Raw genomic sequence first — 168,628 nt, 5'->3', positions numbered from 1 at the left:
CATTTGAGCCGGTCACGGACCGCGACACCGGCGGGGCCGGGCACCACGAACGGCGCCGACATCTCCCGCAGCCCGCCCACCCCGATCACCCTCCCCTCCCGGCCCGAAGAAACCCGCCACCACACCCAACGACCACCACCCGAAAAGGTCACCCATTCGACAGACAAACTCCAGTTCCCCACTGCGCGAGATGCACACCCCGGCCCGTGCACTCGCTCATGCACACCAGAACACCCTTGTGTGCCGTCACGCATCAACAGCTCACAACCTCCGCCGCCGTACGAGAGCAAGGAAGGTCTGGCCCCATGCCGGCGGGCCACATAAGGTCAGCCCCCATAAGGTCAACCGCCCTTGTGGGGCGCGCACACATGCCCTCTCTCCCGTCCTCCGCCTAACCTGTGCGCCGCGAGGGTCAGCCTGCTGAAAGCGTGAACTGTCGAAGGCATCAAAAGCGTTGACAAGCGTGGACAAGGGGGCCGGAACATGCCGTACGGAAGAGGTCGTAGAGGCGGGTGGCGGTTACTGCTCGCGCTCCTCGTAGCGATGGTGGTCGGCATACCGGCCGCCGGGGGTACGGCGTCCGCCGCCGCGCCGCCCGCCTACCTCACCTTGGAGGCGAGCTACGGCGCCGGCACCGTCACCAACGGCTGGGAGCGCGTGGAGCGTTACCTCGACACCACGACCGGCTTCCGTACCGAGGGCTACCCGCCGGACGGCCGCGGCGACCAGGACGGCAAGCGCGTGACGTACTTCGGCGGCGTGGCCCGCCCGTACTCGGGCCGCTTCCTGCTCTACTCGGCCCCCGGCTGGAACACCGGCGCCCAGACCACGCCGGTCCTCCTCGTGCACGGCGCGAACGACACCGCCGACCGCGCCTGGGCCAACCCGGGTGAGGCGGGCGGCTACGGCTGTGGGGCCGCGTCCTGCCCGTCCACCGGGCTGATGCAGTACCTCTCCGCACGCGGCCACCGCGTCTTCGCCGTCGGCTTCGCCCACAAGCAGGGCGACAACCTCATGCAGGCCCAGATCGTCGGCGACGCCATCGCCGTCATCAAGGCGAAGCTGGGCGTCGCCAAGGTCGACCTCGTCGGCTGGAGCAAGGGCGAGATGTCGACACGCGCGTACGTGTCGTCCCTGAAGCCGAGTTGGGGACGGGTGTACGCCGGTGACGTGCGCAGGCTGATCACGGTCGGCGGTCCGAACGGCGGCTACGACTACCCGTACGCGCACGGCTGGGCGCACGACTTCTCCATCTGGCCCGAGTGCGGCGGAACCGTCAACGCCCCCTCTCCGCACTCGTACATGACCTGCTACGGCCAGTACACCCCGCACCCCGAGTTCTCGATGACACCCTCCGGCGGGTACGACGACTACCCCGGCCAGCGCCAGATGCTGGCCCGCTGGGACGGGATGTACGGGGTCGACCAATCCGCCCAGGACTGGTACACGACGTACTACGGCGGTCAGGGCTTCTACACCGCGGGCAGTGGCATCCAGGCCGCCATCGACGCCGGTTCGCTGATCGCGCCGTTGCACAGCGCCGGGGTCCCCGCCTCCGTCACCACGTACCTCCTGGCCGGCGGCTCGCCCGACGTCGTCGGCATCTTCAACGAGAACCGCGGTCCCAGCGACGGCGTGGTCTTCATCGCCAGCGCGCTCGACACCACCGGCATCCCCACGGTCGGCGGCACCGCCACCATCGCGGGCGCCAACCACCTGGAACTGGGCTGGAACGGTTCGGCCGAGGCACAGATCGACACCTGGCTCTCGTAGAACTCCCGGTTTTCGTAGCCCTCTTGGCTCTACCCGGCCCTCCTGGCCTTCGTAGCTCTCCTGGCTCTCCTGGCTCTCGTAAAGGACCGCGAACATGACCAGCAGCGAACTCCGCAGCCGCAGCGTGCCCACCGAACGGCTCACCGTCCGGGTCACGGAGATACGGGACCAGGGCGAACCGGTCGTCTTCGTCCACGGCAACGTCTCCTCCGCCGCCTTCTGGCGCACCACCCTGCCCCTCCTCCCCGACCGCTACCGCCCCATCGCGCTGGACCTGCGCGGCTTCGGCGACAGCGACCCGCTGCCGGTCGACGCGACGCGCGGCCTGCGCGACTACGCCGAAGACCTGGACGCGCTGATGAGGGCCCTGGGGGTCGACCGCGCACACCTGGTCGGCTGGTCCATGGGCGGCGGCGTGGTCATGCAGTACCTGTGCGACCGTCCGGCCGCGGTGCGCTCCGTGACCCTGGTCAACCCCGTCTCCCCGTACGGCTTCGGCGGCACGCAGGGCGTCGGCGGCACCCTCAACTCCGCGGACGGGGCGGGCTCGGGCGGGGCCACCGCCAACCCGGAGTTCGTGGCGCGGCTCGGCAAGAAGGACCGCGGCGAGGACTCTCCCGTCTCCCCCCGGTCCGTCCTGGCGAGTTGCTACGTCAAGCCGCCCTGGCGCCCGGAGCTCGCGGACGAGGACGCCTACGTCGAGTCCATGCTCACCACCCGCACCGGTGACGACCACTACCCGGGCGACAGCACGCAGTCCCCGGCCTGGCCGGGCGTCGCGCCCGGGACCCGCGGCGTCCTCAACTGCCTTTCCCCGCTGTACTTCCGCATCGACGACCTGCATCTCGTCGACCCCAAGCCACCCGTGCTGTGGATCCGCGGCGAGGACGACGTGATCGTCTCGGACACCTCGATGTTCGACCTGGCGCACCTCGGCTCGATCGGCGTGGTGCCGGGCTGGGACGGGACCCCGGCACAGCCGATGGTCGCCCAGACCCGTCACGCCCTGGACCGCTACGCGGCGGAGGGCGGCACGGTACGGGAGGTCGCCGTGCCCGACGCGGGCCACGCGGTGCACCTGGAACGTCCCGAGGAGTTCATCGCGGCCCTGCTGGAACTGCTGGAGGGCCGGTCGGCATGACGGTGTGCATGACCGAACAGGGCGGCGTCCAGGGCTGGTTGGGCGCGGACGGTGTCGCGTCCTTCCTCGGCGTCCCGTACGCCGCCCCGCCCTTCGGCCCCCGCCGCTTCCACGCCCCGTCCCCGCCCGAGCCCTGGACGGGCGTGCGCGACGCCACCGCCCACGGCCCGACCGCACCCCACGCGCCGTACGCGCCGCCCTTCGACGCCCTGATCCCGGAGGACGGCATCCCGGGCGGGGAGTGCCTGAACCTCAACATCTGGACCCCCGTGCCGGAGCCGGGGGCCGGTCTGCCGGTGATGGTGTGGCTGCACGGCGGGGCGTTCTCCAACGGCTCGGGCTCCGCGTCGGGTTACGACGGCCACGCCTTCGCCCGCGACGGAGTGGTGTACGTCAGCCTCAACTACCGCCTGGGCGCGGACGGTTTCCTCCAGCTGCCCGGCATGCCCGACAACCGCGGCCTCCTCGACCAGATGGCCGCCCTGCGCTGGATCCGCGCCAACATCGCCTCCTTCGGTGGTGATCCCGACCAGGTGACGGTCTTCGGCGAGTCGGCGGGCGCGATGAGCATCGGGGTGCTGCTGGCCACGGGCGCGGCGCGGGGCCTGTTCCGGCGGGCGATCCTGCAGAGCGGTGCGTGCCACCACTTCCTGCGCCCCTCCTCGGCGGCCCTGATCGCGGCCCGCCTGGCGGGGAAGCTGGGCATCGAGCCGACTCCGGAGGCGCTCGCCGCCGTCCCCTTCGACGACCTGCTTCCGGCCCAGGCCGATCTCCGTGCCGAGGTGAACGCCCGCCCCGATCCGGCCCTTTGGGGCGAGGCGGCGCTCAACATGATGCCCTTCGAACCGGTGGCGACCGGCCTGTCCCTGCCCGGCCCCGACTGCGGCATCGACCTCCTGGTCGGCAGCAACCGCGAGGAGTACCGCCTCTTCCTGGTCCCCACCGAGCGCCTGGACGCGTTCCCCGAGGCACGGCTCCGCACGATGACGGCCGCCTACGGCGTGGACCCGGACAAGGCCCTGCCCGTCTATCGCGCCGCCCGCCCGGACGCCTCCCCGGGCGAGCTCCTGGACGCGGTGGCGACGGACTGGTTCTACCGGGTCCCGGCCATCCGTCTCGCCGAGTCCGTCCCGGGCTCGCACCTGTATGAATTCGCCTGGCGCTCGCCGCAGTTCGGCGGTCGCCTCGGCGCCTGCCACGCCCTGGACCTGCCCTTCGTCTTCGATCGCCTCGACGACCCGTCGTACGCCCCGCTGCTCGGCACCGACCCGCCGCAGGCGCTCGCGGACGCGATGCACGCGGCATGGGTCTCCTTCGCGAAGACCGGCGAGCCCGGCTGGCCGGCGTACGACACGCACACCCGCACGACCATGGTCTTCGGCGAGGACGCGGCCCCGGAGGGCGACCCTCGCAGGGAGGAGCGGCTGCTCTGGGAGGGCGTGCGGTAGACGGGGTGGCCCGGTCCGGCCGGATGCGGCCTTCGGCGCGGCGCCGCCGGCTGCTAGCGTCGGGCAGAGCCGGGAGACGGGGGCGGACGATGGCGGAAACCGAAGTCGTAGACCTGGTGGCGATGGGCGAGGACTTCGTCCGTGATCCGTATCCGGTCTACGCGGCGCTGCGCGAGCGCGGCCCCGTGCACAAGGTGCGGATTCCGGAGGGCGCGGAGGCGTGGCTCGTCGTCGGGTACGAGGCGGGACGGGCCGCGCTCGCCGATCCGCGATTGTCCAAGCAGTGGAAGAACGCCTCGCCCTCCCTTCCGATCGGCAATCCGGGTACGGGACCGCACATGCTCAACTCCGACCCCCCGGACCACGAGCGGCTGCGCAAGCTGGTCGTCCGCGAGTTTACTCCACGCCGGATCGATCAACTCGCGCCGCGTGTACGGCAGATCACCGACGAGTTGCTCGACGCCATGGTGGCGCTTCCCGAGGGGCGAGCCGACCTGGTCGAGGCCCTCTCCTTCCCGTTGCCCATCTCGGTGATCTGCGAGTTGCTCGGCGTACCGATGCTGGACCGGGACGCGTTCCGCACCTGGACGGCCACGATCCTTTCGGACCCCGACCCGGCGGTGCGGGTGGCGGCGACGGGTGAAGTGTCCTCGTATCTCACCGACTTGCTGAGGCGCAAGCGGCTCGCCCCGGGCCAGGATCTGATGAGCGCCCTGATCCGCACCACCGACGAGGACGGCGACCGGCTGTCCGCCGACGAACTGCTCGGCACCGCCTGGCTGCTGCTGGTCGCGGGGCACGAGACCACGGTCAACCTGATCTCCAACGGTGTGCTGGCCCTGCTGACGCATCCCGACCAACTCGCCGCATTGCGCGCGGACATGACGCTCATCGACAACGCGGTGGAGGAGATGCTGCGTTACGAAGGGCCGTTGGAGACGCCGACGTTCAGGTTCACCACCGAGCCGGTAGAGATCGGCAACACGGTCATTCCCGGTGATGGCGAGCTGGTCCTCGTGGCCCTGGCCGACGCCAACCACGACTCGGCACGCTTCCCCGACCCCGGCCGCTTCGACATACGGCGACAGGCAGGCGGTCACGTCGCCTTCGGCCACGGCATCCACTACTGCCTCGGGGCTCCCCTCGCCCGCATGGAGACCCGGATCGCGATCCGCGCCCTGCTGGAACGCTGCCCCGACCTCACCCTCGACGCCCACCCGGCCGCCCTCACCTGGCGCCACGGCATGCTTCTTCGCGGACCGCACCGGCTGCCGGTCCGGTGGATGTCCTGACCGCACTCTTGATGGAGGCCGAGGTTTCTCGGATGCTGCCCTAGTCAAGTGCGGGGGTACCTTGGGGGGTTGCCGTGGTCTGTCCGTTGTGTGGTGGGGGAAACATCCAGGATCTGCCGCTGTTCTGGAAGCAGCAGCGGGAGGGTTCGGACCCGTGGAGGATGTACAAGCCGCCGACTGTGCAGGACTCGCGTGTCTGGGCGGTGCTCGCCGTGGTCGTCGTGGGGATTGTGCTCATGACGACCGGTGCGGCATTGCTCGGGCTGCTGGTGGGGCTTGCCGGGCTGGCGTGGGGTGTCTTCGACCGGCAAGCGGTGGAGGCATCTCGCAGGGACCTGACCAAGTGGAACCGATCCAAGATCTGCCTCGCCTGCCCGCATGTGTTCCCCTGACGGCACACAGCGGCAGAGCTGATGTGGACAACGGTGCGCCCTACGTGAGCAGTCGTATCGCGCTTCTCGCTGCATCACGTCGCCTCGCCCGAGCGGGTCGCCGACGAGCTCGTACGGGTGTGCCGGCCCGTTAGGCGGGTTGTGGTCGCCGACATGGTCGCGCGCCTCAATCTGTCCGGCGACGCCGACCGCCTTGAGCGGCTGCGCGAGCCGTCGCACGGCACCCTGCTCACCGCGGACCGCATCACCAGCCTGCTGACGTCCGCCGGCGCGGCTCCCGAGCGTGCCGGCGTCTTCGGCCTGGAACGGCCCCTGCGCCCCTGGCTGGCGCAGGCCCTCCCCGCCGACGACCCCGCGCGCGCCATCGGGCGGGAGACCGCCGAGCTCGACGGCGGCCCCGCGACCGGCCTGCGCCCGCCGCTCAGGCACGGCGAGCTGTGGTTCCCCAGACCTGGGCCCACCTCTCCGTGGCCGTCGCCGCCTGAGGCTCCCGCACACCTCCCTCCCCGGCTTTCGAGCCGGGGACACGAGGGCATCGCGTGCGTACCGTAGGGAGACTCCGGTAGTCCACCTGGCCGCAGGTGATCGCGCAGATCACGATGCCGCGCCGCCTCTCGTGTTTCCATCGCAGGAGGAGGCATATGACATGGCTGACGGCAGACAGCAGGACGCTCACTCCCGGCTCACCCCACTCCGGCTCCGTGTGCCGGGTGTGACCGCCCGGGTGCCCGCGCTCACGGGTGTGCCGAGCGACGCCCACGCCGCTTCCGCCAGTCCGAAGGTCCCTCCGGCGCGGCAGCCTGTGTTTTCCGGACCGTCGGCGACGCCGTAAGACGCGCCGAGGGCCTACGTCGCGCCGTGGACACCCCCAGCGTCGTACCCCCTGCCCAGAGGAGCAGACTCATGCCCCGTGACCACGAGGCGATCACTTGCCCATTCGACTTCAGTGAAGGCTTGGAGTTCGATCCCGAGCTCACGAGCCTGATGCAACGCGACCGTCCCGCCCGGATCCGGCTTCCCTACGGTGACGCCGACGCGTGGCTGGTCACCGGCTTCGACGGCGTCAAGTCCGTGACCACGGACCACCGTCTGAGCAGGGCCGGCATCATCGGTCACGACTATCCCAGGCTGACGCCGGAGCCCATCGTCTCGCCCGAGTCGGTCAACGTGATGGATCCGCCGCAGAGCAACCGCGTCCGCCAGCTGGCCTCGCAGGCGTTCACCCAGCAGAAGGTGGACAGCATGCGCCACCGGATCGTCCGGCTCGCGGATCTCCTGCTGGACGAGATGGAGGAGGAGGGCCCGCCGACGGACCTGGTCCGGCACCTCTCCGACACACTCCCCCAGCACACCATCCTGGACCTTCTCGGCATCGAGCGGGAAGAGTGGCCGCGGATGCAGGAGTCGGTACGGCAGCTGCTGGTCGTCGGCGCGGACAACAAGGAGGCCGCGGCGAACGCCAAGGCCGATCTGATCGCCTACTTCGCCAAGCTCGTCGACCAGCGCCGTAACTCACCGGGCGAGGACCTCATCAGTGCGATGGCCGAGGCGCGGGACGGCAAGGACCAGCTCACCGACGACGAACTGGCGGTCATGGCACTGACCCTGGCGCTCAGCGGCCAGGACACGGCCACCTGCCAGATCAGCAACATCGCCTACCTCCTGTTCACCCGCCCCGAGCTCGCGGAACACCTCAGGCGCCGGCCCGACACCCTGACCAACGTCCTGCACGAGATGCTCCGTTACATCCCCTTCCGCAAGGGCGTCGGCATCCCCCGCGTCGCCCTGGAGGACATGGAGCTGAACGGCGTACGGATCAAGCGCGGTGACTTCGTCCACGTGTCGTACCTGTCGGCCAACCGTGACCCGGAGCGCTACCCGGACCCGCACAGCATCGACGTCGAGCGGCCGAACCGCCCGCACATGACGTTCGGTTGGGGCGGCCACCGGTGCATCGCGGTCCCGTTGGCCATGGCGGAGCTCGAAGTGGCCATCGGACGGCTCATCGAGCGCTTCCCCAAGCTGCGGCTGGCGGTGCCTGCGGAGAGCGTGCGATGGGACACGGAGACGATCCGGCGGTTTCCGCTGGAACTGCCCGTGGATTGGTAGAAACAGCGCTGCGCCGGCTGTCCCTTGTGCCGCCGGCCCGGCCAACACCCCTTCGGTGCACGGGGGTTGGCCGGGCCGGCGACAGTGTGACTGAAGCCGATCACTCCTCTTCGCCGGCGTCCTGCCTGCCCGTCCGCGGGCCCTGCAGTTCGAGCCGACCGTTGTTGCCCTGCTCGGGGCGGCCATCGGTGTTCTGGCCGTTCTGGCCGTTGAGGTTCTGCCGGACCGAGTCCAGGATCGTCAGGCCCTGGGCGACCAGGCCGGCCGCGATCTCCCCGAGGCCGTCCGCGCCGTTCAGGACGTTGACATTGGCACCGGACAGGCCGCCCGCCGCCTCCTTCACGATCTGCGGGAGCTGGTCGATCAGCATCCGGTCGAGGGCGACCCGGTCGTGCGAGGCCGCGGCCTCCGCCTGGATCTTCATGCGCTCCGCCTCGGCGATGGCAAGGATCCTGACCCGCTCCGCCTCGGCCTCGGCGGGCTTCACGACCTCAGACACCAACTGCTGCTGGCGCAACTTGGCCTGTCGCTGCGCCAGTTCGGTCTGGGCGGCGAGCACTTCCTGCTGGGCGTGTGCCTGGGCGAGCGGTCCGGCCTGAGCGGCCTGCGCCTGGGCGCGGTCCACCTCGGCCGTGTACTCGGCCTTCACCACCGCGGTCTGCCGCGCGTACTCGGCCTGCTTACGGGCCGCGTCCTGCTCCGCCTCAGCCGCGGCCTGGTTGGCCTGGGCCTGGGCGATCTGGGCCTGCCGCTGGATGGCCGCCTTGTGCGGCGCGGACATCGCGTCGATGTAGCCGGTGTCGCCGTCGTCGATCGACTGGATCTGCAGCGAGTCCACGATCAGACCGATCTTGGCCATCTCGGTCTTCGACGTGTCCAGCACCTCGGCGGCGAGTTTCTGCCGCTCGGTGACGATCTCCTCGACCGTCATCGAGCCGATGATGGCACGGAGATGACCGGCGAAGATCCTGCCCGTCAGGATCGACATCTGCTCCTGGTCGGACAGGAACCGCTGTCCGGCGTTGATGATGCTCTCCGTGTCGTTGCCGACCTTGAACGCGATCACCGCGCGGACGTGCAGCGCGATGCCCTGCTTGGTCACGCAGGTCTCGGTGACCTCGGACTCGCACATGGACAGGGTGAGGAAGCGGACCTTGCGGAAGACGGGGAGCACGAACTTTCCGTGCCCCGTCACCACCCGGAACGGCGCGCCCCCCAGTCCCCGCCGTCCTCCCGAGATCAGCATCGCCTCGTCGGGAGCGGGAACGCGATAACCGAACATCCTGTTCTCCTTAGCCGGCGTCCGCGGCATCGCCGCGCAACGTGTCCAACGGATCGCCCCATGCGATGACGTCGACTTCACGGCATCCACGGGAGTCGATCACGAGCACTGTGGCCCCTGTCGGCAGGGGCTCCTGCGACCATGCGAGGAAGGTCTCGGAGCCGCCTCGGACCCGCACCAGGATCTCGCCGGGACCGGCTGATCCACGCGTGCCGATGAGCAGTTCCCCCGTGCAGCCGATCACGGCCTCGTCCTGCGCCATCGTCGGCTACCTCCCCTCGTCCTGGTCCCTGATTCCGACCTTAGACCCACCCATGACGGGCGCCCACACCGCGGTGGCGACTACGGGGCGACAGCCCCCTCGCCCCTCCCCCGAGCACACCGGCGCCTGCCTCCGGCAAGCGGCTGAGCAGGGCAGTTCCAGCCGTCCCAGCTCGTCGACCAGCGCAAGCCGACCGGGTGGTACGGAGTCCGCCTATGCCGGCTCCGACGCCGGCCACAGCGAGGTCACCGCCGGCCGCGCGCGAGGTACCGCCGTCCGAGTCCCCGCTCTACGATCTGTCCGACGTACGGCTGTCCCCCACAGCGCCGGGGCGCTCGATATCGCCGGGGCGCTCGGCAACCATCTGCACCGCTTCAAGGGGGCCTCGGTACCTGGACCGCCGGTCGGAGGCTCGCGGGATTCGCGCCCCCGCCCACGCGGACGCGGCATGCACAAGCACCTCCCTCCGGAAAGGACCTGGCATGGACCGCAAGATCGTCCGTATCGCGATGAACGGCGTCACCGGACGGATGGGCTACCGCCAGCACCTCGTCCGCTCGATTCTCGCGATCCGCGACCAGGGCGGCCTCGATCTCGGCGGTGACGTCCTGTGGCCCGAGCCGGTCCTCGTCGGCCGCCGCGAGCACGCCCTCCGCGACATCGCCGACCGGCACGGACTGACGGAGGTCGCGACCGACCTCGACGCCGTCCTCGCGGACGACACGATCGACATCTACTTCGACGCCCAGGTGACCTCCGCCCGCGTCGAGGCGCTGACGAAGGCCATCACGGCCGGCAAACACGTCTACGCGGAGAAGCCCACCGCCACCGACCTCGCGGGAGCCCTCGGTCTGGCCCGCCTCGCCGAGAGCGCGGGCATCCGGCACGGCGTCGTACAGGACAAGATCTTCCTGCCGGGACTGCTGAAGCTGAAGCGGCTGATCGACGGCGGATTCTTCGGTGAAATCCTGTCCGTGCGCGGCGAGTTCGGGTACTGGGTGTTCGAGGGCGACTGGCAGCCCGCCCAGCGCCCCTCCTGGAACTACCGCGCCGAGGACGGCGGCGGCATAGTCGTCGACATGTTCCCGCACTGGGAGTACGTCCTGCACGAGCTGTTCGGCCGTGTCACCTCCGTCACCGCGCAGGTCGCCACGCACATCCCGCGCCGGTGGGACGAGCAGAGCAGGGCTTACGAGGCCACGGCCGCCGACGCCGCGTACGGCATCTTCCTCCTGGAGGGCGGGGCCGTCGCGCAGATCAACTCCTCCTGGGCGGTGCGCGTCCACCGCGACGAACTGGTCGAGTTCCAGGTCGACGGCACCCACGGCTCGGCGGTCGCGGGCCTGCGCAACTGCCGTGCCCAGCACCGCTCGGCCACCCCGATGCCGGTGTGGAACCCCGATCTGCCGCTCATCGAGTCCTTCCGCGACCAGTGGCAACAGGTCCCGGACAACGGTGAGTTCGCCAACGGCTTCAAGACCCAATGGGAGTTGTTCCTGCGCCATGTCGTGCTCGGCACGCCGTACCACTGGGACCTTCTGGCGGGCGCGCGTGGAGTGCAACTCGCCGAGCTGGGCCTGCGTTCGTCGGCGGAGGGCCGCCGCCTGGACGTCCCGGAGCTGACGCTGTGACGCTTCTGCTCCCGAACCCCGACGGCACGCTGCGGACGTACGAACCCCGCACCGCGCCCCGCCCCCTGAGCTTCCCCGCCGACGTCCGACTCACGTCCCGTACGGTCTTCGCCGCCGCCCATGTGGTGGCCGATCCGTACGCCGACACCACCCCCGATTCGAGCGCCGCCGTCGACTGGGACGCCACGCTGGCCTTCCGCCACCACCTGTGGTCACACGGGCTCGGCGTCGCGGAGGCGATGGACACCGCGCAGCGCGGCATGGGCCTGGACTGGGCGATCGCGGCCGAGCTGATCCGCCGCTCGGCGGCCGAGGCGAAGGCGGCCGGCGGCGCGATCGCGTGCGGCGTCGGCACGGACCAGTTGACCGGGCCGGCCTCGCTCGCCGACGTCCGCCGCGCCTACGAGGAGCAGCTCGCCCTCGTCGAATCCACCGGCGCCCAGGCGATCCTGATGGCCTCCCGCGCGCTGGCGGCCACCGCCTCGTCGCCGGACGACTACGTCGCCGTCTACACCCCCCTGCTCCGCCAGGCGTCCGAGCCGGTGATCCTGCACTGGCTGGGCCCGATGTTCGACCCGGCCCTCGAGGGCTACTGGGGGTCCTCGGACCTGGACGCGGCCACCGAGACCCTCCTCGACGTCATCGCGGCCCACCCTGACAAGGTCGACGGCATCAAGATCTCGCTGCTGGACCCCGGACGCGAGATCGCCCTGCGCCACCAACTGCCGCAGGGCGTACGCTGCTACACGGGCGACGACTTCCACTATCCCCGGCTGATCGCGGGCGACGAAGCAGGGTTCAGCCACGCGTTGCTCGGCATCTTCGACCCGCTGGGCCCACTGGCGGCGCAGGCGGTGCGCGCGCTGGACGCGGGCGATGCCGGCACGTTCCGCGAGCTGCTCGACCCGACGGTCGTACTCTCGCGCCACCTCTTCCAGCCGCCGACCCGCTTCTACAAGACGGGCGTGGTGTTCATCGCGTGGCTGGCCGGTCACCAGAGCCATTTCACGATGGTGGGCGGTCTGCAGTCGGCGCGCTCACTGCCGCACCTGGCGCGGGCGTACGAACTGGCCGACTGGCTGGGCCTGTTCGCGGATCCGGCGCTGGCCGAGTCCCGTATGAAGTCCCTGCTGACCGTGTTCGGAGTCCCGCAGTGAACGAGGGAGTGGCCAACGGAGGGAAGGACCGCCTGTCCCGTTTCAGCATCAACCAGATGACGGTGCGGCAGTTGAAACTGCCGTCGCTCGTGGAGGCCTGCGACCGCCTGGGCATTCCCGCTGTCGGCCTGTGGCGCGAACCGGTCGCCGCCCACGGCCTGGAGGCCGCGGCGAGGCTGATGCGCGACGCGGGTCTCACCGTCACGTCGCTGTGCCGCGGCGGCTTCCTGACCGCGATCGAACCCGCCGGGCGTGCCTGTGCCCTGGACGACAACCGGGCGGCGATCGACGAGGCGGCGACGCTGGGCACGGACACGCTGGTCCTGGTCGCGGGCGGCCTCCCGCCGGGCGCCCGGGACCTGGCAGCGGCCCGCGAGCGCATCGCGGAGGCGCTCTCCTCGCTGGCGCCGTACGCGGCCGAGCGGGGCGTCCGCCTGGCGATCGAGCCCCTGCACCCGATGTACGCGGCCGACCGATGCGTCGTCTCCACCCTCGACCAGGCCCTCGACCTGGCGGAGCGCTTCCCGGCCGACCAGGTGGGCGTGGTGGTGGACACGTACCACGTCTGGTGGGACGACCGGGCCCCGGCAGCGGTCGACCGAGCGGGCGCCACCGGACGCATCCACTCATTCCAGCTGGCCGACTGGACGACCCCGCTCCCGGCGGGCGTGCTCAACGGCCGCGGCCAGTTGGGGGACGGCGCGATCGACCTGCGCTCATGGCGTGAGCGAGTGGAGAGCACGGGCTGGTCGGGCTCCATCGAGGTGGAGCTGTTCAACGACGGGCTGTGGGCGCGGGACGGTGTCGAGGTACTGGTGGAGACGACACGGAGGTACCTCGCCCACGTGTTCTGAGAGTCCCCGCCGGATCTCCCGACGCCGACGCTCCCTGCGCTCCCGGCCCTTACGGGCGCTCGCGCCGACCGCAACCGGTGCGTGCCGTATGGAGGTTCCTATTACCCCGCCCGGCCGCAGTTGATGGTGCGCATCACGGGTCCGTGCCACCTCCCGTGTTCCCATCACGGCAGGAGGCATACGACATGACTTATGGCCCACCGCAGGACAATCAGAACCGACCCCTCGCGTCCCGGCGTCGTCTGCTGGGCGCGGCCGCACTGGCGCCCCTGCTCACCGGGGCGTCGACCCGCACCGCCCACGCCGCTTCCGCCGGACCGCATGACCGCGCACTCGCCAGACCGGTGATGACCAAGCTGACGGACTGGGCGAACGTGGGCGAGGTCCTCGGCCGGCCCGGCGACATGAAGCGGGTCGCCTACCACACGGGCCTGCCGCGCCAGGACCTCACGGTCTTCTCCCACGGTATTTGGATCAACCCCGCGCTCGCCCTGGGCACACACGTGTCCTTCGTCCGCTACGACGACCACAGCACGCTTCTGATGGGCGACACCGTGGTCACCGAGCGAGAACTGCAGCACTTCTGCGACGTCCTGAACGAGCACGGGATCATGCAGACCGCCATCCACAAGCACCTGCTCGCCCACGAGCCCAACGTCTGGTGGGTCCATGTGCACGCCCACGGCCTCGACCCGGTCGCCATCGCCCGCGGTCTGCGCGCCGCACTCGACGCCACCGGTACCCCGCCCCCCGGACCCACCCTTCCACCCCTGCCCGTGAACCTGGACACTGCCGCGATCGACGCCGCGATGGGCGTCAAGGGCTCCGCGGACGGCGAGATCTACAAGTCCGTCTTCGCCCGCCGCGAGACCATCACCGACGGCCCCCTGGTCCTGCCCCCGGGCCTGGGCTCCACCACCTCCGTCAACTTCCAGCCCCTCGGCGGCGGCCGTGCCGCCATCAGCGGGGACGTGGTGATGACCGCCCCTGAGGTGCAGCCCGTACTCGTGGCTCTTCGGCGCGCCGGAGCCCAGCTCGTCGAGGTGCATCACCACAATCTGACCGACGAACCGCGCCTGTTCTTCGTCCACTTCTGGGCCGTGGGCGACGCGGTGGTGCTCGCCAAGGGCCTTCGCCACGCCGTGGACGTCACCAACGTCGTACCCATGCCCACAGGGCCGGCGGCCTGAGGAGCTCCTCGAGCGGTGCGGGCGACGCACCGTCCGCACCACCCTCGTCCCTACCGGTGTTCAGGATTCGCGTAGTCACGGCGGCAGCCGGCGTCCCAGGCGGTGCGCTGGTTGCCGTGGGCGGGGATGCCGCCGGAGTCCTTCAGTACCCGGGCCACGTGCAGCAGGTTCCAGGCCATGAAGGTGGTGTTGCGGTTGGTGAAGTCGTTCTCCGGGCCGCCCGAGCCGGGGTCGAGGTACGAGGGGCCGGGGCCCGCCTCGCCGATCCAGCCGGCGTCCGCCTGGGGAGGGATGGTGTATCCCAGGTGCTGCAGGCTGTAGAGGACGTTCATGGCGCAGTGCTTGACGCCGTCCTCGTTGCCGGTGATCAGGCAGCCGCCGACACGGCCGTAATAGGTGTACTGCCCGGCCTCGTTGAGCAGGCTGGAACAGGAATAGAGGCGTTCGATCACCCGCTTCATCACCGAGCTGTTGTCGCCCAGCCAGATGGGGCCGGCCAGCACGAGGATGTCGGCCGCCAGGACCCGCTGGTAGATCTCCGGCCACGCGTCCGTCGCCCAGCCGTGCTTCGTCATGTCCGGCCACACGCCGGTGGCGATGTCGTGGTCCACGGCCCGCAGGACGTCGACGTGCACTCCCTGATCCTCCATGACGGAGGTGCAGTAGTCGATCAGTCCGCGGGTGTTGCTGGTCTCCGGCGAGCGTTTCAGGGTGCAGTTGATCACCAGAGCACGCAGGTCGTCGTACCGTGCCGGTGCGTCGGTAGCGGGCGACGAAGCGGTCACGCGGTCCTCCCAGAGCCCTGTCGCCGTACGGTCGCGGCGACTCGTCCACGCCGTCCAGCGTGCGGGCGGACCGCGGCAGGTGCCATCGCAGCGCATCCGAACGGCCCCACGCGCCGCCGGGACTCGGACGCGGTCGAGCCGGTGAGTACGCGCCGCCGGGGCCGCCCTCGGTCGGCGGCCACGAGTGGCCGGGCCAGGCGGGGCATGCCTACGTTCGTCCCATGGGCGCGGAAGACACGGCCGAGTCACCGAACGCGGCGGCAGCGGAGGACGTCGCGCACCTGTTGGTGCGCTGTCTGCAGGCGGAAGGCGTGGAGTACGTCTTCGGGATCCCCGGTGAGGAGAACATCCGCTTCGTCGACGCGCTCGGCGACTCGGACATGCGGTACGTCCTGGTGCGCCACGAGCAGGCCGCCTCGTTCATGGCGGAGATCTACGGTCGGCTGACCGGCCGCGCCGGAGTGTGCTCGGCGACGCTGGGGCCCGGCGCGATCAACCTGCTGCTCGGCACCGCGGACGCCATGACCAACAGCTCGCCGATGGTGGCGCTGGCCGCGCAGGGGTCGCTGCGCCGTATCCACAAGGAGTCGCACCAGGTCATCGATCTGGTGTCGATGTTCGCCCCGGTCACCAAGTGGTCGGCCCGCGTCGAGTGTCCGGACGCGGTGCCCGAGATGACGCGCAAGGCGTTCAAGACCGCGCAGAGCGAGCGTCCCGGCGCCGTGTTCCTGGCGGTGCCGGAGGACGTCGAAGCCGAGCGTCCTGCCGAGCCGTTGGCGCCCTTGCAGATCGACACGGTGCACGCCGATGCGCCCTCGCCCTCCCAGATCGCCCGCGCGGCCGAGGCGCTCGCCACGGCCCGGCACCCCGTCGTGCTGGCAGGCCACGGCGCCGCCAGAGCCGGGGCATCGGACGCGCTCGTGCGGTTCGCCGAGCGGCTGAACGTCCCGGTCGCGACCACGTTCCACGGCAAGGGCGTCTTCCCCGACGACCACCCGAACGCCCTCGGCGCGGTCGGCTTCATGCGTCACGACTACGGCAACTTCGGCTTCGACTCCGCCGACGTGCTGATCTGCGTGGGCTACGAGATCCAGGAGTTCGACCCGGCCAAGATCAACCCGAACGGCGACAAGCGGATCGTCCACGTGCACCGCTTCCCCGCCGAGGTGGACGCCCACTACCCGGTCGCCGTGGGCGTCCAGGGCGACCCCTCGCAGGCGCTGGACGCACTCGCGGCGGCGCTCCCCGACGGACTCGCCTTCGACTCGGGCAGCTCCGAGAAGATCCGTACGCTGCTCGACGAGGAACTCGAGTACGGGCGTGCCAACGACGCGTTCCCCCTGGCCCCGCAGCGCGTGGTGGCCGATGTCCGCACCGCGCTGGACCGTCACGACATCGTGCTCGCCGACACCGGCGCCGGAAAGATGTGGATGTCCCGCCTCTACCCGACCTACGAACCGGACACCTGCCTGGTCTCCAACGGCCTGTCCACCATGGGCTTCGCGCTGCCGGGCGCCATCGCCGCCAAGCTGGCCCGGCCGGACCGACGCGTCCTCGCGATGATGGGCGACGGCTCGTTCCTGATGAACTCCCAGGAACTGGAGACCGCCGTACGCGAACGCGTCCCGCTGGTCGCGCTCGTCCTGGTCGACGAGGAATACGGCCTGATCACCTGGAAGATGGAGCTCGAACTGGGCCGCCACAGCCACACCCGGTTCACCAACCCCGACCTGGTCGCCTACGCCGAAAGCTTCGGCGCACGCGGCTATGCGATCGAGAGCGCCGACCAACTGCTGCCGGTTCTGCGCCACGCCCTCGACGACAACGCGGTCTCCGTCATCGCCTGCCCCGTCGACTACGCCGAGAACCTGCGCCTGACGGACAGACTGGGCAGCCTCCACGGGCCGTTCTGACCTGACCGACCTGCCTCGTTCACTTCACGGTGCCGGAGTTCACTCGCCTGCGGTCCGACCGCATGTCGGCGGCACGGCGTCGGTCACCGGACCTTCGGGTCCGGTGCGGAGGCCCGCTCGGGCCCCGCGCCCTCGGCGGGCCGGCCGCCGGTTCGCAGCAGCGCCGCGCCGATGGCCAGGGCCACGAGGACGAACCCGGCGGCGATCAGGAAGGCCAGCCGGTAGCCGCCGACCAGCGCGGACGCCTCGCTCACGCCGGACGCGGTGGCGTGTCCGGCCCGCTCAACCTCCTGACGGCCGAGCTCGGAGCCGAAGCCGTGGTGGTCCCCCGCGCACGTCCGGCCCGATGGCCCGATCGGCTTCATCGCCCCGGCATACGCCGGCACCATCACGCACCGCATCTGATGCATCGCGGTGCGGGCGGAACCTCCGTCGAGGACAGAGTGGGCGCACCCTGGAAGAAGAGGAAGCGAGGGTGTGAGGCATGAGGGTCGGAAAGGAGGCGTGATGCGGACCAGCGACGAGATCTATCACCGGGTCCGCTGGGACCCGCGGTTCGATCCGGCCCGGTTCGTGCTGGGGATCAGCCGGCGCGGGGGCGGCGTCGAACGCGTCCCGCTGTCTTCCTTCGTGCCCGGGGGCGACATCCCGTGGCACCGGGTGGTGTGCATCGAGGCGGACGGCGAGGTGGTCTGGGATCGGGCCACGGGCGTGGACCGCATGGACGCCTCGGGCGCCGGCCGCGTGCGGGACCCGCAAGCGGACCCGAGTTCCGAGTCGAGCTCCGGCGGCGAGCCCGCCCGCGTCCTCGACGTGTCCCCGACGGCCCGCACGGCGGTGGCCTGGATCCCGCCCGCGGAACTGTGGCCGCCGATCCAGGACATCCGCCGGGATTACGATCCGCAGATCCACCGCTGGCCCCCGCACGTGAATGTGCTCTTCGGCTTCGTACCGGAGTCGGCCTTCGAGCGGGCTGCCCCGCTGCTCGCCGCGGCGACGGCCGAGACGCCGGTCTTCACCGCCCGGCTGGACGGGCTGCACACCTTCCGGCACAGGGCGTACTTCACCGTATGGCTCGACCCGGCGGCAGCCGGCAACGCGCCGTGGGCGGACCTGCACCACGCACTGCGGCAGCGCTTCCCGCGCTGCCGTGGACCCGCCAAGAACTTCACCCCGCACCTGTCCCTGGGCCGCACCCGGGACCCACGGCAAGTCACCGCCGACTGCGCCACTCGGCTCGACGCCATGACGGCGACGGTCTGGGAACTCGTCCTGCTCTCACGCAGGGGCGACGGGCCGATGCGGCCACGGGCCACAGTCGCCCTGCGTACGGGCGAGATCCGCCGGCTGCCCGCACCCGGCCCCGAAGCGCCGGGCCCGGAGGACACGGCATGGCTCTCCGAGATCACCGACAGATGAGGCCATGGCCGGGTGGGGCCGACCTCCGCGAGAGCAGCGGCTGCACCTGGACCTCGGCGAGCGCGTCGTCAACCAGGCTGTCGCGTATCGGGGGTCAGATCTGATCCGCCGTCGGAGGGGCGCCATCGCGCACCGCCGCGACCGGGTAAGGGTTTCGGAATCCGAGGGTGGGCGCCGCTCTGCGGAGCGTGCGTCCCGGTCGGTCGGGCACCAAGGCGTCCAGGAAGGCGTACCGTCGGCGGATCTCGGCGTCCCCGTGCTGTTTGACGTGATGCCACCAGACGGCCACCTCGAGCCAGCCCGGGGCCGAGAGTGAGCCGCCGAATTCCTGCACGGACAGTGCCGCGGTCAGATTGGCGAAGGCGAGGCGCTCGGCAAGCGGCCATCCGGCGAGGGACCCGGTGACGAAGCCGGCCATGAAGACGTCACCGGCGCCCGTCGGGTCCAGCGCTTCCACGGCGAGACCCGGTACGGACACTTCCTCGCCGGTGGCCGCGTCGACGGCCACGGCGCCCTCCGGGCCATTGGTGACGACGGCGATCGGCACGCGGTCGGCCAGGGCCCGGGCGGCCGCTTCCGGCGAGTCGGTGCGGGTGTAGCTCATCGCCTCCACGGCGTTGGGCAGGAAGGCGTGGCAGTAGCGCAGTCCGTCCAGGGTCGCCGCGTCCCACCGCCCGGTGTCGTCCCAACAGATGTCCGCGAAGACCAGGCTGCCGCTCGCGTGCGCCTGCTCGATCCACGGGTCGTAGCGCTGCGCACCGAAGGCGGTCACGCAGGCGCGGGCCGGCGGCGGTGTCCTCACCAACTGCTCCAGCAGCGGCGGAACATGTCCGTGGGAGACCATGGTGCGTTCGCTGTCGTACGCCATGGAGACGGTGACCGGCGAGTGCCATCCCGGCTCCCGGCGGGACGCGGACAGGTCGATGCCCTCGTCCCTGGAAAGGGTGTCCCAGCAGTGATCGCCGTAGGCGTCGTCGCCGAACGCGGCGGCGAGGGCGGTGCGCAGTCCGAGGCGGCTGAGCGCGGTCGCCATGTTGGCGACGCCACCGGGGCTGGAGCCCATGCCCCGCGCCCAGGTCTCGCTCCCTCGCACGGGAGCGGAGTCGAGACCGGTGAAAATGATGTCGAGAAAGACCGTGCCCGTGAGAAAGACGTCGTGGACCGGATCCCGAAACCGGCTCACCGGGGCCAGCGGATCCGGCTTTTCCGGTATTTCCCTCGCTGCGCCCAGAGTTGGGAGGTCCTGGTCTTCACGCATGGGACTCCTCGGGAGTTTCTCACAGACCGTGATCCACACTGTGCATCAGCATCATGCGACCTGCAAGAGTTGAAGCATCTTCACTCAAAGTCGGTCAACTGAAGTACAGTGCCCGCATGTTGCGGCAGATACGGCATCAGCGCCTGCTCCAACTCCTGCAGGAGAAAGGCGCATTGCCCGTGGGCGAGATCGCAGCGCTCCTGGGCGTCAGCGAGGCGACCGCACGACGCGATCTGGGCGTCCTGAGTCAGAACGGGCAACTGACCAGGATCTACGGCGGTGCCGTGGCCGTGGCCCATGCCAACGACGAGCCCCTCTTCGGCTCGGTGGCCGAGGACGACGCCGACGACAAGGACGCCGTGGCGCGCCATGCCGCCGCTCTGGTGGCCGACGGTGACGTCGTGCTGCTGGACATCGGCACCACGGTGGTTCGTCTGGCCCGTCAGTTGCACGGCCGTCGTATCACCGTGGTGACGAGCAACCTGGCGGTCTACGAGGAGTTGCGCGACGACGAGACGGTCAGCCTCGTTCTGCTCGGCGGGGAAGTACGCCGTAACTACCACTCGCTCGTCGGCTTCCTCACCGAGGCGAATCTGAGCCAACTCCACGTCGACCGGCTGTTCCTGGGGACGAGCGGGGTGGGGCCGGACGGTTCGGTGCTCGACACCACCCTGGTGGAGGTACCGGTCAAGCGGGCCATGGTGGCCGCCGCCAGACAGGTCGTCCTCCTCGCGACGGCCGCCAAGTTCCCCGGCTCCGGGATCGCCCGGGTGTCCGGACCGGACGAGGTCGATCTTCTGGTCACCAACAAGGGTGCCGACCCGGCCACCATCGCGGTCCTCAGTGAGGCCGGCGTGAAGGTGGTCCTGGCGTAGGCCGGACTTCTCGTCGCAGCATCCCTCGGTCTCAGGGAGCCCTCAACGCCGCGGCGACCTCGGGGATCCGGTCGCGGTAACCCTTCAGCAACTCCCGCGCGATGCCGACCGAGTCCACCAACGGGTGCAGCGCGAAGGCATGCAGGGCGGCGTCCGGGTCGTGTTCGACGGCGGCCTGGACGGTCAGCCGCTCGCAGGCCTTGACCTGCTGCATCAGGCCCAGTTGGGATAGATCGGGGGCGGTGACCGGCAACGGGGAGGGGCCCTTGGCGTCGACGGTGCAGGGGACCTCGATCACGGCGTCCTCGGGCAGTCCCGGGACGGTCGCGCCGTTGCGGACGTTGAGGACCATGGTGGTGGGCTCGTCACGCGCGATGGCCTTCACCAGGTCGAGGGCGACTCCGGCGTAGCCGTCGATCTCCAACTCGGGCGCCTGCGCGACTACTTCGGTGGTCTGCTGGCCGTGCTCGGCACCGGACTTCGCTTCGGCCATGTAACTCGCCCGGCGTTCGGCGACCGTCTGCCGCCAGAACGCTTCGACACCCGCCGCCCTTCCGGGGCCGCAGTGCAGGTGCCGGGCCTGACGGAAGAAGGCGTTCTGCTGATCGGCCAGGAACTCGCCGCGAGTGCGCGGTACGTCCAGGATGGCGCGGACCGCGTCCCGGTTGAAGTAGTAGTAATAGAGGTACTCGTTGGGCAGGACGCCCATACTGCGGATCCACTCCGCGCCGAAGACCTCGGTCTCCTCCAGTTGCCCCAACAGAGCGTCGTCGGAGAGTAGTTCGGGCAGCAGGTCCCGGTCGCCGACGACGACGCGGCGCAGCCAGCCGAGATGGTTGAGACCGACGTAGTCCAGTCGTGCCTCGGCCGGGTCGGCGCCCAGCGCGTGGGCCACCCTTCGGCCGAGACCGGACGGGGTGTCGCAGATGCCGACGACGCGGTCGCCGAGGATCGGCAGGAGCGCCTCGGTGATCATTCCGGCCGGGTTGGTGAAGTTGATGACGAAGGCGCCGGGGGCCAGGGCCTGCACCCGCTCGGCGAACCGGCGCATCACCGGGATGGTGCGCAGCCCGTAGGCGAGGCCGCCGGGGCCGGTGGTCTCCTGACCGAGCACGCCCAGTTCCAGGGCGACCCGCTCGTCCTGGGTGCGGCCGAGGAGGCCGCCGACCCGCACCGCCGAGAAGACGAAGTCGGCCCCCTCCAGGGCGTCGTCGAGCACCGTGGTGACGGAGACCCGCGGTGGATCGGCGTGGCCCTGGGCGAGTTCGGTGAGGATGCCCTCGACCACCGCGAGCCGGTCCGCGTCCTCGTCGTAGAGCCAGACGTCGTCGACCCGGGGGGTACCGGTGTCGCCGAGCAGGGCCCGGTAGACGTACGGAACCCGGAAGCCGCCGCCGCCGAGAATGCACAGTTTCATGTCAGGGTCACCTTTCGGCCGGTCCGTACGCGGAGTTGGATTTCTCTTCGGGGGCCGTGGACCTCTTGATCACGATGTCCAGGTACGCACGCCGGGGCCGCGCAGCACCTCGGGGATTTGATCACGGCGTACGGCGGAGGTCACGAGGCGGACCGTAGCACGCAGTTGAGCGGATCTGAACGAAGTCGCTCACCGCACCGATGCTCAACGAGCTTTTCCGGACAGGCTATTGCCACAGGTGGCCGAGTTTGCCGACACTGATGCAACTTCCTGAACTTCTCCGAGCAGGAGCCGCACACCGTGCCCGATCCTGGCGAAAATTCGTCCGAGGCCGTCGCATCGGCGACGCGCCGCGCAGCGGGGTCCGAGGTGGACCTGCTCTTCGCCGGAGAGTTCTACTACGACCTGGTCTTCGCCGGTCTGCCCGGAATGCCCTCACCCGGCAGTGAGGTCTTCGCGCAGAGCTTCGCCGCCGTCCCCGGCGGCACGGCCACCCGCTGTGTCGCCGCCGCCCGGCTGGGCGCCCGGACCGCGGCGTACGGCAGCGTGGGCGCCGACATGTTCGGCGAGCGGCTGCTGCGCGACCTGAGCGGCGAACAGCACCTCGACCTGCGGTGGTTGAGCCGTGACGCGCGCCGGCACACCCCGATCACCGTCGCCGTGACCGGCGAGAGGGACCGGGCCTTCATCAGCTACCACGACGGCTCCGCCTGCGGCAGTACCGAGGCCCGCTCCGCCGGTCACCCGCCGCCCGACGCCCGGCTGTGCCACCTCAGTGTCGCCACGCCGATGCCCGACTGGGCCGCGCCCCTGCGCGCCCGCGGCACCCGACTGGTCGGCGGGGTCGGCTGGGACGCCACCGGCCGGTGGTCGTCCGAGGTCCTCGACCGGCTGGCCGAGATCGACGTCTTCTGCCCCAACGACATCGAGGCGATGCGCTACACGCGCTCCGACAGCGCCGAGGAAGCCGCCCGCGCGCTCGCCGAGCGCGTACCGCTCGTTCTGGTGACCTGTGGCGCGCGCGGAGTGATCGCGATCGACTCCGGGAGCGGCGAACGGATCGAGGTGCCCGCCCTGGCACTGCCGGCCGTGGACCCCACCGGGGCCGGGGACGTCCTCATCGCCGCCTTCCTCTACGCCGAGCTGCAGAAGGACTGGGCGCTGACGGAACGACTGCGTTTCGCGGTGCTCTGCGCCGGCCTGTCCGTGTGCCGCCTGGGCGGCAGCTCCTCCGCACCGGACTGGCAGACGATCCGCGCCCACCTGGAGTCCTCCCGCCCGGACGGCTACGGCTTCCTGACCGCCGCCGGGCCGGACCACATCACCTTCGCCGGAAAGGACCATCTGTGCTGAGCCGCAGACCCAGCGATCCTCGCCGTACCTCCCTGTCCCGCGTGCCGCGGCTCGCCGCCGGGCTCGCGGTCGCGCTCGCCGTCCTGCCCGGACTCGCCGCCTGCAGCGCGCCCGGCGGCAGCGGCCCCGCCGCCGGAGCGTCGAAGACCGGCGGTTCCGTCGCGACCAACCCCGCGACCGCAGGCAAGGTCACACTCACCGAGTGGGACCAGAACACCGACCCGGCGACCGATTCCGCGACCCGCGCACTCAATGCGGCCTTCGAGCACAAGTACCCCAACGTCCACATCGTCCGCGTCTCGCGGTCCTTCGGCGATCTCAAGACCACGCTCAAACTGGGTCTCTCCTCCGCCAACCCGCCCGACGTCGTCCAGGTCAACCAGGGGTACCCCGATATGGGCGCCTTCGTGAAGGCCGGGCTGATCCAGCCCCTGGACCGCTACGCCGACGTCTACGGCTGGAAGACCGCCTATCCGCAGCAGTTGCTGGACCTCAACCGCTTCAGCGGCAACGGCCGCACCTGGAAGACCGGCAACCTCTACGGCATATCGCAGACCGGCGAGATCGTCGGCATCTACTACAACAAAGCCCAGCTGAAAGCTCTCGGTCTCAAGCCGCCGGCCACCCTCGACGACCTCACCACCGGCCTGGCCAAGGCCAAGGCGGCCGGGAAGCTGCCCCTGGCCTTCGGCGACTCCGACAAGATCGGCGCCATCCATCTCTTCGGCGTGGTGCAGGCGTTGACCGCCGGCAAGTCCGCCGTCCGCGACCTGGTCTTCGGCGCCAAGGGCGCCTCCTGGACCGACGCCGGGACCGTGCGTGCCGCCCGGATCATCAGCGACTGGCGCAAGCACGGCTACCTCTCCCCCGGGTGGGCAGGCCAGACCAGCGACCAGGCCGCCACGCAGTTCGGCGCCGGAAAATCGGTGTTCTACCTGGAGGGAACCTGGGAGGCCGAGCGCGTGGCCAAGGCGATGGGCGCCGGCAACGTCGGCTTCACCGCGCTCTCCCCGACGGCGGGCGGCGCGCCCGTCACCGAGGGCGGCGAGGGTCTGGCCTGGGCGATCACCGGCAAGTCCAAGCACGCGGACGTGGCCGCCGCGTACCTGAACTTCCTCAACGGCCAGAAGGGGATGGCCCAGGTGGCCTCCGCCGGCGGGCTGCCGGCGCTGCCCCCGGCCTCGTACCGCCCGGCCCCGGGAACCGTCAACGCCGACGTACTGAACACCTGGCACACCGTCAGTACCCAGGACGGGCTGCTGCCCTACCTCGACTACACCACGCCGACGTTCTTCGACACCCTCACGTCCGGGTTGCAGGAGCTGCTCGGCGGACGGCAGACGCCGCAGCAGTTCACCAAGGCCCTTCAGGGTGACGACGCCGCCTTCCAGAAGAGCCGGTAGCGTCAGGGGAACGGGAGCACCGCGATGACCCTCGCCACACCAGGCACACCGAGCACACCCGGCGGCGGATCCGCCGCTGCCGGCAAGGACGTCCGGTCCGGCACGACTGCCACGAGAAGCCTGCGCTCGCGGCGCGCCGTCCAGTGGAAGGCGTACCTCTATCTGCTGGCCCCGCTCGCCGTGGTCACGGCGCTGCTGGTGGTACCGCTGGGCCAGGCCGTGCAGATCTCGCTCTACCGGTGGGACGGCCTCTCACCGTCGACCTGGGCCGGAGTGTCCAACTACGCCGACCTGGGGCGGGATCCGGTACTGCGCTCGGGATTCCTGCACGCACTGGTGCTGATCGGGTTCTACGCGGTGCTCCCCGTGTGCGTCGCCCTGTTCCTGGCCGGAGCGATGACCCGGGCCACCCGACTGCGCGGGGCCTCGGTCTTCCGGGTGCTGCTCTTCCTGCCACAGGTGCTGGCCACCGTCGTGGTGGCCACCGCCTGGACCGCCATCTACGCCCCCGACGGCGTGCTCAACTCCCTGCTGGAGGCCATAGGACTGCACACGCTGACACGCCCCTGGCTGGGAGACTTCTCGACCGCGCTGCCCGCCGTCGGGCTCATCGGCACATGGCTGGAGCTGGGGCTGTGCCTGGTGCTCTTCCTCTCCGGCATCGGCAGCATTCCTCGTGAGCTCTACGAGGCGGCCAAGGTCGACGGAGCGGGCGCGGTACGGGAGTTCGTCACCGTCACGCTCCCGGGGCTGCGTGGCCAGATCACGGTGGCGCTGACCCTCACGGTGATCGCCGCCCTCAGGACCTTCGACCTCGTCTACGTCACCACCCGTGGGGGACCCGGCAACGCCACCGCGGTCCCGTCGTTCGAGATCTACGACCGGGCGTTCAACACCGGGCAGGTCGGCGAGGCCTGCGCGCTGGGCGTCGTGATGACGCTGCTCATCCTCGCGATCACGGTGCTGATCGACCGACTCCAGCCCAGAGAGGACGACCACGCGTGATCACACGACGCGAGAAGGCCGTCAACTACGCCGTCCTCTGCCTCTTCGCCGCCCTGTCGGTGTTCCCGCTGCTGGGCGTCGCGGTCTCGTCCCTGTCGAACGACACCAGCGGCTCGGCCTCCTTCGCCTGGCCGCGCCATCTCAACTGGGCCAATTTCACCGAGGCCTGGAGCCGCGGGCACTTCTCCCACTACCTCCTGACGTCCGCCGTCGTCGCCGTGAGCACGGTGGCGATCAGCGGGGTGCTCGGCATCCTCGCGGGATACGCCTTCGCCGCCTTCGACTTCCCCGGCCGGTCGGTGCTCTTCTACGTGATGCTCATCGGGCTGATGGTGCCCGAGGAGGCCTTCGTCATCCCGCTCTACTTCGACCTCCGCGACTACGGGCTCACCGACACCTACGCCGCCCTGATCCTGCCCCAGGTCGCCCAGTCGCTCGGCTTCGCGGTGTTCTGGCTGCGCAACGCCTTCCGCACGATCCCGCGCAGCGTGGTCGAGGCCGCACGGATCGACGGCGCTTCGGACTGGCGAGTGCTGTGGCGGATCATCGTCCCGACGAGCCGACCGGCGCTGGTCACGCTGGCGATGCTGGTCTTCATGTGGACCTGGAACGCATTTCTGCTGCCCCTGGTGATGGTGCAGTCGGAGAGTCTGCGCACCGCGCCCCTGGGTCTGGCCTTCTTCCAGGGGGCGCACACCACCCAGTTCTCGCTGCTGGCCGCCGCCGCGATCATCGTGGCGCTGCCGGTGGTGGTGCTCTATCTGTTCATGCAGCGCCACTTCATCGCCGGAATGCTCACGGGGGCCGTGAAGGAGTAGGCGCGGTAGCGACTCGGTGCCCGTGGAACTGCTCACCCCCTGACCGCAGGAACGCCGCACGCCCCGGACACGGCCCGGGTAGCTTCGGGCCATGCGATCTCTGGAGCCAGGCGCGGCACGGGCGTTACGCAGTCGGAGGCAGGGCCTGGGCGGGGGCGTCCGGTACGGCTCGGTGGTCGAGGTCGTCGAGCACGTGGTCGCGGTGCAGGCGCAGGACGCGTCGGCTGCCGCGCTGGGGATTCGGGTGCGGGGCAACGGCGTGACGGCCACCGACGTGCGGCAGGCCGCCGAGTCGGACCGCAGCATCGTGCGGGGCTGGTTCATGCGCGGGACGCTGCACATCGTCACCGCGTCGGACGTCCACTGGCTTCTGAACCTTCTGGGCCCGCACTTCCTGCGTCTGAGCGAGCGCCGCTACCGTGAGTTGGGGCTCGGCGAAGACGTCTGCGCGCGTGCGGAGGCCGAGTTCACCAAGACCCTCGGCGACGGCCCGGCGACCCGGGCGGAGTTGACCGAACGCCTCACCCTGAGCGGCCTGCCGTCGCGCGGGCAGGCTCCCTTCCACCTCATCCGGCGCGCCGCACTGCGCGGCGTCCTGTGCCACGGCCCCGACCGCGCGGGCGAGGCCGCTTTCGTCCTGTCGGCCGACTGGCTGCCGGCCGGCCAGGACGGCCCCAGGGGCGAGGACGCCGAGGTGGAACTCGCGCACCGCTATCTGCGGGCCTACGCACCCGCCGCACCGGAGGACTTCGCCTCCTGGTCAGGTCTGCCGCTGTCCGCGGCTCGGCGCGCATGGCGGGCACTGGGCGCGGCCGGACGGCTTACCGAGTGCGAGGTGCTGGGCCAGAGGTGTGCACTGCCCGCGGCCACCACCGGGGAAGACACCGCCGTAGCAGGGCCGGATGTGCGGCTGCTGCCCGCCTACGACAACTACCTTGTCGGCTACCGATCGCGCGCCCTGTCCGTACCACCCGAGCACGAGCGGCAGGTATGGCCGGGCGGCGGCCAGATCCGCCCCACCGTGACCATGGACGGGCTGGCGTACGGCACCTGGGCCTGGAGCAAGGCGAAACGCACTGCCGCGGTCTCCCTCTTCGCCGACGACCGGAGCTCCGCGCTGGCGGACGGAATCGCATCCGAGACGGTGGGCGTCAAGCGCTTCCTCGGGACCGTGCGATGACGGGCGAAGAGGTGAGCCGCTAGGAACAGCCGGGCCGGGACTCACGTCACAGTTCGTGGTGGTCGTCACCGGTGTTCTTGCGGTTACGGTTGGCCATCTCCTCCCAGAAGGCGTGCAGGTCCCTGATCGGGATGCTGACCCAAGGAGCGGTGTGCCGGACGAGGACGGGGCGGCGTAGGCGGAAGCCGCTGCGAAGGAGTTGCTGCTGCTGTCGGCAGAACAGCTCTTCCATCTCCGTCTGCGCCATGCCCGCCTTGGGAGGATAGGGGCACAGGCGGAACTGGCAGGTCGGCAGACAGGTGGAGCCGATTTCGTCCACGTCGGCCCGGCCGACGCTACGTTCCGGATGCAGCGGGCTGCGGTCGTGAGTGAGACAGGGCGGGAGAGTGGTCTTGTTGGCCCGGTTCAGGCGCTCCTCGATGTCGTCCGGGCTTCCGTTGTGTTCGGTGAGATTGACCATGACCAGCACGTCGGCGAGCAGCCGTTGTGCTCGAGGGTGCAGGACGCTCCAGCCGACTGACGGGGCGATCCACAGGTTGTGCTTGCGGTAGCGTTCCGGGTCGGCCGGCGTGGAGCCGACGTTGTCGATGGCGCCGTGCTCGTCGATCCATATGAACCGCTCCGGGTGCCCTGTCTCCAGAGCGAGGGTCACCAGATCGCCCGCTTCCGCAACGAACGGGTGGAGGAGTCTGACGGTGTGATCGATGCTCCCGTCTGTCGGCGGCCTCTGGTGTGCGGTGCCCGCCATCGTCAGCCAACGCGCCACCGCCTCGACGGGTTCGGTCGCACGGGACGACTCCGCCGTGTCCCCGTTTCCGTCGGGGCCGGCGTGCGAGTGCGTACGGCGCCGACGTTGACCGTCCGCTTCCGTCACCTGTGGGACGCGCCCGACGCAGTCGGGGAGTTCCCACAGGCACAGCGCGTGCAGCAGGGTGAGCTGTGCGTACCAGTGGCGGCTGCGCGTGAGCATCTTCTCAGCCTGTTTCATCAGAAGAGGCCGGACCTCGTCGCACGTGTCCGGGTGCCGCTTCCTGCGGTTGGCTGCGTTCTTGAAGCCCTGGGCCAGGGCGTTCTCAAGGGAGAGCGGCAGGTCGGGCCCGGCCCCTGTGGCGCGGGGCATGAGGGGGTTGGGCCCGCGCGCGGCCGGGGCGATGTGCTGCAGCCAGATGTCCAGTCTTTCCTTCGTCTCTTCGCGGTACTTGCCGGAGACCGAGCCGACGAACATGGGCAACAACCAGGCCCGCATGGCGAAGTACCGCCACGACATGGTGCGTTTCCTCTCGAAATCCTCCACGAGCTCCTGGTGTTTCCGCCGTCTGTCCTCTTCCTGTTGCGGACCGGCAGGGGGATCGGAGTCCTGTGCCGCCAACCACTCGGTGTATTGGGCGTCCAGTTTCATCTTGGCCCTGCGCGTCCGCCGCAAGTACTGGAGCACCGGGTCGCTTCCCAGCCGAAACGCCCTGCGCATAGACCGGAAGGCTTCATCGCCACCGGCGGCTATCTGGTGCGTGATCGAGATGCGGACCGGATGGGACGGCTCGTATGTGCCTATCTCAAAAAGCTGCCAATAGGCGAGGACAGGCTGGTGGTTCGTCTCTGTCGGGCTGAACCGCGCTCTCTCCTTGCGGCACCGTTCCCTTTGGCGCAACGCCGCTCCGAAGCGGCGCACCAGCCCAAGCTTGGCGTCCTCGATGGTCCGCCGATCACCCCTGATCTCCTTCTCCTTCTCCGGCCACCGCCGGGCGAGCTCCGCAGCGATCTCTTCCTGGTCCCCGACCGGGTTGATGGAGTCGATTTCCAGGGCGGCAGCATAAAGGTCGTAGAACTTGGGGTCCTGGCGGCCATCCGCCTGTATGCGGAGAAGTTCGGAGATTCTCGAGGACCGTGCTTCAACGGGGCCCTTGGGTGCTTCCTGCGGTGAACCCTCCGATTCCACACCCTGGGCCGCTTCCCTCTGACGAGAGAGCAGCACCAGCGCGATGAGCAGTTCACGAGACGGACCGGGACTGCGGAGCGCCGGTGCGACCACGTCACTGATCCGCTCACTGTCCAGTTTACTGAGCAGGCAGTTGCCCAGGTACGCCTGGATGATGCTGTGCGGGAACCGGACCTTCTTCTCGTAGCCCTTCACCAGTCCGAGCAGCTGTCCGTTGGCGGCAAAGCGCGCGAATTCGGTCTGGAACTCGTTCGGATATTTCATGGGGTCCAGCCACTTCGGCTCGCCGAACAGCCGCCGCAAAACCTGCCAGACGGCGATGTACTGCGCCCTGGAAAGGGCCAGCCCGGTCCCTCTGTCCCGGCGATTCGTGATCCTGTGTTCAGACGCGGAGGTAGCCTGCAGATCCTGCTCGGCTGCCGCGCCTGCCCCCATGCGGACCTGCTCCGTAACCCGCTCCCCCACGCTCGCGGGACCCGCGGATTCCTGCCCGCCGGCACGGTATTCCTCGCCCTCGGACTGCTCGTCGACGTACGCCTGGGAGAATTCGATGAAATCATCGAGCGTAACCTCCAGACTGTCCTTCAGCAGCCCCAGGCAGGCCAGGGCCGAAACCACCCAGATGGTTTGGCGGCGCTCCTCACGATCCATCACCACTTTGTCGAATATGCGACCGTCTTCCAGAGCCTTGCGATAGGTGTCCAGGAGCCACAGCCTGAGCGTGGAGCAGTCGTGGCTGCGTGTCTCCAGGCGTTCGGGTTCCTCGCGCAGCGTCACGTGCTCCAGCAGCCCGCGCTGCTGCAGGAGCCGAGCGATCTGGAGATAGATCGGCGACTCGCATACTTCGGCCGTTTCCACGATCCAGTCGACACGGCGCTCATCCACGTCGCCGGAGGATCTCACCAGATACTCCAGCGCCGCTTCCTCGCTCAGTGGCTCCAGGTCCGCGATCACCGCACGTGTGCCGTCCAGAGGAGCATGCGGGCGCGAGGCGATGACCAAGGGCAACTGCTGACGGTCCGCACGGTCTATCGCGCGGCGGATCATGTTGTCGCGGTCGTCCCGGTGCTGGTCGTCGAGGAGAGCCTCCTCCAGTCCGTCGGCAAGGACGACAGCTTTGTCGTCCAGACGCAGCTGCCGCCACGTCTTGTCGATGTGACCGCCGGCGAGCACCCCTTGGTCCGCCTCCTCCTCGAAGCGTCGCCGCGCCATCTTCTCGAAGTCCAGTTCGCCATCGGCCCTCATGTCACGCAGGCGGATCGGGATGGGAACCGCGGCCTGCTGTGCCAGCAGCCGCGTGAGTTCCACCAGGACGGCGGTCTTGCCGACCCCGACGCCGCCGACCAGCAGATAGGGCCTGCGAGTCCTCCTGTCACGGAGCGTCTGAGCGATGACCCGGGAGAGTTCCCGACGACCGACGATCCGGTCGACGAGCGTTCCCACGGTGGGCACCAGCTCGTGGGGGCGCGTTCTCGCCTTGTCGACGATCGGCTTCTTGGTCCTGCGGTACCAGTAGATCAGGAAGAGTGTCGTGACGAAGGCGGCCACCAGGACCGGCCCCAGAAAACGGCTGACAAGGGTGAACCAACCGGTCTTCTGCATTTGCTGGAACCAGCCATGCGGGTCCCCGGAGTAGTAGATTCCCAGTGCCAGCCAGGCAAGGAGACACAAGGCCCCGAGGTAGGCGTACACCCGAATCACCCGGGAGAAGTTGAGCCGGCAACTCCGCCAACTCAGGCTGGGAACGAGGCTTCTTCGTGCCTCGCGGCCGGTCCGAAACGAACGCCACCGCCGACGCAGAGCCCCGGCACCCGAAGACGTCCACCGTCTGAGATAAAGCGTGTACCAAGGGGCATCTGGTGGACGCCGCTTTCCTTCTGGGTGACGGACGACCTTCGTCATGGGATTCCCTCCGCGCTCACACCTGCTACTGACGCTGCGGGTGAATGCCGCGCAAGCGCGTGAAGGGGACTTGGTCGATCAGGCGCTCGTGTGCACGCCCACCACGGGGGTATTCGAAGTGCAAGCCCACAGCGCCATACTCGACACCCCCGTGCCGGCGTGTGCATGTGTCACGCTGCCTACGCATATGCCCTCAATTCCATGAAAGCACTCTCGGGGAGGACCACAACACGTGGCGGTGCCCGATGCCCCATCCATGGTCGGGAACGGCCGTCCGCCGGCTCGCGGCAGATCCAGGCTCTCGTCCCACGACTGGCCCGCGGGAACAGTGGGGGCTGCACGCTGCTCATCGCTCACCCGTCAGTCGTCAACTGTCATGTGTCTGCCCTGACTTGGTCCAGTCCGGGTCGGCCCATCGGCCCGGCTCCGTCGGATCTGGTAGATCGGGACGGTACTTGGGGTCCCGCTCCCGGCGGAGTCGGACACTCGTGTGCACTACGGCGTTCCGGGGTACGCGGCGCGAGCGTCGTCCGGCGAGGATCCAGAACGGGCCGTTCGGGTGGACGGCCGCGTCGGCGAACTCCTCGGTCACCGCGCAGGCCTCGGCGTACGCGCCGGGGCGGAAGACCAGGTCCTGGCAGACGCCGTCGGTGATCCACTTGAGGGTGATCGTCGAGAGCAGGGGCTCGCCCTCCTCATGGGCGAAGGTGCCGCCGACGTCGCAATGGACACCGGCGAACCACACCTCCTGCGCCGTGTCGCGCAGCGGCTCCGGCCGACGCGTCACCAGGAACTCCCGGAAGGGACGCCGCTTCTCGTCGAGGGAAACGGCGTGGCGGATGCGGGCGGCGTTGGGGAGCTGATGGGTGTAGGGCCACTGCAGATTGCCCAGGCGGAGGATGCCCGCCGCCTTCACGGTGTCCCAGACGCCGAGGTAGGCGACCGGCAGCGCGTGGTGGGAGACCTGCCGCGGATCGTTGCGCTTGACCGCCTCCCACAGCGGCTCGTCCTCGGTACGCCGGCAAAAAGCGTGCGAGAACCGGGCCACCTCCCGCTCGCTCCTGTCGATGTCCTGGTTGAAGGCGTACTTGGCCACCGCGTAGGGGACGAGATTCTCCGCGCCCGGCCGCATGAGTCCGGGCTTGTTGAGCATCCCTACCAGCGCGCGGGCGGTGTAGGCGCCGCGGCTGAAACCGAAGACGTACACGAGATCACCGGGCTCCCAGCACCGCATCAAGTACGTATACGCCTCCGCGAGGTTGGTCCTCAGCCCGGTACCGAAGGCGAGACCGCACACACGGGACAGCCAGCGATCGACCGGACCGCGGGCGACCGCCGACGACATGGTGCCGACGCCGGGGTCGTAGTACAGGAGCTGGCGTGTCGGGTCGTCCGCCTCCAGCATCTCGAACAGCCGGACCACGTTGGTCGGGTGACGGGCACCCACCTGATTGCTCGTCCCGTCAAGGCAGATGACGATCCTGCGGGGCATGGTCGCTCCTCGTCCGGCGGGCCTAGCGGGAGCCCCTGCCTTCACGGCGCGCCCGGCCCGTGTCCAGGGGACCGGCGGCGGTGCGTCGTCCCGGGGCGATCTGCTCGGCGAAGGCCTGGAGTGCGACGGGGCTGTTCGGCGGCAGGACCGCCATCAACCCCTGCTCCTGCGCCTCGGCCAGCGTGTCCGCCGCCCTGCTGCCCTCGGGAACGTGCAGCAGGCGGACGTGGCCGTCTCCGGATCCCCGCCGGTCCACCGGGGCGACGGCGGCATGGGTGCCGTCGGGCAAGGTAACCCACAACTGGAAGTCGTCGTACCGGACGAAGTCGGCGCCCTTGACGGGCCAGGGGTAGTGATGCTCACCGGGCACCTTGGGCAGGACTCCCTGGTGGTGGCCGTGGCTCATCGGCACGCATGCGTTGAACAGCGAGTCGGTCCATGCCTCCACGCCGTCCGCGTCCTTGATCGGGGTACGCAGCAGCTCCTCGGCCTCCTCGTACCCCAGCTCGGCGAGGGCGGGCAGCGTCTGCGGGAAGGCACCGACGAGTTCGGCGGCCTCCTGCCTGAGCCGGTCGACCTTCACCGGCTCCGCGCAGAACTGCATGCTCCACTCGATGCCCACCCGGGCGCGGTACATCCGCCAGCCGCCCTCCCCCTTGACCCAGAGACTGCCTCCGTGGTGCATCTCCCAGTGCTCGGAGCCGTCGGGCCGGGCCCCGTACGGCAGCTCCGCGTCGCTCATCTCGTCGAGAATCTTCCGCGCCGTCTTCTTCGCGGCGCGGAAGAACGACGACTCGAAACGCTTGGGGTGCTCGACCAGCTGTATCTGCCAGGGATGGCTCTCCGCCTCGATCCCACCGGGCTTCAACGTGTCGGGAATCGGGGACGATGCTCTGGAACCTGTGCGGGCCATGACCAATCTCCCTCCACCGACCGCGGTCCGTGTCCGGCCCGCGGTGCCGGGTGCCCCTGTCTTCATCGTCAGCCCGGAGGCGGAGGTTTGCTAACCCGAGCCGCCGATCGCTCCGTTGGACAGGGCTGATCGGCAGGGTGACGATGGAAGGGGCGCGGGGGCGGGGATGTGTGCGGTCCAGCAGCTCTTGCCGCCGCCACCTCGCCGACCCATCCGGCCAGTGCCCATGGATGCCCAACACCGGTGCAGGGTCTCCCAGGGCGCTTGAACCGGCGGTGCCGTGTGCAGGATCGTCCTCCCTCATTTCGACCCCCGGCTCAACTCACGCCCGACGCGGAGGGTGAGCCGGGCTGGAACGGAGCCCTGCGCACACCCTTGACGGAGTGAAGAACTTCAATATGCTGAAGCTCACTTCGAGTCGAACGGAGGCCAGGGTGAGCGCAAGCATGCCGGAGCCGGCGGAGAATCTCGCCGCCTCCACGGCCATCCGCGAGGTCGGAGAGATCGTCCGCACCCTGCGCAAGGAAAAGGGCTACACGCTCGGTCAGCTGAGTGCGCTGTCCGGACTCAGCACCGGGATCGTCAGCCAGATCGAACGCGGCACCGCCAACCCCTCGTTCAGCACGCTCGTCCAACTGGCGCACGCACTGGGGATTCCGGTGGGCCGGCTGTTCAACGTGCCGGACCAGTTCCGCTCCCCGGTGGTCCGCCGGAACGAGCGACGCAGGCTCGACAACCACGGACTCCGCCCCGACGACGGGTCCACGTTCGAGCTACTGACCCCCGACCTCAACGGTTCGCTGGAGGCGACCTGGGTGGTGACTCCACCCGGCTACGACACCAGTGCCACCCCGTTCCAGCACAGCGGAGAGGAATTCGGGCTCGTCCTCTCCGGACGCAAGGACGTCTACCTCGACGGCGTCAAACACGAACTGGGTCCAGGCGACTCGATCCGCTACCCGTCCACCATTCCCCACTGGTACGCCAACAGCGGCGACGAGATCTGCACGGCCGTGTGGGTCATCACGCCACCCACCTGGTAGCCGCTGCCTCTTCACGGCTGATCTTGTGCACCCTCCGTCCGTTGTGCACCCGTTCTTCGGCACACCTGTGTCCCGGTGACGCCGAATCGTTTCTTCGCACCAGCCCTCGGTCACGCCTGCCCTAACCGGCCCTCCGAAAGGCGGTCACCATGGCATGGGCAATCAGTCCCGCCATCGACGATTCCACCGATCCCGCCAGACGTCGTACCAGCTCACAGCGCAGGGCCATGCTCGGCCTCGGCCTGGGCAACCTGCTCGAGTGGTACGACTGGATGCTCTTCGGCCTGCTCTCCTCCTACATCGGGCCGCTGTTCTTCCCCTCCGGCAGCTCCGTCGCCTCGACCATGAGCGCACTGGCGGTCTTCGGCGTCGGATTCGCCGTCCGACCGCTCGGCGGCGTCCTGCTCGGCACGGTCGCCGACCGCTTCGGCCGACGCCGCGTGATGCTGCTCTCCGTCGCCATCATGTCGTTGACCACGCTGGTCATGGCGGTGGCCCCCTCACATGCGGTCATCGGTACGACGGCGGGGCTGATCCTGCTGGTGTGCCGACTGCTCCAGGGCGTCTCCACCGGCATCGAGGCACCGCTCTCCACCGCGTACGCCGTCGAGCTCGTCCCGCCCGGCCGCGAGGCCAGGGCCGCCGGGTTCATGTCCCTCTACGTCAACCTCGGCATCGGCCTGGCCTCGGTGTTCGCCTTCGTCACCAGCCTGAGCCTGGGCGACCAGGCCATGCACGCCTGGGGCTGGCGACTGCCCTTCGCCGTCGGTGCCGTACTGGGCCTCGTCGTCCTGCACCTGCGGCGTTCGCTGCCCGAGGTGCTGCCGGCGGCCGTCACGGACGGCCCCGCGCCTTCAACCGGCGCGGTGTGGCGGGACATTGGCCGTCACTGGCCCGGTCTGCTCGCCATGCTCTTCGTGGTCGGTGCCGCTCAGGCGTACAACTACGCCTGGACCGTCGGCCTGCCCACCGCCGCCGCCACGCACGGCGAATCGTCCACCGAGGTCTTCGCGGCCACCTCCGCACTCAGCGCGATCCTCATCGTCGGCTCCCCCCTCACCGGCCGCCTCGCCGACCGGGTCGGCCTCGGCCGCACCTTCGTCGTCACCCGGCTGCTCGCCATCCCCGCAGTCTTCGTCATGCTGCTCTACCAAACGCGCGGCATCGGCGGGTTCGTGGCGGTGCTGCTGGGCGGCTCCGTGGTGCTCGTGCTCAACATGACGCTCTACAACCTCGTCGCCACCTCCCTCATGCCACAGCACTGCCGGGCCACCGGTGTCGCCCTCGGCTACGGCGTGGGGGTCGCGCTCTTCGGCGGTACCGCCCCCTACCTCATGCTCTGGCTCCAGGAGCACGGCGTCCGCTGGCTGTTCCCGGTCTTCACGGCCGTCCTGTCCCTGCTCAGTGTCGTGCTCTACCTGGCCGCCCGCCGCACCAGCGGAACCCACGCCGGCGAGTAGCTCTCCGCACCACTACGAAAGGACCGCGATGCAGCACCCCGCTCAAGCCTCCGACCTCCGGATATCCGTGGACGACCTGGACGTCCCGGTCGTACGCCGCAGCGGCGTCGTCGTGGTCGGCGGCGGGCCGGCCGGCGTCAGCGCCGCCGTGGCCGCGGCCCGCACCGGCGCCGACGTGACCCTCGTCGAGCGCTACTCCGCGCTCGGCGGCCTCGCCTCCGGGGGCATGGTCCTCGTCCTGGACGACATGTGCAACGGCAGCGAGATCAGTGTCTCCGGCATCGTCTCCGAGTACGTCGACCGGCTGGAGTCGATGGGGCTCGCCGTCTATCCGCCCGAGGAGGACCGCGTCTCCTCGCCCGAGATGTGGAACCGCTGGAGCCGCTGGGGCACCTTCGACTTCCACTCCCACGCCGACCCCAAGCCCGTCTGCTACTCGGTCTCCTTCGACCCCGACGGCTGGAAGCGGGTCTCCAACGACCTGATCCGCGAGGCCGGCGTGCACCTGCGCCTGCACTCCTGGTTCTCCCGCCCTGTGATGGACGGCAACCGGCTGTGCGGCGTGGTCTGCGAGACCAAGGTCGGCCCCCAGGCGATCCTCGGCGACGTCGTCATCGACACCACCGGGGACATCGACGTCGCCTCCCGGGCCGGAGCCGGCTACGCCCACGACAGCTATCTGACCACCCTGGTGTTCCGGCTCGGCGGCGTCGACACCGCCGCCGCCGAGCGGTTCGAGCAGGAGAACCCCCGCGAGGCCCGCGCCATCAACCGCAAGATCAAGCGCCTGCTCGGCGGCGCGTGGGGGCTGTGGTGGCTCAAGACGCCCATCCCCGGCGTCGTGTGGTGCAACACCCCCCACATGACCGGGTACGACGGTGCCGACCCCGAGTCCCTCACGCAGGCGGAGTTCGAGGCCCGCCGCCGCATCGCCGACGCGCTTCCCGAGATCCAGCGGCAACTGCCCGGCTTCGAGAACAGCTATCTGCTCGACGTCGCGGAGCAGATGGGGGTGCGTCAGACCCGGCTGCTGGCCGGGGAGTACGTGGTGACCAAGGACGACATCTCCAGCCGGCGCCACTTCCCCGACTCCGTCGCCCGCGGCCGCGACTACTACACCCCTTACCGTGCCCTGCTGCCCCGCGAGGTCGACCAACTCCTGGTGGCCGGCCGGCACTACTCCGCGACGCCCGACGCGCAGCGCGTCTCCCGGGAGATCCCGCCCTGCATGGCGATGGGCCAGGCCGCGGGCGTCGCCGCCGCACTCGCCGTCGACAGCGGTCAGACCGCGCGCAAGGTGGACCCGGTCGCCGTACAACGCCTGCTGCGCGAACAGGGCGCCGACCCCGGTGACATCCCGTCCGCCAACGCCACCCTCGACGAGCCCTCGGAGGCCCTCGCATGACCGGCCCCACCACCGCCCAGCCGCTGCCGCTGGACGGCCTCACCGTCCTCGACTTCACGCAGGTCTTCATGGGCCCGAGCTGCACCCAACTGCTCGGCGACTACGGGGCGGACGTCATCAAGGTCGAGCGCCCCGGCCTCGGCGACATCTCCCGCAACTCCTTCCCCGACCGCGACGGGCAGGACAACCCGATCTTCCTCTCCATCAACCGGAACAAGCGGAGCGTCTCCCTGGACACCCGCCGCCCCGAGGGCAAGGAGGTCATCTACCGGCTGGTGCGGGACGCGGACATCGTGGTCAGCAACTTCCGCGCCGGCGTCATGGAGCGCCTGGGCTTCGGCTACGAGCAGCTCAAGGAGCTCAACCCGCGCCTCATCTGGGCCTCCGGCACCGGCTTCGGCACCGAGGGCCCCTACCGCGCCAAGGGCGGACAGGATGTCATCAACCAGGCGTACTCCGGCGTGATGTGGCGCCGCGAATCCCCCGACATCCCGCTGTCGGTGTATCCCACCACGCTGTGCGACTACACCACCGGCATGCATCTGCTCCAGGGCATCCTGCTGGCCCTGCTCACCCGCGACCGCACGGGCGAGGGGCAGAAGGTGGAGGTCGCCATGTACAACTCGATGCTCCACATGCAGATGCAGGAAGCGTGCATGCAGCTCAACCGCGGATACGAGGTCAACTGGGCGGAGATGCCGACCAGCGGCGTCTTCCCCACCACCGACGGCGCGGTCTGCATGGTGGGCGGCTTCACCGAGAAGCCGCTGTCGGCCGTCAGCGCCGCACTGGAACTCGGCGAGGACCTCTCCGAGCGCGAGGAATTCGCCACCACCGAGGCCCAGTTCGCCCAGCGTCCCGCGCTGCAGCGGATCTTCCGGGAACGGTTCGCCACCCGGGACACCGCGTACTGGCTGGAGCGTCTCGAGGCGCACGATGTGCTCTGCGCCCCCGTCCGCACCCTGGAGGAGGCGCTGGCCGACGAACAGACCCTGGTCAACCAGATGATCGTCGAGATGGAGCACGCCGGCGTCGGCACGGTGAAGGCCCTCGCCCCGCCCATCCGGATCTCCGGGGCCGGCAGCTCGGTGCGCCATGCCCCGCCCCGGCTCGGCGAGCACAACGCCGAGGTCCTCGCCGAGCACGGCTACGACGAGGCGGCCATCACGGCCCTCACTGAGGCGGGGGTGCTGCGATGAACGACCGGATGCCCGTGGACGAGGTCCGCTTCGAAGTCGCCGACCACGTCGCCCGCGTCACCATCGACCGGCCCAAGGTGCTCAACGCGGTCGATCCCAAGACCCATCAGCGGCTGGGCGAGATATGGGAGTCGATCGAGCGCGACCCCGGTATCCGCGCGGTCGTCCTCACCGGCGGCGGCAGCCGCGCCTTCTGCACCGGCGCCGACATGTCCGCCGCGGCGGTCGACAAGACCGGCCTGGAGTACTGGGCCGGCCTCGATCCAGCCGGCTTCGGCGGGCTCTCCCTGCGCACCACCCTCGACGTCCCGGTCATCGCCCGGGTGAACGGCTTCGCCCTCGGCGGCGGCATGGAGATGGTGCTGGGCTGCGACATCGTCATCGCCGCCGAATCCGCGCAGTTCGGGCTCACCGAACCCCGAGTGGGACGCATCCCGCTCGACGGTGGCGTCACCCAGCTCGTCCGCCGCCTGCCGCACACGCAGGCCATGGGCCTGCTGCTGACCGGGCGCCGCGCCCGCGCCGCGGAACTGGCCGGAATGGGACTGGTCAACGAGGTCGTACCGGACGGGGAGTTGGACGCCGCCGTCGACCGCTGGGTCGCCGACATCCTCGCCTGCGCTCCCACCTCGCTGCGGGCCATCAAGCAGATGGTGCAGCGCACCGGCCACCTCACCAGCCAGGAGGCCCGCGCCACCCGGCTGCCCGCCCTGATGGCGGCGCTGGACAGCGAGGACAGCCGCGAGGGCGTACGCGCCTTCCAGGAGAAGCGCCCGCCGAACTGGCCCGGACGCTGACCGCCCCGCGACGACCCGAGCACGATCACCACTCAGGAGCCCCCATGTCCCCTTCCTCCGCACACCTCGCGCCCGGCGTCTGGGGGGTGGTCGCCACCCCTTTCAGCGGGTCCACGCTGGACGTCGACGAGGCCTCGCTCGCCCGGCTCGTCGAGCATTTCGAAGGCGCCGGCGTCACGGGGCTGACCGTGCTCGGTGTCTTCGGGGAGGCCGCGCAGCTGTCCGGCGCCGAGCGGCGCACCGTACTGGAGACCGTCGCCGACAGCGTCTCCCTGCCCCTGGTGACCGGCGCGACCGCGCTCGGCACCGCGCCGGTCGTCGAGGAGGCGCTGCTGGCCAAGGAGGCCGCGGGCGACCGGCTCGCCGCCGTCATGGTGCAGGTCAACTCGCCCCGGCCCGAGGTGCTCGCACGGCACCTGCGAGCCGTCCACGAGGCCACCGGTCTCCCCCTCGTCGTACAGGACTACCCGCTCGTGAGCGGCGTGCGCATCACCCCCGAGGCGCTCGTCGCCGCCCTGCGCGATCTGCCGTTCGTGGCCGCCGTCAAGGCCGAGGCGCCACCGACCCCGGTGGCCGTGGCCGCCCTCGCTGACGCCCTCGACGCGCCGGTCTTCGGCGGCCTCGGCGGAGTCGGACTGCTGGACGAGCTGGCCTGCGGCGCCTCCGGCGCGATGACCGGCTTCTCCTTCCCCGAGGGACTCGTGGCCTGCGTGGACGCCTGGCGGGAGGGCGGCCATGCCGCCGCCCGCGCCGCCTGGTCGCCCTACCTTCCGCTCGTCACGTTCGAGCAGCAGGCCGGCATCGCGCTCGCCATCCGCAAGGAGTGCCTGCGACAGCGCGGCCTGCTGGCGGAGTCGGAGGTACGGCCCCCAGCGACGCCTCTGCCCCCGGCCCTGCACGAGCAACTCCGCCGCCACGTCCAGGAGGTGAAGTGACATGGACCTGGGACTGACCGGCCGCCGGGCCCTGGTCTGCGCCTCCACCGGCGGCCTGGGCGAGGCCACCGCACGGGCGCTCGCGGCGGAGGGGGCGCGGGTGGCTGTCACCGGGCGCCGCGGCGACCGGGCCCGCGCGCTCGCCGCCGAACTGCCGGGCGCCGTGGCCGTCGAGGGCGACCTGCTGGCGCCCGGCGGTCCGGATCCGTTGTACGCCGGTGCCGTCGAGGCCCTGGGCAAGGAGCCGGACATCCTGGTCCTCAACGGCCCCGGCCCGCGGCCCGGTTCGGCCTCGGACGTCACGTCCGAGGACCTCACCACGGCCGTCGACCTGCTGCTCCGCCCCCAGCTGAGGCTGATCGGACTCGCCCTGCCCGGCATGCGCGCCCGCGGCTTCGGCCGGCTGCTCGCCATCGGATCGAGCGGCGTCGCCGCCCCGCTGCCCGGCCTCGCCCTGTCGAACCTCGGCCGCGCCGCGCTCGCGGGCCATCTCAAGACCCTGGCCGCCGAGGTCGCGCCGGACGGGGTGACCGTCAACCTGCTGCTGCCGGGCCGCATCGCCACCGACCGGGTCGCCGCGCTGGACGCCGCCGCAGCGGAGCGTAGCGGCCGCAGCGTCGAGCAGGTCGCGGCCGATTCCCGGGCGGCCATCCCGGCCGGACGCTACGGCCGCCCCGAGGAGTTCGGCGCCGCGGCGGCGTTCCTCTGTGGCGCGCCTGCCTCCTACATCACCGGCACCGCGCTGCGCTGCGACGGCGGCCTCGTCCGCGCACTCTGAAGCCCGGGCTCCCCAGCCCCGAACGGAGAACCCTCACATGCCCACCACCCCGGCAACCGTCCGGAACCTCATCGGCGGCGAATGGACCGGCGATCCGGCCGTCGAGCGCCGCAACCCGGCCCGCCCCGAGGAGGTCGTCGCCGTCGCCCCCTCGTCGGCCGCCGCCGACGCCCGAGCCGCCGTGACGGCCGCTCGGCAGGCCCAGCCCGCCTGGGCCGCCACTCCCCCGCCCGCGCGCGGCGCGATCCTCCTCGACGCCGCCGAGCTGCTGCGCGCCCGCCACGAGGACGTCGCCCGCGACCTGGTGCGCGAGGAGGGCAAGACGCTGCCCGAGGCCAGGGGCGAGGTACGGCGCGCGATCGACGTGCTGCGCTTCTTCGGCGCCCTCGGCTGGCACGCCACCGGTGAGGTACTGCCCAGCGGCCTGCCCGACACCCAGGTCCTCACCCGCAGCGAGCCGGTCGGCACCGCAGCGCTCATCACCCCCTGGAACTTCCCCATCGCCATCCCGACCTGGAAGGCCGCACCGGCGCTGGTCACCGGCAACACCGTCGTGCTCAAGCCGGCCGAGCTGACCCCGCTCTGCGCCCACCACCTCGCCTCCGTCCTGGTCGAGGCGGGTCTGCCCGCGGGCGTGCTCAACGTCGTGCACGGCCGCGGCTCCGTGGTCGGCGACGCCCTGGCGCGGGACGAGCGGGTCGCCGCGCTGTCCTTCACCGGTTCCACGGCGGTCGGGCAGGGCCTGCACCGCGTCCTGAGCGAGCGTCGCGCCCGCGTCCAGCTGGAGATGGGCGGCAAGAACGCCTACCTCGTGCTCGACGACGCCGACCCGGCCGCCGCGGCCAGGGTGGTCGCGGCCGGCGCGTTCGGAGCGACCGGGCAGGTGTGCACGGCCACGTCGCGGGTGTACGTCACCCCGGGCATCCGCGAGGAGTTCACCGCCGCGCTGGTGAAGGAGGCCGACGCCCACGTGCCGGGCGACGGCCTGCTGCCGGACACGACCATGGGCCCGGTGGTCAGCAAGGACCAGCTCGCCGTGGACACCGCCGCGATCGCACGGGCCCGCGAGCAGGGTGCGCGCGTGGCCGCGGGCGGCTTCGCCCCGCGGGGCCTGCTGCTGCGCCCGACCGTCCTCGCCGACGTCGACCACTCCTCGGACGCGGCGCGTGAGGAGATCTTCGGCCCGGTCGTCGCGGTCCTCGCCGTGGACGACTACGAGCACGGCCTCGCCCGGGTCAACGACTCCGCGTACGGTCTCGCGGCCGGCATCTGCACCACCTCGCTCTCCCGCGCGCACGACTTCGCCGCCCGCGTCCAGGCCGGCGTCGTCAAGGTCAACCGGCCCACGGCGGGCCTGGACCTGAACGTGCCCTTCGGCGGCGTCAAGGACTCCTCCACCAACACCTTCCGTGAACAGGGCACCGCAGCCGCCGACTTCTACACCTGGACCAAGACCGTCTACCTGGGGCATCAGTGACCCGCCACGACCTCGCCACGCTTCCCAAGGCCGAGCTGCACCTCCACCTCGAGGCGTCCATGCGCCCCGGCACCGCCGCCGAACTGGCGGACCGGCACGGCAGACCCATGCCCCCGACCGGCCCCTTCACCGGGCTCGGCGAATTCGTCCACGCCTACGAACGCGCCCGCGACCTCGTCGGCACCCTCGACGACCTGCACCGCATCGCCCGTGAACTCGTCGAGGAGGCGGCCGCGCAGGGGGTGGTGTGGACCGAGGTGCATGTCTTCCCGCCGACCTACGCGGGCCGCCTCGGCCCGGACGAGGCCGTCCTGGAAGCGGTGCTGGAGGGCCTGCGCGCCGGTTCGGCCGCGGTCGGGGGCGCCTCCGCCGCCGGTGTCGTGCTGGGCGTGAACCGGGGCCTGCCCATGGCGGCGGCCGAGCGGTCCCTTGCCCTCGCAATCCGCTACCGCGACGCGGGCGTGGTCGCCCTCGGCCTCGCCGGGGACGAGGCGAACCACCCCGCCGAACGCTTCACGGACGTCTTCGCGCGGGCACGCTACGCGGGCCTGGCCGCCGTACCGCACGGCGGGGAGGGCGCGGGCGCGCCCAGCGTACGCGCGTGTGTCGAGGCCCTCGGTGCCCACCGCATCAGCCATGGCGTCCGCGCGGTGGAGGACCCCCACCTCCTCACCGAACTGGCGGAGCGTCAGATATGCCTGGACGTCTGCCCCACCTCCAACGTCCAACTGTCCGTAGTCCCCTCGCCGGCCCGCCACCCGCTACCGCAGCTGCTCGCCGCGGGCATCCCGGTCAGCATCAACAGCGACGGCCCGCTCTTCACCGGGAGCTCGTTGCTCCAGGAGTACGACCTGGTCCGCACCCACTTCACCCTGGACGCCCCGTCCGTCGCCACCCTCGCCGAAACCTCCCTCCGCTTCAGCCGCTGCCCGGCCGACCGGCGAAGCCGGGCCCTGTCCGCGCTGCATGCCTGGCTGACCGAGGATGGCGGATCCTGTCCGAAGTCAGCGCATATATAGCCGAGTTGGACGATCAGCGCGCCGAGTACGGCGTCCTCTACGCCGGCGGGCTCTTCGCCAGCATCTTCCGCTGCACCCGCCTGCCCTGCGCGACCGCCACGCGCACGGCACGCAGCCCGAACGAGGGAAGGGCGTCCGCCAGGCGCACCTGCAGCCCCCGCCAGCCCGGTATCGCGGTGACCGGGCGTGGGCGGTCCAGCACCTTGCGCACCGCGTCGACGACCTCTTCGGGCATGAGCAGTCTGCCGGAGAAGGACAACGCCGCGGCGGGGTCGTCGAGTTTGTCGTGGAGCATCGGGGTCCAGATGCCGTCGGGGCAGACACAGGAGATGTCGATCTCCTTGATCCCGGCCAGACGCAGGTCGGCGAGCGTACTCAGGCTGAAGCCGATCGCGGCGTGCTTGGACGCGGCGTACACCGCCTCGCCCGGGACCGCGGTCAGTCCCGCCAGCGACACGACGTTGACGATGTGTCCGCCGGTGCCCCGCATGGCCTCGATCGCGGCGACGGTGCCGTTGACGGTGCCGAGTGCGTTGACCTCCAGCATCAGGCGGCGCAGGTCGGGCGACTGCTCCCAGGCCGGCCCGGTCACGAGCACGCCGGCGTTGTTGACCCACACGTCGAGGCGGCCGGCCTCTGTCACGATGCGGTCCCGCGCCGCGGCGACCTGGACCTCGTCGCGCACGTCGACGGCGGCCCACAACACGTCGGGCCCGAGCTCGGCCGCGGCGGCCCGCGCCGCATCCTCGTCGACGTCGGTGACCAGCACCCGGTGGCCGCGCTCGACCAGAGCCGCAGCGATCAGCCTGCCGAGGCCGCGGCCCGCCCCGGTGACCACCGCGCCGGCGGACGGGCGGTTCATCGCCGACCACCCTTGATCTCGCCGTAGGCGATGCCGCCATGGACATAGGTGGGCACCACCGGCCAGAACCGCTTCCACGGGACCAGCTCGGACGAGGGCAGAATCTGCAGCCAGCGCGGGTCCGCCTTGCACCGGTCGGCGAGGGTCTTCTCCTTGACCATCGAGTCGTACTGGTCCAGCGAGTCCTCCAGCGTGTTGGCGTTGGGACAGATCTCGCGGCCGAAGACCTCGTGGTAGCGCCGTACGCCCGGGATCCTGGACAGCTCCGGCTGCCAGTTGTCCAGCGCGATGCCGTTCTCCGAGGACACCCACACCCCGTCGGGGGTGTTGAGCACCAGTGAGTGGTTGCCGTCGGTGTGCCCGGGGGTCCACAGCAACGCGACGCCGGGACCGAGCTCGATGTCCCCGTCGAAGGTGACGAACTTCTCCGGGTCGACGCCGTCCAGCCCGCCGTCGACGTACCACGCCCACTGCATCGGGTGCAGGCACTGCAGAGTTGCCAGCTCGCGGCTGTGCACGAGCATCCTTGCCCCGCCGAACAGCGGCTTCCGTGGAGCCGACTCGCCCTCGACGACCTCGGTGGAGCCCAGGATCATCCGCGGGTCCTGCACGTGCAGGTGGTCGAAGGTGCAGAAGTCGATGTCGTCCGGGGTCAGCCCCAGCCGACGCAGGACGTCGCCCGGCTCTGCGTAGTACCTCAATATCGTCCGCTCGAGCAGCTTGCCGCCGGGGACCTTGTCCGTCAGCTTCTGCAGGTTGCGGTAGAACGGTGCCTGCGCGGAACCGTCCGGCACCGTCGGCTCGAAGACCAGCGTGCGTGCCCGGCCGTCGAAGTCGTCGTACTGCACGACGAGCATGCGGTTGATCATGGAGATCAGCGGGAGCGTGGGCACCGAAACGGCGTTGTGAAAGGCGTACTTCACCGGGTACGGCGCCGCGGCGATGTCGACCGACTTCACCGCGCACACCTCGCCCTGGGCCTTGAAGCGCTCCTTGTACGTCGCGGCGGCCTCGCGGACCGCCCGCAGCCGCTCGCCGCGCGGCCACACGTCGTGGACACCGTCGAACTCGGGGATCGGTCGCGCACCGATCCCGGTCAGGTGGCCCGTTCCGGCTGTCGCCATGGGCAACTCCCCACTCTCGTCGTCGGGCCAGCAGAATGCCCTCCCGAGCCAGGCGGGATTTGTTCCGGTGCGACAATCTCAGGACGTGCCACGCACCCGGCGTCGAACCTCGCTCGGACTGGCGCCCCGCCACCGTCGTACGGCGTGGCTGAGGCCGGACTGGTCGGCGAAACCCACCATCGCGGCCACCTGCCCGAGAGGCAGGTCGGTGGCGGTGATGTAGCGCAGCGCGAGATCCCGTCGTACGTCCTCGAGGATCTCGACGAAGCTGATCGACTCCGCGGCGAGCCGCCGTTGCAGCGTGCGGGGATGCATCGCGAGGAGCCGCGCGACATGACCGATCGCCGCGGGGGTGGTGCCGATACTCCCGGCCAGGGCCCGCCGTACGTGCGTGGAGACCAGACGCTCCGGATCGGTGTGGTGACTGGCCAGATAGTCGACGGCGAACCGGCGGATCGCCGCGTCCGCGCTGCGGAACTCCTCGTCGAGCAGCCGCCGTTCCACGCGCAGCGCAGCGGTCGGGCAGCCGAACTTCACATCCACGCCGAAGAACTCGGTGTACCGCGACACCGGCGACAGGGGCTGGTGCGGCAGCTCCACCGACCGAAGACCGGCCACGCTGCCGACCAGTGCCACCGCCACCTGATGAAAGAGGCCGACCCCGAGCTCCATGGCCTGCGGGGAGTACGGCGACTCGCGCAGATCCTTCCGATAGGTCAGCGCCACCACCTCACGGCACCCCCGCGGATCCGGTTCCACACCGACGCTCAGCGCCGGGCTGTGCACGAACATGAACCGCGACGCGCACTGCAGTGCCTGCGCCACCGTCGACGAGGCCTGGATGGCCAGCGCCAGCCGGCCGAGGATGCTGAGATCCTGGCGGCAGGCCAGACGCAGGCCGAAATCAGGGCATCGAAGATCACGGGCAACCGCGTCGAGCATCAGGTCGTGACTGGTGATCGGGATGAGCCCCTCCTCGGAGGTGAGCACCTCCGGAGGGATCGCGAACCGCCCCATGAACTCCCCGGGGTCGCCGCCTAGTTCCTCTACGAGGCGCGCGAACCCGCGCAGGCTGGCTCCCCGAATCAGTGAACCCACCGGGCGATGCTAACCCCGGCACGTACACGGTCAAGGGTGGAGTCCGGCCCCCGCGGGATCGCCTGAAGCGGGAGAGCTCTGCTGGACGCTTTCGGGTGCGGCTGCCACTCGGACCGGGATGGTCCTGCCGGACGTCAGCGGGGTTGCGGTCGGCGGTGCAGCAGGCCGAAGCGGTCCCACTGGGCTTCGGCGGCCTCGATCGCCCGCTTGGTCCGCTCGGGGTCGAGGGTGGCCAGTTCGGCGACGATGGCCTGCACCGCTGCCATTCCGGCGGTGAGGGAGGGAAAGAACGCGACACCCTCCGCGGGGACGATGAGGACGTCGTTCGCGGCGTCGGTGAGGGCAGGGCTGGCCGCGTCGGTCAGCGCGAACACCTTCGCTCCACGGGCGTGCGCCTCTCCCGCGGCCAGGACCGTACTCTCGTACAGCCGCCAGAAGCTGATGGCGATCAGTGTGTCCTGGCTCGTCAATGCCGCTATGACGTTGGCGAGTTGGGCGTCGCCACTGGTGACGGCGGTGATGTTGTAGCCGGCGAGCCGGGCGTTGTGCGCGAAGGCGATCCCCACTGCGGCGTAGCTGCCATCGGCCACTACCACCGTGTGTCGGGCCCGGGCGACGGCTTCGGCGACCTTGCGGACCGCCGATCTGTCGAGACGGCGTGCGAGGAGGGCCAGGCTGTCCAGGTCCCGGCGCAGGGAGGCGGCCGCGGGTGCGGCGGACGTGTGGTGTTCGGCGGCGACCTCCGGCGCGCTGAGCGCGGACAGATAGCGGGCGCGCAACTCCTGCTGGAGTGCCGGCCAGCCTGCGAAACCCAGCGCCTGGGCGGTGCGGGTGACGGTGGCGGTGTTGACGCCGGCCAGCGCCGCCAGTTCGGCACTGGAGGCGAAGGAGGCGCGGCGCGGCTGGGTGAGCAGGACGTCCAGGACGGCCGATCCCTTGGAGCGCAGTCCTCGCTCAGGCAGGTGTGCCCGCAGCCAGTCCTCGAATCCGTCCTGAGTGTCTGTCACGGATCCGTTCTGCGTCACGTGGCCTCCCCTATGTCCGGGGACACGCTACCTGCCCACCAACATGCAACATCTATTGCGTAATTGCTGATCTGCATACTACGTTGCCGCGAAACTTGGACACCCCGGAGGCGCGGCATGACGCTGCTGGCACGTCTCGACAGGCTGCCCCTGAGCAGACCCCACTACGCCCTGCTGCTGCTCGGCGGCCTGGGCTACACCTTCGACGGCATGGACGCGGCCGTCGTGGCCTTCCTGATGCCCAGCGCTCAGCAGGTCTGGCATCTCGACAACGGCGCACTGGGGCTCATCGGCTCCGCCTCGCCGTTCGGCTTCCTGTTCGGAGCCGCGACGGCGGGACTGCTCGGTGACCGCATCGGTCGGCGCAAGGTCATGATGTGGGCTCTGGCCTTCTACGCCTTCTTCTCCGTCGTGGCCTCCGCCGCGCCGACCTACGAAGTCTTCCTGGCTGCCCGGATCCTCGCCGGAGCCGGGGCCGGGGCGGAGAGCGCCATCATCGCCCCCTTCCTGTCCGAGTTCGTCCCCGCCGCGCGCCGCGGCTGGTTCGTGGGCGCGTTGGCCGGCTTCTTCTCCTTCGGGTTCGTCGCCGCAGCGCTCATCGGCCGTTTTGTGGTGCCGACGCTGCCGCAGGGCTGGCGGATCGCCCAGGTGATCACTGCGCTGCCGGTGCTGATGCTGCTGTGGTGGCGGCGCTCACTGCCGGAGTCGCCCCGCTACCTGCTCTCCCGAGGCGACACGGCCGGAGCCGAACGCGTCGTCGCCGACCTGGAGCGCCGTGCCGAAGAGGCCACCGGCCGACCGCTGCCGCCCGTCCCGCCCGAGGCCGCCTCCACGGCGCTCACCCCGGCGCCGCCCACGCTCGGCCTTCTGTCCGCGCTGAGATACCTGTGGAGCGGAACCATGGCCCGCCGCACCGCGGTCACCTGGCTGATCTGGTTCGTGATCACATTCTCGTACTACGGCTTCTTCTCCTGGATCCCCACCCTCCTGGTGGAGCGCGGCATCACGGTGACCAAGAGCTTCGAGTTCTCGATCATCATCTACCTGGCCCAGATCCCCGGGTACTTCTCCGCAGCCTGGCTGTCCGAGCGCCTGGACCGCAAGAACGTCATCGCTCTCTACCTCACCGGCTCGGCCGTCAGCGCCTTCTGGCTCAGCCAGACGTCCACTCCCGTCCCGATCACGGTGGCGGGCGCGGTGCTCTCGTTCTTCCTCAACGGCACCTACGCCGGCGTCTACTCCTACACCCCCGAGGTCTTTCCCACCTGGATCAGAGCCAGCGGCACCGGCCTGTCCAGCGCCTTCGGCCGGGTCGGCAGCATCCTGGCCCCGTTGATCATCGGCCTGTCCGCCGCGGGACTCGGCTTCGGCGGCGTCTTCGGACTGACCACCGCCGTGCTCGCGATCGGGGTCGTGTGCACCCTCTTGTTCGGCCTGTCCACAGCCGGGCGCTCCCTGGAGGACGTCTCCGAGCCCTCACCGGCCGCGGCGGCGTCGCGGCGCGGCCCGGACAAGAAGGACGCCGTCCGATGAGCCGCACCGAGCAACTGTCCGCGCTGGAGCAGTTGGAGCAGTTGGAGCACGAGATCCGCTCGTCGGTGGGCGTCCGGCTGTTCACCGTCCTGGCCTGGCTGCCCGCCCGGCGTGTGCTGCACCGCGCCCACAGCAGCCACCCCGACCAGTACCCGGTGGGTGGCGAGAAGTCGGTCGAGGTCGCCGCCGGATGGCTGGAGCGGTGCATCGAGCGGCAACTGCCCTACCTCGGCGCCGATCGGGCATGCGTACGGGAAGTCTTCGCCGACCACCGGACCATCGAGGCCCTGGGCTGCGGAGCGGTGGTCAACGCGCCCGTGGTCGACGGCGGCCGCACCCTTGGCGTCCTCAGCGTCCTGGACGCCGAAGGGCACTACGACCAGGCAGCCGTTCAGCGAGTGTGCGCGCTCGCGCACCGCGCCGTACCCGCACTGCACGCCTGCATCGACCGCACCGACCGACCGGCCACGGCCGTCTGAGGAGAAGTCCGTGTCACTGCTGCTACGCAACGCCCTGCTGCTGGACGTCAACACCGGCGACTACCTGGAGGCCGACCTTCGGTGCGTCGAGGGCCGGATCGCCGAGATCGGCACCGCCCTGCCCGTCCCCGACGATGTGCGAGTCCTGGACGTGGCCGGCGCCCCCGTGCTCCCCGGTCTGATCGACGCCCACGTGCACGTCACGGCAGCCACCGCAGACCTGGACTCCATCCCCTCCGCCTCACCCAACTACGTTGCCGCGCACAGCGCCCGCATCATGAGCGGGATGCTGGACCGGGGCTTCACCACCGTCCGCGACGCCGCCGGCGCGGACTTCGGCCTGTGCGACGCCCAGGCCGAAGGGCTGCTGCGCGGCCCCCGCCTGCTCTTCTGCGGCCGGGCCCTCAGCCAGACCGGCGGCCACGGCGACGCCCGCAGCCGCGGCACCCGCGTCCGCGACGACCACCCGTGCTGCGCAGGACTGAGCCGGATCGCCGACGGGGTCGACGCCGTGCGCACCGCGGCCCGCGACGAGCTGCGCAAGGGTGCCCACCACCTGAAGGTGATGGCATCCGGCGGCGTCGCCTCACCCACCGACCGTATCGACTCCACCCAGTACTCGATGGACGAACTGCGCGCCGTGGTGGAGGAAGCCGAGGCCGCCAACCGCTACGTCGCCGCCCACGCCTACACCGCCCGCGCGGTCAACCGGGCCTTGCAGGCCGGCATCCGTTCCATCGAGCACGGCAACCTCCTGGACGACGAGAGCGTACGGCTGCTCGTCGAGCACGACGCCTTCCTCGTGCCGACCCTGGTCACCTACTGGGCCCTGAAGCAGGAGGGCCCGCAGCACGGGCTCTCCGCCTCCAACCACCGGAAGGTCGACGAGGTACTGGACGCGGGTCTGGCCGCACTGGAACGGGCAGTTCGCGGCGGGGTCCGGACCGTCTACGGCAGCGACCTGCTGGGCGGCATGCACCGTCACCAGAACGAGGAGTTCCGGATCCGCTGTGAGGTGCAGAAGCCGCTCGAGGTGATCCGCTCGGCCACCACCACGGCAGCCGAACTGCTCCGCCTGGAGGGCGAGATCGGCGTCCTGCGGCCCGAGGCCCGGGCGGACCTGGTGGTGCTGCGCGGGGACCCGCTGACCGACATCGGCTTCCTCGCGACCCCCGAGAACATCGGCTACGTCGTCCAGGACGGAATCGTGGTGACCGACAACGGCCTCTGAACAACCACCGACCGCGCGCGTCCGGCCCCGGCCGACCCCCGGGTACCCCCCGGTTCCGGCCGGGCGCACCGCTCATCCGGCCCACCTCGCCGAGACCGCGGTACGCACGGTGCGGCGGCCGGTCGACTGCCTCATGCCCAGGGAGCAGATGCCGGCAGTCGGTCACGACTGCTCGCGGACTGACAGGAGTGGCACCCAGGGCTCCGCCCGCATCGGTCCGGCACCGCCGCGCGCGAAGAGCCGGGTGAACACCTTGTGGTGAAGCAGCGTCAGCCGATGGGCGCCAGCATGGGCTCGACCTCGTAGTCGAGGCGGATGACATCGCCCGTGGCGGGGTCGCCCAGTTCCACGCTCCAGCCGTCGGCGAACTGGTCGACGCCAGGGGCCATGGGGATGGTGCCGGAGATCAGGACGGTGCCGGGCGTGAGCGCGCCAAGGGAGCGCAGGGTGTCGACCCAGTAGGCGGGGGCGAGGAGTTCGGCGAGGGTGCCGCCCTGGATCTCGGTGCGCGTGCCGCCGTGGGTGACCCAGGCGCGCAGGGTGAGCTCGTCGACACGGGACTCCACGTCGGCCAGGCGCCAGGCGCGGCGGGCGAGGACGTCGGGGCCGGCGTTCTTGCTCCAGGCCACGCCGTGCACCTCAAGGTTGCGGTCGGTGTGGTCGCAGGCGGCCGTCAGCAGCAGTTCCCCGCCGTCCGCCACGACGAGCGCCCACTCCGCCTCGCCGGAGGTGCGCCCGTGCTGCACCTGCACCCGGTCGGTCTGCTGGGCGAGGTAGGGGGAGACGGGGTAGAGGGCCGGCGTCACGGAGGGGCCCGGTACGCCCAGTTCGGCGAGTTCCGCGACGTGCGCGGCGACATCCTCCTGGCTGCGTCCGGCGTACCCGGCGTTGAGGACCTGGACGACGTCGACCTCGCGCGTCGATCCGTCGGGCAGTTCAAAGGTCAGCACGGCCATGGGGGCTCCCAGAGATCGGGGGACGGACCGCGGGGCAGGTTTCTCCACGGTCAAGTTCTCGCGCAGGGCTTGCGCATACCACCTGTATACAAGAAGTATGCCGGAAGGTCGATGTCCCCCGAGCAAGGATGGGAACCATGCACGACACCCCGAGCGACGGCACGAAGGCGCCCGACAGGCACGCCGGCGTCCGTCGGGCCTTCGCCGCGAGCCTGGCCGGAACGTCCCTGGAGTGGTACGACTTCGCCGTCTACTCCGCGGCGGCCGCGCTGGTCTTCGGTGATCTGTTCTTCCCGTCGGAGGATCCGCTCACCGGCACCCTCCTCGCGTTCTCCACCTACGCGGTCGGCTATGTGTCGCGCCCGCTGGGCGGGTTCGTGTTCGGCCGCCTCGGCGATGTGATCGGCCGCAAGAAGGTGCTGATCGCCACGCTGGTCCTCATCGGCACCGCCACCTTCCTGATCGGCGTGCTGCCGGCGTACTCGACGGCCGGCGTGGCCGCTCCGATCGCCCTGGTCGTGCTGCGCTTCGCCCAGGGCGTCGGCGTCGGTGGCGAGTGGGGCGGCGCCGTGCTGCTGTCCAGTGAGTTCGGGGACCCTCGCCGGCGCGGCTTCTATGCCTCCGCCGCGCAGGTCGGCCCGCCCGCCGGCAATCTGCTCGCCAACGCCGTCCTGGCCGCCCTCGGCGCGCTTCTGACCGAGGCTCAGTTCGAGTCGTGGGGCTGGCGCGTGGCCTTCCTGCTCTCCGGCGTGCTCGTCGCGTTCGGGCTGTGGATCCGGGCGAAGCTCGAGGAGACCCCGGTGTTCAAGGCGATGGAGGCCGAACACACCCGGCCCGAGGCGCCGATCCGCGAGGTCTTCACCACCCAGCCCCGCGCCCTGCTCGCCGCGATCCTGTGCCGCGTCGGCCCCGACGTGCTGTACGCCATGTTCACCGTCTTCGTCCTGACGTACGCCACCCAGGAACTCGGCATGTCGCGCGGCTCCGCCCTCGCGGCCGTCCTCATCGGCTCCTCGCTCCAGGTCTTCCTCATGCCCCTGGCCGGCGCCCTCTCCGACCGGGTCAACCGCCGCCTGCTGTACGGCTGCGCCGCCGTGGCCGCCGGTGTGTGGCCCTTCGCGTTCTTCCCGATGATCGGCGGCGGCACCTGGCTGCCGCTCGCCACCGGTGTCGTCGTGGGCCTCGTGATCCACTGCTGTCTGTACGGTCCTCAGGCCGCCTTCATCGCCGAGCAGTTCTCGCCCCGGCTGCGCTACACCGGTTCCTCCCTCGCCTACACCCTGGCCGGGATCATCGGCGGCGCCGTCGCCCCGCTGCTGTTCACCACCCTGCTGAGCGCCTACGGCACCTGGGTACCGCTCGCCGCGTACATCGCCATCGCCTCGGCCGTCTCCCTCGCCGGGGTCTGCCTCGGGCGCGACCCCGAGGCCGCCGTCGACGAGGACGACCACCTCGCCACGTCGAAAGCCCCGGCCGCGGCGGCCGCCTCCCGGGCCGGCTGACCCCCGCATCTCCCCGATCCCCCGCCCTTCGAAGGAGGAACCGCACCGTGCGGATCGCCCTGAGCCAGCTCACCACCGGCCCCGACCCCGGCAAGAACCTCCGGCTCGTCGAGGAGTGGACCCGACGCGCGTCGGACGCCGGAGCCCGCGTCGTCGGCTTCCCGGAGGCGTCGATGGCCTGCTTCGGCACCCCGTTGGCCCCGCTCGCCGAGCCCTTGGACGGCCCATGGGCCGACGGGGTACGGCAGATCGCCCGGGCGACCGGCACGGTCGTCGTGGCCGGCATGTTCACCCCAGCACCTGGAGGCAGGGTGGCCAACACCCTGCTGGCCACCGGGGACGGGGTCGAGGCGGCGTACGACAAGATCCACCTCTACGACGCCTTCGGCTACCGCGAGTCCGACACCGTCGCCGCGGGCTCCGGCACGACGGTGATCGACGTGGACGGCGTACGACTAGGCCTGGCCACCTGCTACGACGTCCGATTCCCCGAGCTGTTCCGGGCCCACGCCGACGCCGGAGCCGCCGCCACACTGCTGGCCGCGTCCTGGGGTGCAGGGCCCGGCAAGCTCGACCAGTGGGAGCTGCTGGTGCGGGCCCGTGCCCTGGACGCCACGGTGTGGCTCGCCGCCGTCGACCAGGCCGAGCCCGACACCGAGCCGGGCTCCGCGCCGACGGGCATCGGGCACAGCCGCGTCGTAGGACCCGACGGAACCGTACGCCACGCTCTGGGCGCCGAACCCGGGCTGCTCGTGGCCGACTTGGACATCGACGAGGTCGCCACGGTCCGGCAGAAGACGTCGGTCCTGGCCAATCGGCGTCCGGAGCTGTGGCGATGAGCAAGCCCGAGCTGGAGTTCCACCTCCCCGACGGACCGTGGAGCACCCCGGTCGGCGCCGGCCCCGGCATCGAGGAGCGCGTCCTGGCCGACGACGCCGAGCGCGGATGCCGTACGGCGCTCGTCCGCTGGGCCCCGGGCACGGACACCTCGGACCAGGGCGCGGCCCGCCACGACTTCTGGGAGGAGGTCTACCTCGTGGCGGGAGCGCTGCACGACCTGACGCTCGACCAGACCTTCACCGCGGGCATGTACGCCTGCCGCCCACCGGGGATGCCGCACGGCCCCTGGACCTCGCCGGACGGCGTCACCATGCTGGTGATCACCTACCCCGAGCCGGGCCCGGCAGCGCCCTAGCTGTGCTGTCGGGCGCATTGGGGCAGCACAAGGGCCCTGGACAGGTGAGCGCCTTCTGGTTTCGGTGGGGATCACGACATCTGCCGCCGAACCCAGAAGGCCTTCACGCGCCACCGCAATCAGCGGTCACACCCCGGCCAGTCGCGTCACCAACGTGTCCGAGCAGCCCAGCTAGCCCGCGAGCAGCACGTCGAGTGTCGACTCCAGATGGTGGTCGATGGCGGCACAGGCGGCCTGTGCGTCACCGGCGGCCAGTGCGTCCAGGATGGCCTCGTGTTCCTGGAGCACGGCTTCCTCACGTCCCTGCTGGTTGAAGAGGGCCACCACGCCGGCACGCACCTGACGGCTGCGCAGACCGTCGTAGTGCCGGTCCAGAAGGGTGTTGCCGACGGCGGACACCAGTGCCGAGTGAAACTGGTGGTCGACCGTGATGAACTCCCGAGCCTGATCGGCACCGGTGAGCCGGCGTTGCCGTTCCAGCAGGGACCGCAGCTCCGCCACCGGCGCTCGACCGCCGGAGACGAGCTCCTGGGCGGCGTACCGCTCGACGATGCCCCGCAGTTCCATGAGCTCGCGGATCTCCCGTCCGGTCAGAGGTGCCACCCGGGCACCCCGCTTGGGGACGAGCTCGACCAGGTCCTCGGCCGCGAGTTGCAGGAGTGCCTCCCGGATGGGCGTCCGGGAGACGCCGATGCGGTCGGCGAGCTCTTGCTCCGACAGGAAGGCCCCCTGCATCTCGGGATCCGTCAGCACGGTGTCCTTGAGATACGCGTACGCCTTCTCCCGACCGGACGCCACGGCAACCCCCAGACCTCGCATACAGCTTGTATACAGACGCTACCATGCGCCTTCTCTCATCGGCGGGGAGCGTCGTCGCACGGGCGAGGTCGACGCGGTTCAGGGGTCCCGCAGCGGACCCACCCAGGCTGACCGCTGCCATATCGGGTGTCAGACGCAGCGCGCAGGAGCCGTTGATCATCAGCGACCAACCCTGCAAATCGGCGCATCAACAGCACTTCACAACGTATCCCGGTCGGCGCGAGACAGGCCTTGACAGGCATCAAGACGCCGCTTCAAACTCTCCGCACGCATTAGTCATTGGGCAATGACAAATGAATGCAGGGTGGCACCCGCTGATCACCCGGACCGGGAGGCAAGATCGTGAGACTCATGACCCGCAGGCATGTACGAGTCACGACGGGAGTGGCGGCGGTGCTGCTCCTGAGCGCAGTGACGGCATGCGCCGGATCGGGCGGCAGTACGCCGAACAGTAGTGGCAAGGTCGAGGGCAACCTGCGGGTGCTGAGCAACTGGACCGGTAGTGAAGGTGATGCCTTCAAGCAGGTCATCAAGGGCTTTGAGGCCAAGCACCCGTCGGTCAAGGTGCAGATCCAGACAGTTCCGTTCGAGCAGGGGCAGTCTCTGCTGACGCAGCAGTTCGCCCAGGGGTCCCCGCCGGACGTGTCGGTGGCGTTGCCCGGACTGGTGAGGACGTTCTCCCAGCAGGGACTTCTGGTGAATCTCGACTCATCCTGGGACAAATGGGTCGCCGACGGCGAGTACACCCGGTCGGTGCGGGACATGGCCCAGGGTTCGGACGGGCACACCGATGCCGTGCTCTTCAAGGGCAACGTCAACGCGCTGATCTGGTACAACCCCAAGCAGCTGACCAAGCTCGGCCAGCCGGTGCCACACACTTGGGCGCAGTTCACCTCGGTGCTGAATGCGGCCAAGGCCAAGGGTGTCGCCCCGTTCGCGGTGGGCGGCAAGGACCAGTGGCCGCTCACCCAGTGGACCGACCCGATCCTGCTGCGGGTGGCAGGGGCGAAGGCGTTCAACGACCTGGCGCGCGGCAAGATCGGCTGGGACGATCCGCGGATCGTGAAGTCCTTCCAGGTCTTCGCGAAGATGATCCACTCGTATTTTCCGCCGACATCGTTGTCAAGCAGTTTCACGGACGCCACCTGCGGGCGGGTCGCCGGCAAGTACCTCTTCGAGAACCAGGGCGCCTTCATCAACCTGGTCGACCGCCAGGAGTGCGGCACGAAGCTGGTACCGGGCAAGGATCTCTCCTTCTTCGAGATGCCCGCCTACGGCAGCACGCCTGCGCCACAGTTCGTGAGCGGTGACCTGTTCATGGGCGCGAAGGCGTCCAAGAACCCGGCGGCCACACGTGCGCTGCTGGACTACCTCGCATCGCCTCAGGCCCAGGAGATCTGGGCGAAGATCGGTGGCTACGTCGCGCCGAACGCCAAGGTCCCGGCCAGTGCGTATCCCGACGTCAATGACCGCGAAGCAGCTGCCCTGTGGCCCAAGAAGCCGACCCAGCAAGCCGGTTACGACCTGGACGACTGGATCGGCGGAGAGATCCAGGTCAAGTACGAGCAGGCGCTCGCGCAGTTCGTCCGCGACACGAACGTCAACGCCTTCATCTCGAAGATGAAGCAGATCGACACCCGCTCCCACCAGTGAGATGGCGATGACCACTTCCCTCAAGAAGCCACCGCGCGCGAGCGGTCCCGGGTCCACCGGTGACCGCCGCGGCGGCGGCCGGACACCCGCCGCCCCGGGCGGCACCCGCACGGCGGGAAAGAGGGGCGGCCGCACGGGCTACGCCTTCGTGACCCCGCTGATGGTCGTCTTCACCCTGTTCTATCTCTGGCCGGTCGTGCAGAGCGTGCTGAGCAGCTTCTTCACCTGGGGCCTGCTGCGGCCGTGGAACCTGTTCGACCGCTCCACCTGGCAGTTCGCGGGCATCGCCAACTACCGGCGCACGCTGAGCGATCCGGACTTCTGGCACGCCGGCGCCAACTCGCTCCTGTGGCTCATCCTCTTCCCGCTGCTCGTGGTGGCGATCTCCCTCGTGGCGGCGGTGGCCATCTGGCACGTCCGGCGCTGGTCGGTGGTGTTCCGCACGGTGTTCGTACTCCCCATGACGATCTCCCTGGCGGCGGCGGGCGTCATCTGGTCCTTCGTCTACAACCCGGACGCGCACATCGGCGTACTCAACGCGGTCCTCAAGACCCTGCACCTGCAGGGAACGCTGAACGTCGGCCCGCTGCACCTGAAGACGACGGGCCAATGGCTCGCCGACCCCGGCACGCTGAATCTGGGCTTCTACGACATCCACCTGGTCAACGTCTTCGTGATCATCGCGGCGGCCTGGGCGTTCGCCGGTTACGGCGTCATCACCTTCAGCGCGGGGCTGGCCTCGTTGCCGCAGGAACTCGTCGACTCCGCACGCGTCGACGGCTGCGGACCGCTGCAGGTGGTGCGCCACGTCATCGTGCCGCACCTGCGGCAGCCCATGCGGATCGTCTTCGTGGTCAGCGTGATCTTCGCGCTGCGAACGTTCGACATCGTCTACGTCATGACCTCCGGCGGCCCCGGCACGGACTCCACGGTTCTCGGACTGCTGCCCTGGCAGGAGGCGTTCGCCTTCCTCACCACGCCGCAGGCGGGACAGGGCACCGCCGTCGCCGTACTGATGTCGGCCGTCCTGATCGCGCTCGGCTTCCCCTACCTGAAGTCGATGCTCCCCGGGAAGGAATCACGATGAGGAGGAACCGGCTCACCATCACCGCGCTCTACGGCTCGCTGACAGCCGCCAGCCTGGTGTGGATGGTGCCCGTGCTCACCGCGCTCGCGATCTCGGTGCTGCCGATCGGCCAGACCCGCAGCGGATGGTGGCACGGCGGTCTGTCGCAACTGACGCTCACCAACTACCGGGACGCGTGGAATCAGGGACTGTCGCTGTACGTCGTACCCAGTTTCGTCATCACGCTCGGGTCCGTGGCAGTGTCCCTCCTGGTCGGAGCGCTCGCCTCGTACGCCTTCGCCCGACTGGAGTTCCGCTTCAAGCGGCTGACGTACTTCCTGTTGCTGACGACGATGATCGTGCCGGTCCAGATCATCCTGATCCCACTGCTGCCGTGGCTGCGCGTGCTGGGTCTGGCGCAGGGCAATCTGCAGTACCTCGGCATCATCCTGGTCCACACCGCCTTCGGAGCGGGCTGGGCGGTCTTCATGATGTCCGCCTTCTTCGCGGACGTGCCGGAGGAACTGCTCGAGGCGGCCCGACTGGACGGAGCCTCACATCTGAGCCAACTCAGGTATGTGGTACTGCCGTTGGCCCTGCCGGGACTGGTGTCGTTCGCGATCATCGACTTCGTCTTCGTGTGGAACGACCTCCTGCTCGGCCTCACGCTGCTCGACCGTGATCATCAGCCCCTCACGGTCGGTCTGGCGAATCTGCAGTCGCCGCATCTGGCGCAGGAGAACCTGGTCTCGGCCGGTTCGATCATGGTGGTCCTGCCACCGCTGCTGCTGTTCATCGCCCTCAACAGGTTCTACGTACGCGGGCTGTTCGCCGGAGGAGTCAAAGGATGAGTGTGCTGGATGTCGTCGCCCTGCAGTTGGCGGCGAAGCCGGGCGATGTGGCGGGCAACGTGGAACGCCTCTTGGACGCCGTGCGCACACACGGTCCGGGCAGCGACCTGGTGGTGACACCCGAACTGGTCACCACCGGTTACGACCTGGACCTGTTCGACGAGCGCGGCGCGGAGCTGGCCGAGCCCCTCGACGGACCCACCGTGTCCGCTGTCGCGAAGGCGGCCGCACAGGTCGGCACGACCATCGTCCTGGGCATCCTGGAACGCGAAGACGACGTCCTCTACGACACAGCCGCGGTCATCCTGCCCGATGGATCGATATACCCGTTCCGCAAGACCCATCTCTATCCCGCGGAGCTCACCCGGTTCAGCGCCGGCCAGGACCTGTTCACCGTGGACACACCCGCCGGCCGGCTCGGACCGCTCATCTGCTTCGAGCACGCTTTCCCCGAGCTGGCCACGACCCTGGCCCTGGCAGGTGCGCAGACGCTCGTCATCCCCTCGGCCGTACCCATCGGCTACGAATACCTGCTGACCCTGCGGACCAGGGCCCGCGCCCAGGACAACCAGATGTTCGCCGTCGCCTGCAACATGACCGGCGGCAGCTTCACCGGCCACTCCCTGATCGTCGACCCCGCGGGAAGGGTGCTGGCCTCGGCGGGTGCGGAGGAGACCGCGCTGCGTGCGCGGCTGGACCTCGACCTGATCGACAAGGAACGCCTCCAGGAGCCGGCACTGAGCATGCGACAGGTCGATCTGTACCGCCCGGAGGCCGTGGACCGGCTCGGCGTCGTAACGGCGGGTGACCAGTGAGCGGGCAGACGCCACCCGCGGCGGCGGCGCTGAGCGCCGGCCTGCCCAAACCGCTCGACCTCGGCAACGGGCTCGTCGCAGGCTCCTTCGGCGGCGACGGATCATGGCTGTCCCTCGGCGCCCCGCACCCGGTGCACGGCTTCGTCGAGATGCTGGCCGCACCGCCCTTCGACGAGGAGCAGCGCGGCGACCCGGCCGCCGCGCGCCGCCATCGGGAACAACTCACCCAGGAGCGGTTCGCGTTCTTGCGCCTGGACCTGCCTGACGAGCAGATGCCCGAGCGCCACGCAGGCCTGGACGGCGCAGGCCGGCCCGTGTGGCGCCGCAGCGGAGGCGGCTGGACCTGCTCGGTGACGGCATGGGCTCCACCTGGCGAAACGGCACTCGTCCAGCGGTACGTGATCGAGGCCGCGCGCGACGTGCGTGCGGTGCTGCGATTCGGCGGCCGACTGGACCGCAGCGCACTGGCAGAGATCACGGAAGTCAATCCGCCCCTCCCCCTCGAGGTACACAGCGACGTGGAGGTGTCGCCCGGCGAACTCGCCGTCACTGCACCGGTGCTGGCCACCTCGGCCCGTGTGGCGGTGCACGCGGCGGCCGGTCACTGGGATCCCGATGCCGACGGCGCCGCGCAGTGGGAGATCGCCGCGGGTGCCGGGGAACCGGTGGAGATCACGGTCACGGTCTCGTTGGCCACGCCCCCCTGGCCGGGCGATGGTCTGCGCTCCACCGCCCCCGCGCCGCAGATCACGCGGGCCGATCCACCCGGGACCCTCGAACGCATCGCGGCCGGAGCCGTGCGCTACGTTCTGGGCTGCACCGCGCTCGACGTCGGCGAGGCGGAGCGCACCATCCTCACCGACCACCGGCTGCTCCCCCTCAGCTGGACCCGCGACGCCTACTACCAGGCGCTGCTCCTGTTGTGCGCGGCGCCCGACGACCACGACGTCACGGATGTGGTGGCCGGCCATCTGCGGTGGCTGTGGGGACGCGGCCGCACGCCGGGCGCGCCGTGGATGCGCAGCCACCTGCCCGACGGCCGACCCAAGGACCTGGCCATCCAAGCCGATCAACAGCTGTATCCCCTCCTCGAACTCGCCGACTACCGGCGCGTGGTGGGCCGGTGGCCCCTCGGGCCGGGCGACAGTGGCACCGATGCGTACCAGTGGGGGAAACTGATCGCCGAGGTCTGGCAAGGACTGCCCCGAGACGGTCACGACGGGCTGCTGGCGGGAGCGGAGAACCCCGCCGACGACCCCAGCGAACTGCCCTTCGCCCTGTCCACCCAGATCCTGTACTGGCACACGGCCTCCCAACTGGCCCCTAGGTCAACCGAGTTGGGTCTCGATGCGCTCCAGCTGAAGCAGACCGCGCAGCACCTCCGAGGCGCCATCGCGCGGGCGTTCACCTGCGAGGGGCCGTTCGGTCCGCAGTGGGCCTACGAGACCGACGGCAACGGCCGCCACCGGCTCTACCAGGACGCCAACGACCTTCCCACCGCCTTCGCTCCGGATTGGGGCTTCTGTTCCCCCATGGACGAGCGCTGGACCGCCACCATGCGGTTCGCGTTCTCCCCGCACAACCCCGGCCACGTCGCCGGACGCTTCGGGGGGCTGGGGTCGGCGCACACTCCTGGGACATGGACGCTGGGCGACGCACAAGAACTCGCGGTCGCACGGACGATGACGGACACCGTCCGTGCGAAGGCGGTACTGGAGCGCATCGGCCATGTCGCGGGCGTCGACGGGCTGCTTCCGGAGACCTACCACGCCGACAGCGGACGGTGGCTCGCCCGCCACTGGTTCGCCTGGCCCGCGGCTGTCTTCGGAATCCTCCACTTTGGTATAACCAGTGCCGGGCACAACGGGTGGCGCGTATGAAAACGAGGAACGGGTGACGTCAATCGACCCCACGCAGCCGCTGCCGGTCTACGTTCAGCTGAAGAATCTGCTGATCCAGGAGATCGTCGACGGCCGGTACGGCCCAGGTGACCGGCTCCCCACGGAGCAGGAACTCTGCGCCCTCCACCGCATCAGCCGCACCCCGGTCAACCGTGCCCTGACGGAGATGGCCGACGAGGGGATCGTGCTGCGTCAGCGCCGCCACGGTTCCTTCGTCAACCCCGAGTGGATCCCCCCGAACACCGCAGCGAGCACCTTGAAGGTCATCGTCCCGGAAGGCTCCTGGGAAGCCACGGTGCGCGCCGCCGCGCCACCGGAGCTCTCCCTGGACATCGTTCAGGTGGGGTTGTCTGACCTGCGCCAGGTTCTGGTCCGCGCCATCGCCGAGGGCCGGGCCCCGGACCTGGCGATCATGGACTCCGTATGGGTGCACGAGTTCGCGGACTCCGGCTTCCTCACCCCGCTGGAGGAACTCGACGCCGACTGGGTCCACGACGAATACGAGAAGGACTTCGTCGAGCCGTTCCGCTCGGCGAACAAGTTCGGCGGCCGCCCCGTCGCGGTCCAGGCCGAGGCGGACGTCGCCGGCATCTGGTACCGGCGCTCCGACCTCGCCGCCGTCGGGCACCCACCACCGACGACCTGGGACGAACTGGCCGCAGTCGGCAAGGCGTTGGCCCGGCGCGGCACCGCCATACCGCTGACGCTGCCCGGCGGCTCCGCCGCCGGCGAAACGGCCACGTACTGCCTGCTCTCGCTGCTCGCCTCCAACGGCACCGGGGTCCTCGACCATGATGCCGTCACCCTCGACACCACCGCGGCCACGCAGTCCCTGACGTTCCTGCGGGAACTCCTCGACGGGGGCGTCATCTCCCGCGAGTCGGTGGGCTACGAACGCCATGTGCCCATATGCCAGCTCGCTCAAGGCCAGGCCAGCATGGCCGTAGGAGGCAGCTACGACGCCCCGGCCCTGGCAGCCGCTGCATCACTCAGCCCGGCGCAGCTGCTCGACCGGTTCGGGTTCATCCCCATGCCCACAGGCCCCCGCGGCCACGCGGCCGCCCTCGCCGGAGGCATGGTGTACGGCATCTTCCGGCAGGCGGCTTCCCCCGGACTCAGCATGCGCCTGCTGCGCTCCCTCACCTCCGTCGACGCGCTCACCCGCATGTCTCGAAGCACCTGGCAGCTGGCGCCACGCCGCACGGCGCTCGAACAGGCCGCCGAACACGCACCGTTCCTGCGCACCACCGGCACCATGCTGCGGCAGGCCGTCGTACGCCCCTCCACACCTCCCTACGCACGCGTCTCGGCGCAACTGCACGCACTACTGGAATCGGTCCTTCTCGGAGACCGGGAACCCCGGACCGCCGCCGCACGAACCGCGGACATGATCAGCGCCATCACGGGACTGCCCGTGGCCTGACGTGGCCGCGCTCGTCCTCGGTGCTTGCTGCATCGAGGACGAGCCCGGCCACCTCCGCCGAACTCATCGGCAAGAGCTCACCGATTGATACCGGCCTTGCGCCAGGACTCGACGAATCGCCAAATAGCCGTCGCTCCAGGGTCTTGCAGGCCGATGCTGCGTTCCTGGAGCCAGGCGGCACGACCGCGCCTGGACTGCAGGGGACGCGTCTCGACGACGGCCTTCTCGGCAGCGGCTATCGCGGCATCGAGCCCGCCGGTACCGTCCTCCGCGGCATCGAGCGCGTCGGCCACGGGCAGGATGACGTCGAGGATCGTCTTGTCCCCGAGCTGGGTCTTGCCGCGTTGCGCGATGTTGTCACCGGCAGCGCGGGCGAACCGCGCGGCGGCCGACACGTCGACATCCTCGATGCCCGTCCAGGCCTTCGACCCCGCGAGGAGTCCGCCGGCGACCAGCGCGGCCATCGTCGACGGGTTGGCGTTGGCGAAGGCCTTCGCGCAGGCCCGCGCGACATCCGACGGCGGGGTCCCCTCGGGGAGTGCGCCGAGAGCCTCTGTCACGGCGGCGGCACCGAGCGAGATGGTGATCCCGAGGTCACCGTCGCCCAAGGCCTGGTCAAGGTCGCGCAGTTCGTCCGCGTAGGTCACGAGCTCGGACAGGCTGCTCTGGATCGCTTCGATCAGTTCTGCGGAGTGCACGGTTCAGACCCCCAGGAAGAACGGCGAGGACGCCGGTGCGTCGAGCAGCTCGAGACGCGCGTCGTCGAGCTTGAGCAGCGAGATCGAGGCCCCGGCCATCTCGAGGCTGGTCGCGTACTCCCCCACGTACTTCCTCTCGATCGTCACACCGCGCTCCGACAGGACCTGGTGCGTGCGGCGGTACATCAGGTACAGCTCCTCGAGCGGCGTCGCGCCGAGGCCGTTGACCAGCACGGCGACGCGGTCGCCGCTGACGATCTCCAGGTCCGAGACGAGCGCGTCGACGATGCGATCGGTGATGGCGTCCGCCGTCTCGAGGGGGCCTCGATGGATGCCCGGCTCGCCGTGGATGCCGATGCCGACCTCCATCTCACCGTCCGGCAGGTCGAAGCTCGGCGCTCCGGTGGTGGGCAGGATCGTCGGGGAGAGCCCGATGCCCATCGTGGCGGTGTGCTCCACGACGTCCTCGGCGATCGCCGCCACCTCGTCGAGGGTGTCGCCGCGCTCGGCCGCGGCTCCGGCGGCCTTGTAGGCGAAGAAGATGCCGGCCACGCCACGCCGGTCGTTCTTGCGCTCCTTCGGCTGGCTCGCGACGTCGTCACGTCCGAGCACGGTGCGCGTCTTGATGTCCTCGAGCTCCGCGAGGTCGACCGCGAGGTCGAAGTTGAAGACGTCACCGCCGTAATTGCCGTACAGGTACAGCACGCCCGCGCCGCCGTCGACGGCCTTCGTCGCCTCGAAGCACTGCTGCGAGCTCGGTGAGCTGAACACGTTGCCGATCGCCACGCCCGAGCACAGCCCCTGGCCCACGAACCCCTTGAACAACGGCAGATGCCCGGACCCGCCGCCGGTGACGATGCCGACTTTTCCGGTGACGGGCGCATCGGCGCGCACCAGGATCCGCCGGTCGTCGCCGGGGGTCTTCACCCGGTCGGGATGAGCGAGGAGGATGCCCTCGATCATCTCGTCGACGAAGTCCTCCGGCTTATTGATGATCTTCTTCACGCTGTTCCTTTTCATCACGGGGTTCCGGGTCGTGAGCTGTCAGGTGAGCCACGCCTGAGCGCCGTCCGCCACGGTCGCCGCCGTCGCCGCCGTCGCCTCTGTCGCACCGAGTCGAACGCCATGACGGCGACGAGGATGACGCCCTGGGCGATCGCGTACTCGTACGCGGACAGCCGCATGGCGGTGAACCCGCTCGACACGATCTGCAGCGTCAGCGTGGCCAGCACGACACCGAAGACGGTCGCGGCGCCACCGCTGGGATTCGTCCCGCCGAGCACCGCGATGACGATGACGAGAAGGACGTACGACGCGCCGTAGTCCGCGGATGCGGTGGGGTTGCGGGCGAGGAAGAGCACGCCGGCGATGCCGCCCAGCAGGCCGGTGAGGGTATAGGTCCGCAGGAGGATCGCACGGCTGGCGATGCCCGAGTACCGGGCCGCCGTCGGGTTAGCGCCCTGGAGCTGGATCCTCAGGCCGAGAGGTGTGCGTGAGACAAGCACCCCGATCGCGATCGCGACGGCCACGAACAGGATGAACAGGGTGGGAATCCCGCCCACGGTCGACAGACCGAGGGCCGTCAGCGACGACGGCGCCCCGTAGAGCGTCTCGCCGCCGGTCCAGGCGACCGCGATGCCGTTGTAGATCTGCATCGTTCCGAGCGTGGCGAGGATCGGCGTGATGCCCAGGCCCGCGACGAGCAGGCCATTGACGAGGCCACCGAGGAGGCCCACGCCGAGGCCCGCGAGCACGATCACGGGGACCATCCGCTCGGCCTGGCCCGGGTCGTTCGCGGAGATCGCGGTGAACAGGGTCGACATCGTGATCGCCGAGAGGTTCGCGGTGGACACCAGCGACAGGTCGATCCCGCCGGTGAGCATCGCGAGCATCATCGCGACGGCTATCACGCCGATCTCGGGTGTGGCGACCGCGATGTTCTGCAGGTTGGTGACGCTCAGGAAGACGGCCGGCTTCAACGCGGCGAAGGAGGCGAAGGCGACGACGACCAGGACGAGCATCCGTCGCGCGCCGCCGGCCATGGGCATGCGGCTCGCGAGGCGCGTCCAGCCCGCATCCACGGTGTCGTTGAGCCGGCTCAGCGGCCGCTGGTCCTGCTCGGCGAGCTTCATGCCGTCACCTCCTGCTCGTGCTTGGCTTCGAGGTTCACCCGCATACGCGGCGACGACCGCCTGGCGGCTACGGCCTGAACGCCGACACCGATGACGAGCAGCAGGCCGACAGCGGTCCGCTGCCATGCGCTCGGCACTCCCGCGAGGATGAGGCTGTTGTTGATCACCTGGACCAGGAGGACGCCGAGGACCGTCCCGAGCACCGAGCCGCGGCCGCCGAAGATCGACGCACCGCCCAGCACAACGGCCGCGATGGTGTCGAGCTCACCGCCGACGAGCACCTGAGGGCTGGCGCTGCGGCCCATGATCGTGTAGATCATGCCGCCGACCGCGGCGATCATGCCGACGATGACGTAGACCGCCAACTGCGTTCGAACGACCCGGATTCCGGAGCGGTGGGCTGCCTCGACGTCGCCGCCGATCGCGTAGATGCTCCGGCCGAACATGGTGCGCCGCAGCACCCAGCTGAGTGCGAGCGCCATCACGACGGCGGGCACCGCCATGATGTGCAGGTAGGCCCTTCCGGTCGACGTCGTGACCTCGATGAGGTTCGTGGTCGACACCTGGGCCATCGAGTCGGGGAGGTCGGCGATGTAACGCGAGCCGATGTAGGTGAGCAGGACGCCCTTGAAGATGCCCTGGGTCCCCAGCGTGACGATCAGAGTCGGCAAGCGGAACCGGGCGATGAGCCAGCCGTTGATCGCGCCCAGGAACGCGCCGATCAGCAGAGCCAGGGCGAAGGCTCCGAGAAGGCCTGCCTCGAACACGCCCTCGCCGAGCGCGCGGACCGTGGTGTACGCGGCGAAAACCGCGATCGCGGCGAACGACACGTCGATGCCGCCGGAGATGGCCACCATGAGGACGCCAAGGGCGAGTATCAGCGGCACGATGGAATCGCGGACGATGCTGAACGCCGTCGGCAGCGTGAAGAACGCCGAGTTCGTCAAGGACATGCCCACGACGAGAACGATCAGCACCGCCGCGAGCACGCCCTCGTTGTTGGCCCCCCTGAGCCGACCGAGGCGCATGTCGACGGCTGGACGCCGGCCCCTCATGCGGCCACCTTCTCCCGGATCGCGTCGACCGTGACGTCGTCGCCCTGGAGGACGTCGGTGAGCCGCCCGTGCCGTACGACGAGCACGCGGTGGCAGCAGGCGACAAGCTCGGGGGCGTCGTCGGAGATGACGAGAATGGCCATGCCGTCTGCGGCCTCCGCGCGAAGAATGCCGAGGATCTCGGCCTTGGACCCGACATCGACCCCGACAGTGGGCCCGTTGAGGATGAGGATGCGTGGCCGACGCGCCAGCCACTTCGCGAGCACGACTCGCTGTGCGTTGCCGCCCGACAGTGAGCGCACGGGCGCCTGGACGTTCGTCGCCTTGACGCGCAGCCTCCGGAAGAGGCCGTCGATGGCCTCCCGCACGGAGCGCATGTCGAGCATGCGGCCGCGGGTCGTGTGCTGCTCCGGCGAGGCGGCGACGATGTTGTCGGCGATCGACCGGTCGAGGAACAGCCCTTGGGTGAGACGGTCTTCGGGCACATAGCCGATTCCCGCGCCGATCGCGTCGCGGATCGACCGCAGCCGGATCGGCTTCCCGTCGATCCTGACCGTGCCGGCATCATGCGGCAGCACACCGAAGAGGGACTCTGCGATCTCCGAGCGCCCCGACCCCAGCAGCCCGGTCACACCGAGGATCTCGCCGCGACGCATGGCGAAGGAGACGTCCTGGTACGCGCCCCGCAGCCCGAGACCTTCAGCCTCCAGAACGACGTCGTCGCCGGCGTCGAGCTCGCTGACGTGCCGCGTCTCGTCCAACTCCCTGCCGGTCATGTGCTGGGCGATGGCACTCGGGTCCAGCGCGGCCGAGGCACTCGTGACGACATGCGTTCCGGAGCGCAGGATCGTGACGCGCTGCGAGATCCTCAGCACCTCGTCGAGTTTGTGCGACACGAATACCAGCGCCACCCCGCGGGCCCGTAGCCGCTCGACGACGACGAACAGTCGCTCAACCTCCGCATGGGTGAGTGCGGTTGTGGGCTCGTCCATGATCAGAACCCGCGCGTCGTGGATCAGCGCGCGGCAGATGGCCGTCAACTGCTTGTCGGCGACCGAGAGCATCTCGACGTCGCTGTCGAGATCGAGGTCCAGGCCGAGGTCGTCGACGACGGCCTGGGCGGCGGGACGCGCGGCGCGGCCGCTGTACAAGTGCCGTCGTTCGGCGATGGCCGACGTCAGGACGATGTTCTCCGCGACAGTGAGGTTCGGGAACAGCGAGAAGTCCTGGTAGATCACCTGAATCCCGAGCTTGATGGCGTCGGTCGGGTCCATCGACGCGTACGCGGTGCCATCGATGACGATCTGGCCCGAGTCGGGCTTCTCCGCCCCGGAGATGATCTTGATCAGGGTCGACTTGCCGCACCCGTTCTCACCGGCGAGGCAGAGTACCTCACCGGGCAGCAGGTCGAGCGAGACACCGTCGAGCGCGGTGACGCCGCCGTACGTCTTCACGATGTCCCGCACTTGGAGGACGGGGGCGGACGGGCCCTCAGAAGGAGAGCGTGTCATGGTGTGCGCCTTTCAGCGGGGCGTGGGCGCACGCGCGAGCCCACGCCTCTGAACGATCAGAAGCCGTACTTCTTGGCGGTCTTGGCGTCCGCTTCGATGGATGCGTCACCGACGAACACGTTGTCGTAGCCCTTGAGCTTCTTGAGGTGGTGGTAGCCCTTGAGGCCCAGGTCCGTGCCCGCCGTGATCTTGCCGCCGCGGGTGAGGATCCGGGCGATCTCGAGCTGCGCCTGACCGGCGAGGGCGGGGTCCCAGAAGAAGATCTTGTCGATCGCTCCGGTCGCGAGGTACTTGGACGCCGCCGAGGGGATCGACGTACCCATCACGCACGTGTCCTTCTCGCGGCCGGCCTCTTCGACGGCACGGGCGATGCCCGGCACGTCGTTACCGGCCGAGCCCTGGAAGCCCTTGATGTTCGGGTGCTTGGCGAGCACCTCCTTGGCCTTCTCGTACGCCGCGGCCTCGTTGTCGGTGCTCTCGATCGGGTCCTCGACGCGCTTCATGCCGGGGAACTTCGCCTTCTGGTAGTCGTACGCCGCACCGACCCACTCCATGTGCGTCTTCGCGGTCAGCCCACCGACGAACTGGACGTACTCCCCCTTGCCGCCCATGCATTGACCGAGATTCTTCATGATCTGCTGGCCGTAGGCGGCGTTGTCGAACGCCTCGATGTCGGCGTCGACGTTCTTGATGCCCGTCGCCTCGTGGGAGACCGTGATGATGCCTTTGGCCCTGGCCTGCGCCAGGACGCCGGAGAGGGCCTCGGGCGAGTTCGGCACCACGGTGATGGCCTTCGGCTTCTGGGCGATGAGGTCCTGGATGATCTGGATCTGCTTCTCCGGGCTGACGTCGTCCGCGCCCTCGGTGCGGGTGTCGATGCCGGTGCGCTTGCCGTAGGCCCGCACGCCTTCGTCCATGCGATCGAACCAGGCGATGCCCTTGACCTTGACGACGGTGACCATCGCGTTGCCCGACGCCCCGCTGCTCTTGGCACTGGCGCCGCCGGCGGGGCCCGCCCCACCGCTCATGGAGCCACAGCCTGCCATGGTCAGGGTCAAGAGGCCCGCGGCCACCGCACCTGACATCCGCACCAGCTTCATCCGATCGCTCCTTCGCAGATCGTGTGACGCGAACTCCTGGGTCCGCGCACCGAATCGCCCGATGCGCGCAAACATTAGGGCGGCTCCGTGCACCTGTCGAGACTTTCGTCAGGACTGCTTGCCTGAATCCGTGCATACTCTGCACGAATTCAGGCGTCGCACGCTGCGCGCTGCTAGCATTTCGCTCAAAACGAGGAGGGTGCCTGATGTCGCGCCGTCAGCAGATCGTCGAACTCATCGAAGAGCGCGGTTTTCTGAGCGTCACCATGCTCGCCCGGCAGTTCGGCGTCGACGCGTCGACCATTCGCCGCGACCTGGACAGGCTGGCTGCGGATGGGGAGATCCTGCGGACACACGGCGGCGCCGCACCCGTCGAGGCCCCCGCGCCCAGCCATGGGGCCGTTCCCCAGCTGCCCGAGAAGCAGGCGATCGGGGCCGCCATGGCCGAGCGGATTCGCGAGAACCAGACGGTTCTCCTCGACAGCGGGACCACGTGCCTGGAAGTGGCGCGTCACCTCGACCACTCGCACCTCACGGTCGTCACCCACGATCTGCTCGTCGGCGTCGAGGTCGCCCGCAAGCCCCAGATCAACCTGGTTTTCATCGGCGGCGAGTTGCTGCCCACTAGCACGTCGATGTGGGGACCCACGTCGTTGCAGCAACTCGAGAACATGCGCTTCAACGTCGCGGTCTTCAGCGCATACGCGGTGATGGACGACGGGATCTACGCGAGCTCCAGCTACTCGATCGAGCTCAAGCGCAAGATGCGGTCCGTGGCGACCGAGGCCTTCTTCGTCGCCGACAGCACCAAGTTCGGACGCGAGGCCCTCTTCAAGGTCTTCGGGTTCGAGGACTTCACCGCCGGCCTCACCGACACCACGCTCGATCCGATCCGGGCGGCCCACTGCCCGGTTCCGCTCATCCGGGTCAGCCCTTCGCCGACCGCTCAGCCGGCCGGCCGTGGTCGATCGTCTCACTGACCGTCGGCAGGTCGTCGCCTCGCCCCTGTCTCCCTTGGTCCGGCACAGAGGTGGTGCGCTGCCCGAGAAAGTCTCATCCTGATCCGTGTAGCGAACGCAGCCGAGCGGCACCCGTACGCTATATCGAACGGCAGCGAAAGGGTAGGGGTGACATCGTGAGCGTCTCCGACGGTTCGATCCGGGGCATGCTGGCGGCCAATCTGAGACGGGCCAGGACCCAGCGGGGGCTGTCGCTCTCCGAGCTGTCAAGGCGGTCGAAGATCGGCAAGGCGACGCTGTCGCAGCTGGAGTCCGGAGCGGGCAATCCCACCATCGAGACGGTGTTCAGCCTGTCCCGGGTGCTCGAGGTGCCGATCTCGGACCTGCTGGACACCCCGCCCACCGGTGAACTGACCGTCGTACGCGCCGCGGAGACGGAGGTGCTCAGCGGCGAGGGCGTGGATCTGCGCCCGCTGCAGCGGATCGAGTCCGGCGATGCCGTCGTCGAGGTCTTCGATCAGCGGGTACGGGCCGGGTGCCGGCAGGAGTCGCTCGGCCATGTGGGCACCGAGCACACCATCGTGCAGGCCGGGCGGCTCGGTGTGCGGGTGGAGGGTGAGGAAGTGGAGCTGGGCCCGGGCGACTACGTGCGCTTCGACGCCTCGCGGCCGCACAGTTACACGGCACTCGACGGCGAGGTGCGCTCGGTCCTGCTGCTGCAGTACGGGGCGGAGCAGCGGCTCCACCTGTCCGACCCGGGACTCGCCGGCGCCCGCCCGGTGGAGGGATAGTTCGCCGCGGCGAGACCGCGGAACTCCTTTTCGTCGTGACCGTTGACAGACCGGCTGCCCGGTTCTACGTTCTCCGTCGTTCGCTTTAACGAACGGAGACGGTTCATTGTACGGAACGCGCGCGGTAGTTGTGGGTGCCGGGATCGTCGGCTGTGCCTGTGCTCGCGAGCTGGCCCTGGCCGGACTCGAGGTCACCGTCGTCGAGCGCGGAGCCGCCGCGTCGGCGACCACGGCGCACGGCGAGGGCAACGTACTCGTCTCCGACAAGGGACCGGGCCCCGAGCTGGAACTCGCCCAGTTGTCCCGGCGGTTGTGGCCCCAGGTGCTGGCGACTGTCGCCGAACGGTCCGCGCACGCGGCGCGGGCGGTGGAGTGGGAGCCCAAGGGCGGCATCGTCGTGGCGACGACCGACGCCGGAGCCCGCGAGTTGGCCCGCTTCGCCGCCGAGCAGCGCACGGCGGGCGTGCACACCGAGGTCCTCGACGCCGACGCGCTCGCCGCGGCGGAACCGTACGTCACCCGCGAACACGCCGCCGCCGTTCACTACCCGGAGGACGCTCAGGTACAGCCGGCCGCCGCGGCCGCCGCCCTGCTCACCGACGCCCTCGCGGCGGGCGCCACCCTGCGCACGGGCTGCGAGGTGCTCGCAGCGGTCACCCGTGGCGACCGGATCACCGCGGTCCGCACCTCGACCGGCCTGCTGGAGGCGGACTGCTTGGTCAACGCCGCGGGCCCCTGGGCCGGCGAACTGGCCGCGCGTCTCGGCGCCCCGGTGGACATCCGGCCCCGGCGCGGCGACGTACTGGTCACAACTCCTTTGCCGCCGACGGTCTTCCACAAGGTCTACGACGCGGACTACGTGGGAGCGGTCGGCAGCAGCGCGGAGGACCTGCAGACTTCGGCGGTGGTGGAGTCCACCCGCGGTGGCAGCGTGCTCATCGGCTCCTCGCGCCGCCGCGTCGGGTTCGACGACCGGCTGCGCCCCGAGGCGCTCTCGGCCGTCGCCGCCAAGGCGCTGCGGCTGTTCCCGGCGCTGGCCGAGGTCCCGGTGATGCGCGCCTACGGCGGATTTCGCCCCTACGTCCCCGACCACCTGCCCGTCATCGGCGCCGACCCAAGGCTGACCGGCCTCTGGCACGTCGGCGGCCACGAAGGCGCCGGCATCGGCCTGTCGGTGGGCAGCGCACGGCTGCTGCGCGAGCTGATGCTCGGTCAGCCGACGGACATCGACACGACCCCGTTCCGGGTGGACCGTGCGGCCGTGCTCGGCGGCAGCACACGCACCACCAGGGAGGAGACGGCATGAGCCCCAGACGTGTCCGCGGCGAGTACGACACCGTCGGACGGCGCGACCGGCCGCTGCGGATCACCGTCGACGGCGAGCCCGTCGACGGCATCGAGGGCCAGACCCTGGCGGGCGTCCTGCTCGCCTCCGGCCGCCTGGCCTGGCGCCAGGGCCGCTCCGGCGCACCTCGCGGAGTGTTCTGCGGCATCGGCGTCTGCTTCGACTGCCTGGTGACCGTGGGCGGCGAGCGCGACGTCCGCGCCTGCCGCCGCCGGGCCCGCGACGGCGACGTGGTCACCACACAGACCCGGCAGCCGGAGACCGGCCGGGAAGCGGGTCGGGAGGCGAGCCGGAAGACGGACCGGAACACCGGCCGGGAGACGAGTCGGGAGACGGGCCCGGAGGGCCACAGCCACCCCGACCTGCCAGGAGAGGAGGCAAGGTGACGACGCGCCATGTGGCCGTGGTCGGCGCGGGACCCGCGGGCCTCGCCGCGGCGGAGGCCGCGCTCGGCGCCGGCGCCCGGGTCACGCTGATCGACTCGGCCGACCGGCCCGGCGGCCAGTACCACCGCATGCTGCCCGAGGCCTACGACGCCGCCCACCCCGAGCGGCTCCAGCACGGCTGGCGGTCCTTCGACCGGCGCCGCCGCCGGGTGCTCGCCCACCCGCGGTGCGTCTGGTGGCCCGAGACCTCGGTCTGGGCCCTGGAACGCCCGGACCCGCACGAGCCCGGAGTGCCGCGGGTGCACGTGCTGCGCGGCCCGGCCGACGGCGGCCGCAGGAGCCGCCTGGTCCTCGAACCCGACGCGCTGGTGCTCGCCGCCGGCGCCCACGACCGCGTCCTGCCGTTCCCCGGCTGGGAGTTGCCCGGCGTGTTCACCGCTGGCGCCGCGCAGGCGCTCGCCAAGGGCGAACGGGTCGTCGTCGGTGACCGTGTGGTGGTCGCCGGTACGGGACCGTTCCTGCTGCCGGTGGCCGCCTCCCTGCTTGAGGCCGGCTCCCGCGTCCTGGAGCTGCTGGAGGCCAACACGGCGGGCACCCTCGCCCGCGGCTGGGCACGACGCCCCTGGCAGCTGGCGGCACACGGCGGCAAGTCCGGTGAACTCGCCGAGTACACCGCCCTGTTGCTCCGGCACCGGGTCCCCTGCCGCGTCGGCCGCACCGTCGTCGAGGCGCGCGGTGACGGCAGGGTCGAGGAGGTCGTCACCGCACGGCTGCGCGCCGACTGGTCGGTGGTGCCGGGCACCGAACGCACGATGCCGGTCGACGCGGTGTGCGTCAGCCACGGCTTCAGCCCCCAGCTGGAGCTGCCCGTGGCCGCCGGCTGTGCGCTGCGCGGCACACCGGGCGGCGAGTTCGTGGCCGTAGACGACGACCAGTGCACCAGCTGCCCCGGGGTGTACGCGGCCGGTGAGATCACCGGCGTCGCTGGCGCCCCGGCCGCGCGGGCGGAGGGTGCGCTCGCCGGATGGCTCGCCGGCGGCGGCGCATCGGACGCCCCCGCACTGCGCCCGCTGCGGCGCGGCCGGGACCAGGGCCGCGCCTTCGCCGAACGGCTGGCCCGCGCGCATCCCATCGGTGCGGCGTGGCCCGGGTGGCTGCGCCCCGAGACGGTCGTCTGCCGCTGCGAGGAGGCCGACTACGCCTCGCTGTGCCGGGCCGCCGGCAACGCGGCGAGCCGCGGCGCGCGCGTCACCAAGCTGGAGACGCGGGCCGGTCTCGGCCCCTGCCAGGGCCGTGTCTGCGGCCCCACGGTCGCGGAGCTCAGCGCCCGGCTGACCGGCCGTCCCGCCAAGTCCCCGGTCGAGGACCCCCGAACGGCAGGTCCGCACCACCGGCCGATCGCCCAGCCCATCCGGCTCGGTGAACTGGCCGCCACTCCCGAACCATCGCCCGAGAAGTCCACGCCCCGACCCCGATGCACGAAGACGGAGCAGAGTTCATGAGTGACACCAAGAAGCAGCAGCTGTCCCTGGGCGGGGTCGTGGTCGCCACCGCTCTGCCGTACCGCGAGGACGCGTCCGCCCCGGCCGGGCTGGCCGTCGACTACGACCGGTACGCCGAGCACTGCCGCTGGCTGGTCGACAACGGCTGCCACGGCGTCGGCCCGAACGGCTCGCTCGGCGAGTACTCCTCCCTGACCGACGAGGAGCGCCGCAGGGTGGCCCGTACCGCCGTCGATGCGGTCGGCGACTCGGGGAGCGTGGTCATCGGTGTCCACGGCGTCGGCTCGCACCAGGCCCGGCACTGGGCCGAGCTCGCGGCCGAGGACGGCGCCGACGGCGTGCTGTGCCTGCCGCCGACCATGTACCGCGCCAACCGTGGTGAGGTCCTGGCCCACTTCGAGGCCGTGGCGTCCGTCGGACTGCCGGTGATGGTCTACAACAACCCCATCGACACCAAGGTCGACCTGACCCCGGACCTGCTCGCCGAGATCTCCTGGATCGACAACGTCGTCGCGGTGAAGGAGTTCTCCGGCGACGTCCGGCGCGTTCTGGAGATCAAGGAGCGGGCGCCCGGCCTGGAGGTGATCAGCGGCGCCGACGACGTCGTACTGGAGAGCCTGCTGATGGGCGCCACCGGATGGTTCGCCGGCTTCCCGAACGTCTTCCCTGCGGAGTCCGCCCGCCTGTACGACCTGGCTGTCGCCGGCAAGCTGGCGGAGGCGCGGGCGCTGTACGAACCGCTGGTCGCGGCCTTCCGCTGGGACTCGCGCACCGAGTTCGTCCAGGCCATCAAGCTCGGCATGGAGCAGGTCGGCCGGTTCGGCGGCCCCTGCCGTCCGCCGCGCGGCCCGCTGACGCCGCAGATGCGCGAGCAGATCCAGGCCGACATGGCCCGCGCCATCGCCTCCCTGTCCCTCTCCCAGCAGGCCGTCTGATGCGGTCCGTCCGTACGATCAGCGCCGTCGACTCGCACACCGAGGGCATGCCCACCCGCGTCGTCGCCGGCGGCGTGGGGCTGATCCCGGGCGACACCATGGCCGAGCGGCGCCGCCACGCCGTGGAGCACCTGGACGAACTGCGCCGCTTCCTGGTCGACGAGCCGCGTGGCCACGCCGCGATGAGCGGCGCGATCCTCCAGCCGCCGACCCGCCCGGACGCCGACTGGGGTGTGCTCTACATCGAGGTCAGCGGGTTCCTGCCGATGTGCGGGCACGGCACCATCGGCGTGGCCACCGTCCTGGTGGAGACCGGGATGGTGCCGGTCACCGAACCGGAGACCACCGTGCGCCTCGACACGCCCGCGGGACTGGTCGAGGCGCGAGTCGCGGTCCAGGGCGGCCGAGCCGAGAAGGTCACCCTGCGCAACGTGGACGCCTTCGCGCTCGAACTCGACGCCACGGTGAAGGTGCCGGGTCTCGGGGACGTCCGCTACGACATGGCCTACGGCGGCAATTTCTACGCCATCGTCGAACTCGACCGGCTGGGCCTGCCGTTCGACCGGGCCCGCAAGGACGAGATCCTCGCCGCCGGCCTCGCCGTCATGCGGGCGGTGAACGAGCAGAACCGGCCGGTGCACCCGGCCGACCCGCTCATCGCCGGCTGCAAGCACGTGCAGTTCCTGGCCCCGGGCTCCACCGCCCGGCACTCCCGCAACGCCATGGCGATCCATCCCGGCTGGTTCGACCGCTCACCGTGCGGCACGGGCACCTCGGCCCGGATGGCGCAGTTGAACGCGCACGGCGAACTGCCCCTGCACACCGAGTTCGTCAACGAATCCTTCATCGGCACCCGGTTCACCGGTCGCCTGGTCGGCACCACCGAAGTGGGCGACCTGCCCGCCGTCGTGCCCGAGTTCTCCGGCCGCGCGTGGATCACCGGCACCGCGAACTACCTGCTCGACCCGAGCGATCCGTTCCCGCACGGATTCGTGCTCTAGACGCCCCTGTCCGCACGCACCGGGAGGGACCCTCATGTCCCGCACCACACCAGTAAGACGGTACGACCAAGCCCCTCCCGGTGAGGGGCTGTTCTCCAGGACGGGCGTCTTCCGCCTCAAGCCCGTCGACTCCTCGGAGGAGGAGACCAGCGGCGGACTGCGCCGGACCATGGGACTGTGGCAGCTGGTCGCCCTCAGCCTCGGCGGTCTGGTCGGCGCGGGCGTCTTCTCACTCGCCGGGGTCGTGGCCCACCAGGACGCCGGACCCGGCGTGATGATCTCGTTCCTGATCGCGATCATCGCCAGCGCCGCGGCGGCGCTGTGCTACGCGGAGTTCGCCGGCACCATCCCCAAGGCCGGCTCGGCCTATACCTACTCCTATGCCGCGCTCGGCGAGATCGTCGGCTGGGCGATCGGCTGGGACCTGCTGCTGGAGTACACGGCGATCGTCGCGGTGGTGGCCATCGCCGTGTCCGGATACCTCTCGTACATCCTTCAGCACATCGGTATCGACCTGCCGAACTGGATGCTCGGCGCCCCGGGCACCGGATCGGGCCACCGGGTGGACCTGCTCGCCGCCCTGCTGTGCCTGCTGCTGGCCTTCGTGCTCTCGCGTGGCACCAAGGAGTCGGCCCGCTTCGAAACCGCCCTGGTGGCGGTCAAGTTGGCCATCGTCGCCCTGGTGATCGTCGTCGGCGCCTTCCACATCTCGGGGGGCAACTACCACCCCTTCCTCCCCTTCGGGATCGGCGGTGCGTTCACCGGCGCGGCGACCACGTTCTTCGCGGTCTACGGGTACGACGCCATGAGCGCGGCGGCGGAGGAGAGCGCCGAGGCCAAGAAGGTGCTGCCGAAGGCGATCGTGGTCTCGCTCGGCATCGCGGCGGTCATCTACCTGCTGGTCTGCGTCGTGCTGCTGGGCATGCAGAACTACCGCGACATCGACGTGAAGAGCCCGTTCTCCAGCGCGCTCTCCTCGGTCGGCCTGGGCGGCCTGGGCATGGTGGTCGCCATCGGTGCCGTCATCGGCATCACCACCTCCGCGTTCGCCAACATGCTCGCCGTCTCTCGGGTCTGGTTCTCCATGAGCCGCGACGGACTGCTGCCGCGCTACTTCGCCGAGAACCACCCGAGGCGACAGGTCCCGACACGGGTGATCTGGCCGGTCGGTATCGGCTCGGCCCTCATCGCCGGGCTCCTGCCCATCCGGGAGGCCGCCGACCTGACCAACATCGGCATTCTGATGGCTTTCATCGTGGTGGCGGTCGCCGTTGTGGTGATGCGCAGGACCAGGCCCGATCTGCCCCGTGCCTTCCGTACCCCCCTGGTGCCGCTGGTGCCGGCGGTGGGGGTCGCCTTCTCCGTCTGGCTGATCAGCAACCTGGACTGGGTGACCTGGGTGCGCTTCGCGGTGTGGATGGCGCTCGGGCTGATCGTCTACGGCCTCTTCGGCTTCCGGAACTCCGTGGAGAACCGGCCGCACACCCCTCAGAAAGGAGACAGCGTATGAGCGCCGTCGCTCTCGAACCGGACCAGGCGGTGGCCGCGGCCGCCGGCGCGGCCGGGGAATGGGCCGAGCAGAAGCCGGCCGTCAGAGCTCGCGCCCTGACGGCAGTCGCCGACGCCCTGGAAGCGGAGCGCGCGGAGTTGGTCGCGTTGGCCGACACCGAGACGCGGCTCGGCACCACCCGGCTGAACGGCGAGCTGACCCGCACCACTTTCCAACTGCGGCTCTTCGCTGACCAGTTGCTCGCCGGTGAGTTCCTCGACGTCCGGATCGACCGGCCGGATCCGCAGTGGCCGAGCGGCCCCCGACCCGACCTGCGCCGGTACCGGACCGGGATCGGCCCGGTGCTCGTGTTCGCGGCGAGCAACTTCCCCTTCGCGTTCAGCGTGGCCGGCGGGGACACGGCATCGGCCTGGGCGGCGGGATGTCCCGTGGTGGTCAAGGCGCACCCGGGACACCCGGAGCTGTCCCGCCTCACGGCGAGGATCATCCATCGGGCGCTGGCCGGCGCCGGAGCCCCGCCCGGGGTGTTCGGCCTCATCGAGGGCGAGCAGGCGGGCGTCGACGCGCTGCGCCACTCGTCCCTGCGCGCCGCTGCCTTCACCGGATCGCAGCGTGGTGGTCTGGCGCTCGCCCGCATCGCCGCCGAGCGTCCCGAACCCATCCCGTTCTACGGCGAGTTGGGCAGCGTCAACCCCGTGGTGGTCACGCCCCGTGCCGCCGAGGCACGCGGCGCGGAGATCGCGGGCGGCTACGTCGCCTCGCTCACGCAGGGCGCGGGCCAGTTCTGCACCAATCCCGGCCTGCTGTTCGTCCCGGCCGGGGACGGTCTCCTGGACGAGATCACCCGGCTGCTGGCCGAGGTCCCGGCCGCACCCATGCTCAACGAGCGGATCACCGACGCCTACGTCGACACCGCGGAGGGGCTGGCCCGGCGCCCTGGCGCACGCAAGGTGGTGTGGCCGGACGACCCGGCGGCGGCCCGGCCACGACTGCTGGCGATGGAACTGGCCGCCTTCGCGGCCGACCAGAAGAAGGCCGCCGAGGAATGCTTCGGTCCGCTGGGCCTGGTGGTCACCTACGAACGGCTGCGGGACGTCACCGACGCGATGGCCGCGCTGCCCGGACAGCTGACCGCCGGCCTGCACGCCGAGCCGGACGAGGCAGACGAACTCGGCCGACTGGCCGCGACACTGGCCGACCGCAGCGGCCGAGTGCTGTGGAACCAATGGCCCACCGGTGTGGCGGTGACCCACGCGATGCAGCACGGCGGGCCGTATCCCGCCACCACCGCGCCCGCCACCACATCGGTCGGCACCGCCGCGATCGAGCGGTTCCTCAGGCCGGTCGCCTACCAGTCGTGGCCACAGCGACTGCTCCCGCCACCCTTGCGCGACGACAACCCGTGGAAGGTGCCCCAACGGACAACGGGGTTTGCGCCGACGCGGGCTGACTGACAGAGAGCATGGGTGCGGGTGTCCCCGCAGGTGGCGGGGGGCCGTTGGAGGGATCGGCTTCACACCGTCGGGCCAAGTGGGGGTGGCGCCCCGGATCAGTCGCGGAAGCGCGCCTCGACGGCCTCGACGAGACCGTCGATCAGGCCGTCGGGCGAGGGGCTGTAGTGCGGGATGGCCCAGCGCGTGATTCTGGCGTCGATCACGGTGGGTCGACCGGAGGTCAGTGCCGCGCGGAACGCGTCCTCGAACTCCTCCAGCGTCTCGACGCGATAGCCGTCGGCGCCGCACGCACGCGCGTACGTCGCGAAATCCGGGTTCCGGAACTCGACCAGACCGGTCTCTCCGTATGCGTAGAGCTGGAAGAGCTTGATCAGCTTGAACTCCTCGTCGTCGAAGATGACCCAGATGACGGGGATCTCGTTCTCGACGGCAGTCATCAGCTCGAAACCGGACAGCGAATAGCACCCGTCCCCGCAGCCGACCACGACGGTCCGTTCCGGGTGCGCGACCTTGAGGCCGATGGCCCCGTTGACGTGCCCGGCCATCGGTCCGAAGGAACCGGCCTTGCGGAAGTTCTGCCCCTCCTCCAGCTCCACGTAGTACCCGAGCCAGGCCAGATGGGCGCCTGCGTCGGCGAGCAGGACACCGTCCGGCGGCAGCAAACGGCCGATGGCCTGCGCGAGCTCTCCGGGGTGGATCTTCCCGGGGAGGTGGGTGATGTGCCGCGCCTCGTAGTCCTGGCCTTCGACGGTGACCTCCGGCACCTCGCCGACCTTCCTCTCCAGGGCGTCGACGAGGGCCTTCACCGCCGGACGTGCGTCGGACAGGAGTGCGTGGTCGGGCCTGTAGGCCTTGCGGAACTCGGTCTCGGAGACGTTCACGTGGATGAGCAGCTTGTCCTTGAACAGGTCTTCGCGGTAGTTGAACGTGGCGTGCTGGTTGAGGGAGTTCCCGATGCACAGCACGACGTCGGCTTCACGGAAGGCCTTCCAGGCGCTCGAGTGGCCGCTGTCCGCGAAGACCCCCACCGCGAGCGGGTGGCTCTCGGACACGATGCCCTTGCCGTCCAGCGTGGTGAGCAGCGGGATCTGGAACCGCTCGATCAACCGCTTGATCTCCGGCCCCGCTCCGCTGCGGACGGCACCGAAGCCGACGAGTGCCACGATCCGCTCCCGCCTGGTGAGGGCGTCCGCCAGCACCGATGCGATCTCCTCCACCCGCGCCGGGTCGGGCAGAACCGGTGCGACGTCGAGCCGGATGGGCCGGAAGTTCGTGACCTCGACACCGCGGTGGGTCAGGTCCTCGGGTACGTGGATGTGCACGGGCCCGGGCCTGCCCTCGAACGCGATGTTGACCGCTTCCTCGAGGACGTCGCAGGTGTCGTCGATGTCGGTGAGCAGGAAGGACTTCTTGGTGGTGGCCGCGAACATCGCCTGCGAGTCGGGCGTCCGGTTCAGGCCCGAGGTCTCGTTGAGCGAGCCCCATCCCTGCCACTGCCTCGACGCGTACCCCGATACGGCGAGGACCGGGTACGAGTCGGACATCGCCACGGCCAGTCCCGAGAAAAGGTTGAACGCCCCGGGCCCCGCCGTTGCGAAACAGAAGCCGAGCCGGTCGGTGTACATGGCGTAGCCACAGGCCATGAAGGATGCGGCCTGCTCGTGTCGCGTGATGACCGGCCGGATCTGCCGGGAGTGCTTCAGCGCCAGCATGAGGCCGGCGGCGTTCTCCCCGGCACCGCCGAAAGCGGCCTGCACCCCGATGCCTTCCAGCCCCTTGACGATGGCTTCATAGACCCGCATGGCGCTCCCTTCGGTGTGCTTCCCGTTCCGGATCGGAGGGCACGGCTACACGTCCCATCGCGAGGCGTGCCGACGGTGGGCATCCGTCAGGCCGTTCATGAAGAACCGCTCGTAGTACTCGGATTCCAGATGGTGCGTCTGCAGCCAGATGCCGGGCACATGGATGGCGTCGGCGTGTGCGGGGAACCGCCCGTGGGTGGCGTGGATGTACACGCAGATGTCCCGTGCGCAGTCGATCACCTTTTGGTCGTACTCGCTGGCCTCGGCGAGGTATCGCGCTGCGTAGCCGTTCTTGTAGATGCGGCGAAAGGCCTCTTGGTCGTCGTAGATACCGCCCTTGCCGAACTTGCTCCGTACCACCGCGTCGACAGCTGCCTCCATCGACGGGTAGTTGGGCGGGCAGGCCCCCTTGATGAGGTGTTCGCCGTCTGCCCGCAACCCCACCGGGTGGGCGCGCAGGTTCGCGTACCTCGGCAGCGGCACCTGCCAGCGCAGGATGTCGGCGGGGCTGAAGCGCGGGGTCACGAAGTCGAAGCCGAGCATGCGGCCGTAGGTACGGGAGAACTTCGGGTCGCCCAGCATGATTTGGGGACTGATCGTGGCGTGGATCCAGGCGCCGAGTCCCATGGCGTCCGCGACCAGCATCATGTTCTGCAGCAGCAGGTCGGCCTCGATCTGGGTGCGCATCGGCCCCAGGGCGCCGAGCGGCAGCTTGAGATCAGGGTTGAGAAAGCCGTTCTTCATCCACTTCCTCACCCCGGCCGGGCGGTAGAAGTTACGGTCGTCGACGAGGGTGGGCCGGGCTCCCTCGGGCTGGGTGAGCAGGTACATCAGCGCGTTGATGTACTGGTGGGAGAGATCGACGACCGGCAGGAAGAGCGTGGTGCCCTTCAGGTTGGACAGGAAGCGGTTGGAGTCGAGGTAGGCCGGGAAGTCGCGCATCCCCTCGGCGACGTCCAGGCGGTGGTCCAGCACTTTCACCTTCGACTGGCGCGCCCGCTCGATCAGCGTGTCGGGGTCGAATGCCGCACCCGCGGACGGCGGCAGCTTCCTCAGGAAGTAGGTGCCACTGTCGTTGATCATGAAGAAGTGGGTGCCCTGCGCGTTGTCGGGGCTGCCCGCCGTGCGCCCCACCATGTTCAGGTTCGGCTTGGCCATGATGGGCTGGTGGTCGCGTGGGTCCTCGAAGGGCCGGTCCGGCATGGTCAGCCCCGAGCAGCCGGTGAGGGCGATGAGTACCGCTTCCTCCAGCTCTCCGAGCGGCATCGGTTGGTGCGGGGATTCGTAGCTCATCGACCTGGCCGGCACGGACGCGCCTCGGCTGACGCGGTGGGTACGCCGTTTGAAGACCGTCTGCAACAGCGGCCGGGCGAGGAGATCTTCGAGACCGACGTGCCTGGCCTTCTCCTGTACGGACATCTCCTGCTCCCGATCAGTCGCGGTCGACGGCGCCGTTGTTGGTGACGGGCTGGACAGCGCGCCAGGGCGCGAACGCGCTGGCGGTGCGCGGAAGGAAGCTCGCCAACTCAGGGCAGTGGCGCTGGATGACGCTCGTCATGCCGTTGCGTTCGACCCAGTCCATGCCCAGCGGGGTGTAGACCTCGGGCCTGAAGTCGACCGTGAGGAAGCGGTCGCTCTGCAGCCGCCGACTGGCCATCAGGATGAAGATGCGGAAAGCGGTGTCGCTGAAGCCGAAGCCCTCGGGGGGATTCTCGGCGAAGAGCCCCACCATGGTGTCGATGTCGTCGACCGACCGGTACACGTCCTTCAGCCGTGCGACCGTCTCCGGATCGGAGGAGAGTTCTTCGAACCGACGGATCCGCGGCTTGTGAAGGCCTGCCAGGAAGTCGTTGTAGCGGGGGACGCCGCGGCGGCGGGTGCGCACCAGGTCGACCACGGACAGGTCGATCACCTCTCCTGCGCGCTCGAACGCCTGGAGCGCGCGCGGGAAGTTGTGCAGCGTGATCGCTCCCGGGTTCGCGATGCCCAGGGAGTACAGCGTGTCCACCAGACCGGTCTTGCGGATGAGCGGCTCCGTGGCGGTTCCCTGCACGTCCGCGAACGCGAGGGTGTCGAGCCGGTGGCCGAACCGGTGGTCGATGATCTCGAAGTCGTCCGGGATGAGCGGGTGCATCCGGTAGACGGTGGTGAACTCCTCCGTGAGGGAGTACGGCGCACCGTGGTGGTCGGGCATGGTCCTGGGAATGCCGCCGAGGTCGTGCGCTTCCAACAGCCACATGCCCAGCTGGTCGAGCCAGGTCCTGGGCGGTCCCTGCCAGTTGGTCTTCAAGGCGACGTCGATCGCCTTGGTGGCGAGGATCGCTGGAGTCCACTCGACGGTGTGGATCTTGGCGATCAGAGCTGCCACGACAAGGCGCGCCGTGTGGTAAATGCTGTCTTCGCTCATCTGCGGATACTCGTCCCGCAGCGCCTGGCAGACGGTGTTGTGCTCACGCGCGAACAGGGTCGTCATGGCGCTGAGGCCGAGCCACCAGCTGTCGCGGAAGCCGGTGATGGGGCCGCCGTTCGCGTTCGGCAGGTGCCCGTCCTCGAGCCGCAACTCGGCCCTGCCATCGGGCTCACGCAGGGACTTCGCGACGGATTCGGTGGCGCCGTAGATCTCCGAGCCGTCCCACCAGTGGGAGACGGCGCTGGCGAACTGGATCGGCGGCTGCCCGGGCTGGCCCACCGCCTCGTTCTCGGAGAAGCGCATCACTCTCTCCGGGTTTCCGCCCGGGGTGTTCTGCCAGGTCATGCCGGGTGGCAGCGGCACCTCGACCGACTTCTCGCCGACGGGGTATCGCTTGTGGTCGACCCAGTCGTGTACCTGGAACTGGATCCACGCGGCGGCAAGGACGTTCAGCGACGACGCGGGGATGAACCGGTCGCGGTGCAGCAGTTGCCTGCTGACGGTGACCGGATTCGGCGTGTCGAACAGGTCTGGTCGGTAGACCGGCGGCATGTTGCGGCCGAACACGGCGCCGACAGCGCCCATACGTGGGGCCGACAGGTCGTTCCAGGTGCCGTCGTAGGTGCGCCGGGTCCGCAGCTCCTCGCTGATGGGCTCCGGTGCCGACTGGGCGGCGGGCGGGGCCTCGTGGATGTCGGTGTCGATGAGGTTGTACCGGCGCAGCGTCTGCCGGAAGGCCATGAGGTTGAGCAGGCCGAGCCGGGTGGGCAGCCGGTGCCACGGGACGAAGCGGTTGGCGGCGCGGAAGACGGCTCGCAGCGGGACTCCGAGCACCGCGTTGCGCCGCGGCTCGACGGTGACGAAGCGCTCGCCCAGCCGGTGAGCGCTGCTCGCCTCGTAGGCGACCTTGCGGACACGGTTGAGGTTTCCAAGGGGGCGGAAGGCATCGGCGGTGTTCCACGGATTGAACGCCAGCTGGTCGATCCGCGAGGCGGCGGCGCGTGCCTCGGCGGTTGCGATGTCCTGGCGCGGGATCGTCAGTGTCGCCACGGGCAGGATGGGCGCATCCTCCTCCTTCCACTCGGCCGCGCCGTCCTCGATGGGCGTGCGCCTGGCGTCCGAGTAGCGCTGCACACACAGCTCGAAGACGAGATCCGCCCGACCGAGCCGGTCCGCGAGCTCACGCCGCAGGTAGTCGGGGTCGGTGCGGGAGGGATCCGGGGCTGAAGGGGCGTCGGCGGCGGGGCGCAGCTGATAGCGCACCGGTCCGGCGTCGCCCCACAGGATCGCGCCGCGGCTCCAGTACGTCTCCAGTGCCAGGCTGCGCACCGTGCGCCTGGCCCCCGCGACCACGTTGCGCCGCATGCGCGTGGCCGTGGACCAGCCAACTGCCAGGGGCAGCTTGACGAAGAACGCGAACGCCTTGCGGAGCCGTGAGTCCGCGCCTGCCATGGCCTTGGCGAAAGCGACGAACTCACGCGCGTTGCGGGCATGGGAGACCGGGAAGCTCGTCATCAGCAGATCGTGGGTCTCATCGGGACCCACCCGGACACGCAACGCCGCCCCCCGCAGATCGGGTGCGTAGTCGGGTTGACGGACCCCGCTCGCGTTGGACAGCCGGACCGTGACCGGGTACTCGGCTCCCGGCCTGGCGAAACCCGTCCGCAAGGCGTCGGGAAGATTGTCGTGGAACCTCAGCCGGGCGTTCTCCACACCGACGACCGTCTTGGCATGGAAAGTTCGTTGAATGCCCGCAGCGCCGCTACGCTCCTTCACCTTGAGCTGCACCCGCAGGAGGTCGCGTGCGAGCCGCTCGAAAATCAGCCGCTCAGCCTCCGCACTCCCGCCGACAAGTCGCTCGTACTGCTCCATCTCGTGCATGCGTGCCTCTTCGCGAAGGGGGCCACCCGCCACACGGAGACATCAGGGCCGTCCGGGACGAGGCGTCCGTACACGGAGCCCTTACCGATAGCCGTAGGTGTTCACTACGTTCAGGGCATCCCTACGTTCCATAATCTTGACGGACACATATGACAATCGCACAGAGAGTCGGGCAAAGGGGGTAATCATGGCGCGGTGACGGACAGTGCGTCCACCGACGTCGGGGGGAAAGAACACGGCGGACAAGTCCGTCCGGCGAATCACTCGCGCTTCGCGGCGCGGTCGCCGGCAGTCCGGTTGCGGGGCATTCAGGGCAGAGTAGCCTGAAACTTACCGAGGCTACCTGATCCTGGAGGTAGGCGATGTTTCTCCGACTGCTGCGGCGTCGTCGTACGCCGCGTCGGCTTGTCCGTCTCGGCAACGGCCGTCTGATCCGGGGGTACAGCGGCGGCTTCTACGACGGTCACGGACACCAGTCCTGACACCGTCCACAAGTCGATCCGGCCTGCCGCTGAGTCGTCGCGGCAGGCCGACCTTGGAGGGTGTGCGGTGGCAGAGGATGCCGATGCCCTGGCAGCCATGGCGCGGATCCTGTCACCGCATTGCCGTGTCACCAGGATGTCCGGTGGAGCGCTGATCGCGGACTGGAAGCGGACGCATTTTTTCGGGATGACGACGGCAGACATCCAGAAGTTCGCCGACGCAGGCTCCGCGGAACGCGCCGAACTCGCCGCAGGTCTCGTCCGTGCCGGGTGTGCGACGGCCCGCCGAAAGGAACAGTCGGACATCGAGGTCGGCCTCTGGCTGCACGGAGTGCACCTGCTGATCCGGACCATGGGATTCGGGCGCGTCCTTCGGCTCCTGTCCTTGGCGGCCCCGGATTACGCCCGTGCGGACCCGGCCTCCGCGGAGGACGTCGCACGGCTGAAACGAGCGGTGCAATCACACGGTCGCAGAAGCTGGTTCGTCAACGACGACTGCAAGGCCGAGGCCGTGACGGCCTTCGTCCTGCTGCGGCGCCGCGGTCTGAAGGCCGTGCTTCACGTGGGTGTACGTGAGCACCCGTTCGCCATGCACGCCTGGACGTCTTCGGCCGGCCTGTGCATCCCTGACGCCGATCCGCGCGGGCACGCGTTCTCTCCTGTCCTCTCGATCAATTGCAAAGGGCAGTGACGTGGAAGCACTTCACCTCGAGTGGGCCGGTGGCGAACCGAGGCTCTGGGCAGCCGAAGCCATGGCACGGCAGGGACTCGTGACGACGGTCTCCTCACGGGTCGGAACCGTGGCGGTCGCCGGCTGGGTCGGCTCGGTCCGTGACCGCGTGGCGGGCGCGCGCAGCCTCCTCGACGACTTCGGCCGACCGGGAGCCGCACCGCGCCTGCCGGCCGGCGACTATGCGGCCGTCCTGGTGTCCCGCGACCGCATCCTGCTGATGCGGGACGCGCAGGCACGCATCCCCCTGTTCTTCAGGGAGTCCGGTGGCCGTGTGACCGCGGTGAGTACCTCGGCGCGCCGCCTGGGCGGCGCAGCAGAGCTGGATCGTCGCTACTTCTGCCGGTACTTGACCGGGAACATGGCGCAACCGCACTCGGAGCTCACCCCCTTCGCCGGGGTACGCCGGATCCTTGGCGGCGAGGTGGTGGAACTTTCGGTCAGCGGGCAGATACGCGGTCGGGTGCTGCGGCGCGTCCGCCAGGCCCACGACCCGTCGGTGACGGCAGCAGACGGGCTCCGCCTCGACGGGGCCGCGAAGGACCTGCGCCTCGCGCTGGAGAACGCTGTCGGACGTCGTATGGGCAGGATGACGGCATGCCACGTGTCCGGCGGCACCGACTCCACCAGCGTCGCGTTGCTGACAGCACGACTTCTGGCCGCGGGGCGGGGCCGCCCTGGGGACCTTGTCCTGCTCGCCGGGCGCTTCGCCGGCGGAGAACTGGCTGAGGAGCAGCCCTACCTCGACGAGGCCATGGAAGAGATCCGCCGCCACGCACCCGCAGCCCATCCGGTGATCGTCGATGTCGGCGACGTAGCCGACTTCGACGACTTCCGGCATCACGCGGGAGACGCGGACGAACCGCATGCTCACGCCTTCCGCGCCCCGTTCTGGAGCAGGCTTCACGCCGCTGCGGCGGAACTGGGCTGTGACACCCTCATGACCGGCTGCGGCGCCGAACCGATCGCGGACGCCAACCCGCTGCACCTGCACAGGCTGGCCCGCACCGGACAGCTTCGGCAGATGACGAAGCAGGCACGTGCCTGGGCCGTAGGCAGCGAGCGGGGTGTGCGGGACGTCGTCTCCGCCTACGTCGTGCAGCCGGCCCTTCCGCTGACCGCCGAAAGGGTCACAGCGCTCGTCCGTCGCCGTGGAACGGTGCTCGGCGGCCTCGGCAACTTCGCCCGCCCTCGATGGCTGCGATCCGGATTCGCGCGGGCTCACGGCTACCGTGAGGCCAGCATCGCGGAGAGCCGCTTCGTGTTCGGGCGCAAGCCGGAACAGTCGTTCTACGACGCGGCCAACTACATCGCCGCTCCCGACCCGCTGTCCTGGCGCCGCGCACAGCAGGACGGGTTCTTCCTCTCGCACCCCTTCCTCGACGCGGAGGTCATCGCCACGATGCGCCGGCTCCCCGCCGAAGTGACGTTCCATCCGGGCCGTCCGAAGGCGGTCCTGCGCGAGGCCATGGCAGGTCTGCTCCCGCCCCGGATCCTCAGCCGAGTGGTCAAGGTCCCCTTCAACCAGCTCTACGCCCGCGGCCTGCGGACACACGGCGACGAACTCATCGACCTCTGCCGCTGTGCGAGGCATCCGCTGATCGCGGAGATGTTCGACGTCGAGACGCTGTGCCGGGCGGTGAGGGAGGCACAGCTGGGCATGGGCGACCCATACTCCTGGGATCGCATGAACAGCTCTCTCGCCCTTGTGATGTGGCTGGAGCAACTGGACCAGCGCTCCGGCGCGCTTGGAGCGGCCATGCCGGTCATCGCTGGCTCTTGATATCCCACAGTGGCCGTTCGACGGGGCCGATCATGGCTTGGACGAGACCGTACCGGCTCGTCATCTCGCGCGTTTCGGCACCGCTTCGTTCGCGGTCTTCCTCGCCCTGTCGCAGGATGGTTTCCGACACGGCTGCGCCACTCGTGCCGAACTGCCAATAGACAGTGAGGTAACGGGGGTCCATCGTATGCGTCGCGATCGCATTGTTTTCGTGCACCCTGGCGTGGTAGATGACGGTGTCGCTGTCCTTCTGCCTCTTCAGCCACTGGGGCACCTGGTCACGGCCAGACCACGAGTTCCCGATCGGGTGGATTTGCTCCAGGCCGAGCCGGTCCTTGCGCGCGAAGTCCGCGGTCGCGTAGAACGCCAACTGGTCGTATGGCGTGTCGATGGGCAGTTGCACAACTGTTTGAGTGAAGAACGCATCCCCCGCCTCGATCCAGTTTCCGACGGGCATCCATGGCTGCGCCGCCACCAGCTCACCGGGCTGGTGGATCTCCCTGCGGGAGAGCGGGTGCCTCTCCGAGACTCTGCTCCACTGCTCGGCATCAGCACGCCACTGCTCGCGAAGCCGGTCCTTCGAGCTCAGCGGCACCCGTTCCCCCATGGCGTGGAACTCGGTGCCGAGCACGTAGAAGCCCACATCGCTGTGGTTCTCGAGCCTGATGTCGACCGGCACGGCGAATGCCTTGTGGTCCGGACTCAGCACAGCCTTCCCCATGGTCATGGTGATTACGGGCTTGGCCCCGTGTTGGTTCGGCTGGTAGAGGTACTGGTAGCCGAAATTGGCCAGCGCGAGACCCGAGGAGATGATCACCGCCGCGGCCAACCGCTTCGGAGCGGGGACCTCGACGGATGTTCGCCACACTGCGAAGACAGCCCATGCCGAACCGGCCGTGAGCAGGCACCACAGCACCCGGTAGGCCGTGGAATCACCGTCCTTGAACGCCTCGAGCAGGAACATGACGTTGGCCAGCAATGCCGCGACCGTGCCGATCAGCGCGACGATCCCGGAGTAGGGGAAGCTGTTCCGGAACCAGTGGTCCACGAGCGCGGCTGCGCCCACCAACGTGGTGGCCGAGACCAGGATGAGGACGGCACCGGTGATGCGACCCGCGTAGGTCAGGGCCTCGCCGAGGTCTTCGAAGCCGATCCACCCCAGCGGCAGCGCCGTGAGAAGCAGAACCACCAGGATCAACGCCATGGTTGCCGGTGGCCGCCTGGTGCTCGTCGGGATCAGTAGGCCCCGCAGACGGGAGCCGACGTCGGACCAGGGGGGAGTCCTCACGTGAGGACCCCCTGACTCCACCGGCCGAGCGCGGTGTGCCGGCCGTGCCGATGGTGCCCGCGACCGGATGCACACCCGACTCGGCCGGGAAAATGGCCCGCCGATCGGCACCGGCGTACGCCAACTGGACCCACGGGGTGTCTCCTTCGACCGATGAAGCGCCGTCTGAGGAGCCCCTGCCGGCTTTCTGCGGCACGTACACGCCGTGGCGTCGCGGATCGTCCGATCCCGCAGCGGACCAGGACACCTGGCGCTGCGCCGGGGGCTCAAGACCATCGTCCGTGGTGATCGTTTGGATCACCATCCGGACGCCTCCGGACGGCCTACCTCATGGCCGACTCAGCCCGTGGTGGGTACGCCGACCGCATCCCACGCCTGGAGTACCGCTTCGCGCTGCCGCGGCCCGTAAGCGCCGGCGGCGTCCACCGTCAGCCGCGCGAAGGAGGCGAAGTCGGCGTCGCTGGCGAGTGCGCCGCCGGTGAGCACGTCGTACCAGATACGGCCGACGTGATCCCAAGCGTGGCCGCCGAGCTGGGTCGCGGCGAGGTAGAAAGCATGGTTGGGAATGCCCGAGTTGATGTGCACGCCGCCGTTGTCGGCGAAGGTCTGCACGAAGTCGTCCATGTGGGCAGGCTGCGGATCCTTGCCGAGCTCATCGTCGTCGTACGCGGTGCCGGGCGCCTTCATCGAGCGCAGAGCGACGCCCTCCACACCGGGGCGCAGCAGTTCCTCTCCGATCAGCCAGTTGGCGTCCTCGGTTGTCTCGCCCTTGGCGTACTGCTCGACCAGGGACCCGAACACGTCGGACAGATGCTCGTTCAGGGCTCCGGGCTGACCCGCGTATGCCAGGTTGGCGGTGTACTGGGTGACGCCGTGCGTCAGTTCGTGGCCGATGACGTCGGGGGCCTGAGTGAAGTCGCCGAAGATGTGCCCGTCCCCGTCCCCGAAGACCATCTGCTCGCCGTCCCAGAAGGCGTTGTCGTAGTCCCGGCGGAAGTGAACGCTGGCATCCAGCGGGAGCCCGGCCCCGTCGATGGACGAGCGGGAGAGGGTCTGCAGATAGAAGTCGAAGGTGGCTCCAAGGCCGTGGTACGCGTGATTGACCGAGGTGTCCGGTACGTCGTCCTCGCCCTCTCCGCGTATGCGCCTGCCGGGCAACTGCTGCCGGTGCTCGGCGTCGCTGACGGTGCGCTCCGGGTGGTGGTCGGGGCCGCGCGCCGGCAGGGCGGCGGTCGGGCCGATCTCGGCCGTCAGCCTCCGCTCGACGCGTTTCGCCGCGTCGAGCGCAAGGGTGCGGCGGGCAGTCTCCTGCACGGCCGGATCCTCGGCTCGGGCCAGCCGGTTGAGCAGATGCGGTGGCACGATCGCACACGGCGTCGTGGCCACGGACCTGAGCGTGAAGCCTCGGATGTCGTCGGTCATGGGATGTGCTCCGATCGAGTGCGGCTGGCGCACCTCACCCGCCTGGCGCTCGCGCCTTCCGCGGGTGGCGGCACGCGTGCCGCCATGGACGTGAAGTGGCTGACGAACGGCGTCAACGTCGTCTGATCCGAGACCCGTGTATCCACCTCGAGGCAGTTTTCGGAATACCGGTGTTGACGGTCCGTCAGATATCGATACGAGCCCGTCGATGACTTCGACGAACGGAGACGCGGCCCCGGAGGCACGGGCCCCAGAGGCACCCGGCTACGCCCGGCTCCTGGAACCGGGTCTGATCCACCACCCAGCCCCGCACTTGCCACGCGCGAGGACGTCTCCGAGGACGTCATTCAACACGCAATCCACGCGCGCGTGTTATACGGCCAGTGTCCGTCCGCCGCCAGAGACGTGCAACTCGGCGCCCTGCGGCAACTTCGCCGAGCACGGCGGCGGTCAAGGCAGCGCCGAGGCCGACCGAGCTGCGGTGTCGACGACCGCGACGACGCCCACCTCGACCGTCGTGCACAGGCGGCCGTCGTGCAGCGATCGCATGCGCCGCGGAGGACCCTATCCACCTCATCCGCCGTCAAGGTCCGATCTGCGGCGCTCCATGCCGGCGTTCCGGCACCATCATGGCAACCGCCTCGAAACCCCTTAGGCCGGCAACCATGGCCCATGCTCCGCCATTTGGGCAGCTCGGCCGTTTCGACTAACGCAGCAGATTAAAGAAGTGACGTCGGCCAGACCTCTTGCGGACGTTCACTGGCGCCCCGTCTACGGACTGGCGCACAGGCTCTGCCGGCTTACCCCCAGCCTCGTCATCAAAGCCGCGCGACGGCCCTCTGGCATTTTCTATGACCTTTTTGCCCTGTTGGTCGACCAGACGGGTCACGGACTCCTGCGCCACACCGAAGACGAGCGCCCATGCAAGCAATTGCGCCGCATCGTCCAGATTGGAGAATCCCGGCACAAAACCACCCTGGATGACCAGAAGACCGAATACAGCGGCCAGGGCACCAACCGGCAGTCGCAGCAACAGCAAGCAGATGGGGAGCATGAACGGCGTGGCCGTGCCCTGCATATTTCGCAATGAAACAGCTCCCGCCAAGACCGCGCCACACAGACCGAAGAACTCCACCAGCAGAACATCGCCGCCCTGCGGGGTGGCTCCAATTGGGCAGAAGAGTGCGCTGTTTGGCGGTGGCGAATCGAAGCAGAGTTTCCGCGCTATTGCCTGAGGGGCGACATAACCCCACACCACCATCAGCCCAGCAATGACACTCGTGAGGAAAACGGACATCAGCAGGATATTGCGAAAACTTCGCAGCCTTGAACGCTCCAAGTCTTGGGCTTCGTTGGCCGCACGCAACGCCCTCACGGCCAGATCCCTGAACCGTGCGTCGAGCTTCCTTCCATTCAACTCGACTCGGGACTCCAACTCCGTCCGTATGGGATCTTCGGCCCCCAGGTGCTGCTTGGTTCGCGCCAGAACCTCGGCCCCCCACCATGCGAGATCGCCTTCATTCGCAAGCCTCAGGGTGCTCTGCTCAGCCCGGTGGATATTGGTCCATACTCGGTCTACAACTGAACCGGAAATCGATGAGAGCAGGGTGTCCCTGCCGTCCAGTGCTTCCCGAGCAGTGTCCAGTTGCACCTCCGCCTTTGTCAGCAATCTCCTTTCCTCGCCTGAAAGGTTGCCGCGGACTCCGATCCTGTCCAACTCCGCCTGAAGTTCAGCAACATACGCTGAGGCGCGTTGATGCCATGAGGCTCTGTTCTGCCCCGCCACATCTCCAGCTTCATCCGGATTGATCCGCGGGCGGCTTTCTGGCATGGCTCAACCCTCCACCGAAACCTTCCCACTGTTCGAGGTCCGAACACCTAAGCAAGCACGGAGACAAAGGCAACGCCACGCAGATACCGAGAATCCGAGAAAATTCCCCTCACCCCTTCCCCCGACTCTCCCACCCCTTACCTTCCAGTATCCGTTCCGGCAACTTGATCGCAACCCGAAGTGTTCGCGTCACCCGATCATGGTGTCCACGAAGTTGCGGCCGCCGACCCCTGCAGCTTCCTTGGTACGGCCGTCGACATTGCACGGGATGGTGTGGGCGTCCTCGGAGTAGGGCGTGGAAGATCGGCGCCGGCCGCGTTGACGCCAGGCCCGGTCCGGGTCGCGTTCGGCGTCGTCGGCGGTGCGATCACCCGATCGAGACTCCCGTTCGACGCACACCTCCCAACGTCGGGACGACAACGGCCACTTAATGAACCTTCTAGTAGCGCCAGACACTGGCGCGTTGGACGATGGCGGGGGATGAGACAGCCGTGCAGTTATCAGGGGGAGCGCGGGTGACCGCCAGCAGCGAAGCCAAGTGCCTACGTCTGCTTCGAGGAGGGGAGGGCGCGACTCAAGTCCGTACGCACGTCGCCCTCTCGTGGTCCCGTCCTCTTCGGCCGCCCGGAATACATGACAGCCCCATGCGAGACGACTCTTCAGCCAGGAGGCATCATGTCCCTCAGCACCCATCGCGGGCACGATCCAGGAGACGCTCTCCGGCACGGGCGCCCGTCACCCCTGGACGCTCTGCTCTATTACGACCCCTCGATGGTCATCGGAGCGCTGCTTCACTTCCGCGGCACACCCCCGCCTCTGCGGGCACTGAAGGAGCACGTCCTCCAACACCTCGACCAGATTCCGCCCCTGTCCTTAGTCATGAAGGGGCGTGGGCTACAAGCCCGCTGGCACCAGGTTCGCCCCGACGTCGGCCATCACATCCACAGCCACACCCTGCCCGCCGGCCGGAGCACACACGACGCCGTCCGGGAACTGGCCAGGGCCCCCTTCGCCCCGGGCGAGCCGCTCTGGGACCTGACGCTCCTGCACGGACATGCCCCGGACCGCTACGCCCTCCTCTACCGAGTGAGCCACGGGCTGCAGGACGGGGGCGGATTCATCCACACCCTGGAAACCCTCTTCAGCCCCACCCCTCTCCCGCCTGACCAGTGCTCAGCAGCCGTCCGTCACCTGACCGACCCGCCCCGGCCCACCCTGCGCCAAAAGGCCGCTGCTGCACGAGTCATCGCACAGGCCAGCACCAAGACGGGACTGTGGCCGCACCCCGAGCACGGACACTCCGCCGAGCGCACGTTCCGTTGGGCCGCCGTCTCCAGCCACCAACTGCACGCTCTGACGCGTCCCCTCGCCGGAACCGGCAACGACGCCTACATCGCCACTCTCGGCTACACCTTGCTGCGCTGGACGGCGCAGCACCACCCCAGCCCGACTGCCAGCGTCCCCCTGTCGGTAGCGATCAGCACGCGCAGCACAGCCACTCTCGGCGCGCCCGGAAACCACGTCAGCGCCGGCCGGTTCACGCTGCCCGGCACGAAGACACCTCTGCCGCAGTATCTCCGAACCACCGTCCACACCACCGCTCTTCTGAAGTCCGCACCACACCGAGAAGCCGTCCGCCGCATCGCTTCCGGGACTCCTCCGTGGATCGTCCAAAAGTCCTTCAAGACCCTCTTGAGCCCACAACGCGCCAGCGTCTTCTGCTCCAACCTGGCTGTCCGCAACCCCCTCTCGTTCCGCAACGATCCCGTCACCGCCATCGACCCTCTGACAGCCATTTCTCCCGGCTCGCCTGCTTCCATCCTCCTCATCACCTACCAAGGCCGTTCCAGTGCCCTATTCATCACCGACTCCGCCCTGCCGGGCATGGACATGCTTCATGAACGCTGGCGCGACACACTGCACACGGCAGCATCAGCCGACCTGCCTGCGGCATGAGCGAGTAACTCTGCCTGTACAGAGCGCCCGGGCTCCGCATGACCTACCACCCCGCACAACGCAAAGTGCTGGTCGAGATCACTCCCGACCAGCACTCCGTTGGCACTAATAAAGTGTCCGAGGGGCGAGTTGACGGCTGACGATACGGCCGTGGGGGCACAGGGGCGGCTCCGACCACGAGAGCTGTCGGAGGGCCCCACTCTCATCAGCGAACCGGGGAACGTCAGACACCTGGAGATCCGTCGTCGAGACCGGCTCGACGGCACCCTGCACGAGTACCACCACATCGCGTGACCAGACCGGATGACGTGTCGGCACCCGCAGTGGTCGACGAGGTCGCCGCGGGCGAAGACGCCGGATCGATTGCCCCGCATGGTGGGGGATGCGGTAAGCGCCCTCTATCTATGTGGCGTACGTGCCGGCTATGTGGTGTACGTGCCGGCCAGTCGTAGTGCGGTGGACTCGGCGAGGGCCACGGGGTCCGGCGTGCTGAGTGCCTCCGCGAGGGTGAGTGCCGCGATTCCGTGGACGAGGGACCACACTGCCTCACCGGTTACGGTGCGACCAGCGCTGTCTGCCGGGGGAGCTCCTGCGTCGAGCCTGGCTGTCAGCAGGTCGAATACGTGCCGGCGCGCGGCGCGGAAGGCGGCGTCGGTGTCGTGGACCAGGTCCAGGCGGAACATCACGGCGTAGTAGCCGGGGTGTGTCATCGCGAATCCGACGTAGGTTCCGGCGGCCGCGTCCAGGCGGCCGCCTGCCTCTCCGGCGCCGAGCGCGGCGGCGAGCAGGTCGAAGCCCTGTGTCGCCAGCGCGGTGAACAGCCCTCTCCGGTCCTTGAAGTGGTACGTCGGCGCGGCATGCGAGACGCCGGCCCGGCGTGCCAGGTCCCGCAGCGAGAGCGTGTCCGGGCCGGCGGCGGCGACGAGCTCGGCGGCGGTCGCCAGGACCTGGTTGCGCAGGTTTCCGTGATGGTACGGCGTCACGGCGGCACCCTACCGCCCGGACTGGTCACTGGCAAGATACTAGTCATTGACAAGATTACGATGAGGGCACAAACTAGACGGTGACTAGTTAGTGTTTGTCCGCTCCTGCGCGGTCATATCGAGCCCCCTGGAGCACCCCGTGGCATTCCCCTCCGAAAACCGGCGCATCACGCTCGCCGACCACACCGCCGACGAGGTCATCCGCGCCGGCCGGCCGTTCCAGGTGGTCTCCCGCCACTCCCCGTCCGGCGACCAGCCGCGTGCGATCGCCGAGCTGGAAGCGCACGTCCGTGCCGGGGAGAGCGACGTGGTGCTCCTCGGCGCCACGGGCACCGGCAAGTCCGCGACGACCGCCTGGCTCATCGAGAAGCTGCAGCGGCCCACGCTCGTGCTCGCGCCGAACAAGACGCTCGCCAGCCAGCTCGCGAACGAGCTGCGTGAGCTGTTCCCGCACAACGCGGTGGAGTACTTCGTCTCCTTCTACGACCATTACCGACCCGAGTCGTACGCCCCGAGCACCGACACGTACTTCGCCAAGGAGTCGATCTCCAACAAGGAGGTCGACCGGCTGCGGCACTCGGCGACCTGGTCGCTGCTCAGCCGCCGCGACGTGATCGTCGTGGCGTCCGTCTCGTGCATCTACGGTCTCGGCACGCCTCAGTCCTACCTGGACCGTTCGTTCGAGCTGGCGGTGGGCGACACCCTCGATCGCGAGGAGTTGCTCGCGGCGCTGGTCGATATCCAGTACACGCGCACCGACTCGGAGCTGACCCGGGGCGGTTTCCGCGTCCGCGGCGACACCGTCGACATCCACCCCGCGTACGAGCGCACGATGCTGCGGGTGGAGCTGTTCGGCGACACGGTCGAACGGCTGACCGTCGTCGATCCGGAGACCGGCGAGGTGCGCGAGGCCGTCGACCGGATGCGCGTGTTCCCCGCCACCCACTACTTCGCCGGCCCCGAGCGGATGCGCGCGGCAGCCGACTCGATCCAGGCCGAGCTCGCGCAGCGGGTCTCGGAGCTGCGCCACGGCGGCAAGCTGCTCGAGGCCGAGCGTCTGCAGACGCGCACGGAATACGACATCGAACTGATCCGGCACACGAAGGTCGCCTCCGGGATGGAGAACTACTCCCGGCACCTGGACGGACGTGCCCCCGGTGCTCCTCCGTCCACGCTCCTGGACTACTTCCCCGAGGACATGCTCGTGGTCATCGACGAGTCACACGTGACGGTGCCGCAGCTGTCCGGTATGAGCCATGGCGACGCCGCGCGCAAGAGCACCCTGGTCGAGCACGGATTCCGGCTGCCTTCCGCGCTGGACAACCGTCCCTTGACGTGGAAGGAGTTCGCCGAGCGATGCACGCAGCGGGTCTACCTGTCCGCGACGCCGGGCAGGTTCGAGCTGACCGCCGCGCGGGGCGCGGTCGTCGAGCAGATCATCCGGCCGACCGGACTGCTCGATCCGCAGGTGCTGGTCAAGCCGACCGCCGGTCAGATGGAGGACCTGCTCGCGCAGATCCGTGAACGGTCCGCCCGTGGCGAGCGGACCTTGGTGACGACGTTGACCAAGCGGATGTCGGAGCAGCTGACCGACTACTTCGACTCGCATGGAGTCCGCGTCCGCTATCTGCACTCCGGCGTCAGCACCCTGCGCCGCGTCGAACTGCTCGCCGAACTGCGCCGCGGCGACTACGACGTGCTGGTCGGCATCAACCTCCTGCGCGAGGGACTCGACCTGCCGGAGGTCTCGCTGGTCGCGATCCTCGATGCCGACCAGGACGGAATCTTCCGCTCGGACACGGCGCTGGTCCAGATGATCGGCCGCGCGGCGCGCAACGTCGACGGCGAAGTACATATGTACGCGGATCGAATGACGCCCTCGATGCAGCGCGCCATCGACGAGACCGACCGGCGCCGGACGCTGCAGGCAGCCCACAACCAGAAACATGGGATACGCCCGACCGCCCTGCGCAAGAAGATCGAGAACACGGTGGCCGCCCGATACCCGCAGGCACAGCACCCGACCACCGGCACGTCCTACAACCGCAGGATGGCGACAGGCAAACGAAACGGCTGAGCACCGACCGCAGGCGTGTGGGGGGAACTTCGGCGAGACCGATGGAGTGGAGTACGTTTCGCCAGCTCTGGCGCCTGCCTCACGTCGGGCGTCTCCATCACCGAATGGCGCCCCGACCGCGCCCAGGTCGGTGTGAGGCGACCCATCTCCGCCTATGGGGGGCGTCGCACGCAAACCCTGAGTCAGCGTCCACGCGCGGCGCCTTCACCTCGACCGCGCCGACCGCTGCGGTGGCCTTCCTGGGCTGGTGGTAGTCGTTGCGGACCACCAGACGGCGGCCGCGCCCGTCACGCTGGTCACCCAACTCGGCTCCATGGGACTTGACTTCGGCTTCCGGAGCAGCGGCGAGCATCCGTCGGACGCCGCCCGGCAGATCTCGCCGATCAGCGACGACCCGCCGCTCGTCGGACCTTTGGCGGCATGCTCACTACTGGGCCTGGCTTGCCGTCTCGTGTGCGGCGATGATGTCGGCGGCAGTGAGGTGACTGTCGGGATGGTGCCTACGGCAGACCTTATGGCCGGCGGCGGTGGCGTGCCGGGCGATGCGCCAGCAGTGGTGGACCTCGCATTGGTGCCTGCGGATGATGGCCCACGCGGCGCCGATGAGGGTGATGTCGCCGACTATGCCGGACCACCACAGATACCAGCCGCCGGAGGCGTCGTCGAGTCCAAGGACGTGCAGGGTGAAGTGCCAGAAGGCCATGCGCTCACTCTCGGCAGGAACACCCGGGACTGCCGGGCCTGGATGGGGCACTACGTGCACCGGGCCGAGAATGCGTGGCCGCTGAGGACCATGTCAAGTGCGGTGTCGATCCGGAGGCGAGCCACGGAGCAGGTCCCGAAGCCCCGCATCACAGCCCGGCGGTGAACTTCTCGTCGGGCACGAACCATCCCCGCCGGCCACGTGGTACCGGCCGGGTCGAAGCCTCACGCCCGGACGGTGAGGAGCTTCTGGCCGTTGCCGGCGTAGATGTCGAAGTGACTGATCGCTCCTGGGGACATGGGTACCGTGCCGGAAATCCTCGCGCCGCCCGGGTACTTGCCGGCCTGCCAGGTGGCGGCGGTCGCCGTGGCGCCCGTGACGCCGACCGCTTGCAGCTTGCACGTGATTCCGGGGGGCGCGCCCTCGGCCGAGACCTGCACGGCGCTGCCCCAGGCGGCGGGCGAGACCTTCACCGACGCGGACACTCCGGTGGAGGGGTCGGCTCCGGAAAAGGTGCGGACCGGGGCCGGTGACGTCGGTGCGGGCTGCGCCACCTGGCTGCTCATGGACGCGGTGACTGCCAGCCATGTGCCACCCGACGCTGCCGCCGCGATGAGCGTCGTGGCCGCGGCGACCGCAACCAGTTGCCTTCGCCCGGCGGTGCGACGTCGGGACGCGGCCTGCTGGAGCAACCGATCGAGCCGGCTTCGCTCGGTTCGCCGCGGTACCTCCGCCGCGGCGCCCGCCGCAGGCTGCGGCGACGGCTCCGGCCGCGCGGTTGCGGCGGCCCGCCGTACCAGCCGGTCGGCCAGCTCCTCGCTGGGCGCGTCCGCGGCGTCGCCCGCAGCCTCGGCCTCGCTGACCGTCGCCAGCAGCGCGGGCAACCCCGCGATCTCGGCGTGCTCCGCCCGGCACTCGGCGCATTCCGCCAGGTGGGCGCGTACCTGGTCCGCCTCCGCCGCGGGCAGCGTTCCCAGCACGTAACCACCCAGGGAGAGCCGGATGGCCTCACGGTCCGCGTTCATGGTCCGCACCTCTTCCACGCCGCTGTCACGGCTCGATACCCCGCTCCTGCAGCGCCAGCCTCAGCGCCTTCAAGGCGTAGTACGTCCGCGACTTCACGGTGCCCACCGGGACACCGAGCACCTCCGCGGCCTCGACCATCGTCCGGCCCCTGTAGTACGTCTCCAGCAGTACGGCCCGGTGTTCCGGGGAGAGCGTCCGGATGGCCTCGGCCACTGCCCAGCTTTGCAGTGCCCGCTCGATCTCGTCTTCCCCCGGCGTCCGCTCCGCGACCTGTTCCAGCGCCTTGCCATCGGCCTCGGCCGGCCTGGCCCGACGGGCCCGGTGGGCGTCGATCACCAGATTCCGGGCGACCGTGCACAGCCACGCCCGGGCCGGTCCGCGCTCGGGGTCGAACGCCGCGGGGTGCTGCCAGGCCCGAAGCAGTGTCTCCTGCACGACATCCTCGGCCCATTGCCAATCTCCTGAGGTCAATCGCAGGACGAAGTGGAACAGCGGCCCGGCATGCTCCGCGTACAGCGTGCGAAGCAGCTCCTCGTCCGCGCGGGAAATGGTGCCGGTATCAGAGACACGTCGTCCGGAGCCATCCGGCTCAGCAGTTGGACCGCGTCTCCGAAGACTCCACTGCATGGGGCGATCATCGCATATTTCACAAATCTCCTGAACCTCACAAAAGATGCCTATCTGCTGAACCGTACGCCTCCTGGCACCCGTGGAACCCGATAAGCGCCGACCACTGGGATCCCCCCTCCACCCCGCAAGGAGTGCGCCGAGATGACCGAGATGGTTCCCCCGCCCCCCAAGGCCTCACCCACCGCGCGACGCATGCGCACGCGACCCGGCCACATGCTGCGGCTCTACGACGAGCTGCGCGAGCACCGCCGATTCACCGCCCACGTCCTGCCGGGCGCCCTCGTCATCACGAACAGCGGCTACTCGGTCGCAACCGGGGCCCGTGTCCGGCTGCCGGCGCACGCCTCGTTCGCCGTGTTCAGCTATGCCGTCCACCTGCTGCTCAGCCGACACCCCCACACCCGGGCCATCCGCGCACGGCAGCACGGAGGTCGCGTCGACCTCGAAGCCGTGGAGGTCATCGTCCCCGGGTCACAACGGGGAACACCGACCGGCTGACGGCCATCGCCCACCCCGTGTCGCCATCGCGACCTGATCAGCGAAGAGCAGACATCATGCACCTGCACTCCCTTGCGTCACCTCGTTCATCACCTCGGCGGTCGCTCGTGGCAGTCGGCCTGGTCATCGCCACCGCGGGCACGCTGGGGCTGCTCAGCGCCTGCGGCGGATCACCGTCTTCGTCCTCCGCCGGCTCCAGCAGCGCCGCCATCACGCCCGGCTCAGGTCAGAGCCACGCCGGAATGCCTGGTGCCGGCGGGAGAGGGCGCACCTCGGACTCGTCCCGGGGCGACCCGCCCATGCGCGGCATGAGCATGCCCCCAAGCTCTCCGGCCGCAACGGCGCCGGTGGCCGGGAACGCGGTGGCGATCCAGAACTTCGCGTTCGCACCGGCCGGCCTGAAGGTCAAAGCGGGCACGACGGTGACCTGGACCAACAAGGACACCGACGCCCACACCGTGACCAGCTCCGGATCGGGCGGGCCCTTGCACTCGGCACCTCTGACGACCGGCGCGACCTACCGTCACACGTTCACCAAAGCCGGCACCTACGCCTACCTCTGCACCCTCCATCCCTTCATGACCGCGACCGTGGTGGTGACCCCATGAACCAGTACCCGGACAAGCACAGCGACGCGCCAGGCGCCGATCTCGATCAGCAGGCCGGCGAACACGGCATGACAAGGCGTCAACTCATCAGACATGCGGGGTGGTTCGGAGGCGCGGTGGTCCTCACCATCGCCGGCGGAGAGGTGATCAGCCATGTCGCCAACGCCCGCGGCGCGGCTGCCACTACCGCCGCGGGGGACAGCAACGCACTGCGGTTCGTGCAGATCTCCGACAGCCACATCGGCTTCCAGGGGCCGGCGAACATGAATGTGGCCGGGTCGTTCACCGAGGCCATCAACCAGGTCAACTCGCTGAGATTCCGACCGCAGTTCGTCATGCACAGCGGCGATCTGACCCACCTGTCGACCGCGGGCCAGTTCGACCAGGTGAAGGAGATGATGACCGGCCTGCGTACCGAACGCGTCTTCACCGTGCCCGGCGAGCACGACTCGATCGGTGACTCCGGACGCGCCTACCGGCGGACGTTCGGCAGGGGCACGCTGGGCGACGGCTGGTACAGCTTCGACACCCACGGCGTGCACTTCATCGCACTGGTCAACACCGTGAACCTGGAGAAGCTCGGCCACCTCGGCACCGAACAGATCGACTTCGTCCGCAAGGACGTCGCGGGGCTGCCGTCCGACACACCCATCGTCGTCTTCAGCCACATCCCGCTGTTCGCCATGTATCCACAGTGGGGCTGGAGCACTGACGACGCCCTGAAGGTGCTGGCGTACCTACGTCGCTTCTCCTCCGTCACCTGCCTCAACGGGCACGTCCACCAGCTGTTCACCAAATCGGAGGGCAACATCACCTTTCACTCCGCCACCACCACGGCCTACCCCCTGCCCAAGCCGGGCCAGGGTCCGGCCCCCGTCCCCCAAGTGGTTCCTGCCGGACGGCTCAAGGACGCGCTCGGCATCCGCACCGTCGCGTACCGGCAGGGCACGGAGGTGCTGGCCGTCAAGGAGGAGAAGCTCGCATGAACACCAAGAGTGGACTCGCCCGCGTGACCCGTGCGGCCCTCGCGAGAGGCCTGGCCGAGGCCGCCACACTCGCCGGGAGCGGCTGAATCCACGCCGAGCTCTGCTTCGACGGATCCCCGCCATCGGCCCGTTGTTCCTGCTGCAGGCCGGCGCCGCCTCGCCGTCGCCGCCCTGGTGCTGTTCACAGCGCCAGGGCGGCTCAGCCTCCTGCTGGAGACCGGGTAGCGGCCTCCGGGGTCGCGGTCGTCCTCCTCGGTTCTGTGGGAGGCGTCGTCGTCATCGCAACTGCACGGGTCGGATGCGTGGTTGACGGCCTCCTCGACGGGCGCCGCGTTCCTCGCCAGCGACGACTCCTCCTTCGTGAACACCAACGACTTCCTGGTGGACGGCGGGATCTCGGGCGCGTACGTGACACCGTTGTGAGGCGGGCAGGACGGTCAACTTCGGTGGTGGTGCCGTCAGTTCGCGAGGGTAAGGTGCCGCCGTGAACATGACGACCCCTGGGTGGTACCCGGACCCGTGGCATGAGGGCGGCGGCACGGCCGGGCATCGGTGGTGGGACGGCGCGACCTGGACCGGGCATGTGCGGGCGCCGCAGCCGCCCGGCGGGGGCAAGCGGCGCCGCGGCCTGGTCGTGGGCCTCATAGCCGGCGCCCTCGTGCTGGTCGCCGGGGGTGTCACGACGGCGGTGGTGCTGACCGGCGGCGACGGCGGGCGCAAGGCACCGTCGGCCCACGGGTCTGCCTCCCCTGAGCGGCACACGCCGAGCCCGTCGGCGTCGCACCGCGCCCAGCCGAGCCCTTCCGGATCCGCGGGCGAGGACCGCCACAGTGGCGGGAGCCGGCCCCCGGGGCAGCGCCCGGCCGTCACCGGACGCGTCGACGACACGGTCAACGGCCTTCGCGTCCCCGTTCTGCGCGGCTGGCGGGGCACTTCCACCAAGACCGGAGCGGGGCTCGGGTACGGCACCGTGTACCACTGCCCGGCGGTGCCCGCCGACTCCTGCCTGCCCGGCGGGGCGTACACGCGGGTCATCGCCCATCCTGGCGACCTGACCCTCAAGGAGCTGGCACAGGCCGAGATCGGCGAGGTCGCACAGAGCACGTATGGCACCAACACGAGCGGCCAGAAGGACTACGGCGGCATCACCGGACATCGCCGGACCGCCGCGGGGGCTGTGACGGTCGCGGGCCGGAAGGGGTACTTCATCCGCTGGAAGGTCAACACGGACAAGGGGCCCGGCGCCGTCGTGGAAGCGGTGGTGTTCCCCTCGCCGCGGGTCCAGGGCCGCTATCTGCTGCTCGGCTTCGGCTTCGACGACAACAGCAGGGGCCCGTCCGTGACGGACATGCAGTGGATCACTGATGGCATCGAGCGCCTCGACGGCGGCACCAGCGCCTGAAGGTCGGCGACGCAGGTGCCGTCGCGCGGGGAGTGGGTCTCGAGTGGCCCGTCCGCGAAGAGTTCTCACAGAAGATGCCTCTTCGCCGAACCGTACGCCGTCCGCCGCCCGTGGACATGGACAAGCGCTACAGCCACGGGATCCCGTCCTCACCCGCCACCCCGCAAGGAGCGAGCTGAGATGACCGACACGCTCCACTCGCAGCAAGCACCTCCACCGGGCACCGCCGAGCCCACCTCGATCGTCGGACGCGGCGCGGAGACGCGCCGGATTCGAGTGCGTGCCGCCGGACCGAACGGGATGACGCCGTGACCGTGTTCCTGCCGGGGATCGGTGCTGCCTGCTGCCTCGGCGTCGGCTTCGTCCTCCAGCAGCGGCAAGCCCGACGGGCACCCCTTTCCGGCTTTCTCTTCTTCCGGTTGCTGCTCGGTCTGATGCGCTGTCCGCAATGGCTGGCCGGCATCGCCGCGATGATCGTGGGCATGGTGCTGAGCGTCATCGCCCTCGCCAACGGAGAGGTGTCGCTGGTGGAACCGCTGACTGCCACCAACCTGCTCTTCGCCATGGCGCTGTCCCGCTGGCTCACCGGCCGGCCACTCGGCTGGAGCGGCTGGGGTGGGGCGCTTCTGCTGGCGCTGGGGGTGACGGGGTTCATCGTCGCCGGACAGCCTTCGGAGGGCGGCCACCTGGCCGGGTCGCTGCGCCGCTGGGTCCTCTTCGGCGTCGTGATCGGACTGGCGGGGCTGCTCGTCGCGCTCGCCCGACACCTGCGGCCCACGCTCGTGGCGACCGTGCTGGCCTGCGCCGCCGGACTCCTGTACGGGCTGCAGGACACCCTGACCCGTATCTCGAGCCGGCTCGCCGGCGGGCAGGGGATCGCGGTGCTGTTCGCGCACTGGCAGCCCTACGCGGTCGTGTGCCTCGGCGTGACCGGTCTGGTACTCGTCCAGAGCGCGTTCGAGACCGCGCCGCTGCGCTCCTCGCTGCCGGCACTCACCGCTGCGCAGCCGCTGGCCGGGATCGCCTGCGGGGTCGGCATCATCGGCGACCGCCTCCGGCTCACACCTGGCGCGCTCGCCGTACAGGCCGCCGCACTCGTGGCGATCGTGATCGGCATTGTGCTGATCGGCCGACATCCCTGTGTGACTCCAAAGGTCGCGCAGGGACGCTGACCCGCGTGTTCACCGGGTCTTGGTCGATTCACCGTCACTGAAGGCAACGAAGGCAGTCTTGGCGCCGACGCCGTCGAAGCCACCGCCATCCTCCGACAGATGGCCTGCTGGATCTCATGCTGGAGCGACATCGAACTCTGACAGAGGCGAGTGAGTCCAGCCAGGCCGCCGACGCTCACATGACCCACAAGAAGTCGAACAAAAGGGGCGAACAACTCGAACCGTTCGGCATGCGTCGCCCGTGGAACTCAATGAGCGCGGCCATACAAGGTCCCGCCTACCGACCGCCCCGAAGCTGTCGGCGTCTCCCCGTTCCGGTCTCCGCACATCCACGGAAGAGCCAGAAGACCATGTTTGTGACCGATTCCCTCAGCCCGAGTTCACTGCTCGACCGGCCTTGCCGCCAGCAGGCGCTGCTCACCCTGCCCGCGCAGGAGGCGCACGTCTCGGCCGCTCGTCACTTCGCGGCCGATCTGCTGAAGACCTGGAATGTGCCCGTGAACGAGCGGGACTCCGCCGTTCTCATCGTCGACGAACTCGCCGCCAACGCCGCGCAGTACGGCCGCGAGCGCATGACCCTGCTGCTCGTCCTCGACGACGGCACTCTGCACATCGTGGTCACTGACTCCGGTACGAGCGTGGAACGCCGTCGCCCCGACATCGCCCCCGACGAACACGGCCGCGGCACCGGCATCGTCCAGTACCTCGCCCAGTCGACCGAGGTCCACCAGACACGTGGCGGCCGCGAAGTCCGCGCCTGCCTGAGGTGCTCGCCATGACCGGGCTGGACGTTCCGCACGAGCCGCGACCCCGTCCCGGGACCGGCACTGCCGCACAGCGACGGATCACCGGGGGCGGCCGCGGCGCCGGGTCACCCGACGACTGCGCCGAGTGGGCCTTCGCGACCCACGAGCCGTACCCCGTCGACGGCTGCCCGGGCCCGGCTCGGGTGCCCATGCGGTCCGCGGCACACCCATCGGCCCTTGATCACGGCGACCACGGCCACGACACGGTGCTGTGTCAACGCTACGGCGCCGGCCCCCTGCGTACAGGCGGAGGAGTGAGCGTGAACGTCACCCCGAACAGCGGCGAGGGCATCAGCGCCCCGCCCCCGCACGAGGCGTACGCGAATGCGCCGGACCTGCGCCGCGAGATGCATCGAGTGCTCGCTCTCGGGGCCGAACGCGACGGCCGCCAGGCCAGGCCCCTCAGCGGCCCCCCGGTCGATGCGACGGCCGCCGAACGCGCCTGGCGGCTACGCCGGGCCGCCCTCATGGACCGGATGGCCCTGGACGACCCCGGCCCCGGCCCCGGCCCGGTCGCAGCCGCCGCGGAAACCGCCGAGCAACTCGTCCTGCACGACCGCCGCCATCCCGACCTGGTGGCCGGCCCGCACCACCCCGACGCGATCACGCTCGCCCCCAGCCGCCGCCTCTACGTCCGCCAGGAGTACGCCGCCTGGACGGCCGCCGGGCACCCCGGGATCTGAGTCGACCCCGGACCGACAGGAAGAAGGAGACGCATGACCCGCAAGGACATCGACACCCGGCACGCCCCCGCGGCAGCAGGCCGACTCCAGTCGCCTCGCCTTCCACGCCCGACAGCCACGCGTGAACCTCGCGTCAGCCGGCGACAGGAACGGTCACGCCAGGGAAAGCCGATGAACGCACCGTGGCCGAACGCGAAGACCCATCGGCTGTTCCAGGTGCCCGAACGTGGTTGCTCCCAGGGGCGGCGGCTGGGCCTCCATCCGGCCCAAACGCCCCCGCACACTCCGCGGACCGGGCAGCCGGCGCAGGTGGCCATGCAGGTCACAGACGGCGAACTGCACCTCGCCGTACGCCCGTTGCCGGTCGAGCGCCCCTCGGCTGCGGCGGCGACGGGCGACGAATCTGCCGCGCAGGAACAAGCAGCACGGATCGCTCGGGCAGGTACGAAGGCCGACACGTTCGAAGGAGTGGTGTGACGATGTTCCGCGATGCGCTGGAACCCTGGCACTTGCTGATCCTGGTCACGGTGGTGGTTTTGATCTTCGGCTCGAAGAAACTGCCCGACGCGGCCCGGGCGCTCGGCAAGTCCATGCGGATCCTCAAGAGCGAGACCAAGGCCATGAAGGACGACGGCGCCTCGAACGAGCCACGTCCCGAGCCCGATCCTGCACCGGGACATCGGACGATCTCAGGCGCTCCCGGAGACACCGCCACCACCCGCGCCGCGGCCACGGACACCACGACCAGCCACGGAGACTGAGCCGTCCGCAGGACAGATCAGCTCGCGGTAAGCGGTGCCGACCTGGACCAACTGCCGCCTGGACGCGCCACCGGCCGCAACCGGCGCCGCGGCGAGCTCGCACCCCACCGGGCGAGGGCGACGATCAAGTACTGACGCAGAGCCGGCAGCCTCCGCTCTGCCGCACGGAATGAGGACGTGGCGTGCCCCAGTCGGCCCGCAACAAGGAGAAGGCTCCCCAGGGGCGGATGCCGCTCGCGGAGCACCTTCGTGAATTCCGCAACCGGCTCGCCAAGGCCGTCCTTGCCATCCTGGTCGTCACGATCGCCGCGGCCTTCTACTACAAGGGCATCGTGAACTTCTTCACCAGGCCGGTGCTGGACTCCGTCGGCTGCCCGACGTCCTTCGCCGATCTGGCCAAGCAGACCGCGGACACGACCTGCGCACGGATCACGATCAACGGTCTGCTCGCGCCCTTCGCCCTGGCGCTGAAGGTGTCCCTGATGGCCGGCGTCGTGCTGGCCTCGCCCGTATGGCTGTACCAGCTGTGGGCGTTCGTCGCCCCCGGTCTGCACAAGCACGAGCGGAAATACGCCTACGCGTTCGTCGGCGCGGGCGTCCCGCTGTTCTTCGGCGGCGCCTTCTTCGCCTACAAGGTGCTGCCCAAGACCGCGAAGGTGTTGATCGACTTCACCCCGCATGGGGTGGCCAACCTGCTGCCGCTGGACGATCTGCTCGACCTCGTCACCCGCATGGTGGTCGTCTTTGGTCTCTCCTTCGAGATGCCGCTGCTCCTGGTGATGCTGAACCTCACCGGAGTGCTGTCCGGCCGGCGGATGCTCGGCTGGTGGCGCGGCATGATCGTGGGGATCACGGTCTTCTCGGCCGTGGCGACGCCGAGCACGGACCCGCTGACCATGCTGGCGCTGGCCGCGCCGATCTGGGTGCTCTATTTCGCCGCCGTTGTCTTTTCGCTTCTCAATGACCGAGGCAAGGCCCGAAGAGAGGCAGAGGGACCCGACGACGACGAGATCTCCGACCTCGACCTCACGCCGCAAAACATCGGCGAAGTGGAGTCGGTGTCCGCCGGCCAGGCCCTGCCGACGCAGCCGGACGCCGGCACCGGCCGCGCCGACAGAGAGACGACGGACTTGACCTGAGGAGGCCTTCAGCAGGTCGGGGAGGGCGGTCAGTGCGGAGCCGCGTCGAATTCGCTGCCGCACGGTCCACCGCCTGTGTTCTCCTGCGCCGCCACCGGGCGGCCGTCCATGGTCAGCAGGTCGTAGGAGCGGGCGATGCGCTGTACGGAGCGGCCCACGTAGTGGCAGATGAAAGACCGACGGAAGCGGTCCGTCGTGCGATTCGGCCCGGAGCCGTGCACGAGGCTGCCGTTGAAGAAGAGTACGTCGCCGGGCGCCATGTCGACGGGCACCGGCGTGAGTCCGGGCGGCGGAGGAACGTACTCACGGGCGAAGGACAGCCCGGGGTCAGCCTCCTCCGGACAGAAGAGATCCATCAGGTGGGTACCCGGGACCAGTTCCAGACCGCCGTTCTCTCTGTCTGTGTGGTCCAGAGCGACCCAGGCGGCGATGCAGGTGCCCGGCTCGACCCGAAGATAGAAGTTGTCCTGGTGCAGTGCCTGGCCCCGGGCGCCGGGCGGCTTGAAGTAGAACATGCTCTGGGCGGCGAGGGGCTCCTCACCGAAGAGGCCGGTGAGTATCCCGGCCAGGCGCGGATCGAGAAGTCTGCGCCGAGCGAGTTCATTGATGCGATGCGGGTGCATCACTCGCGGGTACGTGCCCAGGGGGTCGGCAGGGCCCTGCGCGGGATTCGGCCTGGGCTCGAAGTGGCCGGGCACGGGGCGGCCGTCGGCCGGGAATCGCATGAACTCCTCGACGATCTCCTGCGCTTCGGCGGGGTCCAAGAGACCGCTGACGACCGTGTAACCGCGCTTGTGGAACTGTTCCTGCAGCACCGCAGGTGAGATCGTCGGCATGAACGCTTCCCCTCAGGGTGACGGTCCGGGTATCAGGCTCACGGCGCTTGGAGCAGCAGCCGGGGCCGGCCTGCCGCGTGGGCGCTGAGCAACTGTTCCAGAGGCTAGGGCCGTAACAGGGAGGCGCTGAATGACCAGGAGTGCCGTGCACATGCCTAGATCTGCCGGCGACACGCCCTCTCCTCCGGCCGAGTTGCTCATCGCCGCTCGATTCACGGAGTCGGTGGACTACGCGGTGACCCGCACAGTGGGGGCGGCCAACTGGCTGCTGATGTGGACCACCCACGGCCGCGGCGCGGTACGAGGCACTGACGGCTGGACCGCGGTGCACCCCGGGGACCTCGTCCTGTTCCCGGCCGGGTGCGCCCACGCCTACCGCACCGACCCGGACGCCGGGTCATGGGGCGGCTGGTGGGTGCATTACCAACCGCGGGCCGCTTGGCCGGCCTGGCTGCGCGACCGTGCTCGGCCGGACCGGCTGTTCCTGGTCGCCGGCGTGCCCGCCGAGGTGCGCGGCCGCGTGGACGACGCGTTCCGCCGACTGCACGCGGATGCCCGCTGGTCGGGCGGCGAGTCACCGCCCGACCCCGTGGCGGCCATGCCTGAACCGACAGGTATAGCGGTTGCCGCGGCGGGAGCAGGGCGCGAACTCGCCCTCGGCGCCATCGAGGAAGTCCTGCTCCTGGTCACCGCGAGCACCGCCGCCCGGGACCGTGCCGCCGCGGAGCCCGTGGACACGCGGATCCGGCAGGCCCAGGCGGTCATTGCCGCGGATCCGGCGGCCCCGCACACCGTGCGGTCGCTTGCCGCCCACGTCGCGCTGTCGCCCTCACGCTTCGCTCACCTCTTCACCGAGCACACCGGCCGCACCCCGATGCAGGCAGTCCGGGCGGCGCGGTTGAGCCATGCGCAACGGCTGCTCGACGCCACGGATCTGGAGGTACGTCAGATCGCCCTGGCGTCCGGCTTCGCCAGTCCCTTCCACTTCAGCCGGGCGTTCCGTCGGCAGTACGGAGTGCCACCGAGGGCGTACCGGGCTCGCCCGAAACGGGGGTAGCAGTCACCATTTCGGCGACTTGTACGCCCAACGGTCGGCGGCATCACCCACGGCGTCGGCCCCATCGCCGTGCTGGGCGACGGCATGCCGCTCACGGAAGCACCGTGTGGCAACAGGTGTCTCACGTTGTGGAATTCAGCCCACGCGTCGCCGCAAGGTGATCACCATGGCCCCATGGTCGACGCTTCTCTGTATGCGACCTTCTTGGTCGCCGCCTTCGTACTGTGCATTACTCCGGGCCCCGACATGATGTTCGTCGTCGCGATGGGGGGCCGTGGAGGGCCGACCGCAGGCGTGATGGCCGCATCGGGGGTGGCGATCGGCGCCCTGGTGCATGCCGTCGCCGCCATGCTCGGTCTGTCAGCCCTCTTCACCACGCTGCCGACGCTCTACCACGTGCTGCGCTGGGTCGGCGCGGCCTATCTTCTCTACCTTGCCGTCAAGGCATTTCGCGATCGCTCCGCCCTCGGAACCGACGACGCGCAAGGAGTGACCGCAAACCTCGGCCCAGGGCGACAGCGTGCCTTCTGGCAAGGGGCCATCACCAATCTGCTCAACCCCAAGGTGATCTTGTTCAACGTGGCCTTCCTGCCGCAGTTCGTGAACCCCGGCCTCGGACACGTGGAGTGGCAGCTGCTCACCCTTGGTCTGACGCTCGTGCTCGTGGGCCTCGCCGTCGACGCCACGATCGGCCTGTTCTCCGGCCGGCTCTCGTCGATGCTGCGGCGCAGCCGTCGCATGGCTCGCGGGCTCAATGTGTTCAGTGGCACGGTCTTCACGGGCCTCGCCGTGCGACTGGTCGCTGTACCGAAGTAGCGTGCGGCAGGCTCCCGTCACCGCTCAGCGGCTACGATCCGTAGCCGCTGCGGGGAACGTCGCTTGCCACCCGTCACCCGCTTGGCGACGGCCCGCCGCGGCACCTCGCGTAACTGAGGCCATGTCCTCGCGACCGCCCCATGAGTGGTCGCGACTACCGAGAACGCGTCGGACAGAGGCGACGCATCGACCTAGTCGGTGAGGTCGAGGGCCGCTGCAACGATGCTGTCGGTGTCGATGCCGTGGTAGCGGTAGACGTCCTGGATCGTTCCGGACTGGCCGAATCGGGTCACGCCGAGCGCGGTAGTGGGAACGCCGTTGATGGTGGCGAGGAACGCCAGTGTGTGCGGGTGTCCGTCGAGGACGGTGACCAGCGGTGTCGCTCGCTCGGCGGGGAAGACCTGGTCGAGGATCCAGTGCGGCCCGTCGTCCAGACCACGGCGGGCGCGCACGGCCCGAAAGAGCAGGTCGGGACTGGTGACGCAGACTACGTCCGCCGCGACGCCAAGGGCAGCCAGCCGATCGGCGGCGGCCAGAGCCTCGGGGACGAGGGCACCCATGGCCGCGAGGGTGACTGCCGGTGCGTCATGGCGCCGCAGTGTGTAGGCGCCGCCGACTGTCTGTCGGCGGCGGCGCTCGCGGGCGGCCGGGTCCGTGGGCACGGCAACGAGAGTCTGGTCCACCGGGCGCGTGGACAGACGCAGATAGGCAGAGCTGCCGTCCGGCCTGCCGAGCCGGTTCAGGGACGCGAGCAGGCACCATTCGGTGTCCAGCGCGAAGGCGGGTTCATAGCTGATGCACCCGGGCTGTTCGATGCCGAGCGAAGGGGTCGTGATCGACTGGTGGGCCCCGCCCTCGGGGGCGAGGGTGACGCCGGAGGGAGTACCGACCAGGATGGACTGGCCGCCGGCGTAGATGCCGAACGACCAGGGTTCCAGGGCGCGGTTGACGAAGGGGTCGTACATCACGCCGATCGGCAGCAGCGGCTGCCCCCAGCGGCTCCACGTGGCCCCGAGCTCGCCGAGAAGGCCCACCAGGTTGGTCTCGGCGATCCCCAGTTCCACATGCTGGCCGGCGGGCCGCTCCCGCCAGTGCAGGATGGTCTCGGCGTCGTCGGCGAACCAGTCGGTGCGCTCAGTGGCCGACCAGATGCCGGCCTTGTTGATCCAGCCGCCCAGGTTGGTGGACGAACTGACGTCCGGGCTGACGGTGACGATGCGGCTCGCCGCCTCGGGGGCCTGCCGGGTGAGGTCCAGCAGGACGCGCCCCAGGGCCTGTTGTGTGTTTCCGATGCCGGCAGGGGTGCGCCCGATATCGTCGGGCACGGCCGGCGGTTGCTGCGCGGGCAGCTCCGCGCGGCGGAGTCGCTCAGCGGCCCGCGCGCACAGCTCCGCCTCGGCGCTGTCGTCCTGGAAGCGGCCCCAGGGGGCGTCCAGGTCGGTTCCCAATCGGTCGGCGAGGTCGCTCATCTGACGCTCTGTCAGCAGGGAAGAGTGGTTCTGCGGGTGGCCCTCGCTGGCGAGTCCGTATCCCTTGACCGTATAGGCGAAGATGACCGTGGGGCGGGTGTCGTCGATGCTCTCGTACGCGTCCAGCAGCGCACCGAGGTCATGGCCGCCCAGATTGCGCAGGGCGGCATACAGTTCCTCGTCGCTGAGTTGGTCGATCAGACCGGCGATCGGCTCGCGGGTGGAACCGGAGCCGGGCAGACGGTCGCGCAGCTGCCCGGAGTCGCAGCGCAGCAGCCGCTGGTACTCGGCATTGTCCATGGAGTCCAGGCGCACCCGCAGCGCTTCGCCGCCCGGCCGGGTGAACAACTCCCGCAGCAGCCGCCCGTATTTGAGGGTGAGCACCTGCCAGCCCGCGGCGTCGAACATGCCCTGCAGCCGGTCGGCGGCGATGCCCGGAACGACCCGGTCCAGGGACTGCCGGTTGAGATCGACGATCCACACGACCTCACCGAGGCCGGCGACCATCGGGTCCTGGACCGCCTCCCAGATCGCGCCCTCGTCCAGTTCGGCGTCGCCGAGCAGCGAGAACTGACGGCCCCGGCCGGCCTGCCCGAAGCGGGCATCCACGTAGCGTCGGGCGATCGTCCCCCAGACGGGGGCCGTCGCGCCGATGCCCACGGATCCGGTCGAGTAGTCCACCGTGTCGGGGTCCTTCGAACGGCTGGGGTAGCTCTGCAGCCCACCGAAGGACCGAAGAGTGCTCAGGTAGGACTCGTCCAGCTCGCCGAGCAGGTAGTTGATGGCGTGCAGCACCGGCGAGGCATGCGGCTTGACGGATACCCGGTCCTGCGCGGTCAGGTGGTGGAACCACAGGGCTGTCATGATCGACACCATGGACGCGCTGGACGCCTGGTGACCGCCGACCTTGAGTCCCTCCGGGTTCGGGCGCAGCCGGTTCGCCTGATCGATGATCGCCGACGACAGCCACAGCACCCGGCGCTCGACCGCCTGAAGCGTCCCCAGCGGATCCTGCCCGGAGCCGTCCGCGTCCGTCGCTCCAGTCGACACAGCGCTCATGACCACGCCTGACCACCTCCGTACGTATGCACATGCCGATGTTTTGCTGCCCGTGATCAGTGAGTAGACAGCTTGCTTTGCATCTGAACAAGATGTTCCTCGGGAATTGAGCAATGTGCTCAACTGGCGTACGCGATGGGGGTACTTACTTGAACAGCATGAACAGTGGAGCGACTGTTGACGCCACGGATGCCCGGATCCTGCTGGCGCTGGCCCACGAGCCGCGCGCCACCATCCTGGCCCTGGCCCAGCGGCTGGGGCTGTCCCGCAACACCGTCCAGGCGCGGTTGACCAAGTTGGAGACCAACGGCGCTCTCGGTTCCCGTGAGCGCGGGGTCGCTCCCGGCGCCCTCGGCTACCCACTCACCGCATTCGTGACCATGCACGTCGACCAGCACCGGTTGTCCGAGGTGGCCGAGACGCTCGCTGCCATTCCGGAGGTGGTGGAGGTGTTCGGTCTCAGCGGGCAGACCGACCTGCTCGCTCGCGTGGTCGCCGCCGACGCCGAGGATCTGTACCGGATCGCCGGGCAGATCCTCGCCAGCCCGGGGGTGGAGCGCACGACCACCGCTCTGGCGATGCGCGAGCTGGTGCCGCACCGGCTGACACCGCTGCTGGAACGGGTCGCCGGGATCGGCAGGCGCTCCGGCCGCCCGAACGGCCGTTGACCCGGGTTCCGGTGAAGACCGAGAGACCATGTTCATGGCGGAAAGATCGAGGGCCGTCACCTGCACAGTAAAGTGAGCACATGGCCACGAACGCGCTCACGCCTCCAGAGAAGGGCGCGGCTGACGCTCCCGGGGATCTCATCCGGCATCTGGCGATCATTCTTCGGGGCTTCCAGGCCCGGTTCGAGAGCGCGATGGACGGGATGCCGGCGGGGGTACGCGGCTATCAGATCCTGTCGACCGTCGTTCACCGGAATCCGCCCAACCAGCAGGCGATCGGCACTCACCTGGCGATCGACCGCACGGTCCTGACCTACCTGATCGACACCCTTGTCGACGCCGGGCTGGTCGAGCGTGTCCCCGACCCGGTGGACCGCCGCGCACGGAAGATCGTGGCCACCGGTTCGGGCACCGAGACGCTGGCCAGGTACGAGGGGCGTGTGGCCGCGGCGGAGGCCGATCTGCTGTCGGGGCTGTCGCCGCAGGAGGGCACGACCTTGGCGGCGTTGGCGGGTCGCCTGTCCACGCAGATCCACCGTGCGCAGCCAGGGGTCGACCCCTGTGATGCGATTGACCACCTCTGACGCGTCTCACGGGGCAGGCGAGAGCGCGCGTGCGCGCGGGAGAGAACGGGCCGCCGATTCGGCGGCCCGTTCTCACGTCCACGGAAGCATCTGGCGAGGGGCGCCTCGCCGATCACATGCCGGCGGCGGCAAGCGCCACCTCGGCCGCCGAGACCACGAGCAGGACGGCGGCGCCGGGCACCCCCTTGACGTCCTTGACCCGAAGGTGGGCGATCACGGCGCCCAAGAAGTACAGGGCCACACCCACGGCCGCCGCGACACCGAGCGGCCGGTAGCCGATCCCGACGAGCAGGCCGACTGCCCCGGCGAACTCCAGAACGGCCAGCACCGGCACGAGTCCGGACGCCACTCCCACCGCGTCCAGGACCGGCATGACCTTCGGATCCTTCACAAGCTTGCCCCGGCCTGAGACGACCAAGATCAACGACAGCAGGACGGCGAGGACGATATAGGCAATAGACATGGATTCTCCGGTGTGACTGACGGGCCAGGCAGAGCTGCGGCGGCCCATGGGATGGTCGGTCCGATTATTTGGCTGGCAAGTAATCTGCGAGGCAGACTATATCCCCCACCACATGACTGCTTCGGTGGCCGCGGCTTTCGGTCAGGCGTAGGTGCGCTCACCGCTCAGCACGAAGGAGAAGTTCTGCATGTCCCTGTTCGAACCCATACGTCACGGCCGCCTGGAACTGCCCAACCGCATGGTGATGGCGCCGATGACCCGCAGCCGTGCCGACCGGGACGGCGTGCCCACGCCGAGCATGGCCACCTACTACGCCCAGCGCGCCTCGGCGGGACTGATCCTGACCGAGGGCACCCAGCCGTCGCTGCAGGGGCAGGGGTATCCCATGACCCCCGGCATCTGCACCGATGAGCAGGTGGCCGGGTGGCGTGCGGTGACCAACGCCGTGCATGCCGCCGGCGGGCGTATCTTCAACCAGCTCCAGCACTCGGGACGAGTGGGCCACCCCAGCGTCCACGGCCTCACCCCGGTCGCTCCGTCCGCCGTTCGCGCCGACGGGCAGATCTTCACGCTGGAGGGCCCCAAGGACTACGTCGAACCGCGTGCCCTGACCACCGCTGAGGTCGAGGGCATCGTGGCGGAGTTCGCGCGCGCCGCCGAGCGTGCGATCGAGGCCGGTTTCGACGGCGTCGAGCTGCACAGCGCCATGGGATACCTGCTCCACCAGTTCCTCGCGGCCAACACCAACCTGCGCACCGACGTCTACGGCGGCGCCCTGCAGAACCGCATCCGCTTCGTCGTCGAGGTGGTCGGGGCCGTGGCCGCCGCGATCGGCGCCGACCGGGTGGGCTTGCGGATCTCGCCCGCCAAGGCGCTCAACGACATCGCCGAGGGCGACAGCATGGCGCTGTACACCGCGCTGCTGGGTGAACTGGCGCCGCTGGGCCTCGCGCACCTGCACCTGGTGGCCGCGGAGGATGAGGACGTCAACGACAAGATCCGTGCCGCCTGGCCGGGCATCCTCATGGTCAACCCGCTCAACTCCTTCCCGCAGCCGCCCGAGGACGGCGGCCGGGAGAACGCGGAGCAGTGGCTGCGGCGAGGTGCGGACCTGATCGCCTTCGGCCGTGGGTTCCTCGCCAACCCGGACCTGGTCGCCCGATTCCGCGCCGACGCGGCGCTCAACGCCCTGAACCCCGAGGGTCTGTACGGAGGCGGCGACGGCGGCTACATCGACTACCCGGTCCTGGGCGAGTCCGAGGCCTGACGCACCCGCGAGCAGTTCACGCAGGCACCCGGCCGGACGTTGCCGAGCGGGCGCCTGTGTGAACTGCTCGCGGCCCGGTCAACACGAGGACGCGTTGTGACGACCCCCGGATTCCGCCGTCCCCGCGGGCGGCTCATCCGTGCCACGGTCACCGGCCAGCCGCTCCTGCAGTCCCTCCTCGATCTGGTTGAGGAGGGCGGTGACCGCTGTCGCCTCCTCATCGCTCAGCAGCGTGGTGGTGTCCTCCTCGAGCTCACGCCAGAGGTCCGCGACCTGCTCCCGCAGTGCACGCCCCGCGTCCGTGAGGGAGACGATCGATGCCCGCCGGTCGGTCGGGGAGGCGGCACGGGTGACGAATCCGGCCTGTTCCAGACGCTGCAGCATCTTGGTCACCGTGGAGGCGTCCAGGGCAAGCGCGCGAATGAGGTCCGCCTGTGCGCGGTGGTCCTCGTCCCACAGCAGCATGAGCAGAATCTCCTGGCCCGGGTAGAGCCCCACCCGGCGCAGCAGGGTTCCTGCGAGCACTCGATGCAGTCGGCCGGCACGGAAGAAGGCGTGACTGACCCTGCCCCAGGTCGCGCCGGACGGCGCGTCCCTCACGGCGCAGATCCCTTCGGGCTGCCCCGTGTCATGAGTCGTGTGGACCGCCTTCTTTTGGGCCGGGTTCTGAGCGACCTCTGTCCTGTCCTTGTCTTCCTCGGGCGGCTGTCCAGGGAGCAGAGCGGGAGGGCAGCCGATCGCGCGAGATGCGTCAGCGGCGGCGGCCACCACGAGGGAGGCCAGCGCCGGCACGTCCTCGGGCGTAAGCCGCTGAACGGGTGCCACGATGCCCAGCACGCCGACGAGTTGCCCGTGCACACCGAAGACGGGCGCGCTCACAGAGGCGGACCCGATGTCGCGCTCCTCGAAGGATGCGGCGTATCCGCGACGACGGATGACGGCCCGCTGCTCGGCGAACTCGTCCACGTCGGTGATGGTGTGTCCGGTGACCGGACTCAGGCCTTGCTCCAGGGCGTCGTGCCAGGCGTCCTCGTCGTAGGTGAGGAAGACCTTGCCCGCCGAGCCGGCGTGCAGGGGAGCCACCGTGCCGAGTGCGAAGATGCGCTTGACGACATGCTGGGTCTCGGCGAGTCCCACGACGCTGCGGTACAGACCGTCCCGCACGTACAGGCAGACCGTCTCTCCCGTGCTGTCACGCAGCTCGTCCAGAAAGGGCTGGATCTGCCGGACCGGGTCGAATCCGTGCACTCCGGGCGCGGCCATGCGTACCAGGGAGAGCCCGATGCGGTAGGCGTCCCCGGTACGGTCGAGGAAACCCTCACGTACGAGGTTCTGCACCAGGCGCTGGCACGTGCTGGAAGGCAACCCGGTCGCTCGCCTTATCTGAGGCAGCGTCAGTTCCGGGTTCTCCGGGGCGAAGCACTCCAGAATGCCGCGGATCTTGCCCAGCACGAGAAGCGGGGACTGCCCCTGGGCGTCCTCCTCGTTCGCCACTGCCGACCTCCTGGCCACTTCGCCTGCTGACCTCCTGTTTCGCGCGGTATCTGCGTACGACGGTACGCCGACAGTACCGGAGCGCGGCTCAACGGGTGCGTGCCTGCGCAGGGCCCGCGGTGGACCACGGTGGAGTCCGGTCGAGGCGCGGACCGATCTTCGACATGATCCTTGACGGCAACGTTAGGTGACTCACATAGTAGGGCCCAGCCCGCAATGCGGGTTGATCTCGATCTCAGGAGAGCCTTCACGGCCCTGCTGTGCGCCCGGTCCCCGGCAGCCCTGAGCGTGCCGGCGATGCCTCAGACGTGAGTACTGGTTGTCTTCCCTCGGATGGGAGTATCCGTGTCTCCACAGTCCACACCTTCCGGCCCGCACCCCGCAGAAACGACGGTCAGCGGTCGGCTCGACCGGCTGCCGATCACCTCCGTACACCGCCGCGCGACCATGGTCGTAGGCCTCGGCTTCTTCTTCGACCTCTTCGAAGTTTTCCTGGCCGGCGTACTGGCGGTCGTGCTCGTCGAGCGGTTCCACGTCACCAAGGACACGCTGCCGGTGCTGCTGTCCTCCGCCTACATCGGGGCGTTCCTCGGCGCGATCCTGGTGTCCCGGCTCGGTGACCGCTACGGCCGGAGTACGGCCTTCCTGTTCACCCTTGGCGTCTACTCCGTCTTCTCGTTCCTGGGCGCCTTCAGCGCCTCGCTTTCGATGCTGGTCGCCACCCGGTTCCTGGCCGGCATCGGCATCGGCGCCGAACTCCCGCTCGGCTCGGCGTACCTGGCCGATCTCATGCCCCGACGGGTCCGCGGCCGGGCGATCGCCATCGCCTTCACCCTGGGCTTCCTCGGGGTGCCCGCGGTCGGCCTGCTCGGGCGGTCCCTGCTCCCGCACCAGCTGCTCGGGCTCGACGGATGGCGCTGGCTGATGGTGATCGGCTCGCTGGGCGCCGTGATCATCTGGTTCCTGCGCCGCAGCCTCCCCGAGTCGCCGCGCTGGCTGGAGAGCGTCGGCCGTCATGAGGAAGCCGAGGCGATCGTCGCCAAGCTGGAGCGGACGGCCGTGGCCGAGCATGGCGAGCTGACCGCCCCGGAGCCGGCGTCCGCATCCGCGTCCACCGAAACTGCCCGGGTGCCGCTCCGCGTGCTGTTCACAGGCCAGTGGCGACGGCGCACCGCCATGCTCTGGATCTTCCAGTCGGTGCAGACCGTCGGCTACTACGGCTTCGGCTCCCTGGTCCCTCTCATCCTCACCGCCAAGGGCTACTCGGTGACGTCCTCCCTGACCTTCACCGCCATCACTTACTTCGGCTACCCGATCGGGTCGGCGCTGTCCATCCCGCTCATGGAGCGCGTGCAGCGGAAGTGGATCGTGGTGGGCGCGGCGGCGGCCATGATCGTGCTGGGGCTGGCCTTCGGCAACGCCGGCTCCTCGGCAGCGATCGTCACGCTCGGGTTCCTGTACACCCTGGCCAGCAACTTCTTCTCCAACGGCTTCCACGCCTACGAAGTGGAGCTGTACCCGACCCAGGTCCGCACCACAGCCGCAGGCACGGCCTACTCGCTGAGCCGGCTCACCACCGCGTTCATGCCCTTCGTACTTGTTCCGCTGCTTCATGACCGTGGCCCGTCGGCCGTGTTCGGCGTGATCGTCGCCGCCATGGTGGTGGTCATCGCCGATGTCGCGGTCCTGGGGCCGAAGACCACCGGGCTCTCCTTGGAGAGCATCAACACCCGCCACGACGCCACGGTGATGGTGCCGCGCCCGTCGACGGAGGCTCAGTCGTGACCACCTACGCACCCTCGCAGACACCACTGGACGGCGGACCGCTGCGTGGCATCCGGGTGCTCGAACTCGGGAATTTCATCGCCGCTCCCATGGCGGGCCGGCTGCTGGCGGATTTCGGCGCCGAGGTGGTGAAGGTCGAACGCCCGCGCACCGGAGATGAGTTGCGGCGCTGGCGGCTGCACGGAGGTGACACCTCCCTGCTGTGGCGGGTGATGGGACGCAACAAGAAGTCGGTCACCCTGGACCTGCGCACCGAGCAGGGACAGCGGATCGCCACCGAACTCATCAGGCGCAGCGACGTCGTTCTGGAGAACTTCCGGCCCGGCACCCTCGAGAAGTGGGGCATCGGACCGGAGCGCATGCGCGAGGTGAACCCCGGCGTCGTGCTGGTGCGGATCTCCGGGTACGGGCAGAGCGGCCCGTATCGGGACAACCCGGGGTTCGGTGGCGTCGCCGAGGGGATCGGCGGCCTGCGGCACCTCACCGGGTACCCGGAACTGCCCCCGACCCGGGTGGGCGTCAGCCTCGCCGATTCCGTCGCCGGTCTGTACGCGGTCGTCGGTGCCCTGATGGGACTGGTGCGCCGGGACAGGACGAGCTCCGGGGAGGTGGTCGACGTCGCGCTCTACGAGGCGATCTACTCGCTCACCGAGTCGCTGGTGCCCGACTACGACGCCTTCGGTGTCTTGCGGGGACCGTCGGGCACGGCCCTGCCCGGCATCGTGCCGTCCAACACCTACCGCACCGCCGACGGCAAGTTCGTGGTGGTGAGCGGCAATTCCGACGCCATCTTCCGGCGCCTGATGGTCCTGGTGGACCGCCCTGACCTCGCCGCCGACCCGCGGCTGGCGGACAACGCCGGGCGTTCGGCGCACGCGGCCGAGATCGACGAGGCGATAGGGCGGTGGACCGGCGGGCGCGGCCTCGACGAGGCCCTGACAGGGCTGAGCGAAGCCGATGTTCCGGCCGGCCCCATCTATACCGCCGAGGACATCGTCAAGGACCCGCACTACGCGGCGCGCGGCATGCACGAGCGCCACCCGGTGCGCATCGAGGGCACGCGCGAGACCGAGGTGATCTTCCCGGGGATCGTGCCCAAGCTGGCGGACGACCCCGGCCGCACCCGATGGCTGGGACCCGAACTCGGCGCGCACACCCACGAGGTGCTCGAGGAGATCGGCGTCGACGCTGAGGCACGGGCCCGGCTGAGCGAACAGGGAGTGATCTAGTAATGACGGACTTTCCCGACCGGGTGACCATCACCGAAGTGGTCCTGAGGGACGGCTTGCAGCTTGAACCCGTGATCGTGCCGACCGCGGAGAAGATCCGGCTGGCCCACCGGCTGATCGACGCCGGCCTGACCTCGCTGGAGGTCGGCGCGTTCGTCAACCCGACGCGCGTGCCACAGATGGCCGACACCGAGGAAGTGCTCACCGCACTCCTGCCCGGTAGTGCCGCAATGCTGCACACGCTGGTGTTCAACCGGACCGGGGCCGAACGGGCCGTGGCGGCCGGAGCCCGCGACGTCCGCTTCGTGGTCTCCGCAAGCGAAGGACACAGCAAGGCCAACGCCGGAGCAGGCGTCGAACAGGCACTGGACCGGATCGACGAGGCCGCCGAGATACTGGCCGGCGCCGGGGTCCGTACGCAGGCGACCATCGCCACCGCATTCGTCTGCCCCTTCGACGGCCCCACCGCCCCGCAGCAGGTGGCACGGGTCGCGACCCGGCTGAAGGCGGCCGGCGCGGCCGTGATCCATCTGGCCGACACCATCGGGAACGCGAACCCCTCGCAGGTGCGCGAGACGGTCGCGTCGGTGCGGGAACGTCATCCGGACCTCGAACTCGGTCTGCACCTGCACGACACCTACGGCATGGGCCTGGCCAACGCCTGGGCCGCGCTGAGCATGGGAGTCGCCCACTTCGACGCCTCCCTGGGCGGCATCGGAGGCTGCCCGTTCGCCCCGGGCGCGGCAGGCAACATCGGCACCGACGACCTGGTCCACCTCCTGCACCGGGAAGGGATCAGCACCGGGCTCGACCCGGAGACGCTGGCGGCCGTGCGCGACGAACTCGCCATCGCGGTCGGCCACCCGCTGTCCTCCTCCCTGTCGCAGGTCCCCGCCGCCCCCGCACCACCGGCCCGCTGATCCGCTCGCCGTATCCAGGAGCCCATCGCATCGGCCGTCGGCCCTCGCGCCGGCCGGCCAGCCACGCCCCGGGGGCGCCGCGCGGCGCGCCCGGGGCGGCCGACGCAACGTCATTTGACGGACCACGACCGTCAGGAGCATCGAGACATCGAATGTTTGATGTTCGCGACCTCGCCCGTGGCCGTATCCCGCGCGAACGCCCTGGTGGATGAGGTGTCACCGCGGTAGACGATGACGACTGCCGCGAGGCCGACGGCCAGACCGAGAGCGGTCTGCAGACTGAACGGTTCACCGAACATGAGCGCTCCCCAGACTGCCGTGACCGGGGCCATGAGGAACATGAGCGTATTGACCTTGGTGACTCCAGAGCGCCTCAGGATGAGCCAGTACAGCCCGTACCCGCCGAAGGTCGACAAGGCTACGAGCCAGATGATCGCCGCCCAGAACGACAGCTCGGCGGGCGGACTCGCGGCTCCCGTGCTCACGGCGAGGGCCGTGAAAATGACGGCACTGGTGGCGCAGTGGACGGTCATCGACACCGCGGGCGCGACCCGCGCGCGGGAGCGGCTTTCGAGGAACGTGGCCGCTACGAGCGAGAGCATGCCGAGGAAGGGGATGAGATAGGCCCACCAGGCCGCACCGGTGCCGGCCGCGGCATCGGCCATGGTGACGATGGCGACGCCGCCCATTCCCAGGCACAGGCCGAGCCACTGCTTGCGCGAGACGTGTTGACGCAACAACGGTCCGGCAAGTGTTCCGGCGACGAGGGGCTGGACGCCGTCGATCAGGGCTGTGGTGCCGCTGGAGACACCGAGTTGGATCGCGTAGTAGACGGTGAGCAGATAGCCGCTCTGCGACAGCACGCCGATCATGGCCTGCCGGGCCACATCCCGCACCGCGAGGCCGCGCCACGACGTTCCGGAGACGGTGGCAATGACGATCAGGGTGACGGCCAGCGGCAGGAACCGCCACATCAGGATCGTGACCGCAGACGCACTGCCCGCGCCGAGCTTGGCCCCGATGAACCCGGAACTCCAGCAGAGCACGAAGGCGATCGAGAGCAGGAAATTCACGTCTCACCCTCCATTAAACAGATCGGTATACCCGTCCCTCACTATACAGATCGGTATACTGTTGAGGTATGGGCACTACCGAGAGGCCGCAACGGATCACGATGACGCCTGCCGCACGGCGCGTCCTGGAGGCCGCCGCGAGGCTGTTCTACGAGCGCGGCATCCATGCCGTCGGGGTGGATCTGATCGCCGCCGAGGCCGGGGTGACGAAGAAAACCCTCTACGACCGGTTCGGCTCCAAGGAGCAGATCGTCGTGGAGTACCTAGCGGATCGCGATGAACGCTGGCGCGCCTTCCTCGCCCAGCACCTCGACGCCGCACGGTCGGGGTCGGCGGCGCGCGTCCTGGCTGTCTTTGATGCCTCACGCGCGTGGTCGGCGAAGAACAGTTCCAAGGGGTGCAGCATGGTCAACGCCCACGCCGAGATCAGCGATCCGTCCCACCCGGCCTACCCGATCATCACCGGGCAGAAGCAGTGGATGCTCGCCCTGTTCACCGACCTCGCCAGGGACATCACCCCGGACAGGGCCGACCATCTGGGCCGGACGCTCATGCTGCTTCACGAAGGAGCACTCGTCGCCCACGGCCTGAACATCTTCGCGGACCCCATCAACGATGCCCGCGAACAGGCGCAAGCCCTCCTTGCCGCCGCGGGGGCTCCGGAGTGAAGACCGGCAGGTGCGCCCCGGAGGCGCGGAGAAGGCGAAGGCGTCACGTCACGTGAAGTGCCGTGATCCCGGCCTGCCTTTCACGGCGGCGGGATCACGGCGTACGAACCGTGCGGGTACGCGATGCCAACTCCTCAATCGTCAGAACTTGATGTCAGGGATGCCGCCTGGTCCGGTGCGACGCCGCGTGGGGCGTCCCGACTCCGGCGGCACAGATGGCCACGTGTGGGTCGGTGGCTGCTGGAATCCCCGTGGACCGGATGTTCCAGCATCTACGACAGGGCGCCCTGCGGCTGTGTCGAGGTCTCGGCCGCCCGGACGGGCGTGTAATAGCGGCCCTTTGTCGCCGCGGTGATCGCGATGTGCACGATGGGGCCGAGCAGCATCGAGATGAACGACGCGTAGTACACCGGGTACACGCCGCCGATGCCCAGCGCGCCGACCACCACGGCCAGTCCGAGCGAGGCCAGACCGCAGGGGTTCCAGGACCGCACCTCGTGCGGCTCGAACTCGATGTTCTCCGACCGGCCGAGCTTCATCCAGCGGCGGCACACGAAGTAGTCGGCGAGGATGATCAGCACCCAGGTGTTGGTGAGGACACCCGTGACCGCCAGGAACGTCCCCAGGTGGTTGATGACGTTGAACGCGTAGAAGACCACGCCCAAAATCCACACCAGGTACATCCAGTACTGGCGGCCAGGGCGGAAGTTGGCGGCGACGTCGAATCCGGACGAGAGCGCGATGGAACCGCCGTACAGGTTCATGACGTTGATGCGGATCTGGGTGATGACGGCGAAGACGACACCCACACCGCCCATGAGGTACACGAACATGAAGCCCGGGTCCTGGGCGTTGGACTGCGCATTCGGTCCGTGCAGTTCGGTCAGCAGCGTGATGCCGATGAAGGCGCCCAGGAAGATCACGGCGAACATCGGGATGAGCTCACCGAGCATGATGGCGGCGGTGCCGCGGTAGCGGACGTTGCGGGAGGCAAAACGCCCGTAGTCGGTCGCCATCAGGCCCTGGAAGATCATCTGGCCGTTGGCGAAGCTGAACGCGCTCCACATCGCCACGCTGCCCGTGGCACCGGTGGCGTGCCAGCCGTCCGCGCCGACCGGGGTGTGCTCCGTGAACATCTTGTACAGGCCCCAGGCGAGCAGGATCAGGAACACCGGGAAGCCCCAGGACTGGAGGAACGACATGGCGTGCATGCCGCGTCGGACCAGCAGCAGGGTGACCAGGCCCACCACGGCGAAGATGCCGATGCCGGCGGTGGAGTTGATGTCGACCTTGAAGTACCCCGCGATCGCGTGCGAGACGATCGTTCCCTCGAAGAGGAAGTAGAAGACGTAGTTGATGGCGTAGATGAACGAGGTGACCGCCGCGCCCCGGCTGCCGAAGCCGAGACCCCGGCTGAGCAGGTTCTGCGACAGGCCTTCCCGGCTCGCCATGCGCATGGTGAGCATGCCGATCAGCACGGAGCCGATGAAGAAGTAGGCGATCGGGCCGAGCATTCCGGGCCATCCCACGAGGAACGCCTGCTGGGCACCGAAGGAGAAGAAGAACATCGCGGTGGCGTTGCCGAGAAGCACGAGGCTGATGGCGGGTATGGGCCACCGCAGATTCGAGGGGACGCGGTTGATCGCGAAGCTCTCGATCTGGTCGTCGATAGATGTCGTCGGTCCTCTGAATCTTTCCAGTATGCTCATGCTGTACCTTTTTTTCGGGCATGGGTGACTGTGGGAAGTCCGGCGTGACGTGCCGGTCCCACCTCACGTCCGTCTGGTCACGCTCCGGCTGGGGCGACCGGTTTCCCGATGGGGCGGGGGCCGTCCCACATGAGGCGGAGATTGCCGAGCGTGCGATAGGCGTGAAGACTCATCTCGTTGTCGACCAGTTCGGCCGACGAGTGGTACTGCTGAATGGTGCCGACGAACCTGTTGAGAACGCCGTTCTCCTTCCAGGCCTCGTGGTCCACCGCGACGTGGGGCGGTAGGAAGTTGCGCCGCAGACAGCGCCGTGTGGCGCTCTCGATCACCTTCGAGTCGACACCGGGGAATTCCAGCTGAGCCACCCGGACCGCTTCGTCCGGGAAAGCATGGGCGTACTGGCAGGCTTTCTCCAGCGCGGCGATCACCGCTTTGTGCTGGGCGGGCTTGTCCTGCACGGTGCCACGCCGGGTGGCAAGCGCCGACAGCAGATACGGGCCCAGAAAGCTGGAGAAGTCGAAGACCTCGTGCAGGCCTTGCGACATGGCCACGTCCGCCTGCGGCGGAAAGGCGAGGCAGATGTCGGCCCGCCCGGCCAGGACGGGATCCGGTTCGGCGCCGATCGGCACCTGGAGGCCGCGGTAGGACGACTCGGGGCCCGCCTGGTACAGGAACTGAAGGTAGCGCAGCAGGGCCCACTGTGAATCGGGCTGGGGCTGGGTGGCGACGATGCGCCCGGCGACGGTGCGCGTGCTGAAAACACGCGGGTCGTCGGTGGCCTCCACGGCCGGGTCCGCGGCCAGCGCCAGGATGGCCTGCCCGTTGCAGATGCTGCCGACCACGACCGCGTCCTCGATCCCCTGCTCGAAGGCGCGGACGGTGAACACCGGATCGTGGACGGAATAGTCGGCGATGCCCGCCTCCACCGCGGACCAGGCCTCGGTGCCGCCGCCTGCGTCGGTGATCTCGACTCGTACTCCCTCGTCCGCGAAGAAACCGACGTCATGGGCGATATACAGCGGCAAATACAGCAGCGAGTGGTACGCCTGGGCGATTCGTACGGCCGCCTGCGGCGCCTCCTCGGCCACGGGGGGCGCCGGAGGCACCTCGGCGGAGGCGGGCTCGGTGCCGGCCAGCAGCGCCGTGATCGACGCCGAGGGCAGGCCCAGCATCAATGCCTCGCTGATGAACGCCCGCTGGGTCAGGTCACCACGCTGGTAGCGGTCCACCAGTGCGTCGAGCGCGCGCCCGGTGGTGACCGGAAGCCTGCGGCGTCGGACCAGCCCCCGGGCCCGTTCCCTTATGTCGTCCTCGGCAAGCTCCGGCACGGACCGGTCCCCGACCCGGTAGACCAGGTCCGCCTGCAACCGGTCGAGAACCGCGACCGGACGCAGCAGAATCGTTCCGTCGTCCTGGAGGGCGACCTCGACCACGTCGCCCTCCTGCAGCTCGGCCGCACGGCGGACCGGCATGGGCAGGGTCACCTGCCCATTGCTGCGGATGTGAACGGTTTCCGGACGGTCCATGGCGCCCCTCGATCCCGGCTTCTTGAGATCTCAGATCCGACCTCGTTAAGCCGGTAGCATGCGGACCCCACATCGGCTTGTCAAGGCTTCTCCGGTGGTGACAGGACGCCTCTCAGCCGGACAGCTGCGCGACGAGACGGCCAAGGACCTCCAATGCCTGCTGCGCGCACGACTCCGTGTAGCCGGCCAGGAAGTCCGCCATCGCCGCATGCTCGCCCCGCTCGCGCAACGCGAGCGCGTCCTTCTCCACCTGCGGGAGTTCGCCCGCCCATTGCCGTTCCAGGGCGTCGAACGCCCGCCGCACCACGGGCTGGTTCTCGTTGAAGGTCCACGCCGACTCGCCGCCCTTGACGAAGTCGAGCAGCCGGCGGAACCGCCACCAGTAGGACCCCTCGTCATACGTGTCCACCGGCGCGTGCTCGGGAGGACACTCCCGGACACCGGCCGTCCCCGCCGCAGAAAAGATCCCGGGTACCCTCCCGGCGTCCACGAACACCGGCACATACACACCGGTGCACGGCGTCACCGGCGTCCACCACAGATGAGCCAGCCCCTCTCCGCTCTTCGGCAACACGAACACCGCCGAGCCGGCAGTGTTGCCCCAGGTGAAGTCCGACGGGTGGGAATGCATGCACAGGCTCAGGAAGTCCGGCAGCGCCGCGTTGAAGTACGGGCCGCCCAGGAAGGTGTCCTCGTAGTGGTCGCGCAGCACCCGCTGGGCCTGGCCGAGCCCCACCCCACCGGCATCCACCGCCTCGCCGAGCAGTTGGCGTGAGCGCTGGAGCCGGATGTGCGACAACTGCAGCGGCGTACCAGGGTCGACATAGGCGCGCGCGAAGTCGAACGATCGTCCCGGCGCGGACTCCCACCAGCCGGATTCCACCGCGTGTTCCACCAGATCGCTGCTGGCGCGGTCCCACTGGGTGCGGATGGTCGGCTGGTTGGAGATGGCGTACGTCCCCGTGGTGACCTGTTTGGCGGCCCAGCGGTGACCGCTTGTCTCCAACACCCACGCTTCCTTGGCATCGGCGATGAGGAACGAGTTGTCGTACCCACCCGTGACCGGCGGCTGCCCCACGACACCAGAGCCCCACTGCCCGTACCGCTCCACCAGCGAGCAGATGACGTCGAGCGCCTCCCGGGCCGTGCGGCCCCGCTCCAGACCCAGGCGCAGCAGCTCCATGCCGAGGATCCCGCCGTCCCGGTCGGCACCGCCCTTGACCGCGGACACCGCAGCCGCCCAGTCCCTGGTGAACATGGCCTCGTTGCCGATGGCCACACCCCATTCGTTCAGGCCCTCTTCGTGTCCCCAGCACCAGTAGGGCGAACCGCCCAAATGCGCGTAGGACCCCTCGACGTCGTCAATCTCGACATGGGCCAGCCGCAGGACGGCACCCGCCTGCGCGGTGCGGCGCGGCAGGAAACGCAGTGGCTGTGTGTCGGAAACAGGGCGGTCGCTGTTCTTGGCCAACAGAACGTGCCCCCCGGGCACGCTGTCGGCCATGGCCACGAAGGTGTCGCAACTCCAAGGAAGCACGGTGGTTTCTCCCACTTCGGCGAGAGCCGGCTCTCGGCTCGGTGATGAGGAATTTGAGATCTCAGGATCACCGCAAGCGGCTCATTTGTCGACAGTGTGCATCCACGGCCCCCTCCATACGCCCACCCGCCGGGGGAAATCCCCAGGTCATGGACCTGCGGTTTGCGCCTGCAGCGCTTGGACGACGATCCCGAGTGCGGGCCGATCACGTCCTGGATCTTCGCCCAGCGTCTGGCCGGACACAGCATCACCCGCGCCCTCAACGGCGCCGGCATCCTCTGCCTGGCAGCCGCGAACCGGGCCCGAAACCCGCCCCGCAACGGTCAGCGTCGGGTCCTGAACACGGAGCGGGCCATCCTCGCCAATCCCCGTTATGCCGGCCGGCAGCTCTGGAACCGCCAACGCACCGACCACGACCGCGTCGACCCCGCGAACACCCGCAAGGTCAGCGCGGCCGGCGTCCGCCGCGTCCTGCGGGCTGCCGGCCCGGGGCCGGCGCCGCGCCGCCGCCCAGACCGCGGTGAGTGGACCGCGTTCAGCGTCTGTCGGCACGGCATTTCGCGCGCCTGGAAGCGGAGCTGCGCGAGGCCCGCTGGCGCACGGGTTCGCCGACGACCAACGGTGGACGCTGAAGCGCAGGGCAGGCGGGTGCAGCGGAAGATGCTGGCGAAGAGCCCGCCGGTATAAAGGACTTACCCCCTCTTCCTCACCGGTATCGGTGGTGGCAGGGTCGCGCAGGCGTATCAGGCACCATCGACCGGGGTGGAGGGCGGAAGCCGTGGCGGCCCAGCACGGCAGGCAGCTCCCGCAGTTGTTCGACTGCGGCGTCCAGGTAGTGAGTCGCCCACAGCACGGTGGCGCCGAGGACCGGGCCGAGCGCGACGAGCCAGCCCCCCTGCCCTCCCGAGCGGCGTCTCGCCGCAGGCGCCCGCGCGGACGTCGGTCTCTTCCTGCTCAACGTGTCGGTGCACGAGGCCCGGCAGGACGCGAATGCGGGGAAGCGCCGCTTCCCCGCACCACGTCACACGGCGGATGCCGTCGGCGCCTCTTCCCTTCCCTGACTGGGCGGGTTGGCGGTTCCGCTGTGAGCGGCCAGCGCCTTCTCCATGCGCCGGATGTGGTAGTACTGCACCCGCGTGGTCCTCTGCAGGGCCATGACCGCGCCGAGGAACTGGTCCATCTCGGCGGCCCGGGTGAGGATGTCGTCGGGCACGTTCTCGTCCCGCAGGCAGGCTTCCGCGTCCTGACTCAGCACGGCGTGTGCCCAGCCGCGGGTGATCGGCTTGAACAGGCCTGGGTGGTTGGCCACGATCCGGGCCCGGATGGCCAGGTCGTTCTCGGCGGCTTCCAGGTGCAGTCCGGTGTCCTTGTTACGCGCCCCGAACAGCGGCTCATGGATGTGGAACGCATCGAAGCCGTGCTCGGCACAGCCGATCCAGAAGTCCCAGTCCTCTCCGGCCCGCATGTTCTCGTCGTACCCGCCCACGGTCTGCCACGCTTCACGGCGATACAGCGAGCAGTAGAACATGATCAGTCGCTGGAGCAGCAGTTCTCTGCTGTAGGCGGGAAGAGGCATCACCTGTGGGGGCAGATCGTCGTCGGTGAAGGTGAACACGTCGGTTGAGGCGATGGCGACCTCGGGATCGCTGTCGAGCACCGCGACGGTCTTCTCCAGCATCGTGGGCGCGATCATGTCGTCGGCGTCCAAGGGAAGGACGTAGCGGCCGGCGGCTGCCTCGATTCCGGTGTTGCGCGCGGCGGAGACCCCGGCATTGGCCTGTTGGAGCAATCTGATGCGCCTGTCGGGGTGCCGGGCGATCAGGTCCTCGGTCACCTCGAAGATGTTGTCGGTGCTGCCGTCGTCGACGATGACCAGTTCCCAGTCCTCGAACGTCTGGGCAAGGACGCTGGACACTGCCTCGGGCAGATAGCGGGCGTAGTTGTGGCACGGAATGACCACCGAAACCACGGGATCGGATCTCTGGGGCATGCGCCGTCTTTCGCTTCGGAACGGGAACGGGAAGGGACTGGGCGGGGCAGGACGGGAGCGGGCCGAAGAGGCTCCACCGATAACGGGTGGGCAGGATTGCGCGTTGCCGGGTCCCGGCGGCCCCCCTCAGGCCCTGTTGGATGGCCGTGTCGTAGTAGACCCGCCGGTTTACCCACTCGTTGTGGAGCGCCGTCGACGCTCCCAGTCCTCGAAGGATTACAGGAGCCCGTAGTCTCCGTAGTCGCAGAACGTGACGTTGCTGATGGGCGTGCAGCAGTGGTGGTAACCGGTGATGGTCACGTTGCCCACGTGCGTGCAGCAGTGGTCGTAGCCAGTGATGGTCACGTTGCCGATGGGGGTGCAGCAGTGGCCATAGTCGGTGATGGTCATGTTGCCGATGGGGGTGCAGGGGTGCTCGGACCCGGAGGTGGCGGCGACGCCACCTGTCGCCTGCTCCGTGTGCCCGGATGTCGCCGACGTGGCGAGCGAGTCCGAAGCCAGGGCTGTGGCATAGGCCGCCTCTGCGCCGTTCAGCAGTCCGGCGGTTGCCAGTGCGGCAGGGAGGGCCAGCGAGGATATGACACGGGCTTTCAAGGTGGGACCTCTCGTTCGAGGGTAGGGAACTGCCCTGCAAGGCCGGTACGTTCCGCGCCCGGGGCAGTGGCGCCACCGTAGGATTTGCTTACTTTCTGTGTCAAAATGATTACTCCGAGTGCTGTAGCCGTCGGGCGGCGCTTCAAGGCCCGCCCAAGTCGGCCAGGACGGTGCACCGGCCGGGTCGGTCAGGACGGGCACATGGCCCCGACGCCCGCCGGGTCCGGAACGTGGTGCGGATGCAGCACTTCGAGATCGGGCAGGGCCCAGCAGGTGGTGCCCATGTCCCGGGCCATCGCGGCCAGGCCCTCGGTCTCGATGAGGTGCTGGTACGGGAAGCACGGGAAGGCCAGGCCGTCACGGTGGAGGTCGGCGCGCACCAGCAGTGCCGTGCCACCCACGGAGTCGACGCGGACCAGCCCCTGTCCGCGCAACTCGTCCAGGTAGGTCCGGCCGAACCCTTTGGGGGGCTGCAGGATGCCGTCGCGAAGCCATTGGGACCAGTTGAGCGTGCCGGCCCTGCGGTGAAGGACGAACGTGTTGAGGTCGTACGTGGGTCCGCCCACCGTGGCGGCACAGTGCGGGACGACGATGTCCTTGCGCGCCCCGAGGAGGCGCTGGATCAGGTCGGCCGGATAGTCGGTGACGTCGACGTCGAGCCACAGCACCCACTCCTCGTCGGCAAGGGCGCGGGAGAGCAGATGGTTGCGCGCCCTGGCCAGCACCGACCGGCGTCGGCGCTGAACGCCCGGCTCCCAACGGGGGCCCTCCAACTGCAGGCCGAAGTCGCGGTGCACCAGGGTGACCCGCCGGTACTCCGCCTCGAGGGCGGGCAGGACCTGTTGGAGCAGCTCTCGTGTCGTGTCCCTGCTGTCGCCCTCCAACAGGCCCAGGGAGATCGCCTCGCGCGGGTAGTCCAGGGCGCGAATGCTCTCCAGATAGCGGGGCAGGAATGCGGCCGCGTCCTTGACGGGGGTGAGCACCAGCACCCGTGGCCGCTCGCTTGCCGGGCCCGGGGCCGGCTCTACGGCCGTCTGCGGTCCTCGGCCGCGGGCCAGGGTGGCGGCGGGGCCCGTCTCGGCGTGGGCGATGTCCTTCGGCTCGATCGGCATCCGGGTCGCCATGGCCTGCAATCGCTCGGCGTAGGCGCCGGGTTCGGCCCAGATCTCGGTCGCCACGTCGAAGTGCTCCGCGAAATGGGACTCGTCGAACGTATTGCTGCCGTGACACACATAGGTGTACAGCTCGGGCGCGTCGACCGACACCACCCGGCAGCTGCGGACCACCCCTTCCGCCACCGGCGTGTCCTCGCCCCGACGCAGTGCCGGGTAGCGCGGCAGCCGATCCTTGGCGCACACCATCGACCCTTCCCAGACGCGCGTGCAGGAGATCGCGAGCTTGCGCCGAGCTGGCCACCACAGCCGTTCACGGGCGAGGAAGCAGGCGTCGGCTCCCAGCGCAAGAATCGCGGCCATCTGTGTCTCGACCCGCTCGGGGTCATACAGGTCGTCGTCGTCCCACTGGCATACGTAGGGCCCGGTCGCCCGGTCCACCGCCTCGTTGCGCAGCTCGCCCAACGGGCGCCCTTCCGGGGGGAGTCGGTGATGGCGGATCCGCGGGTCGCCCTGCTCGCGGATGTGCCGTTCCAGGGCGTCGTCCGTACCGTCCTCGACGACGACCAGCTCCAGGTTCGGGTAGGTCTGCGCGCGGAAGCACCTGATCGCGCGACGGGCCGTCGACGAGCGATCCTTGGTCACCATCAGGCATGACACCGTCGGCGCGGGGGCGCCCGAGGCCCAACGGCGGCGCTGTGCGTCCAGGCTGAGCATGCCGTCGGCGAGGGGGTGCAGCTCCTGGCTCGCCCAGAACGGGAACCGTTTACCGACGGAGGTCCGTGGGCCCACGGGGGTGCCTGTCACCCAGCTGCCGGACCAGTGGTGCACGGCGCAGGCACGTTCGTAGTCGGCATTCTGAGGGCCGAACAGTTCTGCCGCGTACGGGCTCACCTCTGGGTAGAGGACCTCTGGACCGAGGACCGTGATCGAGGCAGGATCCGGGACGCTGTCGACCGCTCTGGTGAGGAAGAAAGGGCCTGTGGCGTCCAGCGCACTGGGCGACTTGTGGGAGCCGACCAACTGGTGGTGCACGTGTGCCCAGAAGGGGTGGCCCGGCCGTGACGCGATGAACGCGTTGCCGACGATGCGGCCGAATCCGCGCTGACGGGCCAGCAGCAGCCGTGTGTGCGCCTCCGGTTCGCAGCCGAGGACGAGTTCCTGCCCGTCCAGGATGTCGTCGACGGGGCTGAGGCACTCGAAGTCCAGATCGACGTAGAGCCCGCCGAAATGGTCGAGCAGGAAATAGCGAATCGCGTCGGCCCGCATGATCGCTTCTGGATAGCCGTCGTAGACCGGCAGGAACCACGGATAGTGCTCCTGGAGAAATGCGCGATTGTCCGCGTCGGTCCACAAACGGTACCCCCAGCCAGGATGGCGCCGACGCCAGGAGTCGGCCCATGCCTCCCATTCCGGGGGTACATCGGTGTCTTTCCAGGTTTGGTGGATCAAGGCGGGAATCTTCTGCTGCATCCGCATTGGGACAGTATGCCGATTCGCTGGGACGACGGGTTTTTCCGGTGGACTGGTCGTCAGAACATTCACCCTCGCGGCCCTCAGCATCGGGCCTCTTCCCGACCGCGCGACGAGGCCGCGGGCTCCGGACCCCGCACGACGATCAGCCGGGGACGCCTTCGTTCCCACCAACGCGCCGGCCAACCCTGGAAAGCCGGCTGACTGTTGGGGGCCGAAAGTCCCGTACCTGCGTTGAGCTGGGCGCTTGCCAGAGTGTCGTGATCTTCGTCAGGCTGTGTTGCGGTACTCGTGGATGAGTCCGCTGAGGGCGTCGTGGCGCTGGATGTGCGGGGCGGGGAACGGTATGACGTCCGGATCGTCCGCTGGTGCGCGGAGCTGCAGGGCACGGTGCGGTCTTGCGGAGTTGTAGTGCTCGGCGTACTCGGCGAGGACTCGCCCGTGGGTGTTGCTCGTTGTAGATCAGCATCCGGTCGGTGCACTCGGCCCGCACAGTGCGGATGAACTTCTCCACGTGGGCGTTCATTTTCGGCGCCTGGGGCGCGCTCTCCAAGATCGTGATGTTCTCGCTCGTGAAGGCGGCGTCGAATGCCTGGGGATACCGGCTGTCGCGGTCGGAACAGCAGTACTTCCGCGAGCAGTTACGGCTTCAGGCTGCCGAGCGGTTCGTCCGGGGGGAGACGAACACGGTGATCGCCGAGGACCTGGTCTGCCGGCCCACGGAGCGCCTCGGATGTGATCCGCGTATAATTTTTACTGGTCGGATTCCATCCATGCGCCGCGCAATCTGAACACATCACCGAACGGTCGGCCGTCAGGTGTGATGTCAGGCGCTGTACCTCCTGCATGAATCGCCCGACCGGCCGCGCGCGGCGCTTTCAAGGAGAGCTGCGCCATCATGACCGAGGCGAAGAGACATTCAGAGCCGGACGCGTCGTCACAGGAATTTCGGATCACCTTTCGTGATGATGCGATACCTGAAGCCGATCGACAGAACGCAGAGAGTTCGGTCGCGGCCCTAGTAGCGCGTTCCGCGGCGGCAATCGCACAGGAGTGTGCTGCAGAAGCCGACTTGGCGGCCTTGACGGCCTCAGCGAACGGGCCGATCGTCAAACTGCTCGAGGAGGACTCCGTCGCCGACAAGGCGCTTGAGGCGCTGCGTACCCACCAGTTCGCGCACCGGGGCGCGATGGAGTCGTTGCGGGAAGACCGGCGGCCCACCCTGACGGAGCGGACACTGCCTCTCGCGCCGGAAGCGGGTGTCGGCCTTCGAACTCTGGGGTTCGTCCCGCCGTACGACTTCACCTGGTCCTGGCACGACACGAATGGCCACGCCCCGTTCAACCAGCTCGGCCCCATGCTCGACGGCAGCGTCGGCCTGGACGCGCGATCAGGGGCGGTTCCGGGCGGCGCGTCCGGGTTCGTCAATGCACACGCGGGCGTTGGAATATTCCTCAGCTCCGACACCGAGGGAAAGAGGTTCCCTCACTCGGTTCTCGACCCCGGTCGATACAGTTTCAGGGAGGCCACGGTCGGTATCGGCGCGAACGCCACGTCCGAGGGCGGATTCGAGCTCACCGTATTCGAGGACGGGCATTTCCTGACCGGTGCCAGCAGACTCCTGTGGCACCGGCGCGTCAGCGAGGGAGACGACGCAAGCGGAGGGCAGGAGGCACAGGTCTTCACCGGACCCGAACTCGAATTCACGCTACGCGCGGGCCATGGGTACACATTCAACGCCGGCATCTGGGTGACCTCTGACCGAACCACCGGGATCGGCGCGGCGGCGGTGCAGTCCTTGCTGCAGGGCACGGTGGCCAGGATGTGGGTCTTCGGCTGAGCGGCCGGCCCGAGCGACTTCAGGGCCCTGGATCCGGCGGTCCGAGGCCCCGATAAGTTGGCCTGCGTTGCGTCACAGAGAGGTGGTGCGCAGACTCGGGCCTGCCTTTTAGACAGACCTCTTCAGGTGCGACCACACGCCCTCGACCGGATTGAATTCGGGAACGTACGGCGGCAGCCGGTAGACGGTCAGCCATAATTCGGGTGGCGATCAGCTGCCGCATGGTGCGGCTGACGTGCGTGTTCAGAGTGTCCCAGACCAGAACGATCGGGCCGCCGAGCTGCTGGGGGGGGGCGGCATCCAGCAGCCGGGCGTAGTCGGTCTCGGTGAAGCCCTTGCTACGGCCCTTGGCGGGACCACGGTCGAGGTGGATGAGGTAGATCAGCCGTGGTCGGTGGCCCGACTTCTACGCGGGGCCAACTTCTACTCGGGGCCGACTTCCCCGCTTGGCTATCCTTCCCGGTCTGCGGGGGCGAGTCCCTGGTAGACCGGGAGACGGCCGTGCAGGAGGAGGCTGACGAGCTGGTCGACCACCGCCGCGTCCGGCGCAATGCGGTTCACCGCGGCCAGGTACACGACCGTTCCGGAGTAGATGTCGACCATCAGTGACGTATCGGTGTCCGGCGGCAACCGGCCTGCGAGGCGGGCCCGCTCCAGCAACTTCACGACCGAAGCGCGGCGGGGTTCGATGAGCTCGGCGAAGGCCCCGGTGCCGGTGGGATCCTCGATCACGTCGGCGAGAAGCGCCGGAAGGATCAGGCACGTGGGCATGGCGGAGACGAGGTCGATGGTGAGACGGACGGCGGTGCGTAGGTCGGCTTCCAGATCGCCGGTCTCGTGGATGGGAGGCAGGGGGACTTCCCCACTGAGGGCCTCGATCACGAGTGCGGCCTTGTTCGGCCACCACCGGTAGATGGTGGCCTTGCTGACTCCGGCCCGCCGGGCGATGCCTTCGAAGGCAAGCCGCTGGTATCCGACCTCGCCGAGGAGGTCCTTCGTGGCTCTGAGCACGGCCTTGTGAGACTCCGGGCGGCGCCGCCGCGAGTCAGGCGTGATGCGGTCGGGGTCGGCGTACTCAGGAGTCATGGTGTCTGAACGGCCCTCCTGCGGCCTGGGAGTGTCCACCGCATGCCTCCCATGTGAGCCACTGACAAACCCCGTTGACTTTGTCCATAAAACGAGTCTATGTTGACGAAACGGGGCGTTTCGTACCGTAAAGCCTCGTCTGTAGTCAATAGTAAGATCCGCGAGCCTGCCTGGAAACTGCAGCGACGTCGTTCAGCACCTCCGGCGGGTGGATCACCGCGTGCCGGACCCGCGCGCAGGATCTGGCCCGTGTGGGCGTTCCCCGAGCGCCCGAGATCCCTGTTTCGCCCCCCGGAAGGGGGTACCTAAAATGCGCGCAACCACGAGCAAGATGCGGCGCATAGCCGCTGTGGTGTGCACGGCTCCCCTCTTTGCCATCGCGGCCGGAGCCGGCGCTGCCAGCGCGGCCGCTTTCCCCTCGTCACCCCATGTCGCTTCGGCTCCCTCCTACGACAGCAAGACCCGGGGAGATGTCTGTTACTTCGGTGACGGCTGGGGCTGGGGCTGGGGTCGCTGCTCCTTCGGTGACGGCTGGGGCTGGGGCTGGGGAGGCGGCGGCCACGGCGGTGGCGGCTGGGGCTGGGGAGGCGGCGGCCACGGTGGTGGCGGCTGGGGCTTCGGCGGTGACCACGGCGGTGGTGGTTACGGCGGCGGCCACGGCGGCGGCGGTGGTTACGGCGGCGGCCACGGCGGTGGTGGTGGTCACGGCGGCGGCCACGGTGGTGGCGGGCATGGTTACTGACGCTCCAGCGCAGTGACCTCGCGACCAACGTGCGGCAGTTGTGTGAGTGCCGCGTCCGGATGCCCGGCCAACTCGGGCATCCGGACCGGTCTGGAGCGGCGGGCCTCCCATTCGACCGGTGGTCGGGCGGTGTGTGGCGGTGAAAATCGCGTGTGTGGGGGCGGGGCCTGCGGGGCTGTACTTCGCGATCTCGGCCAAGTTGCGCGATGCCGGGCACGAGATCACCGTGTACGACCGCGACCCGCCCGCAGCCGCCTACGGCTGGGGCGTCGTGTACTGGGACGACCTGTTGGACGTCCTCTATCGCAACGACCCGGAAAGCGCCCGGGAAGTCACCGCCAGGTCCGTACTGTGGCAGGACCAGGAGGTGCGGGTGCACGGCTCTGGCGGCGAGCAGACGGCGTACTTCGGGGGTTACGGATACAGCATCGGCCGATCTGCATTGCTCGATGTCCTGGCCCGGCGTGCCGCGCAACTCGGCGTTGACGTCCGGTACGGTCACCGTGTCGCAGATGCCTCGACGCTTCCCGAGGCGGACCTTCTCGTTGCCGCCGACGGTGCGAACAGCCGGATCCGTGGGCAGAGCGCAGCGTTCGGAACGCGCATCGAGGTCGGTCTCGATCCCTACATCTGGCTCGGCACGGACCAGGCGTTCCGCAGTTTCGTGTTCAACTTCGAGCGGACATCCGCCGGATGGATCTGGTTTCACGCCTATCCGTCGGTCGCAGGAATCAGCACCTGCATCGTCGAATGCCCACCGCAAACCTGGCACGGTCTGGGACTCGACGTGCTGGCCCCCGACCAGGGAATGCGACTGCTGGAGGACATCTTCAAACGCGCACTCGGCGGCCACCGCCTGATCAGCCGATCACGGGACGCATCGTCGCATTGGCAGCGCTTCGCACACGTGACCAACAAGACCTGGTACCACGGCACTACGGTACTCGTCGGCGACGCTGCCCATACCACCCACTTCACCCTGGGCTCGGGCACCAGACTGGCAATCATCGACGCGATCGTCCTCGCGCACAGCCTGCAGGAATACCTCGATGTGGAGGACGCGCTGCCGCAGTACGACCGCCATCGCCGCGCGGAACTCCATCCGGTGCAGGCGGCCGCGCGTACCAGCATGGCGTGGTTCGAGCACCTGGACCAGTACATCGACCGCGATGCTGTTGCCTTCGCGCACGCCATGTCGGTACGCCACGGTGGCCAGAACCGCTGGCATCATCAACTCCACCTTGCCACCCAGATCGCTGCCGTTCGCACGACACGGCGTGCCTTTGCCACTGGCCGACGCTGGTACCTCACCCGCCGGCGAGGCGAAGGGAAAGACAACCCGTCTCCCCGCGCACTCTCCTCGCCTGGCACCAGCGCCTGATCAAGCAACGACACACACGTCCCGGCCGCAGGCCGGAAGCGGGTGCCAATGTCCCCTGCCCTGAAACAGGGCTCCGTGGGGCAACTCTGTGTCCGAGGGGCGAGTTGACCACTGACGATACGGTCGTGGTGGCGCAAGGACACCTCGTGGATCCGCGGGATGCTCCCCGCATCTCCTGGCGAGAACTGGTTACCCCAAGGGAACTGCTAGCGGACTGCTCGGAGAAGCCGCTGTCCGCCTGGCGGGCGCGATGATCAAGATGTCCCGCAAAACCTCACCGGCGGTGGACGCTGACGGCGTAGCCGCCGCCGTCATAAGGGACAGCGTCCCAGGTGGCGAAGCGGTCAACGAGGGTGAGGTCGGCCGCGGCGCAGCAGTCGTCGTACTCCGGCAGGGTGATGCTGGGCGGCACGGGCAGATGGGCTTCGTCCAGGCCGAAGCCGGCGACCATCAGACCACCCGGGCGCAGGGCCGCGGCCAGGCGCTTGACCACCGTGGCCTCGGTGTCGGCAGCGAGCAACGGGAAAATGTTGCCCGCAGCGACCACGAGATCGAAGTCCGCTGCGATGCCAAGCAGGTCCGGCTCGAATTCGGCCAGATCGACCTGGAGCCAGGGCAGTCCCGGCGCCTGATTCCGCGCCACTGCCAGCATCGACACATCGAGATCCACCCCGACACAGTCGTACCCGAGCTCCGCGAGCCGGATCATGACCCGTCCGGTACCGCACCCGGCGTCCAGCACCCGCGCTCCGGCAGGCACGAGCGCTGTGCAGAACCGCGCCTCACCGTGCACATCCTTCCCGCTGCAGGCCAGGGCCGCGAACCGTGCAGCGTAGTCCTGTCCGGACGTCCCCCCGGTCAACTCCTCCCAACGGCTCATGCCGGCAACTATAGGTCGACCGTGTGCCGCTCGAAGATGCGACTGAGTTCGCGGCGCGGAAGGCCGTCGCAGAGAAGGACGGCATCCGAATGCCCCGTACGAATTCGCTCATGGAGCAGTGGGCGTAGACCTACCGCCGAGAACTGCTGAAGCGGACACTGATCTGGGACCAGCACCATCTCCTTCACGCCCTGCGCGAGTTCGAGATTTCCTACAACGATCACAGGCCGCACCAGGGCCTCGCGAACGCCCGCCCTCTGCGTCCGCTGCCCGAACCAATCGACGATCCGGAGCGGATCGCGCGCCTCGACATACGACGACGCGCGGCTCGGCGGCACCCTGCACGAGTACGCGCATGCGGCCTGACCAGCATGGATGCGGTATTCGGCAAGAGCAGCCTCGGCGCATACGGCTCCGATACCTGACTTCCCTGGTCGGGCACCTTGCATACGCGTGAAGGATGAAGAGCGCGCCGCCGCCATTCTGGCCCAGATCGACCCGGGCGGCACGATGACGTCCAGGCTGCACGTGTCGACGTCGACCAATGGACCACCTGGTGTGGGCCGGCGCGCTACGACGCGGCCACGGCGCGCCCCTCGTGGTCGGCGTCCCGGGCCCGGGACGCGCCCGGGGTGCGGCGCCCGCGCAGCGACTCCCCGGCGGTCTCCGGCATGAGCAGGATCGGCACCAGCGCGATCAGACCGGCCGCCGTCATGTACCAGCCCGGCATGAGGTTGCTGTGCGTGGCGGAGATCAGGGCCGTCACGACGAGCGGGGTGGTACCACCGAAGGCGGAGGTGGAGAGGTTGTAGCCGATCGCGAAGGCGCCGTAGCGCACCTGCGTCGGGAACAGCGCGGGCAGGGTCGACGCGATGCACGCCAGCAGGATCACCAACAGCAGGCCGAGGACCGCGAGGCCGATCGCCGTGGCGGCCAGGTTCTTCGTTCCCATCAGCATGACCATCGGCACAGAGAGCACGATGAAGCCGATGCAGGACGTCAGCAGGGCAGGCTTGCGGCCGATCCGGTCGGTGAGCGCGCCGATCGGGGAGATGACCGCGAGCATGCCGACCATGACCATCACCGGCAGCAGCTCGCTCGTGATGGTGCCCAGCTTCAGGACGGTGTTGAGGTAGGTCGGCATGTAGGTGAGGACGCCGTAGTCCGCGACGTTGAGCAGCAGCACGAAACCCATCAGCAGCAGGATGTGCCGCCAGTGCTGGACAGTCTCCCGGAGCGGGACCCTGGAGGTCTCACCGTGCCTGGCCAGTTCGTCGAAGACGGGGCTGTCCTCCAGGCGGGTGCGGAGGTAGAGGCCGATCGCACCGAGCGGCAGCGCCGCCAGGAACGGCACGCGCCACGCCCAGGCGTTGAGCGTGTCCTGGCTCACGGAAGCGGACATGACGGCGGCCATCAGGCCACCGCAGGTCAGGCCGATGAGGGTGCCGAACTCCAGGAAGGAGCCATAGAAGCCGCGCTTGTTGTCCGGTGCGTACTCGGCCATGTACGTGGCCGCGCCGCCGTACTCGCCGCCGGTGGAGAAGCCCTGGATAAGCCGGCAGGCGACGAGCAGGACGGGCGCCCAGAAACCGATGGCGGCGTGGGTGGGCAGGGCGCCGATCGCCGCGGTGGACAGCGACATGAGGGTGATGGTGAGCACCAGCACCCGCTGGCGGCCGATCCGATCCCCCAGGGGCCCGAAGAAGAATCCTCCCAACGGCCTGATGGCGAACGAGACGGCCAGCACACCGAAGGTGGACAGGAGCTTCGTGGTCGCGTCGTGACCGGGGAAGAAAACGTTCCCCACCGAGGCGGCGAGATAGCCGTAGACGCCGTAGTCGAACCACTCAATGGCGTTGCCCATCGCCGATGCGGCCGTCACGCGGTGCAGGTCGCTGCGGGAGATGCGGCGGGAGTCCGGGTCCATACCTTCTGACGCCTCCATGAACGTGATGCCGGTCGCCTGTTGCGACGACCGGGCCGATGGCGCCGCTACCCGATGCGGCGGCATCCATGCACCACGAATCTCTGCGGTGATGAACTCCCGTACTGCTCCAGAGTGGTTGCACAGCCCCTGACCATGGGCGATGTTCCTCCGTGCCGGTAGGGCGCCTGGCTGCATATGCTCGAGAGGGCAACTCGGCCACCGCGTATCAGACTTCACTCACCTGATCCGCGACCGGGACGCGAAGTTCACGGCCGCCTTCGACGCCGTCTTCGCCAGCGAGGGCATCAACGCCACCCAAATCCTCCGCGCTCTCCCAACTGCAACCCCCACGCCGAGCGGTTCGTACGCTCAGCACGCGAGGAGTGCACCGACCGGCTCCTGATCTTCGACCGCGGCCACGCCGAGAAGGTCCTCCACGACTACGCGCGCCACTTCAACCGGCATCGGCCGCATCAAGGCCGCAGCCAACTCGCACCCCTGGACGAAGCCAACGTCATCCCACTGCCACCAGCCCGGATCGAACGCCGGCAAGCCGTCGCCGGCCTGATCAACGAGTACCACCGAGCCAGCTGACCGTCCCGCAAAGCCGCAGCTCACAGGCCGTGAAGGCATTCTGAAGCGGTACGGTGCGAGTAGTCGCCGAGCCCAGGTCAGGCGGAGCATTCTTGGGCTCGGCAGCCCACTTCCCAGAGTTAACACCGCTCAAGAATGGGCTGTCAAGCCCACCCTGCGGTATCGTGTGACGTATGGAAGCCACGACGAGAACACGGGCGCCTCACAAGCTCACGGACAAGGGTCAGGCGACGCGTGCCCGGATCCTGGAGCATGCCGCGGAACTGATCTACACGAAGGGTGTCCACGCGACGAACAACGAGCAGCTCCGTCGCGCAGCCGGCGTCAGCGGGTCACAGCTCAACCACTACTTCCCGACCAAGGAGAGTCTCGTCCTGGCAGTCATCGCATGGCAGGCCGATCGCGTCCTCGCATTCCATCGCGGTGAGCGATTCGCCTCCTTCGACGATCTCGGCGCATTTCGGGAGTGGGCGGATTTCTACGTCGGCTACGAGCGCGCCTACCAGGAAGGCTGCAGCCTCGGCTCCCTCGCGAGCGAGATCATCAAGACCGACCTTGACGTTCACGACGAGCTCGCGAGTGCGTTCGATCGGTGGCGGGACATCTTCCGCGACGGGCTCCAGAACATGCAGCGACTCGGCCGCATCAGCACTGACGCGGATCCGACGCAGCTGGCCAATCTACTTCTCTCCGCATTCCAGGGCGGCACGCTCCTCGCTCAGGTCGCTCAGGACATCACCCCGCTGAAGGACGCGTTGCAAGCAGCCATCGATTACGTGCAGACCTTCGTGAGGTCTCCCGAAGTCGACGTACTGCAGGTTCGCCAGCCGCCGACGGCCTGAGACTGCCCATCGAACGTGAGAAGGGTCGTATCCTCGACGGCGGGCCCAGGCGGCAGTCGAGCATCCGACTCATGAGGCGGGCGCGCGAGGCCGTCGTGGCGCGTGCAGCTCTCCGCGGTTGAGCGGCTTGCCGGGCTCGTTCAGCAAGGTCGCGGCCCCATCCGTCGAAACGTGCTCGACGACAGACGCCCAGCGCTCGCACGGCTTCTGAGACCGTGCCATACCAATCTCCCAGCAGCGTCCGCGGGTCCTGCGCCTGTGGGTGCCGGTAATCCTGTTACCCAGGCTGAGCTGCGCCTTGAGGGTCACTGTGTGATCACATCGAAAGCGCTCGTGAGCCCGTCGGCGCACGCTTGGGAATCGTGACGTTCCGTCTGGCCTACCGATTCGGCTGCCTCCTGCCCGGCCGGCTGCGCCTGCTGACCCGCTCCTCCGCGGCCAAGGAAGTCGAGATACTTGTACTCCGGCAGCAGCTGGCCGTCCTGCAACACAGCAGCCCCAAGCCCGCCTTCACCCGCGGGGACCACGCCGTGCTCGCCGCCCTGCTCCGACTCCTGAGCAAGCGTCACCACTCAGCGCTGAAGTTGCTGGTCAGTCCGCGTACCGTGCCGCGCTGGCACGCGAGGCTGGTCACGAAGAAGTGGACCTATCCGCACCGCAGCCCGGGCCGCCCGGCCAACCCCGAGGCACTGCGCGCTCTGGTGCTGCGCCTGGCACGCGAAAACGACGGTGCCCTTGCCGAAAACCTCATCCGCACAGTTCAGGCGGCATGGTGGTACTCGTGGAGGATGCCGCCGAGTCGTTGGCGTCGTCGTATGTCGAGGTGGGTGATTCTGCTCGGGATCGCTGATCGGCGTCGGCAAGGGGGGCAGCGGGCGAGCGTTGGCGATGCCCTGATGAGGCCGGTGGAAGTTGTAAAAATCCTCGAACTCCCGTAGTGCGTAGAGCAGGTGCCGCTGGTTCCAGCTCAGGGTGCGGTCCAGCAGTTCGCGCCGGCAGGTCTGCACCCACCGTTCCGTGATCGAGTTCATGCGCGGCATCCGTACGCCGCTGAGCACCACCTCGATCCCGCTGGTAGCGCGTTCAGGCGCGGGGTCGATCCCGGCATCCCGCAGGATCTCCCAGACGGTGGAGGCGGCCACCGTGACCCCCAGAGTGCAGCACCTGCGAGGGCAGGCGGTGCAGCAACGCCGCCAGGAACGTGCGATCACTCCGGGTGAACCGAACCTTATTGCCGCCGAGTTGGCGCTCCAGCACCGTGATCTGATGGCGCAGGGTCAGGATCTCCGTCTCCTTGTCCCGGTCGCTCATGGGCAGCAGGCGCAGCACGGCGAACGCGTTCGTCACAGACATGATCACTCAAAGGCCGCCCTGCCGTCTCCAGGACGACGAAGCCCGTGGTCAGCTCAACGAGCTGACCACGGGCGGACGTTAGGGATCGTTGCTCATCCCTTGACGGTGAAAGCTACTTCTGCAGGAAGGAGCGCAGCAGAGCCGTCACTTCCTTCGGCCTCTCCTCGTTCACGAAGTGGCCCGTATTCTTCAGGACTCGCCCCTGGACGTTCACGGCGTACTCACGCCACTGGTTGGAGACCCCTGAACCGAAGGAATACTGACCACCGATCGCGAGGATGGGCATCTTCAACTTGCCCTGAGCCAGGAACTCCTTGTTCTGCTGAACATCTGTGCGGAGCCCACGGTAGACATTCATCCAGGCCGTCGCGCGGCCGGGCTCCTTCAGGAAGTGGGCGTAGTAGTCAAAGTCCGACGCCGTGAACGGCGACTTGTCGCCCGCCACGTACTCAAGCATCATGTCGTGGACGAGAACGCGTTCGTGACCGGCCATGAGCTTTTCGGCGAGGGGCAGCTGGAACAGGCCGAAGTGCCACGGCGAGGGCTTGTTCGGGTCGGCGTTGAGCGCCGGGTAGGTGTAGATGTTCTTATCCGGGATGGGAGCTTCCATCACAGCCATGCTCCGCACTTCCGACCGGAACTGCGCCGCGTAGCCGTAGGCGACCCACATACCAATATCGTGGGCGACAACCTGGACGCCGTTGTTGAGCTTCAGCTGCGTCAGCAGCTGATGCACGTCCTTCGCCAACTGCGCTGCGTCGTAGCCACCCTCGGGGACCTGAGACTGGCCAGCACCACGCAGGTCGACGGCGATCACGGTGTGGTTCTTGGAGAGCGGACCCATCTCCTGCCGCCACTCAGACCAGTCCTCGGGGAACCCGTGGATCATCACCACAGGTGAACCTTTACCACCCCGCAGGTAGTGCATGCGAAAGCCATTTACTTCCGCGAACTTGGACTGAAAACCAGCGGGTGGCTGCGACTGCGGGAAGGACGACGTTGACTGCGCCGCCGCGGAGCCATGCTCGCGACCGTCGCCCCATGCTCCGACGCTCGAGACCACGGAGCCCACCAGGAGAGCCACCACAGCCGTGATGAGCGCGATGAGCCTGCTGGTCTTTCCTCTTCCGATGCGTGGACCTTCGCTGGACAGCTTGCTGTCGTTCACTTTCTTGTTCTTTCTCTGTGTGCTTCGAGGTTCACTGCAGGCGCCGTGTACGCGGGATGCAAGGCTGCGGTCTGTCGATCAGCTGAGGATCGGCGCGGCCGACGCGGCGAACGAGGCCTCCAGGGAGACCACCTCAGGTGAAAATGCCTGCCGGAGCGTTCCGCCTCGGCGAGCCAGGTTGATCACTGTTTTTGGCGGCGGTGAGGAGTCGACGGCTAGGGTCTTTCGTTTGGATCAGGCCGGATCAGGGAGCGGGGTCTGGTGCGTGCAGCTGCAAGGCGGAGGGGGGCATCGACGCGATGGGGGTCCCCCCTGCTCGAGCGCAGCCGAGAGCTTGGGGGAGTCGGCAACCGACGACAACGCCGCAGATGTGCGTGCCAGACCCCGCGAGCCCGGCCTGATCCAAACGAGAGACCCTAGGCCTGTCCTTCGCAGGTCACCCGTGAGGAACGCACCAACTCAAGATCGTTGGCTGATCTCGGCTCCGTGGGCTCAGCCGTGACGGATCGCGCGGCGGCGACTGCCGGATGGCGACCGGTCGGGGACCACTTGATCTTCACGATCGGGTGACCTGCGAAGTACGAGGCTAGGTCCGCGCCCTCGACGGGGTTTCGGCGCTCAACTCAGCCTACCGGCCGAGCCGGCGGAGGGGATGTCGATGTCGGTCTGGTTGACGTTGTTGAGAAAGTTGGTCAGCAGGGCCTGCACCGCGACCGTGACGATCGCCAGGATCTGCGGGTCGGTGTAGCCGGCGCCTCGCACAGCCGCGAGGTCCGCGTCGCTGACTCGCCCGCGGCTCTCGATCACCCGTTGAGCGAAGCGAGCGACCGCGGCACGCTTGGGGTCGACCGAGCTCCCGGCACGAGCCAGCTCGATGTCGTCGCTCGACATTCCGCTGACTTCGGACGATACATACGTGTGAATCGCCAGGCAGTAATCGCAACCGTTGGCCTGCGAGACCGCGAGCGCGATGGTGTGCCGCGTCTTCGCGTCCAGAACGCGACTCATGGTGCCCTGCAGCGTCACGACGGCGTCAAGAACGGTCGGGTTCGACGCGATGGTCTTGAACATGTTCGGGACGAAGCCGAGCTGTGCGCCGATGTTGTCGAGGATGCCCTGCGCGCCCGCGGGGACATCTTCGGGAGCGGGAACGTTCAGTCGTGACATAGCGAATCAACCTCCGGTAGGTGTGCGAGTAGTCGCCGAGCCCCTGTCAGAGCAAGCTTTTGGGCTTGGCGGCCCACTCCCCAGAGTTAACAGCGCCCAAGACTGGGCTGTCAAGCCCAGTCCGGGGCACGTCTGAAGCATGAAACCCACCACAGGAGCTCGGGAGCCCTGTGGGTGCCGATAATCCTGCCCCCCAGGCCGAGCTGCGCCTTGAGGATCACTGTGTGATCACATCGAAAGCGCTCGTGAGCCCGTCGGCGCACGCTTGGGAATCGTGACGTTCCGTCTGGCCGACCGATTCGGCTGCCTCCTGCCCGGCCGGCTGCGCCTGCTGACCCGCTCCTCCGCGGCATCCGATACCTGATCCGCGACAACGCCGGCTACTCCACTGAGGGCTTCGACGCGGTCTTCACCGCTATCGGCGCCCGCGTGGTGCCCATCCTTCCGGGCGTGCCCCGGATGAACGCGATCACCGAACGCTGGGTGGGATCCTGCCGACGCGAGGCCACCGACCGAATCCTGATCACGGGCGAACGACATCCGCGCCTCGTCGTCAACGAGCACGCCGACCACCCCAACGACATCGACCTCACCGATCACTCGGGCAACGATGCCCCGACCGTGTCGGCGCGCCCGAACCGCCTGCCGTCAATGGCCCATCGCGTGCCATCCGGCGGGATCGCCTCGGCGGCCTCATCCACGAATACGCGCAGGTCACATAGGCTGACAGGGTTGTCGGCACGCACAGGCCAGGCGCAGCAACATGACAGACCATCATGCCGTCCCTGCCCTCTACATGTGCGGACAGCCGGGAGGTCGACGGGCACCACTCAAGAGGTCGGGTACCCCGAGGTGTCCCAGCCCCGGGCTACCCGACCGACTCGAGATCAGCGATCAGGCCCCGCCACCTGGGCGGATGATTTATCGGCACCCGCAATGCTCCAGGATCCGGGTACGCGTCGCCTGCCCCCTTGTTCGTGAGCTTGTGAGGCACCCGAGCTCGTGTCGTGGCTTCCATCGCCACCCGATACCACCGAGTGGGCTTGACAGCCCATTCTCGGGCGCTGTTAACTCTGCAAAGTGGGCCGCCAAGCCCACAAGAATGCTCGGCCCGACCTGGGCTCGGCGACTACTCGCACAGCTACCGGAGGTTGATCCGTTATGTCGCGACTGAACGCGCCCCCTCTCGACGACGCAGACGTGTCACCAGTGATCAACCGGCCTGGCCAGGGCAGAACGCTCCGGCTGGCATTCTCATCTGCGATCGTCTCCCTGGTGGCCTCGTTCGCCGCGTCGGCCGCGCCGATCCCCCTGTTCAACACCTACCGAGCCGAGGACGGGCTCACCAACGCCGACTTCTCGCTGGCCTTCGTCACCTACTCCGTCGGCATTATCGCCGCACTGTTGGTGCTGGGACGGCTGTCCAATCATCTGGGCCGACGGCGCACCGCGATCGCCAGCCTCGGCCTGCTCCTGCTGGGCTGTCTGCTGCTGCTGAACGTGCACGACATCGACACTCTGCTGGCCGGTCGGCTCCTGATGGGCGTCGGTACGGGGTTGGCCAGCAGCAGCCTCACCTCCTACATCGTCGACGCCGCGCCCACCAGGCCGGCATGGTTGGCCTCCGTCGCGTCCAGCCAGGGACCCATGCTCGGCCTCACCCTCGGCGCCATCGCCGCCGGCGCCCTGGTCCAGTTCGCCCCCTGGCCACGCCACCTCATCTACCTGGTTTGCGCCGGTCTCCTCGTACTGTCTGCCGCACTCATCGTCGTCAGCCCGGAAACCGCGAAGCCGACGCCGGGCGCTTGGCGATCACTGCTGCCCCGGGTCCGCGTACCGGCTCGGGTCAGGCGTCTGCTCCCTGTCGCAGCCACGGTGTTCGTGACCGCCTATGCGACCGGGGCTTTCTACCAGTCCTTCATGCCCGCGCTGGTCGCAGATCAACTCCGCACCCACAGCCCGCTCATCCTCGGACTGGTGTTCGCCGCTTACATGGCCCCCAGCGTTCTCGGCGCTCCCATCGGCGGCCGGTTCACACCAGCGGCAGCCCAGCGCATCGGCATGACCATCGTCCTGATCGGATGGATCGGCATCATTACAGCCATCGCCATCGGCACACTGCCGTTGTTCATCGCTGCAACCATCGTCACCGGCGTCGGTCAAGGCATCGCCGTCAGCGCCGCCACCCGCGGCCTGCTGCACGGCAGCACCCTGGCCGACCGCGCGCCGATCTTCAGCGCGGTCTACCTCCTCTGCTACAGCGGCGCCGCCTTCATCAGCCTCATCTTCGGCCAGCTCTCGAACGCCTTCTCGCTGCCACAGATCGCGCTCGGATACGGCGCACTTGCCGTTATCGCCACCCTGTTCACTGTCCTCACTGCACGCAACCCGCATACGGACCCGAGCAGCCAACGGTGAGTAATCACATGACGAACCTCACCGTCAGCGCATTGCCGACGTGCCGTGCCACAGGGACTGTAAAACTAACGGCTCTGGCCCGTATTCGGTGGTAGCAAACAGTGACATCAGGGTGTATCAGGATTCAAGTTCCGGCCCGTCGTGCCTGATGTCAACTCCCTTATTGAGATTGCGTTTTCGGGGCTGTCCGCGCTGGTGGTGGAGGATGTGGCGGATGGGGGTGAGGTGATCCGGGTGTCGGCGCGGACGCGGGGCGGCCGCGTGCCATGCCCGGTGTGCGGGGCGGAGACGGAGAAGGTCCACGGTTTCCACACGCGCACAGTGGCGGACGTGCCGGTGGACCGACGGCGAGTCGTGGTCTCGGTGCGGCTGCGACGGTTGGTGTGCCGGGTGCTGTCCTGCCCCATACCGCTTCAGAATGGCTACAGCCGCTGGCCTGGGACAACGCTTCGCAATGCCGATCCGGCACCATCGGACCTTGTGCTCGTGCGAATGCTCTACCTGATCGCCACGCGGATCTTCATGTGGCTCGCTCTGCTGTGCCGATCCTCCGCAGCCAAGGATGCCGAGATATTGATCTTGCGGCACGAGGTTGCGTTCCTGCGCCGGCAGATCGCGGTCCCAAAGCCGACCTGGCCGAACCGGGCACTGCTCGCGGTCCTGTCCCGGCTGCCCCCACGGACACTGCGCTGGAGCATCGCATCGTCTCCCCGCGCACCCTCCTTGCCTGGCACCAGTGTCTGATCAAGGACAAGTGGACGCAACCCGCCCATCCCGGACGCCCGCCGATCCCCGAAGAGCTGCGCAACCTGATCATCCGGCTCGGCACCGAGAACCCACGATGGGGGCTTCCGACGTGTCCACGGCGAACTCCGTCGCCTGGGGCACAGAATCAGCCCGGCCACGGTCCGCCGGATCCTGCGCGCCGCCGGCCTCACCCCAGCCCCACGCCGACATCCCGTGCGCGGCGAATGGGCCGCCTTCCTCAAGACCCAGACCCACGGCCTGCTCGCCACCGATCGACACCATCAGCCTGCAGCGGCTGTACGCGCTGTTCGTCATGGAGGTACGCACCCGCACCGTCCACATTCTCGGGGTCACCGCGCACCCCACCGGGGCCTGGGCCACCCAGCAGGCCCGCCATCTGCTCTGCCAACTCGGCGCACGCGCGGACGAGTTCACGTACCTGGTCCGCGATCGGGACGCGAAGTTCACGTCCGCCTTCGACGCCGCCTTCGCCAGCGAGGGCATCACGGCGACGAAGATCCCCTCCGCGGAGCCCCAACCTGCGACCCGCATGCGGAACGCTTCTTGCGGTCTGTACGGGAGGAGTGCACCGACCGCATGCTGATCTTCAACCGCAGCCATGCCGAGAAGGTCCTCCACGACTACGCCCGCCGATTCAACAACCACCGTCCCCGCCAAGGCCGAGATCAGCTCGCTCCACTCGACGACCCGAGCGTCATACCCCTACCCGCGGCTCGGATCCAGCGCCGACAATCCGTCGCCGGCCTCATCGATGAATATCGCCCAGCGGGCTGATCACTCAGCAAAGCAGCACGTCCGGGCCGGTGCAGCCATTCTGAAGCGGTACGGGCTCAGCTGCGAGCCGCTGACCCCCGCTGCTCTTCGCGCCAGCTCGTTGTTCGTCGCGTGGACCCCCCGCGTGTAGATCAAGTCCGCGGCGTGCTCGAGGATGCGACCTCGCGTCGCCAGCCCCCTGCCCGTGAGCCCGCGAAGGGCACGTGATCCATCGTTCATCTGCATGTCACCACCCTACCCACAGATTGGGTCAGGCAGCCCAATCCGAACAGGATTGGGCTTGACAACCCATTCCGCGTCGCGTTCACTGCAAGTGGGCCCAGTAGCCCAGACTGATACCGACCCGAGGACCACCACCATGTCTCGTCTCAGCACGCCCGAGCTCACCGACATCGACGCCAAGACGCAGGGCACGCTCGACGCCATCGCCAAGCAGTTCGGCTTCGCTCCGGGCATGTTCACCACGCTCGCCGCCAACCCGACCGTCCTCGAGATCGTGATGGGCCTGCAGGGCAGCATCGCGAAGCTCCTCGACGCGAAGACCCGCCACACGATCGCGCTGGCCACGTCCCACTCCAACGACTGCGACTACTGCTCGGCGCTGCACGGATACATCTCCGCGAACCTCGGAGGCATGTCCGCCGAGGAGATCGAGCTGGCCCGCACCGGCGGCTCCACCGATCCCAAGCGTGCCGCCGTCGCCCGCTTCTCCCAGCAGGTGATCGAGACCCGCGGTCAGGTGGGCGACGAGGACATCGCCGCAGTCCGCGAGGCCGGGTACACGGACCCCGAGATCCAGGCGATCGTCACCGTCGTGGTCGTCACGCTGCTCACGAACTACCTCAACAACGTCAACGACACCGTCGTCGACATCCCCGGTGCGGGCGCGTAACCAGCGACGTCGAAGCCGCGTCGACCGGCACGGAGGTCGCTCCGATGAAAGCGACGTTCACCACGTACTGACGTGCCAACGCCCAGAAACCACCTCCTGACCCGATCCCTCCGAACACGAAACGAAAACCAATCATGGATCTCAACAATCTGATCACTAAGCACCTCACCCGCTACTTCGACCCGAACAAGAAGATCCCGGAGGAGACCTTCCAGCTCCTGCTGCGCTACCTGCGCACCTCGCCGACGACGATCAACATCCAGCCGAACCACTTCCATGTGCTGGAGACGCAGGCCGGCAAGGACAAGCTTGCGAACGCCCTCGTCGGCCGCTTCGAGGACAACCAGGAGAAGGTGCGGAACGCGTCGCACGCGATCGTGTTCACGACCCGCAAGACGATTCCCGACGAGCACTTGCAGGAGATCTTCGCGAAGGAGCGCGCGGACGGTCGCTTCGCGGACCCGGAGATCCAGAAGGGATGGGAGGCCGGAGCGTCCCACTTCGTGGAGATCCAGTCGGAGAACTATGGCGGCGACGTGCTCCACTGGCTGGAGAAGAACACCTACCTCGTGGTCGGCGCGACCATGATGGCCGCCGCTTCTCTCGGAGTCGACGCCACCCCGATGGAAGGGTTCGACCGCGCGGCGATCGACGAAGCGTTCGGCCTCACCGACACCGACTTCACCACAACGCTGATCATGGCGCTCGGGTACCCGGACGAGACGCGCGTCTCTCGCCAGCCGGTCTCGCGCTTCGATGCCGAGAAGATCTTCACCCACATGTGACGAACTGAGCGGGTGCGCGATCGGCGCGCCTGCTCGGTCCTGGGGGACTCGACTGTCCGGCGCCCGCACCTCTCCTCGACGGACGCCGGACAGTCGACCTCTACCGACCTCGAGGAGGCCAAGATGCACGCAGACAGGACAGTTCAGAACCGCGCGGCCGCGCGCGCCGCAGAGCTCCCGGGCTCAGAGCACACGCACCAGTTCACCGGCGACTGGGAGGTGTGGAAAGCCGGCGGCAAGGTGTTCATGCTGCAGACATCGATGCCTGGGGAGCCGGTCGTGATCCTCAAAGCCGATCCCTCAGATGCGGAGACGCTCCGCGCGTCGCACACGAGCATCTCTCGCGGCTACCACATGAACAAGAAGCACTGGATCACCATCAGACCTGGTGCGGATATCGAGCAGGAGTTGGTGGACGACCTCGTGACCGAGTCGTACCTGCTCGTCGTCGCGGGCCTTCCCAGACAGAGCCGCCCGGTCGACCCCGACACTTTCAGCTTCTTGCCGTCCGCCGACTGACCGACGCGGCGCCAGACAAAAACAAAACCGGCTCTTCGCCGATCTGGTGGGGATCACGGCGTGAGTCCGCCGACGGTTAGTACTCCAGCCGGACTTCTGTATTTCTCCTGGTCAACGGCCTGGCGTTCGGGAGTGTAGCGGGGGTTTGGCATGGGTGGGGCGGTCTTGAGCCGGCCGTCCCACCAACGTGTGTCCGCGCCCGTAACACTTCAGAAGGGCTGCACAGCCTGTGAGCTGGGACAACGCTTCGTAGGGCGATCAGGCACGATCGGACCTTGTGTTCGCACGAATGCTGCACCTGATCTCCACGCGGATCTTCGCGTGGCTGGTTCTGCTGTCCCGGACCCCTGCGGCCAAGGAAGCCGCGATTGCGGGTTGCGGGTGCCGATGAATCATGCGCGCAGTTCAGGACCTTGATCATCGATCTTCGAACCTGTCCGGCCATGCCCGCCGTCCTCACCTGCACAAGCCACTGACGGCATCCTGGCCTGTCGTGCTGCTGGGCTCCTGCCGATGCGTGAGTGGGACAAAGACATCGAGATCCTGATGCTTCGACACCAACTGCTGGTCCTCCAACGCCAGGTCGGCAAGCCCGCCTTCACCGATACCGACCGCGCCATCCTCGCCGGCCTGCTCCACCACCTCCCCAGCAGCAAGTTGCGACACCTCCTGCTGCTGGTGCGCCCGGACACGGTCTTGCGCCGGCACCGCGACCCGCTCAAGCGACGCCACGCCACAACCCGTGCACCGAAGCGCCGCGACCGCCCGCCGACGATCCAGCCGATCCATGCCCTAATCCCGCGCCTGACCCGCGAAAATCGCTCGTGGGGGCACCACCGGACCCACGGTGAACTCGCGGTCGTGGACTTCACCCGCGCGATCCGGGCCTCTCTCGACACCCTCACTCTGATTTACCATTCAATTATACCGGCGGGCGTGAGGAGGCCGCACCATGGCAGAACTCGGACTGGCCGACACGGTCGGCATGCTGCGACAGCCCGGCGTGCGGACGCGACACAGCAGCTCAGGGCTCGGATGGGACCGGCTGTACCTCTCCACACAGGAGGAACAGCCCTATCGCGCGGCGTTCGACCCGGCCCCCACCCACCTGCTGATCCTGCACCTCAACGGCCCCGTCACCGTACAGCGGGGGCAGGGAGCGGCCAGGCGGTCACGGACGATCCCGGCCGGCGGACTCTTCCTGCAGCCGGCCGGCCGGAGTCTCGCCGTCGAGCTGGGCGGGCGGCTGGAGACGGTCCACGCCTACCTCGCGGACGACGCTCTTCGCGACGCGAACGGCGGGCCGCCCGTGGAGCTGACCGAGGAGTTCGGGGCCAGCGATCCACTCACCGAACAACTCATGCTCGCGCTGGAGGGTGCCGTCCGTTCCTGGGAGCCGTCGGCGCGTACCTATACCGACCAGCTGGCCGGGATGCTCGCCGCGCAGCTCGTACGCCGCTACGGCGTCGGCGCCACCACACCCCCGCCCGCCCCGTCCGGACTGTCCGACCGGCAGCTCGGCGCCGTCCGCGAGCTCATGGAGCAGCGCCTCGCCGAACCGCTGCCGATCACTGACCTCGCCGCCTCGGCCTCGCTGAGCCCGAGTCAGTTCACCCGGAGGTTCCGGGCGAGCACAGGCCAGTCGCCGCACCAGTTCCTGCTCAAGCTGCGCCTGGAGTACGCGTGCCGACTGCTGCGTACCGGCTCCATCTCGATCGCGGAGGTCGCTGCCGCCTGCGGGTTCTCCCACCAGGAGCACCTGACCCGGGTGATGCGCACCCGGATGGGCACCACCCCGGCCGCGCTGCGCCGGTCCGGCTGAGGAGGGCAGGGCCGCCGCCTTCAGCCTCCAGTACCAGCGCCGGCCTTGGCCCTGGTACTGGAGGTCAGCGATCCAGCACCAGCGCCAGTCCTTGGCCCACCCCGATGCACAGCGCCGCCAGGCCCGTGCCGCTGCCCGCGGCGGCCAGCTGGTGCGCTACCGCTCCGGTGATGCGGGCGCCCGACGCGCCCAGCGGGTGGCCGATGGCGATGGCGCCGCCACGCGGGTTGACCAGCTCCGGGTCCAGTTCCGGCAGTGCCGCCAGACAGGCCAGCGCCTGGGCCGCGTAGGCCTCGTTCAGCTCGATCGTGTGCAGATCACCGGGAGCGACCGCAGTCTTGTCGAGCACCTTTCGGATGGCGTCGACGGGGCCGAGCCCGAAGAACTGCGGCTCGATGCCCGTCACCGCCGCCGCCCGCACCCGGGCCAGTGGCTCGCGCCCGATCGCCGCGAGCCCGTCCTCGTCGGCGAGCAGCAGCGCGGCCGCGCCGTCGTTGAGCGGCGAGGCGTTTCCGGCCGTGATCGTGCCGTCCGCGGTGAAGGCCGGCTTGAGCTTGGCGAGTGCGTCGAGGGAGGTGTTGTCGCGGATGCCCTCGTCGCGGGTCAGCTCCACCCCCTCGACGGGGACGACCTCTCCCGCGTACAGGCCCTCGCTCCAGGCGCGGGCGGCGTTGCGATGGCTGTCCAGGGCGAACGCGTCCTGCGACTCCCGGCTGACGGCATACTTCGCACCCACCAGCTCCGCGCTCTCACCGAGCGGGATCGTCCACTCCCCCGGCATCCGCGGGTTCACCATCCGCCAGCCGAGCGTCGTCGAGTACAGCTGCTGGTCCTTCGCCGGGAAGGCCCGCTCCGGCTTCGGCAGCACCCAGGGCGCGCGGCTCATGGACTCGACACCGCCCGCGACGGCGATGGACGCGTCGCCGAGCGCGATGGCACGGGCCGCCTGGATGACGGCTTCCATGCCGGATCCGCACAGCCGGTTGACCGTGGCGCCGGGCACGCTGACCGGGAGCCCGGCGAGCAGGACGGCCATGCGGGCCACGTCGCGGTTATCCTCGCCCGCGCCGTTGGCGTTGCCGAGCAGCACGTCGTCGATGCGCGCCGGGTCCAGGCCTGGGCTGCGGTCGACGAGGGCGCGCAGCACACCGGCGGCGAGGTCGTCCGGGCGTACGCCCGCGAGGGCGCCGCCGTAGCGGCCGAAGGGGGTACGGACGGCGTCGACGACGTACACGTCACGCGGTCGCTCGATCATCGGTTGCTCCCAGCAGGTCTATCGATGGAGGGTCAGGGGTGTCAGGGCGGCGATCCGATCGGCCGTCACTCCCGGTGCGGTTTCTACGAGTTCGAGCCCCTGGGGCGTGACATCGAGAACGCACAGGTCTGTGATGATCCGGTCCACGCAGCCGCGGCCCGTGAGCGGCAGCGTGCACTCCTGAACGATCTTCGAGGTGCCGTCCTTCGTCAGGTGCTCCATGACCACGACGACCCGGCGGGCGCCGTGGACGAGGTCCATCGCACCGCCCATCCCCTTGATCATCTTTCCGGGGACAGCCCAGTTGGCGAGGTCGCCGCGGACCGAGACCTGGAGCGCGCCCAGGATGGCGGTGTCGATGTGGCCGCCGCGGATCATGCCGAAGGACAGCGAGGAGTCGAAGAAGGAGGCGCCCGGCCGTACGGTCACGGTCTCCTTACCCGCGTTGATGAGGTCGGCGTCGACCTCGTCGGGCGACGGGTACGGTCCGACGCCGAGCAACCCGTTCTCCGAGTGCAGGACGATGTCGACGCCCGGCGGGAGGAAGTCGGCCACAAGGGTCGGCAGCCCGATGCCCAGGTTGACGTAGTCACCGTCCCTCAGCTCGCTCGCGGCGCGCGCCGCCATCTCGTCCCTGCTCCAGCTCATCGCTCGCGCACCGTCCTCTTCTCGATTCCCTTGTCGGCCGCCTGTTCGGGGGTCAGCGCCACGACCCGCTGCACGAACACCCCTGGCACATGGATCTCGTCGGGGTCGAGGACGCCCGGCTCGACCAGCTCCTCCACCTCGGCGACGGTGATGCGGCCGGCCATGGCGGCCAGCGGGTTGAAGTTGCGGGCCGCGCGACGGAAGACGAGGTTGCCGTGGCGGTCCCCACGGGCCGCCCGGACCAGCGCGTAGTCGGTGGTGATGGCGTGCTCCAGGATGTGGTCCACGCCGTCGAAGCTCCGCACCTCCTTGGGCGGCGAGGCCACGGCGACCGAGCCGTCCGCGGCGTAGCGCCACGGCAGACCGCCCTCGGCGACCTGCGTGCCGACACCGGCCGGGGTGTAGAAGGCCGGGATTCCCGCGCCGCCCGCCCGCAGCCGCTCGGCGAGCGTGCCCTGCGGCGTCAGTTCGACCTCCAGTTCACCCCCGAGGTACTGGCGGGCGAACTCCTTGTTCTCACCGATGTACGAGCCCGTGACCCGGGCGATACGGCCCGCGGCCAGCAGGATGCCGAGGCCACGGCCGTCGACGCCGCAGTTGTTCGACACGATCCGCAGATCGCTCGCCCCGCTCTCGTACAGAGCGCCGATGAGCACCTCGGGGACGCCGCTCAGCCCGAAGCCGCCGACGGCGAACGACCGTCCGTCCGTCACATCCGCCAGGGCCTCCTGGGCCGTGGCCATCACCTTGTCCATCTCGCTCTCTTCCGTTCTCTCCTACCGGGCCAGCACCCGGCGCAGCGCGCCGAGCAGCTCGTCCTGTGCCGACCGCGCGGTCTCGGGGGCGGTGACGCGGCGCCAGGCGACGTAGCCGTCCGGGCGCACCAGCAGCACGCCGTCCTCGGCCAGTTCGCTGACGCGGCTCCATTCGCCGTACGCGTCACGGAAGTTGTCGTCACCGACGCGCACCACACGCAGCGGCACGCCGAGTTCCGCCTGGCACGCGGCCGCGGCCTTGTCCCAGACGTCGCCCGACAGCCCGGTCAGCACGGTGAAGGTGCCGCGTCCGACGACGTCCAGCGTGGACCGGCGCTCGCCCTGCTCGTCGACGAGCCACGCGTGCGGCAGTTTCGCGCCGGGCCGGGTGGTCGGCTGGTGCACCAACTCCCGGTCCTCATCCCAGACTTCGGCAGGGCTGTCGTCGGGCAGCACCGCGGAGGAGAGGTAGCGCTGGTTCATCTCGACACCGTGCGCGTTGAACTCGTAGTTCTTGAGCTGGATCGCCTCTTCGAGCCTGCGCCGCTTCTTGGCGCCCTCGGGAGTCGGCGCGGCTATCGCCGTGAGCCCTTCGGAGATGGCCTTGTCGTCGCCGCCACCGCCGATGCCGAGCACGTCGAAGATCGGGCCGAACTGGTCGCGGCTGAGGTTGGCCCGCTCGACGATCTGCCGCCCGACGGGGGCCCGTTCGGCGGAGTAGCTGTCGAGCAGCTCGGGGCCGGCCTCGCCGCGGACCACCATCGCGAGCTTCCAGGCGAGGTTGTACGCGTCCTGGACGGAGGTGTTGGAGCCGAGCCCGTTGGACGGCGGATGACGGTGCACCGCGTCGCCCGCACAGTAGACCCTCCCGGACGAATAGGCCGAGGCATAGCTGTGGTTGACCGTCCACAGCGAGGTCGACGTGATCTCCACCGGCAGGTCGGGGACGCCGATGAGGTCGCGCACGATCTGCCGGGCCGACTCCTCGTCCACCTCCGGCGGCGGCTGCTCGATGTCGTATCCCCACACCAGCAGCCACTCGTTCCACGGACGGACCATGCGCACCAGGCCCATGCCGATACCGCCGGTCTCGGCACCGGGCTGCAGCACCCAGTACAGGACGCTCGGCCGGTGGGCGCAGTACCGGGTGAGGTCGGCCTTGAAGACGATGTTCATGCTGCCGGCCTTGGCCATGCGGCCGTCGAAGGGGAGGCCGAGCTGCTCCGCGACCGCGCTGCGCCCGCCGTCCGCGCCGATCAGGTAGCGGGCGCGTACGGTGAACTCGTCGCCGCGGACCCGGTCGCGCAGCAGCGCGGTGACCCCGTCGTCGTCCTGGGTGAAGCTGAGGAACTCGGTGTCGAAGCGCACCTTGGCGCCGCGGGCCGCCGCGTTGTTCACCAGGATCGGCTCCAGGTAGGTCTGCGGCAGGTCGATCATCTCGCAGGGGCTTTTCGACGCGTATTCGGTGGCCGTCGCGGGCCCCGTGCCCCAGGTGCGGATGCGGCCGATCTCGTGCCCGGCCAGCGCGGTGCACAGCACCGTGTCGCCCATGAGGTGGGACGGGCTGCCGACGGCCAGCGCCTCGGATTCCACTCCGGCGTCGCGCAGGACCTCCATGGTGCGCTGGTTGGTGATGTGCGCCCGCGGCGTGTTGGCGAGCCAGCCGTACTTCGTCACCAGCAGGGTGCGGATGCCGTAGGTGGCCAGCAGCAGCGCGGCGGAACCGCCGGCGGGGCCGCTGCCGACGACGAGGACATCGGTGTCGTACGTGTCGTGCGTATCGGTCGTGATCACGGGTGGGCGCTCCTCGGTCATCCGGCCAGGGGGGCGAGACGGAAGGTGTAATCGAGCCGGCGCCACTCGCCGTCGACCTGGCGGCCGTCGGGGGTGGGGCCGCTCTGCGGCGTGAAGTCGACGATGAGTTCGTCCTTGACGCCGAAGACGGTGTCGCTGTCCAGGTAGGCGCCGCCTGACACGAACAGCTGTGTGATGAGCCGGCGGTGGCCCGGCGCGTCGAACATGAAGTGCAGGTGGGGCGCCCGGTACGGGTGGCGCCCGATCGCGTCGAGCATCTGCCCGACCGGCCCGTCCCCCGGGATCGGGTACTCCTTGGGCAGGATGGACCAGAACGCGATCCGCCCCTCGGCGTCGGTACGCAGTCGGCCGCGCAGCACCGGCCCTTCCAGCTCCGGGAGCTGGACGTCGTAGAAGCCGTCCGCGTTGGACTGCCACACGTCCACGACCGCGCCCTTGATGGGCTCACCGTCGGTGTCCGTGACCCGCGCGTCCACCCAGAGCGGCTCGCCGGGCAGTCCTCCGGAGATGTCCCCGCCGTTGGCGGTCTCGGGCGGGCCCTCCACATAGAAGGGACCGAGCACCGCCGACGGAGTGGTGGTGGGCGTACGGGAGTTGGTGAGCAGATCCACGGCGCTGGAGACGCCGAGGGTATCCGACAGCAGCACGAACTCCTGGCGGGTCGGGCCGCAGATCTCGCCGGTGCGGGTGAGGAAGTCGATGGCGTACTGCCATTCGTCCTCGGTGACGTCGTTGGTGGCGACGAAGGCGTGCAGATGCCGGACCAGGTCGCTCAGCAAGGTGCGGACGCGCGGGTCGGAAGCCTGCGCGAAGCTCGCCACGACCCGTTCGGTGAGACGGGCCAGCCGGGGCTCCGTGGAGGGGGGACCCTCGGGGCGGTGTCCGTGCCAGGCGCCGGACAGCAGTTCCGCGATGCCCTCGCCGGTCAGCTCGCGCGGGTTCGGGTAGGGCGTCGAGGTGGCCAGCTCGACGGCGCGGGCGAGGCCGGACTCCGGCATGCCGAGGTCGCTCAGCGCGGTGGGACCGCCCAGGGAGGCGACCAGGTCGTACACGCCGCTGGGGGCATCGGGCACACCCAGGGCGTCGGCGATGCGGCGCATTACGTCCGGCACCGCGGGCGCGTTGTAGGCCATCGCGTGCGGCAGGACGACGGTGTGCGTCTCGGCGTGCGGCAGGTCGAAGCTGCCGCCGAGGGTGTGGCACAGCTTGTGGTGCAGGCCCATACCCACCGTGGCGAGGCAGGTCCCGGCGAGCCAGGCCGCGTGCAGCAGGTCGGCGCGCGCCTCCAGGTCGGCCGGGTCGGCTGCGAGGCGGGGCAGTGCCCGGGCGATGCGGGAGATCGCGTCGAGGGCCTGCTGGTCGGTGACCGGGTTGGCGTCGGCGGAGTACAGGGCCTCGACGGCGTGGGCGAGCGCGTTGACTCCGCTCGTGACCGTCATGGGCAGCGGCAGCGTGAGAGTGAAGTCGATGTCGTAGACGACGGTCTCGGGCAGGATCTCCGGAGAGGACTGGGTGACCTTGCGTCCGTCCCGGGTCTCGCCGAGTACGGGAGTCACCTCGGAGCCGGCGTAGGTGGTCGGCAGGATCACCTGCGGCAGGCCCGTGCGCAGGGCAAGTGCCTTCGACAGGCCCGTGGTCGAACCGCCGCCGACGGCGACGATGCCGTCCACGGAGTACTCCCTGAGTACGTCGAGAGCCTGCTCGGTCACCTCCACCGGCGTGTGCATGGCCGCGCCGTCGAACTCCGCCGCCAGCAGTCCGCCGAGCGCCTCGCGCACCCGTGCGGAGGCCGCCGCGAGCCGCCCGCCGGCCAGCAGCAGCACCCGGGAGCAGCCGAGCCGCTCGACCTCCTCGCCGAGGCGGCCGACCGTGCCGGCGCCGAAGACCACCCGCGAGGGGTGGGATGTGTAGACGAACGTCCGCATTGAAAACTGCCTCCGCGTGTCATCCGGGCGCGTCGGCCCCTTGAGCCACCGAGTATGCGAATGACGTCCGCGTGAACTCCTGCACGATCCACGCGCCCTACTGCACGAAACACGCGTGTGTGCCGCGCCGGCCATCGGGAGAGGGGTCGGGGTGGCCGTCAAGAGAGAGAGGAACAGCCCATCGAGGGGTTCAACTCGGCCCGTGCGCTGGTCGGTTCACCTGTTCGCAGTCTTCGAGGTCCCCTTGGTGCCGGTCGACACCGCGGACGAGGGTTTCGGCGTCTGACGCACCGCGCGCAGCGCGAGGGAGAGTTCGGTGATGCCGCGAGGATCGGTGAGGGAGCAGCCGGTACGCTCGGCGATGCGGCGCAGGCGCACCGAGGCCCCACCCTCATCTCCTGAGGCCAGGGCCTACTTGATCGTCGACGGGCGGCTGTTGTCAGCGAAGTCGTCCAGCAGACCAGGCTTCCTGACGGACCGCGCTGCGGAGTGGGAGTCGTTCTGGCGCTACCACGAGAGCGAAGCCCTCACCTCCCTCGACCTCCGCGCCACCATGGACTGGTTCCAGCCTGTCGCCGGTCGTAATTCCCCACTTCCGCGGTCACGTTTCCCCATGGGGCCGGAGGCCGCGGACGGTGACCACAGATCCGGTTTCCACCCTCCAGCTCGGCTCGGCCTCATGGATGCCGCGACCTGCTGGAACTGGTGTGATCTGACGGAGAAGCCGTCCGTGGCGAGCTGCTTGACCGCCCGGAAATAGCTCTACGTAATCAGGACGTCGCCGCGTCTCGCGGGTCGGCCCTAAGCTCCCGAAGCTGCTTGCTGGTGTGCACCAGCCCCTCGAAGTCATCCTCTCGGTCTTCGATGCGCACGAAGACGCCCGGCGACGGTACAGCCCCACGCTGGGCGCAGTTTGCCGGGTACGGATCAGCAGTTGCCACTGATCCGCCGCACTCGGGACAAGGTCCGGCGCCTTCCGCTGCGCGCAGTCCCCCACCGTTCTCGTCGTTGAACCGGAAGGAGCAAAGCAGGTCCAGCTCCTTGGCGATCGCGGCGGAGATCGGCACCGGTTGTGGGCCGGGCGGCAACAGGCCCGACATCACCAAGGCCGCGCCGCGCGCGGTGCCGGCTATGGCACTGGCCAGGCCGATGTGGCTGCCGCTGGACTCGAAGGTGACATCGGCCTGTACGTCGGCGATCGTGGCCTGGGCCTGGCCGGTGCCGGCCTGGATGGTCTGGGTCGCACCGACCACTCTGGCAAGCTCGAGAGCCCGCGGCACCAGGTCGACGGCGGTGATCGACCTGACGCCGGCACGGCGGAGCACCGCAACGACCAGCAGTCCGATCGGGCCGCAGCCGATCCCCAACGCGGATCGGCCGACCAAGCTCGCGCCGGCTGCTTCGAGTCCGGCCTGGGCGCGGCGCACGGCATGCCAGGCTACTGCGGCCCACAGGCTCCGGACCTGTTACAGCGGTACTACACCGCCACCGAGCCGGGGCGGAAATACATGGGCGACATCACGTATCTCCCGCTTACAGGCGGGGAGTTCCTCTATCTCACGACCGTGCTGGACTGCTTCAACCGCAAGGCCGTCGGCTGGTGCATCGCCGACCACATGCGCACCAGTCTTGTGACGGACGCACTGTGAATGGCGGCCTCGCCCCGCGGCGGCCTGGACGGCGCCGTGTTCCGCTCCGACCACGGGGCCCAATGCGGCTCCCGGGCCTTCGCCGACCTCTGCGATCACCTCGGGGTGACCCGCTCGATGGGTGCGGTCGGCACCAGCGCGGACAACACCGGGTCGAGGTCCTTGCCGACGAGCCGACCAGGCGGGTCAAGCACGACCTGTCGCAACCGCTCGGACGGTGAAGAGACGGCGTTGGCATCGTGTTGGGCGGCGGAGGCACTCGCGGCGTCGGCTCCCAGGGCGCATCCCTGGTCGCCTCGACGGCGGGCTTCAGGTGTTCTGGGATTGCTCCGGCGAATCGACGGCGTCTCATCCCAGCCGCTCTGGCACTTCCGTGAGGGCCCCGAACGGTCACCCTCCGAGGAGTCCGACCGCTCCGTACCACACCGGGCCCGGGTTCAGACGGTCCGGGTAGAGCGCGGTCATCTGATCGAAGTACTCGCGGGCTGTGGGGTTTTCGTCGAGCAGTCGGATGGCGTCGAGCAGGTACTGCCGGGTCTGCTCGATGATGGCGGGATCGTCGGGAAGGTCTTTGTTCTTGTGGCCTGCCACAACGGCCTTCGGCTCCAGGGCCGCGACCCGGTCGAGGGCCTTGAGCCATTCCTGCAGGCCGCCGTCCCCGCCTTCGAGGATGTACTGGTGCACGCCGTTGTAGGCGACGTCGCCGGCCACGACCAGGCCGATGGAGGGTACGTACAGCACGGAGGTCTCATCGGTGTCGGTGTGCCCGACCTCGACCGCCTGGATGACGATTCCCTCCAGCAAGAACCCCTCGGCGGGGATGGGCTGGGCCAGGACCGGGGTGTCGGGGATGAGGCCGGGGAACTGTTTGTCCCACAGCGCTTCTCGCCCCTCGGCGGCCTGCTGATGCATGACCTGGATGGTGCCCGGCGTCGCGTAGACGGTGGTGCCGGGGAATCGCTTCACGAGTTCCGCGGTGCCGAACCAGTGGTCGCCGTGCCCGTGGGTCGCGTAGATGTACGCCAGGCGCTTGCCGGACCGCTCGATCCAGTCGCCGACCCTCTGGGTCTGTTCGCGGGTGAGAGGCGGGTCGACCAGCACGGCGTCTTCTCGGCCGAAGATCAGCGTTGATGCCAGGGGCGAGGAGTGGAGCCGGTCACCGTTCGGCAGGCGTTCCTCGCCCGCCCGAGGTGTCCCCTCCGAAACGTAGAGCTCGTACGCCAGCGGGCTCGGCACGGAAGCGGTCATGACAGCGCCTCCTCAGGGGCGATACGGGGCCCACGCAGCCGTCAGCCGGCGTGCCAGAGTCAACCTAGTCGAAATGAGCATAACTCACTAGGCTCTTTCTTCATGACACTAGGAGAGAACACCGCATCGACAACACCGCCGGTTCTGCACGCGCATGACGTTCGCCACCTGCGACACCTAGGCCAGCGATACAGGCATAGATAAACGCATATTGACTCTGTCACATCAGGAAGATACCTTCCGAGAAGGGCGGGTAGTCACGACAGCTTTCGATGCGGCCACGTGACTGATCTCTTGCACACAGGGCGTAGCCGCCCCAGGGAGTCAAGGACGCAACGATGCCCGAAGCACCTCTGACCTGGAGTGTCCACGTGGCACCGTCGATCCCCACCGAGATCGCCGACCTGCCGCCCGACCTCCCCCGACGCATGTGGTCGCCCATCACGGCGACGCTGATCGCAGGCGCACGCGATGCGGTGCTGGTCGACGCGCTGATGACGGCCGAGCAGGCCGAGCGGCTGGGCGACTGGGTCGCGGCGAGCGGCAAGAACCTCACCACCGTCTTTGTGACGCATGGGCACGGGGACCACTGGTTCGGGCTGGGCACCCTCCTCAAGCGCTTTCCGCGGGCGCGTGCGGTGGCGGCACCGACCGTGGTGGAGCAGATGGAGCAGCAGATGGCACCGGAGTTCGTCGCCTCGTTCTGGCGCAGGCGCTTCCCCGGCCAGATCCCGGACAGGCTGGTGGTCGCAGATCCGCTGGACGGCAACCGCCTGGACCTGGAGGGCAACGACCTGGTCGTCGTGGGGCTCGGGCACACCGACACCGACGACACCACGTGCCTGCACGTGCCGTCGATCGGGCTGGTCGTGGCCGGTGACGCCGTCTACAACGACGTCCACCTCTACCTCGCCGAATCTCCTGCCGAGGGCCGTCGAGCATGGCTCGACGCCCTCGACACCATCGCCGCGCTGAACCCACGAGCGGTGATCGCGGGGCACAAGAGGCCCGGCCGCCCGGACGACCCGACGACCATCGCCGAGACCCGGCGGTACCTGCACGACTTCGAGGCCGTTGCCGAGCGCACCTCGACCCCTGTCGATCTCTACCGGGGCATGCTGGAACTGCATCCCGGGCGCGTCAACCAGGGCGCGCTGTGGGGCTCGGCCCGGTCCGCCAAAGGCTGACGAGCGGCCCGGCTGCCCCGGAAGCGGTTCCGACGCACCCACCAGCCCACCGCCGGTCGGTCCCACCGGCTCATCGGCACAACGATGCGGAGCACTCACATGATCATCGACGGAAGCGACGTGGATGCCACGTCCGCCTACAAGCTGCTCATCGGCAGCATCCTCCCCCGGGCGGTCGCATGGGTCAGCACCGTCTCCGCGGACGGCGTCGCCAACCTCGCGCCGATCTCCTTCTTCACCGCGGTGGGCCGCAAACCGCCCATGGTCTCGATCACCCTGCAGCCGCGGTCCGACGGAGTGACCCTGAAGGACACCTTCGTCAACATCCGTGACACCGGCGAGTTCGTGACCAACCTCGCGGTGCTGCCCCTGGCCGACCAACTGCACCGCTCGGCCTACGAATTCGACCCCGAGGTCGACGAATTCGCGGCCCTCGACCTGGAGAAGGCCCCCAGCGAGGTCGTCCGGGCACCCCGGATCAAAGAGGCACCGATCGCCTTCGAGTGCGTGGTGAACCGGATCATTCCCGTGGGCGACATGCAAGACCACGTCGTATGGGGAGAGGTCGTCCGGTTCCACGTCAGGGACGATCTCTATCTGGAGCGCGGGCGCATAGACACGGCGGCCCTGCCGATCGTGGGGCGCCTGGCTGCCGAGTACACAGTCGTCGCCAACGTCTTCACCACCCCCCTCGACAAGGGCGTGCTGAAGGCCTTCCAGGACCGGCGGGCGGCGCGTCTCGACGGACGCGCGACGGATTGGTCCCCCATCGACACCGCCGAGTGGTCGCCTTCCGGGGCCACCACCGCTCGTGGGAGGGAGTGAGGCACGTGAGAACGGAACGCATCGCGGACACAGACGTGCGGTTCCGGCGGGGCGGCGCCGGGAGCCGGGCGGTGGTCTTCGTCCACGGCTTCCTCGAGGACCAGTACGTCTGGGACGGCGTGATCGGGGAGTTGGGCAGCGCGGGCGTCGAGACCGTGCAACTCGATCTGGCCGGTCTCGGCGAACGCACAGACGCGCACGGTCCGTTCACACTGGACCGGTTCGTCTCCGAGGTCAGGGCCGTCGTGGACTCCCTCGACAAGCCGGTGGTGCTCGTCGGCCAGAGCATGGCCGCGCCGATCGTCGAGCTCGTGGCCGCCACGCGTCCCGAGCGCACGCTCGGGCTGGTCCTGCTGGCGCCCGGGCCCCTGGCCGGCACACACCTGCCGGCGGAGGTCGTCGAACGCTTCCGCGAGTCGGGCGGTAGCACACGTGCCCAGCGAGAGCTCCGCCGGCAGCTGTCCAGCAGCCTCAGCGAGGCGGACCTCGACCGGCTCACGGTGATCGGCGAACGGGTGCGCCCCAAGGTGGTGTGCGCGCTGGTGGACTGCTGGAACGCCGGCCATCCGGACGGGGAGATGCCCAGCCGCTACACGGGGCCTGTCCTCGTGATCCGTGGCGCCGACGACGGATGCGTCACTGCCGAGGGGGCCGAACAGGTGCGCAAACGGTTCGTCGCGGCCGATACGGCCACAGTCGACGGAGCCGGCCACTGGGCACACCTCGAGCAGCCCGCGGCGGTCGCCGCGTTGCTCGACGCATTTCTCGCCAAGGCCCCCGCCGCCGACACTGCGACTCCACGCGTAGGACAGCAGCGATGGACAACGGCCTTCGCCGAGAAGTCCGCCGGCTCCTTCGCAGAGGCGTTCGCCGAGGACGTCGTGCTTGAGGCCACCGTGCTCACCCGCCCCGTCGAGGGCCGCGAGCAGGTCAAGCAGGTGCTGGCAGCCGCCAGCGGCATCTACGAGTCCCTCGAGTTCACGTACGACAGCTCCCGCGGGCCACGCACCTACCTGGAGTGGGAGGCCACGGCGTTCGGTGGAATGCCGATCCAGGGCGTGACCATCCTGGCCGCGGACGACGACGGGCGCATCGTTCGCGCGGCGATCCACCACCGGCCGCTGGGCGCCGCACTCCGGTTCTCCGCCGAACTGCGAGCCCGCCTGCACGGGCACATCGACCCTGCGTACTTCTACGACGGCGACCGACAGCCGGCGCGACCCCCTGCGAACTGAGAGGAACACGCCATGGCGGAACGCACGGATATCGCCTTCACTGCGGAGGGTGGAGTCACCCTCCGCGGCTGGCTGTTCCTTCCGGACGGTCCCGGCCCGCACCCGGCCGTCACCATGGCGCACGGTTACGCGGGCGTGAAGGAGCACGGGCTGGAGCGCTTCGCCGAGACTTTCGCCGAGAACGGCTTCGTGGTCCTTGTGCACGACCACCGTGGCTTCGGGGCGAGCGGGGGCCTTCCCCGCAACGATGTGGACCCCTGGCAGCAGATCGCCGACTGGCGCCGCGCCATCTCCTTTTTGGAGAGCCGCCCCGAGGCCGACGCGGACCGGATCGGTGTGTGGGGCACCAGCTACGCCGGCGGCCATGCCATCGTCCTCGGCGCGACCGACCGGCGCTTGCGGTGCGTGGTCGCGCAGGTGCCCACGATCAGCGGATACGAACAGGGTCTGCGTCGCGTCCCGCCGGACGCCGTCGCCGCTCTGGAAGAGGTGTTCGCGGAGGACGAGCGGGCCCG

152 protein-coding genes and 5 pseudogenes (1 of these 157 only partly in view) are annotated in these 168,628 nt (G+C 69.2%); 96 read left to right on the top strand and 61 right to left on the bottom strand.

Translation table 11 applies throughout. The features are described from left to right. The first annotated feature begins 543 nt into the window (after positions 1 to 543). The 7 genes from ABZ910_RS02755 (at position 544) to ABZ910_RS02725 (ending at position 8,155) form a co-directional block, all read left to right on the top strand. Positions 544 to 1,773 carry a lipase gene (locus ABZ910_RS02755; protein ID WP_361358046.1) on the top strand — a complete coding sequence of 410 codons (1,230 nt, stop codon included), beginning with the start codon at positions 544 to 546 and terminating at the stop codon, positions 1,771 to 1,773. Between the two features lie 94 nt (positions 1,774 to 1,867). Beyond that, positions 1,868 to 2,914: an alpha/beta hydrolase gene (locus tag ABZ910_RS02750; protein ID WP_361358043.1), complete on the top strand. Its 1,047-nt coding sequence runs from the start codon at positions 1,868 to 1,870 to the stop codon at positions 2,912 to 2,914. Positions 2,915 to 2,922: 8 nt separating this feature from the next. Next, positions 2,923 to 4,362: a carboxylesterase family protein gene (locus ABZ910_RS02745; protein ID WP_361358040.1), complete on the top strand. Its 1,440-nt coding sequence runs from the start codon at positions 2,923 to 2,925 to the stop codon at positions 4,360 to 4,362. Positions 4,363 to 4,451: 89 nt separating this feature from the next. Then, positions 4,452 to 5,654, top strand: coding sequence for a cytochrome P450 (locus ABZ910_RS02740; RefSeq protein WP_361358037.1), 1,203 nt, complete (start codon positions 4,452 to 4,454; stop codon positions 5,652 to 5,654). A 179-nt stretch (positions 5,655 to 5,833) separates the two neighbouring features. Next, complete coding sequence (locus tag ABZ910_RS02735; protein WP_361358034.1) at positions 5,834 to 6,046, top strand: hypothetical protein; 213 nt, start codon at positions 5,834 to 5,836, stop codon at positions 6,044 to 6,046. A gap of 153 nt (positions 6,047 to 6,199) precedes the next feature. Next, the gene (locus tag ABZ910_RS02730; protein WP_361358031.1) at positions 6,200 to 6,598 is read left to right on the top strand and encodes a hypothetical protein; all 399 of its coding nucleotides are present in this window, start codon (positions 6,200 to 6,202) and stop codon (positions 6,596 to 6,598) included. 351 nt (positions 6,599 to 6,949) lie between these two features. After that, the gene (locus ABZ910_RS02725) at positions 6,950 to 8,155 is read left to right on the top strand and encodes a cytochrome P450 (protein WP_361358028.1); all 1,206 of its coding nucleotides are present in this window, start codon (positions 6,950 to 6,952) and stop codon (positions 8,153 to 8,155) included. 100 nt (positions 8,156 to 8,255) lie between these two features. On the opposite strand, the gene ABZ910_RS02720 is transcribed toward ABZ910_RS02725, so the two are convergent. Both ABZ910_RS02720 and ABZ910_RS02715 read right to left on the bottom strand, forming a co-directional pair. Next, positions 8,256 to 9,437, bottom strand: a complete 1,182-nt coding sequence (locus tag ABZ910_RS02720; RefSeq protein WP_361358025.1) for an SPFH domain-containing protein — start codon at positions 9,435 to 9,437, stop codon at positions 8,256 to 8,258. A gap of 10 nt (positions 9,438 to 9,447) precedes the next feature. After that, complete coding sequence (locus ABZ910_RS02715) at positions 9,448 to 9,699, bottom strand: hypothetical protein (protein ID WP_361358022.1); 252 nt, start codon at positions 9,697 to 9,699, stop codon at positions 9,448 to 9,450. Positions 9,700 to 10,181: 482 nt separating this feature from the next. Here ABZ910_RS02715 and ABZ910_RS02710 point away from each other — a divergent pair, with 482 nt between their 5' ends. The 4 genes from ABZ910_RS02710 (at position 10,182) to ABZ910_RS02695 (ending at position 14,531) form a co-directional block, all read left to right on the top strand. Continuing rightward, positions 10,182 to 11,330 (top strand): Gfo/Idh/MocA family oxidoreductase, encoded by a 1,149-nt coding sequence (locus tag ABZ910_RS02710; protein WP_361358020.1) that lies wholly within the window; start codon positions 10,182 to 10,184, stop codon positions 11,328 to 11,330. Then, positions 11,327 to 12,487 (top strand): dihydrodipicolinate synthase family protein, encoded by a 1,161-nt coding sequence (locus ABZ910_RS02705; protein ID WP_361358017.1) that lies wholly within the window; start codon positions 11,327 to 11,329, stop codon positions 12,485 to 12,487. The genes ABZ910_RS02710 and ABZ910_RS02705 overlap by 4 nt, the downstream gene beginning before the upstream one ends. 56 nt (positions 12,488 to 12,543) lie before the next feature. Continuing rightward, positions 12,544 to 13,341, top strand: a complete 798-nt coding sequence (locus ABZ910_RS02700; protein WP_361358121.1) for a sugar phosphate isomerase/epimerase family protein — start codon at positions 12,544 to 12,546, stop codon at positions 13,339 to 13,341. A 185-nt stretch (positions 13,342 to 13,526) separates the two neighbouring features. After that, positions 13,527 to 14,531, top strand: a complete 1,005-nt coding sequence (locus ABZ910_RS02695) for a DUF1259 domain-containing protein (protein WP_361358014.1) — start codon at positions 13,527 to 13,529, stop codon at positions 14,529 to 14,531. A 50-nt stretch (positions 14,532 to 14,581) separates the two neighbouring features. Here the strand turns inward: ABZ910_RS02695 and ABZ910_RS02690 are convergent, their stop codons facing one another. Continuing rightward, positions 14,582 to 15,316, bottom strand: coding sequence for a flavodoxin family protein (locus tag ABZ910_RS02690; protein ID WP_361358011.1), 735 nt, complete (start codon positions 15,314 to 15,316; stop codon positions 14,582 to 14,584). A 221-nt stretch (positions 15,317 to 15,537) separates the two neighbouring features. Here ABZ910_RS02690 and ABZ910_RS02685 point away from each other — a divergent pair, with 221 nt between their 5' ends. Beyond that, positions 15,538 to 17,229: an acetolactate synthase large subunit gene (locus tag ABZ910_RS02685; RefSeq protein ID WP_361358008.1), complete on the top strand. Its 1,692-nt coding sequence runs from the start codon at positions 15,538 to 15,540 to the stop codon at positions 17,227 to 17,229. A gap of 83 nt (positions 17,230 to 17,312) precedes the next feature. Here the strand turns inward: ABZ910_RS02685 and ABZ910_RS02680 are convergent, their stop codons facing one another. Next, positions 17,313 to 17,594 carry a hypothetical protein gene (locus tag ABZ910_RS02680; protein WP_361358005.1) on the bottom strand — a complete coding sequence of 94 codons (282 nt, stop codon included), beginning with the start codon at positions 17,592 to 17,594 and terminating at the stop codon, positions 17,313 to 17,315. A 142-nt stretch (positions 17,595 to 17,736) separates the two neighbouring features. Here ABZ910_RS02680 and ABZ910_RS02675 point away from each other — a divergent pair, with 142 nt between their 5' ends. Then, positions 17,737 to 18,648: an RNA repair domain-containing protein gene (locus ABZ910_RS02675; protein ID WP_361358002.1), complete on the top strand. Its 912-nt coding sequence runs from the start codon at positions 17,737 to 17,739 to the stop codon at positions 18,646 to 18,648. Positions 18,649 to 18,742: 94 nt separating this feature from the next. On the opposite strand, the gene ABZ910_RS02670 is transcribed toward ABZ910_RS02675, so the two are convergent. After that, positions 18,743 to 19,906 carry a carbohydrate kinase family protein gene (locus tag ABZ910_RS02670; RefSeq protein ID WP_361357999.1) on the bottom strand — a complete coding sequence of 388 codons (1,164 nt, stop codon included), beginning with the start codon at positions 19,904 to 19,906 and terminating at the stop codon, positions 18,743 to 18,745. Between the two features lie 116 nt (positions 19,907 to 20,022). Here ABZ910_RS02670 and ABZ910_RS02665 point away from each other — a divergent pair, with 116 nt between their 5' ends. Then, on the top strand, positions 20,023 to 20,781 hold the full coding sequence (locus ABZ910_RS02665) for a DeoR/GlpR family DNA-binding transcription regulator (RefSeq protein WP_361357996.1): 759 nt from the start codon (positions 20,023 to 20,025) through the stop codon (positions 20,779 to 20,781). A 31-nt stretch (positions 20,782 to 20,812) separates the two neighbouring features. On the opposite strand, the gene ABZ910_RS02660 is transcribed toward ABZ910_RS02665, so the two are convergent. After that, positions 20,813 to 22,198 (bottom strand): 6-phospho-beta-glucosidase, encoded by a 1,386-nt coding sequence (locus ABZ910_RS02660; protein WP_361357994.1) that lies wholly within the window; start codon positions 22,196 to 22,198, stop codon positions 20,813 to 20,815. A gap of 300 nt (positions 22,199 to 22,498) precedes the next feature. Between ABZ910_RS02660 and ABZ910_RS02655 the strand changes: the two genes are divergently transcribed. From ABZ910_RS02655 to ABZ910_RS02635, 5 genes are all read left to right on the top strand, one after another. Continuing rightward, positions 22,499 to 23,551, top strand: coding sequence for a carbohydrate kinase family protein (locus ABZ910_RS02655; protein ID WP_361357991.1), 1,053 nt, complete (start codon positions 22,499 to 22,501; stop codon positions 23,549 to 23,551). Beyond that, positions 23,545 to 24,954, top strand: coding sequence for an extracellular solute-binding protein (locus ABZ910_RS02650; RefSeq protein ID WP_361357988.1), 1,410 nt, complete (start codon positions 23,545 to 23,547; stop codon positions 24,952 to 24,954). The genes ABZ910_RS02655 and ABZ910_RS02650 overlap by 7 nt, the downstream gene beginning before the upstream one ends. Positions 24,955 to 24,978: 24 nt before the next feature. Beyond that, entirely contained in the window at positions 24,979 to 25,959 is a 981-nt protein-coding gene (locus tag ABZ910_RS02645) for a sugar ABC transporter permease (protein WP_361357985.1), read from the top strand. Then, positions 25,956 to 26,777 carry a carbohydrate ABC transporter permease gene (locus ABZ910_RS02640; RefSeq protein WP_361357982.1) on the top strand — a complete coding sequence of 274 codons (822 nt, stop codon included), beginning with the start codon at positions 25,956 to 25,958 and terminating at the stop codon, positions 26,775 to 26,777. Before ABZ910_RS02645 ends, ABZ910_RS02640 begins: the two co-directional genes overlap by 4 nt. Before the next feature lie 91 nt (positions 26,778 to 26,868). After that, complete coding sequence (locus tag ABZ910_RS02635; protein ID WP_361357979.1) at positions 26,869 to 27,957, top strand: winged helix DNA-binding domain-containing protein; 1,089 nt, start codon at positions 26,869 to 26,871, stop codon at positions 27,955 to 27,957. 46 nt (positions 27,958 to 28,003) lie between these two features. On the opposite strand, the gene ABZ910_RS02630 is transcribed toward ABZ910_RS02635, so the two are convergent. From ABZ910_RS02630 to ABZ910_RS02620, 3 genes are all read right to left on the bottom strand, one after another. Then, complete coding sequence (locus ABZ910_RS02630; protein ID WP_361357976.1) at positions 28,004 to 31,795, bottom strand: ATP-binding protein; 3,792 nt, start codon at positions 31,793 to 31,795, stop codon at positions 28,004 to 28,006. A gap of 367 nt (positions 31,796 to 32,162) precedes the next feature. Beyond that, positions 32,163 to 33,287, bottom strand: coding sequence for a DUF2235 domain-containing protein (locus ABZ910_RS02625; RefSeq protein WP_361357973.1), 1,125 nt, complete (start codon positions 33,285 to 33,287; stop codon positions 32,163 to 32,165). A gap of 22 nt (positions 33,288 to 33,309) precedes the next feature. After that, positions 33,310 to 34,200 carry a DUF6424 family protein gene (locus ABZ910_RS02620; RefSeq protein ID WP_361357970.1) on the bottom strand — a complete coding sequence of 297 codons (891 nt, stop codon included), beginning with the start codon at positions 34,198 to 34,200 and terminating at the stop codon, positions 33,310 to 33,312. 434 nt (positions 34,201 to 34,634) lie between these two features. On the opposite strand from ABZ910_RS02620, the gene ABZ910_RS02615 reads away from it, so the two are divergent. The 9 genes from ABZ910_RS02615 (at position 34,635) to add (ending at position 44,313) form a co-directional block, all read left to right on the top strand. Then, on the top strand, positions 34,635 to 35,243 hold the full coding sequence (locus ABZ910_RS02615; protein ID WP_361357967.1) for an XRE family transcriptional regulator: 609 nt from the start codon (positions 34,635 to 34,637) through the stop codon (positions 35,241 to 35,243). Positions 35,244 to 35,392: 149 nt separating this feature from the next. After that, positions 35,393 to 36,703 (top strand): MFS transporter, encoded by a 1,311-nt coding sequence (locus ABZ910_RS02610; RefSeq protein ID WP_361357965.1) that lies wholly within the window; start codon positions 35,393 to 35,395, stop codon positions 36,701 to 36,703. Between the two features lie 28 nt (positions 36,704 to 36,731). Further along, positions 36,732 to 38,108 carry an FAD-dependent oxidoreductase gene (locus ABZ910_RS02605; protein ID WP_361357963.1) on the top strand — a complete coding sequence of 459 codons (1,377 nt, stop codon included), beginning with the start codon at positions 36,732 to 36,734 and terminating at the stop codon, positions 38,106 to 38,108. Continuing rightward, on the top strand, positions 38,105 to 39,307 hold the full coding sequence (locus ABZ910_RS02600; protein WP_361357960.1) for a CaiB/BaiF CoA-transferase family protein: 1,203 nt from the start codon (positions 38,105 to 38,107) through the stop codon (positions 39,305 to 39,307). The genes ABZ910_RS02605 and ABZ910_RS02600 overlap by 4 nt, the downstream gene beginning before the upstream one ends. Then, entirely contained in the window at positions 39,304 to 40,104 is an 801-nt protein-coding gene (locus ABZ910_RS02595; protein ID WP_361357957.1) for an enoyl-CoA hydratase-related protein, read from the top strand. The genes ABZ910_RS02600 and ABZ910_RS02595 overlap by 4 nt, the downstream gene beginning before the upstream one ends. Positions 40,105 to 40,148: 44 nt before the next feature. Further along, positions 40,149 to 41,039, top strand: a complete 891-nt coding sequence (locus tag ABZ910_RS02590; protein ID WP_361357954.1) for a dihydrodipicolinate synthase family protein — start codon at positions 40,149 to 40,151, stop codon at positions 41,037 to 41,039. Position 41,040: 1 nt separating this feature from the next. After that, positions 41,041 to 41,817: an SDR family oxidoreductase gene (locus tag ABZ910_RS02585; protein WP_361357950.1), complete on the top strand. Its 777-nt coding sequence runs from the start codon at positions 41,041 to 41,043 to the stop codon at positions 41,815 to 41,817. A 37-nt stretch (positions 41,818 to 41,854) separates the two neighbouring features. Beyond that, complete coding sequence (locus ABZ910_RS02580) at positions 41,855 to 43,294, top strand: aldehyde dehydrogenase family protein (RefSeq protein WP_361357947.1); 1,440 nt, start codon at positions 41,855 to 41,857, stop codon at positions 43,292 to 43,294. Continuing rightward, entirely contained in the window at positions 43,291 to 44,313 is a 1,023-nt protein-coding gene (gene add / locus ABZ910_RS02575) for an adenosine deaminase (RefSeq protein ID WP_361357944.1), read from the top strand. Before ABZ910_RS02580 ends, add begins: the two co-directional genes overlap by 4 nt. A 37-nt stretch (positions 44,314 to 44,350) precedes the next feature. On the opposite strand, the gene ABZ910_RS02570 is transcribed toward add, so the two are convergent. The 4 genes from ABZ910_RS02570 to ABZ910_RS02555 form a co-directional block, all read right to left on the bottom strand. After that, entirely contained in the window at positions 44,351 to 45,175 is an 825-nt protein-coding gene (locus ABZ910_RS02570) for an SDR family oxidoreductase (RefSeq protein WP_361357942.1), read from the bottom strand. Beyond that, positions 45,172 to 46,299, bottom strand: coding sequence for a hypothetical protein (locus ABZ910_RS02565; protein WP_361357940.1), 1,128 nt, complete (start codon positions 46,297 to 46,299; stop codon positions 45,172 to 45,174). The genes ABZ910_RS02570 and ABZ910_RS02565 overlap by 4 nt, the downstream gene beginning before the upstream one ends. Before the next feature lie 78 nt (positions 46,300 to 46,377). After that, positions 46,378 to 47,397, bottom strand: coding sequence for an AraC family transcriptional regulator (locus ABZ910_RS02560; RefSeq protein WP_361357938.1), 1,020 nt, complete (start codon positions 47,395 to 47,397; stop codon positions 46,378 to 46,380). 134 nt (positions 47,398 to 47,531) lie between these two features. Beyond that, positions 47,532 to 48,404, bottom strand: coding sequence for a MurR/RpiR family transcriptional regulator (locus ABZ910_RS02555; RefSeq protein ID WP_361357935.1), 873 nt, complete (start codon positions 48,402 to 48,404; stop codon positions 47,532 to 47,534). A 135-nt stretch (positions 48,405 to 48,539) separates the two neighbouring features. Here ABZ910_RS02555 and ABZ910_RS02550 point away from each other — a divergent pair, with 135 nt between their 5' ends. The 3 genes from ABZ910_RS02550 to ABZ910_RS02540 are packed head-to-tail and all read left to right on the top strand — an operon-like array spanning position 48,540 to position 51,665. After that, entirely contained in the window at positions 48,540 to 49,955 is a 1,416-nt protein-coding gene (locus tag ABZ910_RS02550) for an MFS transporter (RefSeq protein WP_361357932.1), read from the top strand. Then, positions 49,952 to 50,434 carry a GAF domain-containing protein gene (locus ABZ910_RS02545; RefSeq protein ID WP_361357930.1) on the top strand — a complete coding sequence of 161 codons (483 nt, stop codon included), beginning with the start codon at positions 49,952 to 49,954 and terminating at the stop codon, positions 50,432 to 50,434. Before ABZ910_RS02550 ends, ABZ910_RS02545 begins: the two co-directional genes overlap by 4 nt. 10 nt (positions 50,435 to 50,444) lie before the next feature. Then, the gene (locus ABZ910_RS02540; protein ID WP_361357927.1) at positions 50,445 to 51,665 is read left to right on the top strand and encodes an amidohydrolase family protein; all 1,221 of its coding nucleotides are present in this window, start codon (positions 50,445 to 50,447) and stop codon (positions 51,663 to 51,665) included. 269 nt (positions 51,666 to 51,934) lie between these two features. Here the strand turns inward: ABZ910_RS02540 and ABZ910_RS02535 are convergent, their stop codons facing one another. Continuing rightward, on the bottom strand, positions 51,935 to 52,621 hold the full coding sequence (locus ABZ910_RS02535) for a DUF2848 domain-containing protein (protein WP_361357924.1): 687 nt from the start codon (positions 52,619 to 52,621) through the stop codon (positions 51,935 to 51,937). Between the two features lie 137 nt (positions 52,622 to 52,758). Here ABZ910_RS02535 and ABZ910_RS02530 point away from each other — a divergent pair, with 137 nt between their 5' ends. From ABZ910_RS02530 to ABZ910_RS02520, 3 genes are read left to right on the top strand one after another with little or no spacing between them, the layout of a single operon-like run. Further along, positions 52,759 to 54,123: an MFS transporter gene (locus tag ABZ910_RS02530; RefSeq protein WP_361357921.1), complete on the top strand. Its 1,365-nt coding sequence runs from the start codon at positions 52,759 to 52,761 to the stop codon at positions 54,121 to 54,123. A gap of 47 nt (positions 54,124 to 54,170) precedes the next feature. After that, on the top strand, positions 54,171 to 54,962 hold the full coding sequence (locus ABZ910_RS02525; protein WP_361357919.1) for a carbon-nitrogen hydrolase family protein: 792 nt from the start codon (positions 54,171 to 54,173) through the stop codon (positions 54,960 to 54,962). Then, a complete protein-coding gene (locus ABZ910_RS02520; RefSeq protein ID WP_361357917.1) occupies positions 54,959 to 55,318 on the top strand; it encodes a cupin domain-containing protein in 360 nt (119 codons plus the stop codon). Before ABZ910_RS02525 ends, ABZ910_RS02520 begins: the two co-directional genes overlap by 4 nt. A 171-nt stretch (positions 55,319 to 55,489) precedes the next feature. Here the strand turns inward: ABZ910_RS02520 and ABZ910_RS02515 are convergent, their stop codons facing one another. After that, the gene (locus ABZ910_RS02515; protein ID WP_361358118.1) at positions 55,490 to 56,116 is read right to left on the bottom strand and encodes a GntR family transcriptional regulator; all 627 of its coding nucleotides are present in this window, start codon (positions 56,114 to 56,116) and stop codon (positions 55,490 to 55,492) included. Positions 56,117 to 56,488: 372 nt separating this feature from the next. Here ABZ910_RS02515 and ABZ910_RS02510 point away from each other — a divergent pair, with 372 nt between their 5' ends. Genes ABZ910_RS02510 through ABZ910_RS02485 form a run of 6 tightly spaced genes read left to right on the top strand, consistent with a single transcriptional unit; the run spans position 56,489 to position 63,846 of the window. After that, on the top strand, positions 56,489 to 57,790 hold the full coding sequence (locus tag ABZ910_RS02510) for an extracellular solute-binding protein (protein ID WP_361357915.1): 1,302 nt from the start codon (positions 56,489 to 56,491) through the stop codon (positions 57,788 to 57,790). A 7-nt stretch (positions 57,791 to 57,797) separates the two neighbouring features. After that, complete coding sequence (locus ABZ910_RS02505; RefSeq protein WP_361357913.1) at positions 57,798 to 58,877, top strand: sugar ABC transporter permease; 1,080 nt, start codon at positions 57,798 to 57,800, stop codon at positions 58,875 to 58,877. After that, complete coding sequence (locus tag ABZ910_RS02500; protein ID WP_361357910.1) at positions 58,874 to 59,707, top strand: carbohydrate ABC transporter permease; 834 nt, start codon at positions 58,874 to 58,876, stop codon at positions 59,705 to 59,707. The genes ABZ910_RS02505 and ABZ910_RS02500 overlap by 4 nt, the downstream gene beginning before the upstream one ends. Continuing rightward, on the top strand, positions 59,704 to 60,522 hold the full coding sequence (locus ABZ910_RS02495) for a carbon-nitrogen hydrolase family protein (protein WP_361357907.1): 819 nt from the start codon (positions 59,704 to 59,706) through the stop codon (positions 60,520 to 60,522). The genes ABZ910_RS02500 and ABZ910_RS02495 overlap by 4 nt, the downstream gene beginning before the upstream one ends. After that, on the top strand, positions 60,519 to 62,402 hold the full coding sequence (locus ABZ910_RS02490) for a glycoside hydrolase family 125 protein (RefSeq protein WP_361357904.1): 1,884 nt from the start codon (positions 60,519 to 60,521) through the stop codon (positions 62,400 to 62,402). The genes ABZ910_RS02495 and ABZ910_RS02490 overlap by 4 nt, the downstream gene beginning before the upstream one ends. 13 nt (positions 62,403 to 62,415) lie before the next feature. Further along, the gene (locus ABZ910_RS02485) at positions 62,416 to 63,846 is read left to right on the top strand and encodes an extracellular solute-binding protein (protein ID WP_361357902.1); all 1,431 of its coding nucleotides are present in this window, start codon (positions 62,416 to 62,418) and stop codon (positions 63,844 to 63,846) included. A gap of 77 nt (positions 63,847 to 63,923) precedes the next feature. Here ABZ910_RS02485 and ABZ910_RS02480 read toward each other — a convergent pair whose 3' ends face one another. The 6 genes from ABZ910_RS02480 to ABZ910_RS02455 are packed head-to-tail and all read right to left on the bottom strand — an operon-like array spanning position 63,924 to position 70,342. After that, positions 63,924 to 64,544 (bottom strand): dihydroxyacetone kinase subunit L, encoded by a 621-nt coding sequence (locus tag ABZ910_RS02480; protein WP_361357899.1) that lies wholly within the window; start codon positions 64,542 to 64,544, stop codon positions 63,924 to 63,926. Positions 64,545 to 64,547: 3 nt separating this feature from the next. Further along, complete coding sequence (locus tag ABZ910_RS02475) at positions 64,548 to 65,549, bottom strand: dihydroxyacetone kinase subunit DhaK (protein ID WP_361357897.1); 1,002 nt, start codon at positions 65,547 to 65,549, stop codon at positions 64,548 to 64,550. 14 nt (positions 65,550 to 65,563) lie between these two features. After that, positions 65,564 to 66,676 (bottom strand): ABC transporter permease, encoded by a 1,113-nt coding sequence (locus ABZ910_RS02470; RefSeq protein WP_361357895.1) that lies wholly within the window; start codon positions 66,674 to 66,676, stop codon positions 65,564 to 65,566. After that, positions 66,673 to 67,731 carry an ABC transporter permease gene (locus tag ABZ910_RS02465; protein WP_361357892.1) on the bottom strand — a complete coding sequence of 353 codons (1,059 nt, stop codon included), beginning with the start codon at positions 67,729 to 67,731 and terminating at the stop codon, positions 66,673 to 66,675. The genes ABZ910_RS02470 and ABZ910_RS02465 overlap by 4 nt, the downstream gene beginning before the upstream one ends. Beyond that, the gene (locus ABZ910_RS02460; protein ID WP_361357890.1) at positions 67,728 to 69,242 is read right to left on the bottom strand and encodes a sugar ABC transporter ATP-binding protein; all 1,515 of its coding nucleotides are present in this window, start codon (positions 69,240 to 69,242) and stop codon (positions 67,728 to 67,730) included. The genes ABZ910_RS02465 and ABZ910_RS02460 overlap by 4 nt, the downstream gene beginning before the upstream one ends. Before the next feature lie 56 nt (positions 69,243 to 69,298). After that, entirely contained in the window at positions 69,299 to 70,342 is a 1,044-nt protein-coding gene (locus tag ABZ910_RS02455; protein WP_361357887.1) for an autoinducer 2 ABC transporter substrate-binding protein, read from the bottom strand. Positions 70,343 to 70,548: 206 nt separating this feature from the next. Here ABZ910_RS02455 and ABZ910_RS02450 point away from each other — a divergent pair, with 206 nt between their 5' ends. The 9 genes from ABZ910_RS02450 (at position 70,549) to ABZ910_RS02410 (ending at position 80,225) form a co-directional block, all read left to right on the top strand. Further along, on the top strand, positions 70,549 to 71,322 hold the full coding sequence (locus ABZ910_RS02450) for a DeoR/GlpR family DNA-binding transcription regulator (RefSeq protein ID WP_361357884.1): 774 nt from the start codon (positions 70,549 to 70,551) through the stop codon (positions 71,320 to 71,322). Positions 71,323 to 71,477: 155 nt separating this feature from the next. After that, the gene (locus tag ABZ910_RS02445; protein ID WP_361357881.1) at positions 71,478 to 72,092 is read left to right on the top strand and encodes an XRE family transcriptional regulator; all 615 of its coding nucleotides are present in this window, start codon (positions 71,478 to 71,480) and stop codon (positions 72,090 to 72,092) included. 106 nt (positions 72,093 to 72,198) lie between these two features. Next, complete coding sequence (locus ABZ910_RS02440) at positions 72,199 to 73,398, top strand: FAD-binding oxidoreductase (RefSeq protein WP_361357878.1); 1,200 nt, start codon at positions 72,199 to 72,201, stop codon at positions 73,396 to 73,398. Next, positions 73,395 to 73,823 (top strand): (2Fe-2S)-binding protein, encoded by a 429-nt coding sequence (locus ABZ910_RS02435; RefSeq protein ID WP_361357875.1) that lies wholly within the window; start codon positions 73,395 to 73,397, stop codon positions 73,821 to 73,823. The genes ABZ910_RS02440 and ABZ910_RS02435 overlap by 4 nt, the downstream gene beginning before the upstream one ends. After that, the gene (locus ABZ910_RS02430) at positions 73,820 to 75,325 is read left to right on the top strand and encodes an FAD/NAD(P)-binding oxidoreductase (RefSeq protein ID WP_361357872.1); all 1,506 of its coding nucleotides are present in this window, start codon (positions 73,820 to 73,822) and stop codon (positions 75,323 to 75,325) included. Before ABZ910_RS02435 ends, ABZ910_RS02430 begins: the two co-directional genes overlap by 4 nt. Beyond that, positions 75,322 to 76,260 carry a dihydrodipicolinate synthase family protein gene (locus tag ABZ910_RS02425; RefSeq protein WP_361357869.1) on the top strand — a complete coding sequence of 313 codons (939 nt, stop codon included), beginning with the start codon at positions 75,322 to 75,324 and terminating at the stop codon, positions 76,258 to 76,260. The genes ABZ910_RS02430 and ABZ910_RS02425 overlap by 4 nt, the downstream gene beginning before the upstream one ends. Then, a complete protein-coding gene (locus ABZ910_RS02420) occupies positions 76,260 to 77,261 on the top strand; it encodes a proline racemase family protein (protein WP_361357867.1) in 1,002 nt (333 codons plus the stop codon). The genes ABZ910_RS02425 and ABZ910_RS02420 overlap by 1 nt, the downstream gene beginning before the upstream one ends. Before the next feature lie 34 nt (positions 77,262 to 77,295). After that, positions 77,296 to 78,771: an amino acid permease gene (locus tag ABZ910_RS02415; RefSeq protein WP_361357864.1), complete on the top strand. Its 1,476-nt coding sequence runs from the start codon at positions 77,296 to 77,298 to the stop codon at positions 78,769 to 78,771. Then, positions 78,768 to 80,225 carry an aldehyde dehydrogenase (NADP(+)) gene (locus ABZ910_RS02410; protein WP_361357861.1) on the top strand — a complete coding sequence of 486 codons (1,458 nt, stop codon included), beginning with the start codon at positions 78,768 to 78,770 and terminating at the stop codon, positions 80,223 to 80,225. The genes ABZ910_RS02415 and ABZ910_RS02410 overlap by 4 nt, the downstream gene beginning before the upstream one ends. Positions 80,226 to 80,320: 95 nt before the next feature. Here ABZ910_RS02410 and ABZ910_RS02405 read toward each other — a convergent pair whose 3' ends face one another. From ABZ910_RS02405 to ABZ910_RS02395, 3 genes are read right to left on the bottom strand one after another with little or no spacing between them, the layout of a single operon-like run. Then, the gene (locus ABZ910_RS02405; protein ID WP_361357858.1) at positions 80,321 to 82,027 is read right to left on the bottom strand and encodes a thiamine pyrophosphate-binding protein; all 1,707 of its coding nucleotides are present in this window, start codon (positions 82,025 to 82,027) and stop codon (positions 80,321 to 80,323) included. Positions 82,028 to 82,072: 45 nt separating this feature from the next. Then, positions 82,073 to 83,446, bottom strand: coding sequence for a hypothetical protein (locus tag ABZ910_RS02400; RefSeq protein ID WP_361357856.1), 1,374 nt, complete (start codon positions 83,444 to 83,446; stop codon positions 82,073 to 82,075). 13 nt (positions 83,447 to 83,459) lie between these two features. Then, entirely contained in the window at positions 83,460 to 86,318 is a 2,859-nt protein-coding gene (locus ABZ910_RS02395; RefSeq protein ID WP_361357853.1) for a peroxidase family protein, read from the bottom strand. 549 nt (positions 86,319 to 86,867) lie between these two features. On the opposite strand from ABZ910_RS02395, the gene ABZ910_RS02390 reads away from it, so the two are divergent. Together ABZ910_RS02390 and ABZ910_RS02385 are read left to right on the top strand one after the other, a co-directional pair. Beyond that, positions 86,868 to 87,491, top strand: coding sequence for a lasso peptide biosynthesis B2 protein (locus ABZ910_RS02390; RefSeq protein ID WP_361357851.1), 624 nt, complete (start codon positions 86,868 to 86,870; stop codon positions 87,489 to 87,491). A 61-nt stretch (positions 87,492 to 87,552) separates the two neighbouring features. Beyond that, complete coding sequence (locus tag ABZ910_RS02385; protein ID WP_361357848.1) at positions 87,553 to 89,313, top strand: asparagine synthase-related protein; 1,761 nt, start codon at positions 87,553 to 87,555, stop codon at positions 89,311 to 89,313. On the opposite strand, the gene ABZ910_RS02380 is transcribed toward ABZ910_RS02385, so the two are convergent. Then, positions 89,297 to 90,517 carry a hypothetical protein gene (locus ABZ910_RS02380; RefSeq protein ID WP_361357845.1) on the bottom strand — a complete coding sequence of 407 codons (1,221 nt, stop codon included), beginning with the start codon at positions 90,515 to 90,517 and terminating at the stop codon, positions 89,297 to 89,299. The two genes, ABZ910_RS02385 and ABZ910_RS02380, sit on opposite strands and share 17 nt — an antisense overlap. Positions 90,518 to 90,940: 423 nt before the next feature. After that, a complete protein-coding gene (locus ABZ910_RS02375; RefSeq protein WP_361357843.1) occupies positions 90,941 to 92,023 on the bottom strand; it encodes a M4 family metallopeptidase in 1,083 nt (360 codons plus the stop codon). A 3-nt stretch (positions 92,024 to 92,026) separates the two neighbouring features. Here ABZ910_RS02375 and ABZ910_RS02370 point away from each other — a divergent pair, with 3 nt between their 5' ends. Continuing rightward, a complete protein-coding gene (locus ABZ910_RS02370) occupies positions 92,027 to 92,149 on the top strand; it encodes a hypothetical protein (RefSeq protein WP_361357840.1) in 123 nt (40 codons plus the stop codon). 580 nt (positions 92,150 to 92,729) lie between these two features. Here ABZ910_RS02370 and ABZ910_RS02365 read toward each other — a convergent pair. Together ABZ910_RS02365 and ABZ910_RS02360 are read right to left on the bottom strand one after the other, a co-directional pair. Beyond that, positions 92,730 to 93,854, bottom strand: a complete 1,125-nt coding sequence (locus ABZ910_RS02365) for a hypothetical protein (protein ID WP_361357837.1) — start codon at positions 93,852 to 93,854, stop codon at positions 92,730 to 92,732. Between the two features lie 189 nt (positions 93,855 to 94,043). Next, positions 94,044 to 94,274 (bottom strand): hypothetical protein, encoded by a 231-nt coding sequence (locus ABZ910_RS02360; RefSeq protein WP_361357834.1) that lies wholly within the window; start codon positions 94,272 to 94,274, stop codon positions 94,044 to 94,046. 255 nt (positions 94,275 to 94,529) lie between these two features. On the opposite strand from ABZ910_RS02360, the gene ABZ910_RS02355 reads away from it, so the two are divergent. Beyond that, complete coding sequence (locus ABZ910_RS02355) at positions 94,530 to 95,810, top strand: wax ester/triacylglycerol synthase domain-containing protein (RefSeq protein WP_361357831.1); 1,281 nt, start codon at positions 94,530 to 94,532, stop codon at positions 95,808 to 95,810. Positions 95,811 to 95,960: 150 nt separating this feature from the next. Further along, the gene (locus tag ABZ910_RS02350; protein WP_361357829.1) at positions 95,961 to 96,104 is read left to right on the top strand and encodes a hypothetical protein; all 144 of its coding nucleotides are present in this window, start codon (positions 95,961 to 95,963) and stop codon (positions 96,102 to 96,104) included. Between the two features lie 128 nt (positions 96,105 to 96,232). Here ABZ910_RS02350 and ABZ910_RS02345 read toward each other — a convergent pair whose 3' ends face one another. Continuing rightward, on the bottom strand, positions 96,233 to 96,793 hold the full coding sequence (locus ABZ910_RS02345) for a WHG domain-containing protein (protein ID WP_361357826.1): 561 nt from the start codon (positions 96,791 to 96,793) through the stop codon (positions 96,233 to 96,235). Between the two features lie 166 nt (positions 96,794 to 96,959). Between ABZ910_RS02345 and uvrB the strand changes: the two genes are divergently transcribed. Further along, positions 96,960 to 98,870 carry an excinuclease ABC subunit UvrB gene (gene uvrB, locus ABZ910_RS02340; protein ID WP_361358116.1) on the top strand — a complete coding sequence of 637 codons (1,911 nt, stop codon included), beginning with the start codon at positions 96,960 to 96,962 and terminating at the stop codon, positions 98,868 to 98,870. A gap of 427 nt (positions 98,871 to 99,297) precedes the next feature. Here uvrB and ABZ910_RS02335 read toward each other — a convergent pair whose 3' ends face one another. The 3 genes from ABZ910_RS02335 to ABZ910_RS02325 all read right to left on the bottom strand — a co-directional run bounded on the left by ABZ910_RS02335 (position 99,298) and on the right by ABZ910_RS02325 (position 101,226). Continuing rightward, positions 99,298 to 99,573 carry a hypothetical protein gene (locus tag ABZ910_RS02335; RefSeq protein WP_361357823.1) on the bottom strand — a complete coding sequence of 92 codons (276 nt, stop codon included), beginning with the start codon at positions 99,571 to 99,573 and terminating at the stop codon, positions 99,298 to 99,300. A gap of 224 nt (positions 99,574 to 99,797) precedes the next feature. Continuing rightward, positions 99,798 to 100,598 (bottom strand): zf-HC2 domain-containing protein, encoded by an 801-nt coding sequence (locus ABZ910_RS02330; RefSeq protein WP_361357822.1) that lies wholly within the window; start codon positions 100,596 to 100,598, stop codon positions 99,798 to 99,800. A gap of 25 nt (positions 100,599 to 100,623) precedes the next feature. Then, on the bottom strand, positions 100,624 to 101,226 hold the full coding sequence (locus tag ABZ910_RS02325; protein WP_361357820.1) for a sigma-70 family RNA polymerase sigma factor: 603 nt from the start codon (positions 101,224 to 101,226) through the stop codon (positions 100,624 to 100,626). A gap of 144 nt (positions 101,227 to 101,370) precedes the next feature. On the opposite strand from ABZ910_RS02325, the gene ABZ910_RS02320 reads away from it, so the two are divergent. The 12 genes and pseudogenes from ABZ910_RS02320 (at position 101,371) to tatC (ending at position 109,284) form a co-directional block, all read left to right on the top strand. Then, positions 101,371 to 101,727 (top strand): hypothetical protein, encoded by a 357-nt coding sequence (locus tag ABZ910_RS02320; protein ID WP_361357817.1) that lies wholly within the window; start codon positions 101,371 to 101,373, stop codon positions 101,725 to 101,727. A gap of 308 nt (positions 101,728 to 102,035) precedes the next feature. Further along, entirely contained in the window at positions 102,036 to 102,335 is a 300-nt protein-coding gene (locus tag ABZ910_RS02315) for a plastocyanin/azurin family copper-binding protein (RefSeq protein ID WP_361357814.1), read from the top strand. Then, positions 102,332 to 103,321: a metallophosphoesterase gene (locus ABZ910_RS02310; protein ID WP_361357811.1), complete on the top strand. Its 990-nt coding sequence runs from the start codon at positions 102,332 to 102,334 to the stop codon at positions 103,319 to 103,321. Before ABZ910_RS02315 ends, ABZ910_RS02310 begins: the two co-directional genes overlap by 4 nt. Before the next feature lie 330 nt (positions 103,322 to 103,651). Continuing rightward, a pseudogene (locus ABZ910_RS02305) lies at positions 103,652 to 103,744 on the top strand (short-chain dehydrogenase); the annotation flags it as partial. A gap of 67 nt (positions 103,745 to 103,811) precedes the next feature. Continuing rightward, positions 103,812 to 104,723: a DUF2510 domain-containing protein gene (locus tag ABZ910_RS02300; protein WP_361357808.1), complete on the top strand. Its 912-nt coding sequence runs from the start codon at positions 103,812 to 103,814 to the stop codon at positions 104,721 to 104,723. A 180-nt stretch (positions 104,724 to 104,903) separates the two neighbouring features. Beyond that, positions 104,904 to 105,035, top strand: coding sequence for a hypothetical protein (locus tag ABZ910_RS02295; protein WP_361357805.1), 132 nt, complete (start codon positions 104,904 to 104,906; stop codon positions 105,033 to 105,035). Further along, positions 105,032 to 105,895, top strand: a complete 864-nt coding sequence (locus ABZ910_RS02290) for a DMT family transporter (RefSeq protein ID WP_361357802.1) — start codon at positions 105,032 to 105,034, stop codon at positions 105,893 to 105,895. Before ABZ910_RS02295 ends, ABZ910_RS02290 begins: the two co-directional genes overlap by 4 nt. 356 nt (positions 105,896 to 106,251) lie before the next feature. Beyond that, on the top strand, positions 106,252 to 106,674 hold the full coding sequence (locus ABZ910_RS02285; RefSeq protein WP_361357799.1) for an ATP-binding protein: 423 nt from the start codon (positions 106,252 to 106,254) through the stop codon (positions 106,672 to 106,674). 287 nt (positions 106,675 to 106,961) lie between these two features. Then, the gene (locus tag ABZ910_RS02280) at positions 106,962 to 107,384 is read left to right on the top strand and encodes a hypothetical protein (protein ID WP_361357797.1); all 423 of its coding nucleotides are present in this window, start codon (positions 106,962 to 106,964) and stop codon (positions 107,382 to 107,384) included. Between the two features lie 171 nt (positions 107,385 to 107,555). Next, a complete protein-coding gene (locus ABZ910_RS02275; RefSeq protein ID WP_361357794.1) occupies positions 107,556 to 107,861 on the top strand; it encodes a hypothetical protein in 306 nt (101 codons plus the stop codon). Between the two features lie 2 nt (positions 107,862 to 107,863). Then, positions 107,864 to 108,145 carry a Sec-independent protein translocase subunit TatA gene (gene tatA / locus ABZ910_RS02270; protein WP_361357792.1) on the top strand — a complete coding sequence of 94 codons (282 nt, stop codon included), beginning with the start codon at positions 107,864 to 107,866 and terminating at the stop codon, positions 108,143 to 108,145. 182 nt (positions 108,146 to 108,327) lie between these two features. Beyond that, positions 108,328 to 109,284: a twin-arginine translocase subunit TatC gene (gene tatC / locus ABZ910_RS02265; RefSeq protein WP_361357789.1), complete on the top strand. Its 957-nt coding sequence runs from the start codon at positions 108,328 to 108,330 to the stop codon at positions 109,282 to 109,284. A gap of 29 nt (positions 109,285 to 109,313) precedes the next feature. Here tatC and ABZ910_RS02260 read toward each other — a convergent pair whose 3' ends face one another. After that, positions 109,314 to 110,120 (bottom strand): phytanoyl-CoA dioxygenase family protein, encoded by an 807-nt coding sequence (locus ABZ910_RS02260; protein ID WP_361357786.1) that lies wholly within the window; start codon positions 110,118 to 110,120, stop codon positions 109,314 to 109,316. A 151-nt stretch (positions 110,121 to 110,271) separates the two neighbouring features. Here ABZ910_RS02260 and ABZ910_RS02255 point away from each other — a divergent pair, with 151 nt between their 5' ends. Together ABZ910_RS02255 and ABZ910_RS02250 are read left to right on the top strand one after the other, a co-directional pair. Beyond that, positions 110,272 to 111,177: a helix-turn-helix domain-containing protein gene (locus ABZ910_RS02255; protein WP_361357784.1), complete on the top strand. Its 906-nt coding sequence runs from the start codon at positions 110,272 to 110,274 to the stop codon at positions 111,175 to 111,177. Positions 111,178 to 111,351: 174 nt separating this feature from the next. Then, positions 111,352 to 111,993 (top strand): LysE family translocator, encoded by a 642-nt coding sequence (locus tag ABZ910_RS02250; RefSeq protein WP_361357781.1) that lies wholly within the window; start codon positions 111,352 to 111,354, stop codon positions 111,991 to 111,993. A 191-nt stretch (positions 111,994 to 112,184) separates the two neighbouring features. On the opposite strand, the gene ABZ910_RS02245 is transcribed toward ABZ910_RS02250, so the two are convergent. Next, positions 112,185 to 114,521, bottom strand: a complete 2,337-nt coding sequence (locus ABZ910_RS02245; protein ID WP_361357778.1) for a pyruvate dehydrogenase — start codon at positions 114,519 to 114,521, stop codon at positions 112,185 to 112,187. Positions 114,522 to 114,679: 158 nt separating this feature from the next. On the opposite strand from ABZ910_RS02245, the gene ABZ910_RS02240 reads away from it, so the two are divergent. Then, positions 114,680 to 115,189: an Lrp/AsnC family transcriptional regulator gene (locus tag ABZ910_RS02240; protein ID WP_361357775.1), complete on the top strand. Its 510-nt coding sequence runs from the start codon at positions 114,680 to 114,682 to the stop codon at positions 115,187 to 115,189. Between the two features lie 80 nt (positions 115,190 to 115,269). Beyond that, complete coding sequence (locus ABZ910_RS02235; protein WP_361357772.1) at positions 115,270 to 115,773, top strand: MarR family transcriptional regulator; 504 nt, start codon at positions 115,270 to 115,272, stop codon at positions 115,771 to 115,773. Between the two features lie 112 nt (positions 115,774 to 115,885). Here the strand turns inward: ABZ910_RS02235 and ABZ910_RS02230 are convergent, their stop codons facing one another. Then, positions 115,886 to 116,236, bottom strand: coding sequence for a DoxX family protein (locus ABZ910_RS02230; RefSeq protein WP_361357769.1), 351 nt, complete (start codon positions 116,234 to 116,236; stop codon positions 115,886 to 115,888). A 187-nt stretch (positions 116,237 to 116,423) separates the two neighbouring features. Between ABZ910_RS02230 and ABZ910_RS02225 the strand changes: the two genes are divergently transcribed. Beyond that, positions 116,424 to 117,503, top strand: coding sequence for an alkene reductase (locus ABZ910_RS02225; protein ID WP_361357766.1), 1,080 nt, complete (start codon positions 116,424 to 116,426; stop codon positions 117,501 to 117,503). A gap of 78 nt (positions 117,504 to 117,581) precedes the next feature. On the opposite strand, the gene ABZ910_RS02220 is transcribed toward ABZ910_RS02225, so the two are convergent. Next, positions 117,582 to 118,997, bottom strand: coding sequence for an IclR family transcriptional regulator C-terminal domain-containing protein (locus ABZ910_RS02220; protein ID WP_361357763.1), 1,416 nt, complete (start codon positions 118,995 to 118,997; stop codon positions 117,582 to 117,584). Positions 118,998 to 119,342: 345 nt separating this feature from the next. On the opposite strand from ABZ910_RS02220, the gene ABZ910_RS02215 reads away from it, so the two are divergent. Genes ABZ910_RS02215 through ABZ910_RS02205 form a run of 3 tightly spaced genes read left to right on the top strand, consistent with a single transcriptional unit; the run spans position 119,343 to position 122,931 of the window. Next, entirely contained in the window at positions 119,343 to 120,782 is a 1,440-nt protein-coding gene (locus tag ABZ910_RS02215; RefSeq protein ID WP_361357760.1) for an MFS transporter, read from the top strand. Then, positions 120,779 to 122,011, top strand: a complete 1,233-nt coding sequence (locus tag ABZ910_RS02210) for a CaiB/BaiF CoA-transferase family protein (protein ID WP_361357757.1) — start codon at positions 120,779 to 120,781, stop codon at positions 122,009 to 122,011. The genes ABZ910_RS02215 and ABZ910_RS02210 overlap by 4 nt, the downstream gene beginning before the upstream one ends. 2 nt (positions 122,012 to 122,013) lie before the next feature. Next, the gene (locus tag ABZ910_RS02205) at positions 122,014 to 122,931 is read left to right on the top strand and encodes a hydroxymethylglutaryl-CoA lyase (protein ID WP_361357753.1); all 918 of its coding nucleotides are present in this window, start codon (positions 122,014 to 122,016) and stop codon (positions 122,929 to 122,931) included. Positions 122,932 to 123,062: 131 nt separating this feature from the next. On the opposite strand, the gene ABZ910_RS02200 is transcribed toward ABZ910_RS02205, so the two are convergent. Continuing rightward, entirely contained in the window at positions 123,063 to 124,004 is a 942-nt protein-coding gene (locus ABZ910_RS02200) for a DMT family transporter (protein ID WP_361357750.1), read from the bottom strand. A 68-nt stretch (positions 124,005 to 124,072) separates the two neighbouring features. Here ABZ910_RS02200 and ABZ910_RS02195 point away from each other — a divergent pair, with 68 nt between their 5' ends. Continuing rightward, positions 124,073 to 124,672, top strand: coding sequence for a helix-turn-helix domain-containing protein (locus tag ABZ910_RS02195; RefSeq protein ID WP_361357747.1), 600 nt, complete (start codon positions 124,073 to 124,075; stop codon positions 124,670 to 124,672). A gap of 272 nt (positions 124,673 to 124,944) precedes the next feature. Here the strand turns inward: ABZ910_RS02195 and ABZ910_RS02190 are convergent, their stop codons facing one another. The 3 genes from ABZ910_RS02190 to ABZ910_RS02180 form a co-directional block, all read right to left on the bottom strand. After that, entirely contained in the window at positions 124,945 to 126,381 is a 1,437-nt protein-coding gene (locus tag ABZ910_RS02190; RefSeq protein ID WP_361357744.1) for a hypothetical protein, read from the bottom strand. 77 nt (positions 126,382 to 126,458) lie between these two features. Further along, positions 126,459 to 127,907, bottom strand: coding sequence for an ABC transporter substrate-binding protein (locus ABZ910_RS02185; RefSeq protein ID WP_361357741.1), 1,449 nt, complete (start codon positions 127,905 to 127,907; stop codon positions 126,459 to 126,461). A 112-nt stretch (positions 127,908 to 128,019) separates the two neighbouring features. After that, positions 128,020 to 129,411, bottom strand: coding sequence for a C69 family dipeptidase (locus tag ABZ910_RS02180; RefSeq protein ID WP_361357739.1), 1,392 nt, complete (start codon positions 129,409 to 129,411; stop codon positions 128,020 to 128,022). 210 nt (positions 129,412 to 129,621) lie between these two features. Between ABZ910_RS02180 and ABZ910_RS02175 the strand changes: the two genes are divergently transcribed. Next, positions 129,622 to 130,131, top strand: coding sequence for a hypothetical protein (locus ABZ910_RS02175; RefSeq protein WP_361357736.1), 510 nt, complete (start codon positions 129,622 to 129,624; stop codon positions 130,129 to 130,131). A 334-nt stretch (positions 130,132 to 130,465) separates the two neighbouring features. Here the strand turns inward: ABZ910_RS02175 and ABZ910_RS02170 are convergent, their stop codons facing one another. From ABZ910_RS02170 to ABZ910_RS02160, 3 genes are all read right to left on the bottom strand, one after another. After that, the gene (locus ABZ910_RS02170; RefSeq protein ID WP_361357734.1) at positions 130,466 to 131,434 is read right to left on the bottom strand and encodes a glycosyltransferase family A protein; all 969 of its coding nucleotides are present in this window, start codon (positions 131,432 to 131,434) and stop codon (positions 130,466 to 130,468) included. 216 nt (positions 131,435 to 131,650) lie between these two features. Then, complete coding sequence (locus ABZ910_RS02165) at positions 131,651 to 132,028, bottom strand: hypothetical protein (protein ID WP_361357732.1); 378 nt, start codon at positions 132,026 to 132,028, stop codon at positions 131,651 to 131,653. Positions 132,029 to 132,216: 188 nt separating this feature from the next. Then, positions 132,217 to 134,613: a glycosyltransferase gene (locus tag ABZ910_RS02160; protein ID WP_361358113.1), complete on the bottom strand. Its 2,397-nt coding sequence runs from the start codon at positions 134,611 to 134,613 to the stop codon at positions 132,217 to 132,219. Positions 134,614 to 135,113: 500 nt separating this feature from the next. Between ABZ910_RS02160 and ABZ910_RS02155 the strand changes: the two genes are divergently transcribed. Both ABZ910_RS02155 and ABZ910_RS02150 read left to right on the top strand, forming a co-directional pair. Next, positions 135,114 to 135,404 carry a hypothetical protein gene (locus ABZ910_RS02155; protein ID WP_361357729.1) on the top strand — a complete coding sequence of 97 codons (291 nt, stop codon included), beginning with the start codon at positions 135,114 to 135,116 and terminating at the stop codon, positions 135,402 to 135,404. Between the two features lie 107 nt (positions 135,405 to 135,511). After that, on the top strand, positions 135,512 to 136,453 hold the full coding sequence (locus tag ABZ910_RS02150) for a hypothetical protein (protein WP_361357726.1): 942 nt from the start codon (positions 135,512 to 135,514) through the stop codon (positions 136,451 to 136,453). Between the two features lie 111 nt (positions 136,454 to 136,564). Here ABZ910_RS02150 and ABZ910_RS02145 read toward each other — a convergent pair. Both ABZ910_RS02145 and ABZ910_RS02140 read right to left on the bottom strand, forming a co-directional pair. Continuing rightward, positions 136,565 to 136,838, bottom strand: a pseudogene (locus ABZ910_RS02145) (transposase); the annotation flags it as partial. Between the two features lie 65 nt (positions 136,839 to 136,903). Beyond that, the gene (locus ABZ910_RS02140) at positions 136,904 to 137,578 is read right to left on the bottom strand and encodes a TetR/AcrR family transcriptional regulator (protein ID WP_361357723.1); all 675 of its coding nucleotides are present in this window, start codon (positions 137,576 to 137,578) and stop codon (positions 136,904 to 136,906) included. Between the two features lie 271 nt (positions 137,579 to 137,849). On the opposite strand from ABZ910_RS02140, the gene ABZ910_RS02135 reads away from it, so the two are divergent. Further along, positions 137,850 to 138,281 carry a hypothetical protein gene (locus tag ABZ910_RS02135; RefSeq protein ID WP_361357720.1) on the top strand — a complete coding sequence of 144 codons (432 nt, stop codon included), beginning with the start codon at positions 137,850 to 137,852 and terminating at the stop codon, positions 138,279 to 138,281. Positions 138,282 to 138,414: 133 nt separating this feature from the next. Beyond that, on the top strand, positions 138,415 to 139,662 hold the full coding sequence (locus ABZ910_RS02130; RefSeq protein WP_361357717.1) for an FAD-dependent monooxygenase: 1,248 nt from the start codon (positions 138,415 to 138,417) through the stop codon (positions 139,660 to 139,662). 274 nt (positions 139,663 to 139,936) lie between these two features. On the opposite strand, the gene ABZ910_RS02125 is transcribed toward ABZ910_RS02130, so the two are convergent. From ABZ910_RS02125 to ABZ910_RS02115, 3 genes are read right to left on the bottom strand one after another with little or no spacing between them, the layout of a single operon-like run. Continuing rightward, on the bottom strand, positions 139,937 to 140,542 hold the full coding sequence (locus ABZ910_RS02125; protein ID WP_361357713.1) for a class I SAM-dependent methyltransferase: 606 nt from the start codon (positions 140,540 to 140,542) through the stop codon (positions 139,937 to 139,939). A gap of 8 nt (positions 140,543 to 140,550) precedes the next feature. Beyond that, positions 140,551 to 141,087, bottom strand: coding sequence for a hypothetical protein (locus ABZ910_RS02120; RefSeq protein WP_361357710.1), 537 nt, complete (start codon positions 141,085 to 141,087; stop codon positions 140,551 to 140,553). A 26-nt stretch (positions 141,088 to 141,113) separates the two neighbouring features. Continuing rightward, a complete protein-coding gene (locus tag ABZ910_RS02115) occupies positions 141,114 to 142,469 on the bottom strand; it encodes an MFS transporter (RefSeq protein ID WP_361357708.1) in 1,356 nt (451 codons plus the stop codon). Positions 142,470 to 142,664: 195 nt separating this feature from the next. On the opposite strand from ABZ910_RS02115, the gene ABZ910_RS02110 reads away from it, so the two are divergent. Together ABZ910_RS02110 and ABZ910_RS02105 are read left to right on the top strand one after the other, a co-directional pair. Further along, positions 142,665 to 143,063 carry an integrase core domain-containing protein gene (locus ABZ910_RS02110; protein ID WP_361357705.1) on the top strand — a complete coding sequence of 133 codons (399 nt, stop codon included), beginning with the start codon at positions 142,665 to 142,667 and terminating at the stop codon, positions 143,061 to 143,063. A 173-nt stretch (positions 143,064 to 143,236) separates the two neighbouring features. Further along, positions 143,237 to 143,905 carry a TetR family transcriptional regulator C-terminal domain-containing protein gene (locus ABZ910_RS02105; protein WP_361357702.1) on the top strand — a complete coding sequence of 223 codons (669 nt, stop codon included), beginning with the start codon at positions 143,237 to 143,239 and terminating at the stop codon, positions 143,903 to 143,905. Between the two features lie 305 nt (positions 143,906 to 144,210). Here ABZ910_RS02105 and ABZ910_RS02100 read toward each other — a convergent pair whose 3' ends face one another. The 4 genes and pseudogenes from ABZ910_RS02100 to ABZ910_RS02085 form a co-directional block, all read right to left on the bottom strand. After that, positions 144,211 to 144,474, bottom strand: coding sequence for a hypothetical protein (locus ABZ910_RS02100; protein ID WP_361357699.1), 264 nt, complete (start codon positions 144,472 to 144,474; stop codon positions 144,211 to 144,213). Between the two features lie 191 nt (positions 144,475 to 144,665). After that, positions 144,666 to 145,216, bottom strand: a pseudogene (locus tag ABZ910_RS02095) (integrase core domain-containing protein). Positions 145,217 to 145,370: 154 nt separating this feature from the next. Continuing rightward, on the bottom strand, positions 145,371 to 146,426 hold the full coding sequence (locus ABZ910_RS02090; RefSeq protein WP_361357696.1) for an alpha/beta hydrolase: 1,056 nt from the start codon (positions 146,424 to 146,426) through the stop codon (positions 145,371 to 145,373). 618 nt (positions 146,427 to 147,044) lie between these two features. Further along, positions 147,045 to 147,593 (bottom strand): carboxymuconolactone decarboxylase family protein, encoded by a 549-nt coding sequence (locus ABZ910_RS02085; RefSeq protein ID WP_361357693.1) that lies wholly within the window; start codon positions 147,591 to 147,593, stop codon positions 147,045 to 147,047. 1,275 nt (positions 147,594 to 148,868) lie between these two features. On the opposite strand from ABZ910_RS02085, the gene ABZ910_RS02080 reads away from it, so the two are divergent. The 7 genes and pseudogenes from ABZ910_RS02080 to ABZ910_RS02050 all read left to right on the top strand — a co-directional run bounded on the left by ABZ910_RS02080 (position 148,869) and on the right by ABZ910_RS02050 (position 153,749). After that, on the top strand, positions 148,869 to 150,011 hold the full coding sequence (locus ABZ910_RS02080; RefSeq protein ID WP_361357690.1) for an MFS transporter: 1,143 nt from the start codon (positions 148,869 to 148,871) through the stop codon (positions 150,009 to 150,011). Between the two features lie 141 nt (positions 150,012 to 150,152). Beyond that, a pseudogene (locus ABZ910_RS02075) lies at positions 150,153 to 150,413 on the top strand (transposase family protein); the annotation flags it as partial. A gap of 658 nt (positions 150,414 to 151,071) precedes the next feature. Further along, positions 151,072 to 151,362 carry a hypothetical protein gene (locus tag ABZ910_RS02070; protein ID WP_361357687.1) on the top strand — a complete coding sequence of 97 codons (291 nt, stop codon included), beginning with the start codon at positions 151,072 to 151,074 and terminating at the stop codon, positions 151,360 to 151,362. Beyond that, a complete protein-coding gene (locus ABZ910_RS02065; RefSeq protein WP_361357684.1) occupies positions 151,323 to 151,553 on the top strand; it encodes a hypothetical protein in 231 nt (76 codons plus the stop codon). Before ABZ910_RS02070 ends, ABZ910_RS02065 begins: the two co-directional genes overlap by 40 nt. A 358-nt stretch (positions 151,554 to 151,911) precedes the next feature. Next, positions 151,912 to 152,445, top strand: a complete 534-nt coding sequence (locus ABZ910_RS02060; RefSeq protein ID WP_361357681.1) for a carboxymuconolactone decarboxylase family protein — start codon at positions 151,912 to 151,914, stop codon at positions 152,443 to 152,445. 134 nt (positions 152,446 to 152,579) lie between these two features. Next, entirely contained in the window at positions 152,580 to 153,230 is a 651-nt protein-coding gene (locus ABZ910_RS02055; RefSeq protein ID WP_361357678.1) for a nitroreductase family protein, read from the top strand. 123 nt (positions 153,231 to 153,353) lie between these two features. After that, the gene (locus ABZ910_RS02050) at positions 153,354 to 153,749 is read left to right on the top strand and encodes an MmcQ/YjbR family DNA-binding protein (protein ID WP_361357675.1); all 396 of its coding nucleotides are present in this window, start codon (positions 153,354 to 153,356) and stop codon (positions 153,747 to 153,749) included. Between the two features lie 456 nt (positions 153,750 to 154,205). Here the strand turns inward: ABZ910_RS02050 and ABZ910_RS02045 are convergent, their stop codons facing one another. Then, complete coding sequence (locus tag ABZ910_RS02045) at positions 154,206 to 154,538, bottom strand: hypothetical protein (RefSeq protein WP_361357672.1); 333 nt, start codon at positions 154,536 to 154,538, stop codon at positions 154,206 to 154,208. A 163-nt stretch (positions 154,539 to 154,701) separates the two neighbouring features. Between ABZ910_RS02045 and ABZ910_RS02040 the strand changes: the two genes are divergently transcribed. Then, entirely contained in the window at positions 154,702 to 155,571 is an 870-nt protein-coding gene (locus tag ABZ910_RS02040) for a helix-turn-helix domain-containing protein (protein WP_361357669.1), read from the top strand. A 64-nt stretch (positions 155,572 to 155,635) separates the two neighbouring features. On the opposite strand, the gene ABZ910_RS02035 is transcribed toward ABZ910_RS02040, so the two are convergent. The 7 genes from ABZ910_RS02035 to ABZ910_RS02005 form a co-directional block, all read right to left on the bottom strand. Beyond that, entirely contained in the window at positions 155,636 to 156,826 is a 1,191-nt protein-coding gene (locus ABZ910_RS02035) for an acetyl-CoA C-acyltransferase (protein WP_361357666.1), read from the bottom strand. A gap of 18 nt (positions 156,827 to 156,844) precedes the next feature. Then, positions 156,845 to 157,474: a CoA transferase subunit B gene (locus ABZ910_RS02030; protein ID WP_361357664.1), complete on the bottom strand. Its 630-nt coding sequence runs from the start codon at positions 157,472 to 157,474 to the stop codon at positions 156,845 to 156,847. Then, the gene (locus ABZ910_RS02025; protein ID WP_361357661.1) at positions 157,471 to 158,229 is read right to left on the bottom strand and encodes a CoA transferase subunit A; all 759 of its coding nucleotides are present in this window, start codon (positions 158,227 to 158,229) and stop codon (positions 157,471 to 157,473) included. The genes ABZ910_RS02030 and ABZ910_RS02025 overlap by 4 nt, the downstream gene beginning before the upstream one ends. A gap of 21 nt (positions 158,230 to 158,250) precedes the next feature. Further along, positions 158,251 to 160,023, bottom strand: a complete 1,773-nt coding sequence (locus ABZ910_RS02020) for an FAD-dependent monooxygenase (protein ID WP_361357658.1) — start codon at positions 160,021 to 160,023, stop codon at positions 158,251 to 158,253. Between the two features lie 17 nt (positions 160,024 to 160,040). Further along, a complete protein-coding gene (locus ABZ910_RS02015; protein WP_361357655.1) occupies positions 160,041 to 161,969 on the bottom strand; it encodes a maleylacetate reductase and hydroxyquinol 1,2-dioxygenase domain-containing protein in 1,929 nt (642 codons plus the stop codon). A gap of 216 nt (positions 161,970 to 162,185) precedes the next feature. Next, on the bottom strand, positions 162,186 to 162,347 hold the full coding sequence (locus ABZ910_RS02010) for a helix-turn-helix domain-containing protein (protein WP_361357653.1): 162 nt from the start codon (positions 162,345 to 162,347) through the stop codon (positions 162,186 to 162,188). Between the two features lie 392 nt (positions 162,348 to 162,739). Further along, positions 162,740 to 163,396: a zinc-binding dehydrogenase gene (locus ABZ910_RS02005; protein ID WP_361357650.1), complete on the bottom strand. Its 657-nt coding sequence runs from the start codon at positions 163,394 to 163,396 to the stop codon at positions 162,740 to 162,742. Between the two features lie 30 nt (positions 163,397 to 163,426). On the opposite strand from ABZ910_RS02005, the pseudogene ABZ910_RS02000 reads away from it, so the two are divergent. Next, positions 163,427 to 163,783 (top strand): annotated as a pseudogene (locus ABZ910_RS02000) (DDE-type integrase/transposase/recombinase); the annotation flags it as partial. 225 nt (positions 163,784 to 164,008) lie between these two features. Here the strand turns inward: ABZ910_RS02000 and ABZ910_RS01995 are convergent. Next, complete coding sequence (locus ABZ910_RS01995; protein WP_361357647.1) at positions 164,009 to 164,866, bottom strand: MBL fold metallo-hydrolase; 858 nt, start codon at positions 164,864 to 164,866, stop codon at positions 164,009 to 164,011. A 338-nt stretch (positions 164,867 to 165,204) separates the two neighbouring features. Here ABZ910_RS01995 and ABZ910_RS01990 point away from each other — a divergent pair, with 338 nt between their 5' ends. The 4 genes from ABZ910_RS01990 to ABZ910_RS01975 all read left to right on the top strand — a co-directional run. Then, positions 165,205 to 166,053 carry an MBL fold metallo-hydrolase gene (locus tag ABZ910_RS01990; RefSeq protein ID WP_361357644.1) on the top strand — a complete coding sequence of 283 codons (849 nt, stop codon included), beginning with the start codon at positions 165,205 to 165,207 and terminating at the stop codon, positions 166,051 to 166,053. A 99-nt stretch (positions 166,054 to 166,152) separates the two neighbouring features. Next, positions 166,153 to 166,878, top strand: coding sequence for a flavin reductase family protein (locus ABZ910_RS01985; protein WP_361357641.1), 726 nt, complete (start codon positions 166,153 to 166,155; stop codon positions 166,876 to 166,878). A 5-nt stretch (positions 166,879 to 166,883) separates the two neighbouring features. Beyond that, positions 166,884 to 168,113, top strand: coding sequence for an alpha/beta fold hydrolase (locus ABZ910_RS01980; RefSeq protein WP_361357638.1), 1,230 nt, complete (start codon positions 166,884 to 166,886; stop codon positions 168,111 to 168,113). A 12-nt stretch (positions 168,114 to 168,125) separates the two neighbouring features. After that, positions 168,126 to 168,628 carry the 5' portion of an alpha/beta hydrolase gene (locus tag ABZ910_RS01975; RefSeq protein WP_361357635.1) on the top strand. It continues 400 nt past the right edge of the window, so only the first 503 of its 903 coding nucleotides appear in the window; its start codon is at positions 168,126 to 168,128; its stop codon lies beyond the right edge, outside the window.

The sequence above is a fragment of the Streptomyces sp. NPDC046805 genome (assembly GCF_040645355.1).
Classification (GTDB): domain Bacteria; phylum Actinomycetota; class Actinomycetes; order Streptomycetales; family Streptomycetaceae; genus Streptomyces.
This window is presented reverse-complemented; position numbering and strand designations above follow the sequence as displayed.

Excerpts from the sequence above, each read along its gene's own strand:
- ABZ910_RS02720 (WP_361358025.1), bottom strand. The coding sequence starts at position 9,437 with ATGTTCGGTTATCGCGTTCCCGCTCCCGACGAGGCGATGCTGATCTCG.
- ABZ910_RS02545 (WP_361357930.1), top strand. The coding sequence starts at position 49,952 with ATGAGCCGCACCGAGCAACTGTCCGCGCTGGAGCAGTTGGAGCAGTTG.
- ABZ910_RS02630 (WP_361357976.1), bottom strand. The coding sequence starts at position 31,795 with ATGACGAAGGTCGTCCGTCACCCAGAAGGAAAGCGGCGTCCACCAGAT.
- ABZ910_RS02325 (WP_361357820.1), bottom strand. The coding sequence starts at position 101,226 with ATGCAGTGGAGTCTTCGGAGACGCGGTCCAACTGCTGAGCCGGATGGC.
- ABZ910_RS02620 (WP_361357970.1), bottom strand. The coding sequence starts at position 34,200 with ATGGCCCGCACAGGTTCCAGAGCATCGTCCCCGATTCCCGACACGTTG.
- ABZ910_RS02510 (WP_361357915.1), top strand. The coding sequence starts at position 56,489 with ATGACCCGCAGGCATGTACGAGTCACGACGGGAGTGGCGGCGGTGCTG.
- ABZ910_RS02160 (WP_361358113.1), bottom strand. The coding sequence starts at position 134,613 with ATGCAGCAGAAGATTCCCGCCTTGATCCACCAAACCTGGAAAGACACC.
- ABZ910_RS02605 (WP_361357963.1), top strand. The coding sequence starts at position 36,732 with ATGCAGCACCCCGCTCAAGCCTCCGACCTCCGGATATCCGTGGACGAC.
- ABZ910_RS02435 (WP_361357875.1), top strand. The coding sequence starts at position 73,395 with ATGAGCCCCAGACGTGTCCGCGGCGAGTACGACACCGTCGGACGGCGC.
- ABZ910_RS02750 (WP_361358043.1), top strand. The coding sequence starts at position 1,868 with ATGACCAGCAGCGAACTCCGCAGCCGCAGCGTGCCCACCGAACGGCTC.
- ABZ910_RS02310 (WP_361357811.1), top strand. The coding sequence starts at position 102,332 with ATGAACCAGTACCCGGACAAGCACAGCGACGCGCCAGGCGCCGATCTC.
- ABZ910_RS02330 (WP_361357822.1), bottom strand. The coding sequence starts at position 100,598 with ATGAACGCGGACCGTGAGGCCATCCGGCTCTCCCTGGGTGGTTACGTG.
- ABZ910_RS02405 (WP_361357858.1), bottom strand. The coding sequence starts at position 82,027 with ATGCGGGTCTATGAAGCCATCGTCAAGGGGCTGGAAGGCATCGGGGTG.
- ABZ910_RS02180 (WP_361357739.1), bottom strand. The coding sequence starts at position 129,411 with ATGGCCGACAGCGTGCCCGGGGGGCACGTTCTGTTGGCCAAGAACAGC.
- ABZ910_RS02255 (WP_361357784.1), top strand. The coding sequence starts at position 110,272 with ATGCCTAGATCTGCCGGCGACACGCCCTCTCCTCCGGCCGAGTTGCTC.
- ABZ910_RS02355 (WP_361357831.1), top strand. The coding sequence starts at position 94,530 with ATGTCCCTCAGCACCCATCGCGGGCACGATCCAGGAGACGCTCTCCGG.
- ABZ910_RS02385 (WP_361357848.1), top strand. The coding sequence starts at position 87,553 with ATGGCACGGCAGGGACTCGTGACGACGGTCTCCTCACGGGTCGGAACC.
- ABZ910_RS02505 (WP_361357913.1), top strand. The coding sequence starts at position 57,798 with ATGACCACTTCCCTCAAGAAGCCACCGCGCGCGAGCGGTCCCGGGTCC.
- ABZ910_RS02375 (WP_361357843.1), bottom strand. The coding sequence starts at position 92,023 with ATGACCGACGACATCCGAGGCTTCACGCTCAGGTCCGTGGCCACGACG.
- ABZ910_RS02680 (WP_361358005.1), bottom strand. The coding sequence starts at position 17,594 with ATGAAGCCGATCGGGCCATCGGGCCGGACGTGCGCGGGGGACCACCAC.
- ABZ910_RS02530 (WP_361357921.1), top strand. The coding sequence starts at position 52,759 with ATGCACGACACCCCGAGCGACGGCACGAAGGCGCCCGACAGGCACGCC.
- ABZ910_RS02250 (WP_361357781.1), top strand. The coding sequence starts at position 111,352 with ATGGTCGACGCTTCTCTGTATGCGACCTTCTTGGTCGCCGCCTTCGTA.
- ABZ910_RS02060 (WP_361357681.1), top strand. The coding sequence starts at position 151,912 with ATGTCTCGTCTCAGCACGCCCGAGCTCACCGACATCGACGCCAAGACG.
- ABZ910_RS01990 (WP_361357644.1), top strand. The coding sequence starts at position 165,205 with ATGCCCGAAGCACCTCTGACCTGGAGTGTCCACGTGGCACCGTCGATC.
- ABZ910_RS02205 (WP_361357753.1), top strand. The coding sequence starts at position 122,014 with ATGACGGACTTTCCCGACCGGGTGACCATCACCGAAGTGGTCCTGAGG.
- ABZ910_RS02610 (WP_361357965.1), top strand. The coding sequence starts at position 35,393 with ATGGCATGGGCAATCAGTCCCGCCATCGACGATTCCACCGATCCCGCC.
- ABZ910_RS02135 (WP_361357720.1), top strand. The coding sequence starts at position 137,850 with ATGCGCGCAACCACGAGCAAGATGCGGCGCATAGCCGCTGTGGTGTGC.
- ABZ910_RS02590 (WP_361357954.1), top strand. The coding sequence starts at position 40,149 with ATGTCCCCTTCCTCCGCACACCTCGCGCCCGGCGTCTGGGGGGTGGTC.
- ABZ910_RS02195 (WP_361357747.1), top strand. The coding sequence starts at position 124,073 with ATGGGCACTACCGAGAGGCCGCAACGGATCACGATGACGCCTGCCGCA.
- ABZ910_RS02320 (WP_361357817.1), top strand. The coding sequence starts at position 101,371 with ATGACCGAGATGGTTCCCCCGCCCCCCAAGGCCTCACCCACCGCGCGA.
- ABZ910_RS02170 (WP_361357734.1), bottom strand. The coding sequence starts at position 131,434 with ATGCCCCAGAGATCCGATCCCGTGGTTTCGGTGGTCATTCCGTGCCAC.
- ABZ910_RS02015 (WP_361357655.1), bottom strand. The coding sequence starts at position 161,969 with ATGCGGACGTTCGTCTACACATCCCACCCCTCGCGGGTGGTCTTCGGC.
- ABZ910_RS02190 (WP_361357744.1), bottom strand. The coding sequence starts at position 126,381 with ATGAGCATACTGGAAAGATTCAGAGGACCGACGACATCTATCGACGAC.
- ABZ910_RS02450 (WP_361357884.1), top strand. The coding sequence starts at position 70,549 with ATGTCGCGCCGTCAGCAGATCGTCGAACTCATCGAAGAGCGCGGTTTT.
- ABZ910_RS02660 (WP_361357994.1), bottom strand. The coding sequence starts at position 22,198 with ATGAAACTGTGCATTCTCGGCGGCGGCGGCTTCCGGGTTCCGTACGTC.
- ABZ910_RS02030 (WP_361357664.1), bottom strand. The coding sequence starts at position 157,474 with ATGAGCTGGAGCAGGGACGAGATGGCGGCGCGCGCCGCGAGCGAGCTG.
- ABZ910_RS02240 (WP_361357775.1), top strand. The coding sequence starts at position 114,680 with ATGAACAGTGGAGCGACTGTTGACGCCACGGATGCCCGGATCCTGCTG.
- ABZ910_RS02235 (WP_361357772.1), top strand. The coding sequence starts at position 115,270 with ATGGCCACGAACGCGCTCACGCCTCCAGAGAAGGGCGCGGCTGACGCT.
- ABZ910_RS02455 (WP_361357887.1), bottom strand. The coding sequence starts at position 70,342 with ATGAAGCTGGTGCGGATGTCAGGTGCGGTGGCCGCGGGCCTCTTGACC.
- ABZ910_RS02400 (WP_361357856.1), bottom strand. The coding sequence starts at position 83,446 with ATGTCCGTACAGGAGAAGGCCAGGCACGTCGGTCTCGAAGATCTCCTC.
- ABZ910_RS02700 (WP_361358121.1), top strand. The coding sequence starts at position 12,544 with ATGACGGTGCGGCAGTTGAAACTGCCGTCGCTCGTGGAGGCCTGCGAC.
- ABZ910_RS02585 (WP_361357950.1), top strand. The coding sequence starts at position 41,041 with ATGGACCTGGGACTGACCGGCCGCCGGGCCCTGGTCTGCGCCTCCACC.
- ABZ910_RS02495 (WP_361357907.1), top strand. The coding sequence starts at position 59,704 with ATGAGTGTGCTGGATGTCGTCGCCCTGCAGTTGGCGGCGAAGCCGGGC.
- tatA (WP_361357792.1), top strand. The coding sequence starts at position 107,864 with ATGTTCCGCGATGCGCTGGAACCCTGGCACTTGCTGATCCTGGTCACG.
- ABZ910_RS02085 (WP_361357693.1), bottom strand. The coding sequence starts at position 147,593 with ATGTCACGACTGAACGTTCCCGCTCCCGAAGATGTCCCCGCGGGCGCG.
- ABZ910_RS02260 (WP_361357786.1), bottom strand. The coding sequence starts at position 110,120 with ATGCCGACGATCTCACCTGCGGTGCTGCAGGAACAGTTCCACAAGCGC.
- ABZ910_RS02230 (WP_361357769.1), bottom strand. The coding sequence starts at position 116,236 with ATGTCTATTGCCTATATCGTCCTCGCCGTCCTGCTGTCGTTGATCTTG.
- ABZ910_RS02600 (WP_361357960.1), top strand. The coding sequence starts at position 38,105 with ATGACCGGCCCCACCACCGCCCAGCCGCTGCCGCTGGACGGCCTCACC.
- ABZ910_RS02035 (WP_361357666.1), bottom strand. The coding sequence starts at position 156,826 with ATGATCGAGCGACCGCGTGACGTGTACGTCGTCGACGCCGTCCGTACC.
- ABZ910_RS02665 (WP_361357996.1), top strand. The coding sequence starts at position 20,023 with ATGTTGCGGCAGATACGGCATCAGCGCCTGCTCCAACTCCTGCAGGAG.
- ABZ910_RS02225 (WP_361357766.1), top strand. The coding sequence starts at position 116,424 with ATGTCCCTGTTCGAACCCATACGTCACGGCCGCCTGGAACTGCCCAAC.
- ABZ910_RS02380 (WP_361357845.1), bottom strand. The coding sequence starts at position 90,517 with ATGGCGTTGATCCTGGTGGTTCTGCTTCTCACGGCGCTGCCGCTGGGG.
- ABZ910_RS02335 (WP_361357823.1), bottom strand. The coding sequence starts at position 99,573 with ATGGCCTTCTGGCACTTCACCCTGCACGTCCTTGGACTCGACGACGCC.
- ABZ910_RS02580 (WP_361357947.1), top strand. The coding sequence starts at position 41,855 with ATGCCCACCACCCCGGCAACCGTCCGGAACCTCATCGGCGGCGAATGG.
- ABZ910_RS02565 (WP_361357940.1), bottom strand. The coding sequence starts at position 46,299 with ATGGCGACAGCCGGAACGGGCCACCTGACCGGGATCGGTGCGCGACCG.
- ABZ910_RS02315 (WP_361357814.1), top strand. The coding sequence starts at position 102,036 with ATGAGCATGCCCCCAAGCTCTCCGGCCGCAACGGCGCCGGTGGCCGGG.
- ABZ910_RS02415 (WP_361357864.1), top strand. The coding sequence starts at position 77,296 with ATGTCCCGCACCACACCAGTAAGACGGTACGACCAAGCCCCTCCCGGT.
- ABZ910_RS02365 (WP_361357837.1), bottom strand. The coding sequence starts at position 93,854 with ATGCCAGAAAGCCGCCCGCGGATCAATCCGGATGAAGCTGGAGATGTG.
- ABZ910_RS02645 (WP_361357985.1), top strand. The coding sequence starts at position 24,979 with ATGACCCTCGCCACACCAGGCACACCGAGCACACCCGGCGGCGGATCC.
- ABZ910_RS02420 (WP_361357867.1), top strand. The coding sequence starts at position 76,260 with ATGCGGTCCGTCCGTACGATCAGCGCCGTCGACTCGCACACCGAGGGC.
- ABZ910_RS02725 (WP_361358028.1), top strand. The coding sequence starts at position 6,950 with ATGCCCCGTGACCACGAGGCGATCACTTGCCCATTCGACTTCAGTGAA.
- ABZ910_RS02740 (WP_361358037.1), top strand. The coding sequence starts at position 4,452 with ATGGCGGAAACCGAAGTCGTAGACCTGGTGGCGATGGGCGAGGACTTC.
- ABZ910_RS02500 (WP_361357910.1), top strand. The coding sequence starts at position 58,874 with ATGAGGAGGAACCGGCTCACCATCACCGCGCTCTACGGCTCGCTGACA.
- ABZ910_RS02370 (WP_361357840.1), top strand. The coding sequence starts at position 92,027 with ATGTGCTCCGATCGAGTGCGGCTGGCGCACCTCACCCGCCTGGCGCTC.
- ABZ910_RS02185 (WP_361357741.1), bottom strand. The coding sequence starts at position 127,907 with ATGGACCGTCCGGAAACCGTTCACATCCGCAGCAATGGGCAGGTGACC.
- ABZ910_RS02300 (WP_361357808.1), top strand. The coding sequence starts at position 103,812 with ATGACGACCCCTGGGTGGTACCCGGACCCGTGGCATGAGGGCGGCGGC.
- ABZ910_RS02685 (WP_361358008.1), top strand. The coding sequence starts at position 15,538 with ATGGGCGCGGAAGACACGGCCGAGTCACCGAACGCGGCGGCAGCGGAG.
- ABZ910_RS02025 (WP_361357661.1), bottom strand. The coding sequence starts at position 158,229 with ATGGACAAGGTGATGGCCACGGCCCAGGAGGCCCTGGCGGATGTGACG.
- ABZ910_RS01985 (WP_361357641.1), top strand. The coding sequence starts at position 166,153 with ATGATCATCGACGGAAGCGACGTGGATGCCACGTCCGCCTACAAGCTG.
- ABZ910_RS02570 (WP_361357942.1), bottom strand. The coding sequence starts at position 45,175 with ATGAACCGCCCGTCCGCCGGCGCGGTGGTCACCGGGGCGGGCCGCGGC.
- ABZ910_RS02695 (WP_361358014.1), top strand. The coding sequence starts at position 13,527 with ATGACTTATGGCCCACCGCAGGACAATCAGAACCGACCCCTCGCGTCC.
- ABZ910_RS02395 (WP_361357853.1), bottom strand. The coding sequence starts at position 86,318 with ATGCACGAGATGGAGCAGTACGAGCGACTTGTCGGCGGGAGTGCGGAG.
- ABZ910_RS02155 (WP_361357729.1), top strand. The coding sequence starts at position 135,114 with ATGAACTTCTCCACGTGGGCGTTCATTTTCGGCGCCTGGGGCGCGCTC.
- ABZ910_RS02070 (WP_361357687.1), top strand. The coding sequence starts at position 151,072 with ATGGAGGTACGCACCCGCACCGTCCACATTCTCGGGGTCACCGCGCAC.
- ABZ910_RS02245 (WP_361357778.1), bottom strand. The coding sequence starts at position 114,521 with ATGAGCGCTGTGTCGACTGGAGCGACGGACGCGGACGGCTCCGGGCAG.
- ABZ910_RS02150 (WP_361357726.1), top strand. The coding sequence starts at position 135,512 with ATGACCGAGGCGAAGAGACATTCAGAGCCGGACGCGTCGTCACAGGAA.
- ABZ910_RS02745 (WP_361358040.1), top strand. The coding sequence starts at position 2,923 with ATGACCGAACAGGGCGGCGTCCAGGGCTGGTTGGGCGCGGACGGTGTC.
- ABZ910_RS02275 (WP_361357794.1), top strand. The coding sequence starts at position 107,556 with ATGAACGCACCGTGGCCGAACGCGAAGACCCATCGGCTGTTCCAGGTG.
- ABZ910_RS02470 (WP_361357895.1), bottom strand. The coding sequence starts at position 66,676 with ATGAAGCTCGCCGAGCAGGACCAGCGGCCGCTGAGCCGGCTCAACGAC.
- ABZ910_RS02730 (WP_361358031.1), top strand. The coding sequence starts at position 6,200 with ATGGTCGCGCGCCTCAATCTGTCCGGCGACGCCGACCGCCTTGAGCGG.
- ABZ910_RS02105 (WP_361357702.1), top strand. The coding sequence starts at position 143,237 with ATGGAAGCCACGACGAGAACACGGGCGCCTCACAAGCTCACGGACAAG.
- ABZ910_RS02425 (WP_361357869.1), top strand. The coding sequence starts at position 75,322 with ATGAGTGACACCAAGAAGCAGCAGCTGTCCCTGGGCGGGGTCGTGGTC.
- ABZ910_RS02755 (WP_361358046.1), top strand. The coding sequence starts at position 544 with ATGGTGGTCGGCATACCGGCCGCCGGGGGTACGGCGTCCGCCGCCGCG.
- ABZ910_RS02115 (WP_361357708.1), bottom strand. The coding sequence starts at position 142,469 with ATGGACCCGGACTCCCGCCGCATCTCCCGCAGCGACCTGCACCGCGTG.
- ABZ910_RS02295 (WP_361357805.1), top strand. The coding sequence starts at position 104,904 with ATGACCGACACGCTCCACTCGCAGCAAGCACCTCCACCGGGCACCGCC.
- ABZ910_RS02110 (WP_361357705.1), top strand. The coding sequence starts at position 142,665 with ATGCTCGAGAGGGCAACTCGGCCACCGCGTATCAGACTTCACTCACCT.
- ABZ910_RS02050 (WP_361357675.1), top strand. The coding sequence starts at position 153,354 with ATGCACGCAGACAGGACAGTTCAGAACCGCGCGGCCGCGCGCGCCGCA.
- ABZ910_RS02670 (WP_361357999.1), bottom strand. The coding sequence starts at position 19,906 with ATGCGTGAAGACCAGGACCTCCCAACTCTGGGCGCAGCGAGGGAAATA.
- ABZ910_RS02040 (WP_361357669.1), top strand. The coding sequence starts at position 154,702 with ATGGCAGAACTCGGACTGGCCGACACGGTCGGCATGCTGCGACAGCCC.
- ABZ910_RS02635 (WP_361357979.1), top strand. The coding sequence starts at position 26,869 with ATGCGATCTCTGGAGCCAGGCGCGGCACGGGCGTTACGCAGTCGGAGG.
- ABZ910_RS01995 (WP_361357647.1), bottom strand. The coding sequence starts at position 164,866 with ATGACCGCTTCCGTGCCGAGCCCGCTGGCGTACGAGCTCTACGTTTCG.
- ABZ910_RS02465 (WP_361357892.1), bottom strand. The coding sequence starts at position 67,731 with ATGAGGGGCCGGCGTCCAGCCGTCGACATGCGCCTCGGTCGGCTCAGG.
- ABZ910_RS02410 (WP_361357861.1), top strand. The coding sequence starts at position 78,768 with ATGAGCGCCGTCGCTCTCGAACCGGACCAGGCGGTGGCCGCGGCCGCC.
- ABZ910_RS02625 (WP_361357973.1), bottom strand. The coding sequence starts at position 33,287 with ATGCCCCGCAGGATCGTCATCTGCCTTGACGGGACGAGCAATCAGGTG.
- ABZ910_RS02045 (WP_361357672.1), bottom strand. The coding sequence starts at position 154,538 with ATGGATCGGCTGGATCGTCGGCGGGCGGTCGCGGCGCTTCGGTGCACG.
- ABZ910_RS02535 (WP_361357924.1), bottom strand. The coding sequence starts at position 52,621 with ATGGCCGTGCTGACCTTTGAACTGCCCGACGGATCGACGCGCGAGGTC.
- ABZ910_RS02710 (WP_361358020.1), top strand. The coding sequence starts at position 10,182 with ATGGACCGCAAGATCGTCCGTATCGCGATGAACGGCGTCACCGGACGG.
- ABZ910_RS02675 (WP_361358002.1), top strand. The coding sequence starts at position 17,737 with ATGCGGACCAGCGACGAGATCTATCACCGGGTCCGCTGGGACCCGCGG.
- ABZ910_RS02055 (WP_361357678.1), top strand. The coding sequence starts at position 152,580 with ATGGATCTCAACAATCTGATCACTAAGCACCTCACCCGCTACTTCGAC.
- ABZ910_RS02715 (WP_361358022.1), bottom strand. The coding sequence starts at position 9,699 with ATGGCGCAGGACGAGGCCGTGATCGGCTGCACGGGGGAACTGCTCATC.
- ABZ910_RS02550 (WP_361357932.1), top strand. The coding sequence starts at position 48,540 with ATGACGCTGCTGGCACGTCTCGACAGGCTGCCCCTGAGCAGACCCCAC.
- ABZ910_RS02125 (WP_361357713.1), bottom strand. The coding sequence starts at position 140,542 with ATGAGCCGTTGGGAGGAGTTGACCGGGGGGACGTCCGGACAGGACTAC.
- ABZ910_RS02595 (WP_361357957.1), top strand. The coding sequence starts at position 39,304 with ATGAACGACCGGATGCCCGTGGACGAGGTCCGCTTCGAAGTCGCCGAC.
- ABZ910_RS02460 (WP_361357890.1), bottom strand. The coding sequence starts at position 69,242 with ATGACACGCTCTCCTTCTGAGGGCCCGTCCGCCCCCGTCCTCCAAGTG.
- ABZ910_RS02520 (WP_361357917.1), top strand. The coding sequence starts at position 54,959 with ATGAGCAAGCCCGAGCTGGAGTTCCACCTCCCCGACGGACCGTGGAGC.